This window comes from Pseudomonas sp. 8O (assembly GCF_902506495.1).
GTDB lineage: Bacteria > Pseudomonadota > Gammaproteobacteria > Pseudomonadales > Pseudomonadaceae > Aquipseudomonas > Aquipseudomonas chaetocerotis.
In genome coordinates this window covers 1488018-1715955 of the sequence record NZ_LR733264.1, presented here as the reverse complement: position 1 = coordinate 1715955, position 227938 = coordinate 1488018, and the positions used below count along the sequence as shown (strand labels likewise).

The 227938-nt window shown below is 61.9% G+C and carries 201 protein-coding genes, 4 tRNA genes and 6 pseudogenes (2 of these 211 only partly in view); 118 read left to right on the top strand and 93 right to left on the bottom strand.

The features are described from left to right. The 9 genes from ccoG to ccoN (GV002_RS10605) all read right to left on the bottom strand — a co-directional run. Positions 1–331 carry the beginning of a cytochrome c oxidase accessory protein CcoG gene (ccoG, locus tag GV002_RS10645; RefSeq protein WP_160018269.1) on the bottom strand. Its footprint begins 1082 nt before the window's first position, so only the first 331 of its 1413 coding nucleotides appear in the window; it begins with the start codon at positions 329–331; the stop codon falls past the left edge of the window. Positions 332–491: 160 nt separating this feature from the next. After that, positions 492–1487, bottom strand: coding sequence for a cytochrome-c oxidase, cbb3-type subunit III (gene ccoP / locus GV002_RS10640; RefSeq protein ID WP_160018267.1), 996 nt, complete (start codon positions 1485–1487; stop codon positions 492–494). After that, positions 1484–1672 carry a cbb3-type cytochrome c oxidase subunit 3 gene (locus GV002_RS10635; RefSeq protein ID WP_160018265.1) on the bottom strand — a complete coding sequence of 63 codons (189 nt, stop codon included), beginning with the start codon at positions 1670–1672 and terminating at the stop codon, positions 1484–1486. The genes ccoP (GV002_RS10640) and GV002_RS10635 overlap by 4 nt, the downstream gene beginning before the upstream one ends. 6 nt (positions 1673–1678) lie before the next feature. Then, the gene (gene ccoO / locus GV002_RS10630; protein WP_160018263.1) at positions 1679–2287 is read right to left on the bottom strand and encodes a cytochrome-c oxidase, cbb3-type subunit II; all 609 of its coding nucleotides are present in this window, start codon (positions 2285–2287) and stop codon (positions 1679–1681) included. Then, on the bottom strand, positions 2287–3729 hold the full coding sequence (gene ccoN / locus GV002_RS10625; RefSeq protein WP_160018261.1) for a cytochrome-c oxidase, cbb3-type subunit I: 1443 nt from the start codon (positions 3727–3729) through the stop codon (positions 2287–2289). Before ccoN (GV002_RS10625) ends, ccoO (GV002_RS10630) begins: the two co-directional genes overlap by 1 nt. Positions 3730–4075: 346 nt before the next feature. Then, positions 4076–5002, bottom strand: a complete 927-nt coding sequence (ccoP, locus tag GV002_RS10620; protein ID WP_160018259.1) for a cytochrome-c oxidase, cbb3-type subunit III — start codon at positions 5000–5002, stop codon at positions 4076–4078. Continuing rightward, positions 4999–5178, bottom strand: coding sequence for a cbb3-type cytochrome oxidase subunit 3 (locus tag GV002_RS10615; protein ID WP_160018257.1), 180 nt, complete (start codon positions 5176–5178; stop codon positions 4999–5001). Before GV002_RS10615 ends, ccoP (GV002_RS10620) begins: the two co-directional genes overlap by 4 nt. A gap of 5 nt (positions 5179–5183) precedes the next feature. Further along, entirely contained in the window at positions 5184–5792 is a 609-nt protein-coding gene (gene ccoO, locus GV002_RS10610; RefSeq protein ID WP_160018255.1) for a cytochrome-c oxidase, cbb3-type subunit II, read from the bottom strand. Beyond that, positions 5792–7231: a cytochrome-c oxidase, cbb3-type subunit I gene (gene ccoN / locus GV002_RS10605; RefSeq protein WP_160018253.1), complete on the bottom strand. Its 1440-nt coding sequence runs from the start codon at positions 7229–7231 to the stop codon at positions 5792–5794. Before ccoN (GV002_RS10605) ends, ccoO (GV002_RS10610) begins: the two co-directional genes overlap by 1 nt. A 101-nt stretch (positions 7232–7332) precedes the next feature. Between ccoN (GV002_RS10605) and GV002_RS10600 the strand changes: the two genes are divergently transcribed. From GV002_RS10600 to GV002_RS10585, 4 genes are all read left to right on the top strand, one after another. After that, positions 7333–8007, top strand: coding sequence for an alpha/beta fold hydrolase (locus tag GV002_RS10600; RefSeq protein ID WP_178094645.1), 675 nt, complete (start codon positions 7333–7335; stop codon positions 8005–8007). 414 nt (positions 8008–8421) lie between these two features. Beyond that, positions 8422–9831, top strand: a complete 1410-nt coding sequence (locus tag GV002_RS10595) for a circularly permuted type 2 ATP-grasp protein (protein WP_160018249.1) — start codon at positions 8422–8424, stop codon at positions 9829–9831. 2 nt (positions 9832–9833) lie between these two features. Continuing rightward, positions 9834–10784 (top strand): alpha-E domain-containing protein, encoded by a 951-nt coding sequence (locus tag GV002_RS10590; RefSeq protein WP_036999933.1) that lies wholly within the window; start codon positions 9834–9836, stop codon positions 10782–10784. Continuing rightward, a complete protein-coding gene (locus tag GV002_RS10585; protein WP_160018247.1) occupies positions 10781–11578 on the top strand; it encodes a transglutaminase family protein in 798 nt (265 codons plus the stop codon). Before GV002_RS10590 ends, GV002_RS10585 begins: the two co-directional genes overlap by 4 nt. 29 nt (positions 11579–11607) lie before the next feature. Here the strand turns inward: GV002_RS10585 and GV002_RS10580 are convergent, their stop codons facing one another. Together GV002_RS10580 and GV002_RS10575 are read right to left on the bottom strand one after the other, a co-directional pair. Further along, entirely contained in the window at positions 11608–12408 is an 801-nt protein-coding gene (locus GV002_RS10580) for a cytochrome c (RefSeq protein WP_160018245.1), read from the bottom strand. Beyond that, entirely contained in the window at positions 12405–12764 is a 360-nt protein-coding gene (locus GV002_RS10575; protein WP_160018243.1) for a rhodanese-like domain-containing protein, read from the bottom strand. The genes GV002_RS10580 and GV002_RS10575 overlap by 4 nt, the downstream gene beginning before the upstream one ends. A gap of 93 nt (positions 12765–12857) precedes the next feature. On the opposite strand from GV002_RS10575, the gene GV002_RS10570 reads away from it, so the two are divergent. From GV002_RS10570 to GV002_RS10560, 3 genes are all read left to right on the top strand, one after another. Next, positions 12858–13745 carry an AEC family transporter gene (locus GV002_RS10570; protein ID WP_160018242.1) on the top strand — a complete coding sequence of 296 codons (888 nt, stop codon included), beginning with the start codon at positions 12858–12860 and terminating at the stop codon, positions 13743–13745. A 666-nt stretch (positions 13746–14411) separates the two neighbouring features. Next, a complete protein-coding gene (locus tag GV002_RS10565; RefSeq protein ID WP_160018241.1) occupies positions 14412–15617 on the top strand; it encodes an acetyl-CoA C-acetyltransferase in 1206 nt (401 codons plus the stop codon). A 90-nt stretch (positions 15618–15707) separates the two neighbouring features. Further along, the gene (locus GV002_RS10560) at positions 15708–17852 is read left to right on the top strand and encodes a 3-hydroxyacyl-CoA dehydrogenase NAD-binding domain-containing protein (protein WP_160018239.1); all 2145 of its coding nucleotides are present in this window, start codon (positions 15708–15710) and stop codon (positions 17850–17852) included. A 98-nt stretch (positions 17853–17950) separates the two neighbouring features. Here GV002_RS10560 and GV002_RS10555 read toward each other — a convergent pair whose 3' ends face one another. The 4 genes from GV002_RS10555 to GV002_RS10545 form a co-directional block, all read right to left on the bottom strand. Beyond that, positions 17951–18217, bottom strand: coding sequence for a PepSY domain-containing protein (locus tag GV002_RS10555; protein ID WP_160018238.1), 267 nt, complete (start codon positions 18215–18217; stop codon positions 17951–17953). A gap of 55 nt (positions 18218–18272) precedes the next feature. Further along, the gene (gene ptrC / locus GV002_RS10550) at positions 18273–18473 is read right to left on the bottom strand and encodes a type III secretion system co-regulatory protein PtrC (protein WP_160018237.1); all 201 of its coding nucleotides are present in this window, start codon (positions 18471–18473) and stop codon (positions 18273–18275) included. Between the two features lie 20 nt (positions 18474–18493). Then, positions 18494–18607, bottom strand: coding sequence for a PA2485 family small membrane protein (locus GV002_RS24445; protein WP_306109746.1), 114 nt, complete (start codon positions 18605–18607; stop codon positions 18494–18496). 236 nt (positions 18608–18843) lie between these two features. Beyond that, positions 18844–19503: a hypothetical protein gene (locus tag GV002_RS10545; RefSeq protein ID WP_160018236.1), complete on the bottom strand. Its 660-nt coding sequence runs from the start codon at positions 19501–19503 to the stop codon at positions 18844–18846. 587 nt (positions 19504–20090) lie between these two features. Here GV002_RS10545 and GV002_RS10540 point away from each other — a divergent pair. Then, complete coding sequence (locus tag GV002_RS10540) at positions 20091–20816, top strand: amidotransferase (protein ID WP_160018235.1); 726 nt, start codon at positions 20091–20093, stop codon at positions 20814–20816. A gap of 41 nt (positions 20817–20857) precedes the next feature. On the opposite strand, the gene GV002_RS10535 is transcribed toward GV002_RS10540, so the two are convergent. The 9 genes from GV002_RS10535 to acnB all read right to left on the bottom strand — a co-directional run bounded on the left by GV002_RS10535 (position 20858) and on the right by acnB (position 30203). Continuing rightward, positions 20858–21100 (bottom strand): hypothetical protein, encoded by a 243-nt coding sequence (locus tag GV002_RS10535; RefSeq protein ID WP_160018234.1) that lies wholly within the window; start codon positions 21098–21100, stop codon positions 20858–20860. Positions 21101–21110: 10 nt separating this feature from the next. Continuing rightward, positions 21111–21305: a hypothetical protein gene (locus GV002_RS10530; protein WP_160018233.1), complete on the bottom strand. Its 195-nt coding sequence runs from the start codon at positions 21303–21305 to the stop codon at positions 21111–21113. 146 nt (positions 21306–21451) lie between these two features. Further along, entirely contained in the window at positions 21452–22174 is a 723-nt protein-coding gene (locus GV002_RS10525; protein ID WP_160018232.1) for a lysophospholipid acyltransferase family protein, read from the bottom strand. A 163-nt stretch (positions 22175–22337) separates the two neighbouring features. Further along, positions 22338–23573 (bottom strand): alanine transaminase, encoded by a 1236-nt coding sequence (alaC, locus tag GV002_RS10520; protein ID WP_160018231.1) that lies wholly within the window; start codon positions 23571–23573, stop codon positions 22338–22340. 131 nt (positions 23574–23704) lie between these two features. Then, positions 23705–25054 (bottom strand): pyridoxal phosphate-dependent decarboxylase family protein, encoded by a 1350-nt coding sequence (locus GV002_RS10515; RefSeq protein WP_160018230.1) that lies wholly within the window; start codon positions 25052–25054, stop codon positions 23705–23707. 150 nt (positions 25055–25204) lie between these two features. Continuing rightward, entirely contained in the window at positions 25205–25783 is a 579-nt protein-coding gene (locus GV002_RS10510) for an ANTAR domain-containing response regulator (RefSeq protein WP_160018228.1), read from the bottom strand. A gap of 18 nt (positions 25784–25801) precedes the next feature. Next, the gene (locus GV002_RS10505; RefSeq protein ID WP_160018227.1) at positions 25802–27013 is read right to left on the bottom strand and encodes a CmpA/NrtA family ABC transporter substrate-binding protein; all 1212 of its coding nucleotides are present in this window, start codon (positions 27011–27013) and stop codon (positions 25802–25804) included. A 225-nt stretch (positions 27014–27238) separates the two neighbouring features. Beyond that, positions 27239–27448, bottom strand: coding sequence for a YgdI/YgdR family lipoprotein (locus GV002_RS10500; protein ID WP_160018226.1), 210 nt, complete (start codon positions 27446–27448; stop codon positions 27239–27241). Between the two features lie 145 nt (positions 27449–27593). Next, the gene (gene acnB / locus GV002_RS10495; RefSeq protein ID WP_160018923.1) at positions 27594–30203 is read right to left on the bottom strand and encodes a bifunctional aconitate hydratase 2/2-methylisocitrate dehydratase; all 2610 of its coding nucleotides are present in this window, start codon (positions 30201–30203) and stop codon (positions 27594–27596) included. A gap of 557 nt (positions 30204–30760) precedes the next feature. Between acnB and GV002_RS10490 the strand changes: the two genes are divergently transcribed. Further along, on the top strand, positions 30761–31237 hold the full coding sequence (locus GV002_RS10490; protein WP_160018225.1) for a DUF1289 domain-containing protein: 477 nt from the start codon (positions 30761–30763) through the stop codon (positions 31235–31237). A gap of 158 nt (positions 31238–31395) precedes the next feature. Here GV002_RS10490 and GV002_RS10485 read toward each other — a convergent pair whose 3' ends face one another. Further along, positions 31396–32259, bottom strand: coding sequence for a universal stress protein (locus GV002_RS10485; RefSeq protein WP_160018224.1), 864 nt, complete (start codon positions 32257–32259; stop codon positions 31396–31398). Between the two features lie 157 nt (positions 32260–32416). Here GV002_RS10485 and GV002_RS10480 point away from each other — a divergent pair, with 157 nt between their 5' ends. Beyond that, positions 32417–33094, top strand: a complete 678-nt coding sequence (locus GV002_RS10480) for a tRNA-(ms[2]io[6]A)-hydroxylase (protein WP_160018223.1) — start codon at positions 32417–32419, stop codon at positions 33092–33094. Positions 33095–33151: 57 nt separating this feature from the next. On the opposite strand, the gene lpxH is transcribed toward GV002_RS10480, so the two are convergent. Beyond that, positions 33152–33880 (bottom strand): UDP-2,3-diacylglucosamine diphosphatase, encoded by a 729-nt coding sequence (lpxH, locus tag GV002_RS10475; protein WP_160018222.1) that lies wholly within the window; start codon positions 33878–33880, stop codon positions 33152–33154. Positions 33881–33884: 4 nt separating this feature from the next. Further along, a complete protein-coding gene (locus tag GV002_RS10470; protein WP_074678802.1) occupies positions 33885–34382 on the bottom strand; it encodes a peptidylprolyl isomerase in 498 nt (165 codons plus the stop codon). A 159-nt stretch (positions 34383–34541) separates the two neighbouring features. Here GV002_RS10470 and GV002_RS10465 point away from each other — a divergent pair, with 159 nt between their 5' ends. The 5 genes from GV002_RS10465 (at position 34542) to GV002_RS10445 (ending at position 40504) form a co-directional block, all read left to right on the top strand. Next, entirely contained in the window at positions 34542–36206 is a 1665-nt protein-coding gene (locus tag GV002_RS10465) for a glutamine--tRNA ligase/YqeY domain fusion protein (protein WP_160018221.1), read from the top strand. Further along, complete coding sequence (gene cysS / locus GV002_RS10460) at positions 36206–37591, top strand: cysteine--tRNA ligase (RefSeq protein WP_160018220.1); 1386 nt, start codon at positions 36206–36208, stop codon at positions 37589–37591. Before GV002_RS10465 ends, cysS begins: the two co-directional genes overlap by 1 nt. Before the next feature lie 364 nt (positions 37592–37955). After that, the gene (gene brnQ, locus GV002_RS10455; RefSeq protein ID WP_160018219.1) at positions 37956–39272 is read left to right on the top strand and encodes a branched-chain amino acid transport system II carrier protein; all 1317 of its coding nucleotides are present in this window, start codon (positions 37956–37958) and stop codon (positions 39270–39272) included. A gap of 105 nt (positions 39273–39377) precedes the next feature. Continuing rightward, complete coding sequence (locus GV002_RS10450; RefSeq protein ID WP_160018218.1) at positions 39378–40112, top strand: DUF599 domain-containing protein; 735 nt, start codon at positions 39378–39380, stop codon at positions 40110–40112. Continuing rightward, positions 40109–40504 (top strand): MAPEG family protein, encoded by a 396-nt coding sequence (locus GV002_RS10445; RefSeq protein ID WP_160018217.1) that lies wholly within the window; start codon positions 40109–40111, stop codon positions 40502–40504. Before GV002_RS10450 ends, GV002_RS10445 begins: the two co-directional genes overlap by 4 nt. Before the next feature lie 42 nt (positions 40505–40546). Here the strand turns inward: GV002_RS10445 and GV002_RS10440 are convergent, their stop codons facing one another. Further along, positions 40547–40843, bottom strand: coding sequence for a hypothetical protein (locus GV002_RS10440; RefSeq protein WP_003460576.1), 297 nt, complete (start codon positions 40841–40843; stop codon positions 40547–40549). Between the two features lie 175 nt (positions 40844–41018). On the opposite strand from GV002_RS10440, the gene GV002_RS10435 reads away from it, so the two are divergent. From GV002_RS10435 to GV002_RS10405, 7 genes are all read left to right on the top strand, one after another. Further along, entirely contained in the window at positions 41019–41498 is a 480-nt protein-coding gene (locus tag GV002_RS10435) for a PaaI family thioesterase (protein WP_160018922.1), read from the top strand. Then, positions 41495–41941, top strand: coding sequence for a PaaI family thioesterase (locus tag GV002_RS10430; protein ID WP_160018216.1), 447 nt, complete (start codon positions 41495–41497; stop codon positions 41939–41941). Before GV002_RS10435 ends, GV002_RS10430 begins: the two co-directional genes overlap by 4 nt. Before the next feature lie 69 nt (positions 41942–42010). After that, the gene (locus tag GV002_RS10425) at positions 42011–43258 is read left to right on the top strand and encodes an MFS transporter (protein WP_160018215.1); all 1248 of its coding nucleotides are present in this window, start codon (positions 42011–42013) and stop codon (positions 43256–43258) included. 146 nt (positions 43259–43404) lie between these two features. Next, the gene (gene htpG / locus GV002_RS10420) at positions 43405–45303 is read left to right on the top strand and encodes a molecular chaperone HtpG (protein ID WP_160018214.1); all 1899 of its coding nucleotides are present in this window, start codon (positions 43405–43407) and stop codon (positions 45301–45303) included. A gap of 186 nt (positions 45304–45489) precedes the next feature. Further along, entirely contained in the window at positions 45490–49131 is a 3642-nt protein-coding gene (locus GV002_RS10415) for a PAS domain S-box protein (protein WP_256667059.1), read from the top strand. Further along, complete coding sequence (locus tag GV002_RS10410; RefSeq protein ID WP_160018212.1) at positions 49128–50132, top strand: response regulator; 1005 nt, start codon at positions 49128–49130, stop codon at positions 50130–50132. Before GV002_RS10415 ends, GV002_RS10410 begins: the two co-directional genes overlap by 4 nt. A gap of 95 nt (positions 50133–50227) precedes the next feature. Continuing rightward, positions 50228–51016 carry a dienelactone hydrolase family protein gene (locus GV002_RS10405; protein ID WP_160018211.1) on the top strand — a complete coding sequence of 263 codons (789 nt, stop codon included), beginning with the start codon at positions 50228–50230 and terminating at the stop codon, positions 51014–51016. Between the two features lie 63 nt (positions 51017–51079). Here the strand turns inward: GV002_RS10405 and GV002_RS10400 are convergent, their stop codons facing one another. The 8 genes and pseudogenes from GV002_RS10400 to GV002_RS24615 form a co-directional block, all read right to left on the bottom strand. Next, a complete protein-coding gene (locus GV002_RS10400; protein WP_160018210.1) occupies positions 51080–51859 on the bottom strand; it encodes a DUF4394 domain-containing protein in 780 nt (259 codons plus the stop codon). 183 nt (positions 51860–52042) lie between these two features. Continuing rightward, positions 52043–52756, bottom strand: coding sequence for an anti-sigma factor (locus GV002_RS10395; protein ID WP_160018209.1), 714 nt, complete (start codon positions 52754–52756; stop codon positions 52043–52045). Further along, positions 52753–53301 carry a sigma-70 family RNA polymerase sigma factor gene (locus GV002_RS10390; protein WP_160018208.1) on the bottom strand — a complete coding sequence of 183 codons (549 nt, stop codon included), beginning with the start codon at positions 53299–53301 and terminating at the stop codon, positions 52753–52755. The genes GV002_RS10395 and GV002_RS10390 overlap by 4 nt, the downstream gene beginning before the upstream one ends. Before the next feature lie 119 nt (positions 53302–53420). Continuing rightward, a complete protein-coding gene (locus GV002_RS10385) occupies positions 53421–54233 on the bottom strand; it encodes an FG-GAP repeat protein (protein WP_160018207.1) in 813 nt (270 codons plus the stop codon). 58 nt (positions 54234–54291) lie between these two features. Then, on the bottom strand, positions 54292–55152 hold the full coding sequence (locus GV002_RS10380) for a pirin family protein (RefSeq protein ID WP_160018206.1): 861 nt from the start codon (positions 55150–55152) through the stop codon (positions 54292–54294). After that, positions 55149–55550, bottom strand: a complete 402-nt coding sequence (locus GV002_RS10375; RefSeq protein WP_160018205.1) for an OsmC family protein — start codon at positions 55548–55550, stop codon at positions 55149–55151. The genes GV002_RS10380 and GV002_RS10375 overlap by 4 nt, the downstream gene beginning before the upstream one ends. 59 nt (positions 55551–55609) lie before the next feature. Continuing rightward, on the bottom strand, positions 55610–55750 hold the full coding sequence (locus GV002_RS24620) for a PDC sensor domain-containing protein (RefSeq protein WP_372241833.1): 141 nt from the start codon (positions 55748–55750) through the stop codon (positions 55610–55612). Between the two features lie 423 nt (positions 55751–56173). Next, positions 56174–56893: pseudogene (locus GV002_RS24615) on the bottom strand (methyl-accepting chemotaxis protein); the annotation flags it as partial. A gap of 358 nt (positions 56894–57251) precedes the next feature. On the opposite strand from GV002_RS24615, the gene GV002_RS10365 reads away from it, so the two are divergent. After that, positions 57252–58262, top strand: coding sequence for an amidohydrolase family protein (locus GV002_RS10365; protein WP_160018921.1), 1011 nt, complete (start codon positions 57252–57254; stop codon positions 58260–58262). Between the two features lie 157 nt (positions 58263–58419). After that, positions 58420–58884 (top strand): DUF3859 domain-containing protein, encoded by a 465-nt coding sequence (locus tag GV002_RS10360; protein WP_160018203.1) that lies wholly within the window; start codon positions 58420–58422, stop codon positions 58882–58884. On the opposite strand, the gene GV002_RS10355 is transcribed toward GV002_RS10360, so the two are convergent. The 5 genes from GV002_RS10355 to GV002_RS10335 form a co-directional block, all read right to left on the bottom strand. Beyond that, positions 58885–59271 carry a diacylglycerol kinase gene (locus GV002_RS10355; protein ID WP_160018202.1) on the bottom strand — a complete coding sequence of 129 codons (387 nt, stop codon included), beginning with the start codon at positions 59269–59271 and terminating at the stop codon, positions 58885–58887. Next, positions 59268–59972, bottom strand: coding sequence for a lipopolysaccharide kinase InaA family protein (locus tag GV002_RS10350; protein ID WP_160018201.1), 705 nt, complete (start codon positions 59970–59972; stop codon positions 59268–59270). Before GV002_RS10350 ends, GV002_RS10355 begins: the two co-directional genes overlap by 4 nt. A 1-nt stretch (position 59973) precedes the next feature. Continuing rightward, positions 59974–60663: a class I SAM-dependent methyltransferase gene (locus GV002_RS10345; protein ID WP_160018200.1), complete on the bottom strand. Its 690-nt coding sequence runs from the start codon at positions 60661–60663 to the stop codon at positions 59974–59976. Positions 60664–60744: 81 nt separating this feature from the next. Further along, the gene (locus tag GV002_RS10340) at positions 60745–62013 is read right to left on the bottom strand and encodes a sensor histidine kinase (protein WP_160018199.1); all 1269 of its coding nucleotides are present in this window, start codon (positions 62011–62013) and stop codon (positions 60745–60747) included. Then, complete coding sequence (locus GV002_RS10335; protein WP_160018198.1) at positions 62003–62686, bottom strand: response regulator transcription factor; 684 nt, start codon at positions 62684–62686, stop codon at positions 62003–62005. The genes GV002_RS10340 and GV002_RS10335 overlap by 11 nt, the downstream gene beginning before the upstream one ends. 103 nt (positions 62687–62789) lie before the next feature. On the opposite strand from GV002_RS10335, the gene GV002_RS10330 reads away from it, so the two are divergent. Genes GV002_RS10330 through GV002_RS10310 form a run of 5 tightly spaced genes read left to right on the top strand, consistent with a single transcriptional unit; the run spans position 62790 to position 68275 of the window. Continuing rightward, on the top strand, positions 62790–64748 hold the full coding sequence (locus GV002_RS10330) for an LTA synthase family protein (RefSeq protein ID WP_160018197.1): 1959 nt from the start codon (positions 62790–62792) through the stop codon (positions 64746–64748). A gap of 9 nt (positions 64749–64757) precedes the next feature. Next, a complete protein-coding gene (locus tag GV002_RS10325; protein WP_160018196.1) occupies positions 64758–65483 on the top strand; it encodes a phosphatase PAP2 family protein in 726 nt (241 codons plus the stop codon). Continuing rightward, a complete protein-coding gene (locus GV002_RS10320) occupies positions 65480–66160 on the top strand; it encodes a dual specificity protein phosphatase family protein (protein ID WP_160018195.1) in 681 nt (226 codons plus the stop codon). The genes GV002_RS10325 and GV002_RS10320 overlap by 4 nt, the downstream gene beginning before the upstream one ends. A 4-nt stretch (positions 66161–66164) precedes the next feature. Next, on the top strand, positions 66165–66515 hold the full coding sequence (locus tag GV002_RS10315) for a hypothetical protein (protein ID WP_160018194.1): 351 nt from the start codon (positions 66165–66167) through the stop codon (positions 66513–66515). Continuing rightward, positions 66467–68275 (top strand): methyl-accepting chemotaxis protein, encoded by a 1809-nt coding sequence (locus GV002_RS10310; protein ID WP_372241822.1) that lies wholly within the window; start codon positions 66467–66469, stop codon positions 68273–68275. Before GV002_RS10315 ends, GV002_RS10310 begins: the two co-directional genes overlap by 49 nt. Positions 68276–68359: 84 nt before the next feature. On the opposite strand, the gene fabB is transcribed toward GV002_RS10310, so the two are convergent. From fabB to GV002_RS10295, 3 genes are all read right to left on the bottom strand, one after another. Beyond that, positions 68360–69580, bottom strand: coding sequence for a beta-ketoacyl-ACP synthase I (gene fabB, locus GV002_RS10305; protein ID WP_160018192.1), 1221 nt, complete (start codon positions 69578–69580; stop codon positions 68360–68362). Positions 69581–69591: 11 nt separating this feature from the next. Further along, positions 69592–70107, bottom strand: a complete 516-nt coding sequence (gene fabA / locus GV002_RS10300) for a 3-hydroxyacyl-[acyl-carrier-protein] dehydratase FabA (RefSeq protein WP_003240795.1) — start codon at positions 70105–70107, stop codon at positions 69592–69594. 214 nt (positions 70108–70321) lie between these two features. Continuing rightward, positions 70322–72220 (bottom strand): ATP-binding protein, encoded by a 1899-nt coding sequence (locus tag GV002_RS10295; RefSeq protein WP_178094642.1) that lies wholly within the window; start codon positions 72218–72220, stop codon positions 70322–70324. Positions 72221–72502: 282 nt separating this feature from the next. Here GV002_RS10295 and GV002_RS10290 point away from each other — a divergent pair, with 282 nt between their 5' ends. The 15 genes from GV002_RS10290 (at position 72503) to GV002_RS10220 (ending at position 86454) form a co-directional block, all read left to right on the top strand. Beyond that, entirely contained in the window at positions 72503–73525 is a 1023-nt protein-coding gene (locus tag GV002_RS10290) for an NAD(P)H-dependent glycerol-3-phosphate dehydrogenase (protein WP_160018190.1), read from the top strand. Between the two features lie 29 nt (positions 73526–73554). Next, positions 73555–73902: a DUF4389 domain-containing protein gene (locus tag GV002_RS10285; RefSeq protein WP_147809721.1), complete on the top strand. Its 348-nt coding sequence runs from the start codon at positions 73555–73557 to the stop codon at positions 73900–73902. Beyond that, complete coding sequence (sixA, locus tag GV002_RS10280) at positions 73899–74357, top strand: phosphohistidine phosphatase SixA (RefSeq protein WP_160018189.1); 459 nt, start codon at positions 73899–73901, stop codon at positions 74355–74357. Before GV002_RS10285 ends, sixA begins: the two co-directional genes overlap by 4 nt. Positions 74358–74536: 179 nt before the next feature. Next, positions 74537–76204, top strand: coding sequence for an AMP-binding protein (locus GV002_RS10275; RefSeq protein WP_160018188.1), 1668 nt, complete (start codon positions 74537–74539; stop codon positions 76202–76204). Between the two features lie 54 nt (positions 76205–76258). Further along, on the top strand, positions 76259–76702 hold the full coding sequence (locus GV002_RS10270; RefSeq protein ID WP_160018187.1) for a hotdog fold thioesterase: 444 nt from the start codon (positions 76259–76261) through the stop codon (positions 76700–76702). 58 nt (positions 76703–76760) lie between these two features. Then, positions 76761–77564: an AraC family transcriptional regulator gene (locus GV002_RS10265; protein ID WP_160018186.1), complete on the top strand. Its 804-nt coding sequence runs from the start codon at positions 76761–76763 to the stop codon at positions 77562–77564. Between the two features lie 42 nt (positions 77565–77606). Continuing rightward, positions 77607–78239 (top strand): LysE family translocator, encoded by a 633-nt coding sequence (locus GV002_RS10260; RefSeq protein ID WP_160018185.1) that lies wholly within the window; start codon positions 77607–77609, stop codon positions 78237–78239. A 99-nt stretch (positions 78240–78338) separates the two neighbouring features. Beyond that, on the top strand, positions 78339–79142 hold the full coding sequence (locus GV002_RS10255) for an alpha/beta fold hydrolase (RefSeq protein WP_160018184.1): 804 nt from the start codon (positions 78339–78341) through the stop codon (positions 79140–79142). Next, positions 79139–80002 carry an alpha/beta hydrolase gene (locus GV002_RS10250; protein WP_160018183.1) on the top strand — a complete coding sequence of 288 codons (864 nt, stop codon included), beginning with the start codon at positions 79139–79141 and terminating at the stop codon, positions 80000–80002. Before GV002_RS10255 ends, GV002_RS10250 begins: the two co-directional genes overlap by 4 nt. 127 nt (positions 80003–80129) lie before the next feature. Then, on the top strand, positions 80130–80945 hold the full coding sequence (locus GV002_RS10245; protein WP_160018182.1) for a DUF4892 domain-containing protein: 816 nt from the start codon (positions 80130–80132) through the stop codon (positions 80943–80945). Between the two features lie 75 nt (positions 80946–81020). Next, the gene (locus tag GV002_RS10240) at positions 81021–82100 is read left to right on the top strand and encodes an AI-2E family transporter (protein WP_160018181.1); all 1080 of its coding nucleotides are present in this window, start codon (positions 81021–81023) and stop codon (positions 82098–82100) included. A gap of 118 nt (positions 82101–82218) precedes the next feature. Next, positions 82219–83364 (top strand): efflux RND transporter periplasmic adaptor subunit, encoded by a 1146-nt coding sequence (locus tag GV002_RS10235; protein WP_160018180.1) that lies wholly within the window; start codon positions 82219–82221, stop codon positions 83362–83364. Further along, positions 83364–84044: an ABC transporter ATP-binding protein gene (locus GV002_RS10230; RefSeq protein WP_160018179.1), complete on the top strand. Its 681-nt coding sequence runs from the start codon at positions 83364–83366 to the stop codon at positions 84042–84044. Before GV002_RS10235 ends, GV002_RS10230 begins: the two co-directional genes overlap by 1 nt. Next, positions 84044–85258: an ABC transporter permease gene (locus tag GV002_RS10225; protein WP_160018178.1), complete on the top strand. Its 1215-nt coding sequence runs from the start codon at positions 84044–84046 to the stop codon at positions 85256–85258. Before GV002_RS10230 ends, GV002_RS10225 begins: the two co-directional genes overlap by 1 nt. Continuing rightward, complete coding sequence (locus GV002_RS10220; RefSeq protein ID WP_160018177.1) at positions 85258–86454, top strand: ABC transporter permease; 1197 nt, start codon at positions 85258–85260, stop codon at positions 86452–86454. The genes GV002_RS10225 and GV002_RS10220 overlap by 1 nt, the downstream gene beginning before the upstream one ends. Here the strand turns inward: GV002_RS10220 and GV002_RS10215 are convergent, their stop codons facing one another. Further along, positions 86455–87465 carry a patatin-like phospholipase family protein gene (locus GV002_RS10215; RefSeq protein ID WP_160018176.1) on the bottom strand — a complete coding sequence of 337 codons (1011 nt, stop codon included), beginning with the start codon at positions 87463–87465 and terminating at the stop codon, positions 86455–86457. It abuts the gene before it with no gap. Between the two features lie 104 nt (positions 87466–87569). Here GV002_RS10215 and selD point away from each other — a divergent pair, with 104 nt between their 5' ends. The 11 genes and pseudogenes from selD (at position 87570) to GV002_RS10165 (ending at position 98452) form a co-directional block, all read left to right on the top strand. Beyond that, on the top strand, positions 87570–88604 hold the full coding sequence (gene selD, locus GV002_RS10210) for a selenide, water dikinase SelD (RefSeq protein WP_160018175.1): 1035 nt from the start codon (positions 87570–87572) through the stop codon (positions 88602–88604). Continuing rightward, entirely contained in the window at positions 88604–89704 is a 1101-nt protein-coding gene (mnmH, locus tag GV002_RS10205; RefSeq protein WP_160018174.1) for a tRNA 2-selenouridine(34) synthase MnmH, read from the top strand. Before selD ends, mnmH begins: the two co-directional genes overlap by 1 nt. 75 nt (positions 89705–89779) lie before the next feature. Beyond that, positions 89780–90058, top strand: a complete 279-nt coding sequence (locus tag GV002_RS10200) for a hypothetical protein (protein WP_037052024.1) — start codon at positions 89780–89782, stop codon at positions 90056–90058. Beyond that, on the top strand, positions 90058–90663 hold the full coding sequence (locus tag GV002_RS10195) for a flavin reductase family protein (protein WP_160018173.1): 606 nt from the start codon (positions 90058–90060) through the stop codon (positions 90661–90663). Before GV002_RS10200 ends, GV002_RS10195 begins: the two co-directional genes overlap by 1 nt. Positions 90664–90789: 126 nt before the next feature. Next, positions 90790–91899, top strand: a pseudogene (locus tag GV002_RS24610) (HAMP domain-containing protein); the annotation flags it as partial. Beyond that, positions 91882–92757 (top strand): methyl-accepting chemotaxis protein, encoded by an 876-nt coding sequence (locus tag GV002_RS24605; protein ID WP_372241832.1) that lies wholly within the window; start codon positions 91882–91884, stop codon positions 92755–92757. The pseudogene GV002_RS24610 and the gene GV002_RS24605, both read left to right, overlap by 18 nt. A gap of 95 nt (positions 92758–92852) precedes the next feature. Next, positions 92853–93770, top strand: coding sequence for an AAA family ATPase (locus tag GV002_RS10185; protein WP_160018171.1), 918 nt, complete (start codon positions 92853–92855; stop codon positions 93768–93770). Further along, entirely contained in the window at positions 93770–94723 is a 954-nt protein-coding gene (locus tag GV002_RS10180) for a DUF58 domain-containing protein (protein ID WP_160018170.1), read from the top strand. The genes GV002_RS10185 and GV002_RS10180 overlap by 1 nt, the downstream gene beginning before the upstream one ends. Beyond that, positions 94720–96705: a transglutaminase TgpA family protein gene (locus tag GV002_RS10175; RefSeq protein WP_160018169.1), complete on the top strand. Its 1986-nt coding sequence runs from the start codon at positions 94720–94722 to the stop codon at positions 96703–96705. The genes GV002_RS10180 and GV002_RS10175 overlap by 4 nt, the downstream gene beginning before the upstream one ends. A 72-nt stretch (positions 96706–96777) precedes the next feature. Further along, complete coding sequence (locus GV002_RS10170) at positions 96778–97548, top strand: CHAD domain-containing protein (protein WP_160018168.1); 771 nt, start codon at positions 96778–96780, stop codon at positions 97546–97548. Positions 97549–97654: 106 nt separating this feature from the next. Further along, entirely contained in the window at positions 97655–98452 is a 798-nt protein-coding gene (locus GV002_RS10165; RefSeq protein WP_160018167.1) for an acyl-CoA thioesterase, read from the top strand. Between the two features lies 1 nt (position 98453). Here GV002_RS10165 and GV002_RS10160 read toward each other — a convergent pair whose 3' ends face one another. The 3 genes from GV002_RS10160 to GV002_RS10150 all read right to left on the bottom strand — a co-directional run bounded on the left by GV002_RS10160 (position 98454) and on the right by GV002_RS10150 (position 101294). Further along, positions 98454–98816, bottom strand: a complete 363-nt coding sequence (locus tag GV002_RS10160) for an Mpo1-like protein (RefSeq protein ID WP_160018166.1) — start codon at positions 98814–98816, stop codon at positions 98454–98456. 102 nt (positions 98817–98918) lie between these two features. Continuing rightward, positions 98919–100025 (bottom strand): methyl-accepting chemotaxis protein, encoded by a 1107-nt coding sequence (locus tag GV002_RS10155; RefSeq protein ID WP_372241831.1) that lies wholly within the window; start codon positions 100023–100025, stop codon positions 98919–98921. 441 nt (positions 100026–100466) lie between these two features. Then, positions 100467–101294: a TatD family hydrolase gene (locus GV002_RS10150; RefSeq protein WP_160018165.1), complete on the bottom strand. Its 828-nt coding sequence runs from the start codon at positions 101292–101294 to the stop codon at positions 100467–100469. A gap of 365 nt (positions 101295–101659) precedes the next feature. On the opposite strand from GV002_RS10150, the gene GV002_RS10145 reads away from it, so the two are divergent. Both GV002_RS10145 and GV002_RS10140 read left to right on the top strand, forming a co-directional pair. Further along, on the top strand, positions 101660–103075 hold the full coding sequence (locus GV002_RS10145; RefSeq protein WP_160018164.1) for a transglycosylase SLT domain-containing protein: 1416 nt from the start codon (positions 101660–101662) through the stop codon (positions 103073–103075). A 105-nt stretch (positions 103076–103180) separates the two neighbouring features. Further along, the gene (locus tag GV002_RS10140; protein WP_160018163.1) at positions 103181–103615 is read left to right on the top strand and encodes a DoxX family protein; all 435 of its coding nucleotides are present in this window, start codon (positions 103181–103183) and stop codon (positions 103613–103615) included. A 63-nt stretch (positions 103616–103678) separates the two neighbouring features. On the opposite strand, the gene GV002_RS10135 is transcribed toward GV002_RS10140, so the two are convergent. Next, positions 103679–104614, bottom strand: coding sequence for a LysR family transcriptional regulator (locus tag GV002_RS10135; protein ID WP_045733214.1), 936 nt, complete (start codon positions 104612–104614; stop codon positions 103679–103681). Between the two features lie 149 nt (positions 104615–104763). On the opposite strand from GV002_RS10135, the gene GV002_RS10130 reads away from it, so the two are divergent. Continuing rightward, the gene (locus tag GV002_RS10130) at positions 104764–105993 is read left to right on the top strand and encodes an acyl-CoA dehydrogenase (RefSeq protein ID WP_074678699.1); all 1230 of its coding nucleotides are present in this window, start codon (positions 104764–104766) and stop codon (positions 105991–105993) included. A gap of 93 nt (positions 105994–106086) precedes the next feature. Here the strand turns inward: GV002_RS10130 and GV002_RS10125 are convergent, their stop codons facing one another. The 3 genes from GV002_RS10125 to xthA form a co-directional block, all read right to left on the bottom strand. Further along, complete coding sequence (locus tag GV002_RS10125; RefSeq protein WP_160018162.1) at positions 106087–107079, bottom strand: TerC family protein; 993 nt, start codon at positions 107077–107079, stop codon at positions 106087–106089. Between the two features lie 169 nt (positions 107080–107248). Then, positions 107249–108631: a substrate-binding domain-containing protein gene (locus tag GV002_RS10120; protein WP_160018161.1), complete on the bottom strand. Its 1383-nt coding sequence runs from the start codon at positions 108629–108631 to the stop codon at positions 107249–107251. A gap of 100 nt (positions 108632–108731) precedes the next feature. Continuing rightward, the gene (gene xthA / locus GV002_RS10115; protein ID WP_160018160.1) at positions 108732–109544 is read right to left on the bottom strand and encodes an exodeoxyribonuclease III; all 813 of its coding nucleotides are present in this window, start codon (positions 109542–109544) and stop codon (positions 108732–108734) included. Between the two features lie 271 nt (positions 109545–109815). Here xthA and GV002_RS10110 point away from each other — a divergent pair, with 271 nt between their 5' ends. From GV002_RS10110 to GV002_RS10075, 8 genes are all read left to right on the top strand, one after another. Beyond that, positions 109816–110460: a GNAT family N-acetyltransferase gene (locus tag GV002_RS10110; protein WP_160018159.1), complete on the top strand. Its 645-nt coding sequence runs from the start codon at positions 109816–109818 to the stop codon at positions 110458–110460. Between the two features lie 67 nt (positions 110461–110527). Further along, positions 110528–112255 (top strand): autotransporter assembly complex protein TamA, encoded by a 1728-nt coding sequence (locus tag GV002_RS10105; protein WP_160018158.1) that lies wholly within the window; start codon positions 110528–110530, stop codon positions 112253–112255. Further along, a complete protein-coding gene (locus GV002_RS10100; protein ID WP_160018157.1) occupies positions 112252–115935 on the top strand; it encodes a translocation/assembly module TamB domain-containing protein in 3684 nt (1227 codons plus the stop codon). The genes GV002_RS10105 and GV002_RS10100 overlap by 4 nt, the downstream gene beginning before the upstream one ends. A 174-nt stretch (positions 115936–116109) precedes the next feature. Then, a complete protein-coding gene (tpx, locus tag GV002_RS10095) occupies positions 116110–116610 on the top strand; it encodes a thiol peroxidase (RefSeq protein WP_160018156.1) in 501 nt (166 codons plus the stop codon). 223 nt (positions 116611–116833) lie between these two features. After that, entirely contained in the window at positions 116834–118063 is a 1230-nt protein-coding gene (locus tag GV002_RS10090) for an MdtA/MuxA family multidrug efflux RND transporter periplasmic adaptor subunit (protein ID WP_160018155.1), read from the top strand. Beyond that, positions 118060–121152 carry an MdtB/MuxB family multidrug efflux RND transporter permease subunit gene (locus GV002_RS10085; protein ID WP_160018154.1) on the top strand — a complete coding sequence of 1031 codons (3093 nt, stop codon included), beginning with the start codon at positions 118060–118062 and terminating at the stop codon, positions 121150–121152. Before GV002_RS10090 ends, GV002_RS10085 begins: the two co-directional genes overlap by 4 nt. Positions 121153–121258: 106 nt before the next feature. Next, positions 121259–124363 carry a multidrug efflux RND transporter permease subunit gene (locus GV002_RS10080; protein WP_160018153.1) on the top strand — a complete coding sequence of 1035 codons (3105 nt, stop codon included), beginning with the start codon at positions 121259–121261 and terminating at the stop codon, positions 124361–124363. Continuing rightward, a complete protein-coding gene (locus GV002_RS10075) occupies positions 124360–125829 on the top strand; it encodes an efflux transporter outer membrane subunit (protein ID WP_160018152.1) in 1470 nt (489 codons plus the stop codon). The genes GV002_RS10080 and GV002_RS10075 overlap by 4 nt, the downstream gene beginning before the upstream one ends. Positions 125830–125881: 52 nt before the next feature. Here the strand turns inward: GV002_RS10075 and GV002_RS10070 are convergent, their stop codons facing one another. Then, positions 125882–126889, bottom strand: coding sequence for a TRAP transporter substrate-binding protein (locus GV002_RS10070; protein ID WP_160018151.1), 1008 nt, complete (start codon positions 126887–126889; stop codon positions 125882–125884). A gap of 322 nt (positions 126890–127211) precedes the next feature. Between GV002_RS10070 and tam the strand changes: the two genes are divergently transcribed. From tam to GV002_RS10000, 14 genes and pseudogenes are all read left to right on the top strand, one after another. Then, the gene (gene tam / locus GV002_RS10065) at positions 127212–127973 is read left to right on the top strand and encodes a trans-aconitate 2-methyltransferase (RefSeq protein WP_160018150.1); all 762 of its coding nucleotides are present in this window, start codon (positions 127212–127214) and stop codon (positions 127971–127973) included. A gap of 385 nt (positions 127974–128358) precedes the next feature. Further along, positions 128359–128862 carry a type VI secretion system contractile sheath small subunit gene (gene tssB, locus GV002_RS10060; protein ID WP_160018149.1) on the top strand — a complete coding sequence of 168 codons (504 nt, stop codon included), beginning with the start codon at positions 128359–128361 and terminating at the stop codon, positions 128860–128862. A gap of 45 nt (positions 128863–128907) precedes the next feature. Continuing rightward, positions 128908–129111 (top strand): annotated as a pseudogene (locus tag GV002_RS10055) (hypothetical protein); the annotation flags it as partial. A gap of 3 nt (positions 129112–129114) precedes the next feature. Beyond that, positions 129115–132195 (top strand): type VI secretion system Vgr family protein, encoded by a 3081-nt coding sequence (locus tag GV002_RS10050; protein ID WP_160018147.1) that lies wholly within the window; start codon positions 129115–129117, stop codon positions 132193–132195. Beyond that, a complete protein-coding gene (locus GV002_RS10045; protein ID WP_160018146.1) occupies positions 132192–132596 on the top strand; it encodes a hypothetical protein in 405 nt (134 codons plus the stop codon). Before GV002_RS10050 ends, GV002_RS10045 begins: the two co-directional genes overlap by 4 nt. A gap of 45 nt (positions 132597–132641) precedes the next feature. Beyond that, positions 132642–134501: a phospholipase D-like domain-containing protein gene (locus GV002_RS10040; protein ID WP_160018145.1), complete on the top strand. Its 1860-nt coding sequence runs from the start codon at positions 132642–132644 to the stop codon at positions 134499–134501. Further along, positions 134501–135781, top strand: a complete 1281-nt coding sequence (locus tag GV002_RS10035) for a sel1 repeat family protein (RefSeq protein WP_178094640.1) — start codon at positions 134501–134503, stop codon at positions 135779–135781. The genes GV002_RS10040 and GV002_RS10035 overlap by 1 nt, the downstream gene beginning before the upstream one ends. A gap of 25 nt (positions 135782–135806) precedes the next feature. Then, positions 135807–137051, top strand: coding sequence for a sel1 repeat family protein (locus GV002_RS10030; protein ID WP_256667057.1), 1245 nt, complete (start codon positions 135807–135809; stop codon positions 137049–137051). Further along, a complete protein-coding gene (locus GV002_RS10025; protein ID WP_160018917.1) occupies positions 137044–138426 on the top strand; it encodes a sel1 repeat family protein in 1383 nt (460 codons plus the stop codon). Before GV002_RS10030 ends, GV002_RS10025 begins: the two co-directional genes overlap by 8 nt. Before the next feature lie 197 nt (positions 138427–138623). After that, positions 138624–138926, top strand: a complete 303-nt coding sequence (locus tag GV002_RS10020) for a DUF2388 domain-containing protein (RefSeq protein WP_160018144.1) — start codon at positions 138624–138626, stop codon at positions 138924–138926. Between the two features lie 112 nt (positions 138927–139038). After that, positions 139039–139425: a DUF5329 domain-containing protein gene (locus GV002_RS10015; protein ID WP_160018143.1), complete on the top strand. Its 387-nt coding sequence runs from the start codon at positions 139039–139041 to the stop codon at positions 139423–139425. A gap of 165 nt (positions 139426–139590) precedes the next feature. Further along, positions 139591–139848 (top strand): PAAR domain-containing protein, encoded by a 258-nt coding sequence (locus GV002_RS10010; RefSeq protein WP_160018142.1) that lies wholly within the window; start codon positions 139591–139593, stop codon positions 139846–139848. Positions 139849–140000: 152 nt separating this feature from the next. Further along, positions 140001–141056, top strand: a complete 1056-nt coding sequence (locus GV002_RS10005) for a hypothetical protein (protein WP_256667056.1) — start codon at positions 140001–140003, stop codon at positions 141054–141056. Between the two features lie 9 nt (positions 141057–141065). Then, entirely contained in the window at positions 141066–144470 is a 3405-nt protein-coding gene (locus GV002_RS10000; protein WP_160018140.1) for an ImcF-related family protein, read from the top strand. A gap of 166 nt (positions 144471–144636) precedes the next feature. On the opposite strand, the gene nuoN is transcribed toward GV002_RS10000, so the two are convergent. The 13 genes from nuoN to GV002_RS09935 all read right to left on the bottom strand — a co-directional run bounded on the left by nuoN (position 144637) and on the right by GV002_RS09935 (position 159546). Further along, positions 144637–146121, bottom strand: a complete 1485-nt coding sequence (gene nuoN / locus GV002_RS09995; RefSeq protein ID WP_160018139.1) for an NADH-quinone oxidoreductase subunit NuoN — start codon at positions 146119–146121, stop codon at positions 144637–144639. Positions 146122–146140: 19 nt separating this feature from the next. Then, positions 146141–147670 (bottom strand): NADH-quinone oxidoreductase subunit M, encoded by a 1530-nt coding sequence (nuoM, locus tag GV002_RS09990; RefSeq protein WP_160018138.1) that lies wholly within the window; start codon positions 147668–147670, stop codon positions 146141–146143. Positions 147671–147683: 13 nt separating this feature from the next. Further along, positions 147684–149534 (bottom strand): NADH-quinone oxidoreductase subunit L, encoded by a 1851-nt coding sequence (gene nuoL / locus GV002_RS09985; protein WP_160018137.1) that lies wholly within the window; start codon positions 149532–149534, stop codon positions 147684–147686. Next, positions 149531–149839, bottom strand: coding sequence for an NADH-quinone oxidoreductase subunit NuoK (nuoK, locus tag GV002_RS09980; protein WP_003460477.1), 309 nt, complete (start codon positions 149837–149839; stop codon positions 149531–149533). The genes nuoL and nuoK overlap by 4 nt, the downstream gene beginning before the upstream one ends. After that, complete coding sequence (nuoJ, locus tag GV002_RS09975; protein WP_041979356.1) at positions 149836–150345, bottom strand: NADH-quinone oxidoreductase subunit J; 510 nt, start codon at positions 150343–150345, stop codon at positions 149836–149838. Before nuoJ ends, nuoK begins: the two co-directional genes overlap by 4 nt. 67 nt (positions 150346–150412) lie before the next feature. Further along, positions 150413–150961 (bottom strand): NADH-quinone oxidoreductase subunit NuoI, encoded by a 549-nt coding sequence (gene nuoI, locus GV002_RS09970; RefSeq protein ID WP_160018136.1) that lies wholly within the window; start codon positions 150959–150961, stop codon positions 150413–150415. A 10-nt stretch (positions 150962–150971) separates the two neighbouring features. Continuing rightward, the gene (gene nuoH, locus GV002_RS09965) at positions 150972–151964 is read right to left on the bottom strand and encodes an NADH-quinone oxidoreductase subunit NuoH (RefSeq protein WP_160018135.1); all 993 of its coding nucleotides are present in this window, start codon (positions 151962–151964) and stop codon (positions 150972–150974) included. Further along, complete coding sequence (nuoG, locus tag GV002_RS09960; protein ID WP_160018134.1) at positions 151961–154684, bottom strand: NADH-quinone oxidoreductase subunit NuoG; 2724 nt, start codon at positions 154682–154684, stop codon at positions 151961–151963. Before nuoG ends, nuoH begins: the two co-directional genes overlap by 4 nt. 58 nt (positions 154685–154742) lie before the next feature. After that, complete coding sequence (gene nuoF, locus GV002_RS09955; protein WP_160018133.1) at positions 154743–156089, bottom strand: NADH-quinone oxidoreductase subunit NuoF; 1347 nt, start codon at positions 156087–156089, stop codon at positions 154743–154745. Further along, on the bottom strand, positions 156086–156598 hold the full coding sequence (gene nuoE, locus GV002_RS09950; RefSeq protein ID WP_160018132.1) for an NADH-quinone oxidoreductase subunit NuoE: 513 nt from the start codon (positions 156596–156598) through the stop codon (positions 156086–156088). Before nuoE ends, nuoF begins: the two co-directional genes overlap by 4 nt. A 1-nt stretch (position 156599) precedes the next feature. Then, the gene (gene nuoC, locus GV002_RS09945) at positions 156600–158381 is read right to left on the bottom strand and encodes an NADH-quinone oxidoreductase subunit C/D (protein WP_160018131.1); all 1782 of its coding nucleotides are present in this window, start codon (positions 158379–158381) and stop codon (positions 156600–156602) included. 63 nt (positions 158382–158444) lie between these two features. Continuing rightward, positions 158445–159122 (bottom strand): NuoB/complex I 20 kDa subunit family protein, encoded by a 678-nt coding sequence (locus tag GV002_RS09940; protein ID WP_037055875.1) that lies wholly within the window; start codon positions 159120–159122, stop codon positions 158445–158447. 10 nt (positions 159123–159132) lie between these two features. Beyond that, positions 159133–159546, bottom strand: coding sequence for an NADH-quinone oxidoreductase subunit A (locus GV002_RS09935; protein ID WP_013715479.1), 414 nt, complete (start codon positions 159544–159546; stop codon positions 159133–159135). A 581-nt stretch (positions 159547–160127) separates the two neighbouring features. Here GV002_RS09935 and GV002_RS09930 point away from each other — a divergent pair. Further along, positions 160128–161525: a pectin acetylesterase-family hydrolase gene (locus tag GV002_RS09930; protein ID WP_160018130.1), complete on the top strand. Its 1398-nt coding sequence runs from the start codon at positions 160128–160130 to the stop codon at positions 161523–161525. A 45-nt stretch (positions 161526–161570) separates the two neighbouring features. On the opposite strand, the gene GV002_RS09925 is transcribed toward GV002_RS09930, so the two are convergent. The 13 genes from GV002_RS09925 to GV002_RS09865 all read right to left on the bottom strand — a co-directional run bounded on the left by GV002_RS09925 (position 161571) and on the right by GV002_RS09865 (position 176992). Further along, positions 161571–162227 (bottom strand): hypothetical protein, encoded by a 657-nt coding sequence (locus GV002_RS09925; RefSeq protein ID WP_160018129.1) that lies wholly within the window; start codon positions 162225–162227, stop codon positions 161571–161573. A 125-nt stretch (positions 162228–162352) separates the two neighbouring features. Next, complete coding sequence (locus GV002_RS09920) at positions 162353–164356, bottom strand: PhoX family protein (RefSeq protein WP_160018128.1); 2004 nt, start codon at positions 164354–164356, stop codon at positions 162353–162355. 302 nt (positions 164357–164658) lie between these two features. Continuing rightward, complete coding sequence (locus GV002_RS09915; protein WP_160018127.1) at positions 164659–166254, bottom strand: isocitrate lyase; 1596 nt, start codon at positions 166252–166254, stop codon at positions 164659–164661. Positions 166255–166813: 559 nt separating this feature from the next. After that, positions 166814–167623, bottom strand: coding sequence for a secretin N-terminal domain-containing protein (locus tag GV002_RS09910; RefSeq protein ID WP_160018126.1), 810 nt, complete (start codon positions 167621–167623; stop codon positions 166814–166816). Beyond that, the gene (locus GV002_RS09905; protein ID WP_160018125.1) at positions 167620–168261 is read right to left on the bottom strand and encodes a histone acetyltransferase HPA2; all 642 of its coding nucleotides are present in this window, start codon (positions 168259–168261) and stop codon (positions 167620–167622) included. Before GV002_RS09905 ends, GV002_RS09910 begins: the two co-directional genes overlap by 4 nt. Positions 168262–168269: 8 nt before the next feature. Continuing rightward, positions 168270–168695, bottom strand: coding sequence for a GNAT family N-acetyltransferase (locus GV002_RS09900; protein ID WP_160018124.1), 426 nt, complete (start codon positions 168693–168695; stop codon positions 168270–168272). Continuing rightward, entirely contained in the window at positions 168688–169854 is a 1167-nt protein-coding gene (locus GV002_RS09895; RefSeq protein WP_160018123.1) for a cupin domain-containing protein, read from the bottom strand. Before GV002_RS09895 ends, GV002_RS09900 begins: the two co-directional genes overlap by 8 nt. A gap of 78 nt (positions 169855–169932) precedes the next feature. Continuing rightward, on the bottom strand, positions 169933–171303 hold the full coding sequence (gene purB / locus GV002_RS09890; RefSeq protein ID WP_160018122.1) for an adenylosuccinate lyase: 1371 nt from the start codon (positions 171301–171303) through the stop codon (positions 169933–169935). Between the two features lie 147 nt (positions 171304–171450). Next, entirely contained in the window at positions 171451–172314 is an 864-nt protein-coding gene (locus GV002_RS09885; RefSeq protein ID WP_160018121.1) for a DMT family transporter, read from the bottom strand. 2 nt (positions 172315–172316) lie between these two features. Then, the gene (gene hflD, locus GV002_RS09880; protein ID WP_160018120.1) at positions 172317–172937 is read right to left on the bottom strand and encodes a high frequency lysogenization protein HflD; all 621 of its coding nucleotides are present in this window, start codon (positions 172935–172937) and stop codon (positions 172317–172319) included. Further along, positions 172934–174046: a tRNA 2-thiouridine(34) synthase MnmA gene (mnmA, locus tag GV002_RS09875; protein WP_160018119.1), complete on the bottom strand. Its 1113-nt coding sequence runs from the start codon at positions 174044–174046 to the stop codon at positions 172934–172936. Before mnmA ends, hflD begins: the two co-directional genes overlap by 4 nt. A gap of 141 nt (positions 174047–174187) precedes the next feature. Beyond that, entirely contained in the window at positions 174188–174628 is a 441-nt protein-coding gene (locus tag GV002_RS09870; RefSeq protein ID WP_160018118.1) for an NUDIX hydrolase, read from the bottom strand. A 135-nt stretch (positions 174629–174763) separates the two neighbouring features. Then, positions 174764–176992, bottom strand: a complete 2229-nt coding sequence (locus tag GV002_RS09865) for an NADP-dependent isocitrate dehydrogenase (RefSeq protein ID WP_160018117.1) — start codon at positions 176990–176992, stop codon at positions 174764–174766. Positions 176993–177349: 357 nt separating this feature from the next. Between GV002_RS09865 and icd the strand changes: the two genes are divergently transcribed. Then, entirely contained in the window at positions 177350–178606 is a 1257-nt protein-coding gene (gene icd / locus GV002_RS09860; protein WP_160018116.1) for an NADP-dependent isocitrate dehydrogenase, read from the top strand. A 134-nt stretch (positions 178607–178740) separates the two neighbouring features. On the opposite strand, the gene cspD is transcribed toward icd, so the two are convergent. Then, on the bottom strand, positions 178741–179010 hold the full coding sequence (cspD, locus tag GV002_RS09855) for a cold shock domain-containing protein CspD (RefSeq protein WP_072424088.1): 270 nt from the start codon (positions 179008–179010) through the stop codon (positions 178741–178743). A gap of 231 nt (positions 179011–179241) precedes the next feature. On the opposite strand from cspD, the gene clpS reads away from it, so the two are divergent. Then, positions 179242–179604 (top strand): ATP-dependent Clp protease adapter ClpS, encoded by a 363-nt coding sequence (gene clpS / locus GV002_RS09850; RefSeq protein WP_003460431.1) that lies wholly within the window; start codon positions 179242–179244, stop codon positions 179602–179604. A 29-nt stretch (positions 179605–179633) separates the two neighbouring features. Then, positions 179634–181904, top strand: coding sequence for an ATP-dependent Clp protease ATP-binding subunit ClpA (gene clpA, locus GV002_RS09845; protein WP_074678625.1), 2271 nt, complete (start codon positions 179634–179636; stop codon positions 181902–181904). A gap of 95 nt (positions 181905–181999) precedes the next feature. Here clpA and infA read toward each other — a convergent pair whose 3' ends face one another. From infA to trxB, 4 genes are all read right to left on the bottom strand, one after another. Further along, positions 182000–182218: a translation initiation factor IF-1 gene (infA, locus tag GV002_RS09840; protein WP_002553999.1), complete on the bottom strand. Its 219-nt coding sequence runs from the start codon at positions 182216–182218 to the stop codon at positions 182000–182002. Between the two features lie 137 nt (positions 182219–182355). Next, positions 182356–183063, bottom strand: coding sequence for an arginyltransferase (locus GV002_RS09835; RefSeq protein ID WP_160018115.1), 708 nt, complete (start codon positions 183061–183063; stop codon positions 182356–182358). Positions 183064–183117: 54 nt separating this feature from the next. Beyond that, entirely contained in the window at positions 183118–183798 is a 681-nt protein-coding gene (gene aat, locus GV002_RS09830; RefSeq protein ID WP_160018114.1) for a leucyl/phenylalanyl-tRNA--protein transferase, read from the bottom strand. Positions 183799–183853: 55 nt separating this feature from the next. After that, the gene (gene trxB / locus GV002_RS09825) at positions 183854–184804 is read right to left on the bottom strand and encodes a thioredoxin-disulfide reductase (protein WP_160018113.1); all 951 of its coding nucleotides are present in this window, start codon (positions 184802–184804) and stop codon (positions 183854–183856) included. 193 nt (positions 184805–184997) lie between these two features. On the opposite strand from trxB, the gene ftsK reads away from it, so the two are divergent. From ftsK to cysG, 6 genes are all read left to right on the top strand, one after another. Continuing rightward, positions 184998–187403, top strand: a complete 2406-nt coding sequence (gene ftsK / locus GV002_RS09820; protein WP_372241821.1) for a DNA translocase FtsK — start codon at positions 184998–185000, stop codon at positions 187401–187403. A 125-nt stretch (positions 187404–187528) separates the two neighbouring features. After that, the gene (lolA, locus tag GV002_RS09815; RefSeq protein WP_017677060.1) at positions 187529–188155 is read left to right on the top strand and encodes an outer membrane lipoprotein chaperone LolA; all 627 of its coding nucleotides are present in this window, start codon (positions 187529–187531) and stop codon (positions 188153–188155) included. 3 nt (positions 188156–188158) lie between these two features. Next, the gene (locus tag GV002_RS09810) at positions 188159–189481 is read left to right on the top strand and encodes a replication-associated recombination protein A (protein ID WP_160018111.1); all 1323 of its coding nucleotides are present in this window, start codon (positions 188159–188161) and stop codon (positions 189479–189481) included. Continuing rightward, positions 189481–189861: a fluoride efflux transporter CrcB gene (gene crcB / locus GV002_RS09805; protein ID WP_160018110.1), complete on the top strand. Its 381-nt coding sequence runs from the start codon at positions 189481–189483 to the stop codon at positions 189859–189861. The genes GV002_RS09810 and crcB overlap by 1 nt, the downstream gene beginning before the upstream one ends. A 79-nt stretch (positions 189862–189940) precedes the next feature. Then, complete coding sequence (gene serS / locus GV002_RS09800; protein ID WP_160018109.1) at positions 189941–191221, top strand: serine--tRNA ligase; 1281 nt, start codon at positions 189941–189943, stop codon at positions 191219–191221. Positions 191222–191386: 165 nt separating this feature from the next. After that, positions 191387–192775, top strand: coding sequence for a siroheme synthase CysG (cysG, locus tag GV002_RS09795; RefSeq protein WP_160018108.1), 1389 nt, complete (start codon positions 191387–191389; stop codon positions 192773–192775). Between the two features lie 53 nt (positions 192776–192828). Here the strand turns inward: cysG and GV002_RS09790 are convergent, their stop codons facing one another. From GV002_RS09790 to GV002_RS09760, 7 genes are all read right to left on the bottom strand, one after another. Next, positions 192829–193827, bottom strand: coding sequence for a glutathione S-transferase family protein (locus GV002_RS09790; RefSeq protein WP_160018107.1), 999 nt, complete (start codon positions 193825–193827; stop codon positions 192829–192831). A gap of 73 nt (positions 193828–193900) precedes the next feature. Further along, a complete protein-coding gene (locus tag GV002_RS09785; RefSeq protein ID WP_160018106.1) occupies positions 193901–194896 on the bottom strand; it encodes a glycosyl transferase family protein in 996 nt (331 codons plus the stop codon). Beyond that, positions 194893–195228 (bottom strand): TusE/DsrC/DsvC family sulfur relay protein, encoded by a 336-nt coding sequence (locus GV002_RS09780; RefSeq protein ID WP_160018105.1) that lies wholly within the window; start codon positions 195226–195228, stop codon positions 194893–194895. Before GV002_RS09780 ends, GV002_RS09785 begins: the two co-directional genes overlap by 4 nt. After that, complete coding sequence (gene tusB / locus GV002_RS09775; RefSeq protein WP_160018104.1) at positions 195225–195524, bottom strand: sulfurtransferase complex subunit TusB; 300 nt, start codon at positions 195522–195524, stop codon at positions 195225–195227. Before tusB ends, GV002_RS09780 begins: the two co-directional genes overlap by 4 nt. After that, complete coding sequence (tusC, locus tag GV002_RS09770; protein ID WP_160018103.1) at positions 195524–195883, bottom strand: sulfurtransferase complex subunit TusC; 360 nt, start codon at positions 195881–195883, stop codon at positions 195524–195526. Before tusC ends, tusB begins: the two co-directional genes overlap by 1 nt. Beyond that, a complete protein-coding gene (tusD, locus tag GV002_RS09765; RefSeq protein ID WP_160018102.1) occupies positions 195883–196275 on the bottom strand; it encodes a sulfurtransferase complex subunit TusD in 393 nt (130 codons plus the stop codon). The genes tusC and tusD overlap by 1 nt, the downstream gene beginning before the upstream one ends. Positions 196276–196408: 133 nt before the next feature. Next, positions 196409–197077 (bottom strand): Bax inhibitor-1/YccA family protein, encoded by a 669-nt coding sequence (locus tag GV002_RS09760; RefSeq protein WP_160018101.1) that lies wholly within the window; start codon positions 197075–197077, stop codon positions 196409–196411. Between the two features lie 164 nt (positions 197078–197241). Here GV002_RS09760 and GV002_RS09755 point away from each other — a divergent pair. The 27 genes and pseudogenes from GV002_RS09755 to efp all read left to right on the top strand — a co-directional run bounded on the left by GV002_RS09755 (position 197242) and on the right by efp (position 225520). After that, positions 197242–197329, top strand: a tRNA-Ser gene (locus tag GV002_RS09755). Between the two features lie 163 nt (positions 197330–197492). Continuing rightward, positions 197493–198137: a UvrY/SirA/GacA family response regulator transcription factor gene (gene uvrY / locus GV002_RS09750; RefSeq protein ID WP_160018100.1), complete on the top strand. Its 645-nt coding sequence runs from the start codon at positions 197493–197495 to the stop codon at positions 198135–198137. A gap of 2 nt (positions 198138–198139) precedes the next feature. Beyond that, positions 198140–199963 (top strand): excinuclease ABC subunit UvrC, encoded by a 1824-nt coding sequence (gene uvrC, locus GV002_RS09745; protein WP_160018099.1) that lies wholly within the window; start codon positions 198140–198142, stop codon positions 199961–199963. Between the two features lie 33 nt (positions 199964–199996). Further along, a complete protein-coding gene (gene pgsA / locus GV002_RS09740; RefSeq protein WP_178094638.1) occupies positions 199997–200557 on the top strand; it encodes a CDP-diacylglycerol--glycerol-3-phosphate 3-phosphatidyltransferase in 561 nt (186 codons plus the stop codon). A 67-nt stretch (positions 200558–200624) separates the two neighbouring features. After that, positions 200625–200700, top strand: a tRNA-Gly gene (locus GV002_RS09735). A 38-nt stretch (positions 200701–200738) separates the two neighbouring features. Beyond that, positions 200739–200812 (top strand) — tRNA-Cys (locus tag GV002_RS09730). 122 nt (positions 200813–200934) lie between these two features. Next, positions 200935–201021, top strand: a tRNA-Leu gene (locus GV002_RS09725). Between the two features lie 314 nt (positions 201022–201335). Beyond that, positions 201336–201667: pseudogene (locus GV002_RS09720) on the top strand (Hsp20/alpha crystallin family protein); the annotation flags it as partial. 105 nt (positions 201668–201772) lie between these two features. After that, positions 201773–204616, top strand: coding sequence for a heat shock survival AAA family ATPase ClpK (gene clpK, locus GV002_RS09715; RefSeq protein WP_160018097.1), 2844 nt, complete (start codon positions 201773–201775; stop codon positions 204614–204616). Between the two features lie 279 nt (positions 204617–204895). Then, a complete protein-coding gene (locus GV002_RS09710; RefSeq protein ID WP_021489146.1) occupies positions 204896–205366 on the top strand; it encodes a phosphate-starvation-inducible PsiE family protein in 471 nt (156 codons plus the stop codon). 315 nt (positions 205367–205681) lie between these two features. Beyond that, positions 205682–207463 carry a monovalent cation:proton antiporter-2 (CPA2) family protein gene (locus GV002_RS09705; protein ID WP_160018096.1) on the top strand — a complete coding sequence of 594 codons (1782 nt, stop codon included), beginning with the start codon at positions 205682–205684 and terminating at the stop codon, positions 207461–207463. Positions 207464–207683: 220 nt separating this feature from the next. After that, positions 207684–208652: an LLM class oxidoreductase gene (locus GV002_RS09700; protein ID WP_160018095.1), complete on the top strand. Its 969-nt coding sequence runs from the start codon at positions 207684–207686 to the stop codon at positions 208650–208652. A 657-nt stretch (positions 208653–209309) separates the two neighbouring features. Then, a pseudogene (locus tag GV002_RS09695) lies at positions 209310–209717 on the top strand (paraquat-inducible protein A); the annotation flags it as partial. Next, on the top strand, positions 209689–209979 hold the full coding sequence (locus GV002_RS09690; protein ID WP_160018094.1) for an ABC-type transport auxiliary lipoprotein family protein: 291 nt from the start codon (positions 209689–209691) through the stop codon (positions 209977–209979). The pseudogene GV002_RS09695 and the gene GV002_RS09690, both read left to right, overlap by 29 nt. A 79-nt stretch (positions 209980–210058) precedes the next feature. Then, the gene (locus GV002_RS09685; RefSeq protein ID WP_160018093.1) at positions 210059–210583 is read left to right on the top strand and encodes a transporter suffix domain-containing protein; all 525 of its coding nucleotides are present in this window, start codon (positions 210059–210061) and stop codon (positions 210581–210583) included. A 60-nt stretch (positions 210584–210643) separates the two neighbouring features. After that, positions 210644–211774 carry an HlyD family secretion protein gene (locus GV002_RS09680; RefSeq protein ID WP_160018092.1) on the top strand — a complete coding sequence of 377 codons (1131 nt, stop codon included), beginning with the start codon at positions 210644–210646 and terminating at the stop codon, positions 211772–211774. Then, positions 211764–212792, top strand: a complete 1029-nt coding sequence (locus GV002_RS09675) for a DUF2955 domain-containing protein (RefSeq protein WP_256667055.1) — start codon at positions 211764–211766, stop codon at positions 212790–212792. The genes GV002_RS09680 and GV002_RS09675 overlap by 11 nt, the downstream gene beginning before the upstream one ends. A 49-nt stretch (positions 212793–212841) precedes the next feature. Then, positions 212842–213186, top strand: coding sequence for a hypothetical protein (locus GV002_RS09670; RefSeq protein ID WP_160018091.1), 345 nt, complete (start codon positions 212842–212844; stop codon positions 213184–213186). Positions 213187–213967: 781 nt separating this feature from the next. After that, positions 213968–216268 (top strand): Orn/Lys/Arg decarboxylase N-terminal domain-containing protein, encoded by a 2301-nt coding sequence (locus GV002_RS09665; RefSeq protein WP_160018090.1) that lies wholly within the window; start codon positions 213968–213970, stop codon positions 216266–216268. A gap of 66 nt (positions 216269–216334) precedes the next feature. Then, entirely contained in the window at positions 216335–218623 is a 2289-nt protein-coding gene (locus tag GV002_RS09660; protein WP_160018089.1) for an Orn/Lys/Arg decarboxylase N-terminal domain-containing protein, read from the top strand. Between the two features lie 70 nt (positions 218624–218693). Continuing rightward, complete coding sequence (gene potE, locus GV002_RS09655) at positions 218694–220025, top strand: putrescine-ornithine antiporter (RefSeq protein WP_160018088.1); 1332 nt, start codon at positions 218694–218696, stop codon at positions 220023–220025. Positions 220026–220068: 43 nt separating this feature from the next. Next, entirely contained in the window at positions 220069–220974 is a 906-nt protein-coding gene (locus tag GV002_RS09650; protein WP_160018087.1) for an amino acid ABC transporter substrate-binding protein, read from the top strand. A 693-nt stretch (positions 220975–221667) separates the two neighbouring features. Next, positions 221668–221919 (top strand): helix-turn-helix transcriptional regulator, encoded by a 252-nt coding sequence (locus GV002_RS09645; protein WP_160018086.1) that lies wholly within the window; start codon positions 221668–221670, stop codon positions 221917–221919. Then, a pseudogene (locus tag GV002_RS09640) lies at positions 221919–223111 on the top strand (type II toxin-antitoxin system HipA family toxin). Before GV002_RS09645 ends, GV002_RS09640 begins: the two are co-directional and overlap by 1 nt. Positions 223112–223455: 344 nt before the next feature. Next, complete coding sequence (locus tag GV002_RS09635) at positions 223456–223662, top strand: hypothetical protein (RefSeq protein ID WP_160018085.1); 207 nt, start codon at positions 223456–223458, stop codon at positions 223660–223662. 108 nt (positions 223663–223770) lie between these two features. After that, the gene (gene earP / locus GV002_RS09630) at positions 223771–224913 is read left to right on the top strand and encodes an elongation factor P maturation arginine rhamnosyltransferase EarP (protein WP_160018084.1); all 1143 of its coding nucleotides are present in this window, start codon (positions 223771–223773) and stop codon (positions 224911–224913) included. Positions 224914–224947: 34 nt separating this feature from the next. Beyond that, on the top strand, positions 224948–225520 hold the full coding sequence (gene efp / locus GV002_RS09625; protein ID WP_003240094.1) for an elongation factor P: 573 nt from the start codon (positions 224948–224950) through the stop codon (positions 225518–225520). Positions 225521–225622: 102 nt separating this feature from the next. Here the strand turns inward: efp and GV002_RS09620 are convergent, their stop codons facing one another. After that, entirely contained in the window at positions 225623–226585 is a 963-nt protein-coding gene (locus tag GV002_RS09620; protein ID WP_160018915.1) for a LysR family transcriptional regulator, read from the bottom strand. Positions 226586–226685: 100 nt separating this feature from the next. Between GV002_RS09620 and GV002_RS09615 the strand changes: the two genes are divergently transcribed. Beyond that, on the top strand, positions 226686–227453 hold the full coding sequence (locus GV002_RS09615) for a sulfite exporter TauE/SafE family protein (RefSeq protein WP_160018083.1): 768 nt from the start codon (positions 226686–226688) through the stop codon (positions 227451–227453). Here the strand turns inward: GV002_RS09615 and GV002_RS09610 are convergent. Next, positions 227448–227938, bottom strand: the 3' portion of a protein-coding gene (locus GV002_RS09610; RefSeq protein ID WP_160018082.1) for a LysR family transcriptional regulator. Its footprint extends 364 nt past the window's final position; the window shows 491 of its 855 coding nt (coding positions 365–855); the start codon falls outside the window, past its right edge — the gene reads right to left on this strand; the stop codon is at positions 227448–227450. The genes GV002_RS09615 and GV002_RS09610 overlap by 6 nt on opposite strands.

Genomic DNA, 227938 nt, shown 5'->3' with positions numbered 1-227938 from the left:
GACCGGCGAAAACGGTGATGAAGAACAGGCCGAAGGCGCAGATGATCAGCAGCCAGGACAGCAGCATGAAATCCTGCGGCCAGTAGCTGGCGCCGAAAATATGGAATTTGCGTTCGGGGAGGTTCCACCAGACCGCTTGGCGGCCGTTCCAGCTCAGCCAGACGGTGCCGAAGAACAGCAGGAAGAGCAGGGCGCCGCCAGCGAGTCGCAGATTACGAAACAGGCCAGTGAACGCGCGGGTATAGATCTTCTCGCGGCTGGCGTAGAGATCGACGCTGGCATTCTTGGCAGAAGGAGGGGTGACGTCCTGGACGGGAATCTGTTCGCTCATCAATGCATACCAAAGCGGTTGGTTGGCAGCCCAGGCCGATACGTGCCGGTCAGGGTCAATTCACGGTAGCTATATGGTACGCCTGAAAGGCAACGCCCGGGTGCGACCAGCGGTCGCGACCCGGGCGTTCATTGACCCTTGTCAAAGGAGTCGTTTGTACTTACTGCTCTTGTGCCTTGTGCGACAGGCTGTACACGTAGGCAGCCAGCAGATGCACCTTGTCATTGCCGAGGAATTCTTCCTGAGCCGGCATGTTGCCGTGACGGCCGTAGCGGATGCTCTGCTGCAGTTGTGCGTAGCTGCTGCCATAGATGAACGCTGCCGGGTTGGTCAGGTTCGGCGCGCCCATGGCTGCTGTACCCTTGCCGTCTGCGCCATGGCAGGCGAAGCAGGTACCGGCGAAGACCTTCTGGCCTGCTTCGATATCGGCTTCCACGCCTTCTGGCAGCTCGCGGCCAGCGAGTTCGGTGAGGACGTAGGCGGCGACATTGCGTACGCCATCTTCGCCGATCATCGGGCCTTGAGCAGGCATCGCACCCTGACGACCCTTGAGCAGGGTGGTCTTGATGGTTTCCGGCTCGCCGCCCCAGCGCCATTCGTTGTCTGTCAGGTTGGGGAAGCCGTAGCTGCCCTTGGCGTCGGAACCGTGGCACACGGAGCAGTTGGAGGCGAACAGGCGGCCACCCATTTTCAGGGCTTGCGCGTCCTTGGCCACTTCCTCGATCGGCATTGCAGCGTACTTGGCGAACAGCGGGCCGTACTGCTCATCGGCACGCGCCATTTCCTTTTCCCACTGGTGTACACCGGTCCAGCCGGCGTGACGCATGGAGCCGTCAGCGATCTGCACACCAGAGGCAAAAGGCGTTTCTTTTTCGCTGTCGACGTAGTCGTAGCCGGGCAGCAGGCCCTTGAAGTTACCCAGGCCTGGGTACAGGGCCAGGTAGCCGAGGGCGAAGATGATGGTGGCGACGAACAGCATGAACCACCACTTCGGCAGCGGGTTGTCATACTCCTCGATGCCGTCGAAGCTGTGGCCGACGGTTTCTTCGGTGGTTTCCTGGCGCTGGCCCTTGCGGGTGCCGAAGATCAGCCAGGTCAGGGCGAAGATGGTGCCCAGAGACAGAATGGTTACGTACCAACTCCAGAACGTGGTCATTGGTTATTGCTCCTGGAAGAGTCTTGATCGCGCTTGGACTCGGGCTTGAGATCGTCGGCGAAGGGCAGGTTGGCTGCTTCGTCGAAGCTCGATTTGCGCTTGCTGCTGTAAGCCCAGAGCACCACGCCGATGAAGGCGATGAAGACCACCGCCGTGCCGATGCCGCGAATCATCCCGATGTCCATAGCGTCTTACCGTTTGTTCTTGATGGAAGTGCCGAGAACCTGCAGGTACGCGATCAGCGCGTCCATTTCGGTGTTGCCTTTCACGGCATCGCGAGCACCGGCGATATCTTCGTCGGTGTAAGGGATGCCGAAGCCACGCATGACTTCCATCTTCTTGGCGGTGTCGTGACCGTCGAGTTTGTTCTCCACCAGCCAGGGGTAGGCGGGCATCTTCGACTCAGGCACGACGTTGCGCGGGTTGTACAGGTGGGCGCGATGCCACTCGTCCGAGTAGCGGCCGCCGACGCGAGCCAGGTCCGGGCCGGTACGCTTGGAGCCCCACAGGAAGGGGTGATCCCAGACGCTTTCACCGGCGACGGAGTAGTGGCCGTAGCGTTCGGTCTCGGCGCGGAACGGACGGATCATCTGCGAGTGGCAGCCAACGCAGCCTTCACGGATGTAGATATCGCGACCTTCCAGTTGCATCGCGGTGTAGGGCTTGAGGCCTTCCACCGGCTCATTGGTGACGTCCTGGAAGAACAGCGGGACGATCTGGGTCAGGCCACCGATGCTGACGGCAATCACCATCAGCAGCGCCATCAGGCCGATATTCTTCTCGATGATTTCGTGTTTCATCAGTGAGCTACTCCGGCGGGAATCTGCGCAGCCGCTTCGTATTCAGCCGGCTTGGCGGCACGCACGGTGCGGAAGGTGTTGTAGGCCATCAGCAGCATGCCCGCGACGAAGAAGGCGCCGCCGATCATGCGTACGACATAGCCCGCATGGCTGGCTTCCAGCGCTTCGACGAAGGAGTAGGTGAGGGTGCCGTCTTCGTTGACTGCACGCCACATCAGGCCCTGAGTGATGCCATTGACCCACATCGAGGCGATGTACAGCACGGTGCCAATGGTGGCCAGCCAGAAGTGGGTGTTGATCAGGGTGATGCTGTGCATCTGCTCGCGGCCGAACACTTTCGGGATCAGGTGATACAGCGAGCCGATGGAGATCATCGCTACCCAGCCAAGGGCGCCGGCGTGCACGTGGCCGATGGTCCAGTCGGTGTAGTGGGACAGGGCGTTGACGGTCTTGATGGCCATCATCGGGCCTTCGAAGGTCGACATGCCATAGAACGCCAGGGACACCACCAGGAAGCGCAGGATCGGGTCGGTGCGCAGCTTATGCCAGGCGCCGGACAGACTCATCATGCCGTTGATCATGCCGCCCCAGCTCGGTGCCAGCAGGATCACCGACATGGCCATGCCCAAGGACTGTGCCCAGTCCGGCAGAGCGGTGTAGTGCAGGTGGTGCGGACCGGCCCAGATGTACAGGGTGATCAGCGCCCAGAAGTGCACGATGGACAGGCGATACGAGTAGATCGGACGCTCGGCCTGCTTGGGTACGAAGTAATACATCATGCCCAGGAAGCCGGTGGTCAGGAAGAAGCCCACGGCGTTGTGGCCGTACCACCACTGGATCATCGCGTCGGTCGCGCCGGCATAGGCCGAGTACGACTTGAACAGGCTCACCGGCATGGCAGCGCTGTTGACGATGTGCAGCATCGCGGTGACCAGGATGAACGCACCGAAGAACCAGTTGCCCACATAAATGTGCTTGGTCTTGCGCTTGACGATGGTGCCGAAGAACACCAGCAGGTAGGTGATCCAGACGATACCCAGGAGGACGTCGACCGGCCACTCGAGCTCGGCGTATTCCTTGGAGCTGGTATAGCCCATCGGCAGGGTGATCACCGCCAGGACGATGACCGCCTGCCAGCCCCAGAAGGTGAAGGCAGCCAGACCGTCGGAGATCAGGCGCGTCTGGCAGGTGCGCTGGACCACGTAATACGAGGTCGCAAACAGTGCGCATCCGCCAAAGGCGAAGATCACCGCGTTGGTGTGCAGCGGGCGCAAACGACCGAAGCTGGTCCAAGGCAGGTTTAGGTTGAGTTCCGGCCACACGAGTTGTGCGGCGATGAACACGCCTAGACCCATGCCAATGACCCCCCAGATCACCGTCATAATGGCGAACTGGCGGACCACCTTATAGTTATAAGCAGTCTGACTGATTGCTGTGCTCATGCTAGGGGTTCCACGGTTAATGGAGTTTTATGGGGCAAAAATCGGCGGCAAGTATGTAGAAAGCAAGTAGCCATTGCAACGTAAGGTGCCGACACGAATAGGGTTTCAGGGCCTTTCGCGAGCCGTTCGCAACGGTCTCGGAAACAGCTCTGGCAGCTTTTGGCGCAACCAGTTTGCGCAGCGCTAAGAAAGGATCGCCTTAGAGTTGTGGCAAATGGCGACTGAAAGGCAGCTTAGCCCAGATCAAGGAGATTGCAGGGCTATTGGTCGGCAGGTGCGACACTGGGTCGCACACATATAAGGAGGGGCCGGCGACCGTGATTCGGTCGCCGGTGAAGTGCAGGGGTTACTTGCTCTCGCCCTGGCTCAGCTTGAGCACATAGGCGGCCAGCAGGTGAGCCTTGTCATTGCCGAGGAAGTCACCCTGGGCCGGCATGTTGCCGCTGCGACCATAGCGGATGGTCTGTTGCAGTTGGGCGAAGCTGCTGCCGTAGATGAACGCGCTGGGCTTAGTCAGGTCCGGCGCCCCCATCACGGCCATGCCGGTGCCGGCCTGGGTGTGGCAGGCGGAGCAGAGGGTGGCGAAGATCTGTTTGCCGGCGGCGACGTCGGCCTGCGCATCTGCCGGCAACTCGCGACCGCCCAGCTCGGTGAGGACGTAGGCGGCGACATTGCGTACGCCATCTTCGCCGATCATCGGGCCTTGTGCCGGCATCACGCCCATGCGGCCGTGCAGGATCGTGGTTTTGATGGTCTCCGGCTCGCCGCCCCAGCGCCAGTTGCTGTCGGCCAGGTTGGGGAAGCCATAGCTGCCCTTTGCGTCAGAACCGTGGCACACCGAGCAGTTGGAGGCGAACAGGCGACCGCCCATTTTCAGCGCGCGCTCGTCCTTGGCCACTTCCTCGATGGGCATTGCTGCGTATTTGGCGAAGATCGGGCCGTACAGCTCATCGGCACGATCCATTTCGCGCTGCCACTGGTTGACCTGGGTCCAGCCATCCTCGTAGCCCGGCAGCAGGCCCTTGAAGTTGCCCAGGCCCGGGTAGAGCAGCAGATAGCCAACGGAAAACACCAGTGTGCCGAGGAACAGCATGAACCACCACTTGGGCAGTGGGTTGTCATACTCCTCGATGCCATCGAAGGAGTGCCCCATGGTCTGCTCGGTCGGGTTCTTGTGCACTTCGCTCTTGCGGGTGGCGAAGATCAGCCAGAACAGCGCGACCAGCGAGCCCACGGTCAGCAGGGTGATGTACCAGCTCCAGAAGGTGGTCATGCTTGGGTCCTCGAAACGGCGGGCTTGGGCTCATCAGCGAAGGGCAGGTTGGCCGCTTCGGTGAAGGCGTCGCGGCGTTTGCCGCTGTAGGCCCAGAGGGTGACGGCGGTGAAGGCGATCAGTACCAGCGCGGTTCCAATGCCGCGCAGGGTGCCGATATCGATTAGCTCGAACATGGCGCTTACCTCTTGTTCTTCACGGCGGTGCCAAGCACCTGCAGGTAGGCGACCAGAGCATCCATCTCGCTCTTGCCCTTGACCGCGTCGCTGGCAGCGGCGATGTCTTCTTCGCTGTAGGGCACGCCCAGAGTGCGCATAACGCTCATCTTCTTGGCGGTGTCCTTGCCATCGAGGCTCTGCTCCACCAGCCAGGGGTAGGCGGGCATGATCGACTCCGGCACGACGTTGCGCGGGTTGTACAGGTGCGCACGATGCCACTCGTCCGAGTAGCGGGCGCCAACACGGGCCAGGTCCGGGCCGGTACGCTTGGAACCCCACAGGAAGGGGTGATCCCAGACGCTCTCGCCTGCGACGGAATAGTGGCCGTAACGCTCGGTTTCGGCGCGGAACGGACGGATCATCTGCGAGTGGCAGCCGACGCAGCCTTCGCGGATGTAGATGTCGCGGCCTTCCAGTTGCAGCGCGGTGTAGGGCTTGAGGCCATCGACCGGCTCGTTGGTGACGTCCTGGAAGAACAGCGGGACGATCTGCGTCAGGCCACCGATGCTGACCGCAAGGATCATCACCAGCGCCATCAGGCCGATGTTCTTCTCGAGAATCTCGTGTTTCATCAGTGGGCTCCTTCTACCGAGAACTGCGCAGCGGCTTCCATCTCGATTGACTTGGCGCTACGTACGGTCAGCCAGACGTTCCAGGCCATCAGCAGCATGCCGGCGAAGAAGATCGCGCCGCCGATCACCCTCACCACGAAGCCGACATGGCTGGCTTCCAGCGCTTCGACGAAGGAGTAGGTGAGGGTGCCGTCTTCGTTGACTGCGCGCCACATCAGGCCCTGAGTGATGCCGTTGACCCACATTGAGGCGATGTACAGAACGGTGCCGATGGTGGCCAGCCAGAAGTGGCTGTTGATCAGAGCCAGGCTGTGCATCTGCTCGCGACCGAACACCTTGGGAATCAGGTGGTAGAGCGAGCCGATCGATACCATGGCGACCCAGCCGAGGGCGCCAGCGTGCACGTGGCCGATGGTCCAGTCGGTGTAGTGGGACAGGGCGTTGACGGTCTTGATGGCCATCATAGGGCCTTCGAAGGTCGACATGCCGTAGAACGCCAGGGAAACGACCAGGAAACGCAGGATCGGGTCGGTACGCAGTTTGTGCCAGGCACCGGAGAGGGTCATCATGCCGTTGATCATGCCGCCCCAACTGGGCGCCAGGAGGATCAGCGACATCACCATGCCAAGACTCTGCGCCCAGTCAGGCAGCGCGGTGTAGTGCAGGTGGTGCGGGCCGGCCCAGATGTATACGGCAATCAGTGCCCAGAAGTGGACGATGGACAGGCGGTAGGAGTAGACCGGTCGTCCGGCTTGTTTGGGCACGAAGTAATACATCATCCCCAGGAAGCCGGCGGTGAGGAAGAAGCCCACGGCGTTGTGGCCGTACCACCACTGGACCATGGCGTCGGTGGCACCCGCATACAGCGAATAGGACTTGGTCAGGGTGACCGGAATCTCCAGGTTGTTGACGATGTGCAGGATGGCCACGGTAAGAATGAATCCACCGAAGAACCAGTTGCCTACGTAGATGTGACTGACCTTGCGCTGCATCACCGTGCCGAAGAACACGATGGCGTAAGCGACCCAGACGATGGTGATCAGAATGTCGATCGGCCACTCCAGTTCGGCATATTCCTTGGAACTGGTCCAGCCCAGGGGGAGGCTGATGGCAGCGAGCAGGATCACCAGTTGCCAGCCCCAGAAGGTGAAGGCAGCCAGTTTGGGTGCGAACAGCGTGGTCTGACAGGTGCGCTGTACCGAGTAAAAGCTGGTGGCGAACAGTGCGCATCCGCCGAAGGCGAAGATCACCGCATTGGTGTGTAGCGGGCGCAGACGGCCGAAGCTGGTCCACGGTAGGTTCAAGTTCAGTTCGGGCCAGGCCAGCTGGGCAGCGATGAATACGCCGAGTCCCATGCCGACGATGCCCCAAACCACCGTCATAATGGCGAACTGGCGAACCACCCTGTAGTTGTAGGCGGAACGGGTTGTTGTGTTCATGTCTGGGCTTCCATCCACGGTTATGGCAGAGCGTCCGATACCCGTGGCACCCCTAGGCATGAGCAGGCCACGAACACCACGGATATCGACGCGAGGCAAGCATGAGCAAAGGGCCATCTGGGTTTATTGACGCCGGTCAATGTGAGCAGGGACTACCGTGGTTGTGGGACGAACCGCCGCAGGCAGCATTGGCTACCTTGATCCTTGCCCATGGCGCCGGTGCGCCGATGGACAGCGCATTCATGCAACACATGGCGCAAGGCCTGGTGTCACGTGGCGTGCGCGTGGTGCGCTTCGAGTTCGCCTACATGGCCCAGCGGCGGGTAGACGGGCGCAAACGACCGCCCAATCCGCAGGCGCAACTGCTGCAGCAATGGCGCGAAGTACATACCCAGGTGCGCCAACGAGTCGCAGGGCCTGTGGCCATTGGCGGCAAGTCCATGGGTGGGCGCATGGCCAGTCTGCTGGCGGACGAGTTGGGCGCCTCGAAGCTGATCTGTCTGGGCTATCCCTTTTACGCGGCTGGCAAACCGGAAAAGCCACGAGTCGCCCATCTCGCTGAGCTGCGTACGCCAACGCTGATCATCCAGGGTGAGCGCGATGCGTTGGGCAATCGCGAGAGCGTTGCGGGTTACGAGCTTTCAGCGGCCATCGAGCTGCAATGGCTGCAGGCAGCCGATCATGACCTCAAGCCTTTGAAGGCATCCGGCTTCAGCCATGAGCAGCATCTGCAGACGGCAGCGGGATTGATCGCGGCTTATCTTGGTGCAGGCTGAGCAAGCGCTTCATCCGCTTGCTGCTTCCCGTAGCCTGGATGGCATCCACGTCCATGCCGCGAACATCCCCGGATTCTATCCGGGCTACACAGGTTCATGCGGATGCTTGGTCCTCGCGTAGTCGGTGCAAAAGCGGTTGCGCTTGACCGGTCGGTCACGCAATGTGACAGCCAAGTGTCCGGGGCCGCTGCTGGGCAGGGCTGCAGGCTTTTTGCCTACACCGCGCACTGTCATGACCAGCGATTTTTGTTGTGCCACGCAATGGGGCGGCATCTCATGACAGAAACATTGCACCGCACTATTTCGGTGCATTTTGTTTTGGTTTTGTTGGTATCTGTTTGAAGTTAAAGGATTAATTGTGCTGGCTCGGGCCTTGCAGAGGATGCTGTAAGTCCGGGTGACAAGGAGTACGGCATGGCCCGCACCTTTTATGACGAGATGTACGACGCGAGCGGCGCTGTCCGCCCGCACTACCGCGAATTTGCCCGCTGGTTGGCAGAAACGCCGGACGATCTGTTGGCTCAGCGCCGCCGAGAAGCCGACCTTCTGTTCCACCGCGCCGGGATTACCTTCACCCTTTACGGGGATGATCAGGGCACCGAGCGCCTGATCCCCTTCGACATCATTCCCCGCTCCATCCCCGCCAGCGAATGGCGCGTCGTAGAACGCGGCTGTATCCAGCGCGTGCAGGCGCTCAACCTGTTCCTCGCCGACCTCTACCACGACCAGCGCATAATCAAGGCGGGCATCATTCCGGCCGAGCAGGTGCTGGCCAACGAGGGCTACCAGATGGCCATGCAGGGCCTCGACCTGCACCGCGATATCTACGCGCACATCGCCGGGGTAGACCTGGTGCGTGACGGTGACGGCAGCTACTACGTGCTGGAAGACAACCTGCGCACGCCCAGCGGCGTGAGCTATATGCTCGAAGACCGCAAGATGATGATGCGCCTGTTCCCCGAGTTGTTCGCCGCGCAGCGCGTGGCGCCGGTGGACCATTACCCCAATCTGCTGCTCGATGCGCTGAAGAGTTCCAGCCCGCTGGACAACCCCACGGTCGTGGTGCTGACGCCGGGCCGCTTCAACAGTGCCTACTTCGAGCACGCCTTCCTCGCCCGTGAGATGGGGGTGGAGCTGGTAGAAGGTGCTGACCTGTTCGTGCGCGACGACAAGGTCTACATGCGCACCACCGCCGGTGCCCGTCAGGTGGACGTGATCTACCGCCGCCTCGATGACGCCTTCCTCGATCCACTGGCTTTCAACCCCGATTCGATGCTTGGCGTCGCGGGGCTGCTGTCAGCCTATCGCTCACGCAACGTGGTGTTGGCCAACGCCATCGGCACCGGCGTGGCCGATGACAAGTCGATCTACCCCTATGTCGGCGACATGATCCGCTTCTATCTGGACGAGGAGCCGATCCTCAAGAACGTGCCGACCTGGCAGTGCCGCAAGCCGGAGGAACTGTCCCACGTGCTGGCCAACCTGTCCGAACTGGTGGTCAAGGAGACTCAGGGTTCTGGCGGCTACGGCATGCTGGTCGGCCCGGCGGCGAGCAAGGCCGAGATCGAGAGCTTTCGCGCGCGCCTGATCGCCAAACCGGAGGCCTATATCGCCCAGCCGACGTTATGCCTGTCGACCTGCCCGACCTTCGTCGAGCGCGGCATTGCACCGCGTCACATCGACCTGCGTCCGTTCGTCCTGACCGGTCGCGAAACCCGCCTGGTACCTGGTGGCCTGACGCGCGTGGCACTGCGTGAAGGCTCGCTGGTGGTCAACTCGTCGCAAGGTGGCGGGACCAAGGATACCTGGGTAGTGGAGGACTGATCATGTTGAGTAGAACTGCCTCCGATCTGTACTGGATGTCGCGTTACCTGGAACGTGCCGAGAACCTGGCGCGCATGCTCGACGTCAGCTATTCGCTGTCGCTGATGCCACAGGACGGCCGTGGCGACGGCCTCGATGAGTTGGCCATGCCGCTGCTGATCACCGGCACCCTGGACGACTACCTGGAACGTCACGGCCCGCTGCACGGCGAGCGCATGCTGCACTTCTTCGCGCTCGATGCCAGCAACCCCGGGAGTATCTACTGCTGCCTGCAGGCTGCACGCAGCAACGCCCATGCAGTGCGCGGACGGATCACCGCCGACATGTGGGAGAACATCAACGCCAGCTGGCTGGAGATGCGCGGCATTGCCGAGCAGGGCCTGGGGCGCTACGGCATCAGCCGCTTCTGCGAGTGGGTCAAGGAGCGTTCGCACCTGTTTCGCGGCGCCACCTTCGGCACCATCATGCGTGGCGAGGCCTATCGCTTCATTCGCCTGGGCACCTTCATCGAGCGGGCCGACAACACCCTGCGCCTGCTCGATGCGCGCTACGAAATGCTCGGCGAGGAGATCGACGAGCTGGAAGAGCGCACGGCGCGCAGCTACTACCAGTGGAGTGCGTTGCTGCGCGCGTTGTCCTCGTTCGAGGCCTTCGCCGAGAGCTATCGCGGCTCGCCACGCACGCGCAAGGTTGCCGAACTGCTGCTGCTGCGCCCGGACGTGCCGCGCTCGCTGCGGGCCTGCATGGAAGAACTGAACCTGATGCTTGCCGGTCTACCTGGAGAGAATGGTCGACCGGCGCAGCGCCTGGCCGCCGAACTGGATGCGCGACTGCGCTACACCAGCATCGACGAAGTGCTCGACGAAGGCCTGCACGCCTGGCTTACCGACTTCATCCTGCTGGTGCGCCAGCTGGGCAACACCATCCATACGTCCTACCTGGAGGTCGCATGAGACTCTCGATCAGCCATGACACCACCTACCATTACGATGATCAGGTGCGCGCGAGCATCCAGTACCTGCGCCTGACCCCGCACGACAGCGAGCGCCAGCAGGTGCTCAGCTGGCAGCTCGATCTGCCGCGCCCGGTGCATGCCCAGCTCGACCCCTACGGCAATATCCTGCATGTGCTGACCCTGGACGAGCCGCACGAGTCCATCGTCATCGGCGCCCGTGGTCAGGTGGACATCGACGAAACCTGTGAGGCCGAGCATGAGCGCCAGTCGGCGCTGCCGTTCCTGCGTTTCACCCGACTGACCCAGGCCGACGACGCCATCCGCGAGTTCGCCGCGCAGCAGAGCAAGGCACGTGTGGATCGCAACGGTTTGATCGACCTGATGCATGCGCTCAATGCCCATATCGCCTACCAGCCGGGCATCACCGAGGTGGACACCAGTGCCGCCGAGGCTTTCGCTGGCCGGCGTGGCGTTTGCCAGGATCACACCCATGCCTTCCTCGCCTGCGCGCGTAGCCTCGGCGTGCCGGCGCGCTACGTGTCGGGCTACCTGTACACCGATGACGCCGAGCACCTGGCCAGCCATGCCTGGGCCGAGGCCTGGGTGGGCGACGCCTGGTACAGCTTCGACGTGACCAACTGCCTGGCGCGCCCGGAACGTCACCTCAAGCTGGCTGTGGGCCTGGATTATCTCGATGCCTGCCCGGTACGCGGCATGCGCCGTGGCGGCGGTTGCGAGCAGATGCACGCGCAGGTGCAGGTCGCGCCCTTGCTGCAGGTACGCCAGCAGTGAGATGCCGATAGGCGCACCCTACCCGCGGGTTACAGGGCGTTCTTGCGCTGGGCCATGTGCCGCAGGTAGGCGATCAATTGTTCTAGCTCAGCAGGTGGCAATACCTGCTCATTGAACGCCGGCATGCGCCCCTGCGGCCAGCGCCGCAGGCTCTGCGGGGCACGGATGTACTGGCGTAGAAAATCGCCTGTGAAGTATTCGGTCGGGCTGTGCGGGATGTTCAGGTCTGGGCCGAACTCGGAGTCGCCCGCGCCATTGAGGCGATGGCAAGCCATGCAGTTCTTCTGATAGGCGGCGAAGCCTGCCTGGATTTCAGAGTCTGCATCCGTGGCCGGTAGCAGGGCAGGGAAGCGCTGCTCGACGGGCGCCAACTGACGAATCCTGGCGACCTGAAATGGCCACTGCTCCGGGCCGATCTGGCTGGCGGCGGGATCGGTCCAGACCAGATAGAAGGGACCGGCGCTGGGTTTACCCTTGGCCAGCGGTGGCCAGGGATGTTGTGGATCTTCGATGGCCAGCCAGGCTTTCGCTCCTTCCTTGGCCAGCAGGATCGCAGCGGGTAGTTCTGCGGCAAAGCCGTCCTGGGCCACAGCCTGCAGGTGGTCGCCGGGCGCAACACCCTCCAGCAATGCATTTATTGGAACGGCGCGGTACTGCATGGGACGCTTGTAGCTGACGTCATTGGCGATATCGATATCCCGAGCTTGCGGGTGGTTCAGCAGTTCACTGCTGCTCCACGTGTGCTGGCCGTTGTTGAGCTGCACCTCGAACTCGGCAGCCTGCGCAACGCTGCTCAGGATGGTCAACGTCAGAAGCAGGGCGGCTTTCATTCGTCGTTGTTCAGCAATGGCAGCAGCTCGTCATAGGCGCCGGCATTGATCACCCGGGTGTAGCCCATTTCTTCCAGGCTCTGCTGGGCCAGGGCCGAGCGACGTCCGCTGCGGCAATACAACACCAGCGGCCGATCTTTATCCGGGGCGACGCTGGCGATGTGCGCGGCGATATCTTCGTGGCCGATGCGGATCGCACCAGGCAGCGCGCCCTCTGCGAATTCCTCGGCGCTGCGTACATCGATCAGCAGGCTATCGCTTTGCTGCAGAGCGGAAATGGCCGCTGTCTGGTCGATTCCACTTGCTTGGGCAGTGAACAGAACGAGCAGGCCGGAGAGTAAGAGAATCAGGCGCATGGCGTACTCCAGAGTAAATTGATGAACCCGGCATCATTGCCCGAGCCTTTCGTGCAGTCTAGGATGCCTCGCTCGACGTGACGGGAGTAGTAGATGTTAGCCGAGCTTTTCGCTGTTCTGGCCCCGGTTTTGATTGCTGCAGGCATTGGCTATGGCTGGGTGCGCAGCGGTCACGCCTATCCCACCGATTTCGTCGCGCGCCTGGTACTCAATATCGGCACGCCCTGCCTGGTGCTGTCGACACTGAGCCGGGCGGAGCTGGATCTTGGCGCGTTCTCGCAGATGGCGCTGGCCTGTGTACTGGTGACCTGTGCCATGGGCACGATTGGCTGGTTGCTGAGTCGTTTGTTCGCCATCGACTGGAAAGTCCTGGTGCCGGCCTACCTGTTCCCGAACTCGGGCAACATGGGCCTGCCGATGGCGCTTTTCGCCTTCGGTGAGCCCGGCCTGGCGTTGGCGGTGGCGTTCTTCCTGGTGCTGTCGGTGGGGCATTTCAGTATCGGTATGCTGCTGTCCGGGGCTGAGGGTTCACTCAAGGGCTTGTTGCTCAACCCGATCATGATCAGTCTGGCGCTGGTGCTTCCGGTGCTGTTTCTCGATTTCGAACTGCCGCGCTGGCTGGCCAACACTGTCGACCTGTTGGGTGGGATGACCATTCCCATGATGCTGATCACGCTGGGCGTTTCGCTGGCCAGTATTCGTGTGCAGCATCTGGGCAATGGCCTGTTGCTGGGCTTGCTGCGCATTCTCTGTGGTGCGGCACTGGGCTGGATCATCGGCTGGGCTGTCGGCCTGCAGCCGTTGGCGCATGCCGTACTGGTGCTGCAATCGTCGATGCCGGTGGCGGTGTTCAACTACCTGTTCGCCGTGCGCGCCGGTCGTTCACCGGAGCAGGTCGCCAGTCTGGTGCTCTGTTCGACGCTGCTGGCCTTCGTGCTGATTCCGCTGCTATTGGCGTGGTGGATACCCGCACTGCGCTGAGCGCGCTACGGCGTCGGCACAGTGGCGGGAGCTGTGGAGGTTCAACTGACCAGACGGGTCAGATTGGGAAGGATCAGGATGACCGCCGTGGCGAAAAGGATGACGCCAGCCTGGCGGTATTTCGGCTGTTTGAACATGGCCGTATGCCTTTTGTTGTTGCCTGCCATCCCTGACGTCAACCCTTCGGGTCGTCGCCAGCGACGTCAAGAATTGCTCCCGGCAATTTTTTGTTATGGGGGTGGCGTCGGGCGCCTGCCGCACTGCCTGGCGGGTCGCTGCGTCACGTCTGGGCGTTGTTCTGATTCACCACCCCGGCATGACCCGGCGGCGGCTCACCGCGCCGCTTTCTGCTGCGCGTATGAATAACTCTAGGGTTGGCGTCACAACCTACTTAGATGACTTGGTTTCTAGCCAAGGCTTTCTAGAAAGGTCGAGCTATGTGCGTCATCGTTGAACATGCCGCAGACCTTGAGGCAGACGGCTTGCTCGCCCTTGCAGTTGTCAGTTCGAGCAAACGACCGTTCGTCTGAGCTCAGCGGTCAATGGTGCTGAGCGCTTAGGTCATTGAGCGCTGATGTCCCGGCGTTATGGTAAGCAGGCTCAATAAGAACAGGCGTGGCCAGGGCATGATGTTCCGCCAGCGCCGTAATAGTCTCCGAGGACGCCATGACCGAAGCATATATTTTCGACGCGGTGCGCACGCCCCGTGGCAAGGGCAAGAAGGACGGTGCGCTGTACAGCGTCAAACCCGTCCAGCTGGTTGCCGGCCTGCTCAACGCCCTGCAAACGCGCAATGACCTGGATACCAGCCAGGTGGACGACATCGTTCTGGGCTGCGTGACACCGGTGGGCGATCAGGGCGCCGATATCGCCAAGACCGCCGCCATGGTCGCGGATTGGGACATCAGTGTCGCCGGCGTGCAGCTCAACCGTTTCTGTGCGTCGGGGCTGGAGGCGGTGAACATGGGCGCGATGAAGGTGCGCTCCGACTTCGAGGATCTGGTGGTGGTCGGTGGCGTGGAGTCCATGTCGCGCGTGCCTATGGGCTCGGACGGCGGCGCCTGGGTGATGGACCCGGAAACCAACATTCACAGCAATTTCGTGCCGCAGGGCATCGGCGCCGACCTGATCGCCACTCTGGAGGGTTTCAGCCGCGCCGATGTCGATGCCTTCGCCCTGCGCTCGCAGCAGAAGGCCGCGCGTGCCAGTGCCGATGGTTCGTTCGCCAGGTCGCTGGTGCCGGTGAGCGACCAGAACGGCATCGTGCTGCTCGACCATGACGAGTTCATTCGCGGCGACTCGACTCTGGAAGGTTTGGGCAAGCTCAAACCGAGTTTCGAGATGATGGGGCAGATGGGCTTCGACTCCACCGCGCTGCGCGTATACAGCTATGTCGAGCGCATCGAGCACGTGCACACGCCGGGCAACAGCTCCGGCATCGTCGATGGCGCCGCGCTGATGCTGATCGGCTCCGAGGCCAAGGGCAAGGAGCTGGGTCTGAAACCGCGCGCGCGCATCGTCGCCACGGCGGTGACCAGCACCGACCCGACCATCATGCTCACCGGCCCCGCACCGGCTACGCGCAAGGCACTGGCCAAGGCCGGATTGTCCATCGACGACATCGACCTGTTCGAGGTCAACGAGGCCTTCGCCTCGGTAGTGATGAAGTTCATGAAGGACATGGGCGTGAGCGAGAACAAGGTCAACGTCAACGGCGGCTCCATCGCCATGGGCCACCCGCTGGGCGCCACCGGTTGCGCCATCCTCGGCACGTTGCTCGACGAACTGGAAAAGCGTCAGTTGCGCTACGGCCTGGCCACGCTCTGCGTCGGCGGCGGTATGGGCATCGCGACCATCATCGAGAGAATCTGATCGGTAGGGCGGGTGCAACCCGCCGTTAGTGTGCTGGCGGATTGCACCCGCCCTGCGCAGCTCCCACAGCTTTGGGAAGAGAATACAAAAATGACTGACGCCATCCGTTACGAAAAAGGCCAGGACAATATCGTCGTCCTGACCATGGACATGCCCGGCCAGAGCGCCAACACCATGACCGCGGTGTACCGCGAGGCAATGGGCCAGATCGTCTATCGCCTGGAAGCGGAAAAGGATTCGATCGCCGGGGTGATCGTCACCTCGGCGAAGAAGACCTTCTTTGCTGGCGGCGATCTCAACGAGCTGATCAAGGTCACCCAGGCCGAGGCCCAAGACTTCTACGAGATGATCCTGAAGATCAAGGGTCAACTGCGTCGCCTGGAAACCCTCGGCAAGCCGGTGGTCGCCGCCATCAACGGTGCGGCGCTGGGCGGCGGTTGGGAAATCGCCTTGGCCTGCCACCACCGCATTGCCCTCAACGAGAGCCACGTGCAGCTTGGCCTGCCTGAAGTCACCCTGGGCTTGCTCCCCGGCGGCGGCGGTGTGGTGCGCATGGTGCGCCTGCTCGGCCTGGAAAAGGCGCTGCCGTACCTGGCTGAGGGCAAGAAGGTACGCCCTGATGTGGCCCTCAAGGCCGGGCTGATCCACGAGCTGGCCAGCGACCGTGACGAGATGCTGACCAAAGCGCGTGCCTGGATCGCGGCCAACCCGGCTGCCAAGCAACCGTGGGACGTGCAGGGCTACAAGATCCCCGGTGGTACGCCGAGCTCGCCGAATGTGGCGCAGATGCTGGCCATCGCCCCGAGCGTGCTGCGCGACAAGACCAAGGGCTGCTTCCCGGCACCGGAGAAGATCATGTGCGCGGCCGTAGAAGGTGCGCAGGTCGACTTCGATACCGCTCAGATCATCGAGGCGCGCTACTTCACGGAGCTGACCTGCGGTCAGGTGGCGAAGAACATGATCGGCACCTTCTGGTTCCAACTGAACGAGATCAACGCCGGTGGCTCGCGCCCGCAGGGCTACCCGAAAACCCAGACGAAGAAGGTCGGCGTGCTCGGTGCCGGCATGATGGGCGCCGGTATCGCCTACGTATCGGCAGCGGCCGGCATCGAAGTGGTGCTCAAGGATGTTTCCGTCGAAGCTGCGGAGAAGGGCAAGGCCTACTCGGCCAAGCTGCTGGACAAGAAAGTCGGCAAGGGCCATATGAGCGCCGATCAACGCGAAGCCTTCCTGGCGCTGATCAAGGCCACCGATAGCGAGGCAGACTTCGAGGGCTGTGACCTGATCATCGAAGCTGTGTTCGAGGACCGTGCGCTCAAGGGCAAGGTCACCGTCGCTGCAGAGGCCGCTGCATTGAGCGATGCGGTGATCGCTTCCAACACCTCGACCCTGCCGATCACTGGCCTGGCTGGTGCGGTTCAGCGCCCCGAAAAATTCATCGGCCTGCATTTCTTCAGCCCGGTGGACAAGATGCCGCTGGTGGAGATCATTCGTGGCGAGAAGACCAGCGACGAGACGCTGGCGCGTGGCTTCGACTACGTCATGCAGATCAAGAAAACGCCTATCGTGGTCAACGACAGCCGTGGCTTCTTCACCTCGCGGGTGTTCGGCACCTTCACCAACGAAGGCCTGGCCATGCTGGGCGAAGGCGTCAGCGCGGCGATGATCGAGAACGAAGCGCGCAAGGCCGGCATGCCGGTCGGCCCGCTGGCGATCAGCGATGAAGTGTCGCTGAGCCTGATGAATCATATCCGCCAGCAGACCATCAAGGACCTGGCCGCCGAAGGCAAATCCATCCCCGAGCACCCGGCTTTTGCCGTGATCGATCTCATGCTGGGTGAGTACAAACGACCGGGCAAGGCGGCCGGAGGCGGTTTCTACGACTACCCGGCGGGCGGCAAGAAGCACCTGTGGCATGAACTCAAGGCGCGTTTCGAGAGGGCCGATGCGCAAATCTCGCAGGAGGATGTGCGCGACCGCATTCTGTTCATCCAGGCCATCGAGACGGTGCGCTGCGTGGAGGAGGGCGTGCTGAAGTCGGTGGCCGACGCCAACATCGGCTCGATCTTCGGCATCGGCTTCGCCGCCTGGACCGGCGGTGCACTGCAGTTCATCAATCAGTATGGGATAAAGGACTTCGTTGCCCGTGCGCAGTACCTGGCCGAGCAGTACGGCGAGCGCTTTCTGCCGCCAGCGCTGTTGCTGGAGAAGGCCGCCAAGGGCGAGGCGTTCTAAGCAGCAGGCTTAGCCGGGCTCCGTAGGGTGCGCCATGCGCACCAAGCATCAGCAAGCACGCAACGAGAAACGGCCCGCAAGGGCCGTTTCCATTTGGGTCAGTCTTCCAACTGGTCGCGAAGCACCTGGCCGCTCTTGCCGTCGATGCGAAACTCGTAGAGACGTCCATCCTGTTTCAGGCCTTCGCCTTCCCAGTAGCCATCATTGTCGGCTTCGATCTTGTGCAGTTCGGTATAGCCAGCTGCACGTGCCTTGCTCAGGGCATCCTCAATGCTGATCCAGTCACTGCCGGGGCGGTCCGCCAGGGCGTTACCGGCCAGTAGGAGACTGCCTGCGAGCAGGGTGATCAGGTTGCGTGTACGCATGGACTAGTTCCTCTTTCCGTTGAAGATACCCGGAGGAGTCTAGATCATCGTGACTTCACGCTGCCTGGCACCAGCCCTGGCGAATGCACACGGCCTCGTGGATCGCCAGCATCTCGCTGTGACGGGTCGGCATACGCAGGGTCAGCATGCTGCCATCATCGAGCTGCAGGGCGGCTTCGGTTTCGAACTGCAGGCTGCCATCTTGCAGGTGGGCGTAGGTGACGCCGTAGGCGTCCAGGCTGAGTTGGCTGTACATGGCTGCTCTCCTGGGTTGTCTCAGCTCGGACGAACGTCGCGGGCTGCAGTTGCAGCGTGCTCGGGACGAACCGGTGCAGTGGCTTGGAAGGCGGAGGCGGCGGCGAAGCTGGCGAGTGCAGCGTAAATGCTCATGATCGATTTCCTTCTGTGCTGATGGGCAGGGCCCGATGACGAAATCATCCGGCACATGCACGAGGCGCAGAAGTGAAAGGTATTTATGATGACTATCGAGCATGCTGATAAGACGTTGCGTGGCGTCTCTGGCCAGGGGGCAATCTTTGGCTGAGTTGTGCGAGGGGCTGTTATATGAGGGAGAAGTTACGGCGCGGGACGAGGTGAACATGAACATCCTTGTTCATGGTTTTGTTTCAGCGAGTGGCCAAGGCGTAGTTGTTCTGCATCCAGCTGTGATGATGTTTTTCGCTGCGGTTCATCGACCAGTTGGTGAGTGCCAGCATGGCCACGGTGCCGCCAATAATCATAAGGGGATAGGCTGCTGTTAGTTCGGCCAGTGAATACTTCCAGGCCAGCGGGCGGCCAACACCGAGAAGGGCAGCATAGAACCAGGACACACCGGATAGTGCGCCGGTAAAAATAGCCAGGTGGCGCATGTTCGCTGATAGCTTGAGCAGAGAACCGGCTTTTTGCAGCGCTGGCAGTACGGCGTTGTGCAAGACCATGCCGTTGAGGGTCAAGAGTACGACAATACTGATCTTGGCTTGCAGTTTGGGGTTCATGAAGTACTGCGTACCGGCGCTGGAAGCGTCTAGCGCAATGATGGCGATACCGCTGATCCACAGGGCGATAAGCGAGATGCCAACCACGCTTTTCAGGTGTGCCAAATGTTCGCGACACTGTTTGGCACCTTCACCTTTGAGTAACTGTTTAATCATGGCGAAATCGCTGGTCAGTATCAGGCCAATGGCGACGCAGCAGGCGATAAGATGTATATAAATGATCCCTAGACGTAATAGTTCCATTGCTTCTTTATTCTGGAGAACGGAAATGAGAAGGGTGTAAAGGTCCATGTAGATACCTCGGACTCTGCAAAGAATAAATAAAAAATAGCCACGTGTCAGAGCTTGTTTGTTGGCACTGACTTTGATTTTTTGTGTAGTTACTGATCGCTAATCACTTTTTGGTAATCATGAACTGCAGAAAACCTCTTTTATCTGGGCAATAGCAAACCACCGACGCAATCTCTTGCAGTCAAGGAATCTTCCAGATTCGGGGGGCGATGGAGCGATGGACAGGGTTTGTGCTTGAGCCGGGGGAAGGCCCACGACTATGAGAGCAATGGTAAGCGCTGTAGTTCATTTTTTGATCAACCGTTCGTCGTTCATGGGCTCTCGTGCTGTGACCTGTTGAGCATTTTTTAATCAATCAGGTCGTTTCGGTGGTCCCGAGGTCTTGGCTCGCTCATGCGCTAACGGCGCTTGGTGGGGGGATGTTCGGCAGGCTGTAAAATTTCTTGACGAGGGCCCGGCTCCACTCGGAACGTGGTGTGTGGGGCTTCTATCGGCGGCCAGGGCTATGGCGCTATTTCATTGGGCTGCATGATGTGTTAAGAAAAACGCACAAATAACCCGCCCGCGTGTTCACCACAGGAAACCTCATGTCACTGCGTATCTGCATCCTGGAAACTGACATCCTCCGCCCCGAACTGGTCGACCAGTACCAGGGGTATGGCCGCATGTTCGAGCAGTTGTTCGCTCAACAGCCGGTTACGGCAGAGTTCAGTGTCTATAACGTGGTGGAGGGCCATTACCCGCCCGATAGCGAGAAGTTCGATGCCTATCTGGTGACTGGCAGCAAGGCCGATTCTTTTGGCAGCGATCCCTGGATTCAGACTCTCAAGGCCTATCTGCTCGAGCGCTACAAGCGCGGCGACAAGCTGCTGGGCATCTGTTTTGGCCATCAACTGCTGGCGCTCTTGCTCGGCGGCAAGGCCGAGCGTGCTGAGCAGGGCTGGGGTGTCGGCGTGCACAGCTATCGCCTGGAGAACAAACCCGAGTGGATGAGCCCGGCTCTGGATGAGCTGCAGCTGTTGATCAGTCATCAGGATCAGGTCACCCGCCTGCCGGAGAAAGCCACGCTGCTTGCCTCCAGCGACTTCTGTCCGATTGGCGCCTACCACATCGAGGATCAGGTGCTGTGCTTCCAGGGGCATCCGGAGTTCGTTCACGACTACTCGCGGGCATTGCTCGACCTACGGCAGCAGCATCTTGGTGAGCAGGTCTATCAGCAGGGCGTGGACAGCCTCAAACACTCGCAGCAGGGCAGTGCAGTGGCTGAGTGGATGATGCGCTTTGTCGCTCAAGGCAAGAAAAGCAAAGCCTGAGCCTGATTCGATTCATGAAGAAGCCCGGTTTCCAGGCTTCTTCATGCCTGCTGGGTGAGCACGAAGTAAGGCGAGAGTTGTTCGCTTCTGCCCGGCGGTGGGCTGCTGCGTTGCCGCTTGAGACTTTCGGCCAGGTCCAGGTGGTGAGCCAGTTTGTGGCTGCATTCGATATTGCGTGCCACGGCGCCGGCCGAGCCTTTTCCAATACCGCTGAGTGCGAGCAGTGTGGTCAGCAGGGATAGGCTGGCGAGCATCAGCAGGCGAGTGCGTTGAGTTCTGATCATGGCCGTTCACTCAGCCCTGCGAGAGCGCGCCGAGCAGGGCGGGCAAATGAGTGATCAGGCTTTGCAGTGGGCCCGGTTGTTCAACGGTTGGAGTGCTTGGCTGCAAGGTGGCGTAACTCACCACCAGCACCGTCGAGGTGCTGATCAGGTAGAGGCCGATGGCAGCGAGGGCGCCGTTGCGGGCCGCTTGAGAGAGGCGGGACATATTCTGTGCTCCAGGTCAGGAGTTGGCGTGGGCACAGAATCGCCGAAGTCATTTCGATTGAATAATGGATGCTCTGCAGAGTAACTATCGATGAATTTGATAGCTGGCGCGGGTTGCCTGCTCGCAACGGCATCCCGCGTCACGGCTCACGCAGACGCCAGCTCCTTGTCCATGCTGCTGATGCATTCGCTCATGGCCTGCTGACAGCGCTCCATCAGTGCGGGCATGTCGTCCAGGCTCAGACCGGTAGTGGGGATTGCTGGTAGCGAGCGAATCAGGATGCGGCCGCTGTTCCAGCGATTCAGGCGCATGGCCTTGCTGTAGTTGCTCACGCATACCGGGATGATCGGTACGCCGGCCGTGATCGCCATCTGAAACGCGCCTTTCTTGAACGGCAGCAGGCCTCGGCCAAGATTGCGCGTACCTTCCGGGAAGACCCAGATCGAGGTGTCGCGATTGCGCAGGGTTTCGGTGGTGGTCAGCATTGCGCGCTTGGCCGCGACGGCATTGCTGCGATCGATCAGCACGTTACCGGCCAGCCAGTAGAGCTGACCGAAGAATGGCACCCATTTGAGGCTCTTCTTGCCGATGCTCACGGTGCGCTCCGGTACCACGCGGCCAAGCACGTAGAGATCGAAGTTGGACTGGTGGTTGGCGATGATCACGCAGGAACGCTGGTGTTCCAGCAGCGGGCGTACGTCGGTCTTCAGCCTCAGGCGCAGCAGGCACAGGGCGGGCAGCGAATAAAGGCGTGCGCAGAGGCGGCTGTTGTCAGGGTTGAACGGGCGGCACAGGCCAAGCAGCAAGCCGAGCAGGCCGGCCAGGATGAAATGCACGCCCATCAGCAGCATGCGCAAAACGAAGAGCATTGGGGAAAACCGTCAGAGGGAGGGGCGCGCAGTGTACGGGCGTTCACTCTGCCGGGCAATTGCTCGAAACTACCGCTTGGCGTGCGTAACGTCCTGAATTGTCGCAGAACTTGTCGGTTTCCATGCCCATGCAGAAAGGGCGCCTCACGGCGCCCTTCAATGCTTACTCGGTCTCGGTCTCGGTCTTGGCCGGCTTGCCCGGCAGCAGGCCGTCTGCTCGGAACATCGCCTTGATACCGCGTAGCGCCTGACGGCTGCGGTCCTGGTTCTCGATCAGGGCGAAGCGCACATGGTCGTCGCCATAGTCGCCAAACCCCAGGCCAGGTGAGACGCAGACCTTGGCTTCTGCCAGCAGCTTCTTGGCAAACTCCAGCGAGCCCAAGTGGGCGTAGGCGTCGGGAATCTTGGCCCAGATGTACATCGAGGCCTTGGGTTTTTCCACCATCCAGCCGATCTCGTGCAGGCCTTTGACCAGCAGGTTACGACGCTGACGGTACTGTTCGGCGATATCGCGCACGCACTGCTGGTCGCCTTCAAGCGCAGCGATGGCCGCCACCTGCAGCGGGGTGAAAGTGCCGTAGTCGTGGTAGCTCTTGATCCGCGCCAGAGCGCTGACCAGCTCGGGGTTGCCGACCATGAAACCGATCCGCCAGCCGGCCATGTTGTAGCTCTTGGACAGGGTGAAGAACTCCACCGCGATGTCCTTTGCGCCGGGTACCTGCATGATCGACGGCGCCTTCCAGCCGTCATAGACGATGTCGGCATAGGCCAGGTCGTGAATCACCAGTACGTCGTACTGCTTGGCCAGGGTTACCACGCGCTCGAAGAAGTCCAGCTCCACGCACTGTGCGGTGGGGTTGGAAGGGAAGCCTAGGATCATCATCTTCGGCTTGGGAATCGATTCGCGAATCGCTCGTTCCAACTCGGCGAAGAAATCCACGCCTGGCACCAGCGGCACGGAACGCACCTGGGCGCCAGCGATCACCGCGCCGTAGATATGGATCGGGTAACTGGGGTTGGGTACCAGCACCGTGTCGCCATGGTCCAGGGTGGCGAGCATCAGGTGCGCCAGGCCTTCCTTGGAGCCGATGGTGACGATGGCTTCGCTTTCCGGGTCGATCTCCACCTCGTAGCGGTCCTTGTACCAGCGCGAGATGGCACGGCGCAGGCGCGGGATGCCGCGGGAGGTGGAGTATCCGTGGGTGTCTTCACGCTGGGCGACCTGCACGAGCTTTTCGACGATGTGCGGTGGAGTCGCGCCGTCGGGGTTGCCCATGGAGAAGTCGATGATGTCTTCACCGCGACGGCGTGCGGCCATCTTCAGTTCGGCGGTAATGTTGAAGACGTAGGGGGGGAGACGATCGATGCGCGCAAAGCGGCGCTTGGCGTTGTCAGCCATGATTTCCTCGGATACGTAAGCGCCCGGAACCGTCCGAGCGACGTTGGCCACAGGTGTGGCCGGCTAAAGATAAGGGCTGCCGAACTGCGCTGTCCAGCGCAGTTGCAGGCGAAAACAGCGAATCAGTCGCTTCAGCTCAACTCATCTTTCAGGCGCAGCAGCAAGGCACCCAGTGCCTCCACATCGGCGTCTTCGGTGCGCCAGGAGCAAAGGCTCAGGCGAAAGGCGGGGCGCCCCTGCCAGACAGTTGGTCCGAACCAGACTTCGCCGGATGCCTGGGCCGCTTGGCGAATGGCGATGGTCTGTTCGTCCGTATCGCCACGCACCAATACCTGGTTCAGTACAACCCGATTCAGTACCTGATAGCCGGCGTTGCGCAGTGTGCTGGCCAGCTCTTCAGCCTGGCGGATGTGGCGGTCGATCATCGCTTTCAGGCCAGTGCGGCCCAGGTTGGCCAGGGCCGCCCAGATGGCGATGCCTCGGGCGCGACGAGAGAACTCCAGTGTCAGGTTCTTCTGCGCATCCTTGCTCGCCGAGGCGTAGGCAGCATCGCTGTTCATCGCGGCGGCCAGTGCATCGGCGTCACGGCAGATCGCCATGGCGCTGTCGTAAGGGGTGTTCAGCCACTTGTGTCCATCGGTCGTCCAGCTATCTGCCAGCTCGACGCCCTCGAGCAAATGCGCTGAGGATGAGGCGCGTGCCCATAGGCCGAATGCGCCATCGACATGCACCCAGGCGTTGGCCTCGCGGGCGATGGCAATCAGTTCGGCAAAACAGTCGAACTCGCCGGTGTTGACCTCTCCGGCCTGCAATATCAGTAGCGTGCGTTCATCCAGCTCAGGGAGCCGGGTCGGATCGATGCGCCCGTACTCGTCCACGGGCGCATAGTGCAGGTGGTTCATGCCGAAGCCGAGCACGCGCAGCGCTTTCTTCACCGTGATGTGTGCCGTTTCTGCGAGCACGACACGGATCTGCGGTGCGCCGAGCAATCCGTCGCCGTCGAAATCCCAGCCCTGGCGTGCCAGCAGCACGCGCCGTGCGGCAGAAATACAGCCCAGGGTGCAGGCAGTTGCGCTGGTGCCAAAGCCTACGGCGCTCTGATCTGGTAGCCCCAGTGCTTGGCAGACCCAGCGTCCGGCAATTTTCTCCAGCCGATCAGCGACTGGAGAATTGTCGAAAGACGAGGCGCATTGATCCCAGGCCAGTACCAGGCGTTCGGCAGCTGCTGCCACTGGCAGCGTCGCGCCGATGACGAAGCCGAAGTAACGCGCGGCATTACTCGCCACGGTGGCTGGTGAGCCAATTTCGTCGAGCTGGCGTAGCACCTGATCGTCATCGCTGCCGTCCTCCGGCAGTGCCTGGTCGAAAGCGGCCAGGGCAGCGATGGTCTTGTCGTCGGGAAAGACCCGTTGCACGGCAAGGCCGTCCAGATAGGCGAGAGCTCGTCGATCAGCTTCTGCCAGCAGATTGCGTTCGTTCATGGGCTGTGCTCGGTAAAGGGCTGAGACCGTTTACCCTAGCCGAGGCCATCGGGGCGCGGCATACACAGGCGCCAACGAAGGCGGCTGCTACAGTTGCCTGAGTGATACAGTCTGAACCGATACAGTGCACTGTTTTAACGGTACAGTTGCTCAGTCGCCCAGCATGTCGTGCATGGCGATGATCTGCTCGGCCACCTGGATCAGCTTCTGCTGGCGACTCATGGCCTGGCGGCGCATCAGGGTGTAGGCCTCTTCCTCGTTGCAGCTCTTCATCTTCATCAACAGGCCTTTGGCCAGTTCGACGCGCTTGCGCTCGGCCAGCTGGGCATCGCGTGCCTGGAGCTGGGCACGCAGTGCCTGATCGCTTTCGAAGCGGGCCATGGCGACGTCGAGGATGGGTTGCAGGCGCTGGGCATGGATGCCTTCGACGATGTAGGCGCTGACGCCGCTCTGGATGGCCTGACGCATCACGCCGGGGTCGTGCTCGTCGGTGAACATGACGATCGGGCGCGGCTGGTCACGGCTGACCAGTACCACCTGTTCCATCACGTCGCGGCCGGGCGATTCGGTGTCGATCAGGATGACGTCGGGGCGCACGGCCTCGACCCGCTCCGGCAGGTCGATGGTCAGCCCGGATTCGTCGATGACCTCGAAGCCCGCCTCGATCAGCGCGCACTTCAGGCGGCCGACCTTCTTCGGGGTGTCGTTGATCAGAAGGATACGCAGCATCGATGGCTCTCCCGGCGGTTACAGCGCGACAGCCGGGCTGTCGGCCAGGGCGTGGAGGCGGAAGCTGCGCGCGTACGCGGCAGGGTCGCTACCGTCCCAGCAGGTTCCGTCCTGCAGGATGGAGCTGCGCATCTCGCCTGGCACGGCAATCCCCAGTGCCGTGGCGGCCTCGCGGTACAGGGCCAGTTGCTGAACCTCGCGTGCTACACCCAGATAGTCGGGGTCGTTGCGTAGCAAGCCCCAGCGGCGGAACTGAGTCATGAACCACATGGCGTCGGACAGGTAAGGCTGGTTGACCAGGCCACCGGCATGAAAGCGCAACGGATGTTCGTCCTGCCAGGCATGACCGAGACCGTCCTGATACTGGCCGAGAAAACGGGGAGTGATCGCCGAAACTGGCGCGTTGACGTATTCGCTGCCGCTGAGCAGCAGGGCGGTGCTGCGTTTGTTTTCTTCGCTATCGTCGATGAAACGTGCGGCGTCGAGCACCGCCATGATCAGCGCGCGGGCGGTGTTGGGGTTCTGTTCGGCGAAGGCGCGGGTGCAGCCCAGCACCTTCTCGGGGTGATCCGGCCAGATTGCCTGGATGGTGGTGACGGTACAGCCGAGCTGTTCATCGACGGCTTTGGCGGTCCAGGGTTCGCCGACGCAGAAGCCGTCGATGCGCTTGGCCTCCAGGTGTTCGATCATCTGCGGTGGCGGTACCACGACGCTGTCGACATCGCGCAGTGGGTGGATGCCCTGGCTGGCCAGCCAGTAGTAAAGCCACATCGCATGGGTGCCCGTGGGGAAGGTCTGAGCGAAGGTCAGTCTCGCCCTGTTCTGGTGCACATGCTGATGCAGTGCTTCGCCACTGATCACGCCAGCGGTTTGCAACGTGTGCGACAGGTTGATGCTCTGGCCGTTCTGGTTGAGTCCCATGAGCACGGCCATGTCGGTTGCCGCTGCGCCACCCAGGCCAAGCTGCACTCCGTAGATCAAACCATACAGGCTGTGGGCGGCATCCAGTTCGCCGCTGAGCAGCCTGTCGCGCAGGCCAGCCCAGGAGGCCTGGCGTTGCAGTTTGAGGCTCAGTCCGTATTTTTCGGCAAAGCCCTGAGTGGCCGCGACTATCACCGAGGCGGAATCGCTCAGGGCCATGAAGCCGATGTTCAGCACGCTCTTTTCCGGTGCATCGCTGCCGCCGACCCAGGCCAGGGTGTCGCCGCGAGGGATATGCTGTTCGCTCATGTCACTTCCTTCATCCACGCATTGGGTTCCGAGCTGTCGCTGGTGATTGCAAGGCTGGCGGGTGGCCCACAAAAAAGGCGCCGCACCGATCACCGCCCTGAAGGGCTGAGTTCGGATACGACGCCGTTGTCGTTCGGGCCTTGTCCGTCGCCGGAGGGGCTCACTGCATGGAGAGAAAGCAAGTCATATGCCAGTGCGCAGAATGTACACCGTTGGATGATGCATTCAGCGCTCCAGCATCTGCTTCACGTTGCTTTGCGGTATCTGCTGCTTGCGGCCCTCGCTATCGGTGAATTCGAGCATGCCGGTGTCCCTGTCCAGTTCCGGCTTGCCGTCGCTGGTGAGCATCTGGCCATCGGTGGTGGTGATGATGTACTCGCTGCTGCAACCAACCAGTCCGAACAGGCACAGGGCGGCGATGATCCATGGCTTCATTACGTACTCCTGAATGATTATCTGGGGGCTCCCATTTCAGAAGGTAGACGGTGGCGCACTGGCTGCAAGCCGGGTGCGGCAAAAGGCCCGTGTGTGTGCATAAAAAAGCCCCGCACTAGGCGGGGCTTTTTCTACGACGCTTTGATCAGGCCTGAACGACCGGGATCTGGACGTTCGCCGCCGCTTCGCGGAAGTCGGCGATCTGGTCGAAGCTCAGGTAGCGGTAAACGTCGGCAGCCATGCTGTCGATGTTCTTCGCGTACTCCATGTACTCCTCGACGGTCGGCAGCTTGCCGAGAATCGAAGCGACCGCTGCCAGTTCGGCAGAGGCCAGGTACACGTTGGCGCCATCGCCCAGACGGTTCGGGAAGTTACGGGTCGAGGTCGAAACGACGGTCGAGTTCGGCTCAACCCGTGCCTGGTTACCCATGCACAGCGAGCAGCCCGGCATTTCCATGCGCGCGCCAGCCTTGCCGTAGATACCGTAGTAGCCTTCTTCGGTCAGCTGGTGAGCGTCCATCTTGGTCGGCGGCGACAGCCACAGACGAGTCGGCAGCTGACCCTTGACCTGATCCAGCAGCTTACCGGCAGCGCGGAAGTGACCGATGTTGGTCATGCACGAGCCGATAAACACTTCGTCGATCTTCTCGCCCTGAACGGTCGAGAGCAGGCGGGCATCATCCGGGTCGTTCGGTGCGCAGAGCACCGGTTCGTTGATGTCGGCCAGGTCGATTTCGATGATTTCGGCGTACTCGGCGTCCTTGTCGGCTTCCATCAGCTTCGGATCAGCCAGCCAGGCTTCCATCGCTTGAGCGCGACGCTCCATGGTGCGGGCATCGCCGTAGCCTTCGCTGATCATCCAGCGCAGCAGGGTGATGTTCGAACGCAGATACTCGGCAATTGCCTTTTCCGGCAGTTTGATGGTGCAACCGGCTGCGGAACGCTCGGCAGAGGCGTCGGACAGCTCGAACGCCTGTTCAACGGTCAGCTCGTCCAGGCCTTCGATCTCGAGGATGCGGCCGGAGAAGATGTTCTTCTTGCCTTTCTTCTCGACGGTCAGCAGGCCTTTCTGGATGGCCACGTAAGGGATGGCATGCACCAGGTCACGCAGGGTGATACCCGGTTGCAGTTTGCCCTTGAAGCGCACCAGAACGGATTCCGGCATGTCCAGCGGCATGACCCCGGTGGCAGCGGCGAAGGCAACCAGGCCGGAACCGGCCGGGAAGGAGATGCCGATCGGGAAGCGGGTGTGCGAGTCACCACCGGTACCGACTGTATCCGGCAGCAGCATGCGGTTCAGCCAGCTGTGGATGATGCCGTCGCCCGGACGCAGGGACACGCCGCCACGGGTGCGGATGAAATCCGGCAGGGTGTGGTGGGTGGTGACGTCGATTGGCTTCGGATAGGCCGCAGTGTGGCAGAACGACTGCATCACCAGGTCAGCGGAGAAGCCCAGGCACGCTAGGTCTTTCAGCTCGTCGCGGGTCATCGGGCCCGTGGTGTCCTGAGAACCGACGGTGGTCATCTTCGGTTCGCAGTAGGTGCCCGGACGTACACCTTTGCCTTCCGGCAGGCCGCAGGCCTTGCCGACCATCTTCTGCGCCAGGGTGTAGCCCTTGCCGGTATCGACCGGGGCTTCCGGCAGTTTGAACAGGTCGGTTGGGCCCAGACCCAGCTCAGCACGGGCCTTGTCGGTCAGACCACGGCCAATGATCAGCGGGATACGGCCGCCAGCGCGAACTTCGTCGAGCAGAACCGGGGTTTTCAGTTCAAAGGTGGTGATGACTTCATCGGTACCGTGCTTGCAGACCTTGCCGGCATGCGGGTACAGGTCGATCACGTCACCCATGTTGATGTTCGACACATCGAATTCGATCGGCAGGGCGCCGGCGTCTTCCATGGTGTTGTAGAAAATCGGGGCAATCTTGCTGCCGAAGCAGAAGCCACCAGCGCGCTTGTTCGGAACGTAAGGGATGTCGTCGCCGAAGAACCACAGCACAGAGTTGGTGGCGGATTTGCGGGAAGAACCAGTACCGACCACATCACCGACGTAGGCGATCGGGAAACCTTCGCCGCGCATCTGCTCGATTTGCTTCATCGGGCCGATGGAACCTTGTACGTCAGGCACGATGCCTTCGCGGGCCATTTTCAGCATGGCCAGGGCGTGCAGCGGAATATCAGGGCGCGACCAGGCGTCCGGGGCAGGGGACAGGTCGTCGGTGTTGGTTTCGCCAGTGACCTTGAACACGCGCAGGCTGATCTTGTCGGCCAGGGTCGGGCGCTTCTTGAACCACTCGCCATCGGCCCAGGACTGCAGCACGCCTTGAGCGTGGGCATTGCCCGCTTTGGCTTTTTCGGCAACGTCGTGGAAGGCGTCGAACATCAGCAGGGTGTGCTTGAGCTGTTCGGCAGCGGTAGCCGCCAACTCGGCGTCATCCAGCAACTCGACCAGGGTGGCGATGTTGTAGCCGCCCTGCATGGTGCCGAGCAGTTCGGTGGCGCGCTGCTTGCTGATCAGCGGGGAAGCGACTTCACCCTTGGCAACAGCGGAGAGGAAACCAGCCTTGACGTAAGCGGCTTCGTCAACGCCTGGCGGTACACGGTTGGTGATCAGGTCGACGAGGAATTCTTCTTCGCCAGCAGGCGGGTTTTTCAGCAGCTCGATCAGGCCTGCGGTTTGTTCGGCGTTCAGCGGCTGGGGCACGATACCCTGAGCGGCACGCTCTGCTACGTGTTTGCGATAGGCTTCAAGCACAGTTATTACCCTCATCAGTGGTCCCAAAGGGTTGTCCGGGACGCGATCCAGATACTCATGACCAGGCGCTTTTCGACTTTATGAGCCGATCAGCCGAGGTTTCATGAGTCTCTTGTAGAAGCTGCTTTCAAAGTTTTACGCCGGCAGGACGGTTTCTGATGAGGGCTGACGCAGACGCTCGGGGGGACTCCAAGTGGCTGCGCCGCCATCGTACCTGCAGGATCGACTGTGCTCGTGACGCTTTGAAAACAGCTTCCAACGGACATTGGCGCCGTAAAAGGCGGGCCGATTCTAATGGAAAGCGCAGATAAAGTTAAGCCGATGTCCTTGTATCGGCTGGCTGCTGAAAAAGGATTGGCAGACAAGCCCAGACCGATGGCGGCTCCGCAAAAATGGCGGAAAAAGCGCGGTTTAGCTGTTCTGAATGAGCATTTTTAGGCCATTTTTAACGCAGTAGTGCCAACGCAGGTAGTTTTCAGTGGCCTGTCGGCAGGGGTGATCTGGATTAGACAAAGGGCTAAGATGCCAGGCCATTCTGCTGTCTATTCTGTTTTGCCATGTCCAATCAGCGCATCAAGACGCCTTGTGTGGGGCTGTGTTCGACCGTTTACGGCGATGTCGTGTGCCGCGGTTGCAAGCGCTTCCACCATGAGGTGATCAACTGGAACAGCTACAACGACGACGAGAAGCGTGCGGTATGGACGCGGCTGGAAGTGTTGCTGGTGCAGGTGATGACCGCCAAGGTGGAGGTGTTCGACGAGCAGCGTCTGCGTGGTCAGCTGGAGCAGCGGCAGATTCGCTTCGTGCCGCAGCAGTCGCCATATTGCTGGGCCTACCAGCTGATCGCACGGGGCGCTCGGGTGATCAATCAGCTGGAAGCCTACGGCATGGTGATGCTGCCCGAGTTTCGCAACTGGGCACTACCTGAGCTGCGCGATGCCATCGATCGTGAGTTCTTCCTGCTCTCCGAGGCGCATTACGAGCGCTACATCGCGCCGAAGTTTTTGCGCGAAGGGCTGGAGCTGAGGGTGTAGCGCTGTTTGCAGGTTGAATAAAAATGCCGCTCGTTCAAGAGCGGCATTTTTATCTCTGCCGGTGCTTCAGCCCCGCAGGGTGCGCTGCGTGCACCGGCTTGCGCGGTAGGCTTCAGTGCCTTGGCAAGCTGCTTGGTGTGCACGGCGCACCCTGCGTCCTAGCGTTGGGCGACGAGTTCTTCGAGGTGGGCGATGATTTCGTCCGGCTTGAGTACCAGTACGTCACTTTCCAGTGCGTCGAGTATGACTTCGGCCGTGTTGCCGATCAGCGCGCCGGAAAGCCCGGTGCGTGCCACGGTGCCGATCACCGTGACGGCGGCATCGAGCCGGTGGGCAACTTGCGGAATTACCACGTCGGCCGGGCCTTCGAGCACATGCAGGCGTTCGTCACTGATGTCGTACTCGGCCTGGAAGCTGCGGCACTGCTCGCGGTAGCGAGCCTCGATGGTTTCCTTGAGCTGGAAGGTCGGGTCGGCAGCAGACAGCATCGGTGTCGGATGCGCGGTAGTCACATGTAGGGTGCCTTTGGCCAGGCCGGCGATATCGTAGCCATGGCTGATGATCCCGGCGTGCAGTGTGCGGTGCTCGCCATCGGCGTTGCCCACGTCCACGGCAGCAAGGATATTGCCGCCAGTCCAGGGGCGCTCGGTCTTGACCATCAGCACCGGGCCCGGGCAGTAGCGCAGCAGTTTCCAGTCCTCCGGGGTGAGCAGGGCCTTTTTCAGCGGGTTGTCCGGCAGGTGCTGCTTGATCACCAGTCCGCAGCCTTCTGCCTGCTGCACGGCAATGATGGTCTGGTGCGGGTTGTCATGCCAGGAGTGCTGGGTGGAGACGCTGAAACCTTCTTCGCCGAGGCTGCTGCTGAGATCTTCGAGCCAGGCGCTGTGCTCGCCTTTCTTGTCGCAGACCAGCAGGTGCAGATGCGATTGGGTGACTCCAGCTATCAGTTTTGCCCGCTTCAGTGCGAGGCCTTCGGGGTGCAGGGGTTCCATCACCACCAGAATGCTACGGATCGCTTGCATGGTCGTCTCCCTGAAAATGAATAGCGTTTATTCAACTATAGGTGCGTCGTTGTCCGCGGCTTCTTGACCTGCATCAACGGCGTGCTGGTCGTCCGGCCTGCCACTCGTATAATGGCCCGCCATTTTCAACCTCGCCAGCACTTAGAGCGCTTCAAATATGATGTCAAATTCCAAGTATGTTCCGAGTAATGGTGAGGAACCTGTGTCGATCCTGCAGGAAATTATCGGGTTTCTCGGTGGCGTCGCCACGCCGGATGCCTGGCTGGATGAGGCCTTGCGCCAGCAGGAAATTCTCCTGCTCGACCACCGTAATCTTGAATACAAGGCCGCGCAGACGGCCCTGAGCCTGATGGGGCGCTACCTGACCAAGACCGAATTGACCGCGAGAATGTCGCGTTTGGCTCGTGAGGAACTGGTGCACTTCGAGCAGGTGAGCAAGATCATCCGCGGACGTGGCATCGAGGTTCGCCATGTTTCCGCTTCGCGCTACGCCGCCGGCCTGCGCGCGTTGCTGCGTGGTGGTGAAGTGGAGCGGCTGGTGGATGTGCTGGTGGTGGGGGCTTTCATCGAGGCGCGCTCATGCGAGCGCTTCGCCGCGCTGGTGCCGCGACTGGATGCTGAACTGGCCAAGTTCTACGCCGGGTTGCTGGAGAGCGAAGGGCGGCACTATCGGGGGTATCTCAAGCTCGCCTACCTGTATGGTGATGCGGCCGATGTCGATGCACGTATCGAGGTGGTGCGCGCGGTGGAGAGGGAGCTGATCACTACGCCGGATGAGCAGTTCCGTTTCCATAGTGGCGTGCCCGCAGAGAGCGGCCGCGAAGCGGCCATCTGATGACCCTCTCCCGCAAGCGGGATGAGGGTGCCCGAAGGGCGGGAGAGGGGGCTACGGTCAGGCACTCGTCAGTTCGAACGGCGCCTGCTTGAAGCCCTCGTCATCGACCTGCAATGCCCAGCCCTGGCGGTCCCAGTCGCCCAGCACGATGCGCCGTGCCGCTTGGCCGTTCACTTCCAGTTCATGCATCGCCGGCCTGTGGGTGTGACCATGGATCAGCGTGCGCACGTCATGCGCGGCCATCACCTTGACCACTTCCTCTGGCGTGACGTCGACAATCTCGCTGGCTTTCATTCGCGTCTGCGCGCGGCTTTCATTGCGCAGCTTGCGCGCCAGCTTCTGTCGCGTGCTCAGCGGCAGGTTGCGCAGGATCAGCAGCGACAGCGGATTGCGCAGCCAGCGCCGTAGCTTCATATAGCCGACATCGAGGGTGCACAGGCTGTCGCCGTGCATCAGCAGCACCGGCTCGCCATTCATCTGCAGCTTATGCGGATCACTCAGCAGGGTGCAGCCCGCCTCACGGCAGAAGCGCTTGCCGATGAGAAAGTCGCGATTGCCATGCATCAGATAGATGCGCGTGCCGGCGTCGCTCAGCTCGCGCAGGGCACGGGCGATGTCGTGCTGGAAGGGCGTCATGCCGTCGTCGCCGATCCAGACTTCGAAGAAGTCGCCGAGGATGTACAGCGCCTCGGCCTGGCGCGCGCGCGTGGCGAGAAAATGCAGAAACGCCCGGGTGATGTCCGGGCGTTTCTCTTCGAGGTGCAGATCGGAGATCAGCAGGATCATCGACTTACTCGGCTACGACTTCGGCCTTCTCGATGATCACGTCGTCGACCGGTACGTCCTGGTGGCCGGATTTCATGGTGGTGGCGACGCCCTTGATCTTCTCGACCACGTCCATGCCTTCGACCACTTCACCGAACACTGCGTAGCCCCAGCCCTGTACGGTTGGTGCGCTGTGGTTGAGGAAGCCGTTGTCGGCGACGTTGATGAAGAATTGCGCGGATGCCGAGTGCGGCTCCATGGTGCGGGCCATGGCGACGGTGCCGACCTTGTTGGCGACGCCGTTGTTGGCTTCGTTCTTGATCGGTGCGCGGGTCGGCTTCTGCTTCATGCCAGGCTCGAAACCGCCGCCCTGGATCATGAAATTGCCGATCACGCGGTGGAAAATCGTGCCGTCGTAATGACCTTCCTTCACGTATTGCTCGAAGTTGGCCACGGTTTCCGGGGCCTTGTCGGCGAACAGGTTCAGGGTGATGACGCCGTGGTTGGTGTGCAGTTTGATCATGATCGTATCCGTGATGAGGCAGGTTCGAGCCTGTGGCTCGGGATGAACAGCGCTTGTCAGGGTGGCATGCACCCTGTCAGGGGCTTGACAGGTTGGTTATGATACGGACTTTGCCCGAAGCGGCCTACCCTGTGCCGCGCCAGTATTGTTAAGGACACCATGAGCAAGCCTACCGTCGAAAAAGCTGCCAACTTCCTGCGCCCCATCGTCCAGGCTGATCTGGACAGCGGCAAGCACGCCAAGATCGTGACCCGCTTTCCGCCGGAGCCCAACGGCTACCTGCACATCGGCCATGCCAAGAGCATCTGCCTGAACTTTGGCCTGGCCGAAGAGTTCGGCGGCCAGTGCAACCTGCGTTTCGACGATACCAATCCGGCCAAGGAAGACCAGGAATACATCGACGCGATCAAGGCCGACGTCGAATGGCTGGGCTTCAAGTGGGCCGGCGAGGAGCGCTATGCCTCCAACTATTTCGACCAACTGCACGCCTGGGCCATCGAGCTGATCAAGGCCGGCAAGGCCTTCGTCTGCGACCTCAATGCCGAAGAGATGCGCGAATACCGCGGCAGCCTGAACGAGCCGGGCAAGAACAGCCCGTTCCGCGAGCGCTCCGTGGAAGAGAACCTCGACCTGTTCGCCCGCATGAAAGCCGGTGAGTTCCCGGACGGTGCCCGTTCGCTGCGCGCCAAGATCGACATGGCTTCGCCGAACATCAACCTGCGCGATCCGATCCTCTATCGCATTCGCCACGCCCATCATCACCAGACCGGCGACAAGTGGTGCATCTACCCGAGCTACGACTTCACCCACGGCCAGTCGGACGCCATCGAAGGCATCACCCACTCCATCTGCACCCTGGAGTTCGAAGATCACCGCCCGCTGTACGAGTGGTTCCTGGCCAACCTGCCGGTACCGGCGCAGCCGCGTCAGTACGAGTTCGCCCGGCTGAACCTGAACTACACCATCACCAGCAAGCGCAAGCTCAAGCAGTTGGTTGACGAGAAACACGTCAACGGTTGGGACGACCCGCGCATGTCGACGCTGTCCGGCTATCGTCGTCGTGGCTATACCCCGGCGTCGATCCGTACGTTCTGCGACATGATTGGTGTCAACCGCGCCGGTGGCCTGGTGGATATCGGCATGCTGGAATTCGCCATTCGCGACGATCTGGATGCCAACGCCGCGCGCGCCATGTGCGTGCTCAAGCCGCTGAAGGTGGTGATCACCAACTATCCGCAAGGCAAGGTCGAGAATCTGGAGCTGGCGCGCCATCCCAAGCAGGACATCGGCACCCGCGTGTTGCCGTTCTCCCGCGAGATCTATATCGACGCCAGCGACTTCGAGGAAACCCCGCCGGACGGTTTCAAGCGCCTGATCCCTGGCGGCGAAGTGCGCCTGCGCGGCAGCTACGTGATCCGCGCCGACGAAGCCATCAAGGACGCCGCGGGCAACATCGTCGAACTGCGCTGCTCCTATGACGAGAACACCCTGGGCAAGAACCCGGAAGGCCGTAAGGTCAAGGGTGTGATCCACTGGGTGCCTGCGGCTGAGAGCGTCGAGTGCGAAGTGCGCCTGTATGATCGGCTGTTCCGCTCGGCCAACCCGGAGAAGAGTGAAGAGGGCGGCAGCTTCCTCGACAACATCAACCCGGAGTCGCTGGTGGTGCTCACCGGTTGCCGCGCCGAGCCGTCGCTGGCTCAGGCGAGTGCCGACGATCGCTTTCAGTTCGAGCGTGAGGGCTATTTCTGCCTGGACAAGGATTCGACTGCCGATGCCCTGGTGTTCAACCGCACCGTGACCCTGCGCGACTCCTGGGGGCAGTAATGGCACTGTCGATCTACAACACCCTGAGCAAGGTCAAGGAAGCGTTCAAACCGCTGGAAGGCAATCACGTGCGCATGTACGTGTGCGGCATGACCGTCTATGACTTCTGCCACATCGGCCACGCCCGCGTGATGGTTGCCTTCGACGTGGTCACCCGCTGGCTGCGCGAGCGCGGCTACGATGTGACCTACGTGCGCAATATCACCGACATCGACGACAAGATCATCCGTCGCGCCAACGAAAACGGCGAATCGTTCGAGGTGCTGGTCGAGCGCATGATCGCGGCGATGCACGAGGACGAGGCGCGCCTGTCCGTGCTGCGCCCGGACATCGAACCGCGCGCCACCGGCCATATCGCTGGCATGCACCAAATGATCCAGACCCTGATCGATAAGGGCTTCGCCTACGCCCCGGGCAATGGTGACGTGTACTACCGCGTTACCCGGTTCGAGACCTACGGCAAGCTGTCGCGCCGCAAGATCGACGAGCTGAAGATCGGCGCGCGCATCGAGGTCGACGAGATCAAGGAAGACCCGCTGGACTTCGTCCTGTGGAAGGCGGCCAAACCGGGCGAACCGAGCTGGGATTCGCCCTGGGGCAAGGGCCGTCCGGGCTGGCATATCGAATGCTCGGTGATGTCCACCTGCTGCCTCGGTGAGACTTTCGACATCCATGGCGGCGGCCCGGATCTGGTGTTCCCGCACCACGAGAACGAGATCGCGCAGAGCGAGGCGGCCACTGGCAAGCAGTACGCCAACGCCTGGATGCACGCTGGCGCCGTGCGCGTGGATGGCGAGAAAATGTCCAAGAGCCTGGGCAACTTCTTCACCATTCGCGAGGTGCTGGAGAAGTACCACCCGGAGGTGGTGCGCTACCTGCTGGTGTCCAGCCACTACCGCAGCCCGATCAATTACTCGGAAGAGAGCCTCAAGGAAGCCAAGGGCGCCCTGGAGCGCTTCTACAACGGCTTGAAAGGTTTGCCTGATGCAGCGCCCACCGGTGGCGAGGCCTTCGTCGAGCGCTTCGGTGCGGCGATGGACGACGATTTCAACTCGCCGGAAGCCTGCGCGGTGTTGTTCGAGATGATTCGTGAGGTCAACCGCCTGCGCGAATCCGATGTGCAGGCCGCTGCCGGGCTGGCCGCTCAGCTCAAGCAACTGGCCAGCGTGCTTGGCGTGCTGCAACTCGAACCCGAGGCTTTCCTGCAGGCGGGTGCCGCCGGCAAGGTCGATGCTGCTGAGGTCGATGCACTGATCGAAGCGCGTCTGCAGGCCCGCGCCGACAAGAACTGGGCGGAATCCGACCGTATCCGCGACCAGCTAACCGCCATGGGCGTAGTGCTGGAAGACGGCAAGGGCGGCACCACCTGGCGCCTGGCCGAGTAAGCCTGGCGCTCAACGACAAAGGCCGCTCTCGAGCGGTCTTTTTCATTTTTCGGTTTCTCTTGCACTGCGAGCGGGCTGCCGAGTCCTATAAGGGGCGGTCCAGGTAGGAAGCGAAAGTGTGGCGGTCAGATTTCCCATAACTTTTGCCGATGCGACAGTCAGTTACGCCAGTTCGACAGCTCGTCCGCCAACTGTGCTGCTGACGGGCGCTTTTCGTTAGTATGCGCGCCTTATCGTGTCCGTGGCGCCACAAGCGCCTGGCGATGCCTGCAGTGGTTCGAGCCAAACGCTCGGGCGACGTTTCCCCGATCCCTCAAGGAAACCCCCGCAACTCTTCGATTTCCTGCTTGTGGTATTTCCCTTTATGACTCGTTTGAAAGGCTCGGACCTCCTGGCCCTCGGCTTCATGACATTTGCGTTGTTTCTCGGCGCAGGCAATATCATCTTCCCGCCCAGTGCTGGCCTTGCCGCCGGGGAGAATCTGCTTCCCGCAGCACTCGGCTTCTTGCTGACCGGCGTTGGCTTGCCGCTTTTGACTGTGGTGGCCCTGGCCCGAGTGGGCGGCGGCATGGATCTGCTCACCGCACCACTGGGTAAGGTGGCGGGTGCAATTCTCGCGGTAGCGGTTTACTTGGCCATCGGCCCGCTGTTCGCCACGCCGCGTACCGCCGTAGTGTCCTTCGAGATGGGCATTGCGCCGTTCACCGGTAATGAAGGTGCGCCGCTGCTGATCTATACCCTGGTGTATTTCGCGGCTGTGCTGTTCCTCTCGCTCAATCCCGGTCAACTGGTCGACCGTATCGGTAAATTCATCACGCCGGTACTGCTGGCTGCGCTGCTGGTGTTGGGCGGCGCTGCGCTGTTCGCGCCGGCTGGCGAGATTGGCGTGGTAGCCGACAGCTACCGTGAGGCGCCGCTGGTGCAGGGTTTCCTGCAGGGCTACCTGACCATGGACACCTTGGGCGCGCTGGTGTTCGGCATCGTGATCGCCAGCGCCATTCGCGACCGAGGTGTCAGCGACGCAGGCCTTGTCACGCGTTACTCGGTGATCGCCGGCGTCATTGCCGCCATCGGTCTGTCACTGGTGTATCTGGCGCTGTTCTATCTCGGCGCCACCAGCCAGGGCATTGCGGGTGATGCGCAAAATGGCGTGCAGGTGCTGACTACCTACGTGCAGCACACCTTCGGCACTACCGGCAGCCTGCTGCTGGCGGTGGTCATCACCCTGGCCTGTCTGACCACGGCGGTTGGTCTGCTGACTGCCTGTGGCGAGTTCTTCAGCAAATTGCTGCCGGTTTCCTACCGCAGTGTGGTGATTCTGTTCGGCCTGTTCAGCCTGGTGGTGGCCAATCAGGGCCTGACCCAACTGATCAGCTTCTCGATTCCGGTTCTGGTGGGTCTGTATCCGCTGGCTATCGTGCTGGTTGCCCTGAGTCTGGCCAACCGGCTGTGGGTTTCCCAGGCGCTGGTGTTCGTGCCGGTGATGGTCGTTACGCTGGTCTTCGGCGTTGCCGACGGTGTTGCCGCGACCCCCTGGGCCGACAAGGTTCCAGCCTGGTTCGGGCAACTGCCTCTGGCCGGCCAAAGCCTGGGCTGGCTGCTGCCGGTGGCGGTGACGCTGGTTCTGGTTGTGGTGCTCGACCGCATTCTGGGTCTGCGTCAGAACGCAACCACTGCATAAGACGCGCCCGAAACAAAAAAAGGCTGCCCACGAGGCGGCCTTTTTTGTCGAACAAGGAAAGAGGCAGCCTGGCTATAATCCGCAGCAGTCTTGCAAGGAGTTAGCATGCTCAACAGCTATCCGTATCTGCCTCATTTTCTGGCCGCTCTGTGGTTCGTTCTGTGCTGGGGCGGCTATACCCGCTATGCCTCCTTGAAGGCGCGAACCACACCCTGTCTGGCCAGCGTCCTGCACTTGTATCGTGAGGACTGGATGCGCCGCATGTTGCTGCGTGACAATCGTATTGCCGATGCCAACGTGATCGGTAACCTCGAGCGCAACGCCTCGTTCTTCGCCTCCAGCACGCTGATTATCCTGGCCGGTATTCTCACCGTGCTGGGCGCCTCCGACCGTGCCCTGTCGCTGCTGGCCGACATTCCTTTCGTACAACAGGCCAGTCGTGGTCTATCCGAGATCAAGCTGCTGTGCCTGGGCATCATCTTCGTCTATGCCTTCTTCACCTTCAGTTGGTGCATGCGCCAGTACAACTTCGCAGCGGTGCTGGTGGGCTCGGCGCCGATGGTGGGGGAGCGGCATGTCACCGAGCAGGAGCGCAAGGCTTTCGCAGAGCGCACAGCGCGGGTGATCTCGATGGCCGCCAACCAGTTCAACTTCGGTTTGCGCGCGTACTATTTCGGTATGGCAACCCTGGCCTGGTTCATCAACCCCTGGTTCTTCATGCTGGTGACTGCGGGTGTGGTGGTGGTGCTGTATCGCCGAGAGTTCCATTCGGATGTGCTGGAAGTGATGGTGTATACCCCAACGCCGGCCGCCGAGGTGGCCAAGGAGAAGAGTGAATGAGCCTGCCGTTCTGGTGCGTCTTTATCAGCGCCTTGTTGATCTTCATCGCCAAGGCCCCGGTGGCCAAGGCCATGGCCAAGGAGGGCGGTGGTCGTTACGACAACCATCACCCACGCGCCCAGCAGGCGCGTCTGACGGGGTTCGGTGCGCGTGCCCTGGCGGCGCATTTGAACAGCATCGAGGCCTTCCCACTGTTCGCGGCAGGTGTGCTGATGGCACACACCACGCAGACTTACGGCTTTCTGGTCGACATTCTGGCTGTCACCTTCGTCGTCAGCCGCGTGCTGTACCTGCTGTTCTATTGGTGGGATCTGCACTGGCAGCGCAGTCTGGTATGGGTGGTGGGCCTGGCCTGTAGCCTGCTGCTGATGATCAGCCCGGCGCTGAAATGAAAGAAGGCCCGCATCGCGGGCCTTCCTGATTTTGAGTGGAGGTTACTGGCCGTCGACTGCGTCTTTGGCTTCGTCGCCGGCATCCTCGATGGCGTCGGCCGCATCGCTGGCCGCATCCTCAATTTTCTCGCCAGTGGTAGGTTCATTACCCAAGGCTTCGTTGGTCTTCTGTTCGATGGCGTCGCCGGTGTCTTTGGCTGCATCGCCCAGGTTCTCCATCGCTTCGGAGACTGACTCCTTGGCCGACTCCATCTTGTCTTCCGGGGTTTTCTCGCAGGCGGCGAGACCCAGGGCAGTGGCAAGCAGCAGGGCATAAGTCAGAGGTTTGTTCACGGTCATCACTCCATGTGTGAGAGTTATAAGTGGCTGGGCTGACCCCAGAGCACACAGTCACTTCGAATGTCGGCGATGCCAATAAGTTCCCCTGGACTTGAGAGCAAGCCCCGGACGGGTGTGAGTCCGGGCGCAAGGCGCTATCATGCGCAGCCTTTTTTCGCGGCAGAGCAGCAGTGTGATGAGTGAGCAGTCGATCGAGGAGCGGGCGCAGCGGTTTCTGGCCGCGTTGCGTCACTGTCAGGTGCTGGGCATGAGTGTCGAGTCGGCCGATGGCAAAGGACTGACGCTGCGCTTGCCGTACGCGCCGCATATTGTCGGCAACCCGGACACTGGTGTGATCCACGGTGGAGCCATTACCACGTTGATGGACACCACCTGCGGTATCTCCACAGTCTGCGTACTGCCGGAATTCGAGATCTGCCCGACACTCGATCTGCGTATCGACTACATGCACCCGGCCGAGCCGGGCAAGGACGTCTTCGGTTTCGCCGAGTGTTATCGGGTCACACCCAACATCATCTTCACTCGCGGCTATGCCTATCAGGACGACCCCGAGCAGCCGATTGCCCACGTGGTCGGTGCCTTCATGCGCATGGGCAAGGCAGTGCAGGGCGGCGGTGAGCTGAAGCAGAATATCCAGCAAGGCGGTGGCGCATGAGCGAGCTGAGCCTGGAGCGACTGGTGGCGCGTGCGCATCAGCAGAACGATTATGACCCGCTGATCAACCTGATCCCCTACGCCAAGCTGCTGGGTATCGAATGCCTGCGCCTGGGTGACGACATGGTCTTTCGCCTGCCTGCCAATCGCGACTGCATCGGTAACCCGGTACTGCCGGCGTTACATGGCGGCGTAATCGCCGGTTTCATGGAACACGCAGCCATGCTCCATCTATTGATGTTCATGGGCATTCCACATTTGCCCAAAATCATCGACTTCTCGATAGATTACCTGCGCGCCGGCCATTATCGTGACACCTATGCGCAGTGCCAGGTCTGGCGGCAGGGGCGTCGGGTGGCCAACGTGGCGATCACCGCCTGGCAGAACAAGCAGACCGAACCGATTGCCACCGCCCGTGCCCACTTCAAGGTCGATGAGCCCTGAGTCGTTGAGACTTGCCCGGCAACTGGAGCGGATCGGCAGCGCAGCGAAATCACGACAAGGACCCTGTAGATGGATGCGTTGCTGATAATTGGTGGCCTGGTGCTGATGCTGGCCGGTCTGGTATGGCTGGTCATGCGGGCGTTCGCCACCAGTCTGTTGTGGGGGTGGGGCAGTCTGATCCCCCCGATCACCTTGATCTACATCTTGCGCCACTGGCGGCGAGCGCGTAGCGCAGTCACTCTCATCGGGCTTGGCGTCATTCCGCTGGTGGTTGGCTTGACCTTGCTGGCCAGCAAGGATGCCGAGCGTCTGGCGGCGATAGTCCGTCTGGACTGGCTCAAGCCCGAGGTGCAGGTGCCGGCAGAGCTGGCCATCGATCTGGACGGTGAGCTCAACGGCCAGCCATTTCGCCCGCAGCAGGGTGAGCTGATCGATGGTGTGCTGGTGCTGCGCGAGGGCCTGGATTTCTTCGCCCTGCGCGAAGTGAGTATCCGCCTGCCGCAGCCGGTCGAAGGTCCTGTACGTATCGACGTGTTGCCCCAGGACAGCGGTAACCTGCCAGAGGTCGAGCTGAGCTGGCTGTTACCCGAGCAGGATCTGCCCGAAGCCCGTCGCCTGGGCCGTGGCTACACCCTGCATCTGGACCTGCAACCGCAGGAACCGAATCGTCTGGTCGGTGATTTCCATCTGGTCATGCCGCCACGCTTCAAGACCAGCCTGAGTGGCCGGGTCGAGCTGTATCGTGATCGCCTGCGCTATGTCGATGGCAAGGTCGATACCCGCTACGACTCCAATGACACCATCGTCCATGTCCTGCAGGACTATCTGCAACGGCGTTTCGCCACGCGTGACGTGCGCGAGCTGAAACTGCCGGTGTTCACCTTCGAGGGCGATACCCTGGAATTGCAGGTCGATGCGCAGATCGACGGGCGTGACGAGCGTTTGCCAATTCGTTTGCACAAGCGCTCTGAGCAAGGCTGGATGGTGGAGGCCGATCACTTTCCGGCATTGCCCTCCGTGGCGACCAAGCAACCGGCACAACAGGTTGAAGTGACGGCCGTCGAGGAGCGCCTCAGTCGTCCGGTCGACCGTCGTCAGCGTTTCAGCGTGGCACGTTTGCAGCGTAATCCGGAACGTTACCGCAACCTCAGCATGCGCCTGAGTCGCGCCAGTGGCGGTACGGTGGAGGGACGTTTCGTCGGTGTCGATGCCGATGGCAGCATTCGCCTCAGTCAGCAGATGGGCAGTGGTGGTGGCCAGGCCAGCTTCAGTTTCAAGCCGGAAGAAATCGGTCGCCTGGAACTGCTGGAGCCGTAAGGCGGGTACAACCCGCCATATTCGGCTTTTACCTGCCCGAGACGATGATGCGCCTGCTCCAAGCCCTTGAAATTCATCCAGCAGGCCCCATATGTAGGTCATCGCCGCGATAGCGGTTCCTGTCCTACAGATGGAGTTAGCAGACCATGAGTGTGGAAACTCAAAAAGAAACCCTGGGCTTCCAGACCGAGGTGAAGCAACTGCTTCACCTGATGATCCATTCCCTGTACTCGAACAAGGAAATCTTCCTGCGCGAGTTGATCTCCAACGCGTCCGACGCCGCTGACAAGCTGCGTTTCGAGGCGCTGGCCAAGCCAGAGCTGCTCGAAGGTGGCGCCGAGCTGAAGATCCGCCTGTCCTTCGACAAGGATGCCAAGACCGTCACCCTCGAAGACAACGGCATCGGCATGAGCCGCGAGGAAGTCATCGCGCACCTGGGCACCATCGCCAAGTCCGGCACTTCCGACTTCCTGAAGAATCTCTCCGGTGACCAGAAGAAGGATTCGCACCTGATCGGCCAGTTCGGTGTGGGCTTCTATTCGGCCTTTATCGTCGCGGACAAGGTCGAGGTGTTCAGCCGCCGAGCCGGCAGCCCTGCCAGCGAAGGCGTGCACTGGTCGTCCGCAGGCGAGGGCGAGTTCGAGGTGGCGAATATCGAGAAAGCCGAGCGCGGCACCCGCATCGTCCTGCATCTGAAGAGTGGCGAAGAAGAGTTCGCCGACGGCTGGCGCCTGCGCAACATCGTCAAGAAGTACTCGGATCACATCGCACTGCCGATCGAACTGCCGAAGGAACATCACGGCGAAGACAAGCCGGCGGAGGTCGAGTGGGAAACCGTCAACCGCGCCAGCGCCCTGTGGACCCGTCCGCGTACCGAGATCAAGGACGAGGAATACCAGGAGTTCTATAAGCACGTCGGCCATGACTTCGAGAACCCGCTGAGCTGGAGCCACAACAAGGTCGAAGGCAAGCTGGAGTACACATCGCTGCTCTACGTGCCGGGGCGTGCGCCGTTCGACCTGTACCACCGCGAAGCGCCCAAGGGCCTCAAGCTCTACGTGCAGCGCGTATTCATCATGGATCAGGCCGATCAGTTCCTGCCGTTGTACCTGCGCTTCATCAAAGGTGTGGTCGACTCCAACGACCTGTCGCTGAACGTTTCCCGCGAGATCCTGCAGTCCGGCCCGGTCATCGACTCGATGAAATCGGCGCTGACCAAGCGTGTGCTGGACATGCTGGAGAAGCTGGCCAAGGACAAGCCGGACGACTACAAGACCTTCTGGAAGGCCTTTGGCCAGGTGCTCAAGGAAGGCCCGGCGGAAGACTTCGCCAACAAGGAGAAGATCGCCGGTCTGTTGCGTTTCGCCTCCACCGCAGGCGAAGGCGACGAGCAATCGGTTTCGCTGGCCGACTACCTGGGCCGCATCAAGGAAGGTCAGGACAAGATCTACTTCCTCACGGGCGAAAGCTACGCGCAGATCAAGAACAGCCCGCATCTGGAAGTCTTCCGCAAGAAGGGCATCGAAGTGCTGCTGCTCACCGATCGTATCGACGAGTGGCTGATGAGCTACCTGACCGAGTTCGACGGCAAGCAGTTTGTCGACGTGGCCCGTGGTGACCTGAACCTGGGTGAGCTGGACTCGGAAGAGGACAAGAAGGCCCAGGAAGAAGTCGCCAAGGCCAAGGAGGGGCTGATCGAGCGCCTCAAGGGTGCGCTGGGCGAGCAGGTCGCCGAGGTTCGCGTCTCCCATCGCCTGACTGACTCGCCGGCGATTCTCGCCATCGGTGAGCAGGATCTCGGTCTGCAGATGCGCCAGATTCTTGAGGCCAGCGGGCAGAAGGTTCCGGATGCCAAGCCGATCTTCGAGTTCAACCCCGCGCATCCGCTGATCGAACGTCTGGATGCCGAGCCGGACGAGGACCGCTTCACCGATCTGTCGCACATTCTCTTCGATCAGGCCGCGTTGGCCGCGGGTGACAGCCTGAAAGATCCTGCCGCTTACGTGCAGCGTCTGAACAAGTTGTTGGTGGAGCTTTCTGCCTGATAGATCAGGTATTGGAACAAGCCCGCTTCGGCGGGCTTTTCTATGAGCGCGATTGATCGGCTTTAATTGACAAGCGCGACCCTGTCGTTTCAGATGCTGGCAATTGGCTGGCTTTCTGCAGTGCCTTGGGGTGGTATGTCGATTTTCGAGTTGTTCTTCTTGATGGGCGCGGACCCGAGTGTCCTTGTGCTCAGTAGTTACGACACTTCCCTGGTGCTGCTGTCGCTGGCTATTGCCGTATTCGCCGCCGGCATGGCGCTGCAGCTGGCTGGTGAAGCACGCGACAGTTCGCATCCGGTCGCCAGGCAGATCACCATTCTCACCGGTTCGCTCGCGCTTGGCGGCGGCATCTGGTCCATGCATTTTCTCGGCATGCTCGCCTTCGAACTGTGTGCGGCGGTGCGATTCGATCTGGGCATCACGCTACTGTCGATGCTGCCGAGCCTGGCTGCTTCATGGGTCGCGTTGAGCCTGCTGGCGCGGCGTGACTTGAGCCTGTTGCAGCTGTGTGTGGGGGGCGTACTGGTCGGGGCCGGTATCGGAGCCATGCACTACAGCGGTATGGCTGCGATGCAGATGGCGCCGCTGCTGCGCTATGACCCCTGGATGTTCGCCCTGTCCATCGTCGTTGCCGTCGCCCTGGCCATTCTGGCGTTGTGGGTACGCTTCGGTCTGGAGGGGCGTTTGCCGACATTATGGGCGCTTCTGCTCAGCGCCCTGGTGATGGGCCTGGCAATCAGTGGCATGCACTATACCGGCATGGCGGCGGCGCGTTTCGTCGGTACGCCGGAGTCCGAGGCTCCGATGGCAGTGGTCGACAGTGGTTATATCGCCATTGCCATCACGCTGCTGACCGTCGCTCTGACGGTCTTCGTGGTGGCGGTCAATACGCTACTGCGTTACCGCCGCATGAGTCTTCAGCTCAAGGCCAGCGAGCAGCATCTGCGCTCGATCTTCGACACGGCTCTGGATGCCATCATCACCGTCGATCACACCGGCACGTTGCGCTCGGCCAATCGTGCGGTCTCGCGTCTGTTCGGCTGGGATCCGCAAGAACTGGTGGGCATGCATATGCGCTCACTGATGCCGGCTCGCCACATTGAGCAGGTCGAAGTGCTACTGGCCGATTACCTCAGGACAGGTCGCCTGACGATGCCGGCCGGTGAGCAGGAACTGATGTGTCTGACCCGTGACGGCGAAGAGAAATTGGTGCGCATCAGCGTTGGTGTTACCCATGCAGGTGCTCGTCCGCTGTTCGTGGTGTTCGTCGCCGATATCAGCGAAAGGCAAGCCATGGAGAAGGCCCTGCGTGACAGCGAGCAGCAGTACCGCTCGTTGATCAGCAACATTCCCGGGGTGTCGTTCCGCTGCACGCTGGATCAAGACTGGACCATGATATTTATCAGCGATGCGGTGCAGCCTCTCACCGGTTGGAGTGCGGAGGATTTCATCAGTCGCCGCTGTTCGATTGCCGAGATGTATCACCCGGACGACTATCAGCGAGTCACCGATGAGGTGATGCAGGCCATCGAGCAAGGCCGCAACTACACAGTCGAATATCGTTTGTTCGACCGCGCTGGCGCGGAACACTGGATCTGGGAAAGTGGTAGCGCGGTTTGCGACGAAAACGGTGTGCCGCGCTGGATCGATGGCGTATTGCTCGACCAGACCGAAACCAAGCGGCGCAATGCCGAATATGAAGGCAAGGTCACCGCGATCAGCAAGGCGATGGCGTTGATCGAGTTCGACCTCGACGGCAATATCCTCGACATCAACGACAATGCACTGGCGTTGTTTGGTTATGACAAGGAGGAGGTGGTAGGGCGCAATCACGGCATGTTCTGTGATCCTGAACTGGTGGCAAGCGATGCTTATCGCCAGGGCTGGATGGATCTGCGTGCAGGTCATTTTCGTGCAGGTGAATACCAACGCTTTGCCAAGGGCGGACGGGAAGTCTGGATTCAGGCCAGCTACAACCCGATCCTCGATACCGACGGCAAGCCGTTCAAGGTCGTCAAGTTGGCGACCGACCTGACTCCGCGCCGCGTCATGGAACAGGACCTGCGGGCTGCCCGTGATCGCGCCGAAGCCGCCGCTGCCGCGCGCAGCAGCTTCCTGGCCAATATGAGCCATGAAATTCGTACGCCGATGAATGCCATCATCGGGTTTACCGACCTGCTGCTGGAAACGTCGCTTTCCAGCGAGCAACGTCGCCATCTGAGCACCGTGCAGCATTCGTCGCGTTCGCTGTTGGGCTTGCTCAATGACATCCTCGACACGGCCAAGCTCGACCGTGGCGCCATCGAACTGGAACAACTGGATTTCTCTCTGCGTGAGCTGTGCGAGCAGGTGCTCGCGACGCAGCGCCTGACGGCCGAAAGCAAAGGCTTGCAGCTGAACCTGGATTACCCGGCAACGATCAACGAGTTCTTCTGCGGCGACCCGCTGCGTTTGCAACAGGTCCTGACCAACCTGCTCGGTAATGCGGTCAAGTTCACCCTTCACGGTGAGGTTCGCCTGAAGGTTACGGGTGAGCCGGGCGCAATGCGCCTGGCGGTGAAAGACACCGGCATCGGTATCGCAGCCGACCGGCTGGATAAGATCTTCGAGCCTTTCGCTCAGGCTGATGCCTCGATGAGCCGGCGCTTTGGCGGCACCGGCCTCGGCACCACCATCTCCCGGCAACTGGTCGAGTTGATGGGGGGGCGCTTGCGGGTCGAAAGCACCGAAGGGCAGGGCAGTTGCTTCAGCATCGAGTTGCCGCTGCGTGCCGGCAAGCGTCTGGCCTCGCAGCAACGTGCCGTGCTGCCTGAGCTGGGGCAGTTGAACATCCTCGCGGCCGATGACGTGCCGCAGAACCTCGAGCTGCTGCAACTGACCCTGGAGCATTTCGGCCATCGCGTACATTGCGTCGCCGATGGTGAAGGCGCACTGCAGGCGTTCACCCGGCAGCGCTTCGATCTAATCCTGATGGATGTGCAGATGCCGGGTGTCGACGGCCTTGAAGCCTCGCGGCGGATTCGTCAGCTGGAAGCGGCCGAGGCACGAGAGCCGATTCCGATCATTGCCCTGACCGCCAGCGTACTCGACCAGGATCGTCAGGCAGCGCTGGACTCGGGTATGAATGGCTTTGCTTCGAAACCACTGGATGTCAACGCGCTGCTCTGGGAAATCGCCCGACTGCGGGGGCTGACCGATGTACCCAGCGCAGTGGTCAGTGCCACCCGGGTTGCCGAGGATGGCATGTTCGACTGGGTACGTGGCAGCAGCCTGTGGGGCGGGCCGCTGCGCATGGCGCAAGCGATCAATACCTTCATTGCCGAACAGCATGATCTGGCGGCGCGCCTCAACCAACTGCTGGTGGCGCGTGACTGGCGCGAGGGTGAGGCGCTCGCGCATCGTCTGCACGGCGCCGCCGGCAACCTGGCCATGAGCGGCCTCGCCAGCCTGGGGCAGTTGGTCGAGCGAGCGTTTCAGGCGCAGGATGAGCAGGCGCTGCCTACACTGATCGCGGAACTTGCGCAGGCTCTTCTGACGGTCAAGGAGGCAGTGCCGCAGGTGCCGGAGGTCGTATCTTCGGCTGAAAGCTCGGCTGTCGACGTGCACTCGCTGCGTGAACAGGCCGGTCAGCTGCGACAGGCGCTGCAGCGGGGCGGCCTGGATGATGAAACCCTTGCCGCCATGGAGCAGGTCGCCAGGGGTACAGCCTACGGCGCTGCTCTGAACGATATGCGTCAGGCGCTGGATGACTTCGATTTCGATCAGGCCCTGCTGGTGCTCGATCAACTGTTGCTGCAACTGCAAGACGAGGAAACGACCCCATCATGACCCTGGTTGCCGATACTCGTCCGCTGTTGCTGCTGGTCGATGACGAACCCACCAACCTGCAGGTGCTACGCCATATCCTGCAAGACGACTATCGTCTGCTGTTCGCCAAAGAGGGCGCCCGCGCGCTGGAAATGGCCGAGCGTGAACGGCCCGACCTGATTCTGCTCGATGTCATGATGCCGGGCATGACTGGCTATGAGGTATGCGAGCAGCTCAAGGCCAGCCCTCTGCTAAAGACGATTCCGGTGATCTTCGTGACCGCTCTCGGCGATGTCGAGGATGAGGCGCGCGGTTTCGAGGTTGGCGCGGTGGACTACATCACCAAGCCCATCAGCCCACCTATCGTGCGTGCCCGGGTGCGCACTCATCTGTCGCTGGTGCGTGTCGATGAACTCAGGCAGACCCGCCTGCAGATCGTCCAGCGCCTGGGCATGGCCGCCGAATACAAGGACAACGAGACCGGCCTGCACGTCATTCGCATGAGCCATTTCTCCAAGGTGCTGGCGAAGGCTGCCGGCTTCAGCGAAAGCGCGGCCGAGGAACTGCTCAACGCGGCGCCGATGCACGATGTCGGCAAGATCGGTATTCCCGACGCAGTGCTGCGCAAGCCGGGAAAGCTGGACGAGGAGGAATGGCAGGTGATGCGCCAGCACGTGGAGATTGGTGCGCGGATCATTGGCGAGCACAGCTCGGGGCTGCTGCGCACGGCGCAACGCATTGCCCTGTCGCACCATGAGAAGTGGGATGGCAGCGGTTACCCCAATGGCTTGAGTGGCGAGGAGATTCCCCTGGAAGGCCGCATCGTCGCCATCGCTGACGTGTTCGATGCGCTGACCAGCGTGCGCCCCTACAAGCAGGCCTGGTCCGTGGAGGATGCGGTCGTTTTCCTGCGTGAACAGAGTGGGCGCCACTTCGATCCACGCCTGGTCGAGCTGTTCATCGCCTGCCTGCCCGAGATTCTGCAGATCAAGGAGCGCTGGGCCGAACAACCCGCCGCTTGAAACCTCCTGTCTGAAACCCGCCCCATCTCGACTTGGTGATTGTCGACGGTAAGGCTATTGTCAGGGGCCTACCAATGCCAAGGGCAGGCCTCACCATGCAGAAGAAGACACTGGTTCCCCTGTTGTGCGCCGCATTCGCGGGTTTTGCCGATGCGGCGGTCGTGACCAAGACGGTTGCGTACGAAATCGATGGCGAAGCCTTCGAAGGTGTACTGGTCTACGACGATTCGGTCACCACGCCGCGCCCCGGGCTGCTCGCCGTTCCCAACTGGATGGGCGTGAACGACGATACCGTAGCCAAGGCCGCGCGTGCGGCGGGCGACAAGTACGTGGTGTTTCTCGCCGACATGTACGGCAAATCCATTCGTCCCGGCAATGCCGAAGAGGCGGGGGCCGCGGCCACTGCCGTGCGCGCAGATCGCCCGCTGATGCGTAAGCGCGCTCAGGCTGCAGTCGATGTGCTCAAGGCGCAGAACGGTGAGGTGGCACTGGATCTCAGCAAGCTGGGCGCTATCGGCTTCTGCTTCGGTGGCGGCACGGTGCTGGAGCTCGCGCGCTCTGGTGCACCGCTGCAAGGCTTCGTATCCTTCCACGGCAATTTGGATACGCCCAACCCGGCAGATGCCAAGAACATCAAGGCGCCAGTACTGGTGCTGCATGGGGCCGATGATCCCGCTGTACCGCAGGCGCAGGTAGACGGCTTCGTCGCCGAGATGAAGGCAGCCAAGACTGACTGGCAATTGGTGAGCTACGGCGGCGCTGTGCACTCGTTCACCAATCCCAAGGCCAACGTGCCGGGTCGCAACGAATACCATCCGGTGGTCGCCGCGCGGGCATTCAAGGCGATGAACGATCTGTTCGATGAGGTATTCGCCGAGCAGTGACGCCTGCTTTGCGCAAGCATTGAACGAAAGGCTGCGCCCAGTGGGCACAGCCTTTTTTTCATCTTACTTCGCGGGCAGTACGGCGATATCGATGATGTCGTCCGGCAGGTCGGCGATGTCGCCCAGAGTGGTGGGCTTGCCACTGGCCAGATCCAGCTGGTGCAGAGTCTTGCCGGTCAGCACATAGGCTGTGTTGCCACCCATGCCATCGCTGGCGATGTCGATGGCGGCCGCCTTGAGGCCATCGGCGACCTTGCCGACCAGTTGCTGCACGCCATCGTTTGGTGGGTTCTGCAGCATCAGGCTGCTGCTGGCCAGGTCGATGTTGTACAGCGCGGTGCTCTTCGTGCCTGCATAGGAGTTGGTGTAGGCGCCTGCAACGACTTTTGCCTGCTTGCCGGCGTAGGGACCGTCGGTGGCATAGGCAAGCTTGCCGTCCACGGCCGCTTCACCGGTATCGACATTTACCCGCAGGTTGGTGCCGTCCGGGCTCATCAGGCGCAGGCGATCGGCCACCGGATTGAAGTCGACCACGGCCTGGCCACTGCCTGGCAACGCGGTTTGCAGCTTGCTGCCTGCAGTGGCTTTACCGCTGACTGCGTCCAGGGTGTAAAGCTGATCGGTACCGCCGAGGAGGTAGACCTGGCCGCTGGCCGGGCGCACATCCAGACCACGCAGGTCGCTTGCTCCGCTGACAGCCATGCTGGCGGTGACCTTGAGGCTGGCAACATCGACCTTGAACAACTTGCCATCGGCGCCCAGTGCGAGCAGTTCGGTGGCGCTGGCGGCACCTGCGCTCAGGGTCAGCAGGCTGGCAGTGCAAAGGGTAGTGATGCGTTTCATGGTTGTTCCTCATAAAGGTTTCAGCATCGAGACGAAGCCGGTTGGCCGGTTTCGCAGGTGCCTCGACGAAACACCTGTGAGCTATACCCGCGAGGAACGGCGTTGGATGTCGGCGGATGAAAATATTTTTCGGAGGGTGATCGGCTGCTGCAAATGTTGCCGGCCTTGCGGCCGGCAACCCACTCAGTTGGCGCTGGCCAGCACGGCGCGACCGATGTAAAGCACCGGACCACTAGGTCGGTTGTATGGCGAGCCGCCTTCAGGTTCGAGGGTCAGCTCGAACAACTGGCCGGCCTGTACGGCACCGATCTGCTCGGCAGGCACACGCAGTGGCTGGCCGGCTTCGACCAGACCCAGCGAACGTGGACCGTCGGCTGGGTCGATCAGCGTCCAGAATTGCAAGGCGCGGCCTTCTGGGATCTGATCCGCGACCAGCGGGTCGAGCGAGAGCGTGCCATCGCTACCGACCTGGATCACCCAACCCGGCTTGGCCGCTTCGCCCGGCTGCTGCAGCACCACGGTAAAGCGTTCGCCAGCGATATCCGGGGCGCGCAACAGCGGCATCAGCACGGCAAGCAAAAGGGCAACGGCCAGCGCGGCGGCAGTCAGGCGCCAGGTCAGCAGGCTGTTCCACCAGTTGGCCAGCGGGCTCGAGCGAGGCTCGTCGAGTAGACCCAGGCTCTGCCGAATGCGTACCCAGAGTGCCGGGGAGGGTGCATGTGCCGGTAGCCGGTCGCTCAGTTCGAGAAAGTGCCGTTCCCATTCCAGGGCCATACGGGCGGCACTCTCATCCTCTTCGAGCAGTTGGCGCACCTCGGCTGCTTCATGTTCGTCGAGCAAGCCGAGCAGGTACTCGCCAATCAGGGCACGGCGTTCTTCGGGATCGTGCGTAATCATGCTTGCAGACACTCCTGCAGCGCGCGCAGGCCGGCGCGGATACGGCCTTTGATGGTGCCCAGCGGTGTGCTCAGGCGGCTGGCGATCTGCTCGTGGGTCAGACCCCGGTAGAACGCCAGCAGAATCGGATGGCGGCGCGGTTTTTCCAGGCGCTGCAGGCAACTACGCAACAGGCGCTGCTCGGATTGCTCCAGCGTTTGCGCTTCGGCCTGCGGGCTGTCGTCGAGCACACGCTCGATGAAGTCATCGTCCACTTCGGCATGCCGGTTGCCACTGCGCAAGGCATTGAGCACGCGGTAGCGCAAGATGCTGTGCACCCAGGCGCGGCCGCTGCCCAGTTCGCGCCGATAGCGCGCGGCGTGCTGCCAGATGCGCACGAAGGCGTCGTGCAGGCAGTCCTCGGCAATGTCCCGCCGGCCCAGCATGCTGATGGCCAGGCCGAGCAATTGCCCGGCTTCTTGCCGGTAGAGCGTCTGGAAGGCACGTTCGTCGCCGCGTGCGCAGGCTTCCAGGGTACTTTCGTAATCGAACTCGCGATCTGCCATGGGTCATCCGTTGGCCTGAAAAATCCGCATGCAGCTTATACCCGGCTACTGAGCTTCTGGATCACGCACAGGTAACAAAAAACTGCGAAGGCGTTGCCGTGTATTCACAGGGTGAGGTTTCAGGGTTGAGCCTGGGCATAGGCTTCATCAAGTGAAACCCAGCGCTCCAGAGGTCCCTTGCGCGAGGCGTAGCGAATCTGTAGCCAGCGTCCCTGTTGATCCAGGACTTCGCAGACGTCCCCTGCGATCAGGTAAGCCTTGCTCCGGCTGTTTTCTTCCGGTCGTTCGTGGAGGTAAAGGCGCGGAGCGGGCACCGTCCAGGTGAGTGGCTGATCATTATCGTCGAGCGCGCGGCTGGCAATGACCCGGCCTTGAGGGTCGAGTGTCTTCTCGAACACCGGGAAAAACACAGATGCATCCGGATCGTAGTCGTGGCGCACCTGCAGCGTTTTGTACAGCCAGGGGGCACCGGACTCATCGAAGCGGTAGGCGTCGTAGTACCAGCGTGGCCCGCTTCGGCAGTGGCTGTAGAGCGCCCGCTCCTCATTGTTGGGCTGCAGCTCCGACAGCCATGAGCAATTGACGCGTTCCATCAGCGTCGGCGCCATCTCCAACCGCTCGAAGCGTTGTAGGAGCGGGCGGTAGAGGTAAACGTGGTAGGCGGAGTTGACCATCCCGGCCGGCACGCTGATCGCCAGATCCGGGTGGCCGTCGAAGTCGTAGTCCTCGACGGCGAAGCTCGGCGCTTCTGCGTCGTTGCCTTCGGGGATGCTCAGTTCCAGGCGGCTAGCGTCGGGTTGTTGCAGAAAATAGCGTTCGCCGTGCTGTTGTACCTGGGCATGCTGCCCGGGCTCAGGCTCGAAACTGGGTAGGTCGGCCAGGGCCAACGTGGGCAACAGCAGCAGGCCAGCGAGCGTGCGATACAGGGGCAAGATGGCAATCCTTTACGAACGGCAGGCGCCTTTCAGCGCCTGTGTTTGAACAGCGGTCTCAGCGCGGCAATTCGATGCGCGTGGTTTCACCTGGCACCTGCGGCCAGTCGCCCGCTGCCCAGCGCTGGCGCGCCTGGTCGATAAGCTCCGGCGTAGTGGCGACGAAGTTCCAGTTGATCCGTCGTGGGCCGATGGGTTCGCCGCCGATCAGGGCCAGGTGGCATTCGCCGCAGGCACTGAGAACGGGCGTTTCGCCTGCAGGGATGACCGCCATGGTATGCCGGGGCAAGGGCTCGCCATCCAGCTCCGCTTCGCCATCGATGAGGTACAGGGCTCGTTCGCTGTGTTCGGCGGGTATCAGCAGGTTGGCACCGACGGCCAGGCGCAGCTCGGCATAAAGGGTCGGTGAGCGAACCGGCACCGGCGATTCGAGGCAGAAGCCACTGCCGGCGATCAGGGTGATCTGCACGCCCATGGCCTCGCTGCGGGGTAGCGAAGCGGCTGGGTGATGGCTGTAAGCCGGTTCGCACTGTTCCTCGGCTTCCGGCAAGGCCAGCCAGACCTGCAGGCCGTGCGCTCGCTTGTTATGCCCGAGCTGCTCGGGCGGCGTACGTTCGACATGGGCGACGGCGCGCCCTGCGGTCATCCAGCTGACATCGCGGGGGCCCACCAACTGGTCCGATCCCAGGCTGTCCTTGTGCTGCAACTGGCCCTCGAACAGGTAGGTGAGGGTGGACAAGCCGATATGCGGATGCTGGGCAATGTTCATGCCTTTGCCGGCCGGGTAGTCATGCTCCAGCATGTGATCGAAGAACACGAAGGGGCCGATGCTGCGAAAGCGTGCCGAGGGCAGGGGACGCAGAATCGGTTGGCCGGAAATGTCCTCGGCGCGCGGGCGGATCAGCTGCAACTCGCTCATGCCGGAGCTCCCGCCAGGCGGGTTTCGACCTGGATGTCGGTGGTGGTCATCAGCTTGTGGATCGGGCATTTGTCCGCCACGCGCAGCAGTTGCTGGCGCTGTGTCTCGTCCAATGGCCCCTTGAGCGCCAGATCGACGATCAGGCGGTAGTTGCCCTGGCGCTCCTCGCTGTCGTCACGCTCGACGTGCACGTCGATGCCTTCCAGCGGCAGGCCGCGTTGGCGCGCATAGAGCAGCAGGGTCATGGCCTTGCAGGTGCCGAGGGCTGCGTCGAACAGATCGTGCGGTTCCGGTCCGGCGCCATCCCCGCCCTGCTCGGGCGAGACGTCGCCGGTGAGCAGGTGCGAGCCGATTTCGATCTGCTGCTGCAGGCCCTTGTTGTTATGAATGCGGATCATGGCGCTTCCCTTGAGGTGTGACGAATCGACAGCGGCCAGCCTAGCCCAGTCGGCACCGATCACACCAGCGCCGAGAGCCTCACATCCGCTCCCAGCACACGCAGCAGTTGGCCTCGCTCATCGACAATGGGGACTGAAACGGTAAAGCAGAAATCGTCCGTCGCCGAGGAACGGTAGACCTGGGTGATATGGCTCTCCATTCGCTCGGCCACGGCGCGGAACCAGGGGCGCTGGCTCCAGTCGTGGCCGCGACAGCTGGCACCCTCACCGTGGGCCACATCGGCGGCGAAGATGTTCTCGGAAATCTGTACGCCGCGGCTATCTACCAGGTAGAACAGCTCGAAACGGCTGTCGCGCGCCAGCGTATCGGCAAGCAGTCGTTCGGCCGCCGTCATGTCGCTGACCAGCTCGGTACGTTTGGCCAGTTGTTCGACGCTGGCGCGCACGGCTGCGTGAATTTCCAGGCGAAAGTCGCCGAGCCCTGCGAGCAGGCGATCACCGTCTTCGCGCACGGCCTTGCTGTGATGCAGCACCTGGCCGGCCTTGCCAAGCAGTTCACTGGCGACTTGGGCGATGTTCTGTACATCGCCATTGATCGAGCGCACGGCCTGGCCGATCTGCTCCGTGCCTGCGGCGATCTGGCCGACCTGAGCGTCCAGGCGATCCATGGCCTGGCGCGTACTGTCCAGCCCGCCGCTGACGGCGAGAATACCGGTGCGGCCGTCGGCCACGGCCTGGTTCATGTGCTGGCCGGCATCGCCGAGCTGCTGCATGCCTTCGCGAAAGCGCTCGATGATGCCACTGACCTGGCCGGTGGCATCGGTGGTATGACCGGCCAGACGCCGCACTTCCTCGGCGACCACGGCGAAGCCGCGACCATGTTCACCCGCGCGAGCGGCCTCGATTGCGGCGTTCAGGGCGAGCAGGTTGGTCTGCTGGGAGATGCTGGCAATCACGCCGATGACCTTGCTCACTTCATCGAGCTGTCCGGCCAGTTGCTGGATCACCTGAGCCAGTTGCGCCTCGCTGGAGTCGATCACTTCGACCTGGCGCAACACCGCCTGGCCGCTTTGCTGGCATTGGTTGAGGGTGGCGGAAACCTCGGCGGACAAGCGCGCGACTTCGCCAGCACCGGGCACCAGTTCGGCGTCCAGTGTGGTGGTGACCTGCTCGCTGGCGCTGGCGATCAACTCCGAGGACTGTGCCAGCGTCTGCCCGCTTTGTTGGTTGGCAGCGGCAATGCGCGCCAGTTGTGGCGCATGCGCGGCGATGCCGACGGCGGCGCCGAGGCTGGCACGAATGCGTTGCTGGAGACCTGCGCTGAAATCGTTCAGGCGAGTCATCCATTGATAGTGTTCCGGGAGGCGAATGGTGAGGTCGTGCTGTTGGAACAGAGCGTCCAATGCGGCCTCGTCCTGGGCCTTGCGGGCTGGCTTGCGCAGCAACTGCAACATGATGATTCCCCTGTCTGGTCTGCCTGAGTCACTGCAAGCCAGGTGCCATCATCGGCTGACGTGCCCATGGCCGTTTCAGGCCGTTAGCCAGCTATTAATGTTCCCGCTTGGTGCAGCCCCTGATTGCCTGCTTCTTTTGGGGGCGCTGATGCGAATGGCGTGGGGTGATCTCCGAACTTGCCGGGCCGCTCGGCGGTCTATGCTGCTCGTACCGTCAGGAGGACTCGCCTTGCTCACATCTCGAACGATGCCATGGATACTCGCGCTCAGTGCCGCTATCGTCTGCAGCGCTCAAGCCCGCGAATACCGTTACAGCGACGCCCACCTGCATTACGTGGACTTCTTCCAGGAAAGCGCCGGCATGGACGAACTGCTGGAGAAAATGGCGGAAAACAACGTCGATCATGTGATGTTCTCCGGCATTCCGGTGGCCAAGAAATGGGATGAGGACGAGCCCAGGCGTCCGCGTTATTACGCCGGTGATGACGCCAATGCCTATTGGTACAGCGCTACCGACGTGTTCATCGCCGCCGCCTACAAGCGTCTGCCCGCCGAGCAGCGTAAACGCTTCCATCCGTTTCTTTCCGGCTTCAACCCCAACGACAAGAACGCCGATGCGCATATCCGCCGCATGCTGGAGCTCGATCCCGGCCTTTGGCAGGGCATCGGTGAGGTCTTCACTCGTCACGACGATCTCACCGCGTTGATTCACGGCAGCGCACCGCGCGCCAACAACGAGGCGCTGGCGCGGGTTTTCCATCTGGCTGCCGAATATGACCTGCCGGTGATGCTGCATTCGAACATCACTTCCAAGCGCGAGCGCAATCCGCTTTATCTGGAAGAGATCGAGGCGCCGCTGCGCAATCATCCGCATGTGCGTTTCATCTGGGCGCATGCTGGTACCAGTGCCGAGATTCATCGTCATCAGGAGAAGCTCGACTTCCTGCTGGAGACGGTCGAACGCATGCTCGGCCAATACCCGAACCTCTATATCGATCTGTCCTGGACCATGCTGCGTCCCTACCTGCTGGACGAAAACGGCACGCCTGATCCGCAGTGGGTGCATCTGGTCAGCAGTTACCCGGAGCGCTTCATGCTGGGCTCGGATGTGGTCGGCCGTTTCGGCAGCCTGGGCGAGTACATGAAGGGTTTCGACCCTTTCCTCGATGCGCTGCCAGAGGATGTGGCGCACAAGGTGGCGCGTGACAACTTCCTCTCCGTGCTGCCACGCAAGGTGCAGGCCGAGCTTGATCCGTAGAGTGGACGTCGCGCAGTGACGATCTCCCATGCCCTTCTCCTTCTGGGAGAAGGTGGCGCGTAGCGCCGGATGATGGAGGCCTGCCCCTTAGCGCGACTGTCATCAGGTTGTCATTCGGGCGTCATAGGCTCGCGCTCATCTCAACGAGGAGCGCACCATGCATTACACCCGAGTGGCCATGATGGCCGGTCTATTCGCCTGGGCAGGTCTGAGCCAGGCTGACGTCCGTGTCGATGGGCCAGTGGAATACGGCATCTTCAGCAGCCAGTATCAGGACTACCAGCCAGGCGAGCGGGTATTGACTCGCAGCAACCAGGAAATCGAGCGTACCGAGCAGATTCCCGCCAAGCTCGGCACCAAGTTCGGCATGCGCTACAGCCTGGCCGGCAAGCGCGCGGGTGATACGCCGCTGACGCTGCTGTACCTCACCCCGGGTGTGGTCACCCCGGATGGTCAGCGTCATGACAAGTTCGAAGTACAGCAGAAGCTGGTAGTCGGTGCCCCGCAGGACGTGATGGCTTTCGAATTCACCGAACATCACGAAGTGGTGCCCGGCGAGTGGCATTTCATCGTCTATCAGGGCGACCGCAAACTGGCCGAACAGCGCTTCATGGTGCGCTGATCAGAGCAGGATGATCGCCCAGCTCAGGGCGATCATCAGTAGTGCGACCATCTGTGCCGCGCTGCCCATGTCCTTGGCCTGCTTGGACAGCGGGTGCAGGTTTAGCGAGATGCGGTCGACCACCGCCTCGATGGCGGAATTGAGCAACTCCACCACCAGCGCCAGCAGGGGTACCAGCACCAGCAGCACCCGTTCCGCGCGACTGACATCGACCACGCATACCAATGGCAGCAGCACCAGGTTCAGCCACACCAGCTGACGGAAGGCCGCCTCGGCCTGATAGGCCGCGCGCAGCCCGGCCAGCGAGTAGCCGGTGGCATCGAGAATGCGCACCAGGCCGCGCCGCCCCTTGAAGGACAGCGCGTCCAACTCGGAACGGTCGTTCATGGTTGTAACCCGCCCCAGGGATCTTTCAACGCCTGCTGGTAGGCCTGGTGCAGGTCACTCAGGTCCGTGTCGGGCATGGCGCCGCGATGCCGCGCCAACTGACCCATATCGCGTCGCGAGGCGCTGGCAACACGCCAACGTCGCCGGCTTATTTCCAGATCGAGCAGGGCGATATCCACGTCACCATCGCTACGGACTTTGACGAATAGGTGCTTGGCATAGCAGCAGCCGTGCTGCCATCCGCCCAGGTGCAGGCGCGCCAGAGTCACGGCCAGGCGTTGCAGCACGGTCTGGTTGAGTTGCGGCGTACGTTGTTCGTTGTACCACTGCTCCAGGCTGACGAAGCCCGGTAACGCTTCGGTGACCAGCAGTGCCTGCCACTGCCCGGCCTGTTTGCGGGCTGCGCAGTAAACGATGTTCGGCGTGCGAATGCTCAGGTGGGCCAGGGCGCGGTAGGCGTGCAGCTCGCGCAGGATGGTTGGGCGACCGAATGGGTGGCGCAGTGATCGATAGAGATGTCCGCTCTGGCGTTTGCAGTACAGCAATGGGCTACTACTGTCCCAGTGTTGCAATAGCCGAACGCCGCTCTCGCCACCGCGCCGCTGGTTGGCCGGTTCTACCCATTCGCCGGGGCTGTGCCACCAGCGATCGAACTCGGTCGAGGGCAGGGCGGCCAGCGCTTGCTCGTTGAGGATTCCCATGTCAGGCCACCTTGCGCAGCGCGTAGGTGCGCCACATGGCGTAGCCAGGCAGGAAATCCAGGTGGCCGACGATGCTGAAACCGGCCTGGCGAAATTCCGCTTCCACCGTGCTCCGGGCGACGATGAAGCGATTCTGGTTTTGTGCAGAACGCCCTTCGGCGGATCGACGAGCTTCCAGGCGCCGACGTTTCCAGGCTTTGTAGTTGCCATCGACCCACAGTGAAACGATCACCGTGTCGCGGCTGACGCGATGGAACTCGCGCAGGATGGCCAGGCGGTGCTCGGCCGACTCAATGTGATGCAGCAGTCGGATACAGAAGATGCAGTCCACCGCGTTGGCGCCCAGGTCGATATCGAAAGCGGAGGTGCGGAAGCTGTTGACCCGCGCCACTACCTCGGGGGCCTGTGCGGCGCGCGCGATGGCGATCATGTCGGCCGAGTTGTCGGCGGCGAAGATCACCCGATTCGGCTGTTCGCAGAGCATCGGCCAGAAGCGTCCGGCACCGCAGGGCAGGTCGAGTACCAGGTTCGGCTCATTGGCCATCTGCAGCGCACGGCGCGCTATCTGCACGTCGCGCCAGTGCGACAGGCGCCGGGAAAGACCGTCCTGATGCTTGTTCAGGTATTGCTGGGCGTGCTCGAAATCGTACTTGAGGGAAAAATCCAGTTCGATGGGGCTGGGCTTTGGCATGACGAATGTCCCTTGGTGGATACGTTCGTCACCCTAAAGAGCCAGGCATCAAGTTCACGTCAAAGGGATGTGAAAATTTCGTCAAGCGTCATGATTAAGTGTCACTTGGAAACGTGTATACCCAGGTTCGCTCTGCAGGCTGACCTGCCAGCCCTGTTTGGCGCAGATGCGTTTGACCAGTGACAGCCCCAGACCAAGCCCTTCACCGCGGGCCTGCAAGCCGCGCACGAAGGGCTGGAAGATGCGTTCGTGCTGCTCGGCGGGAATGCCGGCGCCGCTGTCCTCGATACGGAAGGCGCCCTGTTCGAGGATCAGGCGCACACTGCCGCGTTCGGTGTAATGCAGGGCATTGCGCAACAGGTTGGCCATCACCGTGCCGAGAAAGGTGGCGTTGTAACGGCCGTCGTCCTGGCCTTCCTCGGTCAATTGAAAGTCCAGCCCCTTCTCCCTCATCAAGGCGCCCCAGCGGTTTGCCTGCTCGTGGGCGATGCTGACGAGCGTGCGGTCGCCGCTGAAGGCCGCCTCGTTACTTTTGTCCCGCGCCAACTGTAGGAAGGTCTGCACCAGCTCGCGCATTTCCTCACTGGCGCGGGCGATGCGCGCCACCTGTTCCTTCTCGCGCGGCCCCAGGGGCGCTTCGGCGAGCAGCTCGCAAGAGGTGGCGATGACCATCAGCGGTGTGCGCAACTCGTGGCTGACATCGCTGGTGAACAGCCGCTCGCGCTCCAGGGACTGTCGCACCTGGCCCAGTGTGCTATCGAAGGCTGAGGCCAACTGGCCAATCTCATCGTCGGGGTATTCCGGCGCCAAGGGGGGCGCCAGTGGGTGCAACTGGTCGTGATGACGCACCTGCTGGGCCAGGCGGCTGATCGGTGCCATGACCTTGCGTGCCATCACCAAGCCCAGGCCCCAGGCGGCGATCACGGTGAGTAGAAAACCTGCCAGCACCACGTTGAACAGCGCGTTCTCGCGGGCTTCGAATTCATCCTGCTCTTGCACCAGCACATGAGTATGGCCGTTGCTCTCTTCTACAAATACATAGAAAGCGTCATCCCCGCTCACGATTTCATTGAAGCCCTCAGGAAGGTGTTGATACTCATCTGGTATTGCGTACTCCGGGAACTGAGAAGAAAAGAATCGCGTACTGCTATCGAGCCTGGGAGCAGAACCGGTTTTCATATCTTGTAAGAGGACACCGCTTAACTCGCGCTCCATTTGCATTGAAACCAAGTGCTCTTCAATGAAATGCACGACTCCAACGATGCTCAGCGAAAACAGCCCGCTGACCACCGTGGTCATCAGCAAGAAGGCGATCAGAATGCGTCGCTCGAACGGCTGCTTAGACAGCATCGGTGCTCTCCACCAGGCGATAACCTACGCCATGAATGGTGTGCAGCAGGGCAGTGGGGAAAGGCTTGTCGAGCACCTGGCGCAGTTGGTGGATGTGGCTGCGCAGGCTGTCGCTGTCCGGGCAGTCGTCACCCCACAGGGATTCCTCCAACGCCTCGCGCCGCACCACGGCCGGGCTGCGCTGCATGAGGATGGCCAGCAGCTTTAGGCCCAGTGGGTTGAGCTTGAGCGGCTGACCGGCGCGGCTGACGTGCAAGGTGTCGAGGTCGTAGCTGAGGTCGGCGACCTGCAGTTGGCGTTTGCGACTGCCACAGCAGCGGCGCAGGATCGCCTCGATCCGCGCCACCAACTCGGACAGCGCGAACGGCTTGATCAGGTAGTCGTCGGCACCGGCATTGAGCCCCTGCAGGCGATCGTCCAGGGCATCTCGCGCAGTCAGCATGAGGATCGGCACCTCGCTGCGCCCGTCCTCGCGCAGGCGTTTGCACACCTGGTAGCCGTCGATGCCGGGCAGCATGATGTCCAGCACAATCAGGTCATAGTGGCCGCTGCTGGCCAGGTGTAGGCCGCTCAGTCCGTCTTGCGCGCAGTCGACGGAAAAGCCCTTGAGCTGCAGGTAGTCGAGCACGTTTGCGAGGATGTCTCGGTTGTCTTCGATGACCAGAATGCGCATCGCGGTTTATTCCTGTGCTTGACGTTTTTTTCACACGGCTTTGACGAAGGGCTCACGACGCGGGGAGCAGACTCCGGCTCGTTCATCCTACAAGGATCATACGATGCCACGGCTCCGATACGCGCAACTTCGTTATTTGTCGACCATTCTGCTGGTCTGGCTGGTAGTTTTCTTCCTCACCCGCAGCGTGCTGCTGATCAGCCATCTGGGCGATGCCGGCATCACGCCGGTCAACCTGCTCGGCCTGTATGGAGTCGGGTTGGTCTATGACCTGAGTTTTCTACTTTACGCCGCTGCGCCCATGACGCTTTACCTGCTGCTGTGTCCGGCCTGGCTGTGGCAGCGGCACTGGCACCAGCGGCTGTTGATCGGTGTGGTTGCCGTCAGCATCTTCGTGATGCTGTTCACCGCCGTAGCGGAGTGGCTGTTCTGGGACGAGTTCGGGGTACGCTTCAACTTCATCGCCGTGGATTATCTGGTGTATTCCAAGGAGGTGGTGGACAACATCTTAGAGTCCTACCCGATCTACCCGTTGCTGGCGTTACTGGCTGCCCTGGCGATCGGCCTCACCTTCGCTCTGCGGCGCGTCCTGCTCGATGCGTTGCAGGCACCGCGCTTGCCGTTCAAGCGCGCGGTGCCTGGCGTTATGCTGCTGGCCGTGCTGGTCGGCCTGTGCCTGGTCGTGGTTGGCCAGGACGCACCGCGCGGGTTGGGGGGCAATACTTATCAGCGTGAGTTGGCAAGCAACGGGCCTTACCAGTTCTTTGCTGCCTTTCGTAACAACGAGCTGGATTACCGGCAGTTCTACGCAACCCTTCCGGATCAGGCCGTGGCCAGCTTGCTGCGTGAAGAAGTGGCGGAGTCCAATGCACGCTTCATCGGCAGTGACCCCGAAGACATTCGCCGGGTGATCGACAACCCAGGCAAGCCCAAGCCGCTTAACGTGGTGCTGGTGACCATCGAAAGCCTGAGTGCCAAGTACCTGGGCAGCTTCGGTGACAGTCGCGGGCTGACGCCGAATCTCGACGAGCTGCGCAAGCACAGCCTGGTGTTCACCAATTTCTACGCTACCGGCACCCGCACCGACCGTGGTCTGGAGGCGATCACCCTGTCCATGCCGCCGACGCCGGGGCGTTCCATCGTCAAGCGTATTGGCCGCGAATCGGGTTACGCCAGCCTGGGCCAGCAGTTGAGCGCCAAGGGCTATGACAGCGTATTCATCTACGGTGGGCGTGGTTATTTCGACAACATGAACGCCTTCTTCGGCGGCAATGGCTACCGCATCGTCGACCAGAGCAGCGTCGCCGACACCGACATGAGCTTCCAGAATGCCTGGGGCATGGCCGACGAGGATCTCTATCGCCAGGCGATGAAGGTGGCTGATGCCGATCATGCCAGTGGCAAACGCTTCTTCCTGCAACTGATGACCACCTCCAATCATCGCCCCTACACCTATCCCGATGGCCGTATCGACATCAAATCGGGCGATGGGCGTGAAGGCGCGGTGAAATACACCGACTACGCCATTGGCCAGCTCCTCGCCGAGGCGCGCAGCAAGCCCTGGTTCGACGACACGTTGTTTGTCATCGTCGCCGATCATACCGCTGGCAGTGCAGGTCGTGAGGACCTGCCGGTGGCCAACTACCACATCCCGCTATTCATCTACGCCCCCAGGTACATCGAGCCGGGCGAGTACGCCGAGGTGGCCAGCCAGATTGACGTGGCGCCGACGCTGCTCGGCCTGCTCAACCTGGATTACATCTCTACCTTCTTCGGCCGCAACCTGCTGCGTGCTGAACATGCCCCCAGGCGGGCGTTGCTCGGCAACTACCAGCACCTGGGCCTGTTCGACGGGCAGAACCTGGCGATTCTCAGCCCGCGTCGGGGCATGCGCCGCCATGACGACGCCTTGGGTTTGAGCCATGAGTCGCGCAGCGATGGTTCCGACCCGTTGCTGCGGCGTGATATCGCTTACTACCAGGGCGCCAGTCATGCTTTCAGCAAAGGTCTGATGGCCTGGCATCTAGAAGCCCAATCTAGCCAGCAACTCAGTGAGCGTTAAGGAGTGGAAATGCCGTCTCGTCATTTCGATTTTCGCCTGGCGCTGGGTATTCCGCTGCTCTTGATGGCGTTCATGCTGGTGATCGATCCCAGTCCTGTGGATTTCGCCCTGGCCAATCTGTCCTACCGGTCTGGCGAAGGCTTCATCGGTCGTCACAGCTTCTGGCTGGAAGACATCATGCATGATCGCGCCAAGCAGGCGGTGATCGTGCTGGGTGTGCTGGCTATCGCCGGTTTTACGCTTAGCCTGCTGCCGACTCGCTTGCGCGCCTGGCGTCGTCAGCTCGGCTATCTGGTACTGGCGCTGGGGCTGTCGACGTCGGTGGTCACGCCGCTGAAGACGCTGACCGGCATGCATTGCCCCTGGAGCCTGAGCGAGTTCGGCGGTCAGGAACAATTTACGCCGCTGCTCAGTGAGCGTGCGCCCACAGCAAACCCAGGCCGTTGCTGGCCAGGCGGGCATGCCTCGGCCGGGTTCTCGCTGCTGGCGCTGTTTTTCGTGCTGCGCGACCGTCGGCAACGCGCCGCGCGAATCGCTCTGGTCGTCGCGCTGGGGCTCGGTTCGCTGTTCTCCCTGGGGCGCATGCTGCAGGGCGCGCATTTTCTTTCGCACAACCTGTGGACACTGCTGATCGACTGGATGATCTGCGTGCTGACCTATCGCTGGCTGCTTTACCGCGCGCCGGTGGCGCTGCGTCCGTCTCAAGAGACCGTCTGGGGAGAAACCTGCCGATGAACAGCATCTTACAGGGCCTGCGCCTGGCGCTGGCCGCACTGGTGTTCGCCGGCGCATTGCTGGTGCTGCCGCTGAGCATGGCCTGGGGCGCGGCAACCTCGCCCGTACCCTTACAGGGCGTGCGCCCGGCCAACTGGGCGCAACCCTTGGATACCCGTATCAATCTCTATCGCATGGCGCCCGATCTGTACCGCAGCGCGCTGCCGACGGCGAAGGACTGGCTGCAACTGCAGGCGCTCGGCATTGCCACAGTGATCAATTTCTACCAGCACGGCGATGATCAGTGGCTGGTCGATCCGAGCGTCCAGCAGATTCATCTGCCGCTGCGTACGGACCGTATCGACGACACCGACGTCATCGAGGTGCTGCGCAGCATCCGCCACGCGCAGAGCCATGGCCCGGTGCTGATTCACTGCAAGCATGGACAGAACCGCACCGGGCTGATCGCCGCGATATATCGCGTCATCTATCAGCACTGGAGCAAGGAACAGGCCCTGGCAGAAATGGCCGGCGGAGGCTTCGGTGGCGAGGATCGCATGGGCGACGCCGAACGCTACCTGCGTGACGCCGACATTCTGGCGTTGCGTTCGGCTCTAGCAACTGGTGCCTGCAGCACCAGCCCCTGGGCGCTGTGCGCGCTCAAGGCGCGGCTACTGGGCGTGATCGAAGGAGCATGACGCCATGCGTTTCGCACGCTTGCTGGTCTGTACTCTGGCGCTACTGAACCTGTTCGGTTGTCAAAGCCTGCGCGAGCAGATGCTGGCGGCCAACTATCCGCCGGCCTTCGTCGACGGCTTCGAGGCCGGTTGCAGTAGCGGGCGCTCGGCAGCCGGGCTACTGGGCCAGTTCGATAAGGATGTACCACGCTATATGGACGAGCCGCTCTACAACCAGGGCTGGGATGACGGGTTTCGCCAGTGCGAGGACGTGCAGCGTATTGATGACTGGCAGGCACGCCGGGAGGAGCAGTGGCGCGACGATGAATGGCGGCATCATGTCGACCAGGCGATGGCCAGGGCGCTGCGCCGATAGAATATTTTCCTTTTCCTTATAAAGCGCGCGGACATAAGGCCGATAAGCCGTCAGGGATCAGCGCAATCCTCCCGATCCTTGGCCAGGTATGGCTGAGGATGTCTCGATTTCTGCGCGCAATGGGAGCTTCAAAAATGTCGCTGCGTAATCTTTCAATCGCCCCCCGTGCGGCTCTGGGGTTCGGACTGGTCGCTCTGCTGGTTGTGCTGCTTGGAATATTTTCATTGATGCAGATGGGGGAAATGCGCGAGCGGTCCGACGAGGTCAATGAGAATTGGCTGCCAAGCGTCTTGGCCATTGGCGATGTGTCCAAGAATATCTTGCGGTTGCGCGCCGTTACCTTGCGTTCGATGCTTAATCGCGATTCGGCCCAGGTGCAGGCTAATCTTCGGCTGGTTGAGGACGTGCGCGCATCCCTTGCCAAGAGCCAGGAGGCCTATGAACAACTGATTTCCAGCACCGAGGAGCGCGGCATCTACGACGAGTTCAAGCGCTCCGAGGCGGCATACTTGCAGGAGCAGACTCGAATCGTGGAGTCGCTACGCCAGGGTGATTTCGATGCTGCCATCGAGGTGGCTGGCGGCGTGCTCAACCAGCACGCCGATGCCATGATGCAGGGCCTCGGCAAGTTGATCGAGATGAATCGTGTGAGCGCTGTGGCAGCAGGCGAATCGGCCAGGCAGGTGGCGGAGTCAGCACGTATCTGGGTCATCGCCATGATGATTCTGGCGACTCTGGCTACCATCGTGCTGGCGATGCTGTTGACGCGCAGCATTGTCGCGCCGTTGAGTGAAGCGGTGCGGGTGGCCGAGGTGGTGGCATCTGGCGATCTGACGCAGGTGATTCATGCTGAAGGTAGCGACGAGCCCGCGCGTTTGCTCAGCGCCCTGAAAAGCATGCAGCAGAGTCTGCGCAGCACTATCCAGAGCATCGCTGATTCGTCCAATCAACTGGCGTCGGCATCCGAAGAGCTACATGCGGTGACCGAAGATTCGACTCGCGGCCTGCATCAGCAGAACACCGAGATCGAGCAGGCTGCTACGGCAGTCAACGAGATGACTGCTGCAGTCGAAGAGGTAGCGCGCAATGCCGTAAGCACCTCCGAGGCGTCACGTGAATCCAATGCTACGGCGCTGCAGGGGCGCGAGCAGGTACGCCAGACCGTGAGCTCGATCAGTCAGCTGGCCGATGATGTAAACGGCACTGCGGGTGAGGTCGAGAAGTTGGCCGAGCGGGTTCGTGAGATCAGCAAGGTGCTCGACGTGATCCGCTCCATCGCCGAGCAGACCAACCTGCTGGCACTCAACGCTGCCATCGAGGCGGCGCGGGCCGGTGATGCAGGGCGCGGCTTTGCTGTCGTGGCTGACGAGGTGCGCGCGCTGGCGCATCGCACTCAGCAATCCACCCAGGAGATCGAACAGATGATCGGCGCCATTCAAAGTGGCACCGATCAGGCGGTCGGTTCGATGCAGAGCAGCAACAGTCGCGCCCGTTCCACCCTTGAGGTAGCCCAGGCTGCGGGTACGGCACTGGAGCTGATCACCCAGGCGATTTCCTCGATCAACGAACGCAACCTGGTGATTGCCAGTGCGTCGGAAGAGCAGGCCCAGGTAGCCAGGGAAGTGGACCGCAATCTGGTCAACATTCGCGATCTTTCGCTGCAGAGTTCGGCGGGTGCCAACCAGACCAGCGCGGCCAGTCAGGAGCTGTCGCGCCTGGCGATCGACCTGAACAACCTGGTCGCGCGCTTCAAGGTCTGAGGCACGACCTGCTCCCTCTCCCGTACAAAGCAGCACGAACGAAAACGGCGCCCGAAGGCGCCGTTTTCTTTACCGCGGCAGCTGTTACTTGCCGGCCCAGCGCTTGAGCACCAGGGTGGCATTGGTGCCACCAAAACCGAAGCTGTTGCTCATCACGGTATCGAGCTTGGCGTTCTCGACGGTGGTGAGCTGTATCGGCATATCGGCCACTTCCGGGTCGAGCTCGTCGATGTTCGCCGAAGCGGCGATGAAGTTGCCTTCCATCATCAGCATGCAGTAGATCGCTTCCTGCACGCCGGCAGCGCCGAGGCTATGGCCGGACAGGCTCTTGGTCGAGCTGATGGCCGGGGCCTTGTCGCCGAACACGGCGCGCACACCTTTGATCTCCGCAACGTCGCCAACCGGCGTCGAGGTGCCGTGGGTGTTGAGGTAGTCGATCGGGGTGTCAACGGTGGCCAGCGCCTGCTGCATGCAGCGGATCGCACCTTCACCGCTCGGGGCGACCATGTCGTAACCATCGGAGGTCGCGCCGTAGCCGACGATTTCCGCGTAGATCTTGGCGCCACGGGCCAGAGCGTGTTCCAGCTCCTCGACCACGACCATGCCACCACCGCCGGCGATGACGAAACCGTCACGCTTGGCGTCGTAGGCGCGCGAAGCCTTTTCCGGGGTTTCGTTGTACTGGGTGGAGAGGGCGCCCATGGCGTCGAACAGGCAGCTCTGGCTCCAGTGCTCTTCTTCGCCGCCACCGGCGAAGACCACGTCCTGTTTGCCCAGCTGGATCTGCTCCATGGCCTGGCCGATGCAATGCGCGCTGGTGGCGCAGGCCGAGGAGATGGAGAAGTTGACGCCCTTGATCTTGAACGGAGTCGCCAGGCACGCCGATACGGTGCTGCCCATGGTGCGGGTCACGCGGTATGGGCCGATGCGCTTGACGCCTTTTTCGCGCAGGGTATCGATGGCTTCCATCTGGTTGACGGTGGAAGCGCCACCGGAACCGGCGATCAGGCCGGTGCGCGGATTGGAAATCTGCTCTTCGCTGAGGCCGGAATCCTTGATCGCCTGTTCCATCGACAGATAGGCGTAGGCCGCAGCGTCGCCCATGAAGCGGAACAGTTTGCGGTCGATCAGCTCTTCCAGGTTCAGGTTGACCGAACCGGAGACATGACTACGCAGGCCCATTTCGGCGTAGGAGGGGTTGAAACGGATGCCTGATTTGCCTGCGCGAAGGCTGCCGGCAACGGCTTCTTTGTCATTGCCCAGGCAGGAAACGATGCCCAGACCGGTGATCACTACACGACGCATGTGCAAGTCCTTCAGAAACTGTCGGTGGAGGTGAACAGGCCGACGCGCAGGCCTTCGGCGCTATAAATTTCGCGACCGTCGACGGCTACGGTGCCATCGGCGATGCCGAGGATCAGCGAGCGGCTGATGGTGCGCTTGATGTGAATGTTGTAGGTGACCTTCTTGGCGGTCGGCAGTACCTGACCGAAGAATTTCACTTCGCCGCTACCCAGGGCACGGCCGCGCCCCGGGTTGCCTTGCCAGCCGAGGTAGAAGCCGACCAGCTGCCACATGGCGTCGAGACCGAGGCAGCCCGGCATTACCGGGTCGCCCTCGAAGTGGCAGCCGAAGAACCACAGGTCCGGATTGATATCGAGCTCAGCGACGATTTCGCCCTTGCCGTACTTGCCGCCGGTTTCGCTGATGTGAGCGATGCGATCGATCATCAGCATGTTTGGGGCGGGCAGTTGCGCGTTCCCCGGGCCGAACAGTTCGCCGCGGCTGCAGGCGAGCAGGTCTTCCCGGGTGTAGGCGTTTTGTCTTGTCATGCGAGCTCCTCAATTGTCCCCACGCTTCTAAGGCTGGGCGAATCGTCCTGGCCGACGACGTCTTGATAGGCGTCTGCCGGCAGCCTAGTCATAGACTGTTGCGTTGTGGTGAAAGTCACAGCGCACTGAGTACAGTTGTACTCTGCTGGCATTGGAATGTCACAGGCACAGCAGTTTCCCCTTGTAACGGCAGCTTGTCACGGGCGCCACTCGCCTATGGTCGGGCTGGCAGCCAGCGCAGCAGAATGCGTTGCAAATCCGCTCGTTTGAACGGTTTTGCCAGGTAATCGTTCATTCCCGCCTCCAGACAGGCTTCGCGGTCACCCTGCAGGGCGTTGGCGGTCAGGGCGATGATCGGCACCTGTTGGTATTGCTGGAACTGACGGATCTGCCGCGTTGCCTCGTAGCCGTCCATCAGGGGCAGCCTGCAGTCCATCAGGATAGCGGCGTAATCGTGTCGGCAGCAGTTCTGTACGGCCTGCTGACCATCGCCGACCAGACTGACCTGATAGCCAAGGCTGCGCAACATGGCCTCGATGACCGTCTGGTTGACCGGATTGTCCTCCACCAGCAATACCGCCTGACCGTCGCCGCTGCCCAGGTTCTGGTTGTCACTGCGTTGTGCGGTTTCGTTGCGGGCCAGAAAGGGCAGCGGTATTTCCAGGGTGAACACCGAACCCGCGCCCAGCTGGCTTTCTGCGCGCAGGGTGCCGCCCATGCGTTCGGCCAGGGTGCGCGCGATCGGCAGACCGAGGCCGGTGCCACCGTAGCGGCGGGAAATCGAGGTGTCCGCCTGCTGGAAGGCATCGAACATATGCTCTAGGCGCTCGTCGTCGATGCCGATGCCACTGTCGCGTACGGCGCAGGTGAACCACAGCACCTGGTCATCCAGCTTCTGCCAGCGGGTTTCCACGCGAATCTGGCCTTCTTCGGTGAACTTCAGTGCGTTGCCGATCAGATTGACCAGAATCTGCCGGATGCGCGTGGGGTCGCCGCGCATCTCCATCTGATCCAGGCCTGGCTGGGTTTCCAGTAGCAGTTGCAGACCACGTTGCTGAGCGCTGTGCTGGAATACCTGCACCGAGCCTTGCAACAGCTCCAGCAGGCTGAAGGGGATGGCTTCGAGCTCCAGGGCGCCACGTTCTATCCGCGAGAAATCGAGGATGTCGTTGATCACCTTGAGCAGGTGCTCGGTAGACTCTGTGGCCAATGCGGCGTATTCATTCTGCTCGTCGTTCAGGCTGGTGGTTTCAAGCAGTTGCAGCATGCCCAGCACGCCATTCATGGGCGTGCGCAGTTCGTGGCTCATCATGGCCAGGAAGTCAGACTTGGCCCGGTTGGCCTGCTCGGATTCCTCGCGCGCCTGGATCAATTCGGCAATCGCCTGTTGCTGCTCGCGACCGCTCTGCTCGAGGGCGCAGGCGAGGTTATTGATATGCCGGGCGAGGTCGGTCAGTTCGTCATTGCCGCGCTCGATCAGCGAGGGGCGATAGTCGCCGCTCTGAATGCGTTCCAGGGCTTGGCCCATGGCGCTCATCGGCTGCGCCAGACGCCTGGCCAGGCGTCTGGCGAGGAGAAAGGTCAGCAGTAGCGCCAACAGCGACAGAATACCGGCCTTGAACAGTATCTCTTGCTGGCGCGTATTGAAGGTGTCGTTGGACATGCCCACCACCACCCGGCCCAGGTAGCCGTCGCCGAGTGCCTTGCCCAGAGGTGGCAGCACTTGCGTGTGGGCAGGCTGGCCCTGTAGGCGAATCGGTGCCTGGAACACCTCGACCTGCGGCGTGCTGTGACCTTGTTCCTTGGGGCGTTCGACATACACCAGAATGTTGTCGTCGCGGTCGCGTACTTCGGCGAAACGCACGTCGGGGGTGCTGAGGGTGGCGCGCAGCAGGCTTTCCAGGGTACTGAGGTTGTCGTTGAGCACACCATATTCGGTGGCTGGCGCCAGTTGATTGGCAATCAACTGGCCGATATGACCCTGCTCCAGGCGCAGGTCCTGCAGGCGGGTGAAGGTGAGAAAACCGGTCAGCAGCAGGGTCAGCAGCAGGGCAGGGCCGACACTGATCAACTGGGTGCGGGTGTGAATGTTCCAGCCGCGACGCTTGTTCATGGCTCTATCGTCCCTGGAAAGCGGCGCTGCTGCCTGACGATAGGCGCAGGGCGGGGGCAAGGGGCAGCCTGTGGGCACGAATCGTCCTTGGCAATTATGGTCAATCCGGCATGTTAACTGACCCGACGCGCTTTGCCAGCGTCAGGCGTCTGCACTCTGCGGTAATTCTCGTTTGCCCCTCTCTGCCGGTGGTCTGCACTGAACTTTTGCCCTGGCCGGGTACTCTCGGCTCCGTATAATGCCTACAGACCGCCATCACGCATGGCCTCATTCGGAAGACCTATGACACAGCTCCAACCCATTGCCGTACTCGGCGGCGGCAGCTTTGGTACCGCCCTGGCCAATCTGCTGGCGGAGAACGGCCAGCGCGTCCTGCAGTGGATGCGTGACCCCGAGCAGGCCGAGCAGATGCGTCAGAGCGGCGAGAACCCGCGCTATCTGAAGGGCGTCAAGCTGCATGGCGGTATCGAGCCGACCAGCGACCTGAGCGGCGTGCTGCAGCAGGCCGAGCTGGTGCTGGTCGCGTTGCCTTCCAGCGCCCTGCGCGATGCCCTGCAACCGGTGGCGGCGCAGTTGGCGGGCAAGATGCTGATCAGCACCACCAAGGGCATCGAAGCCAAGACCTTCAAGCTGATGAGCCAGATTCTCGAAGAGATCGCCCCCGATGCGCGTATCGGCGTGCTGTCCGGGCCGAATCTGGCCAAGGAAGTGGCGGATCACGCGCTGACCGCCACGGTGATCGCCAGTGAAGATGAAGAACTGTGCCTGCGCGTGCAGCAGGCTCTGCACGGCAGGACCTTCCGCGTCTACGCCAGTGCCGACCGTTTCGGCGTCGAGCTCGGCGGCGCGTTGAAGAATGTCTACGCCATCATGTCCGGTATGGCGGCGGCGCTGGGCATGGGCGAGAACACCAAAAGCATGCTGATCACCCGTGCTCTGGCGGAAATGACCCGTTTTGCGGTCAAGCTCGGCGCCAACCCGATGACCTTCCTCGGTCTCGCAGGTGTCGGCGACCTGATCGTCACCTGTTCGTCACCAAAGAGCCGCAACTATCAGGTCGGCTTCGCCCTGGGCGAAGGCCTCAGCCTGGAAGACGCGGTGCAGCGCCTTGGCGAAGTCGCCGAAGGGGTCAATACGCTCAAGGTGCTCAAGGCCCGTGCCGAAGAACTGGACGTGTACATGCCGCTGGTCGCTGGCCTGCATGCCATCCTCTTCGAGGGGCGTACGCTGGCCCAGGTCATCGAGTTGCTGATGCTTGGCGAGCCCAAGACCGATGTCGATTTCATCCCCACTGCGGGTTTCTGAACCCGGCAGCCAATCAAGGAGAGTGAGTCATGAGCGATGAAAAGCAGGAGTTGGAGCGCGAGTCGATTCTGCTGCGCATTCTGTGGATGGTGATTTTCGTCATCGTCTGGCAACTGGCCGAGCTGCTGCTCGGCGCCGTGGTGCTGCTGCAACTGGGTTACCGCCTGTTCTACGGCGCGCCGAACGCCAGCCTGCTGGGCTTTGGCGACAGCCTCAGCCAGTACCTGGCGCAGATTGGTCGTTTCGGCACCTTCAATACCGATGAAAAACCCTGGCCTTTCGCCGATTGGCCGACGCCCCGTGCGCCTGAAGGCGAAACCGCGCACAGCATCCCGCCGGCGCCGCACCCTGTGCGCGACGAGGAGCCCAAACTGTGAGGCTATGGCTGCTGCGCCATGGTGAGGCCGAGCCGCAGGCTGCCAGTGATGCTGCCCGCGAGCTGACCGCCCATGGTCGCAAGGAAGTGCAGCAGGCCGCCGCTCAGCTCGCCGGTCGGCCCCTGACCGCCATCGTCGCCAGCCCCTACGTGCGTGCCCAACAGACGGCCGAGCTGGTACGCAGCGAGCTGGGGTTCACCGGCAAGATAAACACCGTGGCCTGGCTGACGCCGGACAGTGATCCGCGTGATGCCCTGAAGTATCTCGATGAGCGTGAGCATGCAGAGGTGCTGCTGGTCAGCCATCAACCGCTGATCGGCGCGCTGGGTGGTCTGCTGGTGCACGGTCATCGGCAGGAACCGCTGCCCATGCGTACCGCCAGTCTGGCTGAGCTGGAAGGCGATATCCCGGCCGCGGGGCTGATGGAGCTGCTGGCGCTGATCCACCCTCGCTGATTTATCACGCCGTGGCGCTCTGGCGGCGTCAATGGCGTCCCGCCCGATGTAGCGCCGGCATATGCACATGTGTCCAGGCGAGAAACATTTCTTAACTTGCGCCTCTTTTGTCTGCATGGAATATTCAACCAAGCAAGTGCTTGGTTGATTCCTACAAAAACAACAAAGGAGGAAGCCCTGTGGCTGATGCAATCCGTTTGCCGCTCGAGCTGTTTTACGAACGTGAAGCAAGGCACCCGAACAAACGCTACATGGTGCAACCTTTGGGGGGCGGCCAGCTGCTGGAGCTGAGCTGGGCCGATGTGGGCGAACAGGCTCGTCGTGCAGCCAGTTGGTTGCGTAGCCGCGAGCTGCCACAGGGCAGCCGCATCGCCATCATCTCCAAGAACTGCGCGCACTGGATCGTTGCCGATCTGGCGATCTGGATGGCGGGCCACGTATCGGTACCGCTGTATCCCAACCTCACCGCCGACTCCATGCACCAGGTGCTGGAGCATTCCGAAGCAGCCCTGGCCTTCGTCGGCAAGCTCGATGACTGGGCTTCGATGGCCCCGGGCCTGCCGCAGGGGCTGCCGACCGTGAGCCTGCCGCTGCATCCGCAGGGCAGCTTCGATTACAGCTGGGATGACCTGCAGCGCAGCGCGCCGATTCAGGACGACCCCAAGCCCGCAGCCAACCAACTGGCCACCATCATCTACACCTCCGGCACCACCGGCACGCCCAAGGGCGTGATGCACAACTTCTCCAATTTCGGTTTCGCCGCCAGCAACGCCATCAAGCTGTTCGGCGTGGGTGAGGATGATCGACTGATCTCCTACCTGCCGCTGTGCCACGTAGCCGAGCGCATGTTCGTCGAACTGGCTTCGCTCTATGCCGGGCAGACGATCTTCTTTGCCGAAAGCCTGGATACCTTCCTCGAGGACCTCAAGCGCGCGCGGCCTACGGTGATGTTCGGTGTGCCGCGCATCTGGACCAAGTTCCAGATGGGCGTATACAGCAAGATGCCGGCACAAAAGCTCGACCGCCTGCTGCGGCTGCCGATCATCGGCCGCTTCATCGGTCGCAAGGTACTCGCAGGCCTCGGTCTGGACGCCATTCGCTATGCGCTGTCCGGCGCCGCGCCGGTGCCTGAAACACTGCTCAACTGGTATCGCCGCCTGGGTATGGAGATCCAGGAGGTCTATGGCATGACCGAGAACTGTGGTTATTCCCACGTCTGTCTGCCGGGCAAGTTCAAGCAGGGCTGGATCGGCCAGAACAACCCGGGCGTCGAGGTACGCATCGGCGAGGATGGCGAAGTCCTGGTACGCAGTGGCGCGACCATGCAGGGTTACTACAAGGACCCGATCAAGACCGCCGAGACGCTGACTGACGATGGTTTCCTGCGTACCGGCGACAAGGGCGAGCAGGACGCCGAAGGCAACCTGCGTCTCACCGGCCGCATCAAGGAAATCTTCAAGACCAGCAAAGGCAAGTACGTGGCGCCGGCGCCAATCGAAAACCGCATCGGTGAGCACTCGCGTATCGAGCAGGTCTGCGTGGTCGGTGACGGCCTGCCGCAACCCATAGCCCTTTGCGTGCTGTCCGATGTGGGGCGCCAGGAGGCGGCCAACGACAGCCGCGATGAACTGGAAAACAGCCTCAAGGCCTTGCTCGCCGAGGTCAATGGCCGTCTTGATCATCATGAGCGGTTGCAAGGCCTGGTGTTGGTCAAGGAGGTCTGGGCAGTGGAGAACGGTTTCCTGACGCCGACCCTGAAAATCAAACGCGCGGTGATCGAGGGCACCTACGGCGAGCGCTTCGCCGAGTGGCAGCAGCGCAGCGAAGCCGTGCTCTGGCACGATTGAGCCTGAATGGGCCGGGCTGACCGGCCCTGTCTTCAACGCACAAGGAACGCTCCCATGGGATTGTGGCAACGAACGCCTGATCTCGATGCACTCAACACGACCCTGAAAAACAGCATTGGCGAGGTACTGGACATTCGTTTCGAAGCCTTCGACGACGAGTCGCTCAGCGCCAGCATGGTGATCGACTCGCGTACCCATCAGCCCTACGGCTTACTGCACGGTGGCGCCTCGGTGGTGCTGGCGGAAACCCTCGGCTCCACCGCCAGCTACCTGTGCATCGACAGCAGCCGTTTCTACTGCGTCGGTCTGGAGGTCAATGCCAACCATCTGCGCGGTTTGCGCAGCGGGCGTGTGCATGCAGTGGCGCGGCCGGTGCATCTGGGTCGTACCACTCATGTCTGGGACATTCGCCTCAGCGGTGATGACGGCAAGGTCAGCTGCATCTCGCGGCTGACCATGGCCATTGTTGCCCTGGGTGATCAGCCCCCGAAACTTTAAGTTTCTGCCTGCAATTTCATCCAAGATTTGCCCGGTCCGTGGCGCTACAGTACGCGCCATGGACCAGATCACTCATATTCAAAGCAGCTTGCCCGGCGTTCGCCTGATCGATGCCGAGTACCGTCGCTTCGCCTTTCCCCGGCACTTTCACCTGGAATATCACGTAGGCCTGCTGATACAGGGACAGCATCGCTACGCCTATGGCGGTGAGCGCCGACATGTCGGGGCGGGGGACGTGCTGCTGATGGCGCCGGAAGGGATTCATGACGGTGCCTGCCTGGATGGTCAGAGCTACCGCATCCGGGTGATGGCGTTCGATCCCTCCTGGTTGGATGAGGCCAGTCGGACCCTGAGTGAGGGTCGTCAGGGTGCGCCACGCTTGACCACCAGCAGCTTGCGTCATCCTCTGCTGTCGCAGCACCTGCAACGCTTTCATGCGGCGATGCTGGGCGGCTCGAGACTGGCCCAGGAAGAGGCGCTCTGGCAGGCGCTGGCCCACTTGCTGGAGATGGGTTCGACCTTGCGTGTCAGCGAGCCACATCGCGTCTTCGATCAGCAGACCTGGCAGCGTCTGCGCGATTGGCTGGAGAGCCGCCTGGACGATCCGCCCACGCTGGAGGAAATCGCTGCTTTCTGTGCCATGAGTCCCTGGCAGGCATTGCGGCGTTTCCGCCAGCACACCGGCTTGCCGCCGCATCAGTGGCTGACGCAGCTGCGTCTGCAGCGGGCGTTGCCGCTGCTGTTGGCAGGTGAGCCTCTGAGCGAGATTGCCTTACGGCTGGGCTTCTACGATCAGGCGCATTTCTCGCGGCTGTTTCGCCGCACTTACGGTCTGCCACCGGCGCGCTTGCGTCAGGGCTGATTCAGCCGGCTGTCTCACCCTTTTCATTTCCTGGAGATCACCATGCAGGAGACGTCCGTCTTGCTGTCGCTGGCTGCCGTGTTCGCGGTGGCCCTTATCAGCCCCGGCCCCGATGTGGCACTGGTGGTGCGTACCGCGCTGCATCAGGGCCAGCGTGCGGGCCTTCTTAGCGCGTTGGGCCTGGCCTGCGGCATTCTTCTGCACGGCACCCTGGTGCTCAGCGGCGTGGCTCTGCTGCTCAGTCGTACCGAATGGTTGTTCGATCTGGTGCAGATCGGCGGCGCACTCTATCTGGGCTGGCTGGGGATCGGCGCGGTGCGTGCCTGGTGGCGCGGCAGTGCTGGCCCGAGGCGCTTGGATGGCGAGCTGACGCCTTCGCTGTTCGGCCCCTGGTTGCGTGGCGTGCTCACCAACCTGGGCAATCCCAAGGCGCTGGTGTTCTTTCTGGCACTGCTCAGCAGTCTGGTACCCGCCGATATGTCGCTGCCCGGCAAGATAGCCTGTGCGGCGCTGCTGTTCGGCCTGAGCCTGTTCTGGTTCAGCCTGCTGGGGCTGATCCTGAGCCGCCCACTGATGCGTCAGCGGCTGATGCAGGTGGCGCCGACCATCGACGTCGTCTGCGGCCTGGTATTTTTGCTGGTAGCGGCCAGTATCGTCGGGCGCCTGTTGCTATAGCGGTGACCATTGCGCCGCCATCAATGGCCGTTACGGTCATTGCCGCGCGTCGGCGGCTGCCGGAGAATCCGGACATATTTGCTTTCTTGAGTCTGATGCATGCCGCAGTCGATATTCTTCGCTCATGCCAACGGTTTTCCGTCGGCCACCTACGGCAAGCTGTTTGCCGCGCTGGCACCGGATTTTCAGGTGCAACATCTGGAGCAGCACGGCCACGACCCGCGTTTTCCGGTCAATGACAACTGGTCGAATCTGGTCGATGAGCTGATCCATCACCTCGAGGGCGGCGATGAACCGGTCTGGGGCGTCGGCCATTCGCTCGGCGGCGTGCTGCACTATCACGCCGCCTTGCTTCGCCCTGAGCTGTACCGCGGCGTGGTGATGCTCGACTCGCCAGTGTTGACCCTGGCCGATCGAATGGTGATTCGCGCCGCCAAACGCTTTGGTTTCATCGACCGCATCACGCCCGCCGGCCGCACCCTAGGGCGGCGTGAAGCCTTTGCCGATCTGGTCGAGGCGCGAGACTACTTTGCCGGCAAGAGCCTGTTTCGGCGTTTCGATCCCGAGTGCCTGGACGCCTATGTCAGTCACGGCCTGCAACTGGGCGAGCAGGGGCTGCGTCTGAAATTCGATCCGGCCACCGAGATCAGCATCTACCGCAGCGTGCCACACACCTCACCAGGGCTACCACAGCAGTTGGCGGTACCGCTGGCAATGGTGCGCGGCCGCCACAGTCGGGTGGTGCTGCCGCATCATGCGCGCCTGCTGCGGCGCATGCCGCGCGCGGAATATCACAACCTGCCTGGCGGTCATATGTTCCCTTTGGAGCGCCCACAGGCTACCGCCGACCTGCTGCGTCAGCTGTTCACCCGCTGGACCGGTAGCCAGGAGCAACATGCATGAGCATGGATTTCGAGGAGGTTCGTCTGAGCCTGCCGCATATCGAGTTGGCGGCTCATCTCTATGGCCCCGAGGATGGCTTGCCGGTTCTGGCGCTGCACGGCTGGCTGGATAATGCGGCGAGCTTCGCGCGGCTGGCGCCGAAACTCGAGGGGTTGCGTGTCGTCGCCTTGGACTTTGCCGGTCATGGTCATTCCGAGCATCGCTCGGCTGGCGCCGGTTACGCGCTCTGGGATTATGCCTATGACGTGCTGCAGGTCGCCGAGCAGTTTGGCTGGGAGCGGTTTTCCATCCTCGGTCATTCCATGGGGGCGATCACTGCGGTGTTGCTGGCGGGGGCGATGCCGGAGCGGATCGCGCGCCTGGCCCTGATCGACGGCCTGGTGCCTTTTACCGGTGAGGCCGAGCAGGCGCCGCAGAAGCTGGGTGAAGCATTGCGCGCCAGGCAGGTACTGAATGACAAGCGCAAACCGGTGTACGCCGAAATGGCGCGCGCTGTCGAGGCGCGTATGAAGGGCGTCGGCGCGGTCAGCCGTGAGGCGGCCGAATTGCTGGCGCAGCGTGGCCTGATGCCGGTGCCGGGCGGCTACACCTGGCGCACCGACAGTCGCCTGACCTTGCCGTCGCCGCTGCGCCTGAGCTGGGCGCATGCCCAGGCGTTCGTTCGTGCGCTGCAATGCCCGGTCAGTCTGGTGTTGGCGGAGCAGGGCATGATGGGGGCGCAGTCTGCCGTACGGACCTTGCTGCAGGAACTGCCGTTCGAGGTACACCGTCTGCCCGGCGGGCATCACCTGCATCTGGATGATGAAACCGGCGCTCAGCTCGTAGCGGATTGTTTCAATCCATTCCTGCGCTTGCCTTGACTTGCCTGCGGCCCTGGGGAAAGGTGTGGCGGTCTGCCATGGAGGATCGCATGATCGACCCGTTAGAAGTCGCCACTCGCTGTTTAGCAAGCTCACCCGTCGTGTTTCTTCAATGGACTGCCACCTCATGAAGGGGTGTGTGCAGTTTCTTTCTGCGGTGCTTGCCACGGTCTGCAGCGGTGTCGCACTGGCGGCTGATCTACCTGGCAGTCGCGACCTCGAGGTATTGCCACGTTTTCCTGCCAGTCACATCGTCGCGTTCAAGGAAGCGGCCGATGTCGAGCGTATCTACCCGCAAGGCTCCATTCGCCGCATCAGCGGGCGGTTGCGTTATGAGCGGGAGATTCTGGTGCAGGGCCAGCACAGCGCGGTGACCTATGAACTGCCGCGCACCCACAGTGCCGATCAGGTATTCACTGCGGCGCGGGAGACATTGCTGGAGCAGGGCGCCGAACTGCTCTATTGGTGCCAGGGCCGTGAGTGTGGCGCGAGCAGCCTGTGGGCCAACTCGGTATTCGGCAATGCCACGCTGTATGGCTCCGACGACCAGCAGGCCTATGCGCTGTTGCGCCTGGCCGAGCCGAATCACGAAAGTCTGCTGGCGCTATACAGCATCACCCGTGGTAATCGCCGCGCTTACCTGCATGCCGAGCAACTGGACGCCGAAGCCCCTCTGGGCGTATTGCTGCCGACGCCAGCGACCTTGCTGCGTCAGTTGCGCAGCGATGGGCAACTGAAACTGCCCGACGAAGCCAGGGCCGACAGCGCCTGGGTGGAAGTGCTGGCGCGCAGCCTGAACCTCGACAGCACCTTGCGCGTCAGCCTCGCCGGCAGCCACGCCGAGGCCTGGCGCGAGGCGTTGATCGACCAGCGCGTGCGCGAAGCGCGCCTGGAGTTGGGTGAGAGCTCGGATGAAACACTGAGTGTGCGTTTGTTGCGTTAAGCTAGCATTCGCAATCGCCTGTCGCAGAGCGCCCGTAAGGGCGCTTTGTCGTTTCGTCGAAGGGAGTTTCGCTTGATGGCCACTAATGATCGTCTGCTGGTGCAGATTCTTCTGCTCGGCCTGCTGGCTGCCAGCCTCTGGGTACTGGCGCCATTCTGGTCGGCGCTGTTCTGGGCCGCCGTGCTGGCCTTTGCCAGTTGGCCGCTGATGCGCCTGCTGACGCAATTGCTCAATGGGCGCCTGTCCCTGGCGGCGGGCATCCTGACTGGGGTCTGGGTGGTCATGGTCGCGGTGCCGCTGGTCTGGCTGGGCTTCAACCTGGCCGACCACATCAAGGATGCCAACGTCCTGGTCAAGGACCTGCAGGTCGAAGGCCTGCCGCCACCGCCGAGCTGGCTGGCCAGCATTCCGCTGGTCGGTGATCGCCTGGTGGAACTATGGCGCACCATCGACCAGCAGGGCGCTGCCTTCTTCGACACGCTGCGGCCCTATCTGGGCCAGGTCGGTAACTGGCTGGTGGCGCGCAGCGCAAAGATCGGTGCGGGTATGGTCGAACTGGCCCTGAGCCTGGTGCTGGTGTTCTTCTTCTACCGTGATGGCCCGCGCCTGGCGGTGTTCGTGCATAGCCTGCTGGAGCGGCTGATCGGCGAGCGTGCCGATCATTATCTGGAGCTGGTTGCCGGTACCGTGCAGCGTGTGGTCAACGGCGTGATCGGCACCGCCGCAGCGCAGGCCGTGCTGGCCTACATCGGTTTCGTCATCGCCGGGGTGCCGGGGGCGCTGGTGCTGGGCCTGCTGACCTTCGCTTTCAGCTTCATCATGATCCCGCCGCTGATCTGGGGCCCCGCCGTGGCCTGGCTGGTGTGGCAGGGGGAGATCGGCATGGCGATCTTCCTGGGTATCTGGGGCTTCTTCATCATCAGCGGGGTGGACAACATCCTCAAGCCCTACCTGATAAGTCGTGGCGGCAACCTGCCGCTGGTGGTGGTGCTGCTCGGCGTGTTCGGCGGCATCCTGGCGTTCGGTTTCATGGGTCTATTCCTTGGCCCGACGCTGCTCGCGGTGGCCTACAGCCTGCTCAGCGATTGGGTGACGGAGAAGGCGCCGGACAACCAGGCAGCCCTCGACCAGCTGCCGCCGGACAAACAGGCATGAGACGTATCAACCGTTGAAACTAAGAATTTCTATCAAGAGACCAATGGCGGGCGTACCGCGTTGTTGACGGGGGGAGGCTGACCTAGGCTGAAGCATGGGCGTCAAGAAAGAGGCACTTATGCGCAGTCTGTCGATTTCTCTCATTGTTTTCGCCGGTTTATTGGCGGTTGTGTGGTGGTGGCAGCGACCCCAACCGATGCCCGTGCAACTGATCGCGGTGGAGCGCGGCCCGGTGGAAACCCTGGTCGCCAATACCCGCGCAGGCACCCTGAAATCCTGTCGCCGCTCGCGACTGTCGTTCAATGTCGGCGGCCAGGTCAGCGAGCTGCTGGTCGACGAGGGTCAGCAGGTCGAACTCGGCCAGGTGCTCATGCGCCTGCGCCAGGACGACCGCCTGGCGCGGGTCGAGGAGGCCAGTGCGCGTCTTGAGGTACGCCGTAGCGAGCGCGAGCAGCTGTGCCGCAAGGCCGAGTTGTATCAGCGCGATCACCGCCGCTTGCAACACCTGGGTGAACGCAAGCTGACCTCGCTCGAGCGCCTCGACCAGGCCGAGACCAAGGCGCGCCTGGCGCAACTGGCCTGCACCGCGCAGCAGGTGCAGATCCGCGAGGCCGAGGCCAACTTGACGCTGCAGCGCTCGCTGCTCGACCAGGCCGTGCTGCGCGCGCCCTTCGCCGGAGTGGTAGCGCAGATCAACGGCGAGCTGGGCGAATTCGTCACCCCTTCGCCGCCGGGCATCCCGACCCCGCCGGCGGTGGACCTGATCGACGACAGCTGCCTCTACGTCGATGCGCCGATCGACGAGGTGGACGCCGGCCGGGTGCGTATCGGCATGCCGGTGCGGATCAGCCTGGACGCCTTTCGCGGCCGTCACTTCCACGGCCAGGTCAGCCGCATCGCGCCCTTCGTGCGTGAGCTGGAGAAACAGGCACGCACCGTCGATGTCGAGGTGCGCTTCGCCCAGTTGCCGGTGGACGTGATCCTGCTGGCCGGCTATAGCGCCGACGTGGAAATCCTCCTGGAGCAGAGCGCCGGCAGCCTGCGTATCCCCACCGAGACCCTGCTGGAGGGGCGCCGGGTGCTGCGCTACGACCCGGCCACCGGCGTGTTGCGCGAGGTGGAACTGAACACCGGGTTGGCCAACTGGCGCTGGACCGAGGTGCTCGACGGCCTGCACGAGGGCGAGCGGATTCTCGCCAGCCTCGACCAGGAGGGACTCAAGGACGGTATCGCGGTGATCTCGCGCGGCGCGGAAACGCAGTGATGATCCGTCTGCAGGGGGTGACGCGCGGTTTCGCCAGTGGCGAGCAGCGGGTTGTCGGCCTGGCGGCGCTGGACCTGCAGATCGCCGCCGGCGACTACCTGGCGGTGGTCGGTCCCTCCGGCTCGGGCAAGTCGACCCTGCTCAATATCCTCGGCCTGCTCGACGTGCCGGATGACGGCGAATACTGGCTGGGCGGCGAGGCTACCGCGGCGCTCGACGAACGCCGCCGCGCCGAGCTGCGCAGCCGCCACATAGGTTTCGTGTTCCAGGCCTACCACCTGATCCCGCGCCTGAACGTGCTGGAAAACATCGAGCTGCCGATGCTCCTGGCCGGCATCGACCCCGCCGAGCGCCGCCGCCGCAGCCGCGAGCTGGCCGAGCGCCTCGGCCTCGGCCAGCGCCTGGGTCATCGCCCGGCCGAGCTGTCCGGCGGTCAGCGCCAGCGGGTGGCCATCGCCCGCGCCATGGTCATGCGCCCGGCACTGCTGCTGGCCGACGAGCCCACCGGCAACCTCGACAGCCAGGCCGGCGGCGAGGTGTTCGCCCTGCTCGAAGCGCTCAACGCCGAGGGCCAGACCCTGGTGGTGGTGACCCACGACCTGCAGCATGCGGCGCGCGCGCGGCGCCAGCTGTGGCTGCACGACGGCCAGGCGCGGCTACCGCAACTGCGGGTGGCCTGATGCGCGCCGCCGACCTCTGTGTCCTGTGGCTAGGCGGGCTGCGCGGGCACTGTTCGCGCAGCGCCATGTTGCTGCTGGCCATCGCCATCGGCGTGTTCGCCGTGGTGTTGCTCAGCGGCCTGGGCGAGGGCGCCCGGCGCTTCGTCATCGGCGAGTTCGACCAGCTCGGCCGCCATCTGCTGATCGTGGTGCCGGGGCGCAACCAGACCACCGGCGGCATGCCGCCGGTCACCGGCCTGGCGCCGCGCGAGCTGACTCTCGGCGATGCCCTGGCCATCGCTCGCCTGCCGCAGGTGCGCCGGGTGGCGCCGCAGCAGTCGGGGCGTGCCCAGGTGCGCGCTGGCAATCGTCACCGCGAGACGCTGATCGTCGGCACCGACCACCACTTCTTCGCCATGCGCGGCCTGCAGCTGGCCCAGGGCCAGGCGCTGCCGGCACTGGCCGCTGGCCAGGGCGAGGCGGTTGGCGTGATCGGCGCACGGCTGCGCCGCGAGCTGTTCGGCGACGGGCCGGCGCTGGGCCAGTGGCTGCGCGCCGGCGACCGGCGGCTGCGGGTGGTCGGCGTGCTGGCCGAGCGCGGCGAGTCGCTGGGCATGGATTTCTCCGACAGCCTATTGATACCCCTGGCCAACGCCCAGGCGCTGTTCGACCGCGAGGGCCTGCTGCGCATCTTCGTCGAGCTGCGCGGCGCCAGTTACCTCGCCAGCGCGCAGCGGGAGATTCGTGCCAGCCTGAGCCGACGTCACCAGGGCAAGGAGGATTTCACCCTGGTCGGCCAAGACGCCCTGCGCGGGGCCTTCGAGCAGATTCTCGCGCGCCTGACCCAGGCGCTCGGCGGCATCGCCTCGATCAGCCTGCTGGTGGCCGGCATCCTGGTGATGAACGTGACCTGGATTTCGGTCAACCAGCGCACCGCCGAGATCGGCCTGCTCAAGGCCCTCGGCGCCAGCGCCGGACAGGTGCGTCTGGTGTTTCTCGGCGAGGCGCTGTTGCTGGCCCTGGCCGGCGCGCTGGCTGGCCTGTTGCTGGCCGAGCTGCTGCTATGGGGCGCGCGCCTGGCCACCGCGCTGCCGCTGCATGCGCCCAGGTGGGCGCGGCTGGTCAGCCTGGGCCTGGCGCTGGCCTGCGCCGCGCTGTTCGCCTGGCTGCCGGCCAACCGAGCCGCGAGCATGGCGCCGGTGCAGGCGTTGCACAGCGCGGCGGGGGGCGGCTGATGCACCTGCGCGACGGTCTGCGCCTGAGCGGCTCGGCGCTGCTCAGCCGGCCCCTGCGCAGCCTGCTGACCCTGCTCGGGGTGGCCATCGGCATCGCCGCCATGGCCCTGCTCACCGCCATTGGCGACGGCCTGCGCGGCTACGTGCAGGACAACTTCGCCCAGTTCGGCACGCGCAACCTGACCATCCGCCCGGGCATGACCCGCACCGGTGGCCTTGGCGGCGTGCTCAGCAACGTGCGCCCGCTGACTATCGCTGACGCCGATGCGTTGCGCCGCCTGGCCCACGTCGAGGCGGTGGTGCCGATCATCCAAGGCAACGGCGACATCCAGTTCGCCGGCCTGACCCGTTACACCGGGGTGCTCGGCTGCGGCCACCAGATGGCCACGGCCTGGCGTCTGCCGCTGGCCCTCGGCCAGTTCCTCCCCGAGCCGCGCGGCGGCCGCTCGCCGCCCTACGTGGTGCTCGGCCACACCCTGCGCCAGGAGCTGTTCGGTACGGCCAACCCGCTGGGGCAGACGGTGCGGGTCGGCGGCACGCGCTTTCGGGTGATTGGGGTGATGGCGCGCCAGGGCCAGTTGCTTGGCTTCGATATCGACGACATCGCCTACGTGCCGGTGGACTGGGCCGAAAGCCTGTTCAATCGCGACGGCCTGGCCAAGATCAATCTGGTGTTCAACGCCGGCAGCGGCGCGGCGCAGATGAGCGAGCGGGTGCGCCAGCTGCTGATCGAGCGTCACGGCGAGGAGGATTTCAACCTGACCACCCAGGACGACATGCTGCGCAGCCTGGACCGCATCCTCGCCATGTTCAGCGTCGCGGTGGCGGCGCTGGGCGGCATCTCGCTGCTGGTGGGGGCGGTGGGCATCCTCACCATCATGACCACCGCAGTGGCCGAGCGCGCGGCGGAAATCGGCCTGTTGCGCGCGGTCGGCGCCACCTCGCGGCAGGTGCTGGCGCTGTTTCTCGGCGAGGCGCTGCTGCTGTCGCTGCTCGGCGGGCTGGCCGGGTTGTTACTGATGGGGGCGCTGCTCGGCGCGCTGCAACTGGCGCTACCGGGGTTGCCGCTTGCCGTGCAGCCGGGCGTCCTGCTGCTGGCGCTGCTGCTGGCGGCGCTGGTCGGGGTGCTCTCCGGAATCGCCCCGGCGCGGCGGGCGGCGCGCCTGCAGCCGGTCGAGGCGCTGCACAGCGGCTGATCAGCCGCGCTCGCTTTCGTACTTGTCGAGGGTGTCGCGAGCGATCTGCCGACCCAGCATGATCAGCTCCGGTGCCTTGTAGAACTCGAAGAAGCGGCAAACGCGTTTGGGCACGTTGATCAGGATGTCCGGCGGGTAGCCAGCGATCTTGTACTGCGCCAATGAGGTCTGCATCACTTCGAAGCTCTGGTTGACCAACTCCAGTAGCGACGCCGGCCCGCTGAATTCGGCTACCCGTGAACCGCTGGCAGACTTCGGCGCGGGTTCATCATCCTCTTTGCGGCTGGGCGCCGCGGCCGGGCCGATGTCATCGGCGAGCCGTTGTTCCTCGGCGAGCAGCAGGCTTTCGTCCTCGCTCTTGCGGCGAAAACTGGGCAGACGCGAGCCGAGTGACGTCATCATCTGGTCGATGCGCCCCTTGAGGGCTGCGGGGCGCTCGATTACCGGCAACTGATAGTGATTCTGGTTGGTGGCATTGAGGTTGACCGCGATGATCAGGTCGCAGTGGCTGGAAACCACCGGCACGATCGGCAGCGGATTGAGCAGGCCGCCGTCGACCAGCATGCGCTTGCCCTGGATGACCGGTGTGAACAGGCTGGGAATCGCCGCCGAGGCGCGCATCGCCTGGTGCAGACAGCCTTCCTGGAACCAGATTTCCTGCTGGTTGGTCAAGTCGGTGGCGACGGCGGTGAAGGGAATGGCGAGGTTTTCGATGTCCACCTCGCCAACGATTTCCTGAATGCGCCCGAACACCCGCTCGCCACGGATGGCGCCGAGGCGGAAGCTGACGTCGAGCAGCCGCAAAACGTCGAGATAATCCAGACTTTCCGTCCATTCTCGGTATTCGCGCAGCTTGCCTGCGGCGAAGATGCCGCCGACCACCGCGCCCATCGAGCAGCCGGCGATGCAGCCGATTTCGTAACCGCGCTCCTGCAATTCCTCGATCACACCGATGTGCGCATAGCCACGCGCACCTCCCGAGCCCAGCACAAGCGCCACTTTCTTGCTCATTAACGGATTCCCCCAGTGAAGTTTCGACCTTACTCGCGCTAGAGAGCTGAGCCAAGGCAGTCTTTGCTAGAATCCGCCGCCAGTTATCGCGGTGAGAGAAAACCATGAGCGAACCTATCCGTTTGACCCAGTACAGCCATGGCGCCGGCTGCGGCTGCAAGATTTCGCCGAAGGTGCTTGAGGTGATTCTCGCCGGCAGCGGCGCGCAGAATCTCGATCCCAGGCTCTGGGTGGGCAATGCCTCGCGCGATGACGCGGCGGTATACGCCATCGACGAAGAGCGTGGTGTGGTCTCCACCACCGACTTCTTCATGCCGATTGTCGACGACCCCTACGATTTCGGCCGTATCGCCGCGACCAATGCGATCAGCGACATTTACGCCATGGGCGGTGATCCGCTGATGGCCATCGCCATCCTTGGCTGGCCGGTCAACGTACTGGCGCCGGAAGTCGCCCGAGAGGTGATTCGCGGCGGACGTGCAGTGTGCGATGAAGCCGGTATCCCGCTGGCGGGCGGTCACTCGATCGATGCGCCGGAGCCGATTTTCGGCCTGGCCGTGACCGGTCTGTTGGCCAAAACCAACATGAAGCGCAACGACACCGCCACGGCGGGTTGCCAACTGTACCTGACCAAGCCCCTTGGCATCGGCATCCTCACTACGGCAGAGAAGAAAGCCAAGCTGCGTGATACGGACATCGGTCTGGCGCGTGACTGGATGTGCACCCTGAACAAGCCGGGCAGTCGCTTCGGCAAGCTCGCCGGCGTGCGCGCGATGACCGACGTCACCGGCTTCGGCCTGCTTGGCCACCTGGTGGAAATGGCCGATGGCAGCGGCCTGAGTGCTCGCGTCGAGTTCGCCCGGGTGCCGCGTCTGGAGAGTGTCGAGCACTATCTTGAACAAGGCTGCATACCGGGTGGCACATTGCGCAATTTCGACAGTTACGGTGACAAGATCGCGCCGCTGCCCGAGCTGGCCAAGCTGCTGCTGTGTGATCCACAGACCAGCGGTGGCCTGCTGATTGCCGTGGCACCGGAGGGCGAGGCCGAGTTCCTCGCCGTGGCCGCCGAATTGGGGCTGAATCTGGCGCCTATCGGTGAGATGGTCGAGCGACAGCGTTACGCGGTCGAGGTGCTCTGATGCGCGACAACTGCACCGACTACCGCGATCTGTTCCTGCATGACCGGGCAATGATGGATACCCGTGCACCGGTCGAGTTCCATAAAGGCGCCTTCCCCGGCGTGATCAATCTGCCGCTGATGACCGACCTCGAACGGCAGAAGGTCGGCACTTGCTACAAGCAGCAAGGCCAGCAGGCGGCCATCGAACTGGGCCATCAACTGGTCAGCGGCCATACCAAGGCCGAGCGTATCGAGGCCTGGGCCGCCTTTGCCAAGGCCAACCCTGATGGTTATCTGTACTGCTTTCGCGGTGGCCTGCGTTCGCAGATCGTCCAGCAATGGCTGAAAAGCGAGGCGGGCATCGACTATCCGCGCGTGGTCGGTGGCTACAAGGCCATGCGCACCTTCCTGCTGCAGACCACCGACGAGGCCGTGCAAGCGTGCGATTTCGTGCTGGTGGGCGGGATGACCGGCACCGGCAAGACCGAGGTGATCAGCCAGCTGAGCAACAGCCTGGACCTGGAGGCGCACGCCAATCACCGAGGCTCCAGCTTCGGCAAGCGCGCCACTGGCCAGCCCGAGCAGATCGATTTCGAGAATGCCCTGGCCATCGATCTGCTCAAGCGCCGTGCCACGGGGCAGCAGCAGTTCGTGCTGGAAGACGAGTCGCGTCTGATCGGCCGCTGTTCATTGCCCTTACCGCTGTATCAGGCGATGCAGCATCATCCTCTGGTGTGGCTGGAGGACAGCGTGGCCAATCGCGTTGAGCGGATCCTGCAAGCCTACGTGGTCGAGCTGTGTGCCGAATTCGTTGCAGCCCAGGGTGCCGAGGCAGGCTTCACCGCGTTCGCCGCACGCTTGCGCGAGAGCCTGGCCAATATCACCCGTCGCCTGGGTGGCGAGCGCTACCAGCGTCTGGCCGCGATCATGGAGCAGGCGCTGCAGGAGCAGCAGGCCGGTGGCCAGGTGGATACGCATCGCGGCTGGATCGAAGCCTTGCTGGTCGAGTACTACGATCCTATGTACGTGTTCCAGCGCGAGAGTAAATCCGGGCGGATTGAGTTCGCCGGGGAGCAGCAGGCTGTGGTGGAATACCTGCGTAAGCGAAACGGCGGGTGAGGTGGGCACTTTCCCTCTGCCGCAGCGTCATACACTGGGCCAACCCGTAGTCAATCCGTTCGAGGAGTGTGGTCGATGAAACACTGGATCTGTTTGCCGCTACTTGCGGTGGCGCTCACCGGCTGCGCCGGCAAGACCGTCTACCGTGATACCTGTGCCAATCAACTGGATGCCGCCTGGAAAGAACTGAGCATCGCCGAGGCCGAAGGCTTCGCCGGTACCGTGAGTTATTCCAAGGCACTTTCGCTGCTCACCGCTGCCAAGACCCAGCAGCAGTTCGAAGCCTATGAAGGCTGCACCAGCAAGGCTGAGCGTGCGCGCTTCTACATCCGCGAATCGCGAGCGGGGCGTTGATGCAGCTCGACTTTTCCGATCTGAGCCCGCTCGAGGCTTATCGCTGGCTGGCTTCCAGTGTCACCCCACGGCCCATCGCCTGGGTCTCGACCCGTTCTGCCGATGGCGTGGCGAACCTGGCGCCGTTCAGCTTCTTTCAGGTGATCAGTGACAACCCGCCGACCTTGCTGGTCAACGTCAACACCCGCGACGATGGCAGCCTCAAGGACAGCCTGCGCAATGCCCAGGCCAGCGGCGAACTGGCGATCCAACTGGTTAGTTTCGCCCAGGCCGAGGCGATGAACGCCAGCGCCGCGATCCTGCCCCATGAAGTCAGCGAGTTCGCCCACTGTGGCATCGCCAGCCAGCCGTGCGAGCGCATCGACGTCCCGCGAGTCGTTGGAGCCCCGGTGACCTTCGAATGCCGTGTGGCGCAAATCCAGCCCTATCCGGCGCAACGACCCAACTGCCATCTGATCTTCGCCGAAGTGCTGCTGGCGCATATCGATGATGCAGTGCTCAACGAGCAGGGGCGCATCGACCCGCTCAAACTCGACCTGGTGGGTCGCCTCGGTGGTAGTGCCTATTGCCGCACACGCGATCTTTTCCAGATGCAGCGGCCCTGAACCCGTTCTGAAAACGACGTCCAGTTAACTCTCCCGGCCATCTTGCTGTCTGCTGGCTTGTCGCCAGTAGTGCTGCGCTCCTATGTTCCAGATTTCGGGGCTAGCTGCAGTAGGCAGGGGGATGTCATGGGTGGCTCATTGAGCAAGCGGCTGGCCAGTCTGAGCACGACCAGCAAGTTGATGACGGGTTTTGCTCTGGTATTGATGCTGACCGCTCTGGTGGCTGTTACCGGTTTGCTGGCGTTGCGTGAAGTCAGTGCCGGTGCCGAATTGCAGCAGCGCATGAGCGCGCTTGGCGAGCAGGTGCTGCGTATGCGCCAGAGCGAGCAGACGTTCGCGCTGAGTGGCGACAGTCAGCACGCGGAGCGCCTGGCCGAACAGGCTGAGAGCATTTTGCAGACCGGGCAGGCACTACAAGGTGAGCTCGATAGCGACACGGCCGCGATTCTGGCGCAGGTCGAGCCTGCACTGGCCGACTACCGCAGCGCCTTTGCCCGCTACGTTGAACTCACCGACAACATGCAGCTGTCCTTGCAGGCCGCTGACTGGCTGGTGGTCAGTGCGGCCAACAGTCTGGATCTGCTGCAGGAAGGGCTGGCGGAAGACGGCGTCGACCTGCTCAAGAGCTCCCAAGGCGAGCAGGGCGGCGATTCGGTTCTGCAGGCCGGCACGGTCGGCAATATCCATCAATTGCTGTTGCAGGCGCTGGATCAGGCTCGCCAGCGCCTGGAGGCCAGCCGGCGTAGCGATAGCAGCGAGCAGGCGGAAATTGCCCAGGCCGGCGAAGCGCAAGCCATGGCTGCGGAGTTGCGCGATGCGCTGGACGATCCCGGTTATGCTGCGGTGCTCGGCGAGGTGGTGGTCAACGTCGACTCCTTCAACGAGCGCCTGAAGGAATACGCCACCCAGTTGCAGCAACAGAAGCAGGTTTACGGGCAACTGATTGCTCAGGTCGAGCACCTGCTGCAGCAGGTCGAGCTGGCTCTGGACACGCAACGTCAGGTCATGCGCGCCGAGCGCCAGGCCAGCAGCGGTCTGATCATCGTGGCCGCGGCCCTGGCGCTGCTGTTCGGTCTTGGCGCGGCGATCATGATCAGTCTGGCCATCGTGCGTCCGCTCAAACGGGTGATCGGCCTCGCCGAATCCATTGCCAGTGGCGACCTCAGCGTGCACATCGAACAGGATCGGCGCGATGAAATCGGTCAACTGCTGGCTGCCATGCAAGGCATGTCCGCCAACCTGAGAGATATGGTTGGCCGCCTGCAGGGTGGTGTGGCGCAGATATCCAGCTCCGCCCAGAGCCTTTCGACAACTGCCGAGCAGACGCGCCAGGGCGTCAATGGCCAGAAGCTGGAGACCGATCAGGTCGCCACCGCCATGAGCCAGATGACGGCCACGGTGCACGAGGTGGCGCGCAATGCCGAGGCAGCAGCGGCTTCCACCGAGCGGGCTGACCAGCGTGTCGGTGTCGGCAGTCAGGTGGTGCGCCAGACCCTGCAGCGTATCGAGCAACTGGCCCGCGCCATGGACGCCACTACCGAGAGCATTCAGCGCCTGAGTCAGGACACTCAGCGCATCGATGCAGTGCTCGATGTGATCAAGAGCGTTGCCGAGCAAACCAACCTTCTGGCGCTCAACGCGGCCATCGAGGCGGCGCGCGCGGGAGAGCAGGGGCGTGGTTTCGCGGTGGTCGCCGATGAGGTACGGGCACTGGCAAAACGCACTCAGCAATCCACGGCGGAAATCGAGTCGCTGATCGCGGCCTTGCGTGAAGGCAGCCGCCGCGCCGTGACTGACATGGAGCAGAGCGCCAGTCTGGTGAACCTGACGGTTGGCGACGCCAACCAGACCGAAGGCGCCTTGGCGGCCATTGCCGAGGCGGTGGGCCTTATCTCGGAGATGAACCAGCAGATCGCTGCGGCAGCCGAGCAGCAGACTGCCGTGGCCGAGGAAATCAACCGCAGCGTCACCTCGATTCGCGATATCGCCGATCAGTCAGCCACGGCCATGGACGAAACCGCTGCCTCGAGCATCCAACTGGCTGAGCTGGGGCGTGACCTGCAGGGTATGGCAGGGCACTTTCGCCTGACATAGCGTCTGCCCTCACAGTTTCGTGAGCAAACTTTGCATAGAGCTATGCCACGCCCCGGCGCCCCAGTAGCATCGACGTTCTGCATAAGGAGCGAACGATGCGAACCAAACTGGACACCTGTCTCGACTCGGTCAATCAGGTATTGCTGGGCAAAGAGGCGCAGGTGCGTCTGGCGCTGACCTGCCTGCTGGCGCGTGGTCACCTGTTGATCGAGGACCTGCCGGGCATGGGCAAGACGACCCTCAGTCATGCCCTGGCGCGGGTGCTGGGGCTGAGCTTCCAGCGCATCCAGTTCACCTCCGATCTGCTGCCGGGCGACATTCTTGGCACCTCGGTGTTCGACAAGGACAGCGGGCAGTTCGTCTTTCATCCGGGGCCGATTTTCGCCGAGCTGGTGTTGGCCGATGAAATCAACCGTGCCACGCCGAAGAGTCAGAGCGCGCTGCTCGAGGCCATGGAAGAGGGACAGGTGACCATCGAGGGCGCGACCCGTCCGCTGCCCGAGCCATTCTTCGTCATCGCCACGCAGAACCCGGTCAGCAGTGGCGGCACCTTCGCCTTGCCCGAATCCCAGCTCGATCGTTTTCTCATGCGCCTGTCGCTGGGCTATCCGGCGCAGGCTGCGGAGCGGGCGTTGCTGCTGGGCGATGCCCGGCGCGATCTGTTGCCGCGCATGGAATCCATTCTCGACCATGCCGAGCTGGCTCGCCTGCAGGCGCAAGTGCCCAAGGTGCGTGCCAGCGATGCGCTGATCGACTATGTGCTGCGCCTGGTCGAGGCGACGCGCAGCCAGCCGCAGTTCGCCTGGGGCTTGTCGCCGCGCGCCAGTCTGGCGTTGCTTGCTGCTGCACGGGCCTGGGCCTTGCTGGCCGAGCGTGATTACGTCATTCCTGAAGACGTGCAAGCGGTGCTGCCGTCGGTGGTGGGACATCGCCTGCGCGAGCGCGCCGATCCCACCGGCCACGGTGGCGGCAGTCTGGTGCAATGGCTGCTGCGCGAAGTGCCGGCGCTCTGATGCGTGCAGCGTTAAAGCCGCTCTGGCGGCGCTGGTTGGCCAAACGCATTCCGCCAGCGGCCAGCGTGCGCCTGAATCAGCGGCGCATTTTCATTCTGCCCAGCCGGGTAGGTGCGGTCTTTGCCGTGGCTCTGCTGCTGATGTTGCTGGTGGGTATCAATTACCAGAACAGCCTGGCCTACGGTCTGACCTTCCTGCTGGTTTCGGTGTTCGTCGTCACCATCCTGCATACCTACCGCAACCTGGCCGGGTTGGTGCTCAAGGCCGGTGGCGGTGGTGCGGTGTTCGTCGGCGAGCATGCGCGTTTTCGCGTACGCCTGGAGAGCCCCGAGCGTGAGCGCCAGGCCGTGGCACTGGGCTGGCCACCGTCTGATCTGGTGGTGCGCGACGTGCCGCGCCAGGGGCAGACCGAAGTGGATCTGAGTCAGCCAGCCGTACGGCGTGGCTGGCTACGGCCCGAGCGTCTGCGGGTGGAGAGTCGTTTCCCTCTGGGCTTGCTGGTGGCCTGGAGCTGGGTCGATCTGGATCAGGCTGTGCTGGTCTACCCGCGGCCGCTGGAGGGGGAACTGCCGTTGTCGGCGGGCCTGGGCGACGAGGAGGAAGAGGGCATGCGTGCCCGCGGCCAGGGCGCCGATGATTTCCAGGGCCTGCGCGAGTATCAGCCAGGCGACTCGAAACGGCGTCTGGACTGGAAGGCCTACTCTCGTGGTCAGGGCCTGCTGGTCAAGGATTTCGCCATGCTCAGCGGCCGCGATCTATGGCTGGACTTCGACAGCCTGGGTGGCGACAGCGAACAGCGTTTGTCGCTGCTCTGCCACTGGGTGCTGCAGTTCACCGAGCGGCAACAGGCGTTCGGCCTGCAACTGCCCGGGCAGGTGATCGCTCCCGATTATGGTGAAGGCCATCGTGATGCCTGCCTGCGCGCCCTGGCATTGTTCGGAGCTCGCGCATGAGCAGCCTGCCGGGTATCCCGAGAATTGCCCTGACCTGGTTGCTGGTCGCCCAGGTGCTGGTGATCGTGCCGCATCTGGTGCATCTGCCGCTGTGGATGATCGCGCTATGGCTGGGCGCTGCCGGTTGGCGCGTACAGATCTTTCGCATGCGTGCACGCTATCCCAATGGCTGGGCCAAAGGTGGCCTGGTGCTGCTGGTGCTGGCGGGCATCCTGCTTTCGCGTGGCACGCTGGTGGGGCTGGATGCGGCGTCGGTGCTGCTGATCGCTACCTTCACCCTCAAGCTGCTGGAGATGCGTACGCGGCGCGATGCGTTGGTGCTGATCTTCCTGGGTTTCTTCTGCGTGGTGACCGCCTATCTGTTCGAGGACGGCATTCTGGCCGCGCTCTACAGCCTGCTGCCGGTCACGGCGTTGCTGACCGCCCTGGTCGGCCTGCAGCACAGTGGTTTTGCCGAACGCCCCTGGCCGCCCCTGCGCCTGGCTGGTGGCTTGGTCCTGCAGGCGGTGCCGCTGATGCTTCTGCTGTTCGTGTTCTTTCCGCGCATGGGGCCGTTGTGGTCGCTGCCACTGCCTAACGACAAGGGCGTCACGGGGCTGTCGGATAGCATGGAGCCGGCTGATATCGCCGAGCTCAGTCGTTCCTCGGCGCTGGCCTTTCGCGCCAGTTTCGAGAGTGAGGTGCCGCCAAGAGGGCAGCTATATTGGCGTGCACTGACGTTGGAGCGCTTCGATGGCAGGCGCTGGTCGCAGTCCGGCTACGCTGATGTGCCCGTAGCGCCGCAGTGGAGCAAGGCCGGCGCGCCGCTCGATTACAACATCATCATGCAGCCCAGCGGCAAGCGTTGGCTGTACGCCCTGGATGTCGGCGAGATGGCGCAGGACAGCGGGCGGATGATGAACGACTTCCGTTGGCAGAGACTGCGTCCGGTGGATCGGCCGCTGTTGTACCAAGTGCGCTCCTGGCCCGAGGCCGTGCGGCAGGCGCAGGCCGAACCGCCAGGTATCCGTCAGGCGCTGCAATTGCCCCAGCAGGGCGACCCGCGCAGTCGTGCCTGGGCGGCTGAACTGAAGGCGCAGTATCCACAGAGCGACGCGCTGGTGGCGGCAGTGCTGCAGCATTTCAACCGTGAACCGTACGTCTACACGTTGCGCCCGCAGCCTCTGGGCAGCGACAGCGTCGACGATTTCCTGTTCAACACCCGGCGCGGTTTCTGCGCGCACTATGCCGGTGCCATGACCTTCGTGCTGCGGGCCGCAGGTATTCCCGCTCGGGTGGTCGCCGGTTATCAGGGCGGCGAGCTCAATCCCAGTGGCAACTACATCCAGGTACGCCAGTTCGACGCCCATGCCTGGGTCGAGTACTGGCAGCCGGGGCAAGGCTGGCGCAGCGTCGATCCGACCTTTCAGGTAGCGCCGGAGCGTATCGAACAAGGGTTGGAAGAGGCCTTGACCGAGGAGGATGGCTTTCTTGATGACCAGCCTTTCTCACCGCTGCGCTACCGCGAGCTGGCCTGGCTCAATCAACTGCGCATGAGCTGGGAGAACCTCAATTATGGCTGGCAGCGCTGGGTGCTGGGTTACCAGGGCGAGCAGCAGCTGAAACTGCTGCAGAACTGGTTCGGCAGCTTCGATTGGCAGCGTTTGGCGCTCGTGCTGGTGGGCACTGGAGCCCTTCTGATTGGCCTGCTGGCGTTGTGCTTGCTCAAGCCCTGGCAACAGCGGCCTGATCCGCAACGCCAGGCTTTTCGCAAGTACGAGCGGCTGCTGGCGCGCCATGACGTGCGCCGAGAAGCGGGTGAGGGTGCACGCTCCTTCGCGTTGCGCGCGGCGCAGCAGTTGCCTGAGCAGGCGGCGCAGATCGAGACATTTGCCCGTTGCTTCGAGCAGCAACGCTATGCTGGCGGGCCAGCTTCGCGTGATGCTCTGCGAAAGGCGTTGAGTGATTTGCGCAGCGCATTACCCTGGCGCCTGTCGCGTTAGCGACCATTGGTCACTTGTTTGAGTGGGGGCCGGGTTGTCAGCTTGATGCATCGTCGTTTGGGAGGATCGAGCATGAGCGATTTCATCGAACATTGTTTGGGGCGTGTCCTGGCTCTGCAGGTGCGGCTGTATGCCTGCCAGGCGCGGTTGGCCGACTGCACTGACACCGAGGCCTTGCACGACCTGCGCATTGCCTTGCGGCAATTGCGCAGCCTGTTGCGTCCGTTGCGCGGTTTGCCGGCGGTGGATACTCTGGAGCAGGGAGCCGCGGTGTTGGGCCGCCTCAGCGGACCGCTGCGTGACCGTGAGGTGTTGGTGGCCGAGTTGGCGCGCCTGGACCTGGTCCATCTGGCGCCTGCCGATGAGACCCAGCGCGCCGCAGGTTACGCTGCCATTGCCAGCAGCCGTGAGTTGGCGGACCTGATGCTGTTGCTCGACGGCTGGCCAGCGAATTGGCGTGAAGCGGCCAGGCAAGGCCAATTGAATGACGTGGACAAGCGCATCCGGCGTCGTTTGCGACGCCAGCAAAGACAACTGGCCCGCGCGTTGCGCGATCCGGCGCATGACCGCCATCGCCTGCGCCTGCTGATCAAACGTGTGCGCTACGCCGCTGAAACCTACCCGGCACAAAGTCGTTTGAGCAAGGCGGCGCAACTCAGGCTCAAACGTGCGCAAAGCGCCTTGGGCGACTGGCACGATCATCTGCAATGGCTGGCGCAGGCCGATGCACAGGCGTCGCTGAACCCTTGCCGGGCAATCTGGCTGCAGGCTCAGCAGGCCGCTGAGCAACGCGCTGATGGAGCGTTGCTGGCGCTGTATGGCGATTTTCCCAATGTGGAATAAGGCGACATTTTCGCCGCAAATATGACCGAATAGGCGCCCTTGCAGACTATCGTTCAGTTGCCACCATCCCCTAAGATCGTCGCCATCGATGAATGCCGAGGTGCGTATGATCTTTTCCGAAATGCTCGAAGCGGTGCGCCGCGATCCCGATGCCGTGGTGATTCCGGCTGAATGGGGGCAGGGCCGCGCCAGTTTCGGCGGCCTGGTGGCGGCACTGGCGTTCGAGGCCATGCGCGCCAAGGTGCCGCAGGGGCGGCCGGTGCGCTCGCTGGCCATCACCTTCGTCGGACCAGTGGCGCCGGATGTTCCTGTCAGTTTCCAGGCCGAGGTGCTGCGCGAGGGCAAGGCGGTCAGCCAGATGTCCCTGCGTGCAGTTCAGGATGGCCAGGTGGTGACCGTTGTGCAGGGCAGCTTTGGCGCGTCGCGTTCTTCGGCGATTGCCGTGGAGGCACTTGCCGCGCCGCAGATCACGCCAGTCGAGCAGTGCCAGGAGTTGCCCTACGTGCGCAATGTCACGCCGGAGTTCACACGCTTTCTGGCCATGCGTTGGGGGATTGGCGGCATGCCCTTCAGCAACACGCCCTCGCGGCAGATGGGCGGCTGGGTGCGCTTGCGCGGTGAGCGCGAGCCACAGGCGCTCAGCGAGGCGCATTTGCTGGCACTGGTCGATGCCTGGCCGCCAGCGGTATTGCCGTATCTGAAAAGCCCTGCGCCGGGCAGCTCGCTGACCTGGACCATCGAGTTCGTCCAGCCGCTACACAGCCTCAGCAGTGAAGACTGGTGCCTGTATCGCGCGGACATCGAGCATGCCCGCGACGGTTACGGGCATGTAGCGGCGGCGATGTGGACACCTGCAGGCGAGCTGATCGCCTTGAGCCGGCAGACCGTGACCGTCTTTGCCTGATTCAGTGGCGCCGGTGTTGGCGCCAGGCGCGCCACCACGCGCCGCTGAAAAGAAAGCGCGGGAACGTCACGCACTGCTCCAGCAGTAGGCGCTTCACCGCATCGCCCTTGCTGGCGAAGGGCTCAGCAGGTTGTTGTTCCAGTCTGTGGCCGTGAGCTTGCAGCGCCAGGGCGGCGATCAGGCCGATGCTGCCCAGTGCCAACGGCACGAACCGCAGATTCCACAGGCCGATCAGCAGCAGTATCAGCGACAGCAGGAACAGCGGCACGGCGATCAGGTGCAGCAGCAGATTGGTGGGATGCCGATGCTGGCTGGCGTAATGACGCCATTGCCAGGCCAGCAGGTTGGGGTGACGTTTGCTCATGGGACGATCCTCGACTCGATGAAGCGAGTCTAGGAGCGCCGCCCATGCAGAGCGAATTGCTCCTGGCTATGGCGCAGATAGGCTTATGTCTAAACGGCGCCGTTATAGACGCAACTGGCGGATGGCCTTGTTCAGCTCGCCTGCCAGTTGGGCGAGTTGCTGGCTGGTGGCGGCCGACTCGAGGGTTTGCCCGACGGTCTGTTCGGTGACGTCACGGATGCCCACCACCGAGCGGCTCATCTCTTCGGCCACCTGGCTCTGCTGCGTGGCGGCCACGGCGATCTGCGTATTGCTGTCGCGCATCAACGCCACGGCAGCGGTGATCGCCGCCAGTGATTCGCCGGCTTCTTGCGCCAGTTGCACGCAGTGGTTGGCATTCTCCGAGCTTTCGCGCATGAACTCCACCGCGTCACGGGTGCCACCTTGCAGGTTGCCGATCATCTGGGTGATTTCGTCGGTGGAGTCCTGCACGCGTTTGGCCAGGTTGCGCACCTCGTCGGCGACCACGGCGAAGCCGCGACCCATTTCGCCGGCGCGGGCGGCCTCGATGGCGGCGTTGAGGGCGAGCAGGTTGGTCTGCTCGGCAATGCCATGAATCACGCCGACCACGCGGCTGATGTGCTGGCTGTCTTCAGCCAGGCGCTCGATGCTGGCGGCGCTCTGGCGCACGCCTTGCGACAGGGCCGCGATGGATTGCTCGACCCGTTCGACCACCTGCTGACCGGCGCGGGCCAGCTGGTCGGCAGTGAGCGACTGGTCGCGGGTGGTGCCAGCGTGATCGGCAATATGCTGAACGGTCGCCGACATCTGGTTGATCGCGGTAGCGGCCTGATCGGTTTCGCTCTGCTGGCTGAGCATGCCCTGACGTACGGATCCCATGCGCTGGGCCATGTCGCGGGTACTGCTGTCCAGCTCGCTGGCTACCTGGCTGACGGTACCGACCACACGCTGATAGCCGGCCTGCATGGCATTGAAGGCGGCGGCCATCTGGCCGACCTCGTCACGGCTGTCCAGCGGCACGCGCAAGGACAGGTCACCGCTGCGCTCGGCCTGCAGCATCACATCCTTGAGGGTGTTGAGGTGGCTCAAGAGAAAGCGGATCAACAGCTGCGAGGCAGCCAGCAGCAACAGCATCAACACGGCGACTGCGACGGCATAGGTCAGCGCGTGATGGGCGAACAGGTCGAGCAGGCTGGGCGCGCGCGCCATGATCGCCAGGGTGCGCCCATCGCTGAGGGTGACGCGCTGTGCGCCGATCACCGGCGAGTCGCCGAACCGGGCGTCATGCTTCACTGCCTGCCAGCCACTGGCGTCGGGGCCACCTTGAGCGCCTGGCAGGCTGCCGTTGCCCACCTGGATGTTGCTCGAGCTGGGCAATGCCGCCTGCTGCGGCCACTGCTGAAGCAGGCGCGCCTGCTCGATTGCAGCCTGCCTGGCATCGGCACTGCGTGCCTGCTGCTCGGTATGCAGGGCGAACAGCACCAGCATCAGGCTGGTGACGAAGGCCACGGCATTGACCGCCCAGAATTTGTACTTGAGAGAAAGATCGCTGATCCAGGCGCCCATGCTGTTGTTATCCGTCTCGTTGCGTTCGCTATTGGCCAAGTGCCAGCAGTATGCATCGGTGAACAGCCAGAGTCTTGACGCCAATCAATACTCTGGTGTCGAGCCCTGCAGTATGGCGGGTAGATCGAAGAACGCTCGCGCACAGGCTGTGGTCTGCGCTGCCAGGGTTTCTTCGCTTTGCCCGCGGTGCAACGCCACCTCACGCAGGACCTCGCCGAGAAAGGCGGGCTCGTTCCGCCCGCTCCTGGGCTTGGGCCGCAGGCTGCGCGGCAACAGAAAGGGCGCATCGGTCTCCAGCATCAGGCGCTCGCCGGGGATGTCCTTGAGCAGCGGATGCAGGTGCGTACCGCGACGTTCGTCGCAGACCCATCCGGTGATGCCGATATGCAGGTCGAGATCGAGGTAGGCATAGAGTGCAGAGCGCTCGCCGGTGAAGCAGTGCACCACCGCTGCGGGCAACTGATCGCGATAGTTGCGCAGGATCTCCAGCAGGCGCTGGCTGGCTTCGCGTTCATGAAGAAATACCGGCACCTGCAACTCGACGGCAAGTGCCAGTTGTTCTTCCAGGGCTTTTTCCTGTGCTGGGCGTGGCGAGAAATCACGATCGAAGTCCAGCCCGCATTCACCCACGGCGCGCACTTGCGGTTGCGCCAGTAGCGCCTTGAGGGCATCGCTGCTGGCGCCGTTCCACGAACTGGCATCGTGCGGATGGACCCCGGCGGTGCTGAACAGGCGCTGACCGCTGCTATCCAGCTGTCGGCAGAGTGCGAGGCTCGCCTCGCTTTCATTCAGACTGGTGCCGGTCAGCACCAGCTGACACACGCCGGCTGCATAGGCACGTTCGAGCAGCGCCTCGGCCTGCACCGCGAGGCTGGGGTGGGTGAGATTGACGGCAATATCGATGAGTTGCATGGTGCCACCTGTTTAACGCGAGTGGGGCAGAATAGCAGATGGTCTCCGTTCGTCAGGAAGTCGATTTAAAACAATAAGTTGTTCGCTGTTTTTAAGGTTGATGCAAGGTTATGGGGTGGCGCGGCAGCATTCGGCTGTGCCAATCTCCGCGCCCCGCCGACCTCGCGAACCTGTTTGGCGGGTTTACGGTCGGTAACCGTCTGTCGCGCATCGGCGCACAGCAGCCCACCAAGGGGCGCCTCTAAAAACGTAGGCGACGACTGCATGGATGCAGGAGGTAGAGCGACGCAGGAAGCCAAAGCCGAGGTAGTTTTTAGAGGTGCCCCGAGAGGCTTCGGCGGCCAACCACCCTCCCTGGAGAATCGATGTCGCGATTGCTGCTGATCCTGTGCCTGCTGGCTGCGCTGCCGATGTCGGTCAGTGCGCGCGTGGCCGGCCCGTCTGAGGTCGGTAGCCAGGCCCGCAGCGCTCGTGATCTGCCGGCGATTCGCAGCAGTGGCGAACTGCGGGTGCTGGTCAATCAGAGCCGAAACAGTTCGGGTTCGGTCAAGGGGCAGAGCATCGGCGTCGAGTACCACCGCTTACGCGCGTTCGAGCAGTACCTCAACCGCAACTCCCGGGATGGTCGCAGCCTCAGGCTGAAAATCATCCCCAAAGCCAAGGACCAGCTGCTTGGCGCATTGCAGCGCGGCGAGGGCGATCTGGTCGCGCCTGGCGAACTGCTCAATGTACGCACTGGGCACGATGTCAGTGCCAGCACGGCGATTCGCCGTGAAGTGCCGCTGGTATTGGTGTCGAAACAGGGCAACCGACATTACCGCAGCCTTGAACAGCTGGCCGGCCGCAGTCTTTCATTGCCCGCGGGCAGTGCGGTGGGAGAGGCACTGCGATTGATCAACCAGCAGCTGGCCGATCGTAAACTGCCGCCCATCGTGGTCGAGTGGGTAGACCCCAGCCTGGCGGTCGAAGACGTACTGGAAATGGTCCAGGCCGGCATTTTCGAGCGTACTGCGGTAGAGCTGCCGATAGCCGAGCGCTGGGCCAAGGTGATGCCCAAGCTGCGCGTCGACAGGCACCTGATCCTGGCGCGCGATGGCGACATGAAATGGTTCGTGCGCCCCGATGCGCCGATGCTGCGTGCCAGCATCGACCGTTTCTTCAGCAGCTATGAGAGCCCGGCCGACCAGGATGTGGCGTTCCAGCGTGTCTATCGCCGTCTATATAAGGTGCATTCGCCACTGGGGCGCACTGAACGACAGCGCCTGGAGAAGGTACGCCCGGTGCTGCAGCAGCATGCCGAGCAGCAGGGTTTCGATTGGCTGATGCTGGCTGCGCTGGCATTCAAGGAATCGACGTTGAACCCATCGGCGCGCGGCGCCAGCGGCGCGACCGGGCTGATGCAGATCACCCCGGCAGCGGCGCGTAGCGTCGGCGTGAGCAACATCCAGAACCTTGACGGTAACGTCCGGGCCAGCAGCAAGTACCTGGCGATGATCCGCCGCAATTTCTTCAACAGCCCGCAGCTCAACGAACGCGAACGCATGGCGTTCATCCTGGCGGGCTACAACCTGGGCCCGCAACGGGTGCAGAGCCTGCGCGCCGAGGCACGCAGACGTGGCCTCAATCCCAATCAGTGGTTCTTCCAGGTCGAGCGTGTGGCCATGGAGCAGATGGGCATGGGCGTGGTGAGTTATGTGAATGCGGTGAATAAGTACTACCTTGCTTATGACCGTGAGCGCTATCTGCTCGAACCGCAGGAACGGCGTCTGACGGCTCATTAGTTATTTATTTTATCGATATTAATTAGCGGTATTTTGCTGTTTTTTTATCGAAAAAATTGGCTATTCTGTGCGCCATCAACTCCCACACACCAAGGAAGCGTTGCAATGAACAACCTGATCAAGAACATCACCGCCACCCAAGCCAGCTTCGGCATCACCATTTTGCGTATCGTCGCCGGCATCACCTTCGCCGCCCATGGCGCGCAGAAGCTGTTTGGCTGGTTCGGTGGGTATGGCCTGGCTGGCGTGGCGCAGTGGATGGAGAGCATCGGCCTGGCCCCGGGCTACCTGATGGCACTGGCGGCCGGTAGCGCCGAATTTTTCGGCGGCGTGGCGTTGATCATCGGTCTGCTGGTGCGTCCGGCAGCGGCGGTGCTGGCGGTGACCATGCTGGTGGCGATCTTCACTGTGCACTTCGCCAACGGTTTCTTCATGAGCAACAATGGCTACGAGTTCGCCCTGGCTCTGCTGGCCATCAGCGTAGCGCTGGTGTTCGAAGGCGCCGGCAAGCTGTCGTTGGATGGCAAGATCGCTCGCTGATCGAACCCCGCAACAACGAGAAGGCCCGCTAATGCGGGCCTTTTTGCGTTCAATGCCGAGCGGTCAGTTATTAGCGGCTTGCTCGGCCTTCTTCTCCTGCGCGGCGACTTGCTGTGCCAGCTCGATCATCTGCTCGCGCATCCAGCGGTTGGCCGGGTCCTGATCGGTGCTTTCGTGCCAGTACAGGTGAGTTTCCAGTGCCGGCACATCACCGACCGGCAGGGCCACATGATGCAGGTTGTGGCGGCGGGCGAAGCGCTCCGGCACGGTCATCACCATGTCGGTCTGCTGCAACACGCTACCGGCCATCAGGTAGTGCTGCGAGCGCAGGGCAATCTTGCGCTGGATGCCCATCTTGCCCAGGGCCAGATCCACATAGCCGAGGCCACTGCGGCGGCTGGAGATATGGATATGGCTCAGCGACAGGTATTCGTCGAGGCTGATCTTTTCCTTGGCCAGTGGATGCCCCTGACGCATGGCGCAGACGTAACGATCATCCAGCAACTTGACGTGACGAACCTGCGGGTCGGTATTGAGTGGCGCGTCGACGGCAAAATCGAGACGGCCGGCGGCCAGTTCCTTGGTGGTTTCGCGGCGCTTGGCCAGGAAGCTCTCGATGCACACGTTCGGCGCCAGGCGACGCAGGCGCTGGAACAGCGGTGGCAGGAGGATTTGCTCCGACAGGTCGGTCATGCTGATGCGGTAGGTCTTGCCGGCCTGCTGCGGGTTGAAGGTTCGGCTTTCCTGCACGGAAACGCGCAGCAACTGCAGGGCGTTGCGCACCGGGCCGATGATGTTCTGCGCCATTGGCGTCGGCACCATGCCCTGGGCGGTACGCACGAACAGTGGGTCGTTGAAGGTTTCGCGCAGGCGGGCGAGGGCGTTGGAAACTGCGGGTTGGGTAATGCCGACGATCTGCCCGGCACGGGTCAGGTTGGCCTCGGTGTAGATGGCGTCGAAGACGATGAAGAGGTTCAGATCCACCTTGGTCAGGTTCATGCCGGCAGTGCTCCAGGGGCGTCGATATCAATCGATCATATATCGGTTATGAATGTTCATACACGCTGAAAATAGGTTAGATAAATCTTAAGCGCTGTTCTAGCATCATTTCCACAACCTCTCACCCTTTATCACAAACAGGTAATTCCATGGATTTCGCCTATTCCCCGAAGGTTCAAGAGCTACGTGAACGTGTCAGCGCATTCATGGAAGCGCACGTCTATCCGGCCGAAGCGGTATTCGAGCAGCAGGTGGCTGAGGGTGATCGCTGGCAGCCGACCGCGATCATGGAAGAGCTGAAGAGCAAGGCCAAAGCCGAAGGCCTGTGGAACCTGTTTCTGCCCGAGTCCGACTACGGTGCCGGCCTGACCAACACCGAATACGCGCCGCTGGCGGAGATCATGGGGCGTTCGCTGATCGGCCCGGAGCCGTTCAACTGCGCCGCGCCGGATACCGGCAACATGGAAGTGCTGGTGCGCTACGGCAACGAGGCGCAGAAGCAGCAATGGCTGGAGCCGCTGCTGTCCGGCGAGATTCGTTCCGCCTTTGCCATGACCGAGCCGGGCGTGGCCTCGAGCGACGCCACCAATATGCAGGCCAATGCTCGCCGCGAGGGCGATGAGTGGGTGATCAACGGCCGCAAGTGGTGGACCTCCGGTGCCTGCGACCCGCGCTGCAAGGTAATGATCTTCATGGGCCTGACCAACCCGGATGCGCCGCGCCACCAGCAGCATTCGATGATTCTGGTGCCGATGGATGCGCCAGGCGTCACTGTGCTGCGTCCGTTGCCGGTGTTCGGCTACGACGACGCGCCGCATGGGCATGCCGAAGTGCTGTTCGAGAACGTGCGGGTGCCCTACGAGAGCGTGCTGCTGGGCGAAGGGCGTGGCTTCGAGATCGCCCAGGGTCGCCTCGGTCCAGGCCGTATTCATCACTGCATGCGTTCGATCGGCATGGCCGAACGCGCCCTGGAGTTGATGTGCAAACGTGCCGTTTCGCGCACCGCTTTCGGCAAGCCGCTGGCGCGCCTGGGTGGCAACATCGATCACATCGCCGATTCGCGCATGGAGATCAACCAGGCACGCCTGTTGACCCTGAACGCGGCTTACATGATGGACACAGTGGGCAACAAGATCGCCGCCAGCGAAATTGCCCAGATCAAGGTGGTGGCGCCCAACGTGGCGCTCAAGGTGATCGACCGTGCGATCCAGATGCACGGCGGCGCGGGCGTTTCCAACGACTTCCCGCTGGCCTACTGGTACGCCATGCAGCGCACCCTGCGCCTGGCCGACGGCCCGGACGAGGTGCACCGTGCAGCCATCGGCAAGTTCGAGATCGGCAAGTACGTGCCGCGTGACGTGATGAAAGCCAGCCGCTGATCCCGCAAGCCAAAGCAAAGAGGCCCGCATCTGCGGGCCTCTTTGTTTGTCTGTCGTCGACTTTGCTGCTCGGTCGACCGGCTACGCCGTTTCTCAGTGTTCCGGGGCTCTCTGGTCGCGGGTATTGAGCAGCGACAGGATCACCCCGCCTGCCAGCAGTCCCAGGGTGACGCCAAGCGAGAGCAGGGCAGGAACCTTGATCATGTCGTGCAGGAAGATCTTGCCGCCGATATACATCAGCACCAGCGCCAGGGCGTATTTCAGGTAGATGAAGCGGTGCATCAGTGCGGCCAGGGCGAAATACAGCGCGCGCAGGCCGAGAATGGCGAAGATGTTCGAGGTGTAGACGATGAACGGGTCCTGCGAGATGGCCAGTACCGCCGGCACGCTATCGACGGCGAACACCAGGTCGGCCAGCTCGATCAGCACCAGCGCCAGCAGCAGTGGGGTGGCGTACAGCAGCGGCTTGCCGCTGACCTGATCCTTCAGACGCACCAGGAACTTGCCTTCGTGCAGCTCATCGGTGACGCGAATGTGCTTGCGCACGAAGCGGATCACCGGGTTCTGCGCCAGGTCCGGATGCGACTCTTCGTCACCACCACTGCGCAGCATCTTGATGCCGCTGAACAGGAGGAAAGCGCCGAAGATGTAGAGAATCCAGTCGAACTGCTGCACCAGAGCCGTGCCCAGGCCGATCATGATCGCGCGCAGCACGATCACGCCGAGAATGCCCCAGAACAGTACGCGGTGCTGATACTTACGCGGGATATTGAAGTAGCCGAGGATCATCGCCATGACGAAGACGTTGTCCATCGACAGCGATTGCTCCACCAGGAACCCGGTGTAGTACTCCATCGCCTTGGTGCCGCCGAGCTGCCACCAGATCCAGCCGCCAAAGGCAACGCCGACACTGAAGTAGCCCGAATACAACAGCAGGCTCTCGCGCATCTCGATTTCATGCTGATCGCGGTGCAGTACGCCGAGGTCGAGTACCAGCAGGATGATGATCAGTACCAGAAAGGCCAGCCAGAACCAGCCGGGGGTACCGAAGATGGGGGATGTCAAAAAGGCAAGTAGAGCGTCCATGAGCCCTCCCTAATGTCTGCCTGAGTTGAAAGAAATCCACTCAGTGACTCCGACATCACGGTGAGAAGCTCACCGCCAGAGGGGCCCGGCGTCACGCGGTGCGAAGACTAACGTTTAATCCTGAAAGCCTCAAGCGTGGGTTAGTTGTTGCAGCAGACACCGCCCGTTTCTAATAGACCCAGACCTCGACACGGCGATTACGGATGCGGCCGCTGTCCTGATCGTTGGCCGCCACCGGCAGCTCGCTGCCCAGGCCTGTGATCTCGCGGAACAGTACACCCTGCTTGGCCAGTTCCCGACGCACGGCCATCGCCCGCAGCTTGGAAAGCAGTTCGGCGCGCTCGGGGTCGCTCTTGGGGTCGCCGAAGCCGACCAGTGCCACCTTGTTCCTCAGCTTGTCGTGCTGCTTGAGGTAGTCCATTACGCGTTGCAGGTCACGATAGGCCTTGTTGTCCAGAGTCGCGCTGCCTTCCTGAAAGCGAAAGTTCACCGACAGACGCTGCGCCTGCTCGGCGAGCTGGCGGTAGTCGGCCGGCATCTGTGCTTGCGGGGCGACCTTTACCGCCTGGACGGTCTGGGCAATGAAGCCGGCGCTGTCGACGATCGCCTGACCGCGAGGGCTGTGGGCGAAGTCGATCAGTGCGCGGGCCCAGGGATTCTCCAGTTGCGGATCGTTGTAGATGAACAGGCGGCGAGCCAGTGGGTAATCCTCGGTGGCGATCAGCGTGGTACTCGGCAGCATCGGATGCGACTCGCCTGCAGCCACGGCGACGGCCTTGGCCTGGCGAATGTAGGGCAGGCCGATGAAACCGATGCCGTTAGGGTCGCTGCTGACCAGGTCGGAGAGCTGGTTGCTGGACTCGAAGCGCCGGGCGTTCGCGGCCAGTGCCCGTCCGCCAGGCGCCAGGACCAGTTCCTTGAAGGTGTCGTAGGTACCGGAGTTGTCGTCGCGTGCATACGGCTGCACCTTGCCAGGCTTGCCGCCGAGGGCGGCCCAGTCGCTGATCTCGCCGGAGAACAACTGGGCGATCTGATCAACGCTCAGGGCGCTGATCGGGTTGCCGGGGTGGACGATGATCGCCAGGCCGTCGATGGCGATGATCTGTTCGCTCTGCGGGCTGTGCAGATCGCCCAGGTTTGCCAGGTTAACGGCTTCACTGTTCTTGATCGGGCGGGACGATGCGGCCAGGTCGGCGCTGCCATTGTGCAGCGAGGCGAAGCCGGTGCTGGAACCATGGGCGGCCACTTCGACGATCACGCTGCGACCATCGGCCTGGCGGGCCACGATGCGCTGCTCGTTTTCCCGGGCGCCGTCTTCACTGCGGATGTCACGCAGGCCTTGAGCTTCGAACAGCCCTTTGACCAGCTCCGGGCCGAGCTTGGCACCAATGGTGTTGGAACCCTGGATGCGCAGCACCGGTTGGTTACCCTGGGAAGCGGGCAGGGCGGCGAAGACGGATAGGGGCAGGGCGTAGCAGATGAAGCCAATCAGCAGCAGGGACAGGGTGCGACCCCAGAGGTCACGATCGATGGCAGGCAGGGCGCGCGGCATGCGGCAGGCACCTTCTAGTGGGTGAGAGAACGTGCCACGCAGATTAAGTCAGTCAGATTGCAGTCATGTTACGGGCGCGTCATCGTACGCGCCCTCAGGCTCAGGCCAGTTCCAGCCAGATCGGCGCATGGTCCGATGGTTTGTCCATACCGCGCAGGTCGTAGTCGATGCCGGCATCCTTGAAGCGCGTTTGTAGCGGCTGGCTGGCGAGGATCACGTCGATGCGCAGGCCGCGCTTGGGCTCGTCCTCGAAACCGCGGCTGCGGTAGTCGAACCAACTGAAGCGGTCATTCACTGCGGGGTTGAGATGGCGGAAGCTGTCCACCAGGCCCCAGCTCTTGAGGGTTGCCAGCCACTCGCGCTCTTCCGGCAGGAAGCTGCATTTGCCGGTTTTCAGCCAGCGCAGGCGATTGGGCTCGCCGATGCCGATGTCGCAATCTTCCGGGCTGATGTTGATATCGCCCATCACCACCAGCGCCTGCTGTGGATCGAAGCGCTCCACCAGCAATTGCTGCAGGTCGGCGTAGAAGCGCTGCTTGGCCGGGAATTTTACCGGGTGATCACGGCTTTCGCCCTGCGGAAAATAGCCGTTCATGACGGTGACCGGGTTGCCATTGGCATCGGCGAAGGTGCCGTATATGAAGCGGCGTTGGGCGTCTTCTCCATCGCCGGGAAAACCCTTGTGCAGGCTCAGCGGTTCCTGGCGCGAGAGCAGGGCGACGCCGTAGTGGCCTTTTTGGCCGTGGTAATGCACGTGGTAGCCGAGCTGGCGGATCTCGGCTTCGGGGAACTGCTCATCGGCCACCTTGGTTTCCTGCAGGCCGATAACATCCGGCTGGTGTTTGTCGATCAGGGCTTGCAGCTGATGAGGGCGCGCACGCAGGCCATTGATATTGAAGGAGACGATTTTCATGGGCAGCGGGTCCTGGGCTGACGGGCATGCCACGAGAGACACCCCGGATGACGAAAGCCTGCGCAGCATGCCCTTCCTCATCCGGCGCTTCGCGCCACCTTCTCCCGAAGGGCGAAGGGTGCAAGGAGGACGTCGCTACGCGACTTTCAGATTAAATCGCGATGCTAGCCGATCCTCGGCGCTCGCGGCCAGCGCCTGGCGGGTGTCATGCGGTGGTGCTAAGTTGGCTGGGACGCGCTTGGCCCACAACGCATAACAACAGAGGTCCGCCATGTCCAACAACGCTCCAGCAGAAGTGCGCATGCTCGATGGGGGTTACGCCCGCGAGGTCCGTTCGCTGCTCTATCATGCCTATCGTCATGAGCCGACCTTCGCTTATCTGTTCGAAGCGCAGCGGCCAGGTTTCGATCAGCGCGTACGCGCGACGATTCGCGAACTGGTACAGCGGCACTTCGCCGAAGATCTACCGGCAATCGGCCTGCTGATCGATGATCGTCTGATCGGCGCGGCACTGATCGCTCCACCGCAGCGCCGCCTGGATATCACCGAAAGCTGGGGTTGGCGTCTGCGCATGCTGCTGAGCACCGGCTTCAGCTGCACCAAGCGCTATCTCGAATACCACGATGCGGTGCTTACCAGTCTGCCGCCCGGGCCTTACCACGTGCTGCCGCTACTGGGTATTCACCCCGAGTTTCAGGGGCAACATCGCGGCGAGCAGTTGCTTGAAGCGCTGCATGACTGGTGCGCTCAGGACAGCGGCTCGCAAGGCGTGGTGCTGGACACCGGCAATGCTCGCTATCTGGAGTTCTACCGGCGCCAGGGCTACGAGGAAATCGGCGAGCTGGCCATTGGCCCTGTGATCGAGCACGTGTTCTTTCACCCCAATCCGCAACCTGTGGTCAGAGCCAGCGCCTGAATCCGGTTGGTTGGCGCACATGCAATGGCTCTGGCAAGGGCTCTGCTCCGTGATAGCATCCTCCGCCATGAGTGTATATGGACATTTTCAGCGCAGCCTGGCGCTGCTGCTGATCAGTACGGGCGCTTTCGCAGCGAGCGAACTGGACGTACGAATCACCCCGAGCAATTCGGCTCTCAAGGCCAATATTGAAGGCTATGTCGGCAGCTTCGATGGACGCGACGCACAGTCGTTGCGGCGTTTGCGTCGCATCGCCGAGAGCGAGGCCGACAAGGCGGCTCAGGCCTTGGGCTATTACCAGGCGCGCATTCGTAGCCGTATCGAGGAGGGCGAAAAGCCGCGCCTGGTACTCGAGGTGGAGCCCGGCGAACGCATTCGCCTGCGCAACGTCGATATCCGCATTGAAGGTCCGGCCAGCGAACTGCCAGCCTTTCGCGTACCCAGTGCCAGTCGTTTGAAAGCCGGTTCGGCGCTCAACCATGGACGTTACGAAGACGCCAAGCGGCTGATCCAGAATCAGGCCTCGCGCTACGGCTTCTTCGACGGTCGATTCTCGCGGCAGCGCCTGGAAGTCGATCCGCCGGCCGGGGTTGCCGATATCGAACTGGTGTTCGTCAGCGGGCCTCGCTACAGCCTGGGCGATATCGCCTTCAGCGGCGACTTCCCGTTCGATGAAGAGTTGCTGCTGCGCATGGTGCCGTTCGATCCGGACACACCTTACGACTCCGAGTTGATCGCCGAGCTGTATCAGGCGCTGCAGTCCAGCGGCTATTTCGAGTCGGTACGGGTCGATGCCATCCCGACTCAGGCCGACCAGTTGCGCATTCCCGTGACGGTGGCGCTGCAGGTGCGTGAGCCGCGCAGCATGGGGCTGGGGCTGGGATTTTCCACCGACGTCGGGCCGCGTCTGCGTGCCAACTGGACGCGTCACTGGCGCAATCCGCAGGGGCATAGCTACGGGGTTGAAACCGAATTGTCCGCACCGCGGCAGAACGTCGGTCTGTGGTACGACATTCCCGGTGATCCGCCGCTGACCGACAAGCTGCGCCTGGCCGGCGGCTATCAATATGAAGAGCTGGCCAGCAAGGACAGCTTGAGCCGGCTGCTCACCCTCGGCCCGGAATGGTACAGCCAGCGTCCTGGTGGCTGGCAACGCGTGCTGTCGGTGAAATGGCAGCGTGAGGAATATCGCCTGGGTGACGATTCAGGGCTGAGCACCCTGTTGATGCCGGGCGTCAGCTATTCGCTGCTGCACAGCGACAACCGCCTCGACCCGAACCAGGGCTATCGTGTGCAGTTCGACCTAAGCGGCGCTGTCGATGGCGTGCTGTCCGATGCCAATGTGCTGCATGGCAATGTGATGCTCAAGGGCCTGACCACCGTATTCGACAATCATCGCCTGTTGGGTCGGGTGCAGTTCGGCGGTACCGAAACCAATGGGTTCTCCGCCGTACCGCCGTCGCTGCGTTTCTTCGCCGGTGGCGATCAGAGTGTGCGCGGCTACGACTACCAGAGCCTGTCGCCGGAGAATAACCAGGGCGACAAGATCGGTGGCCGCTACCTGTTCGCCGCCAGTGCCGAGTACCAGTACAGCCTCACCGACAAATGGCGCCTGGCGACCTTCATCGACCAGGGCAATTCCTTCAATTCGCTGGACATTCCCACCTTGAAGACCGGGGTCGGCTTTGGCGTGCGTTGGGTTTCGCCGGTTGGCCCGCTGCGCCTGGACCTCGCCCATGCGCTGGATGACGACGGCGGCGTACGCCTGCATTTCTCCATGGGGCCTGAGCTATGACCCGGCGCCTGCTAAAAGGCTTGGCTGCCGGCGTGCTCTGTCTGGTGCTGGTGGTCGTCGCCGTGTTGTGGACGCTGCTCGGCACCCAGGCTGGCAGCCGCTGGCTGCTGGCGCAGGTGCCGGGCCTGCAGGTCGACAGCTTCACCGGACGCCTGGGCAGTGCCTGGCAGGCTGATGCGCTGATCTGGCAGCAGGGCGAGATGCGTGTGGAGTTGCAGCAGCTGGATATGGCCTGGTCGCCGTCCTGCTTCTTGCGACTGACCTTGTGCCTGGATCGCCTGCATCTGCAGCAGGTGGCCGTGACCCTGCCCGAAAGTGGGGAAGCCAGCGACGAGCCGCTTAGCCTGCCGAACCTCAAGCTGCCACTGCGCTTGCAACTGGGCGATATTCAGCTGGGCGAACTGCGCCTGGACGGCCAGGCGCAACTGAGCGATCTCCAACTGATCGCCAGTTGGAACGAGCAGGGCATGGAGCTGCAGCGTCTGGCCCTGCAGCGCGATGACCTGAGCCTGGACGTCAGCGGTCACCTGACACCGCAGGGCAATTGGCCGATGGCCCTGAGTGGCCGTCTGCAGTTACCGGAAGTCGATGGCAAGGCGTGGCAGGTGGCGCTGCAAGTGGGCGGCGAATTGCAACGCAGCCTGAAGGTCGAGGCCGATAGCAGCGGCTATCTCGACGCCCGCCTCGAAGGGCAGGTGCAGGCGCTGGCCGAACACCTGCCCGCCGAACTGCGCCTGACCAGCCAGAGTTTCCAGGCCAGCAGTGCTTTGCGGCAGACGCTGCACCTGCAGACGCTGACGTTGTCGGCAAAAGGTGACCTGAGCGGCGGCTATCGAATCGACGGTAGCGCCAATCTGCCCGCCGAGGAGGCGCCGATGCCGCTGACATTGCGCGGACGGGTCGATGCCAAGGGCGCGGACATCGAATTGCTGCGCATCGAGGCTGAGGATCAGCAGCACCTGCAGCTCACCGGAGTGCTCGCCTGGAGCGAGGCGTTTCAGGCCGACGCCACGCTCGATTGGCTGAATTTTCCCTGGCAGCGCCTGTACCCGCTGGACCAGTCACCACCCGTGGCATTGCAGCAACTTCAGGCCGAAGTCAGCTACAGCGAAGGCAATTACCTGGGTAACTTCGCTGCGCAATTGCAGGGGCCGGCGGGGGACTTCAGCCTGAGCAGTCCGGTCAGTGGCGATCTTGATCAGGTCAGTCTGCCGCAAGTGCAGTTGGTGGCCGGTCAGGGCCGCGCCGAGGGTGTGGTCAAGGTCGGTTTTGCCGAAGGTTTCGACTGGCAGGCCATGCTGCAGCTTCGCGCCCTCGACCCGGGTTACTGGCTGGCGCAGATGCCGGGCAACCTGGCCGGGCCGCTGAACACCTCGGGCAGCTTCAATGCCGGTGCGCTACAGGCCACGGCCAATATCGACCTCAATGGCCGCCTGCGAGGCCAGCCGGCGCAATTGCAGGTAAAGGGTGCCGGCGCTGGCGAGCAGTGGCAGCTCGAGCAGCTGCTGGTACGCATGGGCGACAACCGGATCAGCGGCAATGGCTCGCTGGATTCACGTCTGCGTGGTCAGTTGAAGCTGGCCTTGCCGCGTCTTGGACAGCTCTGGCCCGGTCTGCAAGGGCAGATGCAGGGCCAGCTGTCCCTGGCCGGCACCTTGCAGGCGCCGCAAGGCCAGCTTGCGCTGAGCGGTGAGCGCCTGGCCTTTGGTGACCCCAGCCTGCGGCGCCTGCAACTGGACGCGACGCTGGACTCCCGTCAGCAGGCGCGCATCGCCTTGAACGTGCGCGGTATCCGCATTGGCGACACCTATCTTGGGCGCTTGCAGGCCGATGGCCGTGGCGATCAGCGCCGCCAGGCGCTGGAGGTGGAGTTGCAAGGCCCGCTGCTGCAACTGGCCCTGGCCCTGGACGGCAACCTCAACGAGCAGGGCGATTGGCGCGGGCGCATTGCCAGTGGTCGCGTGCAGAGCGGTGGCCAGGACTGGCAACTGCAGCAGGCTGCGACTCTGGAGCGCCTGGCCAGCGGCCGCTTGAATCTCGGCGCGCATTGCTGGCAAGCCGGCGATGCCAGCCTGTGCGGCGGGCAGCAACGGCTGATGCCGCAGCCCAGCCTGGACTGGCGCCTGGAGAATTTCCCCCTGGCCAGCCTGCAACCCTGGCTGCCTGAGGATTTCGCCTGGCAGGGGCGCCTGGATGGTCAGCTCAAGGTCGATCTACCCGAGAGCGGCCCCAATGGCCAGGTCGTGCTCGATGCCGGTGCTGGCAATCTGCGTATTCGTCAGCCGGATGAAGAGCAGTGGCTGGATTTTCCCTACGACAGCCTGCGTCTGGACAGCACGCTGCGCCCGCGACGGGTAGAAAGCCAACTGCGTTTCGTCAGCGCCCGCCTGGGTGAGTTGGTGTTGCAAGCGCAGATCGATCCGCGCCCGGCGAACAAGCCGGTCAGCGGTGAGTTTCGCCTTGGCGGTTTCGATCTGGCCGTACTGCGTCCTTTCGTGCCGATGGCGGAAAAGCTTGAAGGCAAACTGCAGGGCAACGGCAGCATAACCGGCCATCTGTTGGCCCCCCAGATCAATGGCCAACTGCGTCTGGACGGCGGCGAGCTGTCCGGGAGCGAACTGCCGATCAGCCTTGAGAACCTGCAATTGCAGGCGTTGATCGCGGGCGAGCAGGTGCAGCTCTCCGGCGACTGGCGCAGCGGTGAGCAGGGGCGTGGCAATCTACGAGGCGAATTGACCTGGCGTGAGGGGTTGAGCGGCGATCTGGCGGTGCAGGGGCAGCGCTTGCCGGTGAAGGTCGAGCCCTATGCCGAGTTGGAAGTCGAGCCTGATCTGCAATTGCAGCTGCGCGCCCAGCGCCTGGCCGTCAGTGGCAAGGTGGGCGTGCCGCGTGGCCTGATCAGCGTACGTGAACTGCCGCCTTCTACGGTGAAGGTCTCTGGTGATGCGCGGGTGGTTGGAAGTGAAGTGCCCGAAGCCGAGCAGGGCATGGGTATCGCCATGGATGTCGATGTCGAAGTGGGGCAGGACAAGCTGGCGTTCAGCGGTTTCGGCCTGACTGCCGACCTGCGTGGGCGTGTACACATCGGCGATAACCTCGATACTCGCGGTGAGCTGGACCTGGTCAAGGGTCGCTATCGCGCCTACGGCCAGCGCCTGACCATTCGGCGCGCGCGACTGTTGTTTACCGGCCCTATCGATCAGCCGTTCCTCGATGTGGAAGCGATTCGTCGGGTCGACACGGTCGTCGCGGGTATCCGCCTGTCCGGCAGTGCCGAGCAGCCCAGCACCACGGTCTTCGCCGAGCCGGCCATGAGCCAGGAGCAGGCGCTGTCCTATCTGGTGCTGGGCCGGCCTTTGGGGCAGAGCGCCGGTGACAACAGCATGCTTGGTCAGGCCGCGCTGGCGCTCGGTCTGGCCGGCAGCAGTTCGCTCACCACCAGCCTGGCGAACCGCCTGGGTATTCAGGATTTCCAGCTCGACACCGAGGGCAGTGGCGTGACTACCAGCGTGGTGGCCAGCGGCAATATCACCGAGCGTCTCAGTCTTCGTTATGGCGTAGGTGTGTTCGAGCCGGCCAACACCATCGCCCTGCGTTACGAGCTTAGCCGGCGCCTGTACCTTGAGGCCGCCAGCGGCCTGGCCAGTTCGCTCGATCTGTTCTACCGACGGGATTTCTGATGGGCGCGCGGTCTTTTGCTAAATCCCTACTTGACCGCGGGTGTATCGCCGGCGCTTCTGCGCTAGTCTGGACGCATGGTCGGGCCGTGACCTGCCATTCGATGGACCCTTCGCCTCGGCGAATCCCATGTCACACATTTGCCCTTCAACTCCCTGAACGATAAGGAAACTCCCATGGCGCAAGTCACTCTCAAAGGCAACCCGGTGCAGGTCGATGGTCAACTGCCGCAGACCGGCCAACAGGCGCCGGCCTTCAGCCTGGTCGCTGGCGACCTGAGCGACGTCACCCTGGCCAGCCTGGCCGGCAAGCGCAAGGTGCTGAACATCTTCCCCAGCGTTGACACCCCAACCTGCGCCACCTCCGTGCGCAAGTTCAATGCCGAAGCCGGCCAACTGAACAACACCGTGGTGCTGTGCATCTCCGCTGACCTGCCATTCGCCCAGGCGCGCTTCTGCGGTGCCGAAGGCCTGGACAGCGTGGTCAACCTGTCCAGTCTGCGCGGTGCCGACTTCCTCAAGAACTACGGCGTGGCCATTGCCAGCGGCCCGCTGACCGGTCTGGCTGCTCGCGCGGTAGTCGTGCTGGATGAAAACGACAAGGTGCTGCACAGCGAGCTGGTCGGCGAAATCGCCGACGAGCCGAACTATGCAGCTGCCTTGGCCGCGCTCAAGTAAGCGGCACGCAAAAAACAGACGGCCTGCTTTGCAGGCCGTTTTTATTTGTGTACCCAAACGAACGTCCGGGCACCTCGACAGTCTCTTGCCAGCGCAAGAATTTATTGCGGACACAAACAGTTAGTAACGTAAGGGGAGGGTAAAAAGCGGGTAAATGGGCTTTGCTTGACGCGGGCCAGTGCTTATCGTGCCGACTCCCATCAAAAGTGATATTGCGCCTGCCATGTCGAATGCTTCCCTGTCCTCCTCGAATTCCTCCCGCCAATGGCTGATCGGCCTGGCCCTGCTCGCCATTTTGCTTCTGCTGCTGTGGTGGTTCTGGCCGAGCACGCCAGAAAGCCAGCAGATGGGCCGTGGTCGTTTCGGCGATATGGGCCCGGTGCCGGTGCGCCTGGCCGAGGTCAAACAGGGTGAGTTCGCCATCGAACTCAAGGCGCTTGGCACGGTAACGTCCTACAACACGGTCAATGTGCGCTCGCGGGTCGACGGGGAACTGGTCAAGGTGCTGTTCGACGAGGGCCAGCAGGTCAAGGCTGGCGACCTGCTGGCGGTGATCGACCCACGTCCTTATAAGGTGGCCTTGCAGCAGGCGCAGGGGGCGTTGCAGGAAAACCAGGCGCAACTGAAGAACGCCGAGCTGGATCTGCAGCGTTACAAGGGGCTGTATGAAGAAGACAGCATCGCCAAGCAGACCCTGGATACGCAGCAGGCGCTGGTCAATCAGTACCGTGGCAGCCTGCAGAGCAACCAGGCCGACGTCGCCACGGCCAAACTCAACCTCGACTTTACCCAGATTCGCGCGCCCATCGACGGTCGCCTGGGGTTGCGTCAGCTGGATATAGGCAATCTGGTCAGCAGCGGTGATACCACGCCGCTGGTGGTGATTACCCAGGCCGATCCTATCTCGGTGATCTTCACCATCCCCGAGGGTGACCTGCCTGCCGTGCTGCAGCGCCGCCGCGACGGCGCGACCCTGGCCGTCGAGGCCTGGGACCGTGGCGAGCGCATGAAACTGGCCGAGGGCGTGCTGGAAAGCCTGGATAACCAGATCGACACCACCACCGGTACGGTCAAACTCAAGGCGCGCTTCGACAACGCCGAGCAGATGCTCTTCCCCAACCAGTTCGTCAACGTGCGTCTGCGCGTTGAAACCCGCGAGGCCGCCACTATCGTCCCATCTGCTGCGGTGCAGTTCGGCACCCAGGGCACCTTCGTCTATGTCGTGGGTGACGATAACAAGGTGAGCATCCGTCCGGTCACCATCGTCGCCAGCGATGCTGAACGCAGCATGGTCAACGAGGGCGTGCAGCAGGGCGAGCGGGTGGTCATGGAGGGCACCGACCGCCTGCGTGACGGCAGCGAAGTGGAGGTGGTCGACCCGACTGCCGTGCAGGAATCCGACAGCGAGGGGCAGGCTGAGCCTGGCCGGGCCGCCGCGCGGAACGACGCATGAACATCTCCCGCCCCTTCATCCTGCGGCCGGTCGCCACCACGCTGTTGATGGTGGCGATCTTCCTCAGTGGCCTGATCGCCTATCGCCTGCTGCCGGTGTCGGCGCTGCCGGAGGTGGATTATCCGACCATCCGCGTGCTGACCCTGTACCCAGGCGCCAGCCCGGATGTGATGACCAGTGCCGTGACGGCGCCGCTGGAGCGCCAGTTCGGGCAGATGGCCGGGCTCAAGCAGATGTCCTCGACCAGCTCGGGTGGCGCCTCGGTGATCACCCTGCGCTTCAACCTGGACGTTTCCCTGGCGGTGGCCGAGCAGGAAGTGCAGGCAGCGATCAACGCGGCGAGCAACCTGCTGCCCGGCGATCTGCCGGCGCCGCCGGTATACAACAAGGTCAACCCGGCCGACACGCCGGTGCTGACCCTGGCGATAAGTTCGGCGACGATGCCGCTGCCGCAGGTCAACGACCTGGTCGATACCCGCCTGGCGCAGAAACTGGCGCAAACCAGCGGTGTCGGCCTGGTGACCCTGGCCGGCGGGCAACGTCCGGCGGTGCGCATTCGCGTCAACCCGGAGGCGCTCGCTTCCTATGGGCTTAGCCTTGCCGATGTGCGCAGCCTGATCACCGCCAGCAATGTCAATCAGCCCAAGGGTAACTTCGATGGACCCACGCGAGTTTCCCAGCTCGATGCCAACGACCAGCTGAAATCCGTCGAGGAATACCGCGAGCTGATCCTCCACTATGAGAACGGCTCGGCGCTACGCTTGAAGGATGTCGCCGAGATCCTCGATGGCGCCGAGAACGAGCGCCTGGCTGCCTGGGCCAACCGCAATCAGGCGGTACTGGTCAACGTGCAGCGCCAGCCTGGCGCCAACGTGATCGACGTGGTCGACCGTATCCAGACCCTGTTGCCGCACCTGACCGAAGGCCTGCCGGCCAGCGTCGAAGTCAAGGTGCTTACCGACCGTACGCAGACCATCCGTGCAGCGGTGCGTGACGTGCAGCACGAGCTGCTGCTGGCCATCGCCCTGGTGGTGATGGTGACGTTCCTGTTCCTGCGCAAGCTGTCGGCGACCATCATCCCGTCCATCGTCGTGCCGCTGTCGCTGATCGGCACCTTCGGCGTGATGTACCTGGCAGGCTTCACCATCAACAACCTGACGCTGATGGCGCTGACCATCGCCACTGGCTTCGTGGTCGACGATGCCATCGTCATGCTGGAGAACATCGCCCGTCATCTGGAGGAGGGTGAAACGCCGCTGAACGCCGCGCTCAAGGGTGCCCGGCAGATCGGCTTCACCCTGGTTTCGCTGACCCTGTCGCTGATTGCCGTACTGATTCCGTTGCTGTTCATGGCCGATGTGGTCGGCCGGTTGTTCCGCGAGTTCGCCATCACCCTGGCCGTGGCCATCATGATTTCCCTGGTGGTGTCGCTGACTCTCACGCCGATGATGTGCGCGCGCCTGCTCAAGGCCGAGAAACCCGATCAGGAAGGGCGCTTCTATCACGCCGCTGGTGGCGCCATCGATGCGATGATCGAGCGCTATGGCGTGTGCTTGCAGTGGGTGCTCAAGCATCAGCCGCTGACCCTGCTGGTGGCCGTGGCGACCCTGGGGCTGACCGTGCTGCTGTATATGGCGGTGCCCAAGGGCTTCTTCCCGGTGCAGGACACCGGCGTGATCCAGGGCATTTCCGAGGCGCCACAGTCGATCTCCTTTGCCGCCATGAGCGAGCGTCAACAGCGTCTGGCGGATGTGATCCTGCGCGATCCGGCAGTGGCCAGCCTGTCCTCGTCGATTGGCGTCGACGGCGACAACCCGACGCTCAACAGCGGCCGCCTGCTGATCAACCTGAAGACCCACGCCGAACGTGATGTCACCGCCAGCGAGGTGATCGAGCGTCTGCGTCCGGAGTTGGCGAAGATTCCCGGTATCGAGCTGTTCATGCAGCCGGTGCAGGACCTGACCATCGAAGATCGCATCAGCCGCACCCAGTTCCAGTTCACCCTGGAATCGCCTGACAACCAGTTGCTGGAAACCTGGACGCCGCGTCTGGTCGAAGTGCTGCGCGAGCAGCCAGAGCTGACCGACGTGGCCAGCGACCTGCAGAACCGTGGCTTGCAGGTGTACCTGGATATCGACCGCGACGCCGCCGCGCGCTTGGGCATCAACGTTGGCACCATCGACAATGCCCTGTACGACGCTTTCGGCCAGCGCCAGATCAGCACCATCTACACCCAGGCCAGCCAGTACCGCGTGGTGCTGGAAAGTCGCGATGGCGGGCGTATCGGCCTGGCCGCGCTGCGCCAGATCCATGTGGCCACCGGTGACGGCCAGCAGGTGCCGCTGTCGTCCCTGGCGCATATCGAGGAGCGCCCGGCCAGTCTGCTGATCAACCATATCGGGCAGTTCCCGGCGGTGACCCTGTCGTTCAACCTGGCGCCGGGCGTCTCGCTGGGCGAAGCGGTCGCCGTGATCGAGCGGGTCGAGCAGGAAATCGGCCTGCCCGGTGGCATCGACACCCAGTTCCAGGGTGCTGCCGAAGCGTTCCGCGCATCGCTGTCGTCGACCTTGCTGCTGATCCTGGCGGCCATCGTCACCATGTACATCGTGCTTGGCGTGCTTTACGAGAGCTACATCCACCCGATCACCATACTTTCCACCTTGCCTTCAGCGGGTGTCGGGGCACTGCTGGCGCTATTGCTGACGGGTAACGACCTGGGATTGATCGCCATCATCGGCATCATCCTGCTGATCGGTATCGTCAAGAAGAACGCGATCATGATGATCGACTTCGCCCTCGAGGCCGAGCGCAACCAGGGCATGGCGCCAGAAGCGGCGATCTACCAGGCGGCGCTGCTGCGCTTTCGGCCGATCCTGATGACCACCCTGGCAGCGCTGTTCGGCGCCATTCCGCTAATGCTCGCCTCGGGCTCAGGCGCCGAGTTGCGCCAGCCGTTGGGCCTGGTGATGGTCGGGGGCCTGCTGGTCAGCCAGGTGCTGACGCTGTTCACCACGCCGGTGATCTACCTGTACTTCGATCGCCTGTCGCGGCGGGCCACGGGGCGCAGCGCGTCGGGGGTGGCGGTATGACCCAGGCCCGTAGGAGCGGCTTCAGCCGCGAACAGGCGGGGGCAGGGGATTCGCGGCTGAAGCCGCTCCTACGTGATCGGCGAAGCCTTGGCGGGGCCCATCACGCATGAACCTCTCCGCCCCCTTTATCCGCCGCCCGGTGGCGACCCTGCTGCTGAGCCTGGCGATCATGCTGCTCGGTGGCGTCAGCTTCGGCCTGCTGCCGGTGGCGCCGCTACCGCAGATGGATTTCCCCACCATCACCGTGCAGGCCAGCCTGCCAGGGGCCAGTCCGCAGATCATGGCCTCGACCGTGGCCACGCCGCTGGAGCGCTCGCTCGGCTCGATTGCCGGGGTCAGCCAGATGAACAGCCGCAGCAGCCAGGGCAGCACGCGGATCATGATCCAGTTCGATCTGGACAAGGACATCAACACCGCCGCGCGCGAGGTCCAGGCGGCGATCAACGCGGCGCGCGAACTGCTGCCCAGCGGCATGCGCACCATGCCCAACTACCGCAAGATCAACCCGTCACAGGCACCGATCATGGTGCTGTCGTTGAGCAGTACCACGCTGAACAAGGGCCAGCTGTACGACGTGGCCTCGACCATCCTGGCGCAGAAGCTGTCCCAGGTTGGCGGCGTGGGCGAGGTGCAAGTCGGTGGTAGTTCGCTGCCAGCGGTACGGGTTTCCCTGGAGCCGCGCCTGCTCGATCACTATGGCATCGCGCTGGACGAAGTGCGCCAGACCATCGCGGCCAGCAACGTCCTGCGTCCCAAGGGCGCGGTCGAGGATGCACAGCGCCGCTGGCAGGTACAGGCCAACGATCAGTTGGCCAAGGCCGCCGATTACCTGCCGATGATCATCCGCTACCAGGATGGCGCCGCCGTGCGCCTGGGCGACGTGGCCACGGTTACCGATGGCGTCGAGGACCGCTATAACAGCGGCTTCTACAACGACAAGGAGGCGGTGCTGCTGGTGATCAACCGGCAGAGCGGGGCGAATATCCTGCAGACCATCAGCGACATCCGTGCCGAGCTGCCGGCGCTGCGCGAGGTGATCCCCGCCAGCGTCGAGCTGGAGGTGGCGATGGATCGCTCGCCGGTTATCCGCGCCACCCTGCACGAGGCCGAACAGACCCTGCTGATTGCCGTGGGCCTGGTGATCCTGGTGGTGTTGGCGTTTCTCGGGCGCTGGCGCGCAGCACTGATTCCGGCGCTGGCGGTGCCGGTTTCGCTGATCGGCAGTTTCGCCGCCATGTACCTGCTGGGTTTCTCGCTGAACAACCTGTCGCTGATGGCGCTGATCATCGCCACCGGGCTGGTGGTGGACGATGCCATCGTCGTGCTGGAGAACATCGCCCGGCACATCCATAACGGCGAGAAGCCGATGGCAGCGGCCTTCAAAGGCACGCGCGAGGTGGGGTTCACCCTGCTGTCGATGAACCTGTCGCTGGTGGCGGTGTTCATCTCCATCCTGTTCATGGGCGGTATCGTCGAACGGCTGTTCCGCGAGTTCTCCATCACCCTGGCAGTGGCGGTGGTGATTTCCCTGCTGGTGTCGTTGACGTTGACGCCGATGCTGTGCGCGCGCTGGCTCAAGGCCGAGGACGAACAGCCACGCGGACGTCTGCAGCAATGGGGCGACCGCCTGCAGGCACGGGTTCTGGCCGTCTACGGGCGTTCGTTGGACTGGGCGCTGCGCCATTCGCTGCTGATGGTGATCAGCCTGCTGGCCACCATCGCGCTGAACGTCTACCTGTTCGTCAGCATCCCCAAGACCTTCATGCCGCAGCAGGATACCGGCCAGTTGATCGGTTTTATCCGTGGTGATGACGGCCTGTCGTTCCAGGTCATGCAGCCGAAGATGGAGATTTTCCGCAATGCCGTCTTGGCCGACCCGGCGGTGGACAGTGTGGCTGGCTTTATCGGTGGCTCGGGGGGAATCAACAACGCCTTCATGATCGTGCGGCTAAAGCCAGTGGAGGAGCGTGGCGTGTCATCGCAGCAGGTCATCAATCGCCTGCGCGCCACTGTGCCGAAAGTGCCCGGTGGGCGCATGTTCCTCATGCCGGATCAGGATCTGCAGATCGGTGGGCGCGAGGGGCGCAGCTCGGAGAACGAATACATGCTGCTCTCGGGCGATCTCGACGTCTTGCGGACGTGGCTGCCGAAGGTGCGTGATGCGCTGCGCGCGTTGCCCGAGCTGACCGATATCGACGCCAACGAGAACGAGGGCGCCCAGCAGATTCGCCTGGTGGTCGACCGCGAGGCTGCGCAGCGTCTGGGCGTCGAGATGAGCATGATTACCGCCGTGCTCAACAACGCCTTCAGCCAGCGTCAGGTTTCCACCATCTACGAGGCGCTGAACCAGTACAGCGTGGTGATGGAGATCAACCCGCGCTACGCCCAGCATCCCGAGGCGCTGGACCAGATTCAGCTGATCACCGCTGATGGCGCACGGGTGCCACTGTCCACCTTCGCCCGTTGGGAGCGCAGCCTGGAAGAGGACCGGGTCAACCACCAGGGCCAGTTCGCCGCCGAAAACATCGGCTTCTCCCTGGCCGAGGGTGTCAGCCTCGATCAGGCCAGTCGCGCCATCGAAGCCGCCGTGGCGCGGGTCGGTCTACCCACCGAAGTGCAGGGCATGATGGGGGGCACTGGCGCTGCGTTCCAGCAGACCCAGGGCAATCAGCCGCTGATGATCCTGCTGGCACTGGTGGTGGTGTACATCGTGCTGGGCGTGCTCTACGAGAGTTACGTGCATCCGCTGACCATTCTCTCTACCTTGCCCTCGGCCGGGGTTGGCGCCTTGCTCGCGCTGCAACTGGTCGGCATGGAGTTCAGCCTGATTTCGCTGCTGGGCCTGTTCCTGCTGATCGGTATCGTCAAGAAGAACGCCATCCTGATGGTCGATCTGGCCCTGCAATTGGAGCGGGGCGAACGCCTCAGCCCGCAGGAGTCGATTCGCCAGGCCTGTCTGCTGCGTTTCCGACCGATCATGATGACCACCCTGGCTGCGATTCTTGGCGCCTTGCCGCTGGTGCTAGGCAGTGCCGAGGGTTCGGAGATGCGCCAGCCGCTGGGTATCACCATCGTCGGTGGCCTGGTGTTGAGCCAGATGCTGACCCTCTACACCACTCCGGTGGTCTACCTCTACTTCGACCGTCTGCGCCATCGCGTCAATCGCTGGCGCGGCGTGCGCACCGATGCTTCGTTGGAAAATCCGCTATGAACCGAGCTCCTTTCGCCCGAACCCTCGTCTCCCTGCTGCTGGCCGGCGTGCTTGGCGGCTGCGCCCTGGGCCCTGATTATCAGCGCCCTGAACTGGCGCCGCCTGCGCAGTTCAAGCAGGTCGAAGGCTGGAAGGCGGCCGTACCGGCAGACGCCCTGGAACGTGGCAACTGGTGGGCACTGTATGGCGATGCCGAGCTCAATGCGCTCGTCGAACGCCTGCAACTGTCCAACCAGAACCTGGCGGCAGCCGAGGCCCAGTATCGCCAGGCGCGAGCACTGGTGCGCGGTGCGCGGGCCAGCTTCTATCCAACATTGTCCGGCAGCGCCGGGGTGACCCGAGCCGGGCAGGGCGGCGGTGACAGCACCCTGCGCACCGCCGATGGAGTGAGTATCAGTGGTTCCAACGCATCGAGTATCTCGAAAAGCTACGAGCTGGGGCTCAATGCCGCCTGGGAACTGGATGTCTGGGGCAAGCTGCGCCGTGGCCTGGAGTCCAGTCGTGCCGAGTTCGACGCCAGCGCCGCCGACCTGGCCGCAGCGCGCCTGAGCCTGCAGAGCGAGTTGGTGCAGAACTACCTGCAACTGCGCATCCTCGACGAACAGAAGCGGCTGCTCGACGCCACCGTAGCGGCATACGCGCGCTCTCTGCGCCTGACCGAGAACCAGTATCGGGCCGGTATCGTGCCCAAGTCCGACGTGAGCCAAGCCACCACCCAGCTCAAGAGTACGCAGGCGCAGGCCATCGATCTCGATTGGCAGCGCGCGCAGCTCGAACATGCCATTGCCGTGCTGGTCGGCGTCAGCCCCGCCGAACTGTCCATCGCACCGCGCCAAAGCCTGCCAGCACTGCCCGAGGTACCCGTGGCACTGCCGTCGCAGTTGCTCGAGCGCCGCCCTGACGTTGCCGCTGCCGAACGCCGGGTGATTGCTGCCAACGCGCAGATCGGCGTGGCGGAGGCGGCCTGGTTCCCCGATCTGAGCATCTCGGCCAGCGGTGGCTATCGTGGCAGCAGCTTCGCCGACTGGATCGAGGTGCCCAACCGCTTCTGGTCGCTCGGCCCGCAACTGGCACTGACTCTGTTCGACGGCGGCGCGCGGCGTGCGGAGCTGGAACGTAGCGAAGCGGCCTATGACCAGACCGTGGCGCAATACCGCCAGGCCGTGCTGGACAGCTTCCGTGAGGTGGAGGATTACCTGGTGCAGTTGCGCGTGCTGGAGCAGGAGAGCGGGGTGCAGCAGGAGGCGCTGGATGCGGCGCGCGAGTCGCTGCGCCTGATCGAGAACCAGTACCGCGCCGGTACCGTCGACTACAACAGCGTGGTCACCGTGCAGGCGACCGCACTGAACAACGAGCGCACCAACCTCACGCTTCTCGGTAGTCGACTGACGGCCAGTGTGCAGTTGATCGCTGCCCTTGGTGGCGGCTGGCAGGTGGAGCGGCTACACCAGCAGGCTGCACAGTAAGTAACGGAAGTAATCAGCCGGCATGGCGGTTTTTCGCCATGCCGGCTGATAGTCACTCGCGGTGCTTGCGATTGACCGTCTGCGCCGCCTTGATCACGTCACTGCCAATCTGCCCCTGGAACTGTTCCCATACCGGACGCATCGCGTCACGCCAGGCCTGGCGCTGTTCGGCGGTCAGGTTGATGACCTGGCTGCGACCAGAATCCACGATGCGCTGGCGGTCGGCCTGGTTGGCAGCTTCGGCCTGTTTGTTCACCGCGTAGGTGACCTCATCGATGATGGCTTCCAGCTCCATCCGGATATGATGCGGGATGCCGTACCAGAAGCGCGAATTGCTCACCAGCATGTAGTCCAGCACGCCATGGTTGGTTTCGCTGATGAAGGGCTGTACTTCATGCAACTTCTGGCTATAGATGTTCGACCAGGGGTTTTCCGCCCCCTGCACCTGGCCGCTCTGCAGCGCTTTGAAGACCTCGGAGAAGGGCAGTTTCTGACTATTTGCGCCCACCTGGCCGAATTGTGCCTCCAGTACCGCCGACGGCTGAATGCGGAAGCTCAGGCCATTGGCATCCCCGGGCATGTTCAGCGCGCGAGTGGCGGAAAGCTGCTTCATGCCGTTGTGCCAGTAAGCCAGGCCGACGATGTTGTGCTCTTCCATCGAGCGCAGCAACTGGCGGCCCTTGGCGCGTTTCTGGAAGCGGTTGACCGCATCCAGGTCATCGAACAGGAACGGCAGGTCGAACACCTGCAGTTGCTTGGTGTACTGCTCGAACTTCGCCAGAGACGGCGCCAGCAACTGAACATCGTTGTTGCGCAGGGCTTCCAGCTCATTGGCGTCGCCGAAGAGGCTGGAGTTCGGGTAGACCTCGACCTTCACCTTGCCGGCCAGCCGTTCCTCGACCAGTTGCTTGAACAGCAGTGCGCCCTGGCCCTTGGGAGTGGCATCGGTCACGACATGGGAGAACTTGATCAGGATAGGTTCATCGGCCAGCGCGGCAGTGCTGCTGAGAGAGGCGAGCACCATGGCGCAGACGGCCATGACGCGAACGGTATTGAACATACTGCTTCCTTTTCTTCTTGTCAGGTTGTGGAGCCTTTCGGCTGCATCGTGTTGGTCACTTTGGCGGTCGCTCAGGCCCTGGTAGCTATCGTGGCTTGAGCGAAGCTGGCGACTCACCATCGCAAGGCTTATGCCAGTGTGGCGAAATTCCGCCAACCTGCCTGGCGTGTGAAAAGGGCTGTGACGTGTCGCACATTGGATGGCGGATATCCGCCATCTGTGCGCCAGGAAAAAGCGGAAACTTGCCGGTTTCAGCGAAGGTCTTGTGAATTCGGTCAGCTTGTTATCCTGGGGGCCGCGATTGAAATCGAGGAGTGATGTGATGAGTTGGTCCGCCCAGCAGTATTCCCTGTTCGAACGCCAGCGTACCCGCCCTGTGCATGATCTGCTGGCGGCTGTGCCGTGTGATGACGTCGAGCTGGCCGTCGACCTGGGCTGCGGCCCCGGTAATTCCACTGCGGTACTGCAAGCGCATGCGCCTGAGGCTCGGGTGATCGGTATCGACAGCAGTGAAGACATGCTGCGCGCTGCGCGTGAGCGGCTGCCGCAGGTTAGCTTCCAGTTGGCGGATATCCAGCACTGGCAGGCCGACAGCGCACCGCAGTTGATCCTGGCCAATGCCTCGCTGCAATGGCTGCCTGATCACGCGCAGCTCTATCCAAGGTTGCTGGCGCAACTGGCGCCGGGTGGTTGGCTGGCGATCCAGACACCGGACAACCTGCAGGAGCCGGCGCATCGCCTGGCCCGTGAAGTGGCCGCCGAGGGACCGTGGGCTGCGCGAATCGGCGAGGTGCGTCATGCCGAGCGGCATCGGGCGCAAACCTACTACGACATCCTTGGCGCCCAGGCCAGCGAACTGGATATCTGGCGTACCACCTACTTCCATGTGCTGGACAATGCCGCGGCGGTGGTGGAGTGGTTCAAGTCAACGGCGTTGCTGCCGTTCCTGCAGCCGCTGGATGCCGAGCAGCAGGCGGCTTTCCTCGAACGCTATCAGGCGGCGATCAGCGAAGCCTATCCGGCGCAGGCCGATGGCCGGGTGTTGCTGCCGTTTCCACGGCTGTTTCTGGTGGCCCGGCGGTAGCCCGGATGCAATCCGGGGCAGGTGACTGTCGCGGCTGAGGCCCTGGGCGCGATCGATTTGAATGGTAGCGCGCTCTTCAATGCTGGGTTCGGCACAAGACATAGGTGCAGCACGGTACCGGAAAGGTCAGGTGTTGCACTCAGTTTTTGCCGTCGCCTAGATACGTCATGGCTATGCAGCAGATGCTCCAGCGTCAATTCAACGACCGTGTTGCACCTGGCTCCTGCAACCGGCGGATTTTAAGACAAATCTTATAGATCGCCGAGCGCTTGTCGCTTATAAACGCCATCAGATAGGGGTTCAGATCGTTGCGCGCATCGCTATCGTCGATTGCCGATGGCTGCGCGTGCTTGCATTAACAAGGGAACTGTAAGGCAGGGCCACGATGGCATCTGATAGTTTTCAGAATGAAGTTCCAAAGGCGCGGGTCAATATCAAACTTGATCTGCATACCGGTGGAGCGCAAAAGAAGGTCGAGTTACCGCTCAAGTTGATGGTCATGGGTGACTACAGCAATGGCCGAGAGCAGCGCCCGCTGCCTGAGCGCAGTAAAGTCGACATCAACAAAAATAATTTCAACAGTGTACTGGCCGAATTTCACCCGAGCGTGAAGCTGGCCGTGCCCAATACACTCGTTGACGATGGCTCTGACGCCTCTCTCGATCTGACCTTCCGCAACATGAAGGACTTCGAGCCTGAACAAGTGGCTCGCCAGATTCCTGAGCTACGCGCGATGCTGGCCATGCGTAACCTGCTGCGCGACCTCAAATCCAACCTGCTCGACAACGCCACCTTCCGCCGAGAGCTGGAACGCATCCTCAAGGACGACGCCCTGAGCGACAAGTTACGCAACGAGCTGGCTCAGTTGGCCCCCAAGACCGCTAATTAATATCAAGGAGTGACTTATGTCTGCATCTGCGGAAGGAGTTTTCGCGCCTGCCTGCTGCTCGACAGTGGCGCGCGCAATATCGACAGCCTGCTCAACCAGCAAATCCTGCCGGTGCTGAGCCAGCAACTGCTGCAGCGCCAAGCCAGCCAGCGCAAAGCCACCGCCGTCACCCTGGGTTACAGCGCTGACGACGGCATCGCCCTGGCATTCAGCGAAGAGCCCCTGGCTCTCGAACGCGCGGAGGTCTGACCCATGCTCAGCGAGATACGCACCTTCTTCGACCACAGCCGGCATACGCTCACGGTGGATGGCCAGAACGCCCCGTTGGACGTGCTCGCGTTTTCCGGCACCGAGGCACTCAGCGAGACCTTTTGCTATGCCATCGAGGTGACCAGTCCGAGTCTCGACATCGCCGCCGACACCCTGCTCGGCAAGGATGCCAGCTTCAGTCTGCACGCAGCGCCACCAGCGCTGACCATTCGCGGCTACACGCCGCCAGCGCTCGCACCGCTGCGCACCTTGCACGGGGTCATCACACAATTCCGGCGTCTCTCGGCCTCCAGGGACGAAGCCCGTTACGAGCTCACGCTGGAGCCGCGCCTGTCGCTGCTGGATAAGACCTGCCAGTACCGCATCTACCAGAACCAGAGCGTGCCCGAGGTGGTGGAAACCATCCTGCGGCGACATGGATGGCGCGGGCAGGATTTCCTCATCGACCTCGGCAGAACGTACAAGCAGCATGACCAACTGCTGCAGTACGGCGAGTCGGACCTTGCCTACATCAAGAGGCTCTGTGCGGAGCGCGGCATCTGGTTCTGCTTCAGCATGGACGCGCGCTTGAAAATCGACGTGGTCGAGTTCAAGGACTCGCCCATGCACTACCAACGCGATATCAGCCTGCCGCTGCGGCCCCTGAGCGGGCTGCAAGCCACCGGCCAGGATGCCGTCTGGGACCTGCAAGCCAGTCACCAGGTCATCCAGCAACGGGTCAGCACCCGCGCCTACTACTCGCGCGATGCCGGCGCCAACCTTGACGGCCAGGCCGACCTGACGCGTGGCGCCGCCACCACCTACGGCGAGGCCTACCACTACGCCGACGAGCACTACCAGAGCCTCGGCGATCCCCATGCCCGTGGCGATGAGGAAGACCACGCCGAAAGCGGCATCTTCTACGCGCAACTGGCCCACGAGCGCTACCTGAATGACCAGCTCCGCCTGAGCGGCACCAGCAGCGACGCCGCCCTGGCCCCCGGCTGGGTGCTCAAGGTGACAGGCGGCGCACCGGCAGCGTTCAGCGAAGGCGCCCTGATCGTCCGCACCCACTGCACGGCTGCCCGCGATCGCAGCTTCGACGTCCGCTTCGAAGCCATCCCCGACGGCAACATCGCCTTCCGCCCGCCGGTGCCGACCAAGCCGCGCATCGCCGGCACCGTGCCCGCGCGCATCACCAGCCCGCAGCGCAACGACCCCTACAGCCATATCGATGGCGAAGGGCGCTACCGCGTCAACTTCCTGTTCGACCGGGATACCTGGCCAGCCGGCCGCGAAAGCATGTGGCTGCGCCTGGCGCGCCCCTATGCCGGCGACACCTATGGCTTGCACATGCCCTTGCTGGCCGGCACCGAAGTGGCGGTGGCCTTCGAGCAGGGCGACCCCGACCGCCCGTTCATCGCCCATGCCCTGCACACCAACCTCGAGCCTGACCACGTCACCATCCACAACCACAAGCGCAACGTACTGAGAACGCCCACCAACAACAAAATTCGCCTGGACGACACGCGCGGTCAGGAACACATCAAGATCAGCACCGAGTACTCGGGCAAGAGCCAGCTCAACCTGGGGCATCTGGTGGATGCCAAGAAGCACAAGCGCGGCGAAGGCTTCGAGCTGCGCACTGATGGCTGGGGCGCCATCCGCAGCGGCAAGGGTATCTTCATCAGCGCCGACGAACAGCCCCGCGCGGGCGGCCAGGTGCTCGCCATGCAGGAAGCCGTCGCTCGGCTCAAGCAGGCCGGCGATGAAATCCAGAAGCTCTCCGCCGACGCTGAAACCGCCAAAGCCGACCCGGCGGATGTTCAGGCGCAGTTGACCCTGCTCAGCGAACGCCTGGACAAACTGCAAGCCTCGGTAGCACTGATCAGCGCCCCGCAGGGTATTGCCGTGACCAGCGGCCACCACCTGCAACTGGCCGCCGAGCGCAATCTGATGCTCAACGCCGGCAACGAAGCTGACATCAGCGTGGTCAAGCGCCTGTTCATTGGTGTGGGTGAAGGCCTGAGCCTGTTCGTGCGCAAGCTGGGCATGAAGCTCATCGCCAACCAGGGTGCGGTGCAGATTCAGGCGCAGAACGACCGCATGGAAATTCTCGCGCGCATGGGGCTGGACATCGTCAGCAGCGAAGATGAAATCCACATCACCGCGAAGAAGAAAATCCTCCTCAACGCCGCTGGCACCTACATCAGCATGGACCAGCACGGTATCGAGTCCGGCACCCAGGGCGACTACCTGATCAAGTCGGCGCAGTTCGATCATCAAGGGCCGGCCAGCATGCCGGCTACGCATCCCGATTATCCGAAGCTCGAATCCGCGCAGCGCTTGCGCCTGCGCATTCCGCAGACACCCAACTCCCCGCAGCAGGTCTGGGCCGGCATGCCCTACACGCTCTATGCCGACGGCCAGGAGTTGCAAAAGGGCGTGATCGATGACACGGGGTACCTGGCCTTCGATCATCAGGTGGTTACTCGGAACTACCGGCTGGTGATGGCCAACGGCGTCAGCTACCAGATACCGATTGCCACCGACTACCGCAATCCTGAGCAGGGGCACTTGGCCAATCAGGGGTTGCACCACCACACCTTCCGGCCAGACCCGCAGGTCAACCAGCCATCCTCCCATACCGATATCCGCAAGCTCTACGCGTCCTTATTCAAAGGCGCGGAAAACGCAGATCAGGCGGACGGCACAAGCACAGGCCCCGGCGAGGATGGGCCGGGTAAATGGCTGACACAGGAAACCGACTATCACGGTATCCAGAACACTGGCCAAATGTTTCTCAACCGTCTCTTCTCCCTGGGAGACGAGGGGCGACTCTTTGGCTCGGACGGAAAGGACTACGAAAACACCAAGCGCACCTTGATCCAGGAATGGGTGCCGCTGTCGGCGGAGGAAGAGCATCTCAGGACACGTTCTGTCGTACGTCGTTACGGCGAAGTCAGGCGAATCAAGCAGACGTTTCTGGAGGGGCCTGATAGCTGGCAGGTATCCGGCAAGTCCTGGCACTGGCAGCCGGTGACGGCCAATACCGTCTACGAGTTCGAAGGAACACCTGTATGACGCTCACGAGCAAACAGACACTGCGAATCTGGGGCGCGTTGGATCTGTTCCAGCTTGTCTGGTACAGCCTTCACAGTTGGAGAGCCGGCCGCACACCCTATCTCAGCGATCTATTCGATTTGCAGGCGCTGGGTGAACACGTGGGCGCGCCACTCTTGAGCGTCGGCCTGGTTGCCTGGTCTTTGCAACTCTCCATCGCCATGACCGCCGTGGGCTTTCTTCTGGCCTATCGCCCCACCCGTTACCTGGGCATGGCGCAGATTCCGCTACGGCTGTTCTTCATTCTTCCCTCCTTGTCACCGCTCTTGTTGCTGGCGGGCCACCTGCCGGGCCTTCTGATGCTGGCACTGACCATCGGCTCGGAGATGTTCAAAGCCTGGAATCTATGGAGGCGAGCGTAATGGCAGGCCTATGGCAGTACATGCTCAACGTCGAGGAGAGACACCATGAGCCAGTGTGAAGTCGTCGTTCCCATCGCCCTGCAGCATACAAATGAGGGTGTTTGTACCTCCCCTTGGTGGGTTCAGGACGCCGAGTATGTGCCGGCAATGGCCAGCTACGAACCGCTGATCAATGGCGAAGCCGCCTTCAAGGCCGTCTACAAAGCCATCGACGCTGCGCAGAAATCCATCGACATCATCTGCTGGGGATTCCAGCCCTCGATGTACTTCATTCGTGATGGCGCACATCTTTCAATCGGTGCGCTGTTGCAGGAGAAGGCGCGCAAGGGCGTGCAGGTCCGTGTGCTGGCTTGGGAAATGCCGTTAAACGGCACAGGCATGGCAGGGGAGGCGAACCTGCCGGGCAAGTCGCCAAACCTCAAGCATCGCGCCGGGCAGACGGCCACCGACAAACAGCATCACTATGACGAGTGGTGGTTCGATACCTTCAGTACGGACGATGACAAGGCCGCCCAGCGCGTCCATGAGAATGTTCCAGTGCTCGTCACGCGTGGTTTCAGCAGAAAAGAGCGAGCACGTATCGGCGACGATGTCAGGGACAACGGACCGGACAGGGGGCTCAGCAAGAAATCACGGATCGCAATGATGGCGGCGCCCAGTCACCATCAGAAAAGCGTGCTGGTCGACTATGAGCTACCGGACCAGGCCGTTGGGTTCGTCATGGGCCACAACATGCTCGACGAGTATTGGGATACCGACGCCCACTCGGCGCTCATGCGCCCCGACCCCAAGCAGCCCAATTCTCGCCCCGGCACCTATGATCCTGATCGTGGCCCGCGTGGTGCCTTGCCGCGCCAGGACATTTCCAGCCGTGTCACCGGCCCGATCCTGGAGTATTTGCACAAGAACTTCGCCCTGGCCTGGCAAAAGGAAACCGGCGAAGACCTGCTCATCCTGCGCAAGGCCAAGGAGGTCGGCAAGCAACTCCAATGCGGCAAAGGCGGCACCCAGCTGCTGGCTCAACTGCTACGCACTCAGCCCCAGGTTGGCACGCACGATATCGAGAAGGCTTACCTGCAGGCGGCGAACAACGCCACCCAATTCATCTACATCGAGAACCAGTATTTCCGCTGGCCGCCGCTGGCCGAACTGATCAAGCAGGTCGCCCAGATCCAGACCGAGGAAGGACGGAACCCAGGCAAGCATGGTTCGGTGCACCTGTTCGTCACCACCAATGTGACCGATGGCGGCATCGGCATGGGCGTGCTGAATACCCAGCGGATGCTGGAAAGCCTGGGGCGTGCAGACACGATTCCCAACGTGACCAAAAAGCGCAGGGTCAAGCAGGCGGAGAAAGACATGCCCGCTCGTCCCCAGCCCGATGGCCCCACCGACCGACATGGCCGGCGCGAGCTGGAGGAGTGGCAGCGCGAACTCGATCAGAAAACCAAAGCCATCGAAGACGAAGTCCTGATCCCGCAGCCTATTCCCGGCCTGAAGGTCCATATCTGCTCCCTGGTCGCCCCCGATTCACCGGCAGGCAAGCCCTGGGTGCCGGTGTACATCCACTCCAAGCTGATGATCGTCAACGACGTCTACACCACCCATGGCTCGGCCAACATCAATACCCGCAGCATGCGCGTGGACAGCGAGCTGAATATCGCCCACGAGTGGCATCCCGTGACGCGCAAGATGAGGCAGGACCTGTGGAAGATACATACGGCGTGCAAGGTGGAGCCGGGGGAGAAGGCACCGGATGGGGCTAGTGATGATCCGAAGAAGGCATTTAAGGCCTGGGAGGACATCATCAATGAAAACATAGAACGGCAGTCCAAACAGCTCCCGCCCTTCGCCTCCCTGGTGGAGTTCCATTACGACAAATCCAGCATGAGTGACCTCGACTGATGCGCCGCATTCTTCTGCTCACCAGCCTGCTCTTGACCGCCTGCGGCACGGGCGGCATCGCCCATTTAAAGAAGGACAGTTCCGTGGACTCCCTTTCCCAGATCAAGGCCAACCTGGCCTTTACCTGCAAGTATGAACAGTTCCCAGAGCCCTCTGCGGACAGCGATGTGCTGTTCAAGTACGCTCGCTGGCTTCAGAAAAACAATCAGCTCAAGCAGGACAAGACGGTAGATGCACAGATCGAGCGGTTCTACCGCATAGCCGCCGAGAATGGCCATGCCAAGGCCAATATCAATTTGCAGAACGGCAGCATGCGCGGCCATTACAAGCTGACCGCTGAGGAGCGTTTGCGCTTCAGCCAGGCCCTGATCGAGGCCAATGTCGCCACTGGTTACTACTTCATAGCCATTTACCTGAAGAAAGGCGCAGCCGGATTACAGGAAGATCAGGAGTTGGCCTTGCGTTATTACCGCAAGGCGGCGGATGAAGGCAGTGCCAATGCTCAGGGATATGTGGCCGAGTTGCTGGCGCCGATTGATCGGGCTCCGGACATTGCCCGACAAATGCGTCGATGTGCTGCGGAGCAAGGAAATGGAGAGGCAGCTAATGGTTTAGGGGTAGATCTCAAAATTGACAAGCATTATCAAAAAGCAGTTGAAGCCTTTCAATTAGGGGTTGCTGCGGGCGATGAAAGTTCAGCATCTTTCTTGAACGAGGGTTTTCTTGGTCCGAGCCCTACAAATGAACTCTATTACCTTGGCCAGAAGAAGGACCTCGAACGCGCCGACCGTTACGAAAAAATCTGGAGCATCCTGGCGGACTACTCCTATGCCAGCCCCAAAGTCCCCGAGATCAACGATATTGTTCCGTTACCTCCAGCCAAGCTGCCTCCCTGGGACGGCAAGCTGAAATGGCTGGAGGAGCGTGAAGCCAATATTGCCCCACCCAAACCCAGTGAGGCGCTGATCGAGCAACTGGCCAAGGCCAGGGGGCTTGACCCTGCTACCGGCAAACCACTGCCCGGTTCCCAAGCCTTTATTCGCGCCACCGACTTCCAGATCTGCCACAGCGGCCAGCCTTGTCCGCGCGCTGGTTTCTGGCGGGTGCACTGGCTTAGCGACCGCACCATCGTCAAAACCGAAATCATCCGTAAGTTCAAGGAAGGCGAGATTTTCCCCACCTGGGAGGTCAAGCGCTTCATCGTCCGCCCCTGGCCGCTGAAGGACAAAACCACTCTTACCAACGAGCCGGTGGAATGGAGTTTCTACGGTGATGCCTAAGCGCGGGTTGGTCTGGATATATTGTGTGACGCTGGCCGGTTGCGGCGGGCTCTCTGCTAACCGTTCGGCGCCGCTGGACTCCCTTTCCCAGATCAAGGCCAACCTGGCCTTTACCTGCAAGCATGAACAGTTTCCCGAGCCGTCGGCGGATAGTGATGTGCTGTTCAAGTACGCCCGTTGGTTGCAAAAGAACAACCAGCTCAAGCAGGACAAGACGGTGGATGCACAGATCGAGCGGCTCTACCGCATCGCCACGGAAAATGGCCACGCCAAGGCCAATATCAATTTGCAGAACGGCAGCATGCGCGGCCATTACAAGCTGACCGCCGAGGAGCGTTTGCGCTTCAGCCAGGCCCTGATCGAGGCCAAGGTCGCCACTGGTTACTACTTCATGGCCATTTACCTGAAGAAAGGCGCAGCCGGATTACAGGAAGATCAGGAGTTGGCCTTGCGTTATTACCGCAAGGCGGCGGATGAGGGTAGTGCCAATGCTCAGGCCTATGTGGCCGAGTTGTTAGTTCCCATTGATCGAGCCCCGAGCATCGCGCGGCAAATGCGCCGCTGCGCGGCGGAGCAAGGGCAGGGTGAAGCTGCTGGAATGCTTGGTGTTGATCTGTCGGAGGATGGACATTACCAGGACGCGCTGGAAGCATACCAGCTAGGGGTTGCGGCGGGTGATGAAGGTTCGGCTTCCTTCTTGAATAAGGGGTTTCTTGGCCCGAGCCCTACGAATAAGTTCTATTACCTCGGCCAAGAAAAGGATCTCGAACGCGCCAACCGTTACGAAAAAATCTGGAGCATTCTTGCCGACTATTCCTATGCCAACCCCAAAGTACCCGAGATCAACGACATCGTCCCCTTGCCTCCAGCCAAGCTGCCTCCCTGGGACGGTAAGCTGAAATGGCTGGAAGAGCGTGAAGCCAATATTCCGCCGCCCAAACCCAGTGAGGCGCTGATCGAGCAACTGGCCAAGGCCAAGGGGCTTGACCCTGCTACCGGCAAACCACTGCCCGGCTCGCAGGCTTTTATCCGTACTGATGAATACCAGATCTGCCACAGCGGTCAGCCTTGTCCGCGCGCTGGTTTCTGGCGGGTGCACTGGCTTAGCGACCGCACCATCGTCAAAACCGAAATCATCCGCCAATTCAAGGAAGGCGAGATTTTCCCCGCCTGGGAGGTCAAGCGCTTCCTCGTTCGGCCCTGGCCGCTGAAGGACAAAACCACTCTCACCAACGAGCCGGTGGAATGGAGTTTCTACGGTGATGCTTAAGCGCGGGTTGGTCTGGATATTTTGTGTGACGCTGGCCGGTTGCGGCGGGTTCTCTGCTAACCGTTCGGCGCCGCTGGACTCCCTTTCCCAGATCAAGGCCAACCTGGCCTTCACCTGCAAGCATGAACAGTTTCCCGAGCCGTCGGCGGACAGCGATGTACTGTTCAAATACGCCCGTTGGTTGCAGAAGAACAACCAGCTCAAGCAGGACAAGGTGGTGGATGCACAGATCGAGCGGCTTTACCGCATAGCCGCCGAGAATGGCCATGCCAAGGCCAGTATCAACCTTCAGAACGGCGATATGCGCGGGCACTATTCGCTTAGTGGCGATGAGCAGCTGCGTTATAGCCAGCGGTTGATCGATGCCGGGGTGGCTACTGGTTACTACTTTATCGGCATCTTCCTTAACCAAGGCTCGGCGGGGTTGCAGCAGGATAAGGAGATGGCCTTACGATACTTCCGAAAGGCAGCAGATGAAGGCAGCGCCAACGCTCAGTACTACGTGGGCGATAAATTGGAACCAAGCAATATAGCACCGGAAATTGCCCTTCAAATGTATCGCTGTGCTGCGGAGCAGGGGCAAGGTGATGCGGCGGTAGTACTTTCGCTCTATCTACGGGATCAACACAAATACGATGAAGCCGTAAGAGTTCTTCAGATGGGGGTGGCTGCAGGCAATGAAAATGCGGCAGGTCGCCTCTGTGATAGTTTTCGTGGTCCAAAGCCAGCGAATCAAGTGGATTATCTGGGGCTGCAGGAAGATTCAGAGCGAGTTGATCGCTATGAGAAAATATGGAGCATTCTGGCGGACTACTCCTATGCCAGCCCCAAAGTACCCGAGATCAACGATATTGTTCCGCTCCCTCCAGCCAAGCTCCCGCCATGGGACGGTAAGCTGAAATGGCTGGAGGAGCGTGAAGCCAATATTCCGCCGCCCAAACCCAGTGACGCACTGATCGACGAACTGGCCAAGGCCAAGGGGCTTGACCCTGCCACCGGCAAACCACTGCCCGGCTCGCAGGCCTTCATTCGCGCCACCGACTTCCAGATCTGCCACAGCGGCCAGCCTTGTCCGCGCGCTGGTTTCTGGCGGGTGCACTGGCTTAGCGACCGCACCATCGTCAAAACCGAAACCATCCGTAAGTTCAAGGAAGGCGAGATTTTCCCCACCTGGGAGGTCAAGCGCTTTCTCGTTCGCCCCTGGCCGTTGAAAGACAAAACCACTCTTACCAACGAGCCGGTGGAATGGAGTTTCTACGGTGATGTTTGGGATCCGTACGAAAAGTTTTCTGGCGAAGATCAGACAATGCCGATGGCGGCTCCGCCAAAACAGGAGAAGAGTGGTCGGGGTGCCGCTCGACTTTACGTGCTGTAAATGAGTATTTGACCGGGCTGGCGTTCCAGCCTGTTTTTAATGCTGCATCACCGAGCGCAGGCACTTTTCATATAGAGCCTGGCCACGCGGGGATGTAGAGTTTGGATGTAGGGATTAAAAGGAGATTAGCTGTGTTAGTGGACTTTTTTAATGCGCGCGCTGTTGTGTGTCAGAGGGGTGTTAGGTGTTCGTTACTAATGTGGTTAACTCTGTTTTTTAATGGTGTGGCTCTGGGGTCTCCTGGGAATTGGGATAATAAAGGTTTGAGTACGCTTACCGTGATTGGAACTCTGTATTCGCCAGTGACGTCGGTTGAATGGACGTCAGATAAGACATCCGATATTTCAACGCTTGATCGTAAGGTTATTGCCAAGGCTCATGAAGATGCGCTTTCTTTTGTTGCCAGTGACGGTGGAATTCACGGTGCTCTGCTCGAACAAGCTTTTAAAGTGTTGAGAGTCATGGTGTCAGGAGCGAAGATATCGATGTGGCAAAAATGATTGCTGCTGAGGTTCAGGTAAAAAATATATGAGCTGGTTTCATTGTGTTGGCAGCTATTAATCGCTCTAAAGTTTTGATGAATTTAATTTTCTCTTGTTGTAGAGGTGGACGATGCGTCACGAGGTTTTGAAAAAATGCGTTCTGTTGGTTTTTTTTGTACTGGCGTCCCAATTTGCCCGGGCTGAACTCGACGCTTCGGCGCAGGCGGAAATCACTCAGCTATTGGATTTTGTTGGGCATAGTCCCTGTGGTTTTCTGCGAAATGGAAAGCGGTATCCGGCAAGTGAAGCGCGAGCCCATTTACAAAGCAAAGTCGACTACTTGTTGAATAAGAATATGGTGAAAAATGCAGAAGACTTCATCGAGCTGGCTGGTAGTAAAAGCAGTTTGAGCGGAAAGCCTTATGAAGTGAGTTGCGCGGATGGTAAGCAGACTTCGAAGTCGTGGCTGCAGGCGGAGCTTGAGCGCATTCGTAACGGATATCATGCAAAACCGTAAATGTTGAGCAACTTTGGAGCAGTAAATCCACGGTTATCTATCCCATTTGGTAATTGGAATTGAGTTCGCACGCCAGCAAATGTTGGCGGATAGGAATCAACGGGTGTCATTGCCTAAAGCGTGCTACCGGTTAGTCATGAGTCACTCAGCACGAGAGAGAAGAACATGAAAGGTGTCATCCGTATTGGCGACAAGACTACCGGCGGCGGTAGCGTGCTGGAGGGTTCGCTGACCATGAGGTTTCACGGTATTGGCGTGGCGCGGGTGGGGGACAAGGTGAGTTGTCCGGCCCATGGCCCGACGGTCGTGAGTGAAGGCCATCCGGTGTTCAAGGATCACGGCGTGCCGGTGGCCTTCCATGGCCATCGCTGTGCCTGTGGTTGCGCCCTGTTGACCTCGCTGCCCGAAGCGACGGCGGGCTGAGCATGCCGGTAAGGTTGAACAGGGTGCCGGCGGCAGCAATTCGGCCAATTCCGCCACGGGCATGGCGCTGGCTGTTGTGGCTGGTGCCGTGCCTGGCAGTGGGCCTGGGAATTACCCTCTTGATAGGGGGCGACTCGCTGGGGCGTGAGCCCTTGAAGTTCTGGCTGGTCGCTCTGGGCCTGCCGTTACTGGGCTGGTGTGTGTTGCTGGGGCTTCGTCTGCTGGTCTATCTGGGGGCGGACTCTGCGGCCAAGGGATGGGACCAGGCGCGGGAGGCAGAGCTATCGCGTTTGATGCGTCGGGGTCGTCGTTCGCAGCAAGTACTGGCGGTCAGTCTGCGCACTGCGCTTGGTGCCGCAGGCGAGGGGTGCGGATTGCTCAACGGCAACAGCGCACTACGCGCTCGGTTGTCCTGGCAGGAGCGCTCGGCGCGACATAGTCGCCTTGTCGTCGATGAGGCGTTGTCACTGGAGAGACGATTGATCGACCCGCTTGCGGCCGTGTTGGGAGATTTGGCCGTGGTGCTGGCGAAACTTCCGGCGGACAGACCTCTCGCGTTATTGCTGGAGACCAGCAACTCCATTGAAGAACAACGACTGGTTGAGGCATGGGCCGAAGCCTGGCGGTTATCAGGCATCCGGCAAACCACGACGCGGTTGGAGGGCTCGGGGCCAGCGGTAATCGACAACTGGCTGGACCGGCGCATCGAAGATCAGGCCTTGCTGCTGGTGGTGGCGTATCAGTTCGCCCCTGAACAGGTAGATGGTTCCGCTGAAGCCGTGGTTGGGCTGCTGTTCGGCAATCGCCTGACACAGTCGACGATTATGCCAATGGCCTATTTGCACCGTCCCGAAGCGGCAGAAAACGCAGTGGAGGAGTGCATGAGCAAGGCACTTCACCAGGCGTTGGACTGGGTGCCATTGGCGGCGTGCGAAGTAAGCAGTGTGTGGGCGGCCGGTAGCGATGCAACTGGCCACTCATTGATGACTCAGGCCTTTGACAAGGCTGGACTGCCAGTCAGTGCTTCAGCGGGGCTGCATGATCTGGATGCAGTCCTCGGACATGCAGGATGCGCCAGCCCCTGGTTGGCCATTGCGGCAGCATCGGAATCGATACGCGATGGCGGTGGGGCTCAGTTCATTTGCTCAGGTGGTAGCTCGACCGGTGCCTGGTCATGGTGCTCGGTAGTCATGCCAGCGGATAGATAGGGATATGCAATGCGTAGTCGTTCGATAGGATTGTGGGGGCTGGTTTGTCTGGGGTTGCTGGCCGGTGTCGCGCTGTGTCTGCTGGCCTGGCAACGGCCAGAGTGGCTGGGCGTACGCCCGGGCAGTAGCGAGCTACTGCGCTGGCTATCAGGTGCGTTCGGGCTGACCTTGTTGGGGATGTCCAGCGTCGGTGCCTTTCTATTGCTGGCCGGCAGCGTCGGAGCGTCCTCCTTTCTGCATCAATGGGGAGATGATCGCCTCTCCGAAACACCTGCCGCCGAGGCCGACAGCTTCAGGAGCACTTCCCGCTTTGCGTCACTCAAGCCCTATATGCGTGAGAACTCCGGACGCCGCTGGCGGAGCAAGGTGCGCGTGTTGCTGGTGGTGGGGGATGCACCCCAAGTCGACTCGCTGATCCCGGGGCTGACACATCAGGCTTGGCTGGAAGGGCAGGGCACGGTGCTGCTCAGTGGTGGTGATCTGCGAAGTGCCTGGTCGCAGGAGCTCCTTGCTTGCCTGCGTGAATTGGGCTGGGGGCACTCACGCGATGGCATTGTCTGGGCGCTGGATGAGACGACCATCGAGGATGTGGCGTGGCTGAGTAAACATGCACGCCACTTGCGAGGTCTTGCTCGGGAGCGTCACTGGAGCGCGCCGTTGTATCTATGGCAGGTATGTTCCAGCGGATGGGCACAGACAGGGCGGGCCAGTCAGACGGTCGGATGCCTTTTCCCGCCTCGAGCATCGCTGGCCACCGTCGAACTCTCGCTGCGCCAACTGCTGGAACCATTGCGCGAGAAGGGTTTCGCTCAGTTGAGCGTCCAGGCGAGCCATGACTTTCTGCTGCGCTTGTCCCGTGATCTGGGAGCGCGAGGCATCAGCCGGTGGCGAGATGCACTCGCTCCGATCCTTGGCCATGTGAATGGGGCTGTTCCTCTTCGTGGATTGTTCTTCAGTCCGCCCCTGACCGCATCGCTGATAGAGAGCGAGCGTACCTGGTGGCCTGACGCAGCATGGGAGGGTGTGCTGAATGACGCGCAGTCGCAGGTCCAGCCTGTTGGCTGGACCTGGCTGCGCGGCCTGCGCACCGGCGCGCTCTGCCTCGCCGGCCTCTTTGCCCTGGCGCTGCTGCTGTCGTTCACCAGCAACCGCAGCCAGATCGCCACCGTGGAGTCGGCGTTGGCGACCCTCAACGCCCCCGGCGATGCGGATGCGCAGCTCAAGGCCCTGCACGAACTGACCCGCGAGATGTCGCGCCTGGATTACCGCCGCGAGCATGGCGAGCCGTGGTACCTGCGCTTTGGCCTGAGCCAGAACGATGCGCTGCTGGCCGTGCTGTGGCCAAGCTACACCCAGGCCAACAATCGGCTGATGCGTGACGTGGCGGCCAAGCACCTGGAGCAGCAGTTGGCCGCCTTCGCCGCCTTGCCGGCGGGCAGTCCCGAGCGCGCTGCACGTGCCGCAGAGGCCCATGCCCAGCTCAAGGCCTACCTGATGATGGCGCGCCCGGAAAAGGCCGACCCGCAGTTCCTGACGCGGGTACTGGCCGGTGAGCAAACCGAACGCCCGGGCCTCACGCCCGGCCTCTGGCAAGCGCTGTCGCCCAACCTGTGGGCGTTCTACGCGCGGCACCTGGCGGCGCATCCCGAGTGGCGCACCGAGACTCAGCCCAGCCTCGTGGCCCAGGCCCGGCAAGTGCTGCTCGGACAGCTGGGCCAGCGTAACGGCATGGCCACTCTGTACCAGCAGGTGATCGACCGGGCGAGCAACAACTTCGCGGCCATGACCTTGCTGGACATGGTGGGCGAGACCGATGCAGCGACCCTGTTCGATACGCCCAACAGCGTACCCGGCGTCTTCACCCGCCAGGCCTGGGAGAGCCAGGTGAGCAAGGCCATTGACGAAGTCGCCGAAGCGCGTCGCGAGGAAATCGACTGGGTGTTGAGCGACCAGCAGGGCACGCTCGACAGCGAGCTGAAACCCGAGGTGCTCAAGGCCCGCTTGACCGAGCGCTACTTCCAGGAATTCAGCGACGCCTGGCTGGCCTTCCTCAACAGCATCCGCTGGCGCAAGGCGGACAGCCTGTCCGACGCCATCAGCCAGCTCACCCTGCTCAGCGACGTACGCCAATCACCGCTGATCGCCTTGATGAACACCCTGGCCTACCAGGGCAAGACCGAGACCAAGGGCGAGGCCCTCAGCGACTCGCTGATGAAATCGGCGCAGCAGCTCCTGGACAGGGACAAACAGCCGATGATCGATCAGCAGGCCGCCGGCCCGCGCGGGCCACTGGACGCGACCTTCGGCCCCGTTATGGCCTTGCTCGGCAAGGAGAAATCCGCGGCTGCGACTGGCGATAGCCTGAGTCTGCAAGCCTTCCTCACCCGCGTCACACGGGTGCGCCTGAAGCTGCAGCAGATCACCACCGCCAGCGACCCGCAGGCGATGACCCAGGCCCTGGCGCAGACAGTGTTCCAGGGCAAGAGCGTCGACCTCACCGATACCCTCGACTACGGCAGCCTGATCGCGGCCAGCCTGGGTGCGGAGTGGAATGGCTTTGGCCATAACCTCTTCGTGCAGCCACTGAACCAGGCCTGGGAGGGTGTGCTGCAACCTTCGGCCCTCAGCCTGAACCGTCAATGGCAACGGGCGATCGTCGGTAACTGGCAGCGCGCCTTCGAGGGTCGCTATCCGTTCGCCGCCACCGGCAGCGATGCCTCCTTGCCGATGCTGGGGCAGATGATTCGTGCCGGTACGGGGCGGATCGACCAGTTCATCAGCAGCCAACTGAGCGGCGTGCTGCACAAGGAAGGCAATCGCTGGGTGCCCGACAGTGGCAACAGCCAGGGGCTTCGCTTCAATCCACAGTTCCTCGAGGCCGTGAACCAGCTCAGCGACCTGGCGGACATCCTGTACACCGATGGCGGCATGGGCATGAGCTTCGAGTTGCAGGCCAAGCCGGTACGCAGCGTGGTAGAGACCACCCTCATCCTCGACGGCGTGACGTTGGAGTACTTCAACCAGATGGAGAGCTGGAAGCAGTTCAACTGGCCGGGGGGCACTTATCGTCCCGGTGCGTCGCTGAGCTGGACCAGTCTCAAGGGCGGCGCGCGATTGTTTGCAGACCATGCGGGGACCTGGGGGCTGATCCGTCTGTTGGATCAGGCTCAGGTCAGGGCGCTGGACAGCAGCGACACCTTGTTCGAGCTGGTGCTGACCGCCCCGGACAAGCTGCCGCTGACCTGGCACCTGCGCACCGAGCTGGGCAATGGGCCGCTGGCCTTGCTGCAGCTGCGGGGCTTCTCGCTGCCGATGACGATCTTCGAGGTGGGTGAGGGGCAATCCCTGCCTTACGCCAACCTCGAGTCGTTCGAACACGTGCCGCACATGAATGGATTCAGGACGCGCCGATGACTGTGCATGCCTGAACGGCAGGGCGCCGTTCGCCTGGATTTGCGGGCGCAAGTCTCGCAAATCCAGGCGCAATGCAGCGTCAGAAAAGCCGGTGCCGTCAGACGGTTTTCTTTGTTAGTGGCCTATTGAATCAATAGGCCATGAAACAAAGAAAAATCATCCACGGTCACTGCGCCAGGGCTACCAGTCCGGCGTGCTGTACCAGCTCCAGCAGCGGCTGCGGGTACACGCCGATGATGAAGGCGAGCAGGGCGACCACCAGCAGCATGATGCCGCCAGCACGCTGACCCCAGTCGAAGGGAGCGTCGTGGCGATGCATGTTGGGCTCGCGCATGAACAGCGTGACCATCACCCGCAGGTAATAGAACACGCCGATGGCGCTGCCCAGCACCATGGCGCCGAGCAGCCACCACAGTTGCGCCTCGACACCCGCAGCGATCACGTAGAACTTGCCGATGAAGCCCGCCGTCAGCGGAATGCCGGCCAGCGACAGCATCATCACCGTGAGCACGGCAGTCAGGTACGGACGGCGCCAGAACAGGCCGCGGTACTCGTACAGCGCATCGGCATCGCGGCCGCTGTAGGGCGTGGACATCAGGGTGATCACGCCGAACGCGCCGAGGCTGGTCAGCACGTAGGTGGCGAGGTATACGCCCACGGCTTCCACGGCCAGGCCCTTGCTGGCGATCAGCGCCACCAGCAGGTAGCCGAAGTGGGCAATGGAGGAGTAGCCGAGCAGGCGCTTGAGGTTGTTCTGCAGCAGCGCCAGCAGGTTGCCGAACAGGATCGAGGCAATCGCGATCAGCGTCAGCAGTTCGCTCAGCCAACCGCCGCTCATGGCCGGGGAAATCTGGTACAGGCGCAGCAGTACGGCGAATACCGCCACCTTGCTGGCGGTCGCGAGGAAGGCGGCGACCGGTGCCGGCGCGCCTTCGTAGACATCTGGCGTCCACAGGTGGAAGGGCACCAGCGACAGTTTGAAGGCCAGGCCGATCAGCATCATGCCGATGCCGATCTGCACCAGTTGGCTGCTTTCCCGCGCCAGGCTGACACCGATATCGGCAAAGCCCAGGTTGCCCGACTCGGCATACAGCAGCGCCATGCCGAATAGCAGGAAGGCGGAGCCTGCGGCCGACAGCACCATGTACTTGATGCCGGCTTCCAGCGAGCGCTTGTTGAAGAAGGCGTAGGCGATCATGCCGTAGGTCGGCACCGACAGCAGTTCCAGGCCGATGAACAGGCCCGCCAGATGCTGGGCGCTGACCAGCACCAGGCCGCCCGCGGCGGAGAGCAGCACCAGCAGGTGCAGCTCCTCGCGGTTGCCCGGGTAGCCCTTGCCGGACTTGCCGCCCAGGTAGGCATGGATCAGCGTGACGCAGGCCAGGCTGGCGGCCAGCACCAGGGCCATGTAGTAGCAGGCGAAGTTATCGATCAGCAGCAGCGGGGTGACTTCCAGTGGCGTCACCTCCATAGCCGGGATCAACGACAGCAGCGCCAGGTTCAGGCCCACCACCGAGAGGATGAAGGTCAGGGCGTGATTGCGCTTGGCGGCAATGGCCAGCATCACCACGACCACGGTGAGGCTGGTCACCAGCAGCGGCAGCAGGGCGATCAGGTGTTGCAGGGTGAATTCGACAGCGTGATGTTCCATGAGTCTCTAATCCTTACCCTTACCGGCCCGAAGCGAGTTGATTGAGGGCGCCTTCCATCCACTGCTGCACGCCATGCATGCTGGCAGCGGAGGTATCGAGCACCGGCTGCGGGTAGACGCCGAGCAGGATCAGCAGGGCGCCAAGGCCGAGCACCATGGCCAGCTCGCGGGCTTTAAGGCCCGGCAGCGGCGCGTCCTGCTGTACCGGGCCGAAATAGGCGCGGTGGATCATCGCCAGGGCATACACCGAGCCGAGCACCAGGCCGGTGGCGGCGAGCACCACGACCCAGGGCGCGCTGGGGAAGCTGCCGAGCAGAATAAGGAATTCGCCGACGAAGTTGCCGGTACCCGGCAGACCCAGCGCGGCAGCGGCGAAGAACAGGCTGATGGCTGGCAACCAGGGCATGCGCGCCCAGATGCCGCCCATCTGGCGCAGATCACGGGTGTGCACGCGCTCGTAAAGCTGGCCGCAGAGGATGAACAGCGCGGCGGCCGACAGGCCGTGGGCGACCATCTGCACCACTGCACCCTGCAGGGCGATCTGGCTGCCCGAATAGATGGCGATCAGCACGAAGCCCATGTGCGAGACGCTGGAGTAGGCCACCAGGCGCTTGATGTCGGTCTGCGCGAACGACAGCAGGGCGCCGTAGAGGATGGCGAACACACCGAGCCACTGGGCGATCGGCGCGAACTCGGCCGAAGCGTTGGGGAACAGCGGCAGGGCGAAGCGCAGCAGGCCGTAGGCAGCGGTCTTCAGCAGGATGCCGGCCAGGTCCACGGAGCCGGCGGTCGGTGCCTGGGCGTGAGCGTCCGGCAGCCAGGAGTGCACCGGCACCACCGGGAACTTCACCGCGAAGGCGACGAAGAAACCGAGCATCAACAGGTACTCGGTGCCTGGCGCCAGCTCGGTCTTCAGCAGGTCGGCGTAGTTGAAGGTCAGCACGCCGGTCTGGTTGAAGTGCACGAACACCAGGGCCAGGATCGCCAGCAGCATGATCAGGCCGCTGGCCTGGGTGAAGATGAAGAACTTGGTGGCGGCGGTGATGCGGGTACGACCGTCGCTGCCGCTATGACCCCAGAGCGCGATGAGGAAGTACATCGGCACCAGCATCATTTCCCAGAAGAAAAAGAACAGGAACAGGTCGACCGCGAGGAACACGCCGACCACGCCGCCCAGAATCCACATCAGGTTGAGGTGGAAGAAGCCGACGCGGTTCTGGATCTCGTTCCATGAGCAGAGTACCGACAGCACACCGAGCAGGCCGGTTAGCGTCACCATCAGCACCGACAGACCGTCCATCGCCAGGTGGATGGTGATGCCCATGCGCGGGATCCAGTCGATGACGAACTCGTGGGCCCAGCGCGGCTCGCTGCCGGGTGCCGGGGCCAGGGTGAAGTCACCGCTGACCCACAGCCACAGGCTCAGGCCGAACAGCAGACCCATGGTGATCAGAGCGATCCAGCGTGGCAGGACGTGACCGAAGCGCTCGGCTTGCCAGCACAGCAGCCCGCCGATGAAGGGAATCAGGATTAGCCAGGGCAGAATCATCAGGCTGTTTTCCTTAACTCAAAAAGAGGATGGCGGCGAGCACCAGTACGGCGCCCTCGGCGATCGAAGCGGCGTACCAGCGCACCTGGCCGTTCTCGCTGCGCACCAGCGCAGCGTTGCCGCCACGTGCAAGCAGCGGAATCAGACCGATGCTGCGGTCGATGGGGTCGCGGCGCAGCAGGTGGCAGAGCGCCAGGTAAGGGCGCACGAACAGCTTGCCGTAGAGCCAGTCGAAGCCCCAGGCTGCGAACCACAGGGCGCTCAGCAGGCGACCCGGCGCGCTCTGCGCCACGGCCGAAGCGACACGGCGCTGGCCAAGGAAGAGCAGAGCGGCAATGACGATGCCGGACATCGCGATCAGGCCGGAGAGCAGTTCCAGGCTGTGCTTGGTCTCGCCACCGGCGTGGCCGACGCTTTGCGGCAGCACGCCGGCCAGCGGCGGGGTGATCCAGGCGCCGATGAAGGTCGACAGCACGATCAGCACCATTAGTGGCAGGTTGTGGGCGATGCCATGACCGGCGTGTGCCTCGGTCTTCTGCTCGCCGTGGAAGGCGATGAAGATCAGGCGGAAGGTGTAGATCGAGGTCAGGAAGGCACCGACCAGGCCCGCATAGAGCAGTTCGCTATGGCCGCTGGCGAAGGCTTCCCAGAGGATTTCGTCCTTGGAGTAGAAGCCGGCGGTCAGCAGCGGCAGGGCGGCCAGCGCCGCGCCGCCGACGACGAAGCTGGCGTAGGCCAGCGGCAGCTTCTTCCACAGGCCGCCCATCTTGAAGATGTTCTGCTCGTGGTGGCAGGCGTGGATCACCGCACCTGACGCGAGGAACAGCAGGGCCTTGAAGAAGGCGTGGGTCATCAGGTGGAAGATCGCCGCGTCCCAGGCACCGACGCCAAGGGCGAGGAACATGTAGCCGATCTGGCTCATGGTCGAGTAGGCGAGGATGCGCTTGATGTCGGTCTGTACCAGCGCGGCGAAACCGGCCAGCACCAGGGTCACGCCGCCGACGATGCCGACCAGCTCGAGAATCTCCGGGGTCAGCAGGAACAGGCCATGGGTACGGGCGATCAGGTACACGCCAGCGGTGACCATGGTCGCGGCATGGATCAGCGCCGACACCGGGGTTGGGCCGGCCATGGCGTCGGCCAGCCAGGTCTGCAGCGGCAACTGGGCGGATTTACCCACCGCGCCGCCAAGCAGCATCAGCGTGGCGAGCCACAGCCAGGTATCGCCGGCCACGTATTTCTGCGGTGCCAGCAGCATCAGCTCCTGAATGTTCAGGGTGCCGAGGTTGAGGAACAGCAGGAACAGGCCAATCATCAGTAACACGTCGCCGATACGGGTGACGATGAACGCCTTGAGCGCCGCGTTACCGTTGGGCACGTGCTTGTAGTAGAAGCCGATCAGCAGGTATGAGCACAGGCCCACGCCTTCCCAGCCGAAGAACAGCACCAGCAGATTGTCGCCCAGTACCAGCAGCAACATGCTGAAGATGAACAGGTTGGTGTAGGCGAAGAAGCGCGAATAGCCTTCCTCGCCGCGCATGTACCAACTGGCGAACAAGTGGATCAGGAAGCCCACGCCGGTGACCACGCCGAGCATGGTCGCGGACAGGCCGTCCAGGTGCAGGGTGAAGCTTGGCGCCAGGCCTTCGACGCTCATCCATTGCCACAGGGTCAGGCTGTAGGCGCCACCGGCTGGCGGATTGCCGAGGAAGGCGGCGATGACCCAGGCGGCGCTGGCGGCCGCCAGGCCAATGGAGCCGACACCAATCACTGCACTGGTGTTTTCCGAGAAACGTCCGCGCGAGAAGGCCAGCAGCAACCAGCCGAGCAGCGGGAAGAATAGAGTCAGGGCTAGAAGGTTCATCCGCGCATCTCGCTGGCAGCGTCGATATCCAGAGTGTTGAAGCGGCGATACAGCTGCAGCAGGATCGCCAGGCCGATGCTGGCCTCGGCGGCTGCCAGGGTGATCACCAGAATGAACATCACCTGGCCGTCAGCTGCGCCCCAGCGGGCACCGGCGACGACGAAGGCGAGCGCAGCGGCGTTCATCATCACTTCCAGACTCATCAGGATGAACAGGATGTTGCGCCGCACCATCAGGCCGACCAGGCCGATGCAGAACAGCACGCCGGCCAGGGCCAGGCCGTGTTCCAGAGGGATGCCGGTCATACGGTTGGCTCCTTGGCGTCATGGCGGCCCAGGTGGTAGGCGGCGACCAATGCGGCGAGCAGCAGCATGGAGGCCAGCTCCACGGCCAGCAGGTAGGGGCCGAACAGGCTGATGCCGACGGCCTTGGCTTCGACCGTGGTGTGGCCGATGTGGGCGTCGCTGACATGGTTGAGCAGCACGTAGAGCAACTGGCCAAGCAGCAGGGCGCTGAGAATCGCCGGGCCGACCCAGATACCGGGCGTCAGCCACTTGCGTTCCTGCTCGGCTGCGGCCGGGCCTAGGTTGAGCATCATCACCACGAACACGAACAGCACCATGATGGCGCCGGCGTAGACGATGATTTCCAGCGCGCCAGCAAAGGGTGCTCCGAGGGCGAAGAACACCATCGACACCGCCAGCAGCGAGACGATGAGGTAAAGCAAGGCATGCACCGGGTTGGTGTTGGTAACCACCCCGACCGTTGCTGCCACCGCCACACCGGCGGCGAAGTAGAACGCGAATTCCATCAGGAACTCCTCATTGCGCCCCTCTCCCGCTTACGGGAAAGGGGCTGGGGGAGAGGGTAAGAACGAGTCATGGCAACAGACTCTTCACGTTGATCGGCTCGGCCTCGTTCTGCGCGGCGCCCTTGGGCTTGCCGGCGATGGCCATACCGGCCACGCGGTAGAAGTTGTAGTCCGGGTTCTTGCCGGGGCCGCTGATCAGCAGGTCTTCCTTCTCGTACACCAGATCCTGACGCTTGAACTCGCCCATCTCGAAATCGGGGGTGAGCTGGATCGCGGTGGTCGGGCAGGCTTCCTCGCACAGGCCGCAGAAGATGCAGCGCGAGAAGTTGATGCGGAAGAACTCCGGGTACCAGCGCCCGTCGTCGGTCTCGGCCTTCTGCAGCGAGATGCAGCCCACCGGGCAGGCCACGGCGCACAGGTTGCAGGCCACGCAGCGCTCCTCGCCGTCAGGGTCGCGGGTCAGAACGATACGGCCACGGTAGCGCGGCGGCAGGTAGACCTGCTCTTCCGGGTATTGCAGGGTGTCGCGCTTGCGAAAGCCATGGCTGAAGACCATGGCCAGGCTGCGCAGTTGGGTGGCGGTGCCAACCAGGATGTCCCAGATGTATTTGAACATTGCTTTCTCCTTACTGGGCCGTGGCCAGCACGACGGCGCCGGTCACCAGCAGGTTGATCAGGGTCAGCGGCAGGCAGAACTTCCAGCTGAAGGCCATGACCTGGTCATAGCGCGGGCGTGGGATCGACGCGCGCAGCAGAATGAAGATCATGATGAAGAAGGCCGTTTTCAGTGCGAACCAGAAGAACGGAATCTGCGGCAGGATGCCGAACGGGCCGTGCCAGCCACCGAAGAACAGCGTTACCAGCAAGGCGGACACGGTGACGATGGCCACGTATTCGCCAACGAAGAACATGCCCCATTTCATCCCGGCGTATTCGATGTGGTAACCGTCGGCCAGCTCCTGCTCGGCTTCCGGCTGGTCGAACGGGTGGCGGTGGGTCACGGCGACGGCAGCGATGAAGAAGGTACAGAAACCGAAGAACTGCGGAATGATGAACCACAGGTTCTGCGCCTGGTAATCGACGATGTCACGCATGTTGAACGAGCCGACCTGCGCCACCACGCCCATCAGCGCCAGGGCCAGGAACACCTCGTAGGACACAGTCTGCGCCGAAGCCCTCAGAGCGCCGAGCAGGGCGAACTTGTTGTTGCTCGACCAGCCGGCGAACAGCACCGCGTAGACCGACAGGCCAGCCATGGCGAAGAAGAACAGGATGCCGATGTTCAGGTCCGCCACGCCCCAGGTTGGGGTGATCGGGATGATGGCGAAGGCCATCAGCATCGCCGAGAAGGCGATCATCGGCGCCAGGATGAAGATGAACCTGTCGGCGAACGGCGGCGTCCAGTCCTCCTTGAAGAACATCTTGATCATGTCGGCGGCGATCTGGAACATGCCGAACGGCCCCACGCGGTTGGGGCCGTAGCGATCCTGCCACCAGCCGAGCAGGCGGCGCTCGACGAAGCTCAGCAGCGCGCCGCAGACCACCACCACCAGCAAGATGACGATGGCCTTGAGCACCGCGACGACGATCTCGATCAGTTCGGGCGTCAACCAGCTCATTGTGCGGCCTCCTGCAGCAGGGTCACGCTGGCACCGGCGACTGCTGCCGGAATGCCTGGCAAACCAACCGGCAGGCCGATCAGGCCAACGGCCAGATCATCACGCACCTGCAGCGGCAGGCGCAGCGCCTGGCCGTTGACGCGTAGGGCCAGCAGCGCACCGTCGTTCACGCCCAGACGTGCCGCTTCATCGCGGGCCAGGGCCACGTAGGGCTCGGGCATGCGTTCCTGAATCGGTTTGGCGCGCGCGGAGTTTTCCTCGCTGCCGAACAGGTGATGCAGCGGCGCCACCTGCCAGGTGCCGGCTGCCGGGTTGAACGCTGCATTCGCAGCGAACCAGGGCAGGACGTTACCGGCCGCTTCGAGCAGACGCACACCGGGGTCGCCTGCGCGCAGGTGACCACCGACTTCATCCTGGAACTTGTTCCAGGCCTGTGGCGAGTTCCAGCCCGGCGACCAGGCGAACGGAATTTGCTGACGGTCTTCCTTACTGCCGGCGTAGCCTTCCATGGAGAAGGCGAAGGCCGAATCCTTATCCTGCGGCTGACGCGGTTCGTGCACGCTGATGTTGGCGCGCATGGCCGTGCGGCCGCTGTAACGGTGCGGTTCGCGCGCAAGCTTGAGGCCCTTGATGCGGAACGAGGCGCTCGGTGCGGCATCCTTGATGCCGGCCAGCAATGGATTGCTGGCGGCGCAGGCTGCGGTGACCTGGTCCAGTTGCGTCCAGTCCACGGCCTTGCCCAGCAGCGTGCTGTGCAGCGCGTGCAGCCAGCGCCAGCCTTCGCGAATCAGGATGCCGGCGTCGTAGTAACTCGGCTCATAGACCTGGAAGAAACGCTGGGCGCGGCCCTCGAGGCTGACCAGGGTGCCGTCGCCTTCGGCGAAGGAGGCCACCGGCAACAGCAGATGGGCGCGTTCGCTGGTAGCGGTACGCTGGTGATCGGCGACGATCACCGTCTGCGCAGCGCTGAGCGCCGCGTCGACCCTGGCGGCATCGGCGCGGCGATACAGATCATTTTCCAGCACGATCAGGGCATCGGCCTTACCGCTGCTCAAGGCATCCAGTGCGGCATCGACGGACTTGCCAGCAAGCTCTTCACCCAGAAGCAGCGCCAGGCCCAGGCTGTTGGCCTCGGGCACCACCAGGCTAAGCGAACCGTTCTTCTCACGGTTCTTCAGCGCGCTGGCGATATTGGCGGCGGCTTCGATCAGCGCTTTGTCGCCCAGCGAGGCGCCGGAGACGATCAGCGGGCGTTGGGCTGCCAGCAGGGAGTCGGCAATGCGCTGTACCAGCGCTTGAGCCTCGGCGTCCAGGCCGTCGACGGCCGGTGCGCTCGGGTCGATGGCGTGGGCCACGGCGAAACCGATTCGGGCGAGGTCCGCGGGGGCGGCATGCACGCTTTCAGCGGCCACGTCGTCCAGGCGGGTTTCACCGACGCTGGCGATGAACAGCGGGTGCAGGGCGTGCTGGGCGACGTTCTGCACGGCCGCCATGTGCCAGTCCTGAATGCGTGCGCCGGCGGCGATCTCGGTGGCCTTGCCCTTGACTGCCTGACGCAGGGCCAGGGCCAGGCGTGCGGCGGTCTGGGTCAGGTCCTCGCCGAGGACGAAGATGGCGTCGTGCAGTTCGACGTCGCGCAGGGTCGGCGTCGGCAGCGGGCCGTTTCGCAGGATGTCGCGGATCAGGCCGATGTTGTCCAGTTCGCTGGCAGCGATGCCACTATAGAAATTCTCGGCACCGACCAGTTCGCGCAGGGCGAAGTTGGATTCGAGGCTGGCACGCGGCGAGCCGATGCCGATCACGCGCTTGCCCTTGAGCAGTTCGGCGGCCTTGTCCAACGCGGCATCGATGCCGATGGCCTGGCCAGCCAGCAATGGCTGACGCGGGCGATCCTCGCGATTGACGTAGCCATAACCGAAGCGGCCGCGGTCACAGAGGAAATACTGGTTCACCGAACCGTTGAAGCGGTTTTCGATGCGACGCAGCTCGCCGTAGCGCTCACCGGGGCTGATGTTGCAGCCGCTGGAGCAGCCATGGCAGATGCTCGGGGCGAACTGCATGTCCCACTTGCGGTTGTAGCGCTCGGAGTGGGTCTTGTCGGTGAACACGCCGGTCGGGCAGACCTCGACCAGGTTGCCGGAGAACTCGCTTTCCAGCGTGCCGTCCTCGACACGGCCGAAGTACACGTTGTCATGCGCGCCGAACACACCCAAGTCGGTTCCGCCAGCGTAGTCCTTGTAGTAGCGCACGCAGCGGTAGCAGGCGATGCAGCGGTTCATCTCGTGGCCGATAAAGGGGCCGAGTTCCTGGTTCTGGTGGGTGCGCTTGGTGAAGCGGTAGCGGCGGGCGTTATGCCCGGTCATCACCGTCATGTCCTGCAGGTGGCAGTGACCGCCTTCCTCGCACACCGGGCAGTCGTGCGGGTGGTTGGTCATCAGCCATTCGACGACGCTGGCGCGGAACGCCTTGGATTCCTCGTCGTCGATGCTGATCCAGGTGTTGTCGGTGGCAGGCGTCATGCAGGACATGACGATACGACCACGGGTGTCGTTCTCGTCGTTGTACTGTTTGACCGCGCACTGCCGGCAAGCCCCGACGCTGCCAAGCGCCGGGTGCCAGCAGAAGTAGGGGATATCGAGTCCGAGGGACAGGCAGGCCTGCAGGAGGTTGTCTGCACCATCGACTTCGAAATCTTTGCCGTCTACGTGGATAGTGGCCATTTCTTCAAGTCTTCGTTTACCCGCTTGCTAAAGCGGCTGGCTAAGGGAATTCGTCTGTTCAGCTCGTGCTTGCCGGCATGCGGGGCGTGTTCGCCACCTTGGCCACGCCGGCCTCGAACTCTTCACGGAAATATTTGATGGCACTGCCCAATGGCTCTACGGCGCCTGGCGCGTGAGCACAGAAGGTCTTGCCCGGACCGAGGAAATTGACCAGGCCGAGCAGGGTGCGGATGTCTTCGGCGGTGCCTTGCCCGCGCTCCAGCGCACGGAGGATCTTCACGCTCCAGGGCAGGCCGTCGCGGCATGGCGTGCACCAGCCGCAGGACTCGCGAGCGAAGAACTCCTCCATGTTGCGCAGCAGTGACACCATGTTGATCGAGTCATCGACCGCCAGCGCCAGGCCGGTGCCCATGCGCGTGCCGACCTTGGCGATGCCGCCGGCGTACATCTGTGCGTCGAGGTGCTCGGGTAGCAGGAAGCCGGTACCGGCGCCGCCGGGCTGCCAGCATTTGAGCCGGTAGCCGTCGCGCATGCCGCCGGCATGCTCCTCGAACAGTTCACGCGCGGTGACACCGAACGGCAGTTCCCACAGACCGGGTTTTTTCACCTTGCCGGAGAAGCCCATCAGCTTGGTGCCATGGTCTTCGCTGCCGGGGCGGGCGAGGCCCTTGTACCAGTCCACACCCTGGCCGACGATGGCCGGCACGTTGCACAGGGTCTCGACGTTGTTGACGCAGGTCGGCTTGCCCCACACGCCGACGGCGGCGGGGAAGGGCGGCTTGGCGCGCGGGTTGGCGCGGCGGCCTTCCAGCGAGTTGATCAGGGCGGTTTCTTCGCCGCAGATGTAGCGGCCAGCGCCGGTGTGCACGAACAGCTCGAAATCGAAGCCTGAGCCGAAGATGTTCTTGCCGAGCAGGCCGGCGGACTTGGCTTCGTCGATGGCGCGGTTGAGGTTGGCGGCGGCGTCGACGTACTCGCCACGCAGGAAGATGTAGCCGCGATAGGCCTTGAGCGCGCGCGCCGAGATCAGCATGCCTTCCACCAGCAGGTGCGGCAGCTGTTCCATCAGCATGCGGTCTTTCCAGGTATTGGGCTCCATTTCATCCGCATTGCACAGCAGGTAGCGGATGTTCATGGATTCGTCGGCCGGCATCAGGCCCCACTTCACGCCCGTGGGGAAGCCTGCGCCTCCACGGCCCTTGAGGCCGGATTCCTTGACGGTCTGCACGATATCGGCCTGGGCCATCTCGGTCAGCGCCTTGCGCGCGGCAGCGTAGCCGTTCTTGGCCTGGTATTCGGCCAGCCATACCGGCTGGGCGTCGTCACGCAGGCGCCAGGTCAGCGGATGAGTTTCTTCGCTGCGGGTAACGCGGTTGGCTGGGCCAATGGAGGTGAGCGCTTTCATTTATAGGCCTCCAGCAATGTGGCGACGTCGGCGGGCTGGATATCGCCGAAGGTGTCGTCGTCGATCATCACCGCCGGGGCCTTGTCGCAGTTGCCCAGGCAGCACACCGGTAGCAGGGTGAAGCGCTCGTCGGCGCTGGTCTGGCCCAGGCCGATGCCGAGTTGCTTGTGCATCTCGGCGACCACGGATTCATGGCCGCCGATGTAGCAGGTCATGCTGTCGCACACGCGGATGATGTGGCGGCCAACTGGCTGGCGGAATATCTGGCTATAGAAGGTGGCCACGCCCTCGACGTCGCTGGCCGGAATGCCGAGGATCTCGCCAATGGCGTCAGCGGCGCCGTCCGGCACCCAGCCGCGTGCCTTCTGCACGATCTTCAGCGCTTCGATGCTGGCGGCGCGCGGGTCTTCGTAGTGATGCATCTCGTGCTCGATGGCCGAGCGCTCGGTTTCGCTGAGGGTGAAACGATCAGTCTGAATCAGCGTGCTGCTATTGGTTGTCTGGATCATGTCAGCGGTCCACGTCGGCCATGACGAAGTCGATACTGCCCAGGTACGCGATCAGGTCCGCCACCATACTGCCGCGAATCACCGAGGGGATTTGCTGCAGATGGGGGAAGCTGGGGGTGCGAATCCGGGTGCGGTAGCTCATGGTGCTGCCGTCGCTCGTCAGGTAGTAGCTGTTGATGCCCTTGGTCGCCTCGATCATCTGGAAGGCTTCGTTGGCCGGCATGACCGGACCCCAGGAAACCTGCAGGAAGTGGGTGATCAGGGTTTCGATGTGCTGCAGCGTGCGCTCTTTCGGCGGCGGCGTGGTCAGCGGGTGATCGGCCTTGTACGGGCCTTCCGGCATGTTCCTCAGGCACTGGTCGATGATGCGGATGCTCTGGCGCATCTCCTCCACGCGCACCATGCAGCGGTCATAGGCATCGCCATTGACGGCCAGCGGCACCTCGAAATCGAAGTGCTCGTAGCCGGAGTAGGGGCGCGCCTTGCGCAGGTCGAAGTCGCAACCGGTGGCGCGCAGGCCGGCACCGGTGGTGCCCCATTCCAGCGCTTCCTTGGTGTTGTACTGCGCAACGCCAATGGTGCGGGCCTTGAGGATGCTGTTCTTCAGTGCCGCTTTCTCGTATTCGTCGAGGCGCTTGGGCAGCCAGTCGACGAATTCCTTGACCAGCCTGTCCCAGCCGCGCGGCAGGTCGTGGGCGACGCCGCCGATGCGATACCAGGCCGGGTGCAGGCGGAAGCCGGTGATTGCTTCGATCACCTTGTAGGCACGCTGGCGGTCGGTGAAGGTGAAGAACACCGGCGTCATGGCGCCGACGTCCTGGATGTAGGTGCCGAGGAACAGCAGGTGGCTGGTGATGCGGAAGAACTCGGCGAGCATGATGCGAATCACGTCGACCTTCTGCGGCACCTTGATGCCAGCGAGCTTCTCCACGGCCAGCACGTAGGGCAGGTTGTTCATCACCCCACCGAGGTAGTCGATACGGTCGGTGTAGGGGATGAAGCTGTGCCAGCTCTGGCGTTCGGCCATCTTCTCGGCACCACGGTGGTGGTAGCCGATCTCCGGTACGCAATCGACGATCTCTTCGCCGTCGAGCTGCAGGATGATGCGGAAGGCACCGTGCGCGGAGGGGTGGTTGGGGCCGAGGTTGAGGAACATGTAGTCCTCGTGCTCGCCGCCACGCTTCATGCCCCAGTCTTCGGGGCGGAAGCGCGCGGCTTCTTCTTCCAGTTGCTGCTTGGCCAGGGTCAGGCTGAACGGGTCGAATTCGGTGGCGCGCGCCGGGTAGTCCTTGCGCAGCGGATGACCTTCCCAGGTCGGCGGCATCATGATGCGGCTCAGGTGCGGGTGACCGGTGAAGGTGATGCCGTACAGGTCCCAGACTTCGCGCTCGTACCAGTTGGCGTTGGGCCAGATACTGGTGGCGGTGGGCAGGTTGAGGTCGCGCTCGCTCAGGCCGACCTTGATCATCACGTCGCTGTTACGCTCCAGCGACATCAAGTGATAGAACACCGTGAAGTCGGCGTCCGGCAGGCCGCGACGCTGGGTGCGCAGGCGCTCGTCGACCCCGTGCAGATCAAAGAGCATCACATAGGGGCGCGGCAGGTTGCGCAGGCAGGTGAGGACTTCGATCAGTCGCTCACGGGCAACCCAGAGTACCGGCATGCCGGTGCGGGTCGATTGCAGGGTGAAACTGTCGTCGCCAAAACGGGCGCGCAGTTCGGCGATGACGTCCTGGTCGTCAGCCTTGTAAGGCGGTATGGACACAACGGTGTCTTGAGTCATGGTCTCGGTCGCTGTCGATCAACGTAGAAAGTGGGCGTGACGCTTGCGCAGGCAAGCATCGGCTCAGACTTCGTCGGGGCTACGCAGGTTGGTAACGGCGATTCGCTGCTCGCGCCGCTGTTCCTTCTGCGAAGGCATTTCGGCACGGTAGATGCCTTGATCGCCAACGACCCAGGATAGCGGGCGGCGCTCCTGGCCGATGGATTCCTGCAGCAGCATCAAGCCTTGCAGGAACGCCTCCGGACGGGGCGGGCAGCCGGGAATATAGACGTCCACGGGGAGGAACTTGTCCACGCCCTGAACGACCGAGTAGATGTCGTACATGCCGCCTGAATTGGCGCATGAACCCATGGAGATGACCCACTTGGGCTCCAGCATCTGCTCATAGAGACGCTGGATGACCGGCGCCATCTTGATGAAGCAGGTGCCGGCGATGACCATGAAGTCGGCCTGGCGGGGTGATGCGCGAATGACTTCCGCACCGAAGCGCGCCACGTCGTGCGGGGCGGTGAAGGCGGTGGTCATTTCCACATAGCAGCAGGACAGGCCGAAATTGTAAGGCCACAAGGAATTCTTGCGCCCCCAGTTGACCGCGCCGTTGAGCACGTCCGAGAGCTTGCCCATGTAGATGTTCTTGTGAACCTGATCCTCTAGCAGCGGGTCGGAGACGACCTCCCGCTGGCCGATCGGATACGCCTCGTTGGGCGCATCCGGGTCGACCCGAGTAAGTTTGTATTGCATCGCCAAAGCCTCATTGTTTCAGCTTCGCCTGCCGTTCACGACGTCCCTGAGGAGCCCAATCGAGCGCCCCGATACGCCAAAGATAGACAAGACCTGCCAACAGAATTGCTATGAAAACTGTAGCTTCGATCAGGCCCGCCCAGCCGCTTTCGCGTACCGAGACTGCCCAAGCGAAGAGATAGAGGGCTTCAACGTCGAAGATCACGAAGAGCATCGCGACCAGATAGAACTTGGCTGACAGGCGCAGACGCGCGCTGCCGGTAGGAAGCATGCCCGACTCGAAAGGCTCGTTCTTGCTACGTCCCCAGGCTTTGCTGCCGAGCAGACTGGAAACGCCGAGCATGAAGGCGATGAGCCCACAGACACCCAGCAAGAACACAGCGAAAGCCCAGTTATGGGACATGGTCGTTACCGCATCAGGCATGCCGGTACTCCTTGAATTAAGGAACGGCTTTTAATCTAGTAGCTGCCAGGCACCGTCGAGGGCGCTGGCGCGAAGTGTGTATACAATACTATGTGCAGACCAACTGTAAGTAAATTTTTCAGAGAAAAATTATTCGCGCAGTTTGATCATTTCTGTCGAGCTTCTGATTGACTTGTCGCATCGATGCAATTCTGCGTCGAACTGCATGGCCCGACGTTTCAGGACTATAGCTGACAGCTCTCTTCTGGCAATTTCCAACAGCCATTCACCTGACTAATCTGCCTCATTTCGAGTTCTGATGAGCTTCGGCGAGATAAGCAATTCATTGCCACTTTGGTGTTAAGGCCAAAGCAGCAGGGCATCGCGTTAAATTCCAATAGCGCATATCGAAAGGTTTGCTCTATCACCAAATTTTATTCATTCAGCGAGGCTGTCAAGCTGATTTTGTACTAGCGTGCATGAATCGCCAAAGCGCGATATGTCATCGATCGAGCAGTGCCCACCATCCGCTGGGTCTGCGAAGTTGCCCCTGCCTGGGTATGCCGACCCTTCGTACGAATAACAACATGAGGGGTTTTGCCATGCCTGTTGTCCAGTCCTTGCCGCGTATTGTCCCCACCGTTCTGTTGCTAGCCCTGAGCGCGCCTGCCAGCGCGGAATTGGGGGATTACAATTTCTGGCAGAGCTTGAGCAATCTGGTTTCGCCGCCCAGGGCCGATAATCCGGTGACGCCTGCGCAGCGTGTGGGGCCCTACCCGCTGTTGGCCAATCCGAGTGGTTTCAACAGTGGCTTCAACCCTGGCAATTACTACGGCTGGCAAACGATTCAGATGGCGCCACAGACCGGTGCGGTGTGCGGCAATGGCTCGCCTTACAAATTCTTCATCAATCGCGTGCCGAACACGCGCAACACCATCGTTTATCTGGAAGGTGGCGGTGCCTGCTGGGATTACGCCAGTTGCAGCGGGCAAAGCGGCATACGCGGGGCGCGTAATCCTGATGGGATTGCCAATGACTACATGTCGCTGCTCAACCCCGGCGCCAGCCTGGTGAGCCCCTTCGTCGTGCGTCTGCATCCCTGGACGCGCGTCAAGACGCAGAACTGGAACATGGTCTATGTGCCGTATTGCACGGGTGACATCTACTCCGGCGACAAGGTGGCAGTATATGACGACCCGCAGGGGGAAAATCCCCCACTGGTGTGGCACCACAACGGCTTACGCAACATGCGCGCGGTGGTGGGGTGGCTGAAGGACAATCTGCCGCGACCGACCCAGATGCTCACCACGGGATGCAGTGCCGGCGGCGCGGGCAGCCTGACCAACTACGCCAATATGCGCCAGGACATTGCGCCGAACCGGGGTTACCTGATCAACGATTCAGGGCCTGTCTATACCGCGCTGGCTGGTGACAACCAGGCTTATCCTTCCTATCCGCTGCAGACGCTGATCCGTCAGGCCTGGGGCCTTGATGCCGCTCAGGGGCCATTGCAGTACCTGCAGGCGCGTCTGCCAGGCTTCAACAGCAACGATCTGGGTAGCCTGTATCCGGCGCTTTCGAGCAATCTGCAGGGTGATCGCATGGGGCATGCGCATTTCTGGCAGGACCTGAACTATTCCTCCTATTCCTACGAGCGCTTCTACCCGGAGATCGCCAATGCGCCAAATCAGGCTGCCAAGGAAGCACTGATCAAGCAGCGCTGGGCGACGGACACCAACCGTCTGCGCAGTCAACTGGCCAGCCTGGGCAATGTTGGCGGTTATTTCCCGCAGTTCCGTAACGTCAACGAAAGCCACTGCACCAGCATCATCGAGTTCGCCAACTCCGATATCCAGGAGCAGAATCTGCAGCTGGACAACTTCGTCAGCAGTGTTCTCGATGGAGGTGGGCAGGTGCTGGATGCGTCGGAAAGCAGCGATGCGGCCGACCGCAACAAACCATTCAATCTGCTCTATTACCTGTTGGACCAGTTGCTCTGAACAGGCGCGAAAGCAACGCGGCGACAGCTTGGGTTGTCGCCGCGTTCAGCTATCCGGGGCTTGTTGGTAATTGCGCTCGCGAGCCTCTTGCAGGCGTTGCCTGAGGTATTGGTCGCGAGTGAGTCCTTCGGGAATGTTCTGCAGGCCGAGCACTTCTTCGACGATATTTTTTTCCTCGGCCTTGTAGCGTTCGAAGTTCGGATCTGATCGTTGCGCCAGTTTGGCCTCACGCTCAGCGCTGATGGCCTGGTAACGCTTGATCAGCGCTTCAGCGCGTCTCTTCTGCTCATCTTCGTCTTCGCTGACTGCCTTGATCAGGGCGATCTGCAACAACAGGGCCTCGCTCAGCGCCACTTCACCTTGGCGCTCCAGTGCATCAATGCCCTCGCTCAGCGTCTGCGCTTGAGCTTCGCGACTGCTGCTGTCGAGTTCCGTGGCATGCTCGATGAAGCCTCTGTAGCGCTGATGAAAATCCAGGCGCCGTTCCAGTTGCTGGACTTCCGGCCTGCTCAGCAGGTGCATCTGCTCGGGGCTCAGGTCGGGTGGCGTTGGCGGGGCGCTGCCTTGTGCGGGGGGCTGCACCGACGTTTGCTTTGGCGGCGAGAGTGCAGGTTCTTCGGCGCTGGGGTTTTGCCAGTACCAGGCGAGTGTCGCGCTGCCAATCACAATGCAACTGCCGAACAACAGAGTGGAGCGGGGCATGGGCAATCCTTGCGCGAGTCGATTGCCTTCCAGCGTAGAAGCTGCTGCCGCGCCTTGCCTGTCCAAGCATCGAATTTGGGGGCCTGCACCTTCTCGTCAGGAGCGAGAAGGTGCAGGCGTGTGGATCAGAGCAGCGGTTTGCCGTCTTCGCGCGTGACGATCACGGTGGACGAGCGCGGGCGGCGGCCGGGGCCGTCCGGCCAGGTGCTGCGAAAATCCGTCGGGGTCGAGCCTTCGCCCGGGTGCTGGATATTGACGAACAGCGTGCGGAAGTCCGGCGTGGCGGTGATGCCAGTGACTTCGCAGCCCACGGGGCCGACCAGGAAGCGCTTGACTTCGCCGGTGCTGGGCTCGGCAACCAGCATCTGGTTGTTGCCGAACGGGCCGCTGGCGAGCTGGCTGCCGCTCATGTCGGTCTGGATCCACAGGCGGCCATCGTCGTCGAACCACAAACCGTCCGGGCTGGCCATGCGGTTGTCGGCGGTCAGCGGTCTGCCGTTGGGGTCGAGGCTGTCGTTCTCCGGCCCCGCCAGCAGGAACAGGCTCCAGACGAACTCACGGCCGCCATAGTCGCGGCTCTGCTCGCGCCAGCGGATGATGTGGCCGTAGGCGTTGGCTGGGCGCGGGTTGGCTGCATCGACGATTGTGCGCGAGCTGTTGTTGGTGAGGGTGAAGTAGACGTCGCCGTTGTTCGGGTTCACTGCCCCCCATTCCGGGCGATCCATCTTGGTGGCGCCGACGATGTCGGCAGCCAGGCGGGTGTTGATCAGCACCTCGCCCTGGTCGGCGAAGCTCACCCCAGCAGCCCTGCAGGCGGCCTGGAAGGCCTTGTCCTTGATGTCCAGCGCCAGCCACTCACCCTTGCCGTTGGCCTTGAAGCGGGCCACGTAGAGCGTGCCTTCATCGAGCAGGCTGCCGTTGCTGCGACCCGGTACGTATCTGCCGCGGCTGACGAATTTGTAGATGTACTCGTTCTGCGAGTCGTCGCCGGAATAGCAGACCACCGGACGGCCCGGTTTGACCGGGGCGAACACCAGGCCTTCGTGAGCGAAACGGCCCAGAGCGGTGCGCTTGATCGGCGCGGATTCCGGCGCGAAGGGATCGATCTCGACGATCCAGCCGAAGTGGTTCGGCTCGTTGCGATAGTCGCCTGCGGCTTCGGCGGCCAGGCGGGTGGCGTTGAAACGCTGGAATTCGTCGCCGGCCAGGTGATCCCAGCCGTAGCGGCTGGCGCTGCCGACACCGTAGCGGGTCATTTCACGCGGGCGCTCGGAATCGCCGCTGGCGAAATAGCCGGCCCAGTTTTCCTCGCAGGTCAGGTAGGTGCCCCAGGGTGTGAAGCCATTGGCGCAGTTGTTCAGCGTGCCGCGAGTGGCAGTGCCGTCGGGGCTGTAGCGAGTCCGGAGGAGGGCGTGACCGCGCGCCGGGCCGCTGATCTGCATCGGTGTCGCACCCGTGATGCGGCGGTTGCGTGCACTGGGCAGCACTTCCCATTGGCCGCGCACACGGCGCACTTCCACCACTGAAACGCCATGGGCGTTGATTTCCTTGAGCACTTCATCGGCATTGCTGCGCTTGCCACCGACCAATGTAGGGCCGTTGGGGTGCAGCAGTGGAGCGTCGATGTACTCGTGGTTGAGTACCAGCAGGCCGTGGTCGCTCTTGCGACCGCCGCCGCGCTGGCCGTCGATGGGGAAAAAGTGCATGCCGTCATGGTGCATGCCGATCTGGTCGGCCTGGTCGGCGGCACTGTTTCCGGCGTTGTCGAGAAAGGCCGGGAAGCTGCCACGAATAGGCGTGCCCCAGGGTATGAAGGGGGTGGCCTTGTAACCGGCAGGTACGCTGATGGTGTCGGCGCGAGTCACCGCCAAAGGGCTGAACGGCAGACGTTTTCTGCGTTTCTTCAGACGTTCGAGCAGGTCCTTGACCGGGTTGCCGGCGGCTTCGGCGCTGCCGGGCATGGCCACGCCGAGAAAGCCCATGACGCCGAGCGCCGCGCCACCGGCGACCACCTGACGGCGGCTAAGGCCTGCATCGATCAGGTCGTTGATATGGGGATTGCTGGAGGCGTTGCTGAGCGGTTCATCGCCATTGCCGAATAGCACGTCCTGCTCTTGTTCGTTGCGCATGGAGGGCTCCTGGTGAGGCTGATCGACGGAACCATGACGCTAACCAAGGAAAACGACGGAATAGTGACAGCGCCTGTGCGCTGTTGCACAAAACTGCACGGAGGGGCGATGGTCATCCATCCGGTTGTCATCGTTTCATTGGGCGTGGCGAGTCTGTGCAGGCCAGGAGGGGCAGACATTTGCGCTGGCATTGGTGCGCAGGACGCAGCCTGCGGCCAGACATAAAAAAACCCCGGCAAAGCCGGGGCGGATTAGGCAAACAGACTGCTGCGGATGCGTGGTCCGCAGCAGGAGAACCGTTCTTAGTGGAACTGGTTCATGGTGTTGTCTTTACCGCTCGCCTTCAGAGCTGCTTCGCCAGCGAAGTACTCCTTGTGGTTGTCGCCGATGTCGGAGCCAGCCATGTTCTGGTGCTTGACGCAGGCGATACCCTGACGCAGTTCCTGACGCTGCACGCCTTTCACGTAGGCCAGCATGCCCTGGTCGGCGAAGTAGCCCTTGGCCAGGTTGTCGGTGGACAGCGCCGCAGTGTGGTAGGTCGGCAGGGTGATCAGGTGGTGGAAGATGCCAGCCTGAGCCGAGCCGTCGCGCTGGAAGGTGCGGATCTTCTCGTCGGCAATCTGGGCCAGTTCGGTTTCGTCGTACTCGACGCTCATCAGCTTGGCGCGGTCGTAGGCGGAAACGTCCTTGCCTTCGGCAACCATGGCATCGAACACCTGCTGACGGAAGTTCAGGGTCCAGTTGAACGATGGGCTGTTGTTGTAAACCAGCTTGGCGTTCGGGATGGTCTTGCGGATTTCGTTGACCATGGCCGCGATCTGACCAACGTGCGGCTTCTCGGTTTCGATCCACAGCAGGTCGGCGCCGTTCTGCAGGCTGGTGATGCAATCCAGTACGCAGCGTGCTTCACCGGTGCCAGCACGGAACTGGAACAGGTTGGACGGCAGGCGCTTCGGACGCAGTAGCTTGCCGCCACGGTTGATCACGACGTCACCGTTGCCCAGGTCGGCAGCGGAAACTTCTTCGCAATCGAGGAAGCTGTTGTACAGGTCGCCCAGGTCGCCCGGCTCGTTGGTTACGGCGATCTGCTTGGTCAGGCCGGCGCCCAGGGAGTCGGTACGCGCAACGATTACGCCGTTGTCGATGCCCAGTTCGAGGAAGGCGTAGCGAACGGCAGCGATCTTGGCGAGGAAGTCGGCGTGAGGAACGGTCACTTTACCGTCCTGGTGGCCGCACTGTTTCTCGTCGGAAACCTGGTTCTCGATCTGGATGCAGCACGCACCGGCTTCGATCATGCGCTTGGCCAGCAGGTAGGTGGCTTCCGGGTTACCGAAGCCAGCATCGATGTCGGCAATGATCGGCACGATGTGGGTTTCGTGGTTGTCGATCTGGTTCTGGATCTCGGCAGCCTTGGCCTGATCGCCAGCTGCGCGAGCTGCGTCCAGAGCGGTGAACAGCAGATCCAGTTCGCGGCTGTCGGCCTGACGCAGGAAGGTGTAGAGCTCTTCGATCAGGTCGGAGACGGCGGTCTTCTCGTGCATCGACTGGTCCGGCAGTGGGCCGAAGTCGGAGCGCAGAGCGGCAACCATCCAGCCGGACAGGTAGAGGTAGCGCTTGTTGGTGGTTTTCAGGTGCTTCTTGATCGAAATCAGCTTCTGCTGACCGATGAAACCGTGCCAGCAACCCAGGGACTGGGTATAGACGGAGGAGTCGGCGTCGTACTCTTCCATGTCCTTGCGCATGATGTCAGCGGTGTACTGAGCGATTTCCAGACCGGTCTTGAAGCGGTTCTGAGCGCGCATACGGGCGACGGACTCGGGGTTGATAGCGCTCCAGCTGCTGCCGAACTTCTCTTTCAGAGCGGCTACAGCCTTGATGTCGTTTTGATATGCGGACATGGTCAATCCTTCAAAAAATGTGTTGGTTGAGCACCGACTACCCACACAATGCGTGCACGGATGCAGCGGCTGCGGGAGGCTTCCACTTTGACGGCGAGAATACGGCTGGGCGAGGATTGACCGCGAGGAGGGGGGATGTGGCGAACAGTTCGAGAACTTCGCTTGGGCCGGTTGGCTCGTGGAAACCTTGGGCACCTGCTGGGCTTTCGATCTGTCTGACGCTAAACGCTTCCCCGTCCCTCAGGACAACTTCGTTCCAGTCGCAACCTCGTCGTACGGCCTTGTGGGCTGTTGGGACACGGACCGTTGCGAAGTACTTCGCGGACGGTCTGGAGATCCTTTTCAGGACCCCTGGCTAGCGGGAGCGAGGCCATCATGCCTCTGGGAAAATGCTTCGTCAAACGTTTTGTAGTGCTTTTTTAAAACTACTACATATTCAGTAGGCGACTGCCTGGTCACGCTTGGTAGCCCATGGGGCGGGCGTTTCAGGCATTTCGCGGGCTGCACGAGCTGTCCATCGTTCTTGTGGAGTTAAAGACTTCGACTTTGGTCGGGGGGGTCAGTCGAGGGCTTCGACTTTGACGCGCAGCGACATGTCTTCGCGCCCCTGAGTGGTGTGCCGACGCAACACGTCGCGGCCGCTGGAGCTGGTTTGCTCGCTGACGCCGCCCAGGGTAATCCACTCGCCGAGACGACCGCTGACGCGGGTATCGGTGCTTTGCACGTCGATCACGCCGGGGCGGCTGTTGCTGACGCGATCACGCTGGCTGCTGATGGAAACATGTACCAGCTCGCCGGAAAGACTGGCTGTCACGTAGAAGCCGCGAGTCACGTCGCGATATTGAGTGTCCTGGTAGACCTGGCCGTAGGGGCCGGTGCTGGTGGTGGTCAGCGGTACGCTCTGGCCGACCTGAATCAGTGCCGGATAGCCTTCGGTAGCCTGTACCTGCTGGGTGCCGCCACCACGGCTGTCGGTGCTGCGGCGAATGATGCGCACCTGGTCGCGACCGTTCACTTCGCCGCGGCCGACCTGTACTTCGGCATTGCCGGCGCTGAGCGTGCCGTCGACGCGATAGCCACGGTCGTTCTGGTAGTTGCTGTCAGCGCTTTCCACGGTGATCAGCAGGCGACGAGGGCGAGTGTCGAGTTGCTGCAGCAGTACGCGCACCTCACCGATCTTGGCTGGGGACGCATTGACGATCAGCTGATTACCGTAAGCGCTGACCTTGCCCTCGTTGCCGAGCATCGATTGCACCACGCCGAGCACGTCATCAGCGGTGCGGTAATTCAGCGGGATTACCTCGGTGGCCGCATGCAGCGGCAGGCACAGGCCGAGAAGCAGGGCGGCGAACAGCGTGCGCAGGGTCATAGCAGAAAGCTCCGCAGATCAGGGTCGGTGATGCTGGTATCCCAGGCCTGGTCGAACTGGGTTTGGCGTTGGCGCACGCGCGCCGGATCGTTGTACAGGGTGTAGCCGGATTGTTGATCGAGCTCAGGCCGCAGGAACAGGCCTGTGTCATCGGCGATCAGGTAGGCCTGATCGATGCTTGCGTAGTCCGGGTTGAGTTTGCGGATATGCAGGTTGGAGGACAACCGGCGTGACAGGGCGAGCAGGCGATGGCCTTCCTTCACGGCACGGGTCGGGTCACGCAGGAGGATGCGCAGGCGCGCCCGTGGGCTGCTCAGCAAGAACCGCGTGCAGGCCTGCTGCACGCTGCTGTGGTGATAGAGCCATGGCTCCAGATCATCGCTGTACAGGCACAGATTGCGCTGGGCTTGCTGGATCAACGCCAGGATGTGGGCGCGAGCCTGCTGAGGCTGGCTGAAACGCTCCAGGTGCTCGTGCTGACCGAGTATGAACGGGGCGGGCTCCCATTGCGCCACATCGGGCGTAACGGATTCTGGATTGTGCACAGCAAAACGCCCCGGCGACTCGAATTCGATGGCCGCCAGTTCGCTGGGCTCTGGCGTATCGATCGTTTCGACCGGGGCGTGTTTGTCGTTCATCGATGCCTCTACTGGCTGCTGCGCACCATGTCCACGTGCGAAATACCGGCGTCGAGGTACTCGTCGCTGACAATCCTGAAGCCTAGCCTTTCATAGAACGGTGTGGCGTGCACCTGAGCGGTGAGCATTTGCTGATGCAGGCCGCGTTTTTCCGCTTCGGCGATCACCGCCTGCATCAGTTTTTCGCCCACTTTCAGGCCGCGCCAGTCCTTGAGCACCGAAACGCGACCGATATGGCCGTCGGGCAGCAGGCGCGCGGTGCCCACCGGGTAATCGCCTTCCTCGGCAATAAAGTGCACGGCGTCGGTATCCTCGGCATCCCATTCCAGTTCCGGTGGTACCGATTGCTCGGCGACGAACACGCTGTCGCGGATACGGCGAAGCTCGGCATTGTCCCTATGCCAGTCCGCGACACGGACGGTGATTTCACTCATCGGCAAATCCCAGGCTGCCTTGCTTGACCAGTTCCCACATCAGGGTACGCCCCTCGTCGTCGGCCAGCCAGGCGCCGAGGTTTTCCACATGTAACGCATCGGCGCTGCAGATCAGCTTCAGCAGTTCGCGCAGGCGAGCCGAGACCAGGCGGCTCTGACCGCTGGCGAACAACATCAGGTCCTCACCGACCTCCGACCAGGCCATGCGGGCGCTGGGGTTGCGGATGAGGATCGCGCCATCTTCCAGGGCGCCGAGGAAGTCTTCCTCCTCGATCTCGATGCCGGCAACCAGCTCCGGATACTTGGGTTCGGTCATGAACTGGCCGAACCAGGTCATCAGCAGGCGCTCGTCGCTCATGTGTTCGTTGAGCAGGGCCTTGAGGCGCTCCAGGGCGTCGCGCTGGATCTGGTTGGGATCCTCGCTCGGCTGGATGTCGGCGTCGCTGTAACGCTCTTCGTCGGGCAGGAACTGGCCGAGGAAATCGGTGAAATGGGTCAGTACTTCAGCGGCGCTCGGCGCGCGGAAGCCCACGGAATAGGTCATGCAATCATCCTCAGCGGTGCCACAGTGGGCGAGGCATGGCGGCAGGTAAAGCATGTCGCCGGGTGCCAGCACCCATTCATCGGTTGGTTCGAATTGAGCCAGGATCTTCAGATCGGCGTGGGGGAGCAGCGGGCTGTCGGCATCGCACATCTGGCCGATTTGCCAGCGGCGATGACCGTGCGCCTGCAGCAGGAATACGTCGTAGTTGTCAAAATGCGGGCCGACACCGCCACCGGGCGCAGCGAAGCTGATCATCAGGTCGTCGATGCGCCATTTGGGCAGGAACTTGAAGCCTTCCAGCAGTTCGGCCACTTCCGGGACGAACTGGTCGACGGCTTGTACCAGTAGCGTCCAGCCGCGCTCTGGCAGGTCCTGGAAGGTGTCCTCGTTGAACGGGCCGCGCTGCAGCTCCCAGGGGCGCTCGCCGTGCTCGATCACCAGGCGCGATTCGACTTCTTCTTCCAGTGCCAGACCGGCCAGTTCGTCAGGGCTGATCGGGCTTTCGAAGTCGGGGACCGCCTGGCGCACCAGCAGGGGTTTCTTCTGCCAGTAGTCGCGCAAGAATTCACGGGCTGTGAGGCCACCCAGCAATTGCAGCGGAGTATCAGGATTCATCAGTAAGCCCTTGAAATTGATAAAAACCTTAAAACAAAAACGCCCGGCTCAGCCGGGCGTCCGAGAGGCTGATCGCGCTTAAATGCGCTTGGCCTGGGCCACGGCGTTACCGATGTAGCGCGCCGGAGTCAGTTGCTTGAGCTCTTCCTTGGCGGCGGCCGGCATATCCAGGCCGTCGATGAAGGCCAGCAGGGCCTCGGGGCTGATGCCCTTGCCGCGGGTCAGCTCCTTGAGCTTCTCGTACGGGTTCTCGATGGCGTAGCGACGCATGACGGTCTGGATCGGCTCGGCGAGCACTTCCCAGCAGGCATCCAGGTCTTCAGCAATTTTCTGAGCATTGAGCTCCAACTTACTGATCCCTTTGAGGCTGGCCTCATAAGCGATGACGCTGTGAGCGAAGCCGACACCCAAGTTGCGCAGCACGGTGGAGTCGGTCAGGTCACGCTGCCAGCGGGAGATCGGCAGCTTGCTGGCCAGGTGCTGGAAGATCGCGTTGGCGATGCCTAGGTTGCCTTCGGAGTTCTCGAAGTCGATCGGGTTGACCTTGTGCGGCATGGTCGAGGAGCCGATCTCGCCGGCGACGGTCTTCTGCTTGAAGTAGCCGAGGGAGATATAGCCCCACACATCGCGGTCGAAGTCGATCAGGATGGTGTTGAAGCGCGCGATGGCGTCGAACAGCTCGGCGATGTAGTCGTGCGGCTCGATTTGGGTGGTATAGGGGTTCCAGCTCAGGCCCAGGTCACCTTCGATGAACTGTCGGGCGTTGGCTTCCCAGTCGATGCTCGGGTAGGCCGACAGGTGCGCGTTGTAGTTGCCCACGGCGCCATTGATCTTGCCCAGCAGTGGCACGGCAGCGACCTGAGCGATCTGGCGCTCCAGACGGTAGACGACGTTAGCCAGTTCCTTGCCCAGGGTGGTCGGCGATGCCGGCTGGCCATGGGTGCGCGACAGCATCGGCACATCGGCAAACTTCACCGCCAGTTCGCGGATGGCGTCGGCCAGTTGCTTCATCAGCGGCAGCAGCACTGTGTCACGGCCTTCGCGCAGCATCAGGGCGTGGGACAGGTTGTTGATGTCCTCGCTGGTGCAGGCGAAGTGGATGAACTCGCTGACCTTGTCCAGCTCTGGCAGCTTGGCCGCCTGTTCCTTGAGCAGGTACTCCACGGCCTTGACGTCGTGGTTGGTGGTGCGCTCGATTTCCTTGACGCGCTCGGCGTGCTCGACGGCGAAGTTCTCGGCCAGCTCGTTGAGCAGGGTGTTGGCTTCGGCGGAGAAGGGCGCGACTTCCGGGATGCCTTCGTGGGCAGCCAGGCGCTGCAGCCAGCGCACTTCGACCAGTACACGGCTACGGATCAGGCCGTATTCGCTGAAGATGGGGCGCAGGGCGCTGGTTTTGCCGGCGTAGCGGCCGTCGACGGGGGAAACCGCGGTGAGCGAGGAAAGCTGCATGTAGGCGTTCTCGGGCTGTCGGGCTGAAAAGCCATCCGGGGCGCTGCGCATCGTGCCGGCTTGGATGAAGCGGGCGCTGGCTCAGGTGCCTGGACGACCTCTGACGAAAAGGGCGCACATCATACATGAAAACCAGCGCTTGGCCGCCTATGCCCTGCGTCTTGCGACCGATAACAGACTGGCGGCGAAGATCAATGCCGCACCGAGCAGCGACAGGGTGTCCGGCGTCTCGCCCCAGAGCAGCCAGGCGATGATGCCGGCGAAGACGATGGCCAGGTAGGCGACTGGGCCGATCAGCCCTGGCGGCGCCAGGCCGTAGGCGCGTGACATGATCACCTGGCTGGCGGTGGCCAGCAGGCCGATGCCCAGCAGCCAGATCAGTTGCGTGGAGTCGAGCGGTTGCCAGCTCCAGGTCAGCGGGATGGCGGAAAACAGTGCGCTGAACAGCGAGAAATAGAAGACGATGCGGGTAGCCGGTTCGCTGTCGCTCATTTCGCGGATGGAGACGAAGGCGAAGGCCGCCAGCAGGCTGGCCGCCAGGCCGAACAGCGCGGGCCCCTCGAACAAGGCGGCGCTGGGCTTGGCCACCAGCAGCACACCGCACAGGCCGATCAGGCTGCAGACCAGCATGCGGCGAGTCAGCGGCTCCTTGAGCCAGATGTGTGCGATCAGCGGTGTGAACACCGGCGCCGAATAGGTGAACAGCATGGCGTCTGCCAGTGGCAGGTGGGCGATGGCGTAGAAGAAGCAGTACATCGCCGCCAGGCCGTAGGTGGTGCGCCAGAGATGGGATTTCAGTCGGGTCGTGCGTAGCGGTCGCACACCGCGCACCAGCAGCAACGGCAAAAAGAACAGCACGCCGACCAGGTTGCGGAAGAACACCACCGACTCGTTGTTGACGCTGACGGATATCTCGCGAATGCCGACGCCGGTAAAGGCGAACAGCAAGGCCGACAGTGCCAGCAGCAGGGCACCCTGAAGGGGTTTGACGCTGCGGCTGGCGGATTCCATGGTCAGCTTCGCGTCAGTTCGTAAAGCTCTTTGAGCAGCTTGCCGCGGCTGAATACCAGCTGCCAGCGGTGGCCGCCGAGTTGACGCCACAGGCGCGCCGATCGGATACCAGCGAGCAGCAGGGCGCGGATTTTCGCGGCGTTGTTCGGCTGCTGCAGAAAGCGCATGTCGCCGTGCACCTGGATGCGCTGGCGGAAGGTGCTGATGGTGTCCTGATAAAGGCCGCCGCACGCAGCGATGACGTTGTCATGGACCAGGCCGAAATGCTCGACTTGTTGCTGGATCTGATCCAGTCGGCTGCCCATGACCTGCAGCATGTCAGCGCGCTTATCCAGCTGGCGCTCCAGGCCGATCATCGCCAGCGCATAGCGCAGCGGCTCGCGCTGCAGGGCAGACGGATTACGCTCCAGCGAACTGATCAGCGCGCGATAACCGTCGCGCAGGTTGAGGTCGTCGCCACCGTATACGTCCAGCGTGCTTTTCGGGTCGCGCACCAGCAGGCTGCCGAGCATACAGCCCATGGAGGCTTCGCTGACCTGGCCGGTACGGGCGATCTTGTCGGCCAGGGAGGCCGCTTCGAAGACGGCGCCGAGCGCAACCAGTTGCTCCTGCAGCGGGTTCATTGCGCGTCCTCGTACCAGGCTTCTGCGGTTTCGATCACGCCGCCACCCAGGCAGACCTCGCCGTCATAGAACACCACGGACTGACCGGGCGTGACGGCGCGCTGCGGCTCGTCGAACACGGCACGATAGCCGTTCTCGGTCTTCTCCAGGATGCAGCGCTGGTCGCTCTGGCGGTAACGCACCTTGGCGGTCAGGCGGCGCGGGCTGCTCAGATCCAGTGGGTTGACCCAGTAGATGTCCGAGGCGAGCAGGGCGCGAGAGAACAGCCAGGGGTGCTCGTTGCCCTGGCCGACGATCAGCACGTTGCGCGTCAGGTCCTTGCGCAGCACGTACCAGGGATCGTCGCCGGCGTCCTTGAGACCACCGATACCCAGGCCCTGGCGCTGGCCGATGGTATGGTACATCAGGCCATGATGGCGGCCGATGACCTGGCCGTCAGTGGTTTCGATATCGCCCGGCTGGGCCGGCAGGTACTGCTTGAGGAAGTCGCTGAAGCGGCGTTCGCCGATGAAGCAGATACCCGTGGAGTCTTTCTTCTTCGCGGTGGCCAGCTCGTATTTCTCGGCAATGGCGCGCACCTGTGGCTTTTCCAGCTCGCCGACCGGGAACAGGGTCCGGGCGATCTGCTCGCCGCCGACGGCATGCAGGAAATAGCTCTGGTCCTTGTTCGGGTCCAGGCCCTTGAGCAGTTCGGTGCGGCCGTCTATATCGCGGCGACGCACGTAGTGGCCGGTGGCGATCAAATCGGCACCCAGCGACAGGGCGTAGTCGAGGAAGGCTTTGAACTTAATCTCGCGGTTACACAGGATGTCCGGGTTCGGCGTGCGTCCGGCCTGGTATTCGGCCAGGAAGTGCTCGAACACGTTGTCCCAGTACTCGGCGGCGAAGTTGGCGGTGTGCAGCTTGATGCCGATGCGGTCGCATACGGCCTGGGCGTCGGCCAGGTCGTCCATGGCGGTGCAGTATTCGGTGCCGTCGTCTTCGTCCCAGTTCTTCATGAACAGGCCTTCGACCTGGTAGCCCGCCTCGATGAGCAGCAGGGCGGAAACGGACGAATCGACACCGCCGGACATGCCGACGATCACGCGTTGGGTGCTAGGTGCTTGCATGGGAGTCTGCGAGTGAAGCCTGAAAAGTTGCCGAGTCTACCAGAAAGCCCGCCTCAGGTAGGGTGCGCCGTGCGCACCAGGTGGGCGCCGCGATACCGATGGTGCGCATGGCGCACTCTCCGCAAAGGCGTAAGCTCGCGATCAATCGCGCACCAACTCCAATGGCCCGCTGATACCGGTCAGGTAGTCGTCGACGCAACGCAGCACCAGCTCGCTGCGCCAGCGCTCGGGCTGTGCGGCCAGTTCATCGCGTGTCAGCCAGATGATGCTGCTGATATCGCTGTCCAGCTCGCGCTTTGGGTCATGGTGCACGGGGCGGGCGCTGAAGCACACGCGTTGATAGGTCACACCATTGCTCGGCGCGCTATAGAGGTAGATGCCGAGCAGGGCGGTGAGCTCGACGTCCCAGCCGGTTTCCTCGAGTGTTTCGCGCAGCGCGGCTTCGCGTAACGATTCATTGGCTTCCAGGTGCCCGGCCGGCTGGTTGAGTACCATGCGGCCGGCCTTGAACTCTTCGACGAACAGGAAACGGCCATCATCTTCGATCACTGTCGCCACGGTGATATGGGGTTGCCACACCATCTGAAATCCTCCGGGGTAGGGTGCGCCGCGCGCACCGACTATCACCATCTTTATGTCTGTAACCATCAAGCAAGGGGCCTGGCCTAAAGAAAAACCCCGGCACGAGGCCGGGGTTCTTTTCACGCAAAGGCCTTATCAGGCATTCAGTGCGGCCAGAGCGGCGTTGAAGGTGGCGCTGGGGCGCATCACCTTGCTGGTCAGCTCGGGGTTGGAGCGGTAGTAGCCACCGATTTCGACCGGCTTGCCTTGTACGGCAGCCAGTTCGCCGACGATGGTCGCTTCCTGCTCGGTCAGTTGCTTGGCCAGCGGTGCGAAGCGGGCTTTCAGTTCGGCATCGTCATTCTGCTCGGCCAGAGCTTGCGCCCAGTACAGGGCCAGGTAGAAGTGGCTGCCGCGGTTGTCGATCTCGCCGACCTTGCGCGCCGGGGACTTGTTGTTGTCCAGCAGCTTGCCGGTGGCTTGATCCAGGGTCTTGCCCAGTACCTTGGCTTTGGCGTTGTTGGTCTTGATACCGGTTTCTTCCAGCGACACGGCCAGGGCCAGGAACTCACCCAGGGAGTCCCAGCGCAGGTAGTTCTCTTCGACCAGCTGCTGCACGTGCTTGGGTGCCGAGCCGCCGGCTCCGGTTTCGTACATGCCGCCGCCAGCCATCAGCGGAACAATGGACAGCATCTTGGCCGAGGTGCCCAGCTCCATGATCGGGAACAGGTCGGTCAGGTAGTCACGCAGCACGTTGCCGGTCACCGAGATGGTGTCCTGGCCACGAATCATGCGCTCCATGGATACGCGGATGGCTTCGTTGTAGCCCATCATGCGGATGTCCAGGCCGGTCAGGTCGTAATCCTTGAGGTACAGCTCGACCTTCTTCTGCAGTTCGCGGTCGTGGGCGCGTTCCGGGTCCAGCCAGAAGATGGCCGGGGTTTCGGACTGACGGGCGCGGGTAACGGCCAGCTTGACCCAGTCGCGAATCGGCGCGTCCTTGGTCTGGCAGGCGCGCCAGATGTCGCCGGCTTCGACCTGGTGCTGCATCAGCACGGTGCCGTCGGCAGCCACGACGCGCATGGTGCCGTCGGCGGTCATTTCGAAGGTCTTGTCGTGAGAGCCGTACTCTTCGGCCTTCTGCGCCATCAGGCCGACGTTCGGCACGGTACCCATGGTGGTCGGGTCGAACGCACCGTTGGTTTTGCAGAAGTTGATCATTTCCTGATAGATGCGCGCGTAGGTGCTCTCAGGCATGACGGCCTTGGTGTCTTTCTGCTTGCCGTCCTTGCCCCACATCTGGCCGGAGTTGCGGATCATCGCCGGCATCGAGGCGTCAACGATCACGTCGCTCGGGATGTGCAGGTTGGTGATGCCCTTGACCGAGTCGACCATGGCCATTTCCGGGCGATGGGCATAGACCTCGTGGATGTCGTGCAGGATTTCTTCCTGCTGCGAGGCTGGCAGCGACTTGATCTTGTCGTAGACGCTGCTGATACCGTTGTTCGGGTTGACGCCCAGTTCCTTGAACAGCTCGCCGTACTTGTCGAACACGTCCTTGTAGTAAACGCTGACAGCGTGGCCGAAGACGATCGGGTGGGAGACCTTCATCATGGTCGCCTTGACGTGCAGGGACCACATCACGCCGGTTTCCTTGCAGTCCTGCAGGGTCTTCTCGAAGAAGTCACGCAGCTTGCGGCAGCTCATGAACATGCTGTCGAACACTTCGCCTTCCTGCAGGGCGAGTTGTTTCTTGACTTCGACCTTGCCGTCCTTGCCGACGAATTCGATGCGCACGTCACCGGCCTTGGCCATGGTGATCGATTGCTCGCTGGAGAAGAAGTCGCCGCCGCGCATGTAGTCGGCGTGGGACTGCGAAGCCATGCTCCACTTGCCCATGCTGTGCGGGTGCTTGCGGGCATAGGCCTTGACTGCGGCTGGAGCGCGTCGGTCAGAGTTGCCTTCACGCAGAACCGGGTTCACGGCGCTGCCCAGGATCTTGGCGTAGCGGGCGCGAACTTCCTTGTCTTCGTCGTTCTGCGGATCTTCCGGGAAATCCGGAATGTTGTAGCCCTGAGCCTGCAGCTCGGCGATGGCGGCCTTGAGCTGAGGGACGGAAGCGCTGATGTTCGGCAGTTTGATGATGTTGGCGTCGGCTTGCAGAGTCAGCTCGGCCAGTTTGGCCAGGTCGTCATCGATGCGTTTGTCGGCGTCCAGGCGGTCGGCAAAGCTTGCCAGGATCCGTCCAGCAAGAGAGATGTCGCGGGTTTCAACGGAGATGTCAGCCGAGGCGGCAAAGGCTTCTACAATTGGCAGAAGCGAATAGGTAGCGAGGGCCGGAGCTTCGTCGGTGAAGGTGTAGATGATCTTCGAAGGGGTGGACATTTAGGGTTAACTCTCTTCTTTGCTGAGCGCGCATAGAAACTCGACCTGCGCGGGTAGGCGCTTGAGCCCCATGATGGCGGGGCCGGGTCGAGGACTCGCCGCGGTGATGTTGGATGCACCCGTAGAGTGTCGAGCATTTCGAGCCGGCAGACAGTGGTGGCCGTTAACCGGATTCAAGAGGTTGCTGCCTGGTTCCAGACAGGTCGCCCCTTATGACTCGTTAGTCACCTAAGCAGTATACCACTGCGACACCTCGCCACAGAATGCCCAGTTGAATAAGACCTTTGCACATGTGTCTCCGCGAGCGGTTTGCGCTACTCTCGGGAGTGCCTGTCTAACCACAAGATGGAGTCCAGCATGGGATACCAAAAGATCCAGGTGCCAGCCAGCGGTGACAAAATCACCGTCAATGCCGATATGTCGCTGACTGTTCCGGACAACCCGATCATCCCGTTCATCGAGGGTGATGGAATTGGCGTCGATATTTCTCCGGTGATGATCAAGGTCGTAGACGCTGCCGTCGAAAAAGCCTACGGCGGCGCTCGCAAGATCTCCTGGATGGAAGTTTACGCCGGTGAGAAAGCCACTCAGGTTTACGACCAGGACACCTGGCTGCCGAAAGAAACCCTCGAGGCTGTACGTGATTACGTGGTTTCGATCAAAGGCCCGCTGACCACGCCTGTTGGCGGCGGTATTCGCTCATTGAACGTGGCCTTGCGCCAGGAACTCGACCTCTACGTCTGCCTGCGCCCAGTGCGTTGGTTCGAGGGTGTGCCAAGTCCGGTGAAGAAGCCGGGCGACGTCGATATGGTGATCTTTCGCGAGAACTCCGAGGACATCTACGCCGGCGTCGAGTGGAAAGCTGGCAGCCCCGAGGCCGAGAAGGTCATCAAATTCCTCACCGAGGAAATGGGCGTCAAGAAGATCCGTTTCACCGACATGTGCGGTATCGGCATCAAGCCGGTTTCCGAGGCGGGCACCAAGCGCCTGGTGCGCAAGGCGCTGCAATATGCCGTGGACAACGACCGCAGCTCGGTGACCCTGGTGCACAAAGGCAACATCATGAAGTTCACCGAAGGTGCCTTCAAGGAATGGGGCTACGAGATTGCCCGCGAGGAATTCGGCGCCGAGCTGCTCGACGGTGGCCCGTGGATGCAGTTCAAGAATCCGCGTACCGGCAAGAACATCGTGGTCAAGGATGTGATTGCCGACGCCATGCTGCAGCAGATCCTGCTGCGTCCGGCCGAATATGACGTGATCGCCACCCTCAACCTCAATGGCGACTATCTGTCCGATGCTCTGGCGGCCGAAGTTGGCGGCATCGGCATCGCGCCCGGCGCCAACCTGTCCGATTCGGTGGCCATGTTCGAGGCGACTCACGGCACGGCGCCCAAGTATGCCGGTCAGGACAAGGTCAACCCGGGTTCTGTCATTCTCTCCGCCGAGATGATGCTGCGTCACATGGGCTGGGCCGAAGCGGCTGATCTGATCATCAAGGGCACCAACGGCGCCATCGCCGCCAAGACCGTGACCTATGACTTCGAGCGCCTGATGGAGGGTGCGAAGCTGATGTCGTGCTCCGAGTTCGGCGATGCGATGATCAGCCATATGTGATCAGTTCACTGATCGACAGCGTGAAAAGGGCCGGTCATATGACCGGCCCTTTTGTGTTCAGCACATCCATGTGCTCCGCCCCTTCGGGGCTTGCGCGCAAAAACGCTCTCGGCGTTTTTGTGGCTGCAGGAGACTCAGACTTCGACAGTGCTCGCGATATTTTGCGCCTGGGGTACGGCCACGGGGGCGTCCTGGTTGGCGGTAACCGCGCTGATATTGATGGCATGCAGTCCTTTGGGGCCTTGCACGATCTCGAAGCGGACCGGCTGGCCGGCCTTTAATGTCTTGTAACCGTCCATCTGGATAGCCGAGTAGTGGGCGAACAGGTCCTCATCTCGGCCGTCGGCCAGGATGAATCCATAGCCTTTGGCGTTGTTGAACCACTTGACCTTACCGCTGAGCATGCTGATATCCCTCTGCAAAGGACTCCATCTCTGGAGTATCATCCACTTCGATTCCACGCGATAACCGACCAGGCTGGGCGAAGGCGTGGAATCCCTGATACCCACCAGTGGGTATTCATTTGTTGTAACACCCTTTTGCCGTTAGTCAAGGCTATACGGCGGATGGCTGAGAACTCAGTCAAACTCCCTCTAGCATCCCCGTTCGCCCGGCCTTGAACCTCTGATTTCAGCATGCATGCAAGTAGCCAGATTCGACTAACATTCAATCAGGATCACCCGGCAGAGCATGAGGATGACTCCTCTGGTATTGCTGTTCAGGAATCCAAGCCAGCATTGCAGGCACCACCGATGTACAAGGTGGTCTTATTCAATGACGACTACACCCCGATGGATTTCGTCGTCGAAGTGCTCGAAACGTTTTTCGGCATGAACCGGGAGCTGGCGACCAAGATCATGCTGGCCGTCCATACAGAAGGACGTGCGGTGTGCGGTGTGTACACCCGTGATATTGCGGAGACCAAGGCAATGCAGGTCAACCAGTACGCGCGAGAGAGCCAGCATCCGCTACTCTGTGAAATAGAGAAGGACGGTTAACGCCGGCCACTTGGGTATGAGGTGAAGCTATGTTGAATCGAGAGCTCGAAGTCACCCTCAATCTGGCTTTCAAGGAGGCCCGTGCCAAGCGTCATGAATTCATGACGGTCGAGCACCTGCTGCTCGCCTTGCTGGATAATGAAGCGGCGGCCAGCGTTTTAAGGGCCTGTGGGGCCAACCTCGACAAGCTGCGCCATGATTTGCAGGAGTTCATCGACTCCACCACGCCGCTGATTCCTCAGCATGATGAGGACCGCGAAACGCAGCCAACGCTTGGCTTCCAGCGCGTCCTGCAGCGTGCGGTATTCCATGTGCAGAGCTCCGGCAAGCGTGAAGTGACCGGCGCCAACGTGCTTGTCGCGATCTTCAGCGAGCAGGAAAGCCAGGCCGTGTTCCTGCTCAAGCAGCAGAGCGTGGCCCGTATCGATGTGGTCAACTACATCGCCCACGGTATCTCCAAGGTGCCTGGGCATGGCGATCAGCACGAAAATGATCAGGACATGCAGGATGATGAGGGCGGCGAGTCATCCGCTTCTGGCAATCCGCTGGATGCCTACGCCAGCAACCTCAACGAGTTGGCTCGTCAGGGGCGTATCGATCCACTGGTCGGTCGCGAGCATGAGGTCGAGCGCGTTGCGCAGATTCTCGCTCGCCGGCGCAAGAACAACCCACTGTTGGTAGGTGAGGCCGGTGTTGGCAAGACAGCCATCGCTGAAGGCCTGGCCAAGCGCATCGTCGACGAGCAGGTGCCTGACCTGCTGGCTGATAGCGTGGTGTATTCGCTGGATCTCGGTGCGCTGCTGGCGGGTACCAAGTACCGTGGTGACTTCGAGAAGCGCTTCAAGGCGCTGCTCAACGAGCTGCGCAAAAGGCCGCATGCCATCCTCTTCATCGACGAGATTCACACCATCATCGGTGCGGGTGCTGCATCGGGCGGCGTGATGGATGCATCCAACCTGCTCAAACCAATGCTGTCGTCTGGTGAGATTCGCTGCATAGGTTCGACCACCTTCCAGGAGTTTCGCGGCATCTTCGAGAAGGACCGCGCGCTGGCACGGCGCTTCCAGAAAGTCGACGTGGTCGAGCCTTCGGTGGAGGATACCGTGGGTATTCTCAGGGGGCTCAAGGCGCGCTTCGAGCAGCACCATCACATCGAATACAGCGACGAAGCCCTGCGTGCAGCGGCCGAGTTGGCTGCGCGCTACATCAACGACCGCCACATGCCGGACAAGGCTATCGACGTGATCGACGAGGCGGGGGCTTACCAGCGCCTGCAGCCGGAAGAAAAGCGTGTGGCGCGTATCGAGGTGGCGCAGGTCGAGGACATCGTCGCCAAGATCGCGCGGATTCCGCCGAAGCACGTGTCCAGCTCCGACAAGGAGCTGCTGCGTAATCTGGAGCGCGATCTGAAACTCACGGTATTCGGTCAGGATGCCGCTATCGATTCGCTGGCTACCGCGATCAAACTGTCTCGTGCGGGCCTCAAGGCGCCGGACAAGCCGGTCGGCTCCTTCCTGTTCGCCGGCCCTACTGGTGTGGGCAAGACCGAGGCCGCACGGCAGTTGGCCAAGGCCATGGGTATCGAACTGGTGCGTTTCGACATGTCCGAGTACATGGAGCGCCACACCGTGTCGCGCCTGATCGGTGCGCCCCCCGGTTACGTAGGTTTCGACCAGGGCGGCCTGCTGACCGAGGCGATCACCAAGCAGCCGCACTGCGTATTGCTGCTCGATGAAATCGAGAAAGCGCACCCGGAAGTCTTCAACCTGCTGCTGCAGGTCATGGACCACGGCACGCTGACTGACAACAACGGGCGCAAGGCGGACTTCCGCAACGTGATCCTGATCATGACCACCAACGCTGGTGCGGAAACCGCCTCGCGTGCGTCGATCGGTTTCACTCAGCAGGATCACTCCACCGATGCCATGGAAGTCATCAAGAAGAGCTTCACGCCGGAGTTCCGCAACCGCCTGGATACCATCATCCAGTTCGGCCGCCTGAGTCACGAGACCATCAAGAGCATTGTCGACAAGTTCCTCACCGAACTGCAGGCACAGCTGGAAGACAAGCGTGTCACGCTGGAAGTCAGTGATGCGGCGCGTGGCTGGCTGGCCGAGCGTGGTTACGATGTGATGATGGGCGCGCGGCCGATGGCGCGTTTGATTCAGGACAAGATCAAGCGTCCGCTGGCAGAGGAGATCCTCTTTGGCGAACTGGCCGAGCATGGCGGTGTGGTACACATCGACGTCAAGGATGGTGAGCCCAGCTTCGAGTTCGAGACGGCGGCAGAGGTCGCCTGATCGAATGGCCTCAGGTTCACTGAAAGCCTTGATGGCTTTCAGTGAATCAACGAAAACGCCCGGCATATGCCGGGCGTTTTCGTTTGGTGCTTGGCTTAACGGGCGCGGTAGGTGATGCGGCCCTTGCTCAAGTCATAAGGTGTCAGCTCAACGCGCACCTTGTCACCAGTGAGAATGCGGATGTAGTTCTTGCGCATCTTGCCGGAGATGTGCGCGGTAACGACGTGCCCGTTTTCCAACTCCACGCGGAACATGGTGTTGGGCAGGGTGTCGACGACAGTGCCTTCCATTTCGAAGCTGTCTTCTTTCGACATGCAGTAAAGCCCTCGGTATCCAGGAAATGGCCCGGTGCAACTGGCGCCAGGCAAAAGCGGCGTGCATTGTGCCCGAAAACAGGGGGCTGCGCCAAGTGGCTTGGAGTGTCGAGCTGGCTGGGGTGGTGGCAGAGGGGCTAGGTGAGCAGTGTCCAGCGCTGATTGACGAAGAGTTCGATGGGGCGGTACTGGGTCTTGTAGTTCATCTTGCGACAATTCTTGATCCAGTAGCCGAGGTAGACGGCCTCCAGTCCCAGGCGCTCGGCTTCGCCAATTTGCCAGAGGATGGCGAATCGCCCCAGGCTGCGGCGTTCTTCGGTGGGGTCATAGAAGGTATAAACCGCCGACAGGCCGTTTGGCAGAACGTCAGTGACTGCGATGGCGACCAGTCTGCCCTGCAGACGAAACTCATAGAAACGTGAGAACGGCAGGTCGCGAATCAGAAAGGTCGAGAACTGGTCGCGGCTCGGTGGGTACATGTCACCGTCAGCGTGGCGCTGCTCGATATAGACCACGTAGAGATCGTAATACTCTTCAGTGAATGCCGGGCGCACACAGCGAACGACGATGTCTTCATTGCGTTTGAGGATGCGTCGCTGCTGGCGGTTAGGTGTGAAGCGTGCAGCAGGAATGCGCGCAGGAATGCAGGCGCTGCACTGCTGGCAATGTGGTCGGTAGAGGTGGTCGCCGCTGCGGCGAAAGCCCATTTCCGAAAGTTCTGCATAAACCAGCACATCCATGGGCTGGCTGGGGTCAAGAAACAGGGTGGTGGCCTGTTCTTCCGGCAGATAGCTGCATGGATGGGGTTGAGTGGCATAGAACTTCAGGCGGGCCAGCTCGGTCATGGCGGTGTCTCGGGGAAGCCTGATAAAGAGTGTATGCCAGGCTGCGAAGATCGACTAGGCGAGCCAGTCTGCACTGGAAGCCAGATCAAGATGACGCTGCAGATACTCGGCGAAGCTGGCGCGCGGTATGGCCCTGGCGCCGAAGCTGTGCAGGTGCTGCGTGGGCATCTGGCAGTCGATGAGGACGAAGCCCCAGTCTCGCAGCTTGCCGACCAGGGTGGCGAAACCGACCTTGGAGGCGTTGTCGGTGCGACTGAACATCGATTCACCAAAAAACAATTGCCCCATCGCCAGACCGTAAAGTCCGCCGACCAACTCGTCTCCACTCCAAACTTCCACGGAGTGGGCGATACCGCGCTGATGCAGCTGCAGGTAAGCCTCCTGCATGTCGCGAGTAATCCAGGTCCCATCAGCGTAAATGCGTGGCTCGGCGCAGGCCTGTATGACAGCGGCGAAGTCCTGGTCGAAGGTAACGCGATAGCGCTGCTGGCGCAGCAGTTTGGCCAGGCTGCGGGAAACATGCAGCTCATCAGGGAACAGAACGGTGCGCGGATCGGGCGACCACCAGAGAATCGGCTGGCCATCCTGAAACCAGGGGAAGCAGCCGTGCCGATAGGCGCTGATCAGGCGGTCGGCGCTCAGGTCGCCGCCGGCAGCCAGCAGGCCGTTGGGTTCACGCATGGCTTTTGCCAGTGGCGGAAACTGCAGTGAGTCACGTTGCAGCCAGGTCAGCATGTGCGCTTGTCCAGCGGGAGAGGGTAGGGCGAGCTGTGACGCTCGCCCTTGTCCATCAATTGCCGTCGAGAAACTTTTCGACATCCAGCGCGGCCATGCAGCCTGCGCCTGCCGAGGTGATGGCCTGGCGGTAGATGTGGTCGGCCACGTCGCCAGCGGCGAACACACCTTCGATGCTGGTGGCAGTGGCATTGCCTTCGCTGCCGCCCTTGATCTTCAGGTAGCCGTCATGCATGTCCAGCTGGCCGACGAACAGCTCGGTGTTGGGCTTGTGGCCGATTGCGATGAACACGCCAGCCAGATCCAGCTCCTTGGTGCTGCCGTCCATGGTGCTTTTCAGGCGCATACCGGTCACGCCGGTCTGGTCGCCCAGCACTTCGTCCAGGGTGTGGTTCCAGTGCAGGCGCATGTTGCCGTTCTCGACCTTGTCGAACAGTTTGTCCTGCAGGATCTTCTCCGAGCGCAGTTTGTCGCGACGGTGCACCAGGTGCACTTCCTTGGCGATGTTCGACAGGTACAGCGCCTCTTCCACAGCGGTGTTGCCGCCACCGATCACGGCGACCACCTGGTTGCGATAGAAGAAGCCATCGCAGGTGGCGCAGGCGGAGACGCCCTTGCCGGAGAAGGCCTCTTCCGACGGCAGGCCAAGGTACTGGGCGCTGGCGCCGGTAGCGATGATCAGGGCATCGCAGCTATAGGTGCCACTGTCGCCCTTGAGCACGAAGGGGCGGCTCTGCAACTCGGCGGTATGGATGTGGTCGTAGAGGATCTCGGTGTCGAAGCGTTCAGCGTGCTTCTGCATGCGCTCCATCAGGGCCGGGCCGGTGAGGCCTTCGACGTCGCCCGGCCAGTTGTCCACTTCGGTGGTGGTGGTGAGCTGACCGCCAGGCTGGATGCCGGTGATGACCACGGGCTTGAGATTGGCGCGCGCAGCATAAACGGCGGCGCTGTAACCGGCAGGGCCGGAACCCAGGATGATCAGGCGGGAATGCTTGACTTCGCTCATAAAAAACCCCCATAAGCCTTTGTCACAAAAGAGAATGCGTGCTCCAATTGAGCCGCATGGAAGCTGCTGGCGGCTATGCTACACCGAAGCGGGGTGGGTGCGGGAGCTTGGCAATTGGCCTGGGCGTCAGGCTGGCCCTACAATAGGCCGCTTCGCGGTTAACCATCAGATGGACGCGCCAAGGGCGCAGGAAATGGCTGTTTTGAAGAATTCCACCACCCAGATTACCGACTGGCGTCAGAAGCTTCAGTATCGACTGAAGGAAGGCGCATTGATCGCCCTGGGCGCTCTGTGCCTGTACCTGCTGATGGCACTGTTGACCTATAACGTCGCCGACCCGGCCTGGGACAACAGTGTGCAGGTCGAGCGCATCATCAACGCCGGCGGCAGCATTGGCGCCTGGCTCTCCAGCGCACTGTTCGGCGCGCTGGGTTACTTCGCCTACATCTTCCCGCTCCTGCTGGCCGCCAAGACCTGGCAGGTGTTTCGCACCCGCAATCAACCCTGGCACTGGAACGGCTGGCTGTTTTCCTGGCACAGCATCGGCCTGGTCTTCCTGATTCTTTCCGGGGCTGCGCTTGGCGATATTCATTTTGCAGCGGCCGCCGGTATGCAGGGGTCCGGTGGCGGCATGCTCGGTGCCAGCCTGGGCGATCTGGCCGTGCATGCGTTGAACGTGCAGGGCAGCACGCTGTTATTCCTGGCGCTGTTCCTGTTCGGTCTGACTGTGTTCACCGACCTGTCCTGGTTCCGCGTGATGGATCTGACCGGCAAGATCACCCTCGACCTGATCGAGCTGATTCATAGCGCCATCACTGGCTGGTGGAATGCCCGTAGCGAGCGCAAACAGATGAAGATTCAGCTGCGCGAGCTGGACGAACGGGTCACCGAGGTGGCTGCGCCAGTGGTGTCGGATCGTCGTGAACAGGCCAAGGTCAAGGAGCGTCTGCTCGAACGCGAAGAGTCGCTGAGCAAGCACATGAGCGAGCGCGAGAAACGTCCAGCGCCGGTAATTGCGCCGCCGCCAGTGGCCAAGGCGCCAGAGCCGAGCAAGCGCGTGCAGAAGGAAAAGCAGGCGCCACTGTTCGTCGACAGCGCGGTGGAAGGCACCTTGCCGCCGATTTCCCTGCTCGACCCGGCGGAGGCCAAGAAGGTCGAGTACTCGCCTGAGTCGCTCAAGGGCGTCGGCCACCTTCTGGAAATCAAGCTCAAGGAGTTCGGTGTCGAGGTCGCGGTGGACTCGATCCATCCGGGCCCGGTGATCACGCGCTACGAAATCCAGCCGGCCGCCGGGGTCAAGGTCAGCCGCATTGCCAACCTGGCCAAGGACCTGGCGCGTTCGCTGGCGGTGACCAGCGTGCGGGTCGTGGAGGTCATTCCGGGCAAGACCACTGTCGGTATCGAGATTCCCAACGAGAACCGCCAGATCGTGCGTTTCTCGGAAGTGCTGTCGACGCCTGAATACGACGATGCCAAGTCGCCAGTGACCCTGGCGCTGGGGCATGACATTGGCGGCAAGCCGGTTATCACCGATCTGGCCAAGATGCCGCACCTACTGGTGGCTGGTACCACCGGTTCCGGTAAGTCGGTGGGCGTGAATGCGATGATTCTGTCGATTCTGTTCAAGTCGAGCCCGGAAGACGCCAAACTGATCATGATCGACCCGAAAATGCTCGAGTTGTCGATCTACGAAGGCATTCCGCACCTGCTTTGCCCGGTTGTCACCGACATGAAGGAAGCGGCCAACGCCCTGCGTTGGAGCGTTGCCGAGATGGAGCGGCGCTACAAGCTGATGTCGAAAATGGGCGTGCGCAACCTGGCGGGCTTCAACCGCAAGGTCAAGGATGCCATCGAGGCTGGCGAGCCGTTGTCCGATCCGCTGTTCCGCCGCGAAAACATGGACGACGAAGCGCCGCTGCTCAAGCCGCTGCCGACCATCGTGGTGGTAGTCGACGAATTCGCTGACATGATGATGATCGTCGGCAAGAAGGTTGAAGAGCTGATCGCTCGTATCGCCCAGAAGGCGCGTGCGGCGGGTATTCACCTGATTCTCGCCACCCAGCGCCCATCCGTGGACGTTATCACGGGTCTGATCAAGGCCAACATCCCGACCCGTATGGCGTTCCAGGTGTCGAGTAAGATCGACTCGCGCACCATCATCGACCAGGGTGGCGCCGAGCAGCTGCTCGGTCACGGTGACATGCTCTACATGCCGCCGGGTACCAGCTTGCCCATTCGTGTTCACGGCGCCTTCGTCTCGGACGATGAAGTGCATCGCGTGGTCGAAGCCTGGAAGCTGCGCGGTGCGCCGGATTACAACGAAGACATTCTCGCCGGCGCCGAAGAGGGTGGCGGCAGCTTCGAAGGTGGGAGTGGTGAAGGCGGCGAGGGCAGCGAGGAAGACCCGTTGTACGACGAAGCGGTCAACTTCGTGCTGGAAAGCCGTCGCGCTTCCATTTCCGCCGTACAGCGCAAGCTGAAGATCGGCTACAACCGTGCCGCGCGGATGATCGAGGCGATGGAATTGGCTGGCGTGGTCAGCTCGATGAATACCAACGGATCTCGCGAGGTGCTTGCACCCGGTTCATCCCGCGACTGAGTGTTACGCCTCGTGGATAAACCGCTGAATTCGCGGTCTACAGGATTCACGGCAGCCAAGGGGCTGCCGAGCAGTGCGAGGTACGGAGTCGCCTCGCCATTCTCATACGGACTCAAGGGGTTTATATGCGTGTTATTCGCCTGCTGATGCTGGCTGCTTTGAGCTTTACCCTGCTGACCGCCCAGGCTGATGAAGAGGCGGCCACCAAGCGCTTGAGCGAATTGCTCAGCCAGGCGCAAACCATCAGTGCGCGCTTCTCTCAGCTGACCCTCGACGCCAGCGGCACTCAACTGCAGGAAACCGCAGGGCAACTGGCGCTCAAGCGTCCGGGCATGTTCCGTTGGCACACCGACCAGCCCATGGAGCAATTGCTGGTTTCCAATGGCGAGAAGGTCTGGCTTTACGATCCGGATCTGGAGCAGGTCACCATTCAGACGCTCGATCAGCGCCTGACCCACACCCCGGCGTTGTTGCTCTCCGGCGATGTCTCGCAGATTCGCGAAAACTTCGAGATCGACTACAAGGAAGGCGGTAGTGTGGTCGACTTCATTCTCAAGCCCAAGGCCAAGGACAGCTTGTTCGACAGCCTGCGCCTGTCGTTCCGCAATCGCGTCCTCAACGACATGCAACTGATCGACAGCATTGGCCAGCGCACCAACATCCTTTTCCTGAATGTGAAGATGAACGAGCCGGTCGAAGACCATCTGTTCACCTTCGACATTCCGGAAGGCGCGGACGTCATCCAGGAGTAAGGCGTGGATCTGTTCGGTCGCCAACCCGTCGCGCAGCCTTTGGCTGCGCGTTTACGTGCTACCAGCCTGGACGAATACGTCGGACAGGAGCACGTGCTGGCGCCGGGCAAGCCGTTGCGTGAGGCGCTGGAGCAGGGGGCGCTGCACTCGATGATCTTCTGGGGGCCGCCAGGGGTGGGCAAGACCACCCTGGCGCGGCTGCTGGCCAAGGTCACAGACGCGCATTTCGAAACCATCTCCGCCGTGCTATCCGGGGTCAAGGAGATTCGTCAGGCGGTCGAGGTCGCCCAGCAGCACGCTGCGCAATATGGTCGTCGCACGATTCTCTTCGTCGACGAAGTGCATCGCTTCAACAAGAGCCAGCAGGACGCCTTCCTGCCCTACGTGGAAGACGGCACGCTGATTTTCATCGGTGCCACCACCGAGAACCCTTCATTCGAGCTGAACAATGCACTGCTGTCGCGTGCGCGTGTCTACGTGCTCAAGAGCCTCGACGAAGGCGCCATGCGCAAGCTGGTCAATCGCGCGTTAACCGACCCGAAAGGCCTGGGCGAACGTCATCTCGGCCTGCCAGACGAGGCTTTTAAGATTCTTCTGGCCGCTGCCGATGGCGACGGCCGTCGCTTGCTCAACTTTCTCGAGAACGCCGCCGATCTGGCCGAGGACAATGGCGAGATCGGCGTGGAGTTGCTGCAGAACCTGCTGGGCGACAGCCGGCGCCGTTTCGACAAGGGCGGCGAAGCCTTCTACGACCAGATTTCCGCGCTGCACAAGTCGGTGCGCGGTTCCAGCCCGGACGGCGCACTTTACTGGTACGCGCGCATGCTCGACGGTGGCTGCGACCCGCTGTACATCGCCCGCCGTGTGGTGCGCATGGCCAGCGAGGACATCGGCAACGCCGATCCGCGCGCACTGACCTTGTGCCTCAATGCCTGGGACGTGCAGGAGCGCCTGGGCAGTCCGGAAGGCGAGTTGGCCGTCGCCCAGGCCATCGTCTATCTGGCCTGCGCACCGAAGAGCAACGCGGTGTACACGGCCTTCAAGGCTGCCATGCGTGATGCCGCTGAGCAGGGCTCGCAGGAAGTACCGCTGCACCTGCGCAACGCGCCGACCAAGCTGATGAAGCAGCTCGGTTACGGCGATGAATACCGCTACGCCCATGATGAGCCGGATGCTTACGCCGCAGGTGAGGATTATTTTCCGGAGAGTCTGCAGCCGCGTCAGTATTACGACCCGGTGCCACGCGGCCTGGAGTTGAAGATTCGCGACAAATTGCAACATCTGCGTAGTCTGGACGCCGATAGTCCTAAGCAGAGGAGAACGTGATGATTCGTGTGGCGCTTGCCGTAGCTGTGGGGGGCGCGGCTGGTTCGGTTATGCGCTTTCTGGTTGCCAGCTGGGTAGCGGGCAACTGGCCCCGGCATTTCTATCTGGGCACCTTTGCGGTAAACATCATCGGTTGCCTGCTGATTGGTCTGCTGTCCGGTCTGTTCCTTACCCGTAGCGACCTGCCGCTGGAGCTACGGACCGGACTGATCACTGGTGTTCTGGGGGGCTTCACCACTTTTTCGTCTTTCAGTCTGGAAATCATGAAACTGATGGAGGGCGGTCGCGCCCCTGAAGCGCTCGGTTACCTGGCGCTCAGTATCATGGGGGGGCTGCTGGCCGCCTGGGCTGGTCTGAGCCTGGCCCGATTGGCATCCTGACCCGCTAAGGCTTTACACTCGGCAACCCGCGTCACGCTGGTGGCCGCCATTTTTTTCGTCGATGTATTGAGACCCGAACATGCTCGATTCCAAACTTGTCCGCACGCAACTCACCGAAATCGCCGAGCGCCTCGCCACCCGTGGCTTTGCCCTCGACGTCGCCCGCTTCGAGGCCCTGGAGAGTCAGCGCAAGTCGGTGCAGGTACGCACCGAGCAACTGCAGGCCGAGCGCAACAGCCGTTCCAAGTCCATCGGCCAGGCCAAGGCGCGTGGCGAAGATATCGCTCCGTTGCTGGCGGAAGTCGATCAGATGGGTAGCGACCTGGAAGCCGGCAAGCGCGAGCTGGACGCGATCCAGAACGAGCTGGACAACCTGCTGCTGAACATCCCCAACCTGCCGCACGAGTCCGTGCCGGTCGGCGCGGATGAAGACGACAACGTCGAGGTGGCGCGCTGGGGCACTCCGCGCAGCTTCGATTTCGAGATCAAGGACCACGTCGCGCTGGGCGAGCAACACGGCTGGCTGGACTTCGAGACCGCCGCCAAGCTTTCCGGGGCACGCTTTGCTCTGTTGCGCGGCCCCATCGCCCGCCTGCATCGCGCCCTGGCGCAGTTCATGATCAACCTGCACACCGGCGAGCACGGTTACGAAGAGGCCTACACGCCGTACTTGGTCCAAGCTCCGGCGTTGCAGGGCACCGGTCAGTTGCCGAAGTTCGAGGAAGACCTGTTCAAGATTGGCCGTGAAGACCAGGCCGATCTGTACCTGATCCCGACTGCCGAGGTCTCGCTGACCAATATCGTCGCCGGTGAAATTCTCGATGCCAAACAGCTGCCGCTGAAGTTCGTCGCCCACACGCCGTGCTTCCGCAGTGAGGCGGGTGCATCCGGTCGCGATACGCGCGGCATGATCCGCCAGCACCAGTTCGACAAGGTCGAGATGGTGCAGATCGTCGAGCCGTCCCAGTCCTTCGAGGCCCTGGAAGGCATGACCGCAAACGCCGAGCGCGTGCTGCAACTGCTGGAGCTGCCGTATCGCAAGCTGGCCCTGTGCACCGGTGATATGGGCTTCTCCGCAGTGAAGACTTATGACCTGGAAGTCTGGGTGCCGAGCCAGGACAAGTACCGTGAGATTTCTTCCTGCTCCAACTGCGGCGACTTCCAGGCGCGCCGCATGCAGGCGCGCTACCGCAACCCGGAAACCGGCAAGCCGGAGCTGCTGCATACGCTCAACGGCTCCGGCCTGGCGGTCGGCCGTACCTTGGTGGCGGTACTGGAGAATTACCAGCAGGCCGACGGCAGTATCCGCGTGCCCGAGGTTCTGAAGCCTTATATGGGCGGCATCGAAGTGATCGGCTGAGCCGGTACTAAAGCGGGGTAGTGCGGCTGCCCCGTTTACAGGCGGCGCGCCTGGCGATGGGCGTAGGGTGCGCTGTGCGCACCAAGGTCTTTCAGCCTGGTTCGGTGCGCATGGCGCACCCTACGAGCCCGTCGTTCGCCTTCCCACCTCATTCGAGGCTGATTTATGCAATTCCTTCCGCTGTTCCACAAGCTGCAGGGTCGTCTGGTACTGGTGATTGGCGGTGGTGAGGTCGCGCTGCGCAAGGCGCGCCTGCTAAGCGACGCTGGTGCTGTTTTGCGCGTGGTCGCCCCGGAGATCCGTGGCGAGCTGCAGGAGCTGGCCGGCCCTGGCGGCATCTTCCTGCGTGGCTACGCGAGCAGCGATTTGCAGGGTGTTGCCCTGGTCATTGCCGCGACTGATGACGTGCCGCTCAATGCACAGATTTCCACCGAGGCCCAGGCGTTGGGCATTCCCGTCAACGTGGTGGATGCGCCGGCGCTATGCAGCGTGATCTTTCCGGCCATCGTCGATCGTTCGCCCTTGATCGTCGCGGTCAGCAGTGGCGGCGACGCACCGGTGCTGGCACGGCTGATCCGCGCCAAGATCGAAACCTGGATTCCGGCTACCTACGGCCAATTGGCCAATCTGGGCAAGCGCTTCCGTGAGCGGGTCAAGCAGCTGTTTCCCGATGTGCAGCAGCGCCGCGTGTTCTGGGAAGACGTCTTCCAGGGGCAGATCGCCGAGAGCGTGTTTGCCGGCAAGCCGGAGGAGGGCGAGCGCTTGCTGGAGGAGCGTCTGGCTGGCGCGGCGCCACGTGCGCTGGGCGAGGTCTATCTGGTCGGTGCCGGGCCGGGCGATCCCGATCTGCTGACGTTCCGCGCCCTGCGTCTGATGCAGCAAGCCGATGTGGTGTTGTACGACCGCCTGGTAGCGCCCGCCATCATCGAGCTGTGTCGTCGTGATGCTGAGCGTATCTATGTCGGCAAGCGCCGCTCCGATCACGCCGTGCCGCAGGAGCAGATCAACCAGTTGCTGATCGACCTGGCCCGCCAGGGCAAGCGTGTGCTGCGTCTGAAGGGCGGCGATCCGTTCATCTTCGGTCGTGGTGGTGAGGAGATCGAGCAACTGGCGGCGGAAGATATTCCCTTCCAGGTCGTGCCGGGCATCACCGCTGCGTCCGGTTGTGCGGCCTATGCTGGCATCCCGTTGACCCACCGCGATCATGCGCAGTCAGTGCGTTTCGTCACCGGTCACCTCAAGGACGGTAGCAGCAACCTGCCGTGGCAAGACCTGGTGGCACCAGGGCAAACACTGGTGTTCTACATGGGATTGGTTGGCCTGCCGGGAATCTGCGAGCAGCTGATCGCTCACGGCCGTTCAGGCACTACGCCTGCGGCACTTGTGCAGCAAGGCACCACGCAGAATCAGCGGGTATTCACCGGTACCCTGGAGACTCTGCCGCAGCTGGTGGCCGAGCACGACGTGCATGCGCCCACGCTGGTAATCGTCGGGGAGGTGGTCACCCTGCGTGACAAGCTGGCCTGGTTCGAAGGCGCCCAGAACCGCATCTGACGCGTTGTGGCTGAAGCCTCGTTATCGGGCTTCAGCCATCATCCGCCGTCACTCTAGTGCTGAAACACACCTTTACCCGGCAGGTGCTTGCGATCATGCGCGCGAGTGAAATCCTGCTGCGGCCCTTTGGGCACCACGCCAGTCGGGTTGATGGTGGCGTGGCTGGCATAGTAGTGCGATTTGATGTGGGTGAAGTCCACCGTCTCGGCGATGCCTGGCCACTGATAGAGCTCGCGCAGCCAGTTGGACAGGTTCGGGTAGTCCTCGATACGTCGCAGGTTGCATTTGAAATGCCCGTGATAGACGGCATCGAAGCGAATCAGCGTCGTGAAGAGGCGAATGTCCGCTTCTGTCATGTATTCGCCGGCCAGATAGCGATTCTCTCCCAACAGCGCATCCAGTTCATCGAGCATGGCGAACAGCTCGTCGAAGGCCTCTTCATAAGCTTCCTGGGTGGTGGCAAAGCCTGCGCGGTAAACGCCATTGTTCACCGCCGGATAGATGCGCTCGTTGAGCTGGTCGATACGCTCACGCAGCGACTCGGGGTAGAAGTCCAGGCCGTTGCCGGTGAGGCTATCGAATGCGCTGTTGAACATGCGGATGATTTCCGCCGATTCGTTACTGACGATACCGCCAGTCTGCTTGTCCCATAGCACGGGCACAGTGACGCGGCCGGTGTAATGACGATCATCGGCGGTGTAGCGCTGATGCATGAAGCTCAGGTTGTCGAGGTGGTCACCGCTGGAGCCGAAGTTGCGGTCGAAGGTCCAGCCCTGTTCGCGCATCAGCCAGCTCACCACCGATACATCGATCAGCGATTCGAGGCCTTTGAGCTGGCGCAGGAGCAGGGTGCGGTGAGCCCAGGGGCAGGCCAGCGAGACGTACAGGTGATAACGCCCAGCCTCTGCTTTGAAGCCGCCGTCGCCATTTGACCCGGCGCTGCCGTCGGCGGTTACCCAGTTGCGGCGTTGTGCGCTTTCGCGCTGGAAGCGGCCGCTGTCGCCGGTGTCGTACCACTGGTCGTGCCAGCGTCCATCAATCAACAAGCCCATGACGTTTGCCTCCGTTTTGAGTGAATCCGGAGTCTAACGTCATGAACTCGATTGGACGGTGGAAAAAGCTGGCTTAAATAATCGGCAGGTTAGATTGAAGGCGTGCATCCCAGTATTGCCTGGCCTGCTGGAACGCCTCTTCACGGCCCAGGCCCAGGCCACGCAATGCGACGGCCATGGTGGCGATCACTGCCAGGCGACCGTATGCGTCATCATGCTCGCCGCGCCAGAATGCGCCCAGCACGGCCGGGTCGAGTCGTTCGGGTTTGACATGGCGTTGTGCCGACAGCGCAGGCCATTCTTCGTCCCAGTCCTCGCCATCGAGGGTGCCGTAGAGATGGCACACACCGTCCGGGTTGACCTCGATCTCGCCGCCTTCGCCCTTGATCACGATGGCGTGGTCACCCAACAGGCGACTGGCTTCGCGGTGCACGGCCTGATAGCCGGGGTGGAAGATGCTCTGCAGTCCGCAGCGGGCGCTGAGCGGGTTGATCACTCGAGCAAGGGAATGGATGGGCGAGCGCAGGCCCAGGGTGTTACGCAGGTCGATCATGCGTTGCAGCGCCGGCAGCCAGCTGCCCAGGTAGCTGAAGGCCAGGTTGTGCTTGTCGAGCGCTGCTTTCACTGCCTGCCAGTCGTCGCAGCCAGGGATATCCAGTTGCTCCAGCAACTGCTCGATATACAGACGGCCTGCGGTATGGGCGCCGCCTCCGTGCATGAAGATGCGCACGCCGTTGGCGGCCAGCGCCTTGGCAGCCAGCAGATACCAGGGCAGGTGGCGTTTCTTGCCGGCATAGCTGGGCCAGTCCAGGTCGACCTCGATGGCGGGGGCAGAGAGCCTGGAGCGGATGGCTTCGGTGAAGCCGGCAAGTTCCTCGGCGCTTTCTTCCTTGTGCCGCAGCAACATCAGAAAGGCGCCGAGCTGGGTGTCCTCGACCTTGCCATCGAGCAACATGCCCATGGCTTCGCGGGCTTCCTCACGAGTCAGGCCGCGCGCACCGCGCTTGCCCTTGCCGAGAATGCGCACGAATTGGGCGAAGGGGTGTTCGGCGGGCGTGATCAGGTTCATAGGCAATTGGTCGGTTTCGGCAGGCCGGCTAGCTTGGCGGCGAGTTTGGCGGGCGTGCCCTTGAACAGGCGATTGAGGTGCAGGCTGTTGCCTTTGTCCGTGCCCAGTTTCAGGGCGGCGTACTTGATCAGCGGACGGTTGGCCGGCGATAGCTGAAACTCGGCGTAGAAGGCTCGCAGCAGTTCGAGAACTTCCCAGTGCTCGTCACTCAGCTGCAACGCTTCCGCTGCGGCCAGCGCCTCGGCTACGGGGCGTGACCAATCCTGCAAGTCGATCAGGTAGCCGTCCTTGTCCAGCGCAATTTCACGTCCGGCGACGTTGAGCGTGCTCATAACCAGCTGTTGACCTTGGCGTAGCGGGTGCATAGCTCGACGAACCCTGGATAGTCCACGACCTGTGCGCGCTCGGGCGCCTGCATGCCGCGGGCGGTGAGGTCTTCGTCCAGGGCATAGAGCGCAACGCTGGCGGGCATCAGTTGCAGCGCCTGCAGGTTGGCTGTGCCGGGTTGTAGCGCGTAGACCGCATCGCCGCTGAGCAGTATGGCATCAGCAGCGCCCAGCAGGCGCAGGCAGCTGGCCAGGCGGCTATCGGCAAACGGTGAATGGGAAAGCATGTGCAGGGTGGCCATCAGAGGGTGATCACCTGGTCATAATGATCGAGTAGGGTGGTCAGCGCGCTGTCGTCCAGTCGCTCTACCGCCAGGTTCAGTTCGGCATCGCTCAGGCCGCGCTCGGCCAGGCTGCGCTGGCTGGCGTACAGACGTTCTACTCCGAACATCGGCAGAGCCTGTAGATTCGCGCCAAGGTCTTTCTGCTGTAGCGCACCCGGTTGCTGGGCCTTGCTCAGCTGGAATACGCCGTCGTCGAGAAACAGCATGCCGATTGGCAGGTCGAAGGCGCCGCCGGCCAGGGCGATATCCAGCGCTTCGCGAGCGCCGGGGCCACTCCAGGGGGCTTGACGGCTGATGATCAGCAGGGACTTGCTCACTATTGGCCTCCGAAGCAGATCAGTCGGTCGGCCTGTTGCGCCGCTTCATGTAGTTGGCCTAACCCGGATAGCTCCCAGGGAGCTCCGAGGTTGGCAGCCGGCCTGGCATAGCGCTGTGCTTCTTCGGTATTGAGCACGCCGCGACGCAGGGCAGCGGCAATACAGACCACGGCGTCCAGCCCGTTGGTGCTGACGAACTCGCGCCACTCCATGGGTAGATCCAGCTCGTCCTGAGGGCTGACCACGTTGCTGGCAGCGCTGTGCACGCCGTCCTGATAGAAGAACAGGCGAACGATTTCGTGGCCGCCGGCCAATGTCGCCTGGGCAAAGCGCAGGGCGCGGCGAGAGGCCGGCAGATGAGGAGCGGCGAACAGGGCAATGGCAAACTTCATGGGGCGTCCAACGAGGCAAACTGTGCCAATGATAAGACCAGGATCGCTGGCAAACAAAGAATCACTGCAGCGGAGGCAGAAAGGCGCGCAAGAAAAAGCCCGCCTAAGCGGGCTTGAAGGGGGACGAAAGTTATCAGTCGTCGCCGCCCATGATGCCGAAGATCTGCAGCAGGCTGACGAACAGGTTGTAGATCGATACGTACAGGCTGATGGTTGCCATGATGTAGTTGCGCTCACCACCATGGATGATGGCGCTGGTTTGGAACAGGATGCATGCCGAGGAGAACAGCACGAAGCCAGCACTGATCGCCAGTTGCAAGCCGCTGATCTGGAAGAAGAAACTGGCAACCACGGCGCCCAGCAGAACGAAGAAGCCTGCAGTGATGAAGCCGCTGAGGAAGCTCATGTCCTTACGGGTGGTCAGCACGTAGGCAGACAGGCCAAAGAACACCAGCGCGGTCATGGCAAAGGCGGAGCTGATGACTTCAGCGCCGTTCGCCATGCCCAGGTAGCGATTGAGGATCGGGCCCAGGGTGTAACCCATGAAACCGGTCAGCGCGAGAGTAGAAAGCAGGCCCCACGAAGAGTTGCGCAGCTTGGCAGTGAGGAAGAACAGGCCGTAGAAGCCGATCAGCACAACGAAGATGTTCGGGTAAGGAACGTTGGCGCGCTGCGAGATGAAGGCAACCAGGCCGCTGAAGGCCAGGGTGATGGCCAGTAGGCCGTAGGTATTGCGCAGAACGCTGCTGACTTCCTGTTGCTCAACCTGAGAATGGTTGAGTGCATAATCTCGCTCTTGCATGGCGACGCTCCTGTGGCTATGAGGCTTTAAATCCAGATGCATCGGATCATAACAGAGCAGGATTGCCTGCCAAGACTTAGAGTTTGACAGTGTGTTGCGTTCCGGTAAGATTGCCGCCCGCACTGCTGTGGAGGTTTCAGTCCTGGCCTCCACGCTCAGAATTTGGAAGCGTGGCCGAGTGGTTTAAGGCAACGGTCTTGAAAACCGTCGATGGGCAACTATCCGTGAGTTCGAATCTCACCGCTTCCGCCAATTCTCTAAATTGCCACGACGCAATTGCTGATCTTAATCTGGCGCTTGCTTTTTGACTCTCGTGCGCCAAGCTAGGTCAGGCCCTGGCTTTTTGTTAAGGTGACCGGCAAGTTCAATCTCACCGTCGTTGCACGGTGGCTGACAAGGTGCAACGAGGTGGCGATTGATTAGGGTCCTGGTTGTCGATGATCACGATCTGGTCCGCACGGGCATCACCCGTATGCTGTCCGATATCGACGGTCTGCAAGTCGTGGGCGAAGCCTGCACCGGCGAAGAAGCCCTGCTCAAGGTTCGCGAGCTCAAGCCTGATGTCGTCTTGATGGACGTCAAGATGCCCGGCATTGGCGGCCTGGAAGCCACTCGCAAGCTGATGCGCAGTCATCCCAACATCAAGATCGTCGCCGTCACCGTGTGCGAGGAAGATCCTTTCCCGACGCGTTTGCTGCAGGCGGGCGCCGCCGGTTATCTGACCAAGGGCGCGGCGCTGGATGAGATGGTGCAGGCTATTCGCCTCGTATTCGCCGGCCAACGCTACATCGATCCGCAGATCGCCCAGCAACTTGCGCTGAAATCATTCCAGCCGCAGACCAATAGCTCGCCATTCGATCTGTTGTCCGAGCGTGAAATCCAGATCGCCCTGATGATCGCCAACTGCCACAAGGTGCAGAACATCTCGGACAAGCTCTGCCTGTCGCCGAAGACGGTCAACACCTACCGCTACCGCATTTTCGAGAAGCTTTCCATCACCAGTGACGTCGAGTTGGCTCTGCTCGCGGTTCGCCACGGCATGGTCGACGCCGTCAGCTGATAATGTCCGCCCCATTCGATTCGAGTGCCTTCCTGGCGACCTGCAGCGGTCGCCCTGGTGTCTATCGCATGTTCGATGGCGAGACCCGTCTGCTCTACGTCGGCAAGGCAAAGAACCTCAAGAAGCGTCTCTCCAGTTACTTTCGCAAGACCGGCCAGGCACCCAAGACCGCAGCGCTGGTGGCGCGCATCGCGCAGATCGAAACCACCATCACCGCCAACGAGACCGAGGCGCTGTTGCTCGAACAGACGCTGATCAAGGAATGGCGGCCGCCGTACAACATCCTGCTGCGCGACGATAAGTCCTACCCCTACGTATTTCTCTCCGACGGCGAATTTCCGCGTCTCGGCATTCACCGTGGCGCGAAGAAGGCCAAGGGCCGCTATTTCGGCCCTTATCCCAGCGCCTTGGCGATTCGCGAGAGTCTTAGCCTGTTGCAGAAGACCTTTCTGGTTCGCCAGTGCGAGGACAGTTACTACAAGAACCGCACGCGACCTTGCCTGCAATACCAGATCAAACGCTGCAAAGGTCCCTGCGTGGGCCTGGTCAGTCCTGAAGAGTACGCCGACGACGTGCGCCACTCGGTGATGTTCCTCGATGGCCGTAGCAACGCGCTGAGCGAGGAGCTCTCCGTCAATATGGAGAAGGCCTCCATGGCGCTGGAGTTCGAGCGGGCTGCTGAGCTGCGCGATCAGATCGCCTTGCTGCGTCGTGTGCAGGATCAGCAGAGCATGGAAGGCGGTACCGGCGATGTCGATGTGGTTGCGGTAATGCTTACCCCAGGCGGCGCCTGTGTGCACCTGATCAGTGTGCGGGGTGGGCGCGTATTGGGCAGCAAGAATTTCTTCCCGCAGGTGGCGATCGAGGAGGAAGGCGGCGATGTGCTGATGGCCTTCCTCGCCCAGTACTACCTGGGCAATGCTGATCGCGACCTGCCCAGCGAGCTGATCGTCAACGTGCAGCATGAGGACTTCGCCACGCTGATCGAGGCCATTGAATCGCTACGCGGCCGTAGCCTCAGCATCAGTTTGCGCGTGCGCGGTACACGTGCGCGCTGGCAGCAGCTCGCCGTGACCAATGCCGAGCAGGCGCTGGCCGCGCGCCTGGCCAATCGGCAACACCTGGCCGAGCGTTTCGAAGCGCTGGCCGCCGTGCTGGAAATGGACGAACCGCCGCAGCGCATGGAGTGCTTCGATATCAGTCACTCCAGCGGTGAGGCGACGGTCGCCTCCTGCGTGGTATTCGGTCCCGAAGGCCCGCTGAAATCCGATTACCGGCGCTTCAATATTGAAGGCGTCACCGCCGGCGACGACTACGCCGCCATGCACCAGGCGCTGACCCGGCGCTTCAGCAAGATCAAGGATGGCGAAGGCAAGTTGCCCGATGTGCTGTTGGTGGATGGTGGCAAGGGGCAGTTGGCCATGGCGCGTGAGGTGCTGCAGGAATTGGCCGTGCCGGATCTGATCTTGCTTGGTGTGGCCAAGGGTACGACGCGCAAACCCGGCCTCGAAGTGCTTTACCTGAACGACGCCGAGCATGAGTTCACCTTGCCCGGCAATTCGCCGGCGCTGCATCTGATCCAGCAGATCCGTGATGAATCGCACCGTTTTGCGATTACCGGGCATCGTGCTCGCCGCGGCAAGACGCGGCGCACCTCGACGCTGGAGGAGGTAGCAGGAATCGGACCGAAGCGACGGCGCGAGCTACTCAATCACTTTGGCGGCCTGCAGGAATTGTCCCGTGCCAGCGCCGAAGAAATTGCCAAAGCACCCGGAATCAGTAAAAAGCTCGCCGAGTTGATTTATGACACTCTGCACAGCGAGTAGAATACTCGCTCACCTCGCAGCCCAGTTGTGCCGATGAACATCCCCAACTTGCTTACCGTGCTCCGGGTCGCGCTGATCCCGGTCTTTATCCTGTTGTTCTACTTACCGTTTTCCTGGAGTTATTGGGCTGCCAGCGGCGTCTTCGCTGTTGCTGCCGTGACTGACTGGCTTGATGGCTATCTAGCCCGCCGCTGGGAGCAGGGCACTCCTTTTGGTGCCTTCCTCGACCCGGTCGCAGACAAATTGATGGTGGCTGTGGCGTTGGTGCTGCTGGCTGCCGAACACTCCAATCTCTGGCTGACCCTGGCTGCCGCGACCATCATCGGACGCGAGATAGTAGTGTCTGCATTGCGTGAATGGATGGCCGAGCTCGGTGCTCGAGCGCATGTCGCTGTGTCCAACCTTGGCAAGTGGAAAACCGCAGCGCAGATGCTGGCGCTGGTCATCTTGCTGGGTAATCCACCGGTATTTACCTTCTGGGTCGTGCTCGGATACATCCTGCTGGTGGTCGCAGCCGTGCTGACATTGTGGTCGATGCTGCAGTACCTGTTGGCCGCCTGGCCGCACCTCAGCACCACCTCGGAAAAGAAATAAGTATTTTTGAATCAAAGGGTTGACTGCGCGATTCGATTCTATAGAATGGCGCCCGTCGACAAGACAAGCGGGAATAGCTCAGTTGGTAGAGCACGACCTTGCCAAGGTCGGGGTCGCGAGTTCGAGTCTCGTTTCCCGCTCCAGTTTTACACGAGTCGCCAAGGCGGCTCGTTTGCTTCATGGCTGAGTTGCAGAGTGGTTATGCACCGGATTGCAAATCCGTGAACGCCGGTTCGATTCCGACCTCAGCCTCCAATCTAAAAGGCCTCGTAGATCCATGATTTACGAGGCCTTTTTCATTATCCCTGATGTGCTTTTGCATACCTTGCGAGGACAGGGAGGGCTGTATATAGTCCGGTCCTTCGCACAGCGCTACCGCCCGAATGGCGAAATCGGTAGACGCAGGAGACTTAAAATCTCTCGCTCGTAAGGGCGTGCCGGTTCGAGTCCGGCTTCGGGCACCATTTAAATCAAGCGCTTACGAGTTTTTTCGGCGGCATGGCTTGGTCCGCAATCCTCGCATTCATCCGCAATCGATCTGATCAGCAAGCAGCCGATCAGCGTTACTGCCAGCATCATGTCATGGAACATCCCTACCACGGATGATCACCCGTCAAGCCGGCCTGGTCTTGGCTACCGGTTGCACCGTGGTGTTCAAGCCTGCCCCCGCAAAACCCCATTCTCCGCGTCCACCTTTCAAGCTAGATACTTTTCTTGACTTCTGGCCTGTGAGGCGCAGACTTTGTCAAGTATTGCAATAACCCCCTTGGGCTTGGCTGGATTTGGTTTTCCGGCGCTTGTCATGCCGCGCTTGCCGTTCGATTGGCTAGGCATGCTGAAGCTGGCGTTGGATATTCAGGAAACCGATGCAGCACAGGATTTCCCTCGACGGTCCCGGTGTCGAGGAAAAGGATATCCAGATCACGCCCGACAACGACGTGCCGATGGTGCGAGGTGAAAGCGCCAAGAGCAAGAGAAGAGCGAAGCGGCTTTTCTCGTGTCGAATTTTCCTACGGCAGTTTCCAGTGTGCACTGAACCTGCCCGACGATGCCAAACAGGATTCGAAGCGCGAAGCAAGTGCACCGAAGCACGGCCGCTCGATTCCGATTGAAGTTGAGACGGATATTCCACTGCGGTCACCACGAAGTCCCACCAGGAGACTAGGTGCCGCGGCATGCTGCACCTAGTCATCTCAATGACCAAGGAGCGTCCGCATGGCCAGGAAGCAATGTCAAATCTGCGGCCAACCCGCCACGGCGCGGGTGGAAGCCAATCTCAATGGTCGCCTCACTACCATGCTGTTGTGTGACGATCACTACCGCCAACTGGTGCGTCAGCAAAAACGTACCATTTCCCCGCTGGAAGCCCTTTTCGGCTCGCGCAGCGGCTTGTTCGAAGATTTTCTGGGCAGCGATTTCTTCCGCATCGGAGAAGAGTCGGCACCGGTTGCAGCCGATGCCGACGAAGTGGTCGATGCGTCGTTTGGCGAACCAGTCTCCACAGGTTCTGGCACGCCGCGCCGTCGTGGCAGCGGGTTGGCCAGCCGCATCAGCGAGCACTCCGAGGCTCTGTTACAGGAAGCTGCCAAGCGTGCCGCGGACTTTGGTCGCTCCGAAGTCGATACGGAACACCTGCTGCTGGCGCTGGCCGACAGCGATGTGATCAAGACCATCCTGAGCCAGTTCAAGATCAAGGTCGATGACCTCAAACGCCAGATCGAAGCCGAAGCCAAGCGCGGCGACACGCCGTTTGAAGGCGAGATCGGCGTGTCGCCACGGGTGAAGGATGCGCTCAGTCGCGCCTTCGTCGCCTCCAATGAATTAGGACACTCTTACGTCGGGCCCGAGCACTTCCTGATCGGCCTGGCCGAAGAGGGTGAAGGGCTGGCCGCCAACTTGCTGCGCCGCTATGGCCTCACGCCGCAGGCCCTGCGCCAGCAGGTCAACAAGGTGGTCGGCAAAGGTGCGGAGGATGGCCGCGCCGAGACGCCGACCAATACGCCGGAGCTCGACAAGTATTCGCGCGATCTCACCAAGATGGCGCATGCGGGCAAGCTGGACCCGGTCATCGGCCGCGCGCAGGAAATCGAAACCACCATCGAGGTGCTGGCGCGGCGCAAGAAGAACAACCCCGTATTGATCGGCGAGCCTGGCGTGGGCAAGACCGCCATCGTCGAGGGGTTGGCACAGCGCATGGTGGCCGGTGAGGTGCCCGAGACGCTGCGCGACAAGCGCCTGGTCGAGCTGAACATCAATTCCATGGTGGCCGGCGCGAAGTACCGTGGCGAGTTCGAGGAACGCGTGCAGAAGGTGCTGAAGGAGATCTCCGAGCACCAGGGCGAGATGATCCTCTTCATCGACGAGGTGCACACCATTGTGGGCGCCGGCCAGGGTGGTGGCGAAGGCGGGTTGGACGTGGCCAACGTCTTCAAGCCGATGATGGCGCGCGGTGAGTTGAACCTGATCGGCGCGACGACGCTCAACGAGTACCAGAAGTACATCGAGAAAGACGCCGCGCTGGAGCGGCGCTTCCAACCGGTCATGGTGCCCGAGCCAACGGTGGCGCAGACCATCATGATCCTGCGCGGCCTGCGCGATACCTTCGAAGCGCACCACAAGGTCAGCATCACCGAGGATGCGATCATCGCGGCCGCCGAGCTGGCCGATCGCTATGTCACCGCGCGCTTCCTGCCGGACAAGGCCATCGATCTGCTCGATCAGGCTGCTGCCCGCGTAAAGCTGTCGGCGACGGCCCGTCCCGTTGCGGTGCAGGAGTTGGAGGCCGAACTGCACCAGTTACGCCGGGAGCAGGACTACCTGGCTTCCCGCAAGCAATACGACAATGCGGCGGAGGTCGGCAAGCGCATCGAAACCAAGGAAGCCGAACTCAAGACGCAGCTCGAGGACTGGGAACGCGAACGCGGCTCAGGCAGCGCCGAAGTCAAGGCGGAACACGTGGCGCAGATCGTCTCGCGCCTGACCGGCATCCCGGTCAATGAGCTGACGGTGGAGGAGCGCGCGAAGCTGCTGCACCTGGAGCAGCGGCTGCATGAGCGCCTGGTGGGGCAGGACGAGGCGGTACGCGCTGTAGCGGATGCGGTGCGGCTGTCGCGCGCGGGTCTGCGCGAAGGCAGCAAGCCCGTGGCCACGTTCCTGTTCCTGGGCCCAACCGGCGTCGGCAAGACCGAACTCGCCAAGGCGCTGGCCGAATCCATCTACGGCAACGAGGGCGCCTTGTTGCGCATCGACATGTCGGAGTACGGCGAGCGTCATACCGTGGCGCGGCTGGTGGGCGCTCCGCCGGGCTACGTCGGCTATGACGAAGGCGGCCAGCTCACGGAGAAGGTCCGTCGCAAGCCTTACAGCGTGCTGCTGCTCGATGAGATAGAGAAGGCCCACCCCGACGTCTACAACATCCTGCTGCAGGTGTTCGACGACGGGCGGCTCACCGACGGTAAGGGTCGCGTGGTGGACTTCACCAACACCATCATCATCGCCACGTCGAACCTGGGATCCGACATCATTCAGCGCCGGCTGAAGGCGCGCGGAGCGGCCGGCGAGGAGTACGAGAAGACCAAGGCAGAGGTGATGGACGTGCTGCGCGGGCACTTCCGCCCCGAGTTCCTCAACCGCATCGACGAGCTCATCGTCTTCCATGCGCTGGGCAAGGAGGAGATCCGCCACATCGTCGGCCTGCAACTCGATCGCGTGGCGCGCAATGCCGCGAGCCAGGGCGTGACGCTGACGTTCGATGGGACGCTGGTCGATCACTTCGCGGAAGAAGGCTACAAGCCCGAATTCGGTGCTCGCGAGCTCAAACGACTGATTCGCAGCGAGCTGGAAACGGCACTGGCGCGCGAGATGCTCGGCGGTGGCATAGGCAAGGGCGATCACGCCCGTGCACGTTGGGACGACAAGGCGGAGCGGGTTGCCTTCGAACGCAAGCCAGCCGCTCCGGCCAGCGCCGAAGCTCCACCTGAATCTGCGCAACCGTCGGACTCGTCCAAGGAGTCGAGCAAGGGGGCGCGCAAGAAGAAGTCCGAAAGTGGCAAAGCATGAAGCACGGGGCTGCCCTAATCCTGAAAATGGGAGACGGGCAGCCCGTATGTTCTCTTTGATGTGCCGGGCATCTTTCGGCTCGAGCCCGGCCAATTCAAGTAGGACGTTACTGTGCGCGCGTGGTGGAGTACCCCAGGCTGCACGACATCCTGTCGTGACGACCTGGTGGGCTGCAGGCATCACCCGCGACACGTTCACGCGCTTCGACATGGACGAAGGCCTAGAGGTGCAGCGACCGCGATTTCTCGTAGGACTGGCCTGTTTCTGAAGGAGTGGCACATGAACAACAGCAATCAGACCGGGACGACACTCGAACGACTCCGTCGCGACTGGGCGGTGATGACGTTTTACGAACGCTTCGAGCAGGCCGTCGCCATCATCCTTTCTGCGGTGATGGCGGTGATTATCGTGGTGTCTCTGGTGCAGCTGATTCAGATTGTCTTCAGCCTGCTGATCATCGATGCATTCAATCCACTCGACCACAAGATCTTCCAGAGTGTGTTCGGCATGATCATGACGCTTCTGATCGCGATGGAATTCAAGCACTCCATCGTGCGCGTGGCCCTGCGCCGTGACAGCATCATTCAGGTCAAGACGGTCATCCTGATAGGGTTGATTGCGCTGTCCCGCAAGTTCGTGATTCTCGATCCCGATGTCGGCCCGGCCAAAGTCGCGGCGCTGGCCGGCGCCACTCTGGCCCTGGGGCTGACCTATTGGCTGTTGCGTGAGCGCGATGACCGAATTGTCTAGAACGCCATGCCTGACAGCAAGTGGCCCACGCCACAAACGTCGAGTCTGGTCACGGCATCGCTTGCGTAACTGCCTGAAAACAGCGCTACCGGTTTGGACTTCGATCAGGATCGCCGCACTCGCCGTCGGCCTTTTACTTGGCGAAAGGGGACTGCGGGGCACCCTGCGAGCAAGCCTATTCGTCTTGTCATTCGAACCGGTGGCGGCTAAAGCGCTGACGCTGAGGTTGTATGCCACGTATGCCATCCAGTCGGATGAAACACCAGAAATCGAGGGTGTACGAACGTTTACTGATACGGACTGAGGGTCAAGGCTATGGCCGCTGAAGGCAACGCAGGGCAATTATTGGGTGTCGTTACGTTGCTTGCCGCCGCCGTGGTGGCAGTCCCGCTGCTCAAACGCATCGGGTTCGGCTCGGTGCTGGGCTACCTGACGGCGGGAATGATGATTGGTCCCTTTGGACTGCAATTGATCCATGACCCTCACACCATCATTCGGGTGGGCGAGCTGGGTGTGGTGATGTTTCTTTTTGTGATTGGACTGGAGCTGAAACCCTCGCATCTATGGGAGCTGCGTGGGCAGATCTTTGGGCTGGGCAGCCTGCAGGTGGTGGTCTGTGCTGTTCTGCTCACCTTTGTCGGTATGGCCTTTGGTTTCCCCTGGCAGGTGGCGTTTGTGTGCGCGGCCGGTTTTGTACTCACATCCACGGCCTTGGTTATGCAAGTCCTCTCGGAGCGCGGTGACATAACCGAGCCGAGGGGGCAGCGTATCGTGTCCATTTTGCTGTTTGAAGACCTGTTGATAGTGCCGTTACTGGCGGTGGTAGCATTTCTGGCGCCCACTGAATGGGTGCATGAACCCACATCACCGCTTTGGCAGCGTATCGGTATCGCCGCCCTGTCCTTGGGCGCACTGGTGGCCATCGGATTGTGGCTGCTCAATCCGATGTTTCGGGTATTGGCCCAAGCCCGGGCGCGCGAGGTGATGACCGCCGCCGCGCTACTGGTGGTGCTGGGGGCAGCGCTGCTGATGGAAATCGGCGGGCTTTCAATGGCGATGGGGGCGTTCGTTGCCGGCGTGCTGCTATCGGAATCCACATTTCGCCACCAGTTGGAGGCCGACATAGAGCCGTTTCGCGGCCTGCTGCTGGGGCTGTTTTTTCTTGGCGTCGGCATGGCGTTGGATCTGCAAGTGGTGGTCACGAACTGGATGCTCATCACCTCTGGTCTGCTGGCGCTGATGTTGGTCAAGGCACTGTGTATTTATGTGGTCGCGCGCCTTGCAAAGAGCTCCCATGGCGATGCGCTGGATCGTGCAGTGCTTATGGCGCAGGGTGGAGAATTTGCTTTTGTGTTGTTTGCCGAGGCGCTCAAGCTCAGGGTCATCAGCCCCGAAGTCAACGCCAATATGACGGCTATCGTGGTGCTCTCCATGGCCATTACGCCGGTTGCCTTACTGCTGTACAGACGTTTTGCCCGCGCCCCGAGCGTTTCGATGGTCGGTGTGGAAAGCGCACAGAATCTGCAAGGTAATGTACTCATCATCGGCTTTGGCCGCGTGGGCCAGATTGCCTGCCAGGCACCGCTCGCTCAGGGAGCGAAACTTTCCATTATCGAGATAGATCCGGAGGTGATCCGCGCCGTGGAGCCCTATGGTTTCAAGGTCTATTACGGTGATGGTGCCCGCCATGAAATATTGCACGCTGCCGGTGCCCATCACGCCCGAGCCATCATCGTTTGTGTGAACGACAAAAAAGCGGCGACACGCATAGTCGAAAGTACACGGCACTACTGCCCCCAGGTGAAATTGCTGGTGCGTGCCTTTGATCGCGAACACGCGCTGGAGTTGGTCAAGCACGACGCCGACTACATAGTGCGGGAAACCTTTGAGTCGGCCCTGCTGCTCGGCCGTCAGGCCGTGCTGACGCTGGGGGTGTCTGAACTCGAAGCCGACGCGGTGACCGACGAAGTGCGCAAACGCGATGCCGAACGTTTTGCCCTGGAAACAGCGGGCGGTCTGTTTGCCGGGCGAGCGTTGGTGCTGGGAAACATCGAGCATATCGAACCGCCGAACCAAGAAGCGCGGGAGGCCCAATGAGCAGTCATTCGGAATCGTATAGGTCTGTCGCCGTCGACCGTCTCGCGCTGTATCGCTGCCTTGCAGCGGGGGTAGCAGGTGACCTCGCAACGCATCGCCCCCGGACCATTGCAAACGCCCTGCGCGGAGCTTCAGGTGGCCTTGATAACGCTGATTTGATATCCGTTCGCATGGATTTCTTTCAGCTCCTCAACATCTTTCGAAATAGGTAGGAGGGCGCATGTTCACTCCGAATTCCATTCCCTATCAGCGACAACCTGGCTTTCAGCGCACATACCGCCAAGGCCGTCTGACCTTGGGTCTTTTCTTCCCCCTCGAAGCCTTTGCCGGTGATACGCCGAGCATGCTCGACCAGGTGAGCCTGGCCCAACGTGCCGACAAGCTGGGTTTCTCTGCCCTCTGGTTTCGCGACGTGCCGTTACGCGACCCCAGCTTCGGTGATTCGGGTCAGGTCTTCGATCCTTGGGTGTACCTGGGTTTTATGGCGGCACACACACACTCGATTGCGCTGGGTACCGCCTCGATCATCCTGCCAATCCGCAATCCTCTGCACACCGCCAAGGCCGCCACCAGTGTCGATCAGCTCAGCGGTGGCCGCCTGTTACTCGGTGTGGCTTCCGGTGACCGGCCGGTGGAGTTTCCCGCATTCGGTGTCGACCCGGAGCGACGCGACAGCCTGTTCCGCGAATACCTCGAGGTATTTCGCGAGGCTCAGCGTAGCAGTTTCATGCCTTTGACCTGGTCCGGCGGGACGCTTGAGGGCGCGGATCTGATTCCCAAGCCGACCACGGCGGAAATTCCTTTCTTTGTCACCGGCCATAGCCGCCAGACGCTGGAATGGATTGCCCGCTACAGTCATGGCTGGATCAGTTATCCGCGCGCCCCGAAGACGCAGCAGCTGATTGTCGAGAACTGGCGCACTGCGGTTCGTGCCGAATGCGGTGAGCTGTTCAAACCCTTCACCCAGTCGCTATACATCGACCTGACAGATAACCCGCAGACACCACCACGACCGATCCACCTGGGCTATCAATTAGGGCGATATCACCTGATCTCGTTGCTGGAAAGCTTGCAGGGGATCGGGGTTAACCATGTGATCGTCAATTTGAAATACGGGCAGCGTGCCGCGGGCGAGGTTATCGAGGAGCTCGGTCAGTTCGTTCTGCCTAACTTCGTCCTGTCGACATGAGGCAGCATGGTGCTGGATAGCTACGGCCCACGCCTTCTGTTCGGTCACTGCACCGTACGTGGACCGGCAACCTAGCAGCCACGACGGCGCTGGGCTTGACCGAGCCGAGCAACGCAACCTCGACGAACGCCCAAGGGAGCACCGGCTGTTCATAACGCGACTGCGCGTGCCGCAGAAGGGAGTTTTCAGGCCCATCGTGCCAGTAGTGACGACAACTCACCTGCCACCTCAATACGACGCCTTGCTCCTGTTTTTGATTGTCTGACATGTAGGTAGCCATCTCAGATATCGCGCTCCGCAAAGCGAAGGGTGTCGCCAGGGCGCTGGCCTTTGAAATAATCGCAGCTCGCAGGCTCATGCGCTGGTCCGTTGCGGTGCGGTCGCGTCCAGGCTCGGCATATTTCATGATGGCTTGGCCGTTTGCTTGATCGTGAAGTTTAGTAATCGGTGCGCGACATCTCGTGAAACATGAGCTAGCGAATTATGAGGGTGCTCGTATTCTGATGCCTGACACAAGCATCAGCCAATGTTGGAAGCGATTCGACTTTTTTAGGTCTCTGGACCATCATCATTGAACCGCACCTGCCGTGCTATGCCTCAGGTTAAGAGGACACGTTGCGGTCCGTATATCGCTTATATCGCTCAACGGTGATAATGATGTCGAGCTGCGACGAACTAATCATCTGCGAACACTGCGATTGCGTATTTGAGAAGGTACATCTTTCCAGACACCAAACAGCATATTGCGCGCGCTGCGGAGCAGTTCTACAGCGTTTCAACGGACTGTCGATCGAGCAACGACTGGCGCTGACCTTTACTGCAGCAGTGCTGTGGGCTCTCGCAAATTTTTACCCTGTGATGACCATCAGCCTGCAGGGCAAGGTGAACAGCACAACATTGTGGGATTCGGTTCTGGCTTTAAGTCTGGGGCCGATAACCTTTATCGCTATGGCCTCGGCAATTTCCATCATCATTGCGCCCGCAGTGCAGCTAATTTTGTTGGCCTGGATACTCGGCTTCGCTATATCGCAACGGCGTGCCCCAGGCTTCCGATTGTTCATGCGTTCGCGACGGACGCAAGCTCTCGGTGCGCCTGGATGTGCATCGTCTGGATTCGATCCCTGGTCAGTACGCCTTTATCGATGTCACCTGGCGTCTACGCGAAATGGGCGCGGGGAAGAAGGGCATAGCGAACTGTCGTAGCACACTTAGAACACCGTCTGGGGTGTCGATGGACGAGATCGTTATTGCGCATCAACACAATCTGAAACGTCTCGCAGAAGATATCAAAAAAGTGGCTATAAGAACGCCCATGCAGTGCGATTGAAAAACACGATGGTTCGAAAATCGTCTATTCGCGATAAAGAACGTAGTGGCTATCTACAACCTCGGAGAGGTACTACATCATGTCTGCAGCAAATGTTTCAGAAGTTCCGCAATCTGCAAAATGGCGCTTCAAGTTAGGTATATCCATTATATGTCTGATGCTCTTTATGTGGTTATTGGTTCCCGTGGCCGCCACGGTTGGGGTCTCTGGCGCCAGGATCGCAGCGCTCACTGGCGCGCTTTTCATCTTCAATAAGGTGCTTCTTCTTCTAGTAATAGCAGTAATGGGGAAGGCGGGATTCCATGAGCTCAAACAGCACATTTTTCGGCGTGTTTCAGGTTATGCAGTCAGTGCTGACGACGAAGTAGGCCCAACACGCCATCATATCGGTATGGTGATGTTCTGCCTGCCGTTGATCTCTTCCTTTCTCGAACCCTATATCGACGCCCTGGCACCCGGTCTGCGGCCCAACAATTGGGCATTTCAGCTACTAGGAGATGTCTTGTTGATCGGTAGCTTTTTCGTCCTTGGCGGTAATTTCTGGGAAAAGCTCCGTGCGCTGTTTATCCGCAAGGCGAGGGTGGTAAACCCTGAAACGCTCTGAAGGCGTCTGAAACAATCGGGACCAACCATTTCACCGATCTTGTTCTGTACAGGTATTCATATGGCCGAAGCATCGAATACTTCAGATTCTGCTGATGTGGACATTCCTCCGGCGCCAATTCCGGTTGAAGCGCCTCCTCGGAACCCACTGCGGCGCACTGCTTCGATGGTGCTCGCCCTGATTGCCGTATTGTTCGTGGCTTCCGTCTTCCTGGAGCGTTGTAGCCCGCTGACTTCGCAAGCGGTGGTGCAAGCCTACGTTGTATCGATGGCGCCTGAGGTGGGGGGGCGCGTTACCGAAGTCGGAGTACTCGACAATGCGCGGGTCAAGGCGGGACACCTGTTATTTCGCATAGATCCACTGCCATACCGGTTAGCTGTCATGGATGCCGAAGCGCAACTGGAAGCAGCTGGTCAGGCAATAGGCGCGAATACGGCCTCGGTGGATGCAGCCCAAGCGACGTTGGTCTCCGCTCGTGCACAACGCGACAACGAACGCGAACAGGCCCGGCGGGTCAAGACGCTTGTCGACAGGGGCATGTATCCACGTGCGAGGCTGGACGAGCGTATGGCTGCGCTTGGCTCAGCCGAGGCCGAGGTGAACAAGGCCCAGGCGGATCTGCAGCGTGCACGGGAGCAGTTGGGGGCCGAAGGCAACGACAATCCGCAGTTGAAACAGGCCCTGGCTGCGCTGGAGCAAGCGCGGCTTGATCTGGTCCGCACAGAGGTTGTCGCGCCGGCCGATGGCGTTGTGACCAATCTTCAGCTAGCCGTCGGCCAAGTCGTGAGCCCCGGCCAGCCAGCGCTCACTGTCATTACCGTCGGGACCGTGTGGGTGTCCGCCGCCTTCAAGGAGAACAGCCTGGAACACATGGATGTCGATGATCCCGCCGAGTTCGTGTTCGATGTGTTGCCGGGGAGAGTATTCAAGGGACGCGTAGAAAGCGTCAGTTGGGGCGTCGCGCAGGAAGGCAGCAGCCCATATGCACTGCCTTCGGTGCGTAACGAAAGCGGCTGGGTGCGCGATCCGCAACGTTTCCCGGTGCGTTTGATCGTGGATAAACCGTACCCATCAGGTCCCCGCTATGGTTCACAGGTGACGGTTGTTGTTTATGCGGACGACAACCCCATTGCCAATGCGCTGGGCGCACTTTCCATACGCCTGGTCGCCTGGCTGAACTATGTCAACTAACGATGCTTTTCGACTAACGTCATTCAGGGCAAGACGTCTAGGGCTGCGGGTTGCCCTTGCAGTACCTCTGGGGCTTTGCATGGGGCTGGTGCTAGGCGACCCGCTGCCATTTCTGGCACCGATGTTTGCTGCACAGTTTCTGCTGGCCAGCCCCCACCCCATGACCTTGCGCCAGGGGGTGGCAACCGTTCTGATCATCTGCCTGAGTGGCTCGCTGCTGGTACTTGCCACCGGCTTGTTCCGAGAGCGCCCTTTGGTACTCGCGCCGCTGTTGTGGCTTTTCTACTTCAGCTGTTTTGAGGCTCAAGGTCGGCAACGAGGTGGGGCCGGGCCGGGTCTGATGCTGGTGATCGGTGTGGTCGTCCCATTGCTCGACATTGTGCATCGTGACCTGGGTGAGTGGATTGTATCGATGTTCGCCAAGGCCATCGGCATTGCGACACTGCTGGCATGGGGCGCCCACGCGCTGCTGCCAGATCCGGCCGTTGACCGCCCAGCCGTCCAGATTGTACCGCTGCATGGTGGCGCACTGATAACCCGGCAAGCCACGGCCAATGCCTCGATCCTGCTCGCTATCGTTGTTCTGTGCCTTAGCGACTCTCGTCTTGCCACCGCCATGGTCGTTCCGATCACCGTAGCCTCGTTACTCAACCAGCTGGAGCCGGGCATGAGTTTGCGCGCGGCGATTGGCCTGGTCGCGGTCAATTTGCTTGGTGGTGTCGTAGCTTCTATGGCGTTTGCGCTGTTCCAGCTGCACCCGAGTTTGTGGCTGGTTGTATTGATTGCACTGCTGGTAAGTTTGCTTTTCGCAGGCAAAGCGGCAATGGGAGGTGGCCAGCAAAGAGTTTTTGGCGGCGGACTGATCGTTTTCCTTGTCCTTTTCGGGCTCGGTATATCGCCCTTGCCCAACAGTACGCCTGATCTGTTTGCGACACGTATCGCCTATGTTCTGGCTGCAAGTTGCTATGCAGTCACTCTGGCCGCTGTGCTATGGCCCAGACCTCGACAGGTGGAATAGAAAAAACTGACGTTTAAGGCCCGATGATAGAACTGAGCGAAGGTGAACCATGAAGACAGCATGGAAAATCTATATCAAATTTCTAGAAAACGATCTCTGCACCAAAGTCTTCGATAATGTGAAAAACCTGTTGGTATGCGCGCTGCTGTTTGCAGCAGGGACAAGTGCATTGCACAGCGAGCAGTCGATGTTTCTGGCGCTGGTGGGTGCCAAGCTAACTGGGTCTGGGCTGATCCTGATTTCTGCAGTGCTGATGTTCCTGAACATTAGTGATGCCTTGCACCGTGTTGCACGTCTGCGTTATCGGATGATAATTCAGATTTTTCTATGGTCTTTTTATTTGGTTGTTGCCATCAGAATGGTGCAGCTGGTCTGGAGTTTTCGGGCAGAGTGAATTGTCAATGTCGCGCTTAGGTTGTTCTGGGTCTCGCCGCGACTGGCTATGCTCTTCATACTTCTTCGTGCCCATTTTCATGTTCCGGAGCGTCGTATTTTGCGATTCCCGATACTGCCATTCGCTTGCGATTGAACTCGACCTGGAAACTGGTGATGTCATTACGAGCACGTCATGCGGGAACCATTCGTTGAGTCGGGGCGATATGTGCGAGGGGAAATCGAGCCGCACACAATCCTGCAATGATTGGCGGCAGAGTCGCATGGTGCTGAATACTGCGTATTACAGCCTCAGCGTAAAATTTCCTGACTCGTATTTTGCCATGTGCAGCGCGAGGCAAGTCAAAATGTACACCTCCCTGTCATTGTATCGTTTTAAAATTTAGCGACACGGCGTCATAGCCAATAATTATTAACCCAAGATGATAGCGCTATCTTTTCTTGTGTTTCTGTTATGTGATGCGCTATTTTTCGGCAACTGAACGGCCCAGTCAGGCGGGCGATATTCAATTAAAAACAAATAGATGCCGCACTCTTGGTGCTTGCAGTAACTATCCTCTTTAGCCGTTCGTCGCCAGCCCGGACGAGTTTCCTTTACTTTTTTTAAAACACGCTATTGTGAGAAAACTATCGAAAGGAACTCGACGCTCTCTGGGGTGTTGTTCGCCCGTTTCCCAGCCTGCCTGAAGCGCCTGGATATAAGACTTTTCATATGCGTGCGCGCCACATTCTGGCGTTTGCGTAAGTGCGCCTGGAGCATTCTTTTAGCAGAGGGTTGAGAGATGATAGGGCGAACCAACATACAACTGAAAAAGCGCGTCCTATTTATCGATGATGATGTGATTAATCCCGCCAGCGGCCGCGGCAGGATGCTGAACGAATTAATAAACGAGTTTCAAAACCACAGCACTGAGGTCATCAGCGCAGCGTCGTTTGAGGATGGCATGGCCACGGTAATTTCCGATGCCGCTCTGCACTGCATTTGCGTTGACTGGACGCTAGGCCGCAACGATTCTCAGAGCCATGCCCAGGCGGTTGAGCTGCTGCGAGCTATTCGCCAGCGCTACGACCGCGTCCCGGTATTCTTGATGGCCGACCGCAACGCCAATCGCAGCATTACGGTCGAGGCCATGGGTCTGGCAGATGAGTGTGTATGGCTGCTTGAGGATACAGCCCCCTTTATTGCTGGGCGAATCACTGCCTCGATCGAGCGTTACCTCGAGAACCTGATGCCACCCTTTACCAATGCGCTGATCCGCTACGCTCTGAAGGATGAGCATTCCTGGGCTGCACCTGGTCACCAGGGCGGCATTGCTTTCACCAAATCACCCGTTGGCAGAGTGTTCTTCGATTTCTTCGGCGAGAACCTGTTTCGAGCCGATGGCGGAATTGAGCGCGGCAACTTGGGGTCGGTACTCGACCATAGCGGCCCGGTTGGCGCCTCTGAGGCCTATGCAGCGCGTGTGTTCGGCGCCCACGTCAGTTATGCGGTGCTCAACGGTACCTCAGGCTCGAATCGCGCAATCTTCATGGCGTGCGTGGGGGAAAACCAATTCGCGCTGTGCGATCGCAACTGTCACAAATCCGTCGAGCAGGGGCTAGTGCTGTCCGGTGGACTGCCGGTGTACATGACGCCGACCCGTAACCGCTTCGGCATTATCGGCCCACTGCTGCCGGAGCAGTTCGACCCGCAGCGCATTGCCACTGCCATTGCCAACCATCCTCTGCGTAGTCAGGCTCAGAGCGGACACCCGGTCTATGGCGTTCTGACCAACTGTACCTACGACGGTATGTGCCTGAACGCCGAGCGCGCCGAAGGCCTGCTGGCGCAGAGCATCGACCGCATCCACTTCGACGAGGCCTGGTACGGCTACGCCCGGTTCAACCCACTGTACAAGGGGCGTTACGCCATGCGTGGCGATCCGCTTGCATACCCAGGCGACGGGCCGACGGTGTTTGCCACGCACTCCACTCACAAGCTGCTTGCGGCACTGTCGCAGTCCTCGTTCATCCATATTCGTAACGGCCGCAATCCCATCGAGCACAGCCGCTTCAACGAATCCTTCGTCATACAGGCCAGCACCTCACCGCTATACAGCATGTTCGCCTCGAACGAGGTAGGTGCGGCGATGATGGACGGCAATGGCGGCTACGCCCTTACACAGGATTCGATTCGCGAGGCGGTAGATTTTCGCCAGGCTCTGGCGCGAGTGCATCGTGAATTTGCCAGCAAGGGGGAGTGGTTCTTCCAGCCCTGGAACGCGCCACAGATTCGCGACAAGAGCGGCACTCTGGTTGATTTCGTCGATGCGGATCCCGAGCAACTGGCAAGCGATCCGGCGTGTTGGGAACTGAAGCCGGGGGATACATGGCACGGCTTCGCCGGGCTGGAGGAGGGCTGGTGCCTGCTCGATCCCATCAAGGTTGGCATCATGGTGCCGGGTATGGGCGATAACGGAGAGCTGGAAGCCGAAGGTATTCCCGCACCCATCCTCGGGGCTTTCCTTTACCGCAACAATATCGTCGCCTCGCGCATCACCGACTTCATGGTGCTGTGCCTGTTCAGCATCGGCGTGACGAAAGGCAAGTGGGCCACGCTGATAAACGTGATGTTGGCCTTCAAGCGCCATTACGACTGCAACCTGTCGTTGAAGCAGGTCCTGCCTGATCTGGTTGCACAACACCCCAATCGCTATGACGGCATGGGACTGCGTGATTTGAGTCGCGAAATGTTCGAGCACATGCGCAGCAGTCGCATGGACTACCTCCAGGCTGCGGCTTTCAGCCAGCTCCCGCTGATCGAGCTGAGTCCACGCGCCGCTTTCCAGGCCCTGCAGACCGGCAATGCGGAATTGCTGGCGATCAGCCAGGCGGCCAACAGGATTACCGGCGTCGGTGTCATGCCTTACCCGCCGGGAATCCCGATTGTCATGCCCGGCGAGAATCTGGGGCCGTTGGACGGACCCTGGCTCAGTTACATCTCGGCCTTACAGGACTGGGGCAACCGTTTTCCGGGATTTGAGAAGGAAGTATCCGGGGCCGAGCACAAGGACGGAGATTACTACTTCTGGTGTCTGAAGTAGCCAACCCACAGCCATGCCGTAGTCAGCTCTGACGCCCCTCAAGGCCCCTCTCAAGAGGATTCATTCATGAGTCATTCGCTTCCTCCCACCCTGGCACACCGCTATCCGGTCTTGATCGTCGCCAACAACCAGGGCTACGACGACGGCGTCGTGCACAACAGCGCCCAGGCGATCATGCGCGCATTGCATGAGCATGATCTTGAAGTGGAGCTGGTGCGGTCGCTGGACGACGCAGAGGTGGCGTTTCTCGCCAGCCCTGCTTATTGCTGCGTAATCCTCGGCTGGGCTTTGTGCGAGCAGGACCTGGAGGGGGCGCAGAAGGTCATCCAGCTCATTCGCCGGCGCACCGCCCAATTGCCTCTGCTGCTTGGGATGACACAATCCCATCAGCACCGTGTGCCACTGGAGTTCATCGAGTCTATCGACGGTTTTATCTGGCTGCCGGAAGATAGCCCGGAATTCATCGCCGGACGTATCGCGGCGGCCGCGAAGCGCTACCTAGACAGTGTCCTGCCACCGTTCTTCGGCGCGCTGGTCAACTTCGCCGACACTTGTGAGTATTCCTGGCACACCCCAGGCCACACAGGCGGCACTGCCTTCATGAAGACGGCAGTGGGGCGCAGCTTTCTGGATTTCTACGGCGAGCAAATGCTCCGCTCGGACCTTAGCGTATCGGTTGGTGAACTGGGCTCGTTGAATGATCACTCAGGGCCGATGGCGGAGGCTGAACGCCACGCTGCCCGAGTGTTCGGAGCCGACTTCACCTTCTTCTCGGTGGGCGGCAGCTCGGCCAGCAACCAGATCATCCTGCATGCCTCGGTGACCGACGGTGATGCCGTACTGGTCGACCGCAACTGCCACAAGTCACTGAACTACGCGCTGAACATGTCTGGCGCCGTGCCGTTGTACCTGCGCCCACGACGCAATGCGCGCGGCCTCATCGGCCCGGTACCGCAGAGCGAGCTGAGCCCCGAAGCGGTCGCGCAGAAACGTGCGGAAAGCCCGTTGGCCCGAGACAAGCAGGCGCTGCCGGTCCTGGCGGTGCTGACCAACTCGACCTACGACGGGCTTTGCTACAACGTGCAGACCACCACCCGCGAGCTGAGCAAGACGGTCGATCGCATCCACTACGACGAAGCCTGGTATGCCTACGCGCGCTTCAGCCCACTTTACGAGGGGCGTTACGGCATGCACCGCGGTGAACGGCATGCCGACGATGCCACGGTGACCGTCACCCACTCGACTCACAAGCTTCTCGCCGCGCTGTCGCAGGCGTCGATGATCCATATTCGCTCGGGCAAGGTGCCGGTCAAGCCGGCGCTTTTCAACGAAGCCTTCATGATGCACACCTCGACATCCCCGCAGTACAGCATCATCGCTTCCACCGACGTGTCGGCGAAGATGATGGGTGATGCCGGCGAGTACCTCACCGACGAGTCCATTGGCGAAGCCATTGCCTTCCGCCAGGCCATGACTCGACTGGGTAACGAGATACGCGAGCGCGATGCTCAGGACTGGTGGTTTGGCATCTGGCAGCCCGATGAGGTGGACGGCGTACCGTTTGCCGATATCGATCCGCAGAAGCTGCGCCGCGGCGACGCCTGGATTCTCAAACCGGGGGCCAAGTGGCATGGCTTCGGCGACCTCGGCATGGACTACTGCATGCTCGACCCGATCAAGGTAACCGTGCTGACCCCTGGTCAGACACTGGAAGGCGAAATGCAGAACAGCGGTATTCCTGCGCCGTTGGTGTCTTCCTTCCTCTCCAGCCGCGGCATCGTGGCGGAGAAGACCGAGCCGTATTCCATCCTGGTGCTGTTCAGTATCGGTGTGACTCGAGGCAAGTGGGGCTCGCTGGTTGCCGGGCTGATGGAGTTCAAGCGCTACTACGACGCCAACGCGTCGCTGGAGCAGGTCATGCCCGATCTGCTTGCCAGCCATCCCGAGCGCTATGCCGGCATGGGCCTGCGCGATCTGGCCGAAGCGATGCATCGGGACATGCTGGATTCACGCTTGCTGCAGAACATGGATGCAGCGTTCAGCCTGCTGCCCGACCCGGTGTCCTCACCGCGCGACACCTATGCGCGTCTGGTGAAGGGTGAGATCGAGCAGATCGCCGTGCGCGACATGCTTGACCGCACCGTGGCGGTACAGATCGTGCCTTATCCGCCGGGCATCCCGCTGATGATGCCCGGCGAAAAGGCCGGCGCTGACAAGCGCGCCATCATTGATTACCTGCTAGCCATGGAGTTGTTCGACAGCCATTTCCCGGGCTTCGGGCACGACAACCACGGCGTCGAAGTGGAACATGATGGGGGCGAGCTGACTTACAAGGTCTACGTCGTCAAACAGTAACGCCCGGCTTCTTGTCCGGGCGCCAAGCCCTGGCACAGGCCGCCGTCGCGGAACGCGCGAGGAGTCTGGTATGGCTGATTCAAGCAAGAAGATGGGGCTGGTGGGCCTCACCACCCTGGTGGCGGTCAACATGATGGGGTCGGGCATCATCATGCTGCCTTCCAATATGGCGCAACTAGGGGCGGTTTCGTTGCTGTCCTGGATCATCACCGCTGTCGGTTCCATGGCGATCGCCTATTGCTTCGCGCAATGCGGATTGCTGTGCAACCGCTCGGGCGGCATGTCGGCCTACAGCGAGGAGGCGCACGGCAAGTCGGCGTTCTTCATGTGCTCGTTCCTCTATTTCCTGTCGCTGGCGATTGGCAACGTAGCGATTGGCATTTCCGCGGTCGGCTACCTGTCGTCCTTCATGCCCTGGCTGAGCAGCGGTGCCATCCCTTTGTTCATCGGCACTGTCGGGCTGCTTTGGCTGACCACTGTGGCCAACTTTGGCGGCCCGAGCATTACCGGCAAAATCGGCACCATCACCGTCTGGGGCGTAATCATTCCGGTGGCGGGGCTTTGCCTGATCGGCTGGTTCTTCTTCAAGCCTGAGATATTCGCCGCTGCCTGGAACCCGAACAACATCGCTGTCAATGAAGCAATCATCCAGAGTATCCCGTTGACCCTGTGGGCGTTCCTTGGCATGGAGTCAGCGGCGCAGAGCTCCGATGCCGTGGAGGATCCCAAGCGCAACGTGCCGCTGGCCTGCCTGTTCGGCACCCTGGGCGCGGCGGTGGTGTATGTGCTGTCGACCACCGTGATCCAGGGCATCGTGCCGAACGCCGAGCTGGCCAATTCCTCGGCTCCGTTCGCCTATGTGTATGCGAAGATGTTCAACCCTCTGGTGGGCAACATCATCATGGCGCTGGCGGTGATGGCCTGCATCGGTTCGCTGCTGGGCTGGCAATTCACCCTGGCGCAGACCGCCAAGATGACCGCCGATCAGGGCATGTTCCCCAAAGTATTTTCCAGGGTCTCTGCAGCGAACGCGCCGATCATCGGCATGATTGTCTGCGGCGTGTTGCAGACCGTGCTGGCCGTGTCGACCATCTCACCCAACGCCAGCGAGCAGTTCGGCAAGTTGGTCAGCCTGGCGGCGGTGACCAACCTGATTCCCTACGTAACCGCGCTCACCAGTTTGCTGGTGATGATGCACAAGGCCGATGTGAGCGGATCGGTGTACAGCCGTAACCTGCTGGTGCTGCTGATTGCGATGGCCTATTCATTCTTCGCGATTTACGCCTCCGGCAAAGATGCCGTGTTTGGGGCCACCATCGTGCTGGCGATCGGTTATCTGCTCTACGGCTTCATCGCCAAACGATTCGTGAATGAGCGGCCGTTCGTTGCGACCCAGGGTTAGGCAGGGTTTTCGAGAGCCAAAAATTCGCATGTAGGGACAGGATATGAACATGAAGCCCCACAAATTTATCAGTCTGTTCTTCACCATTCTGCTTGGTCTACCAGCTATGCAAGTTGGTGCAGATACGCTCGAACGCGTGCGCGCGAACAATACCTTCACCCTTGGCTACCTGCCCGATCTTGCGCCGTTCACCAGCGCGGAGAGCGGTACAGTCAACGGTTACGGCATCGACCTGTGTCTGAAGGTTGCCGACAGGCTCAAGGCAGAGCTGGGCCTGAACGATCTGGAGGTGGTTTACCTGGCAGTGAGTGAGGATACGGCGGGTGGTGCAATTCAGACAGGCAAGATAGATATCCTTTGCACCCCGACGCTGGAAACCCTGGAACGACGCAAATCGGTGAGCTTTTCGCGTCCGGTATATACCGCCGGGTTATCCGTGGTCGTGCGCAAGGACGCACCCGCAGCGCTGCTGCGGGTGCTCAGTGGCGAAGCGGCACACACCGGCCCGACCTGGCGCGCCACCATCAACCAGGGGTTGGCCAACCACACCTATGCCACCCTGGAGGGCGGCATCACCGAGGACTGGATTCGCGACAGGATGCGCAGGCTTGGCGTGATCGCCCAGTTGGCCACCGTCGGCAGCCACGAGGACGGCATGCAACTGGTAGCCGAGGGTAAGGCCGATGCGTTCTTCGCCGAGCGCATGCTGCTGCAGAACGGCTTGCAGAAGAGCAGGGCGGGTGAACAGATGATGCTGCTCGACACCATCTTCACGTTTGCCCCGGTGGCATTGGCTTTGGAGCGCAGCGACGAGGACTTCCGTTTACTGGTGGATACGGTGATCAGCCAGCTGTATCACTCGGGCGAAATCGAACAGATGCAGCGTAAATACCTGGGCGAGCTTCGTGGCGGAGCACGTCTGCTGTTCCCCGTGTATGCGTTGCCCTAAACAAATAGCACCAAGTCGCTGACCCACAAGGAGCCACACCAGGAAGCGTTCCAGTATTACCGTCACCGGGCTATCGTTTTCCGCGCTGCTGGGTGGCTGTGCCTCGCAGGCCACTCAGCCGGATGAGTATTCCGGCCCTCTGTCGGATTACTCGCACCCGCAGCCGTTCGTATCAGCCATCGGCCAGCCGCTGATGCGCTTGATGGCATCGGGTTTCACGCGTACCTGCAGGAAGGACGTACCAAGAGTATGGTTCAGGAAAAATGGGACTGGCGCTTGCGCCTGCATCACTCATGCTTTCGTATTCTACGGTGCACTTGGACTTCGAGGGAGCCAGGACTCTCGCAAGGCGCTGTCGGCTTGATGGGCCAGTCTTCACCCGATTCAGCCGTGTCGGTGCTTACTTTGCCCGTAGATCGCGTAGGTGAAAGGCTGTTTCTGCTGCCTTTCTGGGCTGTCTTTCGAAGCCTTGATCCTGTCCAGTAGCGGACTGAATTCGTCCATGCACAGGGTGTCGCCTGGGCGCTTTGCATCGGATAAGCCAAGTCCATGGCATCCCAGACGCTCACGCAATGCAGTCGTGATTGCATCCGGCGGATGGCATTGATTCGTGGGCTAAGCATCCATTCGCTTTGATTTCCCCATTGGTTCGGTATACGTTACATACAACATAAATTGTCGCGTATACAGAACATGGACTATTCCCTCATCACGCTGCGACTTGGTGAGCAGCTTCGGCAGCGCCGTCTGAATCGTGGGCTGACTCAGGCTGCGCTCGCTTCCCTGGCCAGTATCACCCGTCAGAAGGTCATTGCCATCGAGAAGGGCGATCTCTCGGTGGGAATGGTTGCCTACGCGCGGGTGTTGGCAGCCCTCGACTGTGAGCTCAACGTGGTGCCGGCAGCCATGCCCACGCTGGACGAAATCCATGGAGTATTCGACTGATGACGGCCGTGCTGCAAGTTGCAACGCCAGAGGGCGACAGTGGGAAGATCCATGCCAGTGCCGGAGACTACCTCTTCCGCTACCACGAAGATGTCGAGGCAAAGGCCGCGATCAGTTTGCTGATGCCGGTGCGCTTCGACGAATACCGCCATCGCGAGTTGCACCCAATCTTCCAGATGAACCTGCCGGAAGGCTACGTCCTGGAACAGTTGCGTAACCGCCTGGCCAAGGTGGCGAACGTTGACCCGATGTTGTTGCTGGCTCTATCTGGTAGCAGTTCGCCCATCGGACGGGTGGCAGTCAGCTCGCCACAAGTCGATGAGTTGCTGGCGCGCCAGCAGTTCCCTGGAGAAAAGCTGGAGGAAATCCTTGCCTGGGACGGCGCAGAAGATATTTTTGCCGGCCTGGTGGATCGCTACTGCGTGCAGGTATATCAGGTGTGCAGCCTAAGGTGCTGGTTCCAGAGCATCAGGATTCCACGCCACAGCGCTTCACCTCGAAAACCTCTGACCTGATCATCAAGAGCGGTCGGGATGAGTTTCCGGGGCTGGCGATCAACGAGTTCCTTTGCATGTCAGTGGCGAGGGAGGTGGGCATCGCTGTGCCGGAGTTCTACCTCTCCGACAACCGCAAGCTGTTTGTCATGCGCCGCTTCGATCGGGATCAGCAGCTCGACCCCATCGGGTTTGAGGACATGGCGGCATTGATGGGGCTGGCTGCAGAGCAAAAGTACAGTAAGAGCTATTCCGCCATCGCCAAGGCTATCCGTCTGTTCTGCCCACCCGAGCATATGCAGAGTTCACTGGCGCAGCTATTCGCGATCGTAACCTTGAGCTGCATAGTCGGTAACGGCGACGCCCATCTGAAAAACTTCGGGCTGCTGTATTCCGACCCCACTCGCCGCGATGCACGGCTCGCCCCGGCGTACGACATCGTCAACACCACCGCCTATATTCCAGGGGATGTACTGGCGCTGGACCTTGTGGGCAACAAATCGCTCTTCGCGTCGCGTCAAGGGCTGTTGGACTTCGCGCAAATCTGTGATGTGGTGCGGCCAGAAGAAATAATCCGTGGACAGCTGAGCGCGCTGGAGCAGGTAATGGCGCGCTCAGGTGAACTGGCCGAGCAAGCGCCGCATGTGGTCGCGGCAATCAGACATTGCGCTGAGCCGTTCATGAATTCCTTTGGCTAGCATGCTGACAGTTCCGTTGCAGTGAATCGGAGACGACTCTCGGACTTGATCGAATAGCTGCGAGACCGGAGTTTTCGAGACGTGCTGTTTTCCAAGTTCCTGCCCTCGTCGCAATGACGAGTATCTGGATGTATTTCTGGGCCCTCAAGGCTTTACGGGCTTGAGGGCTTCTTTCCTTTCGTAGCCACTCTTGCCTGCCAGGCGCAGGGGCGCAGTCTGTGCCGGCGCCTGTGCTTCTGCCATTGGCAATATCCATGGTCACTATCGAGAGCACTGATTTCTGTCCGGCGAGGCATCGGCCTAATGTTGAGCCCAACAGAGCTTGAGTTGGATTGGAGGTCATGATGTCCCGTATCGATGTGGTTTCCCTGGTGGGTAGTGCCGTACCGGCTGAGCTCAGGTCCGACGGACATATGGCTTGCTGGCTGGTGATGGTAGACGGCCAGCCCAAAGCCGGTCCCTTCGCTTCTCGTGAGGCTGCGCTGGCTTGCCAGGCGGTCTGGATACTCAGCAGTGCCATTCGTCGTGAGGGCGACTCGCTGCTGGCCTGATTCACTGTTTTACCCCGCGCTCGCTCCAGCGCTCCCCTTGGCCCGCCTCTGGCGGGCTTTTTCTTGCTCGCTGGTTACAATGGCGATCATTTTCTGAAGGGGCGCAGTGTGGCCAGGTGGGACATCTTCTGCAGCGTGGTGGACAACTACGGTGATATCGGCGTGACCTGGCGGCTGGCCCGACAGTTGGCGGCCCGGCAGGGGCATGCGGTGCGCCTGTGGGTCGACGAGCTGGGTGCCTTCGTACGCTTGTGCCCGGAAGCCAGTGTCGATGCCGAATGCCAACGCTGGAGCGGTGTCGAGGTACGCCGGTGGGCGGAGCCGTTCCCCCTGGTAGAACCAGCCGAGGTGGTGATCGAGGCCTTCGCCTGTCAGTTGCCGCCTTCCTATGTTGCAGCGATGGCAGCCAGCGGTACTCGCCGTTTGTGGCTGAACCTGGAATACCTCAGTGCCGAGGATTGGGTCGCTGGTTGTCATGGCCTGCCATCGCCGCAGCCTGGAGGTTTGCAGAAGTTCTTTTTCTTCCCTGGATTCGTGGAGGGCACGGGTGGTTTGCTGCGCGAGGCCGATCTGCTGGCGCGGCGGCGGACCTTTCAGGCTGATGCGCAGGCGCAGCAGGCTTTCCTGCAGTCACTCGGCGTGGCACATGAAGCGGGGGCGCGGCTGATATCGCTGTTCGCCTACGAGAACGCAGGTCTGGCGGGATGGCTGGATGCACTGGCAGCCGATCCGCAGCCGACGCAACTGCTGGTGCCGCAGGGCAAGATTCTCGCTGACCTGCAGGTCTGGCTTGGCGGGGAGCTACTGGCGCCGGGTGATCACGGCCTGCGCGGTAATCTGCTGATCTATGTGCTGCCCTTCGTTGCCCAGGATGACTACGATCGCCTGCTGTGGTGTTGCGACTTCAATGCGGTGCGTGGTGAGGATTCCTTCGTCCGGGCGCAATGGGCGGGGCGACCGTTGCTCTGGCACATCTACCCGCAGGAGGAGCGGGCGCACTGGGACAAGCTCGAGGCGTTTCTGGCGATTCATAACGCCGATCTGATGCCTGAAATCGCTGCCGTTCAGGCTGAATTCTGGCGGGCATGGAATAGCGGTGAAGGGATGGAAACGGCCTGGGCTGCGCTTCTCAAGGCTTGGCCACTACTGCAGCGACATGCCGAGCAATGGTGCGATCAGCAGGCTGCCAGGGCAGATCTTGCCACGGCGCTGGAACAGTTTTACCTAAATTGGCTATCATACGCGGCCTAGATTTCTGTACCTCCCGCATATTTCGGATATCCGCATGAAAACTGCACAAGAAATGAGAGTCAACAGCGTGGCCCTGATCGATGGCCAGCCGTGGCTGATCCAGAAGGCCGAGTTCACCAAGTCCGGTCGTAACAGCGCCATCGTCAAGATGAAGCTGAAGAACCTGCTCAACGGTTCCAAGACCGAGACCGTCTACAAAGCCGACGACAAGATGGAGCCGGTGATTCTCGAGCGCAAGGAAGTGAACCTGTCCTACATCAGCGGTGAGGACTACGTGTTCATGGACCCGGAGTACAACTCCTATGAGCTGCGTGCCGAAGATCTGGAAAGCGTTCTGCCGTTCATCGAAGAAGGCATGACCGACGTCTGCGAAGCCGTGTTCTTCGAAGGCAAGGTGATCTCCGTTGACCTGCCGACCACCATCGTGCGTCAGGTTGTCTACACCGAGAACGCTGCTCGTGGCGACACCTCCGGCAAGGTGATGAAGCCTGCCAAGCTGCGCAACGGTACCGAGATCAAGGTTGCCGAGTTCGTCGACATCGACGACTGGATCGAGATCGATACCCGTGACGGTTCCTATAAGGGCCGCACCCAGGCGCCAGCCTGAGCTTGAGCTGCACGAGAAACCCGGCCTAGGCGCCGGGTTTTTTTTGGCCGTCACGCGGCGGTTATCGTGCTGCGCGTGGCGCAGCACCCTAGGGTCATGATCTTACTGCTGTGGGATGGCCAGGCTGGTTTGCAGTGCCAGGTCCCAGGGCGGCGGAAAGCCGAAACGCTGCTTCAGGAAACTCAGCAGCAAGCGTGTGCGCGGGCTGGCTTCGCGCTCCAGACGCAGGGCGTAGATGCTCACTGGCTCGACGGCGGGCAGGCCCTGTTCGCAGAACAGTGGGATCAGCTCGCCGCGTTGCAGGTGCTCGCTGCTCATCCAGGTGGGCAGGTGGGCGATGCCAAGGCCGGCGAGGGCGCTGAACAGCAGGGTTTCGGCGTTGTTGCTGGTCTGCCGCAGGCGCTTGGGCTTGCACAGCTGCAGCTTGCCATCGACTTCGAAGCGCCAGGCGTAGGGTGGCGCCAGGCTGTCCCAGTCGAGGCCGTCGTGCTGTTCCAGCTCCAGCGGGCTGCGTGGGATGCCGCGTCGGCGCAGGTAGTCCGGGCTGGCGCAGACGATGCGAGTCATGGAGGCCAGGGGCGTGGCCACCAGGCGACTATCCGGCAGCGGGCCGATACGCACGACGATATCCACCTCGCCCAGGTGCTCGCCCTGCAGGTCGATGAAGCTGTCGATCAGGCGCAGTTGTACGTCCAGGCCAGGATTGGCGCGCAGGAACTCTGCAATCGCCGGGGCCAGGTGGCGCCTGCCGAAAGGCGAGGGGGCGTCGATACGGATCAGGCCTTCGGGTGCGCTGCTCAGTGAGACCGCTTCGGCGCGCGCCAGGTGCAGCTCGGCGAGGATGCGCCTGGCGCGCTCGGCGAACGCCAGACCGGCCGGAGTAACGCGCACCGCGTGGGTCGTGCGGTTGAACAGGCTGCTGCCCATGGCGCGCTCCAGGGCGTCGATGCGCCGTGCCACTGCCGAAGGCGTGAGCGGATGGCGCCTGGCCGCAGCGGAGAAGCTGCCGGTTTCCAGTACGTCGAGAAAGAGTTCCAGTTGGTCGGTCAGTGCATCGGGGTTCATGGCAGCCTGCTTGTGCGGGGTAAGCAAAGCCATTGTGCGTTGCTGTGCGTTTCCGCGCTAGCCGCGACTGATTAACATGCGCCCACTGTATGGAGGTGTCATGAATCTGTTCGACCTGTTGCTGAATCTGTTGCTGGGCCTGGGTCTGGGAACATTGGGCGGCTTGTTCGGCATCGGTGGTGGGCTGATCGCCATTCCGGTGCTGGGCATTGTCTTTGGGCTGGATCAGCAGCTCGCTCAGGGGACTGCACTGGTCATGGTGGTGCCGAACGTGATGCTGGCGATCTGGCGTTACCATCAACGCAATCGCATCGATCTGCGCTATGCCCTGCTGCTCGGCGTTACCAGCTTCTTCTGCGCCTGGCTGGCCTCGCTGTATGCGGTGGAGGTGGATTCGCGCACCATGCGCTGGGCCTTCGTCGGTTTTCTGCTGGCCCTGGCGGCCTACAACCTGCTGCGCATGCTGATGGCTCAGACGCCGGCCAGCGGCGAGCTGCGTCATCACTGGGGTTGGTTTGGCGTGCTGGGCGGGGTGTCCGGTGCGATGGGCGGGCTGTTTGGCGTGGGCGGCGCGGTGGTGGCGACGCCGGTGCTGACCAGTGTGTTCGGCACCACCCAGGTGGTGGCGCAGGGATTGTCGTTGTCGCTGGCGCTGCCCAGTACCGGGGTGACGCTGTTCACTTACGCGCTGCATGATCACGTCAACTGGTGGATGGGTGTGCCGCTGGCCATCGGTGGCCTGCTCAGCATCAGTTGGGGGGTGCGCCTGGCGCATTCGCTGCCGGAGCGTCTGCTGCGCAGTCTGTTCTGCGGCTTCCTGCTGCTCTGTGCGCTGCTGCTCGCGCTGGAGTCGGGTGGCCGCCTATAGGCGAAAACCTTCGACGATATGCTCGGCCAGGCACTCGGTAACCGGTGACTGGCTGCTTTCGTTGCGCAACAGCACGATGCTGGTCAGCGGCAGCAGCGGGAGGCCTTCGGCTTCGCCGAGCGTGCGCAGATCCGGCGTGATCAGGCTTTGCAGCTGCGCAGTGACCGCGAGGCCCGCGCGCACCACGGCGAAAATCGCCGACAGGCTGGGGCTGGTGTAGGCGATGCGGTAGGGACGACTCATCGCATCCAGCGCGTTGCAGGCCCATTCGCGGCAGAAACAGTCGGCGTTGAACATGGCCAGCGGCATGGGGTTCTGTTCATGCGGGTCGAACCCCTGGGCCACGGCCCAGGCAAAGCGCTCCTGGCGCAGCAGTTGGCCAATCTCCTTGCCGGGCTGGCGGGTGACGATGGTCAGGTCGAGATCCTGGTGTAGCAGCAACTGGCCGGAGGGTTCGCAATGCACCTCCACCTGCACCAGCGGAT

Excerpts from the sequence above, each read along its gene's own strand:
- ftsK (WP_372241821.1), top strand. The coding sequence starts at position 184,998 with ATGGCTGTTTTGAAGAATTCCACCACCCAGATTACCGACTGGCGTCAG.
- GV002_RS10000 (WP_160018140.1), top strand. The coding sequence starts at position 141,066 with ATGCGTAGTCGTTCGATAGGATTGTGGGGGCTGGTTTGTCTGGGGTTG.
- GV002_RS10265 (WP_160018186.1), top strand. The coding sequence starts at position 76,761 with ATGGACCAGATCACTCATATTCAAAGCAGCTTGCCCGGCGTTCGCCTG.
- GV002_RS10160 (WP_160018166.1), bottom strand. The coding sequence starts at position 98,816 with ATGAGCAAACGTCACCCCAACCTGCTGGCCTGGCAATGGCGTCATTAC.
- fabB (WP_160018192.1), bottom strand. The coding sequence starts at position 69,580 with ATGCGTCGTGTAGTGATCACCGGTCTGGGCATCGTTTCCTGCCTGGGC.
- aat (WP_160018114.1), bottom strand. The coding sequence starts at position 183,798 with ATGCTGACCTGGCTGCAACGTGACTCACTGCAGTTTCCGCCACTGGCA.
- GV002_RS10480 (WP_160018223.1), top strand. The coding sequence starts at position 32,417 with ATGATGTCAAATTCCAAGTATGTTCCGAGTAATGGTGAGGAACCTGTG.
- cysG (WP_160018108.1), top strand. The coding sequence starts at position 191,387 with ATGCAATTCCTTCCGCTGTTCCACAAGCTGCAGGGTCGTCTGGTACTG.
- GV002_RS09665 (WP_160018090.1), top strand. The coding sequence starts at position 213,968 with ATGATAGGGCGAACCAACATACAACTGAAAAAGCGCGTCCTATTTATC.
- GV002_RS10425 (WP_160018215.1), top strand. The coding sequence starts at position 42,011 with ATGGATGCGTTGCTGATAATTGGTGGCCTGGTGCTGATGCTGGCCGGT.
- GV002_RS10010 (WP_160018142.1), top strand. The coding sequence starts at position 139,591 with ATGAAAGGTGTCATCCGTATTGGCGACAAGACTACCGGCGGCGGTAGC.
- nuoF (WP_160018133.1), bottom strand. The coding sequence starts at position 156,089 with ATGAAAGCGCTCACCTCCATTGGCCCAGCCAACCGCGTTACCCGCAGC.
- GV002_RS10315 (WP_160018194.1), top strand. The coding sequence starts at position 66,165 with ATGCGTTTCGCACGCTTGCTGGTCTGTACTCTGGCGCTACTGAACCTG.
- GV002_RS10320 (WP_160018195.1), top strand. The coding sequence starts at position 65,480 with ATGAACAGCATCTTACAGGGCCTGCGCCTGGCGCTGGCCGCACTGGTG.
- GV002_RS10440 (WP_003460576.1), bottom strand. The coding sequence starts at position 40,843 with ATGACCGTGAACAAACCTCTGACTTATGCCCTGCTGCTTGCCACTGCC.
- GV002_RS10485 (WP_160018224.1), bottom strand. The coding sequence starts at position 32,259 with ATGCAAGCGATCCGTAGCATTCTGGTGGTGATGGAACCCCTGCACCCC.
- efp (WP_003240094.1), top strand. The coding sequence starts at position 224,948 with ATGAAAACTGCACAAGAAATGAGAGTCAACAGCGTGGCCCTGATCGAT.
- GV002_RS10125 (WP_160018162.1), bottom strand. The coding sequence starts at position 107,079 with ATGGACGCTCTACTTGCCTTTTTGACATCCCCCATCTTCGGTACCCCC.
- mnmH (WP_160018174.1), top strand. The coding sequence starts at position 88,604 with ATGCGCGACAACTGCACCGACTACCGCGATCTGTTCCTGCATGACCGG.
- GV002_RS09670 (WP_160018091.1), top strand. The coding sequence starts at position 212,842 with ATGAAGACAGCATGGAAAATCTATATCAAATTTCTAGAAAACGATCTC.
- GV002_RS09685 (WP_160018093.1), top strand. The coding sequence starts at position 210,059 with ATGTCTGCAGCAAATGTTTCAGAAGTTCCGCAATCTGCAAAATGGCGC.
- GV002_RS10245 (WP_160018182.1), top strand. The coding sequence starts at position 80,130 with ATGAAGGGGTGTGTGCAGTTTCTTTCTGCGGTGCTTGCCACGGTCTGC.
- GV002_RS24605 (WP_372241832.1), top strand. The coding sequence starts at position 91,882 with ATGCAAGGCATGTCCGCCAACCTGAGAGATATGGTTGGCCGCCTGCAG.
- icd (WP_160018116.1), top strand. The coding sequence starts at position 177,350 with ATGGGATACCAAAAGATCCAGGTGCCAGCCAGCGGTGACAAAATCACC.
- tusD (WP_160018102.1), bottom strand. The coding sequence starts at position 196,275 with ATGAAGTTTGCCATTGCCCTGTTCGCCGCTCCTCATCTGCCGGCCTCT.
- GV002_RS10530 (WP_160018233.1), bottom strand. The coding sequence starts at position 21,305 with ATGTCCCGCCTCTCTCAAGCGGCCCGCAACGGCGCCCTCGCTGCCATC.
- GV002_RS10585 (WP_160018247.1), top strand. The coding sequence starts at position 10,781 with ATGAGACTCTCGATCAGCCATGACACCACCTACCATTACGATGATCAG.
- GV002_RS10410 (WP_160018212.1), top strand. The coding sequence starts at position 49,128 with ATGACCCTGGTTGCCGATACTCGTCCGCTGTTGCTGCTGGTCGATGAC.
- GV002_RS10525 (WP_160018232.1), bottom strand. The coding sequence starts at position 22,174 with ATGCTCTTCGTTTTGCGCATGCTGCTGATGGGCGTGCATTTCATCCTG.
- GV002_RS10470 (WP_074678802.1), bottom strand. The coding sequence starts at position 34,382 with ATGATCAAACTGCACACCAACCACGGCGTCATCACCCTGAACCTGTTC.
- GV002_RS09760 (WP_160018101.1), bottom strand. The coding sequence starts at position 197,077 with ATGCAAGAGCGAGATTATGCACTCAACCATTCTCAGGTTGAGCAACAG.
- GV002_RS10165 (WP_160018167.1), top strand. The coding sequence starts at position 97,655 with ATGATCTTTTCCGAAATGCTCGAAGCGGTGCGCCGCGATCCCGATGCC.
- xthA (WP_160018160.1), bottom strand. The coding sequence starts at position 109,544 with ATGAAAATCGTCTCCTTCAATATCAATGGCCTGCGTGCGCGCCCTCAT.
- GV002_RS09920 (WP_160018128.1), bottom strand. The coding sequence starts at position 164,356 with ATGCGCAACGAACAAGAGCAGGACGTGCTATTCGGCAATGGCGATGAA.
- GV002_RS10120 (WP_160018161.1), bottom strand. The coding sequence starts at position 108,631 with ATGCCGCGCGCCCTGCCTGCCATCGATCGTGACCTCTGGGGTCGCACC.
- GV002_RS10240 (WP_160018181.1), top strand. The coding sequence starts at position 81,021 with ATGGCCACTAATGATCGTCTGCTGGTGCAGATTCTTCTGCTCGGCCTG.
- GV002_RS10175 (WP_160018169.1), top strand. The coding sequence starts at position 94,720 with ATGAGCAGCCTGCCGGGTATCCCGAGAATTGCCCTGACCTGGTTGCTG.
- nuoI (WP_160018136.1), bottom strand. The coding sequence starts at position 150,961 with ATGTTCAAATACATCTGGGACATCCTGGTTGGCACCGCCACCCAACTG.
- GV002_RS10595 (WP_160018249.1), top strand. The coding sequence starts at position 8,422 with ATGGCCCGCACCTTTTATGACGAGATGTACGACGCGAGCGGCGCTGTC.
- GV002_RS10015 (WP_160018143.1), top strand. The coding sequence starts at position 139,039 with ATGCGTCACGAGGTTTTGAAAAAATGCGTTCTGTTGGTTTTTTTTGTA.
- GV002_RS09650 (WP_160018087.1), top strand. The coding sequence starts at position 220,069 with ATGAACATGAAGCCCCACAAATTTATCAGTCTGTTCTTCACCATTCTG.
- GV002_RS10540 (WP_160018235.1), top strand. The coding sequence starts at position 20,091 with ATGTCACTGCGTATCTGCATCCTGGAAACTGACATCCTCCGCCCCGAA.
- GV002_RS09680 (WP_160018092.1), top strand. The coding sequence starts at position 210,644 with ATGGCCGAAGCATCGAATACTTCAGATTCTGCTGATGTGGACATTCCT.
- GV002_RS09900 (WP_160018124.1), bottom strand. The coding sequence starts at position 168,695 with ATGAGTGAAATCACCGTCCGTGTCGCGGACTGGCATAGGGACAATGCC.
- GV002_RS10215 (WP_160018176.1), bottom strand. The coding sequence starts at position 87,465 with ATGAGCAAGAAAGTGGCGCTTGTGCTGGGCTCGGGAGGTGCGCGTGGC.
- GV002_RS10325 (WP_160018196.1), top strand. The coding sequence starts at position 64,758 with ATGCCGTCTCGTCATTTCGATTTTCGCCTGGCGCTGGGTATTCCGCTG.
- tpx (WP_160018156.1), top strand. The coding sequence starts at position 116,110 with ATGGCGCAAGTCACTCTCAAAGGCAACCCGGTGCAGGTCGATGGTCAA.
- GV002_RS09710 (WP_021489146.1), top strand. The coding sequence starts at position 204,896 with ATGAACAACAGCAATCAGACCGGGACGACACTCGAACGACTCCGTCGC.
- GV002_RS10100 (WP_160018157.1), top strand. The coding sequence starts at position 112,252 with ATGACCCGGCGCCTGCTAAAAGGCTTGGCTGCCGGCGTGCTCTGTCTG.
- uvrC (WP_160018099.1), top strand. The coding sequence starts at position 198,140 with ATGTCCGCCCCATTCGATTCGAGTGCCTTCCTGGCGACCTGCAGCGGT.
- GV002_RS09705 (WP_160018096.1), top strand. The coding sequence starts at position 205,682 with ATGGCCGCTGAAGGCAACGCAGGGCAATTATTGGGTGTCGTTACGTTG.
- GV002_RS09615 (WP_160018083.1), top strand. The coding sequence starts at position 226,686 with ATGAATCTGTTCGACCTGTTGCTGAATCTGTTGCTGGGCCTGGGTCTG.
- lpxH (WP_160018222.1), bottom strand. The coding sequence starts at position 33,880 with ATGATCCTGCTGATCTCCGATCTGCACCTCGAAGAGAAACGCCCGGAC.
- GV002_RS10020 (WP_160018144.1), top strand. The coding sequence starts at position 138,624 with ATGTGGTTAACTCTGTTTTTTAATGGTGTGGCTCTGGGGTCTCCTGGG.
- GV002_RS10345 (WP_160018200.1), bottom strand. The coding sequence starts at position 60,663 with ATGCCAAAGCCCAGCCCCATCGAACTGGATTTTTCCCTCAAGTACGAT.
- GV002_RS09790 (WP_160018107.1), bottom strand. The coding sequence starts at position 193,827 with ATGGGCTTGTTGATTGATGGACGCTGGCACGACCAGTGGTACGACACC.
- GV002_RS10500 (WP_160018226.1), bottom strand. The coding sequence starts at position 27,448 with ATGAAGCCATGGATCATCGCCGCCCTGTGCCTGTTCGGACTGGTTGGT.
- GV002_RS10570 (WP_160018242.1), top strand. The coding sequence starts at position 12,858 with ATGTTAGCCGAGCTTTTCGCTGTTCTGGCCCCGGTTTTGATTGCTGCA.
- crcB (WP_160018110.1), top strand. The coding sequence starts at position 189,481 with ATGATTCGTGTGGCGCTTGCCGTAGCTGTGGGGGGCGCGGCTGGTTCG.
- GV002_RS10110 (WP_160018159.1), top strand. The coding sequence starts at position 109,816 with ATGTCCAACAACGCTCCAGCAGAAGTGCGCATGCTCGATGGGGGTTAC.
- GV002_RS09915 (WP_160018127.1), bottom strand. The coding sequence starts at position 166,254 with ATGTCCGCATATCAAAACGACATCAAGGCTGTAGCCGCTCTGAAAGAG.
- GV002_RS10330 (WP_160018197.1), top strand. The coding sequence starts at position 62,790 with ATGCCACGGCTCCGATACGCGCAACTTCGTTATTTGTCGACCATTCTG.
- hflD (WP_160018120.1), bottom strand. The coding sequence starts at position 172,937 with ATGAACCCGCTGCAGGAGCAACTGGTTGCGCTCGGCGCCGTCTTCGAA.
- GV002_RS10180 (WP_160018170.1), top strand. The coding sequence starts at position 93,770 with ATGCGTGCAGCGTTAAAGCCGCTCTGGCGGCGCTGGTTGGCCAAACGC.
- tssB (WP_160018149.1), top strand. The coding sequence starts at position 128,359 with ATGGCATCTGATAGTTTTCAGAATGAAGTTCCAAAGGCGCGGGTCAAT.
- GV002_RS10450 (WP_160018218.1), top strand. The coding sequence starts at position 39,378 with ATGCTCAACAGCTATCCGTATCTGCCTCATTTTCTGGCCGCTCTGTGG.
- GV002_RS10430 (WP_160018216.1), top strand. The coding sequence starts at position 41,495 with ATGAGCGAGCTGAGCCTGGAGCGACTGGTGGCGCGTGCGCATCAGCAG.
- nuoM (WP_160018138.1), bottom strand. The coding sequence starts at position 147,670 with ATGATTCTGCCCTGGCTAATCCTGATTCCCTTCATCGGCGGGCTGCTG.
- GV002_RS10435 (WP_160018922.1), top strand. The coding sequence starts at position 41,019 with ATGAGTGAGCAGTCGATCGAGGAGCGGGCGCAGCGGTTTCTGGCCGCG.
- GV002_RS09645 (WP_160018086.1), top strand. The coding sequence starts at position 221,668 with ATGGACTATTCCCTCATCACGCTGCGACTTGGTGAGCAGCTTCGGCAG.
- nuoN (WP_160018139.1), bottom strand. The coding sequence starts at position 146,121 with ATGGAACATCACGCTGTCGAATTCACCCTGCAACACCTGATCGCCCTG.
- GV002_RS10255 (WP_160018184.1), top strand. The coding sequence starts at position 78,339 with ATGCCGCAGTCGATATTCTTCGCTCATGCCAACGGTTTTCCGTCGGCC.
- GV002_RS10130 (WP_074678699.1), top strand. The coding sequence starts at position 104,764 with ATGGATTTCGCCTATTCCCCGAAGGTTCAAGAGCTACGTGAACGTGTC.
- ccoO (WP_160018263.1), bottom strand. The coding sequence starts at position 2,287 with ATGAAACACGAAATCATCGAGAAGAATATCGGCCTGATGGCGCTGCTG.
- GV002_RS10535 (WP_160018234.1), bottom strand. The coding sequence starts at position 21,100 with ATGATCAGAACTCAACGCACTCGCCTGCTGATGCTCGCCAGCCTATCC.
- cspD (WP_072424088.1), bottom strand. The coding sequence starts at position 179,010 with ATGCTCAGCGGTAAGGTCAAGTGGTTCAACAACGCCAAAGGCTATGGA.
- GV002_RS10565 (WP_160018241.1), top strand. The coding sequence starts at position 14,412 with ATGACCGAAGCATATATTTTCGACGCGGTGCGCACGCCCCGTGGCAAG.
- GV002_RS10025 (WP_160018917.1), top strand. The coding sequence starts at position 137,044 with ATGCTTAAGCGCGGGTTGGTCTGGATATTTTGTGTGACGCTGGCCGGT.
- alaC (WP_160018231.1), bottom strand. The coding sequence starts at position 23,573 with ATGGCTGACAACGCCAAGCGCCGCTTTGCGCGCATCGATCGTCTCCCC.
- GV002_RS10350 (WP_160018201.1), bottom strand. The coding sequence starts at position 59,972 with ATGGGAATCCTCAACGAGCAAGCGCTGGCCGCCCTGCCCTCGACCGAG.
- GV002_RS10335 (WP_160018198.1), bottom strand. The coding sequence starts at position 62,686 with ATGCGCATTCTGGTCATCGAAGACAACCGAGACATCCTCGCAAACGTG.
- GV002_RS10390 (WP_160018208.1), bottom strand. The coding sequence starts at position 53,301 with ATGGCAGATCGCGAGTTCGATTACGAAAGTACCCTGGAAGCCTGCGCA.
- GV002_RS10395 (WP_160018209.1), bottom strand. The coding sequence starts at position 52,756 with ATGATTACGCACGATCCCGAAGAACGCCGTGCCCTGATTGGCGAGTAC.
- GV002_RS10635 (WP_160018265.1), bottom strand. The coding sequence starts at position 1,672 with ATGGACATCGGGATGATTCGCGGCATCGGCACGGCGGTGGTCTTCATC.
- GV002_RS10080 (WP_160018153.1), top strand. The coding sequence starts at position 121,259 with ATGAACCTCTCCGCCCCCTTTATCCGCCGCCCGGTGGCGACCCTGCTG.
- fabA (WP_003240795.1), bottom strand. The coding sequence starts at position 70,107 with ATGACAAGACAAAACGCCTACACCCGGGAAGACCTGCTCGCCTGCAGC.
- GV002_RS10085 (WP_160018154.1), top strand. The coding sequence starts at position 118,060 with ATGAACATCTCCCGCCCCTTCATCCTGCGGCCGGTCGCCACCACGCTG.
- GV002_RS09940 (WP_037055875.1), bottom strand. The coding sequence starts at position 159,122 with ATGCAATACAAACTTACTCGGGTCGACCCGGATGCGCCCAACGAGGCG.
- GV002_RS10505 (WP_160018227.1), bottom strand. The coding sequence starts at position 27,013 with ATGAGCGAACAGCATATCCCTCGCGGCGACACCCTGGCCTGGGTCGGC.
- GV002_RS10615 (WP_160018257.1), bottom strand. The coding sequence starts at position 5,178 with ATGTTCGAGCTAATCGATATCGGCACCCTGCGCGGCATTGGAACCGCG.
- GV002_RS10590 (WP_036999933.1), top strand. The coding sequence starts at position 9,834 with ATGTTGAGTAGAACTGCCTCCGATCTGTACTGGATGTCGCGTTACCTG.
- GV002_RS10545 (WP_160018236.1), bottom strand. The coding sequence starts at position 19,503 with ATGGACCTTTACACCCTTCTCATTTCCGTTCTCCAGAATAAAGAAGCA.
- purB (WP_160018122.1), bottom strand. The coding sequence starts at position 171,303 with ATGCAGCTTTCCTCGCTCACCGCGGTTTCCCCCGTCGACGGCCGCTAC.
- GV002_RS10135 (WP_045733214.1), bottom strand. The coding sequence starts at position 104,614 with ATGAACCTGACCAAGGTGGATCTGAACCTCTTCATCGTCTTCGACGCC.
- GV002_RS10230 (WP_160018179.1), top strand. The coding sequence starts at position 83,364 with ATGATCCGTCTGCAGGGGGTGACGCGCGGTTTCGCCAGTGGCGAGCAG.
- GV002_RS10235 (WP_160018180.1), top strand. The coding sequence starts at position 82,219 with ATGCGCAGTCTGTCGATTTCTCTCATTGTTTTCGCCGGTTTATTGGCG.
- nuoK (WP_003460477.1), bottom strand. The coding sequence starts at position 149,839 with ATGACCGGCATCCCTCTGGAACACGGCCTGGCCCTGGCCGGCGTGCTG.
- infA (WP_002553999.1), bottom strand. The coding sequence starts at position 182,218 with ATGTCGAAAGAAGACAGCTTCGAAATGGAAGGCACTGTCGTCGACACC.
- GV002_RS10045 (WP_160018146.1), top strand. The coding sequence starts at position 132,192 with ATGACGCTCACGAGCAAACAGACACTGCGAATCTGGGGCGCGTTGGAT.
- ccoN (WP_160018261.1), bottom strand. The coding sequence starts at position 3,729 with ATGAGCACAGCAATCAGTCAGACTGCTTATAACTATAAGGTGGTCCGC.
- GV002_RS10575 (WP_160018243.1), bottom strand. The coding sequence starts at position 12,764 with ATGCGCCTGATTCTCTTACTCTCCGGCCTGCTCGTTCTGTTCACTGCC.
- GV002_RS10250 (WP_160018183.1), top strand. The coding sequence starts at position 79,139 with ATGAGCATGGATTTCGAGGAGGTTCGTCTGAGCCTGCCGCATATCGAG.
- nuoC (WP_160018131.1), bottom strand. The coding sequence starts at position 158,381 with ATGACTCAAGACACCGTTGTGTCCATACCGCCTTACAAGGCTGACGAC.
- clpS (WP_003460431.1), top strand. The coding sequence starts at position 179,242 with ATGCATGCAAGTAGCCAGATTCGACTAACATTCAATCAGGATCACCCG.
- GV002_RS10600 (WP_178094645.1), top strand. The coding sequence starts at position 7,333 with ATGAGCAAAGGGCCATCTGGGTTTATTGACGCCGGTCAATGTGAGCAG.
- GV002_RS10515 (WP_160018230.1), bottom strand. The coding sequence starts at position 25,054 with ATGAACGAACGCAATCTGCTGGCAGAAGCTGATCGACGAGCTCTCGCC.
- ccoN (WP_160018253.1), bottom strand. The coding sequence starts at position 7,231 with ATGAACACAACAACCCGTTCCGCCTACAACTACAGGGTGGTTCGCCAG.
- GV002_RS10155 (WP_372241831.1), bottom strand. The coding sequence starts at position 100,025 with ATGGCGCGCGCGCCCAGCCTGCTCGACCTGTTCGCCCATCACGCGCTG.
- GV002_RS10380 (WP_160018206.1), bottom strand. The coding sequence starts at position 55,152 with ATGAGCGAGTTGCAGCTGATCCGCCCGCGCGCCGAGGACATTTCCGGC.
- GV002_RS10140 (WP_160018163.1), top strand. The coding sequence starts at position 103,181 with ATGAACAACCTGATCAAGAACATCACCGCCACCCAAGCCAGCTTCGGC.
- GV002_RS10510 (WP_160018228.1), bottom strand. The coding sequence starts at position 25,783 with ATGCTGCGTATCCTTCTGATCAACGACACCCCGAAGAAGGTCGGCCGC.
- GV002_RS10170 (WP_160018168.1), top strand. The coding sequence starts at position 96,778 with ATGAGCGATTTCATCGAACATTGTTTGGGGCGTGTCCTGGCTCTGCAG.
- GV002_RS10400 (WP_160018210.1), bottom strand. The coding sequence starts at position 51,859 with ATGAAACGCATCACTACCCTTTGCACTGCCAGCCTGCTGACCCTGAGC.
- GV002_RS10150 (WP_160018165.1), bottom strand. The coding sequence starts at position 101,294 with ATGCAACTCATCGATATTGCCGTCAATCTCACCCACCCCAGCCTCGCG.
- nuoL (WP_160018137.1), bottom strand. The coding sequence starts at position 149,534 with ATGAACCTTCTAGCCCTGACTCTATTCTTCCCGCTGCTCGGCTGGTTG.
- GV002_RS09635 (WP_160018085.1), top strand. The coding sequence starts at position 223,456 with ATGTCCCGTATCGATGTGGTTTCCCTGGTGGGTAGTGCCGTACCGGCT.
- clpK (WP_160018097.1), top strand. The coding sequence starts at position 201,773 with ATGGCCAGGAAGCAATGTCAAATCTGCGGCCAACCCGCCACGGCGCGG.
- mnmA (WP_160018119.1), bottom strand. The coding sequence starts at position 174,046 with ATGCAAGCACCTAGCACCCAACGCGTGATCGTCGGCATGTCCGGCGGT.
- GV002_RS09865 (WP_160018117.1), bottom strand. The coding sequence starts at position 176,992 with ATGTCCACCCCTTCGAAGATCATCTACACCTTCACCGACGAAGCTCCG.
- nuoE (WP_160018132.1), bottom strand. The coding sequence starts at position 156,598 with ATGATCCAGACAACCAATAGCAGCACGCTGATTCAGACTGATCGTTTC.
- GV002_RS09785 (WP_160018106.1), bottom strand. The coding sequence starts at position 194,896 with ATGAACCTGATCACGCCCGCCGAACACCCCTTCGCCCAATTCGTGCGC.
- GV002_RS10405 (WP_160018211.1), top strand. The coding sequence starts at position 50,228 with ATGCAGAAGAAGACACTGGTTCCCCTGTTGTGCGCCGCATTCGCGGGT.
- GV002_RS10225 (WP_160018178.1), top strand. The coding sequence starts at position 84,044 with ATGCGCGCCGCCGACCTCTGTGTCCTGTGGCTAGGCGGGCTGCGCGGG.
- GV002_RS10560 (WP_160018239.1), top strand. The coding sequence starts at position 15,708 with ATGACTGACGCCATCCGTTACGAAAAAGGCCAGGACAATATCGTCGTC.
- GV002_RS10365 (WP_160018921.1), top strand. The coding sequence starts at position 57,252 with ATGCCATGGATACTCGCGCTCAGTGCCGCTATCGTCTGCAGCGCTCAA.
- GV002_RS10285 (WP_147809721.1), top strand. The coding sequence starts at position 73,555 with ATGAGCGATGAAAAGCAGGAGTTGGAGCGCGAGTCGATTCTGCTGCGC.
- lolA (WP_017677060.1), top strand. The coding sequence starts at position 187,529 with ATGCGTGTTATTCGCCTGCTGATGCTGGCTGCTTTGAGCTTTACCCTG.
- htpG (WP_160018214.1), top strand. The coding sequence starts at position 43,405 with ATGAGTGTGGAAACTCAAAAAGAAACCCTGGGCTTCCAGACCGAGGTG.
- GV002_RS09620 (WP_160018915.1), bottom strand. The coding sequence starts at position 226,585 with ATGAACCCCGATGCACTGACCGACCAACTGGAACTCTTTCTCGACGTA.
- clpA (WP_074678625.1), top strand. The coding sequence starts at position 179,634 with ATGTTGAATCGAGAGCTCGAAGTCACCCTCAATCTGGCTTTCAAGGAG.
- GV002_RS10340 (WP_160018199.1), bottom strand. The coding sequence starts at position 62,013 with ATGCTGTCTAAGCAGCCGTTCGAGCGACGCATTCTGATCGCCTTCTTG.
- GV002_RS09870 (WP_160018118.1), bottom strand. The coding sequence starts at position 174,628 with ATGGTGTGGCAACCCCATATCACCGTGGCGACAGTGATCGAAGATGAT.
- potE (WP_160018088.1), top strand. The coding sequence starts at position 218,694 with ATGGCTGATTCAAGCAAGAAGATGGGGCTGGTGGGCCTCACCACCCTG.
- GV002_RS10195 (WP_160018173.1), top strand. The coding sequence starts at position 90,058 with ATGCAGCTCGACTTTTCCGATCTGAGCCCGCTCGAGGCTTATCGCTGG.
- GV002_RS10580 (WP_160018245.1), bottom strand. The coding sequence starts at position 12,408 with ATGAAAGCCGCCCTGCTTCTGACGTTGACCATCCTGAGCAGCGTTGCG.
- ccoO (WP_160018255.1), bottom strand. The coding sequence starts at position 5,792 with ATGAAACACGAGATTCTCGAGAAGAACATCGGCCTGATGGCGCTGGTG.
- GV002_RS09780 (WP_160018105.1), bottom strand. The coding sequence starts at position 195,228 with ATGAGCACGCTCAACGTCGCCGGACGTGAAATTGCGCTGGACAAGGAC.
- trxB (WP_160018113.1), bottom strand. The coding sequence starts at position 184,804 with ATGAGCGAAGTCAAGCATTCCCGCCTGATCATCCTGGGTTCCGGCCCT.
- GV002_RS09835 (WP_160018115.1), bottom strand. The coding sequence starts at position 183,063 with ATGACCGAGCTGGCCCGCCTGAAGTTCTATGCCACTCAACCCCATCCA.
- GV002_RS10310 (WP_372241822.1), top strand. The coding sequence starts at position 66,467 with ATGGCGGCATCATGTCGACCAGGCGATGGCCAGGGCGCTGCGCCGATA.
- GV002_RS10035 (WP_178094640.1), top strand. The coding sequence starts at position 134,501 with ATGCGCCGCATTCTTCTGCTCACCAGCCTGCTCTTGACCGCCTGCGGC.
- serS (WP_160018109.1), top strand. The coding sequence starts at position 189,941 with ATGCTCGATTCCAAACTTGTCCGCACGCAACTCACCGAAATCGCCGAG.
- GV002_RS10185 (WP_160018171.1), top strand. The coding sequence starts at position 92,853 with ATGCGAACCAAACTGGACACCTGTCTCGACTCGGTCAATCAGGTATTG.
- nuoH (WP_160018135.1), bottom strand. The coding sequence starts at position 151,964 with ATGAGCTGGTTGACGCCCGAACTGATCGAGATCGTCGTCGCGGTGCTC.
- selD (WP_160018175.1), top strand. The coding sequence starts at position 87,570 with ATGAGCGAACCTATCCGTTTGACCCAGTACAGCCATGGCGCCGGCTGC.
- GV002_RS24620 (WP_372241833.1), bottom strand. The coding sequence starts at position 55,750 with ATGGAGAGCCATATCACCCAGGTCTACCGTTCCTCGGCGACGGACGAT.
- tam (WP_160018150.1), top strand. The coding sequence starts at position 127,212 with ATGAGTTGGTCCGCCCAGCAGTATTCCCTGTTCGAACGCCAGCGTACC.
- GV002_RS10290 (WP_160018190.1), top strand. The coding sequence starts at position 72,503 with ATGACACAGCTCCAACCCATTGCCGTACTCGGCGGCGGCAGCTTTGGT.
- ccoP (WP_160018259.1), bottom strand. The coding sequence starts at position 5,002 with ATGACCACCTTCTGGAGCTGGTACATCACCCTGCTGACCGTGGGCTCG.
- GV002_RS09905 (WP_160018125.1), bottom strand. The coding sequence starts at position 168,261 with ATGAACGACAAACACGCCCCGGTCGAAACGATCGATACGCCAGAGCCC.
- GV002_RS10145 (WP_160018164.1), top strand. The coding sequence starts at position 101,660 with ATGTCGCGATTGCTGCTGATCCTGTGCCTGCTGGCTGCGCTGCCGATG.
- nuoJ (WP_041979356.1), bottom strand. The coding sequence starts at position 150,345 with ATGGAATTCGCGTTCTACTTCGCCGCCGGTGTGGCGGTGGCAGCAACG.
- GV002_RS10090 (WP_160018155.1), top strand. The coding sequence starts at position 116,834 with ATGTCGAATGCTTCCCTGTCCTCCTCGAATTCCTCCCGCCAATGGCTG.
- GV002_RS10375 (WP_160018205.1), bottom strand. The coding sequence starts at position 55,550 with ATGATCCGCATTCATAACAACAAGGGCCTGCAGCAGCAGATCGAAATC.
- GV002_RS10270 (WP_160018187.1), top strand. The coding sequence starts at position 76,259 with ATGGGATTGTGGCAACGAACGCCTGATCTCGATGCACTCAACACGACC.
- GV002_RS09910 (WP_160018126.1), bottom strand. The coding sequence starts at position 167,623 with ATGACCCTGCGCACGCTGTTCGCCGCCCTGCTTCTCGGCCTGTGCCTG.
- cysS (WP_160018220.1), top strand. The coding sequence starts at position 36,206 with ATGGCACTGTCGATCTACAACACCCTGAGCAAGGTCAAGGAAGCGTTC.
- nuoG (WP_160018134.1), bottom strand. The coding sequence starts at position 154,684 with ATGGCCACTATCCACGTAGACGGCAAAGATTTCGAAGTCGATGGTGCA.
- GV002_RS10445 (WP_160018217.1), top strand. The coding sequence starts at position 40,109 with ATGAGCCTGCCGTTCTGGTGCGTCTTTATCAGCGCCTTGTTGATCTTC.
- tusB (WP_160018104.1), bottom strand. The coding sequence starts at position 195,524 with ATGGCCACCCTGCACATGCTTTCCCATTCACCGTTTGCCGATAGCCGC.
- ccoP (WP_160018267.1), bottom strand. The coding sequence starts at position 1,487 with ATGACCACGTTCTGGAGTTGGTACGTAACCATTCTGTCTCTGGGCACC.
- GV002_RS10105 (WP_160018158.1), top strand. The coding sequence starts at position 110,528 with ATGAGTGTATATGGACATTTTCAGCGCAGCCTGGCGCTGCTGCTGATC.
- GV002_RS10075 (WP_160018152.1), top strand. The coding sequence starts at position 124,360 with ATGAACCGAGCTCCTTTCGCCCGAACCCTCGTCTCCCTGCTGCTGGCC.
- GV002_RS09930 (WP_160018130.1), top strand. The coding sequence starts at position 160,128 with ATGCCTGTTGTCCAGTCCTTGCCGCGTATTGTCCCCACCGTTCTGTTG.
- ptrC (WP_160018237.1), bottom strand. The coding sequence starts at position 18,473 with ATGTACAGCCAACTCAGCCTGGACGCCTACGGCGTCACCTACGCCCAC.
- GV002_RS10555 (WP_160018238.1), bottom strand. The coding sequence starts at position 18,217 with ATGCGTACACGCAACCTGATCACCCTGCTCGCAGGCAGTCTCCTACTG.
- GV002_RS24445 (WP_306109746.1), bottom strand. The coding sequence starts at position 18,607 with ATGAGCATTTACGCTGCACTCGCCAGCTTCGCCGCCGCCTCCGCCTTC.
- GV002_RS09700 (WP_160018095.1), top strand. The coding sequence starts at position 207,684 with ATGTTCACTCCGAATTCCATTCCCTATCAGCGACAACCTGGCTTTCAG.
- pgsA (WP_178094638.1), top strand. The coding sequence starts at position 199,997 with ATGAACATCCCCAACTTGCTTACCGTGCTCCGGGTCGCGCTGATCCCG.
- GV002_RS10040 (WP_160018145.1), top strand. The coding sequence starts at position 132,642 with ATGAGCCAGTGTGAAGTCGTCGTTCCCATCGCCCTGCAGCATACAAAT.
- GV002_RS09895 (WP_160018123.1), bottom strand. The coding sequence starts at position 169,854 with ATGAATCCTGATACTCCGCTGCAATTGCTGGGTGGCCTCACAGCCCGT.
- GV002_RS10465 (WP_160018221.1), top strand. The coding sequence starts at position 34,542 with ATGAGCAAGCCTACCGTCGAAAAAGCTGCCAACTTCCTGCGCCCCATC.
- GV002_RS10355 (WP_160018202.1), bottom strand. The coding sequence starts at position 59,271 with ATGAACGACCGTTCCGAGTTGGACGCGCTGTCCTTCAAGGGGCGGCGC.
- GV002_RS09660 (WP_160018089.1), top strand. The coding sequence starts at position 216,335 with ATGAGTCATTCGCTTCCTCCCACCCTGGCACACCGCTATCCGGTCTTG.
- GV002_RS09675 (WP_256667055.1), top strand. The coding sequence starts at position 211,764 with ATGTCAACTAACGATGCTTTTCGACTAACGTCATTCAGGGCAAGACGT.
- GV002_RS10050 (WP_160018147.1), top strand. The coding sequence starts at position 129,115 with ATGCTCAGCGAGATACGCACCTTCTTCGACCACAGCCGGCATACGCTC.
- GV002_RS10070 (WP_160018151.1), bottom strand. The coding sequence starts at position 126,889 with ATGTTCAATACCGTTCGCGTCATGGCCGTCTGCGCCATGGTGCTCGCC.
- GV002_RS10200 (WP_037052024.1), top strand. The coding sequence starts at position 89,780 with ATGAAACACTGGATCTGTTTGCCGCTACTTGCGGTGGCGCTCACCGGC.
- GV002_RS10295 (WP_178094642.1), bottom strand. The coding sequence starts at position 72,220 with ATGAACAAGCGTCGCGGCTGGAACATTCACACCCGCACCCAGTTGATC.
- brnQ (WP_160018219.1), top strand. The coding sequence starts at position 37,956 with ATGACTCGTTTGAAAGGCTCGGACCTCCTGGCCCTCGGCTTCATGACA.
- GV002_RS10490 (WP_160018225.1), top strand. The coding sequence starts at position 30,761 with ATGTCCAATCAGCGCATCAAGACGCCTTGTGTGGGGCTGTGTTCGACC.
- GV002_RS10260 (WP_160018185.1), top strand. The coding sequence starts at position 77,607 with ATGCAGGAGACGTCCGTCTTGCTGTCGCTGGCTGCCGTGTTCGCGGTG.
- GV002_RS09935 (WP_013715479.1), bottom strand. The coding sequence starts at position 159,546 with ATGCCTGATGCGGTAACGACCATGTCCCATAACTGGGCTTTCGCTGTG.
- GV002_RS09885 (WP_160018121.1), bottom strand. The coding sequence starts at position 172,314 with ATGGAATCCGCCAGCCGCAGCGTCAAACCCCTTCAGGGTGCCCTGCTG.
- GV002_RS10220 (WP_160018177.1), top strand. The coding sequence starts at position 85,258 with ATGCACCTGCGCGACGGTCTGCGCCTGAGCGGCTCGGCGCTGCTCAGC.
- GV002_RS09925 (WP_160018129.1), bottom strand. The coding sequence starts at position 162,227 with ATGCCCCGCTCCACTCTGTTGTTCGGCAGTTGCATTGTGATTGGCAGC.
- GV002_RS10360 (WP_160018203.1), top strand. The coding sequence starts at position 58,420 with ATGCATTACACCCGAGTGGCCATGATGGCCGGTCTATTCGCCTGGGCA.